Below are 230,686 nucleotides of genomic sequence, written 5' to 3' on the forward strand. Positions count from 1 at the left end.
ACTATTACGATCATCGCCCCCAGTCGACAAGAGACGCAGGCCGAACCCAAGGGCAACCAACCCGGAACGGTCTACCTGGACCCGCACATGACCCTGGTCACCGGCACGTTGTGGTCAGACAGCGAAAACTGGGTCGAGGACCCGCTGGAGCGCGGCCTCAAGTTGATTCTGGTGCAAAGTGGCGAGCTGTCGTGCCGCATCCCCGGGCACAGCGAGCAGTCGATCAAGGGGCCGAGCCTGTGCACCATCGTCAACGACGGCGAGTTCACCTCGTCGCAGATCTACGGCACCACCACGCCACTGCGCTACACCATCGTCCAGCTGGACCTCGAATCCCTCGACCGCCATCTCGGCCTGGCCCCGCGCAAGCTCCTCAGCAGTGGCGGCGGCGACCCGTACATGATGGTGCGCCCGGCTCCGCGCGCGATGCAGGCACTGGCCACGCAAATTGCAACATGCCCGATGCAGGGCCCGAGCCGCTCGTTGTACTTGGGTGGCAAGGCGCTGGAATTGACCGCGTTGAGCGCGCAGTTCCTGCTCGGTGAGCGCGGGCAGCCGGAGCATAAGCTGCGCATCACCTCGTCGGATGTGGAGCGTGTACACGCCGCCCGGGACCGTCTGGTGCGCTCGCTGCTCGAACCGCCCAGCCTGAACGCCCTGGCCAGCCACGTGGGCATGAGCCCGCGCAAACTGACGGCGGGGTTTCGCAAAGTGTTCGGTACCAGCGTGTTCGGCTACCTGCACGAACATCGTCTCAACGAAGCCCACCGCATGCTCAGCGACGAGGAAAGCAATGTGTCTACCGTCGCCTACGGCGTGGGATTCAGCCCGGCGCATTTTTCCATCGCCTTTCGCAAGCGCTACGGTGTATCGCCCAGCGAAATCCGTTGATCACGGCACGGTGTCTCTGAATCGAATGAAAAGGCCTGTTTATCTAAAGCCCTGAGCGCTTTCTGAAAAACCGCTTGCGATAGAGTTCCAATTGAGAATGGCTTCCATCTTGGTGAGCCAGGGACTTTATCTAGACGGGTCACAGGAAGCTTTTCATGAGCGAGCTGACAACAGCAGACACCACCGCACTGCGCAGATGGCTGATCGAACACCTTGCCCAGTTGCTGGGCGCTACCGTGGAAGAAATCGACAGCCTGGGCGATGAGGAAAACCTCTTGGGCTGCGGGTTGGATTCCATCCGCCTGATGTACTTGCAGGAGCGCCTGCGCAGCCACGGGTTGCGGGTCGACTTCGCCCAACTCAGCGCCGAACCCAGCCTCGCGGCCTGGCTTGGCCTGCTGCATGGCCAGGCGGTGCGACGTGTGGATGTGGCTGATGTCGCCCCGTTGAGCGCAGCCGACGACAGTTTTGAACTCAGCGCGGTGCAACAGGCGTACTGGCTGGGGCGCGGGCCCGCCGAAGTGCTGGGCAATATCAGTTGCCACGCATGGCTGGAATTCGATTGCCAGGGCATCGATGCGCAACGCCTGGAAGCGGCGGTCAAGTGCGTGCAGGCGCGTCACCCGATGTTGCGTGCCAGTTTCAACGACGGCCGTCAGCGCATTCTTGGCGCAACGCAATTGCCGGTTTTCGACCATCAGGATTGGCGCCACCACACTCAAGCGGTTGCGCAAGACGCCTGGCACGCGCTGCGTGAATGGCGATCGCATGAATGCCTGGCCGTGGACGCGGGGCAGGTGTTGCTGGTCGGCCTGGTGCAGTTGCCCGAAGGCCGTGATCGTGTGTGGTTGAGTGTCGACCTGCTGGCGGTTGACGTGGAAAGCCTGCGCCTGTTGATGGCGCAACTGGGCCAGGCCTATCAGGCGCCGGCCGCGCTTGCGCCCGCGCCGGACGTGCAGTTTGCCGACTACCTGGGCCGGCGCCGCCAACGTCGCGCAGAGGCGTATGCGCGAGATCGTGAGTATTGGTGCGAACGCCTTGCGCAGTTGCCGGACGGCCCCGCACTGCCGCTGGCCTGTGCCCCGGAATCGATCCGTGCGCCACGGTTTACCCGCCAGGCTTACGTACTCAGTCACGCAGAAGCCGAACGCCTGCAACGCCAGGCGACGGCCCATGGCCTGACGTTGCCCAGCGTGTTCGCCACGGCATTCAACGCGGTGTTGGCACGCTGGAGTGAACAGTCGAGCTTCCTGCTCAATGTGCCGTTGTTCGACCGTCACGATGACCAGCAATCCATCGATCAGGTGATCGCCGACTTCACCACCTTGCTGCTGGTGGCGTGTGAAGACGCACCGCAGTTGCCGTTTGCCGAAGGCGCCCGACGCTACCAGCGCGACTTGCACGCCACCATCGACCACGCGGCGTTTCCCGCGCTGGAAGTGCTGCGTGAGGCACGTCGCCAAGGTCATCCGCGTTCCGCGCCGGTGGTGTTTTCCTGCAACCTGAGCGATTCGGGTTTTGTCCCCGCCAGCTTTCGTGAGGTGTTTGGCGACCTGCACGACATGCTCTCGCAAACCCCGCAAGTGTGGCTCGACCACCAACTGTATCGGCTTGAGGACGGCGTGCTGCTGGCCTGGGACAGCGTTGCCGACCTGTTCCCGCAAGGCGTGCCGCAGGCGATGTTCAGCGCCTATGTCGAGCTGGTGCAGCGTCTCGCCGACAGCGACTGGAACCAGCCGCAACCGGTGTTGTTGCCGCTGGCGCAACAGGCGTGCCGCGACCAGCAGAACAGCCTGCCGGCGTTGGCGCCGGGGCGTGGCCTGCTTGAAGACTTTTTCCGCCAAAGTGCCCGACAACCCGACGCACTCGCCCTGATCTGCGGCGCGCAACGCTGGACATATAACGATCTGGCCACCCAAGCCCTGCGTATAGCGGCGGGTTTGCTTGAGGCTGGCATGCGTCAGGGCGAGGCAGTGGAGGTCTGCCTGCCGCGTGGGCCTCGCCAGATCGCCGCCGTATTCGGCGTGCTGGCGGCCGGTGGTTGCTACGTACCGGTGGACACCGCACAGCCGGTTGCGCGGCGCAGCCTGATCGAATCGGCTGCGGGCATCACCCGAGTGATTGCCGATCAGCCGCCGGGCAACGCGCTGCAATGGCTTGACCCGGCGGTGCTTGAGCAGTCCGCGCCATTGGCCGCGCCGAAAACGCTATCGCCGCGCGCCAGCGCGTATGTGATCTACACCTCGGGTTCTACCGGCATTCCCAAAGGGGTTGAAGTCTGCCATGGCGCCGCAATCAACACGATCGACGCGGTGCAGGCCGAACTGCAGGTCACACCGGATGATTGCCTGCTGGCCGTGTCGGCGCTGGATTTCGACTTGTCGGTGTACGACCTGTTTGGCGTGCTGGGGCAGGGCGCTCGCCTGGTGCTGCTGCAACCTGAAGAAACCCGCGATGCGGCGCGTTGGGCGCAACTGATCGCCGAACACCGCGTGAGCCTGTGGAATTCGGCCCCGGCATTGCTGGAAATGGCCCTGGGCGTCGGCGCCGATGCCTGTGATTACCGAAGCCTGCGGGCGGTGTTGCTGTCGGGCGACTGGATTGCCCTCGACCTCGCCGCACGCCTGCGGCGCCACGCCACCGCGCAGTGCCGCGTGTACGGCCTGGGCGGCGCCACCGAGGCGGGTATCTGGTCGAACCTGCAAAGCATTGATGAGGTCCCCGACCACTGGCCGTCGATTCCCTATGGCAAGCCTTTGGCCGGCCAGGCGTATCGGGTGGTGGACGCCACCGGGCGCGATGTGCCGGACCAGGTGATCGGGCAACTGTTGATCGGTGGCGCAAGCCTGGCGCGGGGGTATCGCAATGACCCGCTGCTGACCGCACAGCGCTTTCGCAGTGATGAGCATGGGCGTTGGTACCACACCGGCGACCGCGGGCGCTTCTGGGCCGATGGCACCCTTGAGTTTCTCGGGCGCATGGACCAGCAGGTCAAGCTGCGCGGGCAGCGTATCGAACTGGGGGAAATCGAAGCGGCGCTCACCGCCCACCCACGGGTTGAAAGCGCCTGTGCCGCCGTGTTGAACGGCAGCCTCGGCGCGGCCGTGGTGATCAGCCCTGAATCTGCATCGGCGCAGGCGTTGCCGGCCGTCTCGATGCTCGACGACACCTTGGCCGCAGAACACCAGGTCACCGCGCAGCTGTTGCGCCGCCTGCTGCAAGACCCGCCGCCCAGCGCCCTGCTCGACACGTGGCGCGAGTGGCTGGCCGAGCATGTCGAGTCGCTCAGCCTGCACGACGCGTTGGCGCACTTAGGGTGGCGCGAGGCGGATCTGCACCGCATGGTCGGTGCCTTGCAGGTGCTGTTGCGCACCGAAGACGGCGCCTCGCAAGTGTTGTTCGATCCGTTGCTGGCACCGCAGGCCATGGCGTTGAACCTGCCGGCGGGCCGCCAGGTGTTGGACACCCTGAGCCAGGCGCTCCAACAACACCGCGGCACACCGCTGAAAGTCGCGGTGCTGGATGGGCGCGGCGGGCAGTTGCTGGAGCAATGGCTGAACCATGCGAGTTCGCGCGACGTGCAACTTACTTTGTTCGAGAGCAGCCCCGGCCTGCTGGCGGCCAGCGTGGGCAAGCGCCGGCGCGTGGCGAGCCAACTGCTGGTGGAGGGCGTGCTGCCCGCTGAACACTGGTCACAGTACGACGTGGTGATCAGCTTCGCGGCCTTGCACAGTTATGCTCAGCCCGGCGATGGGCTGAATCTGGCGCAGGCACTGCTCAAGCCGCAAGGCCGCCTGTTGCTGGCCGACCTGCTGCGCGACTCGCCGTTGCGGCTGGTCAGCGCGGCGCTGCTGGATGAGCGCGCACCGGTATTGCCTGACGCTGCCGAACTGGCGCACCTGCTCGGCCAGAGCGGTTTTCGCCACCTGGAATGCCTGTGGCAAAACCCCGCGATGCTGCTGTTGAGTGCGCGTGCGGCGGATGAAACCCTGACCGCTGAAAGCCTCGACCAATGGCTGCAACAACGCTTGCCCCAGGCGATGCGACCCGAACATCTGTGGTCCGTACCGCGCCTGACACTGAATGCCAACGGCAAGATCGACCGCGCGCGCCTGCACGCCAGCCTCAGCGCCGCGTTGCAACGCAGGCAACCGGCAAACAACGAAGACGGCGAACTCAGTGCCGAGCTACAGCCCTTGGCAGCGTGCTGGGAGGCCATCCTGGGACGGCCGGTGCGCAGCGCCCAGGCGAGTTTTTTTAGCCTGGGCGGCGACAGCCTGCTGGCGACGCGGCTGCTGGCCAGCGTGCGTGAACAACTGGGCGCCAGCCTGCGCATGAGCGATTTCTACCTGCAGCCGACATTGGCAGGCATGGCCGTGCTGTTGGTGCGCAGCGGCGAAGTGGCTATCGAGGAGGGCGTGTTATGAGCCTGGATGATGTGCTGCACATCTGCCGTGAACGCCAGATCGAACTCTGGGCCACTGACGGCAAGCTGCATTTTCGCGCGCCGCAAGGCGCATTGGACTCAGCCCTGGCGGAGCGTATTCGCGCCCAGCGGCCAGCGCTGCTGGTGCATCTTGCGCCCCAACAATGGCGCGCACAGCCGGAGCAGGCGCTGCAACCCTTCGCCTTGAGCGCGGTACAGGGCGCCTATGTACTGGGACGCAACCCGGCCTTTGACTATGGCGGCAACGCTTGCCACTTGTATGTCGAATACCCGTGGCCGGCGAACGTCGACACCGGACACCTTGAACAGGCCTGGAACGCCGTGGTGCAACGTCACCCGATGCTGCGCGCGGTGGTCGATAACCATCAGCAACGGGTGCAAGCCCAGGTGCCATGGCAACAGCTGCCGGTGCATGACCGCCGCGACGCCACGCCCGAGGCGTTCGAGGCGCACCTGAACAGCGTGCGCAAGCGCCTGGACCATGCCTGCCATGCGCTCGATCAATGGCCGATCCTGCTGCCCGAACTGAGCGTGGGACGCGAGCAGGCAATCCTGCATTGCTCGGTGGATTTCACCTTGTTCGACTACGCCAGCCTGCAACTGCTGCTGGCAGAACTCACCCAGCGCTACTTGGAACCGACGCGCCACTGGCCATTGCTGGAAGCGACCTTTCGCGACTACCTCGAGCACGAACAGCAAGCGCGCGGCAGCACCGCCTGGCACGCCGACAAGGCGTGGTGGCTGGCGCGCCTGGACAGCCTGCCCGGGCGTCCGGACCTGCCGCTGAGCGAGCACGCGGGCTTGGGCTCCACGCGTTTCGCCCACCAGCATGGCGTGTTGAGCAGCGGGCAATGGAACGCCCTGTGCGCCCTCGCCAGCACCCAAGGCCTCAGCGCGGCGGGCGTGACGCTGGCCGCGTTTGTCGAGGTGATCGGGCGCTGGAGCCAAAGCCCGGACTTTTGCCTGAACCTCACCGTGCTCAACCGGCCGAACCTGCACCCGCAGTTGGACCAGGTCGTGGGAGACTTCACCGCGCTGAGCCTGCTCGCGGTGGACGGCACCGAGGGCGCCAGTTTTGTCCAGCGTGCGCGGCGTATCGGCGCGCAGCTGTTCGATGACCTCGACCACAGCCGCTTCACCGGCGTTGAGGTACTGCGCGAACTGGCCCGTGTGCGAGGGCGTGGCGCCGACCTGATGCCGGTGGTGTTCACCAGTGGCATCGGCAGCGTCGAACGCATGCTCGGCGATGCCGGGCGTGTGTTGCAGCCGCCCAGCTACATGATCAGCCAAACCCCGCAAGTGTGGATCGACTGCCAGGTCAGCGACCAATACGGCGGTTTGCAGATCGGCTGGGATGTCCGCATCGGCGTGTTGCCCGAAGGCATGGCCGCGCAGATGTTCGCAGCCTACGTCGACTTGCTGCAACGCTTGGCCCGCGACCCGCAATTGTGGCAAGCGCGTGGCGATATCGTGCTGCCCGCGCAGCAGGCAAACCCGCCGATCCACGCCAGCGCCCCAGCGCGCAATATCGCCGACGGCTTCGCCCAACAGGCGCGGCGAACTCCGGATGCCCTCGTGATCAGCGACCGCGACGGCCGTTACCGCTATCGTCAGGTCGCCCAGCATGCCGCCGCGGTGCGCAAGGCGCTTGAAGCGCTCGGCGTGCAGCCGGGCGCGCGGGTGGCGGTGATGCTGCCCAAGAGTGCCTGGCAACTGATGGCGGTGCTGGGTATTACCCAGATGGGCGCGGCCTATGTGCCGGTGGACATCCGCCAACCGGTCTTGCGCCGCGAGGCGATCCTGCGCGACGGGGGGATTGCCGCGGTGATTGTCCTGCAAGCCCAGGCATGGCCGGACACCCTTGAACTTCCGCGCATCGCCATCGATACGCTTGCCGCCGACCCGCATTGGCCACCCCGTGAGCCGCTGGCGGTAGAGGCCGCGGACCTGGCCTACATCATCTACACCTCAGGCTCCACCGGCACGCCAAAAGGCGTAATGCTCAGCCATGGCGCGGTGGTCAACACCCTCGATGACATCAACCAGCGCTACGCGGTGAACGTCGATGACCGCGTGCTGGGCCTGGCAGAGTTGAGTTTCGACCTGTCGGTGTATGACTTCTTCGGCGCCACGGCGGTCGGTGCGCAGGTGGTGCTGCCCGACCCCGAGCGCGGCGCCGATCCTTCGCACTGGGCGCAATTGATGCAGGAACACGGCATCACCTTGTGGAACTCGGTGCCCGCACAAGGGCAGATGCTGGTGGATTACCTGGAGACCGAGCCCGGCGCAATCCCCGGGCCGCGCTGTGTGCTGTGGTCCGGCGACTGGATTCCCACCACGCTGCCGACGCGCTGGTGGCAACGCTGGCCCGAAAGCCAGTTGTTCAGCCTGGGCGGCGCCACCGAAGCGGCGATCTGGTCGGTGGAGCATCCCATTCGTGCCGAAGATACGGCCTTGCCGAGCATCCCCTACGGCCGGGCCCTCAAGCACCAGACCCTGGAAGTGCTCGACGCGCTGGGCCGCCAGTGCCCGGTGGGCGTGCGTGGTGAGATTCATATCGGCGGACTCGGCCTGGCCCTGGGTTATGCCGAAGACCCGCAACGCAGCGCCGAGCGGTTCATTACCCATGCCAGCGGGCGTCGCCTGTACCGCACGGGTGACCAGGGGCGTTACCTGGACGCGGAAGGCTTGATCGAGTTTCTTGGGCGCCAGGATGACCAGGTGAAGATTCGCGGTCACCGCATCGAACTGGCGGAAATCGACGCGGGCTGGCTGGCCCATCCGCAGATCGCCGCGAGTACCACAGTGTTGCTCGGCGAGCGTCACGAACGTTCGCTGTGCAGCTTCGTCACCCTGCACACCAACGCGCCTGCGCCTCACCTGAGCACGCAGCTGGGCGAAGTCCTGCGCCAGGCACGCCACACCCTTGAACACGCGGATTTCGGCCCGCGCGCCGCCATCGAAGCGGCACTGGCGGCGCTGGATCGGGCGGCGGATGTGTCGTTGCTGCACTGGTTGGGCGGTAGTGGCTTGCTGATCCCGGGGCAGTCCGTGGCATTCGACTCGCTGTGCCAGGCCTTGCAACTCGACGCGGGTCAGCATCGCCTGTTGCGGCATTGGCTGACGTTGTTGACCGACAGCGGCTACCTGTGTGCGGACAATGACGGTTGGCGCTGCCAAGTCAGCACGGCTGACCTGAATCAGCACGATGCCTGGGCACAGTTCGCCCGCCTGGCGCCGAGCGGTCTTTGGCCGCTGGAATTGGTCGATTACCTGCGCACCAGCGCGACCCGCCTGGCCGAGCAATTGGACGGGCGCCTGAGCCCGGCAAGCCTGATGTTCCCGCAGGGCTCGGCACATATTGCCGAGGCGATGTACAGCCGTGGCCAGCATGCCCAAGTGCTGCATCGGGCCATGGCCGAGGCGGTTTGCGCGATCGTTGCGCGCCAGAGCCAGCGCCGCTGGCGCATCCTGGAAGTGGGCGCCGGCACCGGTGCCGCCAGTGCGCTGATCATCCCCGCGCTGGCGCCGTTGGTGGCGGACGGGGTGCAGATCGACTATGTATTTTCCGACGTGTCGAGCTATTTCCTTAACGCTGCGCGCGAACGCTTTGCCGCGTATCCGTGGGTGCGCTTCATGCCGTTCGACATGAACAAACCCGCCTGCGAACAAGGGCTTGCCGCGGGGTCCCTGGACCTGCTGCTCAGCTCCGGCGCATTGAACAACGCCCTGGATACACCGCGCCTGCTCGCCGGGTTACGCCAATTGCTGCAAGCCGATGCCTGGCTGGTGATCCAGGAACTGACCCGCGAACACCGCGAAATCAGCATCAGCCAAAGCCTGATGATGGAGACGCCGCAGGACGTGCGCGCCACCTCCGGGCAGCTGTTTGTGCATACGGACCAGTGGCTGGCGTGGCTGAACAGCGAGGCCGGCGACCAGGCCGAATCGCTGGCGTCGGCCGACAGTGTGCTGCAGCTGCTGGGCTACGACCTGTTGGTCGCACGCGTGAAAACCGACCGGCCATTACTGAGCCAGGAGACGTTGCTGGCCTTCATCGCCGAGCGCGTGCCGCGTTATATGGTGCCGGCGCAGGTGCGGATACTCGACCGCTTGCCGGTCACCGCCAATGGCAAGATTGACCGCCGCGCGCTGACCACCCAAGCCGAGCAACGCCGCCTCGAACCGGCACGCCGTGCGCGCACGGAAGTGGCGGATGAGCTGGTGCAGCGCTTGATCGCGCATTGGGAGCGAGTACTCGATTGCAGTGGGGTGTCGGCGGATCAGGATTTCTTCGGCGCCGGTGGTGACTCGCTGCTGATCGCGCAATTGATCGCCGGCTTGCGCGAGCAAGAGCCATTGGCCCGTGCGCAACCCTTCGACCGCCTGTTGCGCTGGGCTCTCAGCCAGCCGACCCCGGAAGGCCTGGCCCAGCGCTTGCGCAGTGAGTCGAGCAGTGAAGCCCCCGCAGTGGTGCCCTCCACGGACACCCGCCGTGCGCCGCTGGGTGGGCGCGGGCGGGTGGATGCGCTGACGGAACTGGCCGCGGGTGAAGGCACCGCGCGGGTGCTGGTGCATGAAGGGCTCGGCACGCTGCTGCCGTATCGCGGGTTGATCGCCGAACTGGCCGGCAGCGGCCCGTTGCTGGGGTTGGCGGTGCATGACAGCGACGATTACCTGAGCCTGCCGCCGGAGCATATCAACGCCACCCTCGGCAAACGCTATGCCCAGGCGCTGTGGGACAGCGGCCGGCGCCGCTTCGACTTGCTGGGCTACTGCTCCGGCGGGCTGGTAACGCTGGAGCTGGCCAAGGCCCTGCTGCAATTGGGCGCCGAGGTGCGTCGGGTGGACATCGTATCGAGCTACCGCATTCCGTACCTGGTGGAGGATGAAATGCAGATGCTCTACAGCTTCGCCGGCACCCTGGGTCTGGACACCGCTGCACTGGGGTTGCCGGCGGCTGAACAGTTGCTCGACAAACACCTGGGTCTGGACGCCACCGCGCTCAGATCCCGAGTACTGGCGGCGGCCAAGGGCATTGCCGATGAGCAGCTGTATCGGGTGTTCGCTCATTCCGTGCGCGCCAGCCACTACAGCGACGGCGCGCCGTATGTGGGCGCCATCCGCCTGTTTGTGCCGAGTGTCGCCAACCCGTTGATCCCCGATCACCAGGCCGCTCTGCAGGCCTGGTGGCAGGCGGCGTCGTTGGCGCCGCTGACTGTGCAGACCCTGCGCGGCAATCACTTCGAGTGTTTGAACGCCGGGCTGAGTCGTTACCTGCTGGAGGAACGCCCATGACTATGCCTGTGAAAACCCTGGTGGTGGGCTCGCGCTTCGGCCAGTTCTACGCCGTTGGTGTGGCTGCGGCCGAGCACCTGGAACTGGTCGGGGTGCTGGGGCTGGGCAGTCGTCGCTCCCGCGCACTGGCTCGCTATCTCGAAGTGCCGTGTTTCGATGCCTTGGCCCACGTACCCGCCGACACACAACTGGCTTGCGTAGCGGTGGGCGGCGCAGCAAGGGGCGAACAGGGCCCCGCCTTGGCGCAAGCGCTGATGGAGCGGGGCATTGATGTGCTGATCGAGCACCCGTTGCTGCCCCAGGAACTGCAAGACTTGCTGAGCACGGCGGCGCGCCTGCATCGGCGTTGCCTGCTCAACAGTTTCTACCCGCAGTTGCCGTGCGTGGCGCGGTTCATCGAGCTGGCGCGGCAGCTGCATCGTCAACAGGGCATTCGCCATATCGACGCCGACTGCGCGGTGCAGGTGAGTTACGCGACCCTCGATGTGCTGGCGGCGCTGTTGGAGTCGGTAGGCCCATGGTCGGTGGACTGCGTGGCACCGGCGCTGTCGGCCTGGCGGGATATCAGCCTGGTCATGGCGCAAGTGCCGGTGTCGTTGCGCGTGCTCAATGAGTTGGCCGCCAATGATGACGGGCGCATGCAGAGGCTGCAGCGCATCAGCATCGCCACTGACAGCGGCACGTTGCTGTTGGCCTCGCCCCACGGACCGTTGCTGTGGCTGCCGGCCGTGCGTGCGCCGGTGCAAGATGCCGACGGGGTGTTCGACCTGTTTGGGCCGCAGGCCGATGAGCCGCTGCCCTGCGCCGAAGTGTTGGAGGCCGCGGCGGCGGATTGGGCGCAGGTTTACCGCCGCGTCTGGCCGACAGCTGCGGCCAGTGCATTGCAACCGCTGATCACGGGGGTGGGGCTGGCGCGCCTGCAACAGCGCAGCCTGGAAGTGGTGAGGCTATGGCAACAGGTGACGGCGGCGCTCGGGTTCCCGCAGCAGCCGTCGCTGACGTTACCGGCTGCCGGCCTGGCCCAGGCATTGGAGCACGTCCGATGAGCCACTTGAGCGAAATGCTGCGTCCTTTCCGTGCGCGCTTAGGGGCGGCAATCGCGTTGCAGGCCGTCGCCGGGATCTGCTCGCTGCTGCCACTGATAGCCTTGGCGCAACTGGCGGACAGCTTGCGCCAGGCGCCGCCGCTGGCGTCTTCGGCACTGAACTGGGTGGTGGTGGCGGTGGTGGCGTCAGCGCTGTGGTTGTGCGGCCAGACCCTGGCCTTGCACCTGACCCATCAGGTGGACGCCGACCTGTGTGACCGTCTGCGCGTGCGCCTGGCCGAGCATCTGCAACGCTTGCCCTTGGGCTGGTTTGCACGGCTGGGGCCCGAGGGCGTCACCCGTTACGCCGAGCAGGATGTGCGGGCCTTGCACCAACTGGTAGGCCATGCGCCGACCGACCTGGTCAACCTGCTGTTGATTCCCATGGCCACCCTGGCCTACCTGCTGTGGAGCAACAGTGCCCTGGCGCTCTGGTGCCTGCTGCCGTTGGCATTGGGCGTGTTGGGCTATTGGCGCCTGGGCTCGGCGCATTACCGCGAGGACGTGGCCCAGCGCAATGGCGCAATCCAGCGGTTGTTCAGCGACTACAGCCAGTTCGCCGGCAACCTGGGCCTGGTCCGGCAATTTCCCAGCGCGGGCATTCATCGCCGTGTGCAAGAGGCGGTGCAGCAGTTTGATCAGCGCTTCAGCCATTGGGTGAGCCGCGCCGGTCATCTTGCTGCGCTGATCCAGGTCCTGCTCAGCGCACCGTGGCTGTTGGCCTGGGTGGTACTCGGCACACTATTTATCGGCGTGAGCGAAGTGGGCGCCGTACAGGTGTGCGGCTTTTTGCTGCTGGTGCGCGCCATGGCGGCGCCGGTATTGGCGCTGGGGCACGGCTTTGATGCGCTGAACAACGCGCGCGCAAGTGCCCGACGCCTACAGGAGGTGTTGAGTACACCGCCGTTGATCGAGCCCGACGCGCCGCAATCGCCTCGGGACGCCAGCGTGGAGATGCTCGATGTGAGCTTCTCCCAGGGTGATGTCACGGTACTGAAGGCGATCAACCTGCGCCTGGAGCCGGGCACTACCACCGCGCTGGTGGGGCCGTCCGGCGCGGGGAAAAGCACCTTGGCCGGTTTGATCGCCCGCTTTATGGACGTCGACAGCGGGCATGTGCGCGTGGGCGGGGTGGATGTTCGGCAGATCGCCAGCCGCCAATTGCAGCAGCATCTGGCGCTGGTGTTTCAGCAGGCGGGGGCATTGCGCCTGTCACTGGCGCAAAACATCGCCCTGTATCAGCCGCACGCCAGTGAAAAACAGATTCGCGCCGCGGCCAAGGCGGCCTGCCTGGATGACTGGATCATGGGGTTGCCCAAGGGCTACGCCAGCGTGGTGGACGATGATGTGCGGCTGTCCGGCGGCGAATTGCAGCGCCTGGCGATTGCGCGGGCGCTGCTGTCGCGGGCGCCGATCATGTTGCTCGACGAACCCACCTCCGCCACCGACCCGCAGACCGAGCGCGCCTTGCGTACTGCACTGCGTGACGACGCGGCCGGGCGCACGCGGCTGATCATCGCCCATCGCCTGGAAACCATCGCCCATGCCGAGCAGATCCTGGTGCTCTGCGAAGGGCGCATTGTGCAGCGCGGATGTCATGCACAGTTGTTGGCCGTGGACGGTCTGTACCGCCAGCTGTGGGACGAGCAAATGTCGACGGCCGATCAACTGGAGTTCGTGTCATGAGTGTACTTTCGCCGTTGCGTCATTTGCCCGACCAGGCCCGGCGCGTACTGCGCGGCGCCCTGGGGTGGATGCTACTGGCCGCCGTGCTGGATGGCTTGGCGGGGTTGGCGCTGGTGCCGCTGATACTGGCCTGGTTCGATCAACAGAGTGTGCAGCCAAGTGTGCTGCTGTTGCTGGGGCTGACGTTGTTGCAGGCCTTGGTCAGCTACGTTGCCCAGCGCCGTGGTTATCTGGCGGGAGCCGGGTTGGCGGCCGGCCTGGTCTCGCAACTGGTGCAACAGCTGCCGCGCTTGCCATTGGCGCGTCAGGGCCAGTTGGAAGACTTGGTGCGCGGGCCGGTGTTCAACAGCATGGGCATCCCGGCGCACTTGCTGGCGCCGCTGGTAACGGCGCTGGTGACGCCGACGATGGTGGTGCTGGGGCTGATCTTTATTGAACCGCGTTTGGCGCTGGCGTTGGCCCTGGCTTATCTGCCGTTGTTCGCCCTGCTGCGTTGGGCCGGGCGACGTAGCCTGGCGCTGGAGCAACTGCGCCAGCAAGTCGACCGTCGCGCCGGGCAGCTGTTGCAGACATTCGCGCAGCAACAGGCCTTGATCCGCAGCGCCGGTGATGCCAGCCAGGGCCAGTTGGCGTTGCGTCAGGCCTTGCACGAGCAACACCAGGCCACGCACCGTCTCAACCGCCGCGCGTTGCCCAGCGGGCTTGGCTTTGCGGCGGCGGTGCAGGTGATGTTTTCGCTGGTGTTGGCAGGTGGCGTGCTGGCGGTGGCGGCGGGGCAGTTATCCGGCGCGCTGTTGGTGGCGGTGTTGGTGTTGCTGGTGCGCTTCATCGAACCGCTGTCGCAACTGGCTTACCTGGACCAGGCTTTGCGTATGGCGTGGCAGGCGTTATCTCAAGTGCTCGCGGTGTTGGCCGTGCCGACGCTGCACAGCCCGCACCCCGGAGAGCAGCCTCAGGATGCAAGTTTGCAAGGGCAAGGCTTGAATATCTGCGGCGAAGGCGGCGAGCAGTTGCTCAAGGATGTGGACATCCATTGCGCGCCGGGAACGTTCACGGCGATTGTCGGTCCGTCGGGCGCGGGTAAAAGTACTCTGCTGGCCTTGCTGGGGCGTGGCATGGACCCGCAGACCGGCGCAGTACGACTCGGCCAGGTGGACATTCGCCAGCTAAGCGAACACACCTTGGCCAACCACCTCATGCAAGTGTACCAGAACAGCGGACTGTTTGCCGGCAGCCTGCTGTGGAATGTCAGCATGGCCCGGCCGCAAGCCACGCCTGCGCAACTGCAACACGCCGCCAAGGATGCTGCATTGGATGAGGTGCTCAGCAGCCTGCCGCAGGGTTGGCACAGTGAGGTAGGGCCGGGCGGCGCATTACTCTCGGGCGGCCAGCGGCAACGGGTCGGCCTGGCGCGCGCACTGCTGTCCCCGGCGCCGATCCTGTTGCTTGACGAACCCACCGCCAGCCTCGATGCGCGCTGCGAAGCACGGGTCAATCGCAGCCTGCAGGCGCTGCATGGCAGGCGCACCGTGGTGTTGGTGTCGCACAACCCGATGTTGGTGCGCGGTGCCGATCAGATCCTGGTGCTGGAAGGCGGCAGCGTCAGTGGCTGCGGCAGTCATGAGCAGTTGCTGGCCACGCACCGCTGGTATGCGCAGTTCGTCGAGCAAAACCTGCCGGGCAGCCATTGAAAAAGTCCCTTAATCGAAAAGTCGCAGCGTTCGTTTAAACGATACTAATGCGAATTATTATCGATAAAGAGGCTGGGCAATGTCACACCGGGGAGCAACAAAGGCGGGGCGGGGTTTCCAACGTAATGGGGCGCAACTTGGGATGGTGCTGGTGCTGGGCCTGAGCCCGTTGGCACAGGCGATTGCGACCGTGCAATTGCCTGACATCAAGGTCGCGGGTGACGACACCTCGGGCGAGGTGACCCCGCCCGGCGTGACCACCATCGGCAAGCTACCGCTCAAACTGCGGGAAACGCCGCAGTCGGTGAGCGTCATCGACCACGAGCGCATTGAGCAGCAAAACCTGTTCAGCCTCGATGAGGTGATGCAGCAGGCCACTGGCGTGACGGTGCAGCCGTTCCAGTTGCTGACCACCGCGTACTACGTGCGTGGCTTCAAGATCAACTCTTTCGAATTGGACGGTGTGCCGGCGATGCTCGGTGAAACCGCCGGTTCGCCTCAGGACATGGCGGTGTATGAGCGCGTCGAAATCCTGCGTGGCTCCAATGGTTTGCTGCACGGCAGCGGTAACCCGGCGGCCACGGTCAACCTGGTGCGCAAGCGCCCACAAAAGGCATTCGCCGCCAGCACCACCCTCAGCGGCGGCACCTGGGACCGTTACCGTGGCGAAGTGGATGTCGGCGGGCCGCTGACCCAGACTGGCAACGTGCGTGGGCGCGTGGTGGCGGCCTACGAGGATCGCGACTACTTCTACGATGTCGGCAAGCAAGACACCCAGTTGCTCTACGGCATCACCGAATTCGACCTGAGCCCCGACACCCTGCTGACCCTGGGCGCGCAATACCAGACCATCGATTCGGTGACCAACATGGCCGGCGTGCCCATGGCCAAGGACGGGTCGAGCCTGAACCTGTCGCGCTCCACCTATCTGGACGTGGACTGGGACCGCTTCAAGTGGACCACGCGCCGGGTGTTCGGCTCTCTCGAGCAGCAATTGGATCACGACTGGAAAGCCAAGGTCGCCGCCGAATACCAGGATGCCGACTCAAGCCTGCGCTATGCCGGTGCTTTTGGCGCCATCGACCCGCTCACCGGCGATGGCGGTGGCTTGATGGGCGCTGCGTATAAATTCAGCAGCACCCAAAAGAGCGTGGATGCCTCGGTCAATGGGCCGTATTCGTTGTTTGGCCGCAGCCATGAGTTGCTGTTGGGCACCAACTACAGCCACGGCGAAACCGAGCAGCGCACCGCCCAGTTCACCACGCCGCTCAACGTGCCGGTGAATGTCTATCGCTGGGACCCGAGCAGTGTGCCCAAACCCGGGATCGGCGCCTACACGTCGCCCGGGTCCACGACGACCACCTCCAAGGGCGTCTACGCGCTGACCCGCTACAAACTGCTCGATCCGCTGACCCTGGTCATCGGCGGCCGGGCCAGTTGGTGGGACCAGAACGCGCCGACCAGCCACTTCACCCCCGGCCGGGAAATAACCCCGTATGGCGGCTTGATCTGGGACTTTGCGCAGAACTGGTCGTGGTACGCCAGCTACGCTGAGGTCTACCAGCCGCAGACCGGGCAAACCTGGAGCGGCGACCTGCTCAAACCGGTGGAGGGCAAGACCTATGAAACCGGGATCAAGGGCGAGTTGGCGGACGGGCGTTTGAATGTGTCGCTGGCGGTGTTCCGGATCGACCTGGAGAACAATCCGCAGGTCGATCCGGACCATCCGGGTGTGGGGCCGACCACCTATTACATCAGCGGCGGCAAGGTGCGCAGCCAGGGCTTCGAGCTGGAGAGCAGCGGTTATATCACCCCCGAATGGAACGTCTCCGCCGGTTATACCTACACCAGCACCGAGTACCTCAAGGACACCAACGCTTCGGGTGAGCGCTATGCCAGCTTCACGCCGCGCCACATGGCGCGGGTGTGGACCCAGTACGAGTTGCCGTGGCAGGACCGCCGCTGGAGCGTCGGTGCCGGCGTGCAGGCACAAAGTGATTACTCCACCCAATCCGGCGCTGTGACCCTGGAGCAGGGCGGCTATGCCTTACTCAATGCGCGGGTCGCCTACCGCATCGACGAGCATTGGACTGCCGCGGTCAACGGCAACAACCTGGCGGACCGCAAGTACTACCAGAGCCTGTCCAACGTCAATTGGAACAACCGCTATGGCGAACCGCGCAGCCTCAATCTGACCCTGCGAGGTACGTTCTGATGGCCGCGCCGGCCCTCGGTTCCTGGCCGCTGCGCATTTGTCTGGCGCTGGCGGGCAGTGTGCTCAGCAGCCTGCAACTGGCCGTCCTGCTGGCGCGACATTATCCGTGGGGCGGTGGGCTGGAGCGGCTGTATGCCGGCGTGTTCCTGGGCTTGGGGTTTCTGGTGACGGTACTGCTGTGGTCGTTGCTGGCGCCGGATCGCAAACGCGTGGTGTGTCGCTCCAGCGTCTGGCTGCTGCTGTTTACGCCCTGGCTGCTTTGGGATGGAGCCTGGCGATGAACCTGATGGGCGCACCGAGGGCATTGGTTCAGCGTGTACACGCCGGGGCAGGCGGGGTGTTTGGGGTACTGCTGTTCGTGATCCTGCTGACGGGGGCGTGGAGCATGGCCCATGAAGACTTGCGCGCCTGGTTTCGCGGCCCGGCGGCGTTGGCTCACGGGCCAGCGCTACCGGTCGCGCAATGGCCGGCTATCGCTCGCGAGCGCGGCCTGGCGCTCGGTGAATTGCGCATTCGTTTGCCGGACAGCCGCCACTCGGTGGTCGAGTTGTGTGCATCGCCCAAGGACTGCACGGTCGCCTTGGACCCCGTCAGCGGCCGTGAGCTGGCGTCAGGCAACGCGGCGGATATCCTGTTCAACCTGCACAAAAGTCTGTTCATCGGTTTTCCCGGCCGGATTTTGATCAGCTTGTTGGGCGTGGTGTTGTTGCTGATGATCTGGGCAGGCAGTGCATTACACAGTGGGCGCCTGCAAGACCTCAAGCGCCTGCGGCGCGACCGTGGGGCACGGGTGTTCGCCCATGACTTGCACAGCCTGATCGGCCGTTGGTGCGGGCCCTGGTTGCTGCTGTTTGGTATCACTGGCGCGTTGTCCGGCCTGGGGGCGCTCGGCACCTTGGGGCTAGCCGCGCAGGCGTTCCCGGGCGCGCCGCAGCAAGCGTTCATGCAGTTGCTGGGGGCACCGCCGCAGGTCGACCGAACAACGGCTTCGGCGCCGGCGGTCGATCTGGATCAGTTGCTGCGCCAGGACGCCGTCGCCCATCCGGGGTTCTCTGCTCAAAACGTCGCCTTGCACCACTGGGGTGAGCCGGATGCCTGGGTGGAAGTGAGCGGTATCCAACAAGGCCTGCCCAGTACGGCCGTCTTTGAACGACATGCCTATCGCGCCGCTGACGGCCTCGCCGTCGGTTCCAGCAGCGCCAGCGGGCGCGGTCTGTGGTTGCAGGCGTTTATTGCGGTGCAGCCGCTGCACTTTGCCGACTACCGCTGGGTGCCTGTTGGCGGGTCACTGCTGCGTGCCGTGCATTTCGGCATGGCGTTGGCGGCGGCGGGGTTGGTGCTCAGCGGCTTGTACCTGTGGCTGGAGCGTCGGCGCCTCAAGGCCGGCGGCGGTTGGCAGGTGCTACTGCGCCTGGTGATCGGCGGCGGTGGCGGGTTGCTGGCGGCCACGGCGGTATTGCTCTGCGCGGGGGCGCTGGGCAGTGCCAACCTGGCGTGGTGGTTCTGGGGCGGTTGGCTTGCCAGCCTGCTGCTGGCCTGCCTGATGCCCCCCAGGCGTCAACCGCTGCACCTGCTGCTGGCCGTGACGGGCCTGGGCTTCCTGGCGGCGGCGCTGCTGCACCTGGCCGGCAGCCTGAAACAAGGCAGCGTGCCGCTGTGGCCCATCGATCTTGTGTTGCTGCTGTGCGCGGCCAGTGCCCTGTGGGCATTGCGGCGCCTGATTTCTTTTACGCGTGCGGCACGGGCTGCCGCCGCCAATGTTGCCTGAGGGGAGACTTGTAATGCTGGATCTGTTGAAACATTGGCGCATGGTGCTGACCTTTGCACTGTTGTACCTGTCCCAAGGCATTTGCTTCGGCATCGCCATGGACGCCTTGCCGACCCTGCTGCGTCATGACGGCGCGGCGCTCCACGCCTTGGCCTTCCTGCCGTTGGTGGGGATACCGTGGGTGGTCAAGTTCCTCTGGGCGCCCCAGGTGGATAACCATTGGAGCCCACGCCTGGGACGGCGCCGCAGTTGGATCATTCCCATGCAGATACTGGTGCTGCTGTGCATTGCCTGCCTGGCAAGCATCGGCCTGCGCGTCGAGACGGCAGGCATCGCCGTGGGCCTGCTGATTGTTGCCTCGCTGGCCAGCGCCACCCAGGACATCGCCACCGACGGCATGGCGGCCGAGTACTTTAGCGGCAACATGCTCGCGCGGATTAACGCCATTCAAGTGGGCGGCACCATGGTCGGCTTCTTCGTTGGCGGCGCCGGTACCTTGCTGCTTAGCGGCTACCTGGGGCAAACCAGCGCGTTCAGTCTGCTGGCTTTGGTGCCGCTGTTGAGTCTGGTGTGCGTCGGCTGGCTGCACGTGGCACCGGCCAAGGAAAAACAGCCAGATGTGGCGCATGCCTCATTATGGCGGTTTATCAAGCGGCCGAAGGCGCTGGCGCTGGTGGTGCTGGCCTTGTTGTCGGCCATGACGTCAGTGTCGGGTTTTGGCTTGTCAAAGCTGTTCCTGAATGACGCCGGTTGGTCCTTGCAGGCTATCGGCCAACTGGGCATGAGCGGCGGCGTGGTCACCATCGTCCTCGGCTGCGGCGGTGGTGCATGGTTGATCCGGGTGTTGGGCCTGTGGCCGACGTTCATCCTGGCGGTAGGCATGGCCGGCGCTGCCGCGTTGACCTGGCTGCTGCAAGCCAACGGCATGCTTGCCACGCAAACCGGACTGATCTGGTTGGCCGTGGGCCTGGGCTCGTTCGCGACCGGCGCCACCTCGGTGGTGATCATGACTGCCTCCATGGCCTTCGCCGCGCAAAGCGACCAGGCCGGTACGGACATGACCGCCGTGCAAAGCACGCGTGATCTGGGGGAAATGCTGTCTTCGACCTTGCTGGTGGGGTTGACTGCGCAGGCGGGGTATAGCGGTGGGTTTCTTGCGGGGATGGTGATGGCGATCCTGGCGTCGTTGGTGGCGTTGAATGTGTCACGTCACCGTGTGGGGGAAAGAGCGGCGGGCTGATTGATAGGTTGGGCGATCGTCAAAGGCGCTCAACGGGTCAATCAGTGCGAGCGCTCGTGATCTTCCGACATCAAGCGTGCGGCGCGGAGCCGCAGTGAGTGCGCGCCTGCTGGCGTTATAAAAGGGGTACATACAAGCCTGATATTGTTCCGTAGGATGCTCCCGCCAGGACGCTACTACAAATCAATAGCCCGTCGATCGAGCTGTTAGCGCCCAACGTGCCCATGAGGGGCCTTTTGGGCCCACGTGTTCGCTACCCAGCGCGCTTTGATTGACTCGACGGGACCTCGGCCTAAATGTCTTATCTTGAATCTGGCGATTGTCCGGTGACCTTCAGGCAATCGAAGAAGGTGATACTGGCGACAGTCGTTGGCAATGGCCTGGTGATCTACGACTTCACGGTATACAGCTTTTCTGCCGTGATCATCGGCAAGCTGTTTTTCCCATCGGACAGTTCGTTCGCCTCGTTGCTGATGGCATTGTTGACGTTTGGCATCGGTTTCGCGATGCGCCCGCTGGGCGCAATCGTGATCGGCAACCTCGCCGATCGCAAAGGGCGAAAAGCCGGCTTGAATGTCACCAATCTATTGATGGCAGCCGGTACCGCCTTGATCGCGTTCATGCCGACGCATGCATCGATCGGCGTCACCGCAACGGTGTTGCTGGTGCTCTCGCGGTTGCTGCAAGGGTTCGCGACCGGAGGGGAGATCGGCGTGTCGTCCGTGGTGCTGATGGAGCTGGCGGCGCGCAATCAACGCTGCTATCTGGTCAGTTGGCGTTCTGCCAGCCAGGCGGCCGCGGTTTTGGTGGGGGCGGTTGTCGGTGCCACCACGACCGCATTGCTGACTCCCGAACAGTTGCTGGCCTGGGGCTGGCGTATTCCTTTCGTGCTTGGGCTTTTGATTGCGCCGTTTGGGTGGTTCATTCGGCGCAATATGGTGGAGACAACACGGAGTGGTATCCAGTCGCCGTCGCTGCGTGTCTTGCTGAAAAACCACCGCCCCCAGCTATTGCTGGGGATCTTGATGATGGCAACCCCCACCGCAAGCATCTACCTGATGGTGCTCTACATGCCGACCTATCTGGTCCGCACGTTAGGCCTGTCGCCGAGCATGAGCTTGCTTTCGGCGTGCTTTTCCAGCGCGATGCTGTTCATTGCCGCGCCATTGTTTGCGCGGTTCGCCGACCGGCTGCCGCGACGCAAGCCGACCCAATACGTGACGATGATCCTCAGCATCCTGTTGGTCTATCCGGTGTTCCTGGCCTTGACCCATGGGGTCGGCGAGCTGGCTTCCTTGCTGATCATCGGCATCTATTCGGCTGTCGCGATGGGCAACAACGGCGTCGCTACCGTCATGATCATGGAGGCTTTTCCGGCGCATCACCGGGCCACGGGGATGTCGATGGTCTACAGTTTCGGCGTGACGATTTTCGGGGCGTTCTGCCCGTTTTTTGTGACGTGGTTGATCGGAGTTACCCAGAACGCAATGGCGCCTTCCTGGTATCTGCTGGGCGCGCTATTGGTCAGCCTGTTCGCACTGCTGAAATTTCCAGCGCGCCAGCCGGCTCACTGATCGATTCGGCCAGCGACGTTACGGTGCCCCGGCATAGCGTTGCCCATTCGCTGTGCAGCCATCAGGCGATGGTCCTGCGGCGCCAGGTCATAGCGACGACGAAACGCGCGGGTAAACGCCGATGCGCTGTTAAAGCCCAGGCTGTAGGCGATCTCAATCACCTGGCGGTCAGGATAGCGCACCAGTTCGTCCGCGGCTTCACGCAGGCGGCAGTTGAGGATGTAACGACCCAACCCTCCTTCATGCTGGAACAGACGGTAGAGCGTGGCGCGAGGTAGCTGCATGGCCATCAGCACGTACTCTGGCGTCAGCCAGGGTTGATACAGGTTGTTCTGCACATAACGCCTGGCTTTATCGAACATCGCACTGCGCGCCGCCGCCCGCACGTGCCCACCCAGCTTGGCCTGTTTCGAGAAGGCTGCGAGCATGAGTTGAACGGCGGTATCGAATGTCGACGCGGCCTCGGCGCTGCTGATAACCGGCAGTTTTCTGGAAAACGCCTCGACGTGCTCGATCATCAATTGGGTCATAGGCGTCGTATTCTCGAAGACACGCCCGTGGATCGACTCGGCATGCGGCAGCGCCGCTTCCACCACCGGGCGCGAGACAAAGAAGGTCAATACGCGGCAACGCCCCCGGCTCATTTTGATCGGCTGGTTCATGTCCATGGCAACGATGCTCGCCCTGGCGGACGCGCCATGTTCCTGAGGGCCGCCTCGAATGGACTCCATTGCGCCTTGGGTGAAGACCTGGAAAACATAGTCCCGGACCTTGTCGGTAGAGATGCGCGCAATCGAACGGTCGAGCAACAAGGCGTCGCTTGAGCAGTCGGTGAAGACGCGATCACCCAATTTGTAGCGGTCAATGCTCGCGTTGAAGGGCGTGGTGGTTGCGTGGGATGTAGGCAGGACGTCGATGACGTGTCCGACCCGATCACGCCAGGCCAGCAGTTGGTTGGCAACCGGCTCGGCGCTGACCTCGAAGTGATCATGGGCGTGCCTGGAGCCGACGTGTTTAGGGGCGCATATCAGTGAGGCTGGTTTGTTCATGGATTCACTACAACCCGGAAAGCCTATGTTCACGCCCCGTGAACAGGCGTTGCATCTTCCCACTGTACGTCCGTGCTGCCTAGCGGCAGCCAGTCAGAATGGGTTGTTGTGCTCCTTATAACCGGTTTCTCCATGAAAGTAATGACAATCCCTCTTGTATCCAACTTGTTGCGCACTTTCTGGCGGCGGCAAGAGCGGGGCCGGGCGCCTGAAAATAATTGAAAAGTTGCAACGCAGGGTCAAGCCATCTGCAAGGCGCTTGATAGATTGACGCGAATTCGAATTTGACAGCGTTTATGTGTTTCCACGCTGTGAACGCGTGCGCTTGTTTCTCAAGCAAAGTGCGCTGGGTATTGGCCTTGTTATTTTCGGCGCGATGATCTGAACGGGTACGTTAAACCGGCGAGTACTTCAGGTGTTCACCCGATGGCCCCGGCGCCTTGGCTGACACATGCTTGTCCGACGGTTCAACGCGCGGGGCTTTGGCTTGGCGGATTACAGCCGCGGTGGGCGGAATATCGGGCCTTGGATCAATCAATGAAGATCGTCACCGCTGCATAAATCAACCCGGCATCGGCGGCGATTTTTTTACGCGGCAACGATGTATCAAACAACCTATTGAAGTAAGGAGTAACGGATGAGTTGCCTCGACCGGGAAGTCGGTTCGTTTGCGATCAGTTTGACTCATCCTGCTGGCGTTAATCCTCGGGAAGGGCTGGCTTTTTCCCTCGCGCAAATCGAAGTGGATAAATTGAACAATATCCACGCCGAGTCCGGAGTGGATTGGCAGAAAGTCGCCGATGCCTGTGTAAAAGTGCTGCGAGAAGAGGGCAAGGACTTTAATGCCGCGGTCTGGTTGTTATGTGCCTGGACCACTCTGCAAGGCATTTCCGGCCTGGCGACCGGCGTGCATATAGTGCGCGAAATGCTTGAGCTGTATTGGGAGACCCTGACCCCGCCGCCGGCTCGATTGCGTGCCCGCCGCAACCAGGCCGAGTGGATGCTCGAGTGGCTTGCAGTGAAGCTTGAAGGCAGCTTCGAAGCGGTGCCCGGAGAACAATTGGCGCAGTTGCTCGAAGACTGGGACGCCATCGATCGCCATTGGCGCGACCGGGACGCCGACGGCCCGAGTTTTTTTGCGTTGCGTCGTCGCCTATCGCAGTTGCCTGTGCAAGCGGGTGTCGAGCCAATAGCGGTGACGGCGGAAGAGGTTCCAGCGGCAGTCGATGCGCCTACAGCGCTCCCGACGCCGGTTGCGCACGCCCCTTCGGCGCCGCTCCCGGCCCTTGTGCCGGCTCCGCCATTGGGCCGTCTTGAGAGCGATGAAGCCATCGAGAACGCGGTCAATAGCGTGTTTGCCTCGCTTGCACCGCTGCTGGGGTTTTGCCTGGAGTCTCGGGCGACGTTGCCGTTGCTGTTTCGCCTCAATCGCCAATTGGCGTGGACGACCCTGGAGCAGGTCCCTCCTGCGCAAGGCTACACGACGCGCGTGCCGCCGCCTTCGGACGCGGAACTCGAAAGTTTCAGCCGCTTGCAGAGCGTTGGCGAGCCGCTGGACATCGTGCGTTTTTGCGAAGGTCGGTTGCCGAGTTATCCGTGCTGGCTGGACCTCAATCGGGCCAGTCATGCCGCGCTCTTGAGGCTCGGTTCGGCGGCGCAGGCCGGTGCTGCCAGCCTGGCCCTGGAAACCCGTCATTTTCTGGCGCGCCTGCCGGCGCTGGTCGAGCTGACATTCGCCGACGGCCAGCCGTTCGCCGACGGCGCGACCCGCAGTTGGCTCGAAGGTTTGGCACCGGCGGCCGGCAGCGGCGCCACGGATGGGCTGCAAACGCTGATCGATGAAGTCGCGCGTGATGCCGCCGAAGGCCGTTTGAACGAAGCGTTGGCGCGTTTGCAGGTCGCCGTGCGAGAGGCCGGCAGCGGCCGCGAGCGGTTTCGCCTGCGCGCTGCCCAATGCCATCTGCTACAGCGTTTCGACCCGCGGGCGCAGTTGGGTGTTGCCTTGGATGTGTTGCTCCAGGAAGCGACGGAGCAGGGCCTCGATCGTTGGGAGCCGGAGCTGGTCCGGCCGTTGTTGGAGTTGGCACTGACGCATGAGGACGGCGGTTCGAGAGCGCTGTGGGCGCAACAGTTGGCTGCAATGGATTTGCCGGCGTTCTGGCGTTTGGCCAGCCCGCCGGCAAGTTGAATGGGCAACAGGCAATACCTGGCAGGCGTGTGCATATCCATGCCATGAGTTTTCTAACGGCTGCGTTGAGCGAGTCCGGTAAACAGGAGTGAGATTTAATGTCTAGTGAAGGTTCGGTCGCGCCTAAAGAGCGCGTCAATATTGTTTACAGCTCTGACACCGGCGGCGCGCAGGAACAGGTCGAGCTGCCGCTCAAGCAACTGGTGATCGGCGACTTCACCTTGCGTGAAGACGACACGCCGGTTGAAGACCTCAAACCGATCCGCGTCGACAAAGACAACTTCACCGATGTGCTCAAGGGCCAGAACCTGAGCCTGCAGTTGGCGGTGCCCAATCATCTGGCGGAAAACGCGCCGGAGGACGAGCAGATCCCGGTCTCGCTGACCTTCCAGTCCATTCGCGATTTTGAGCCGGATGCCATCGTGGCCCAGGTTCCCGAGTTGCAGCAACTGATCGCCCTGCGGGATTCGCTCAAGGCCTTGAAAGGGCCGATGGGTAACTTGCCGGAGTTTCGCAAGCAGCTGCAGGCCCTGATGAACGATGACGGGGCCCGCGAGCGTTTGCTCTCGGAACTTGGCGTAAAGGACAAGGAATAACCCATGAGCGAAGAAAAGAGTCAGGCAGCGAGCACGACCGGCCAGGCGGTCGAGTCGGTTTCCCTGTTGGATCAGTTGGTGGAAGCGACGCGCGTCAAGCCAGGCGACGAGGCGTATGCCGTCACCCGTCAGGGCCTCGAAGCGTTTGTCACCGAACTGCTCGAGCCGGCCCGGCAGGCCGAGAAGGTCAGCGCCGGGTTGATCGACGACATGATCGCCACGCTGGATGCCAAGCTGTGCCGGCAGGTCGACGCGATCATTCACCACCAGCAGTTCCAGAAGCTGGAGTCGTCCTGGCGCTCGCTGAAGTTTCTGGTCGACCGCACGGATTTTCGCGAGAACAACAAGCTGGAAATCCTCAGCGTGTCCAAAGAGAAGCTGCTCGAAGATTTCGAGGATGCGCCGGAGATCACCCGTTCGGGTCTGTACAAGGCGGTGTACACCGCCGAGTTCGGCCAGTTCGGCGGCCAGCCGTTCGGCTCGATCATCGGTAACTACGAGTTCAACCCCGGCCCGCAGGACATGAAGTTGCTGCAGTCGGTCGCCGCGATTTCGGCCATGTCCCACACGCCCTTCATCGCCGCGGCCGGCCCGCAGTTCTTCGGCATCGACAGCTTTGCCGACCTGCCCAATCTCAAGGATCTGCAAGCCGTCTTCGAGGGGCCGCAGTTCACCAAATGGAATGCCTTTCGTGAAAGCGACGACGCGCGTTTCGTTGGCCTGACATTGCCGCACTTCCTGCTGCGCACGCCCTATGGCGAAGACACGGTCCCCGCCAAGACGTTCCGCTACAACGAGAACGTCGGTGGCGGCAACCAGGACTTCCTGTGGGGCAACGCTGCGTTTGCCTTTGCCAGTCGCCTGTCCGACAGCTTTGCCCAGTACCGCTGGTGCGCCAACGTCATTGGCCCACAGGGCGGCGGCACCGTCGGTGATTTGCCGATCTACAACTACGAGGCCATGGGCGAAACCCAGACCAAGATCCCGACCGAAGTGCTGATTTCCGAGCGCCGCGAATTCGAGCTGGCCGAGCAGGGGTTTATCGCACTGACCATGCGCAAGAACACCGATAACGCGGCGTTCTTCTCCGCCAACTCGTGCCAGAAGCCCAAGTTCTTCGGCAATGACAAAGAAGGCAAGGAAGCCGAGCTGAACTACAAGCTGGGCACCCAACTGCCGTACATCTTTGTGGTCAGTCGCCTGGCCCATTACATCAAGGTCATCCAGCGCGAAAACATCGGCACCTGGAAAGAGCGTGGCGACCTGGAGTCCGAACTCAACACCTGGATTCGCCAGTACGTGGCCGACATGGATAACCCCGCCGCCGGTGTGCGCAGCCGTCGCCCACTGCGTCAGGCGGAGATTACCGTCAGCGACGTCGAAGGCGATCCAGGCTGGTACCGCGTCGGTTTGAAAGTCCGTCCGCACTTCAAGTACATGGGCGCGTCTTTCACGCTGTCGCTGGTGGGCAAGCTCGACAAGAGCTGATCGGTAGCGCGAATGGGCAACGCCGCCGTTGCCCATTCAGGTGTTCACCCGAGGGTCATTGCCTCGGCGTTTCCATAAGATGGATTCAACGCAGCGAGACAGGGCCAGAGGCGCTGATCGATGCCTGAAAACTCACTGATTAAACCCGGAGTACACGTTATGCCAATGCCATGCTACTTGAGTATCGAAGGCCAGAACCAAGGCAAGATCGAAGGTTCCAGCACGGTTACCGGTCATGAAGGAAAGATCCTTGTTCAGGCCGTCGAACACCTGATCGATATTCCCAAGAACCCGCAGACCGGCCTGCCGGCCGGCAAGCGTGTCCACCAGGGCATGACCCTGACCAAGGAAATCGATAAGTCTTCTCCAAAGTTGCTGCAAGCCCTGACTTCCGGCGAGCAGCTCAAGTCTGTTGTGTTGGAGTTCTATCGGATCTCGCCTAAAGGCACCGAAGAAAAGTACTACACCATCACCCTGAGCAATGCCGTGCTCGTTTCGGCCCGCACCTGGGTGCCGAACGTGTTGAGCCCTGAGTTCAAGCAAATGGGCCATATGGAAGACATCGGCATCACCTACGAAAAAATCGTCTGGACCTGGGTGCCGGACGGTATCGAAGCCGAAGACTCGTGGTTGGCGCCAAAAGCGTAAGCCCGGCTCGACGGTTCAATGCCGCCCTGGTCCAGGGCGGTGTTCTTGTTATTGCAGAAGGTACACCGCGTTGAGAGAAAAGCGATTGCTGGAGCGCATCACAAGCCTGCAGGCCGAAACCGGTCGCACGCACCTGACCCAGGCTGAAGTGTTGACGCAGTCGATCGTCCAGCATCTGCAACGCATTTTGAATACCCGGCGCGGCAGCGTGCCGATTGACGCCGAGTTTGGCGTACCCGACTTCACCAATCTGGCCGGTTCGTTTGCGACCGGCGAGACCACGCAAATAATCGAGAACATGACGCGCATGATCGCCCGCTACGAGCCTCGCTTGAAATCGCCGCGCATCCTGGTCGCCGAAGGTGCCCAGGAAGTGTTGTCGTTGAGTTTCAGTCTTGAGGGCGTGGTGTCGATCGACGATCGGGACATTCCTATTCACCTGGCAACGCGTGTGTCTTCGGACGGTCGCGTGTCCCTGGCGATGCACTAAGTCATGCTCAACAGCCATTATCAAAGTGAACTCAACCAACTGCGGCGTCTGGCCGATGAGTTTGCCCGCCGCAACCCGGCCCTGGCGCCGCTGCTGGGGGTGGACTCGGCCAATGACCCGGACGTCGAACGCTTGCTCGAAGGCGTGGCGTTTCTCACCGGGATGGTTCGCCAACGGTTGGACGACGAGTTTCCCGAGTTCATTCAAGAGTTGGCGCAGCTGCTCTATCCCCATTACCTGCAACCGTTGCCTTGCCTGACGCTGCTGCAATTTCAGCCGCGCACGGCATTGCAGGAGGTTACGCGTATCGAGCCCGGCTGCGAAATTGCCTCGGTACCGGTCGATGGCCAGCGCGTGCGCTTTAGCAGTACCGCGGCGGTCGACCTGGAACCGTTGCAACTGCTCGGCAGCCGCTGGGACGGCGGCGCCGGTGAAGAGCGCAGCCTGGTCCTGGACTTCGCTTTTACCACCGCTGACCCGAATAGCTGGCTGGCCGACAGCCTGCGTTTCTATCTGGGGGATGGCCTGGTCGATGGCTCCAAGTTATTGCGTCTGTTGCAGCTCAACCTGCGCGAGATTCGCATCTCTGCGCAAGAGCAGCCCATGACCGTATTGCCGGCCAGCCATTTGCGTGGCCTGGGATTCGATGCGAGCAACGCCTTGCTGCCGTTTCCCGATACCGCGCACCCGGCCTATCGGTGCCTGCAGGAATACTTCGCGCTGCCCGAGAAATTCCTGTTTATCGAGCTTCGCGGCTTCAAACAGTGGCGAGCCAGAGGCGCAGACGGGCGCTTCAGCGTGCGCCTGATGTTCGAAAACCTGCCGGACTGGACACCGAACCTGTCGGTCAACAGTTTTTTGCTGGGGGTGACGCCGGCGATCAATCTGTTCGCCCAGGACGCACACCCGCTGCGCATCGACCACAAGCAAGTCGACTATCGCATCCAGCCTGCCGACCATGGCCAGCGCATGAGCATGCGGATTCATTCGGTGCTCAAGGTCAGTGCTTATTCCGCTGGAGGCGGGGAGCGGCTGCTGGAGCCGTTCAATACCTTCTCGCAGCGCGACACCTATAACCTGCGCATCCGCGCCTCGAGCATCGATGCCCAAGGTTATGACCACTATCTGAGCCTGCCCTACAGCGAAGGCAAAGTGCCGGGCGAGATGACCTTGTCCATCGGCTTGCTCTGCACCAATGGCAAGCTGCCGGAAAGCCTGCGCCTGGGCGATTTGAACCAGCCCACCGACAACACGCCGCCCAGGGTCGAGTTCAAGAGCATCCGTGGCATCACACCGTGCCAGCCGCCCAAGTTCGACGACAAGTTGCTGTGGCGCATGCTCTCGCAGCTCAATGCCAACCACTTCCGCCTGGCCGATCGCGACTACCTGCGCGGCCTGCTCGCGCTGTATCTGCCGAGCGTCGGCGAAGGGGCCCAGGACGCCAACCAGCGGCGCATCGATGCCATCGAAAAAGTCACCGTCAGCCACGAGCGGCGTTTTATTCGCGGGCTGCCGATCGAAGGCAGTGTGGTCCGGGTCGAGTGCCGGGGCGACTATTTCCTCAGTCCTGGCAATTTCTACCTGTTCGGTTGCGTGCTGGATGAGTTTTTCGCCGGCTGTACGGCCATCAACAGCTTTACCGCCTTCACGCTGTTCGACAGCGTCAACCACGAGACCTTGAAATGGCCAGCGAAGATCGGGCACCAACGCCTGTTGTGATCGATCCGCTGCTCGATGACGGCGGCGAGTTCGGGTTTTTCCAGGCCTTGCGCCTGTTGCGCCTACGTTTTCCGAGCGAAAAACACTTCGTCGACAACGTGCGGGTCCGGCCGCGGCTTGGGCTCGGGTTTCCGCTGCGGGATATCGAAGGGATCGAGCAGGACGACGACGGTCGCTATCGGATCGAGGCCAACTTCTTCGGGCTGTATGGCGTCACTTCGCCGTTGCCGACGTTTTACACCGAAGACCTGATCGACGAGCAACTGCTGGGCCATTCGGCGGGACGTGACTTTCTCGACATCCTGCATGCCTCGCTCTATCCGTTGCTGTTCCGTGCCTGGGAAAAGCACCGGATCTGGATCGACATTACCGAGCGGCGCGACGTCAAGAGCCTGCGTCAATTGCAGGCGCTGATCGGCATTGCGGATGCACGTCCGGAGCAGCGCGATCAATCCACCGATTTGCTGCGGTATGCCGGGTTGTTCAACCAGTACCCGCGCTCGGCCCTGGGTCTGCAGCAGTTGGTCAAGGCGGTACTCAGCGATGTGACGGTGGAAGTCGTGCCGTGTGTCGAGACGCGCCTGCGGATCGACCGCACGGCACGCACTTACCTGGGCATGCAGTGCGGGGTGTTGGGCGAAAACAGCCTGCTCGGTCGTGAAGTCATGGACCGCAGCGGCACCCTGGATATCCGCCTGACGGCACTGAGTACCGAGCGTTTTCACGGGTTATTGCCGGGGCAGGCGCTGTATCAAAAGCTCGAACGCTTGGTGGGATTGTATTTGCAGACACCGCTACGCAGCCGTCTGGTCATGCGTCTTGCGGCAGATAAGCAGCAGTGCGCTTCGCTGGGCGGCGGCTGGCAGCGGCTGGGCCTGGATACCTGGCTCGGTGACGGAGACACACAGGACGACGTTGTATTCATGCTGACGGCCGAACACGGACCAATGCTCGAAGAGAGGGCTCGCTAGATGATTCAGGTAGAACTCAAACCGCTGTTCGCACGGCTCAATGTGTACAGCACCAAGGCCCTGGAGAACGCGGCGGGCCAGACCCTGGCGCGCGCTCACTACGAGATTTCCCTGGAGCACCTGCTGCGCCAGTTGCTGGAAGATCCGGATGCCGATACGACGCGCATTCTCGCGCGCTTCGAGATCGATCCGATGCGCTTGCGTGCGCTGCTGGATGAGGGGCTGGCGCAGTTGAAAAACGGCAACCCAGGACGTCCGGTGTTCGCTGGCCTGCTCACCGAATGGATTCAGGACGCCTGGCTGATTGCCTCGCTGGTGGTCGGCAGCGGGCGGATTCGCGGCGGTTCGCTGCTGCTGGCGCTGGTATCGCGCCTGGGCTACTACAGCGCTGGCACGCGTTACGGCGAACTGCTCAAACCGATTTCCACCGATGCCCTGACCGCAGAGTTCGCTCAACTGTTGGGCGGCTCCAGCGAAGGTCCGCTGGACAGCCTGCAGACCGGCGCGGCCTGTGCTTCGTTGGCCGGCGCCGGCGGCAGTGCGCCCGCAGCCGAAGACAATATCGCGCGCTTTTGCGAAGACCTGACCGCCAAGGCAGCGGCGGGGCGCATCGACCCGATTTTCGGGCGCGATGATGAGATTCGCCAGATGATCGACATCCTCGCCCGGCGGCGTAAAAACAACCCAATCGCGGTGGGCGAACCGGGTGTGGGCAAGTCCGCCGTGGTGGAGGGGCTGGCGTTGTTGATCAGCCAGGACGAAGTCCCCGACTTCCTCAAAAACACACGTTTGCTCAGCCTGGATCTCGGTGCGCTGGAAGCGGGCGCCAGCGTCAAGGGCGAGTTCGAAAACCGCCTGCGTGGCGTCATCGAAGAGATCAAGGCCTCCACCACGCCGGTGATCCTGTTCATCGACGAAGCGCACATGCTGATCGGCGCCGGCGGCGCGGCGGGTGGCTCGGATGCGGCCAACCTGCTCAAACCCGCATTGGCCCGTGGCGAGTTGCGCACCATCGCCGCCACGACCTGGTCGGAGTACAAGAAATACTTCGAGAAAGACCCGGCCCTGGCGCGTCGTTTCCAACTGGTCAAGCTGGACGAGCCGAGTGTCAAAACCGCGGTGTTGATCCTGCGCGGGCTCAAGGGGCACTACGAAAAAGTTCACGGGGTCAGCGTGCGTGACGACGCCATCGTCGCCGCCGCCGAATTGTCGGATCGCTACATCACCGGGCGCTTGCTACCGGACAAGGCCGTCGACTTGCTCGACACCGCCAGCGCCCGGGTACGCATCGGCCTGGGCATCAAGCCTGCCGAGTTGGAGCGCATGGAGCGGCAGTTGTCCGGTCTGGCGCGTGAACAGAGCGCGCTGGAGCGCGACCGTGGCAATGGTTTCCCCGTAGAAGACCAGCGCCTGATAGATATCGCCGACGAACAGGCCGACATCGACGCGCGTCGGGTTGCGCTGGAAGTCCGCTGGCTGGCCGAGCGCGACGCGGCGCTGCGCGTCCTTGAAGCACGCAAGCAACTGACCCTGCAAGCACAGGACCTGCCGGTTCCGGCCGAAGGCGAGGTAGTGCAGGTACTGGCCTCGCTGGAGGAACGTCAGGCCGAGCTGGATCAGGCCCGTGAAGCCCTGGCCGCACTGCAAGGTGATGCGCCGTTGCTGTTCACCGAAGTCAGCCCCGATGCGATTGCCCAGGTCGTCTCCGACTGGACCGGCGTGCCGCTGGGCAAAGTGCTGCGCGATGCGGCGGGCGGCGTATTGGCCCTGGCCGACAACCTCAAGACGCGCATTCGCGGTCAGGACACCGCCGTCGAGCAGATCGCGGAAATCCTCAAGGCCGCGCAATCCGGCCTGCGCGATCCGCAACAGCCGTTGGGTGTGTTCCTGCTGGTCGGGCCGTCGGGGGTCGGCAAGACCGAAACCGCTCTGGCTGTGGCCGAACATCTGTTCGGCGGCGAACAGGCGATGATCTCGGTGAACATGAGCGAGTATCAGGAGAAGCACACCGTCAGCCGCTTGGTGGGTTCGCCCGCCGGCTATGTCGGCTTCGGCGAGGGCGGCATGTTGACCGAGGCGGTGCGCAAGCGTCCGTATTCGGTGGTGTTGCTCGATGAAGTGGAAAAAGCCCACCTGGACGTGGTGAACATTTTCTATCAGGTCTTCGACAAGGGCAGCCTGTCCGACGGCGAAGGGCGGCAGATCGATTTCTCCAACACCGTGGTGCTGCTGACCAGCAACCTGGCCACCGAAGAAATCCAAAACCTGTGCGTCGACGGGCGGCCCGACCCGGACACCCTCGCGGAAAAAATCCGCCCGACCCTGTCCCGGCATTTCAAACCGGCGCTGCTGGCGCGCATGACCATCGTGCCGTTCTTCACCCTGGGTGGCGCGCAACTGGCGGGCATCGTGCGCCTCAAGCTGGGCCGGCTCAGCGAGCGCCTGCTGGCTTCGTCGAAAGTCCGTCTGACGTTTGCAGAAGAGGTCGCCGACGCCATCGCCGCGCGCTGCACGGAAGTGGAGAGCGGGGCGCGCAATATCGACTTCATCCTGCGCAAAAGCCTGACGCCGCGTTTGTCTGACGTGTTGCTCGGGGCGATTGCCGATCAGCGGCCCCTGGCCGGCTTGCATGTGGCGGTGGATACGCGCGGCGAGTGGATCATTACCACGCAAGACGTCGATGCGATCAGGTCTTTACCCGAGCGTGAAGCGCTGCTTGAGCCCCTAGAGTGACCGCTCGTTTACCGACTGAAGAACAAGGATTGATTGATGGCTCTCAATGATCATGCGCTCTGCACTTTCGCCAGCCTGGCCCCCTCGCTGCTGCTCGAAACATTATGGGTGCAGCAGTGGCAGGGCGAGGAAAAGCTCTCTCAGCCCTATCGCTTCGAGGTTCGGCTGGCCACGATCAATCCATTGTTCGACGACGAAGCGCTGCTGGGCAACCGGGCAGTATTGACCCTGAGCGATGCGTTGGGGCAGCCGCATCCCTATCAGGGCGTGGTCACGGAGGTGGATTATCTCGACGCCGATTCCTTGTATTACTACTACCGCGTGGTGCTGGAACCGCGCTTCGTGCAGTTGCGGCATTTCCGCTTTTCGGAAATCTGGCTGGACAAAAGTCTGCCGGAGCTGATTCGCGACGTGCTCAAGTTGGCCGACCTGACTGTCGAAGGGCCGGGTATGAACGGTTTGCCCGGTTCGGCGTATGACTTCGATATCCGCCTGCCGCTGGCCGATGATCCGCTGACTCAGGCGACGTTTACCTGCCAGTTCGAAGAAACCAGCTTCGCCTTTATTTCACGTCTTCTTGAATATTTCGGCGTGTATTACTTCTTTGAACAGGGGCCTGACGGCGAGGCGCTGGTGTTCTGTGGCGACCGACTGTACCAGCCGCAACTCCCCAGCCTGCTGACCTATCGCCGCCAAGATTCGGAACTGGATGTAGGCCGGGTCCTGGCGGTGGCGCGGACCTTCGAGCGCAAACTCGTGCGGCAAGCGGCGGGGGTCACGCTCCAGGACTTTTCCGCGAGTAACGCGCAGTTGAAGTTAGAGGTCAATGCTTCGGTGGCAGCTGCCAGCCTTGGCGCAGATGCCTCAACCGCACAACGAGAGGCCGTCTCTGGTTCGTCTGTATTTATCGGCGGACAAGGGTTGTATGGCGAGCACTTCGGTTCGCTCGAACAGGGGCAATGGTTGGCCAATCGCCGCGCCCAGGCCATCGGTTGCCGTCAGCGGGAGTTTCATGGCAGCGGTCGAGCCACGGGGTTGCGCGCCGGTTATCCGATGCTGTTAGTCGGCCACCCGCGTCCGCTGTTCAATGCCGGTTATCAGGTGATTGAAGTTCACCACGACGGTTATCAGCCGTTGCCGGGCCTGGGGGCGGAGGGGGAAGGGCCGGGGCAGGGGATCAACACGCGGTTTATCGCCTTGCCCGGCGACGTGCAGTACCGCGCACCCTGTGTGACACCGCGGCCTTATGTGCAGGGCGTGCTCAGTGCGGTGGTGGATGGTGATGAAGATACCGGTCGGCCGCTGCTCAATGAGCATGGTTGCTACAGGGTGAGTTTCCCGTTCATTCGCGGTGAGAAGAATGCGACGCGTGGTTCGGCCTGGTTGCGTATGGCCACGCTGTCCAGTGGTTCGAGCCACGGCATGAATTTCCCACTGCTCAAAGGCACGGAAGTGCTGGTTTCGTTCTTGGGCGGCGACCCGGACCGCCCGGTGATCACCGGTAGTGTGCCCAACTCCGAGAATCCCAATGTGGTCACCGGCGAAAACGCGACCCAAAGTGGCTTGAGCACTCCCGGTGGGCATTTGTTTGCGATGGAAGACAGCCCGTCCGGGCCGATGATGAAGATGGGGGCGTCCACCGGTTGTAGTTTTACCTTGGGTGAGGGCGATGTCAGTGGGGCGCATTTGCGCACGGACAAGCATATGCAGCTGGCGTCTAGTTCGTATAAGCATCAGGTGCCAGGTGTTTATTGGCAATCCATAGGGGGAGGGCATGCGCCGGCCCCGGTGGCGGGGACGAGCTCTTCAGAGAGTTTGATGGGTGCCAACTTTAAAGATCGGCCTCCCACTCCCGCAAGTAGCAGCAAGCTTGCCTCCGCGCCAAGCACAACAAATAGCGCATCAGAGAAAAGCGGATTTGATAATTTCAAAGACGCAATAACCAACCCAAAGCTGAGCACAAAATTAGACGTTACAACTTCAATGCTTCAATTGAAGGGTGACGTAAATATAGCCAGCGGAAGTCTCTCTCTCTACGGGGTTGGCGTGTCAGTGAAACTTGGATTGGTTTCGCTTTCGGCCGACTACAGTTTGTATAAGAAAAGCGTTGGCAACAGTGCCTGGGAGTATCATAAGGCGAGTATTAAAAATTCAGAATATCTGAAAGGAATGCATATAGTTCGAGCATCCAACTCAAAGATGGAGTTGAAGAATACAGATATTTACTGCCATGAAAATGTAACCTCATACGAGATTAAGCTGGGTGGGAATAGCATACTTATCAATGCGGCAGGGATTGTCATAAAGTCGGACAAGATTATACATCTTGAAGGCCAGGTGCATGTTACTGGTGATGTTCTTGTGGATGGGGATTTAGAAGTTTGCGGTAACGCCTTTTTTAATAAGTTCATGAGAGTTAGCGGCACTATAGTGGGATCAACGATCACTTCGGATCAAGTACAGGAGTTTCCGTGTTTTGAACTAGCCCCCAGCCCCAGCCTGTTAAGTCTGAAGCTAGCATCACGCCCAAGTCTTGCTGCAGTGAAAGTGGCCGCGGGCGGAGCCAATGCGGTTGTAAACGGCGCCGTTGACCTGCTTGATGGCGCCGCCGATGCGGTCGCGGCAGCGGGCGATGCTGCTGCACCGCCCGCTGCCGCGCCGTGATACGGAAAAAAAGAGGCGTAAGTTTCCTATTCGGAGAGTCCGATGCAGCTCAAATGTGAACAGGCCAGCCTTTTATTGCTCGCCAATGCCAAACCACTGGACCTTCATTGCGTGGTCGTCACCCTGGGTCTGCTGGTGGACGCTGAAGATCAGGTAATGGCCGCTGGGGAAACTTGGGCCTGGTTAACCGAGCGACTTGGCAAGCAGATGCTTGATCGGGGTTTAAAGAAAAGTCGAGGCACATTTGCCGTACAGGGTAAGGCTTATCCGTTGACCGATGTGCAACGGGGTGGCATGGCGGTGCGGGTGCGTCTGGGGGATATGGAAAAAACATTGCATGTACTCGCGCCGCGGCAATGGCGCAAAGGGCCTCTGGGTTGGACGTCCGTTGTGAGCGGTCAACTGGATAACCTGCCGTTGGACTTTGAAAGCGCTTATGGCGGTAATAAGTGGCCAGATAATCCGACAGGCAAAGGCCATTATCCGGAGGTGGACGCCGCGCAAGGAATGCCGTTGGCACAACTGGAAGTGGCGAATGCCACAGTTGTTGACCCCGATGATCGGCCAGCCCTGGCGAGTTTTTTGCCATTGCCAGTACAAAGCGCTGAGCGCCGCCAGTATATGGGCACCCTTGACGAGCATTGGACTGCTTATCGCGCCCCATTCTTACCTACGGATACTGATGCGCGCTGGTTCGATGAAGTGGCGCAGGACCAATGCAACGCCGGTTTTTGGCGTGGCGACGAAGCCTGGTCGATCTCAGGCATGCACCCTACCGAGGCCAGGGTCGCCGGGCGATTGCCGGGCCTGCGGCCACGGCTGTTTATTGAGCGTGCGGATAAGCGTGTACCCGTTACCGAAATGTCGATGGACCTGGATACGGTATGGCTGTTCCCTGATGCGCAAAGTGCTCTTCTGCTGTACCGCGTCGAAGTACCGGTACTCGATATAGATGCGCAAGATATCGTCAAATTGGCTATGGCCCTCGAGCGAGCGGGTGATCCAGTGCTGGACGCGCAAGTCTGGATTGAGCGGCTTTGGCCACGCCCTCCCGTCGAGTCGGTCAAGGTTGCGCCTGTCGAACCAACCCCGTTCGACTCCGGGCCGATAGTCGCCAGTTTGCAGGCCGTTGCGGATGCGCAATATGCAGAGTTAAGCGCAACTCATGAGCAGTGCATGCAATACGCTCAGATGATGGCGACTCGCATGAACCTGCCTTTCAACCCCACCGATTACCCACCACCAGCGAAAACGGACTTTACGGTTCTGATGCGCGAACCGATGCACCCCCTCAAGCCCTTTGACCCCGAGGCATTGGCGCTGGAAATTGATTCGGAAATCGCCAAGGCTAAGGCCCAAGGCATGGAGTATGCCCAGCAGATGATGACCCGGCTGGGCATAGATGCAGAGCAAGCGTTGGCGCGTGCTAAACAGCCAGCACCGAAGGTCGATATCATGGACATGCTTGAGCGCCTGGAGCTGCCTCCAGACCAGCAGGCGCAAGCCAAGGAAAAACTGACTGCCGCCATAGCAGAGTCTCAAGCCGTGGAAGCTGAGATAGACCGTGTTTTAAGCGCCATGAACAAAGCGCTGGCGGCTGATCGAATCCAATTCGCCCCCATTCTCCCGCTTCCTGAATACTGCAGTCTGACCCGTGAGCGGCTGCTGGCATTGCACGCGGCAGGCAAGACGCTGCAAGACCTCAGTTTGGAGAGCCTTGATCTTTGCGAAATCGATCTGAGCAGCGCTGACCTGAGAAATACCACTTTTATGAGCTGCAAGCTCAATGGCACTCGACTGCAGAACGCCGATCTGAGCCACTGTCAGTTCATCGACTGCGACTTGGGGGCTTCGGATCTGAGCAAGGCGCGCTTGCAGGACGCAATGTTTCATAGGGTTCTATGCCAAGGCGCTTCGTTCTGCGGCACCAGCTTGATCGATATCCGCGCTCAGAACTGTGATTTCTCCGCTGCTGATTTCACCGAAGCCAACCTGCAACAAGCCCAACTCAACGAATGCAGCCTCGACAAGGCTCAACTGAGCAACGCCAATCTAAGCAAACTACGCCTCAATAAGTGCGACCTGAGCGGCGCACGACTCACCGACAGCAACCTGCACAAAGCCAAGCTCTACGACTGCACACTGGACGCGACGGACATGCGCCGCGCCAACCTCAGCAAAGCCGATTTCGCCAAGGTGGTGGGCCGCGACCTGGACTTGCGCGAGTGCAACCTGCAGAACCTGCGCCTGGCCGCTCACTGCGTTTTGCCGGGTGTGCGCCTGGACGATGCCGACCTGACCGCTGCCAGTTTTCAAGACGCCGATCTGAATCACGCCAGCCTGCGCGGCGCACGGCTTAACGACGCGCTGCTGAGCGGTTGCGACCTGAGGGATTCCGACGGTGTCGGGCTGGTCGCGCAAGGTGCCTACCTGTCGGGATGTGACTTGAGTCGCGCTGATTGGTCTGGCGCCAACCTGCTTAACGGCCGCTTGCGCAAGGTATGCCTGGAGCAGGCCAACCTCAGTGGCAGCAACTTGCATGGCTTGGCCAGTGACGCTGTACACGGCAGCGGTGTGCGCCTGGAGCAGGCATTGATGACGCGCTGCCGACTCAAGGAGAGCCTGACTCATGCTTGAGGTATTAAGTGCCGAGCGTCTAAGGGCATTGCTGGCTGATTGGCAGCCCTTGCGCGCGTTGAATCTGGCCGGGGGCGACTATCGCGGTGTCGATTTGAGCAACGCGCGGCTGGAACAAGTGGATGCGCGTGGTGCGCAATTCAATGGCGCCATGCTGACCCAAAGCCACTGGAAAGACTGCCGCCTGGACGGCGCCAATTTTTCCGAGAGCACCGCGGACTCGTTGTACATGAACGGGTGTTCATTGCAGGGCGCATTGTTCACGAATGTGTGTTGGAACAAGACCAGCTGGGCGCAATGCCACGGCGAGGATCTGGATCTGTCGGGCGCGCAGCTACAGGCGTTTACACTCGCGGAGTGCCGCGTACCGCGTATCAGGCTGGCAGCCGCCCAGTTGAGCAAATCCCAATGGAACCGCTGCGATCTGACGGGCCTTGATGCCCAGTCGGCGCATTTTGCGAAGGCACGGTTGATCGATTGCCAACTCGATCAGGCGCGCTTCGGCCTGGCGTCGTTGCAGCAGTGTGCCTTCGACGAATCGTCGTTGAGCGGCGCCGATTTTCATGCCGCGCAGGCCGAGGGTGCCTCGTTCTACCGTAGCAAGGGAACCGCGCCGATGTTTGCCGGTGCCCATCTCAAGGGCGCTCTGTTCAATGCCAGCCATTTTGACTCGGTCGATTTCAGTGATGCCGTTCTGGAGATGGCCATCCTGATCGACGCCCAGATGCCAGGCGCGCGCTTTGACCGCGCTCTGTTGCGTTATGCCGATTGCACCGCGTTGCTTGCGCCACGCGCCTCGTTCGTCGCCGCCGACGTGACCGGCATGAATGCCCATGCCGCTGATTTCACCCAGGCCGACTGGCAGCAGAGCAACCCCCAGGCCATCCAGCCCGTAGATACCGAACGCCTCGCCGCCGAGCAATGGCAGCCTGCCTCTTTAGGAAAATCGAGATGAATGAAGCCCCGCAGTATTGCGATGCCGCTGCTCAATTGCGTCATGCGCAGGTCAACGCACTGGATGGCGAGCGTTTCGGCGTGGTCAGCAACGATGGCCGCCGCTATTGGCTAAAACCCGCATTCGGTTGCCTGGTGCGTCCGGCAGTGGGGGACAAGGTGTTGGTCAGCCTGGACGCGCAAGGCGGTTACATCCTTAGCGTGCTGGAACGCGCCATCGCTCAACCGGCGCGTATGCATCTGGAGGGTGACCTGCATTTGAGCCTGCCCGCCGGCGCGTTGAGCATTCAGGCCCGCGACGGCGTGAGCCTTGACGCCGGTATCGCATTACGGGTGTGCGCCGAGCAGGGCAGTGTGCAGATGCAGCGTGCCCATCTGACTGTCGGCACCCTGGCCATGAGTGGCGAGCATCTTCAGAACCACTGGGTCGAGCGCCACGACAGCAGCGTGTATCACCGCGAAAAGGCCGTGCGCCACGAGGCGGATTTTGCTGACAGCCGCCGTCGCGTCGAAGGCCATGAAGAACTTTATTCCGGCTCCTTGCGCCAGCGTGTGCGCGATGACTGGAGCGTGCAGGCCGACACGCTGGACCTGAATGCACAACGTAGCGTTGCCATTGATGGCGACAGCATCAAGCTGGGGTGAGATCGATTATGTATATGCTCAATAACGGCGGTGCGATGGCGCTGTCCACGGTGCCCGATATCTGCAAGACGCCCGTTCCGCCCGCCGGGCCAGTGCCATTGCCTTATCCCAACGCTGCCGATACCAGTGCCGCGGACCCGGGTGGGTTGGTGATGGACGTGCTGGTGGACGGCATGCCAGCGATGAATATGTCGAGCAAGGTGTTGATGACCAGTGGCGATGAAGCGGGGGTGGCCGGTGGCGTCACCAGCGGCAAGGTCAAGGGTGAAATGATCTTCATCGATGGCAGCACCAAAGTGATGGTCGCCGGTAAGCCCGCCGTGCGTGTCACCTGCCAGACCATGCACAACGCCAATAACACCATGGGGACGGTTTCGCAGCCGAGCCAGACTGCTGTGCTGGTGATGGCGTGAGCAGCGCGGGGCGTGCGCCCTCCATCAAGTTTTCCATGGGCGGACTGGCCCTGTGCATCCTGCTCGCCGCCTGCAGCAGCCAGGACCTCACCCCCGAGCAAAAGGCCCTCACTGCGCTCAAATGGGACTACACCGAAAACGCCATCGAGCTGAGCTTCACCGCCGACAACGACCTCAATCAGTACGACGGCCAGGCGCATAACCTGTTGGTGGTGGTCACGCAGTTCGATCAGATCAGTGCGTTTTCCGCCTACACCGGCAGTTCCCAGCAACTGAGCAGCCTGCTGCTGATGAACAGCGCGCCGCCCGGGATGATCGGGCTGACGCGGCTGTTTATCGAGCCGGGCCAGACCCGCCAGTTGAGCCTGCCGCGACTGGAGGGCGCGAAGATGGTCGGTATCGCCGCCGGTTACGCGCACCTGGACCCGACGCGCAGCGTCAAGCTCTATCAGATCGGCGTCGACGTGACGTCGACAGGGTTTTTCAGCAAGACCTGGACCGCCACCCCGCGCCCCATCGCCATTGACCTGCTCGTCGGGCCCGATGCGCTGTTGCGTGGCAAGGAGAGTCGCCTGGCGTTGCCCAAGCCGGTGCAGCCCCGAGAGGGTGAGGTGCGCCTGCCCGGCGCACAGGACTGAGCTGCTTGCCGTGAGCGTTGCAGTGGCCACGCTTTTTCAATTTTTTGCCTGAAACCGAGCCCTATGAATATCGATCAGTTGTTGTATTGGCACCAGGGCTTGTTCCTCCAGCCTCAGCATTTTCAACAGAACGATGCGCGTATCGAGCATCGTCTGACCCGGACCACAGAGTTGAACCATCCGTACCCGTGGGGTTTGATCTCGCTGAAGATCAACGAGCCCGCGCTGGTTGCCAAACAGTGCCTGCTGGAGCAATTGTCGGTGCGCTTCGCCGAAGGCACGCTGGCTGAATATCCGGGCAATGCGATGCTGGAGTCGCGCACCCTTGACCTCGGCGAATTCAGTGGCGGCCGCACGCTGTTTGTGGGGCTACGCCGCTTGCTGCCAGGCGACGCCAACGCGCAAGTGTTCGAGACGTTGTCTGCCGGGGCCCGGGCGGAAGCACGCTTTATCGTGGCGGCCGACCCGGAAGTGATCGGTGACCGTCTCGGCGATTCCCCGGAAGCGCGGGTGCGGCCCATGTCCTATGTGTTGCGGCTGTTCTGGGACGATGAGCTGGAGCATCTGAGCGCCTACGAGCTGCTGCCGATTGCACGGCTTGAGCTGGACGGTGATCGCCTCCGGCCGGCCCAACGCTACGTGCCGCCGTCGGTCAATCTGGCGGCATCGCCGATGCTCCTGCAAACCTTGCGCGAAGTCCGCGACGAACTGGTCGGCCGGGCGCGGCAGTTGTCGGTGTACAAGCAGCCGGGGGAGTCGCGGCGGGGCGATCTCGACGCGGCCCAGGTCAACCACCTGATGGCCCTGGCGGTACTGAATCGCTATGGCCCGTTGCTGACGCATTTGCTGGAAACCCCGCAGGTGTCGCCATGGCAGCTTTACGGCACCCTGCGCCAACTTGTTGGTGAGTTGAGTCTGTTTTCCGATGTCTGCGACATGCTCGGCGAAACCCCGGATGGCCGTCTGTTGGTGCCGGCCTACAAGCATGAGGACGCGGGCGCGGCGACGATCGCACTGGTGGCCCTGATCGGCCAGCAGCTCAATGAGATCAGCATCGGCTCAGAGTTGCTGGTCCACCTGCAACTGCAGGACGGGTTTTATCAGGCTCCATTGCCGGACGCGTTTTTCGGCGCGCGGCATCGTTACTATCTGGTGGCGCGCAGTCTGGTCGATCCGGTGTGGCTGGCCGAGTGCCTGCCCTTGGATGGCAAGCTGGGAGCTCTCAGCGTCATGCAAGGCCTGGTCAACCGCGCGTTGCCCGGGGTTGAGTTGATCTATCTGCAGGTTCCGCCCCAGGGCTTGCCGCGGGTGGCCGGCGCGTTGTACTTCCGCCTGGAAACGCTGAGCGAGGGTTGGGAAACGCTGCAGCAGGAGCGTCAGGCGGCGTTCTTCCTGCCCCAGCCGCCGGCTGACCTGAGTATCGACCTGGTGGTGGTTCGCACATGATCAATCCCCGCCTGGCTGACTGCTGGATGTCGAGTTTCGAGGCTGCCAAGCGCGGCTTCGTTGATCCGGCACAGTCCTATGAGACACTTGCGCCGGCGCTCATCGTGCAGCTCGATGGCGCCGCCAATCGGGCCCGCGAGCTGCACTTTGCCGAAGCCGAAGTGCGCGAGGCGCTGTTCGCAGTGGTCGCCTGGATCGACGAAGCGGCCATGTCCGGCGAATGGCCCGGGGCGGCCGAATGGCGGCGGGCGCCGTTGCAGCGCCACTATTTTTCCACCAGTCGCGCCGGTGTCGAGTTCTTCCAACGCCTGGAGGCTTTGCCCGAGGCGGCGGTCGGTGCCCGCGAGGTCTTCGGCCTGGCCTTGCTCGGCGGTTTCCAGGGGCGTTACGCGACCCGCCCGGGTGGTGAACTGATGCAATACCGCCGGCTTTGCCTGGAGCGGATCATTCTCGATCGGCAGATGGTGCCGCTGGACGCCAACAGCCATCTCTTCGAACAACCCGAGGACCACCTGCCAACGCGCCTGCGTGTGGTGCGCCGGGGCTTGCCCGGTCTTTCGCTGCTGTTGCTGATCGGGGTGCCGTTGATTCTGTTGACCGTGCTTTACATCAGTTTCGATCTCTCGCTGGGTCGACAAGTCAGCCAATTGCTGGAGATGCGCTGATGTTGAAGAAAGCAGGGGTGTTGTTGCTCTGGGTGCTGCTGCTGGCGTGCATCGTGCTATTGCTCTGGGGCCTGGCGCTCTACAAAAGCTGGCCATTGTGGTACGTGCCGCTGATTTGCATCGTGATGCTGTTGGTGGTTTTTTGCCTGCGCGGGGTCGGGCGACGCTGGTATGCCTGGCGCTTGCGTCGCCGGATGAACAGCGAGTTGCCCCAGAGTCGTCGCGATGAAGCGCCGGCGCTTGATCAGGACTGGAACAGCGGCGTGCAAATGTTGCGCCAGTCGCGCCTGAGTCGATTGGGTTCACCGTTGTATGTGCTGCCCTGGTTCCTGACGCTGGGCGAGAGTGGCAGCGGCACCCGGCGGTTGCTGGGCAACAGCGGGCTGACCTCGGCCTTGCGTTCGACCCGCGGTGGAAAGCCGGCGGCCTCGACCGGCACTCTGGATTGGTGGTTCCTTGAGCGTGGCGTGATCATTGACCCCGCCGGCCGCATGGCGGAGGGCAACAGCGACGCCGGCCCGGAATGGCGACGGTTGCTGTACTGGCTGTTGCGTTCGCGGCGCCGCGAACCCCTCAACGGTGTACTGCTGGTGATCGACTGCCAGCGCTTGTTGAGCGACTCCGATGCGCGCCTGGCCGAGCAGGGACACAATCTGCGCCGCCGCCTGGATGATCTGGTGAAGGTCTTTGGTGCCCGTCTGCCGGTGTATTTCATCATTACCGGTGCCGAAGCCTTGCCGGGTTTCACCCAGTGGGCTTGCGCTCTCACGCCGCCACAACGCGAGCAACCGTTTGGCCTGCTCAGCCAACAGCGCACGGGGGCGGCGCAGGTGTTTCTCGAAGAGATGTTCAGCGGGCTTGGCCAGCGTCTGTTCGACCTGCGCATCGAGTTGGGCGTGCGTGGCCTGCCGGATGAAGAAGCTTTCAGCCTGCCGGAGCGCATCGTTGAACTGCGCTCGCGTCTCCAGCATCTGCTGTTACCCGCGTTTGACGCCAACCCCTACAGCGAGTTGCCGCTGCTCTGCGGGCTGTTCCTGACCGCGCAAGGGCAAGAGGCAGACGGCACAAGCGAAGGCTGGTTCAGTCATGAGTTGCTGGGCAGGCTTTTGCCTGCGCAACGCCACGCCTATCAACCCATCGATAGCTGGCATCGCTGGCGCAGGCTGTTGGCCCACGCCGCAGTCATCGGCTGGCTGGGGCTGTGTATCGGCTTTGGCGCATTGCTGGTGTATGCCGACCACCACACTCAAGCCGTGCTCACCGACGCGCTGGACGAGCCGCCAGCGGCCGAGGACTTCAACGGTGGGCTGGAGAGCGATCTGGATGCGCTGCGTCGGTTTCGCCAAGCGTTGATCAGCTTATCTGACCAGCAGCAAGGCGGATGGCATGGTTTGCTGCCGTTCTCACGCCATATCGAACAGGTCCAGGAGCACTACCGCTCTGACTACGTGAGGTTGTTCGACAGCGAAATACGCACGCCGGTATTCGATGGTTTCATTTCGCAGAACCTGCGCGGCGCGTTGAACAGCGGCGATCCACGGCTGATTGCCGCTTATGCCGAATTCCTCGTGCGCCGGATCAACCTGCTCGATGCCCGCCTGAATAACCAGTCGATGGATAACTTGCCGCTGCCGGGTTCCGAGGTGGGTTTCCTGAACTTGACCTACGGTTCCAAGGAAGCGACCAGCGCCGGGCAACTGGTCACCCTGGGGAGCAGCTATCGCTCCTATCTGGAGTGGCAAACCGATATGGCGCAGATGCAGGGCCAACGCGCCGCCTTGCTGGGCCAACTGGAGAGCATGGGGCTTGAAGGACGCCCCCTGACGTGGCTGAAAGCCTGGGCGGAACTGCAGGGCAATCTGCAACCGATCCGGCTGACGGAATACTGGAGCGATAGCGATAACCCGGGGTTGAGTCTTTCCGGTGCCTATACGTTGCAAGGGCACAGCGCGATTTTTGCGTTCATGGATGAACTCGGCCTCGCCAGCCGTGACAGCGCGTTGTGGAAGACACAACGGGTGAAATTCCTCGATCAGTACCAAAGCGATACCCAGGACGCCTGGTATCGGTTTATCCAGGGCAGCCTGCTCAGTGCACAGACACGCTTGAAGACGCGCAGTGACTGGCAATTGGCCCTGAGTGTGGTCGGTACGCCCAATGATCCGTTCCTGAAGCTGTTGCATCGCAGTGCCGAACGGTTTGCCTTGATCCCGCCCGAGCAGCGGGCACCTTGGGCGAGCCGCGCGGTGTCGCTCGATCGTTTGCTTGAACTGGCCAGTAACAACGATCTGCATGCCGAAGCGGGGGCGCTGGGCAGTCTGAAAATCACCAATGCCCTGGGCGGCGATATGCTCAAGGGCGTGGCCAGTGGCGGTTCGATCGAGAGTGGCGTCAACGGCTTGCGCGACGAGTTGACCCAAGCCCGTGCCTTGGCCAGGTTCCAACAGTTGATGAAAGGTGTGGTGGCCGATCTGCAGAAAAGCGATGCGCAAGCGTTCCAGGTGGCCGTGGAGACTTGGGGCTTCGGCGCCGATCCGTCGGTGAAGTCCGCACCGCTCTGGGAAGCCGACAGCGTGCGCAGCGCCTTGATCCAGGCGCTGAAGGGACCGGACCCGCGTGAAGATGCGGTCTGGGCGTTGGCCACCGGCCAGTTGGATTTCTCCTCGCATTACGCCGCCGAAGTGGCGGCCTGCCGCCTGCAAGGCGACTGGAGCGGGCAGTTGCTCAGCTCGATTCAGGGCGTGCAGGACCCGGTCATGCTCAACGAGCTGCTGTACGGCGAGCGCGGTCAACTGCCGGCCTTTATGAGCGGAGCGGTGAAAACCTTCGTGCAACGCGATGTCCTGCGCTACAGCGGACGGGAGGCGCTGGGTGTGCAAATTCCGCTGACCGGTGCGTTCTACGCCTATGTCAGCCGCATGCAGCATGCGCGCAACGATCTGCTCGGTGCCGAGCGACAGAGTCAGGCCCAGCAGGCCACGGAGCAGCAAAGCCGACAGGCACTGGAAGCCGAGCAAAAAGGCCTTGTGGCGCAACGGGCGGAGCTCAAGCAGAGCATCGCCATACTGCAGGCCACCGCGGCGGTGGTGGAACTGTCCGCCGCGCCGTCGCAGGTCAACCTCGGTGCCCGTTCGCTGCCCCAGCAGACGCGCCTGACGCTGCAATGCAGTGGCCGTTCGACGGTACTGGACAACTTCAACTTCCCCACCAGCGCCAGCTTCGTCTGGGCGCCGGGGGCCTGTGCCGATGTCGCCCTGGAGATCAGCTTCGCCAACTTCAAGCTGACCCGGCACTGGACCGGAGACCGCGCGTTCGTGGACTTCCTGCGGCTGTTCAACGGTGGGCAACACACCTTCAGCGCCGACGATTTCCCCGGCCAGCGCAATTTGATGGGCAGTGAGAATCTCATCGGCATCCAACTGACGTACCGCCAGGAAGGCGAACAGGTGTTGCTGGACAAGTACGACCAGGCCGACCAAATGCAGCGCCAGGCCAATCTCATCGATGCACGCTTGAGTGCCACCGCCGAACAGTTGGCGGCGATGGATACCCAGGCCGCCGCGACGAATGTGCGACTGGCTGCCCTCGGTTCACCGGTCGAACAGGGGGTCGCGAGTATTCAACCGCCGACCCAGATTGCCTGGTGCTGGACGCCCCGGCCCGTGGTAACGGGGCTGTCGGCAGGTGAAGGGCTGCGCTTGGATCTTGGCACCTATGGCAACGAGACGCGCTTGAAGAACCTTGAGGAACAGCTGCGTATCCTCGGCTTGACCAGCCGGCGCGAAGCCACGCAGGCGATAACGGGTGACAAGGTGACGCGGTTGCTGGTGGTGGCGCTGCGTGACGACGCGGCTGCGCAACGGGCGATCCGCGATATTGTGCGCAAAATGGGCGTGGCCGCCACGCTCGACAGTGCCGCCGCCAGTAAGGTCGACCTGTGATGAAGGGGTGGCGCGCGTCACTGGCGCTGCGCATTACCTGTGTGTTGGCGCTGGTGCTGGCGTTGAGTTGGTGCGTGGCCGCCGGGCTTAGCGCCTGGCGCACATATGAACAGCTGCAAGGCAAGGCGCTGGACGATCTCAGCCAGCGCCTGGCGCTGCTCTCCAGTGTCGACAATGACGATTTTCGCGATGCGGAGGAGGGCGCCAGACGACTCATGTCACGCTGGAACGGCGGCGCGGTAAACGAGTTCGGCAGCAATATTTTCCAGCGCAGCACCCTGCATTGGGTGCTCAACCCGCCCGGGCAGGGCGCCACGGACACTGCCGCCGCCACTGAGTGGTTGGCCCGCGCCGCTTCCGCAGCCGAAGCATTCGGCACGGCCGGCCAGGCAATGACCGTCGATACGTTTTTCTATTTTCCCGACGCGGGGGCGGCTTTTTCCACGCAAGTCGATATTCCTTCGGGCTTCGCCCAGGCCCGGGCGACCCATTTGCGGGCGCTGTTCGAGGGGCTGCCGGCAGGTGGGCCCGAGGTTGTGTGGGACGGCCCCTATTACGAGCCGTTGCTGGGCCGCCAGTTGATCAGCGTTGCGATGGTCGCCCGGGATGCATCGGGCAAGCCATTGTTCATGACCGGCTATGAACTGAAGCTGGATGAGCGATTGGCCCGTATCGGGCAGCTGCTCAATGGCTATCCCAGCCTGTTGCTGGATGCACAGGGTCAGCGCATTGCCGACCTTTCCGGCAATACGCTGGAGGCGGTTTCCCACGACAGGCTCAAGCAGCTGATCGCGGATTTGCCTGCCGCAGTCGGCTTCCCGCAGATCGGCCGCTTCGACGCCGACACGCCGATGATCGTCGCTCACCTGCCGCAACCGGATTGGTATCTGTTGACGCTGTATCCGCAAGCGCAACTGCGCGCCGGCGCGTTGGGCCTGATTCTTGCCGAGGTACCTTTTGCGATTGTCGGCTTTATCCTGCTGGCCCTTGGTTTGCTCTGGGTGTTGCATCGCGAGTTGGCGCAGCCGCTGGCCCGGTTTGCGCGGGAAATCGAAGAGACCGCTCGCGGCGACGACCTGTCGCGTCGTTTACCAGAGGCACGCACCGATGAGCTGGGACGCTTCGCCAGGGCGTACAACCGCTTGCTCGATGCATTGCAGGCCGAGCAGGCCGGGCTGGAGCACCTGGTGGAGGTCCGCACCCAGGAACTACAGGGCGCCCGGGATATGGCCAACCAGGCCAACCAACTCAAGGGGCAGTTCCTGGCCAATATGAGTCACGAGATCCGTACCCCGATGAACGCGGTCATCGGCATGAATCACTTGCTGGCGGATACGTTGCTCACGGCGCAACAACAACATTTTGTCACGGCCATCCGTGAGCACTCCGAAGCCTTGCTGGCGCTGATCAGCGACATCCTGGACTTTTCCAAAATCGAATCGGGCAACTTGAATATCGAGCAGGTCGAGTTCGATCTGACCGAAGTGCTGGAAGATGTCACCGAACTGTTGGCGCCGCGCGCAGCGGAAAAGGGCCTGCGCATGATCTGCCATATCGCCACCGATGTACCGGGGCAGGTGATCGGCGATCCGTGGCGACTGCGGCAGATTCTGCTCAATCTGCTGAGTAACGCGGTCAAGTTCACGGCCAGCGGCTCGATTCGCCTGCTGGTCTGGCGGGGGGATGGCGACCTGCTCGGATTTCAGGTGATCGATACCGGCATCGGTATCGCGCCATCCGCACAGCGCTCGGTGTTTGAGGCGTTTTTGCAGGCCGATGCCTCCACCACCCGAAACTACGGCGGTACCGGGTTGGGCTTGTCCATCAGCCAGCGTCTGGCCGGCTTGATGGGCGGCGGTATCGCGTTGCACAGCCAACCGGAAGTGGGTTCGACCTTTGCACTGACCTTGCCCTTGCCGCAGTGCCCGGCGCGCGCGGCCGACGCCCCGAGGTTGTGGGGGCTGCGGACCCTGGTGGTGGATGAGCACGCCGATGAGCGCGGGGCATTGATGGAGATGCTCGGCCAGTGGCAGATGCTGTGCCAGGAAGCGGCGTCTGCCGAAGAAGCACTGAGCCTGATGCACGAGCAGGCGCAATTGGGTGTCCGGTTCGACTTGGTATTGGTCAATTGGCGCCTGCCCAGGGTCGATGGTGTCGAGTTCGCCGACCTGTGCCGTGCAGCCCCGGCGTTGGCAACCGCGCGTATCGTGCTGATGGCCTCGCAGGTCGAATCACTGCCGTCCGCCGACGAACTGCGTGCCCATGGCCTGGCTGCGTGCGTTGTCAGGCCGCTGCGTCGCCAGCATTTCTATCGCACCTTGTGCGAGGTGCAGAGCGGCGCAACGCCGACGCTCTGCGAAACAGCCTCGCCGCTGCGCAGCCTGGAGCGGCATGACGTCAGCCTGGATGTCCTGGTGGTCGATGACATCGCCACCAATCGCGAGATTACGCAGTTGTTCCTGGAGCGTTTCGGCCATCGCGTCGCTCATGCCCGCGACGGTGTCGAGGCCCTGGAATTACTCGGGCGGAAGATCTTCGATGCGGTCTTGATGGACGGGCAAATGCCACGAATGGATGGCATGGAGGCGGTTCGTCAATTGCGTTCGGGGCAGCGCCCAGTGCTGGATGAGGATGTTTACGTCATCGCCTTGACCGCCAATGCCATGAGCGGTGACCGGGAACGTTTCATCGAAGCCGGCGCCAATGACTATCTCGCCAAGCCCGTGCTACCGACGCAGCTGTTCGATGCGATCACGCAGGTGATTGTGCGCCAGCAGGCACGCGGGATGGAGTTGCGCAGCGTAGAGCCCACCGCACCGAGACTGGCACGGACCGTGCCGCCGCTGACGCCTCTCCAGGAACAAGATCCACTCCGCGCCCCTCGTCTGCAGCGCTTGTTCATGGCGGACTGCCAGGCCTTGCTGGTTCGGCTCAAGGAGGCGGTCGCGCAGGTCGATCATGCCGAAGCTGCGCGTATCGCCCATAGCCTCAAGGGGAGCGCCGGGCAATTCGCTGAAGCAGCGTTGGAGGCGTCGGCTGCGTTGATGGAACGGGCCGCCGCTGACGCGGATACCGCCACGATGGTCGCTGCGCTGTTGCAACTGGAAATGCATGGTCTGACCCTGGCTGCGCGTCAGCCCGGCCTCTCTGAAAAAACTGGAAACCCTGACGATGCCTGAGTGCCGTTTACTGCTGGTGGATGACCACGCGATGATTCGCGAAGGGTTATGTGCGCTGCTGGCCGATGTGCCTGAGCTGAACGTGGCTGGCGAGGCTGAAGACGGTCAGCAGGCCGTCGCCATGTGCCGCGCCTTGCAACCCGATCTGGTGTTGATGGACCTGAATATGCCGTTGCTCGATGGCGTCTCGGCCCTGACCCTGATCGCCAGGCGCTGGCCGGCCATCCTGATCATCGCCCTGACTTCCACGGTCTCCGAGCATAACGCCGCGCTGGCGCTGGAGGCCGGCGCGGTCGGCTATGTGCTCAAGCGAAGCCGCCGGGAGGATTTGCTCCAGGCGATCGCCCAGGTGCGCGCGGGGAGAATCTATATCGATGCCGGTCTCGATGCCGCTCAAGTCATGGCACTACGCGGCGCTGGGCACACGGCCAGCGGTGTCGGCCTGACCGGGCGAGAACGCCAGGTCTTGAAGCTGGTCGCCGAAGGCGCACGTAATCGCGACGTTGCCGAGATCTTGTGTATCGGCCTCAAAACCGTAGAGACTCATCGGCTCAACCTGATGAAAAAACTGGACGCACACAACGCTGCCGATATGACCCAGTGGGCTTATCGGCTAGGTCTGCTTGGAGAGGATCAATAACCGGCGTTGTGCTCTTGCTCAGTGGTCGCGGGCCGATGGGGTAGGGTGGGGCAGGCCTGCGAAGGGGCAGGGCGTTGATCACCAGGCCCAGCGTATTGCGCGGAAGGCGGGTGATCGCATTATTCGGTTATGCGCTAGTCTCCTGTCTAATCCTGAACGACACTTTGAAGGTTGCATTGATCAGATGGCGAGTTGCCAATGCAGCTTCAAGACAACCAGTCACCGCGCCAGCGGCACCGAAAGGCGGAATATGAAAATAAACTCGGCGGATTTTAGAGTACGGGAAGGCGACGAGGTCAATCTCCATAAGTGGCCGACCAAGGTGGAACCTTTCTACAAGTCAAAACAGCAATATCGTCAGCTTCTGACAACGCATGTTGCGCAACTCAGCGCGCAGCAGCAGCTGCTTTACGCGTCCAATCGCCATGCCATTCTGCTGATTTTCCAGGCGATGGATGCCGCAGGAAAAGACGGTGCCATCAAGCATGTGATGTCAGGTGTGAATCCGCAAGGTTGCCAGGTATTCAGCTTCAAGCATCCCAGCGCGGCTGAGTTGGAGCACGACTTTCTATGGCGAACCACACGCAACCTACCGGGACGCGGACAGATTGGCATATTCAATCGGTCGTACTATGAGGAGGTACTGATAGCCCGTGTCCATCCGGAAATTCTCCGAAGCGAGGGCCTCCCGGATGCTCTTGAAAACAATAGTACTGTCTGGCGGGAGCGATATCGTTCAATCTCCAATTTGGAGCGCCACCTGACAGGTAACGGAACGCGCATCATCAAATTTTTTCTCCATCTGTCGAAAGAAGAGCAACGAAAACGCTTCCTGGACCGCATCGACAAGCCGGAAAAAAACTGGAAATTCAGTGCTGCGGATATCGAGGAACGCAAGTATTGGAAAGACTATATGCAGGCCTACGAAAAATGCCTTAGTGCAACGAGCACGACTGAGACGCCTTGGTATGTTGTGCCTGCCGATGACAAGAAAAATGCCCGACTGATCGTATCTCAGATATTTTCAGATGTGCTGGATGGGCTGAAAATGTCATATCCAAAGACCAGTGAGGAGCGTCACCAAGAACTGCTGGATATCCGCAAGCAGCTTCTGGAAGAATGAATGAACGGTGCCGCTTTATCAGCATGCATGAGAGGCTGATGGATGCTAGTTCAAAAAAACATGCTTTGGGACCTGGTTGAAAATCTGGCAGAACTTGGCAGGCTCAGAATTGAGCAGTGTGGTTTGTCCCGGAGCTGGTCGCTCATCATTCACTTCATGGGGACTCAGCGGACATCTCCATCTCTGGGCTGAGTGTGCCGAGCCAGGCAACCAGGCCCATAATGATCACCGCGACCGAGAATTCTAGAATCATGCTGCGCCGTAAAGCGTTGATCGCGACGGTGTGAGTATCTGCCTGAATGGATCGCTCAAGCAGCGGGCTCAGGTGAAAGCGGTTTACCGCCGCAAATACCAGCATCCCCGCGAACAAGAAGACCTTCAAAGACAGCAGGGCCCCATACGTGCTGGAGGTCAATGTCTCGAATGCTGGCCCGACAACCATCAGATAGTTGACGATCCCGGTGATAGTCAGGGTTGCGACGATAAGCGTCCCCGCTGATTCGAAACCAGTCAGCGTTCGAGCCAGCAACCGTATCTGCAGATCGCCTGTGAGGTTGGTTGAGCGCAATAACAGCGCAAATGCAGCGAGAGCGCCCAACCAACTGCCTGCACCCAGAAGATGGACAATATCGCTGGTGAAGTGCAGGTAGCGTCGACTGCCTTCATCCATGGCGCCATGTCCCGTCCAGGCGAGCGTCGCGAGGGCGATGGCCCCACACAATGTGGCCAGCCAGAGGCTCAATGCCGGGCTTCGTCGATTGAGAGTCGCGGCGATGACCGCCAAGGTCAATGAGGCTATTCGAACCATCCAGGTCAACCCGACGTCAGTGTCCATCAACATCATCTGCAGGATGTGGTGATGCAGCTCCATGACGCTGGACACGCCGCTCATCGTCTTGGCCATCTGTAGCATGGCCACCATCGATAGCAGTATGCCGATAAGGGCCGTTCCCACCAGCAACGACCCAAAATTCAACACGGCACCGTCTGCACGTTCCTTTCCTCTGAGACTGTACAGGCCAAACAGTGCCAGCCCGAAGAGCAGCATCAAGTCGATATAGAGCGCGAAGCGAAGGCTAATGTAGATGGAGTCGTCCATGGATCACTTGACTTTAAAGGTCACGGTACCTGTGATCGGGTGGGTATCGGAAGAAACCGCCCTCCACTCGACCTTGTATGTGCCAGGTGTGAGCGGCGCTGCCGGAGTGATGACCATCATTTTCGGATCGTCGCTACCCGCGACACTCGCTTTGACACCCATGGGGGAGTGGGCGGACATGCCCGGCATTTCGGTCATGATCAGTTTCGCGCCGGAAAACTGGGTGGTGAGCTTTTCCGAGAAACTCAGTTCGATTTTTGCCGGTGCAGCCACGGTGGCGCCATCGACCGGGGTGGAGGACAGTAATTTTGGATGCGCCTGGGCGGCAGTGCTCAACAACAAACCGATGCTGAGTGCAGCGACAACACCGAGGGTTTTAAACGATGACATGCAAGGCTCCTGACGGCCTGGGCCGTGGGTGGGGTGTTACTGTTAGAATGGATGTATCTTTCGGTCAGGTTTAGAACCACATTCGCACACCGACGACAAAGCGCGTATCGCTCTGGTCTTCGCCTTCTTCGAGGCGGTAATCCGCCGTTTTGCCGTAGGCTCGGTTCCAGGTCACGCCGATGTAAGGTGCGAACTCGCGGCGTACTTCATAGCGCAGTCTCAGGCCGACCTCGGTGTCCGACAGCCCTGAGCCTGTGGCCCGTTGCGGGTCGTTTTTGCCATAGAGGTTGATTTCCGCAGTGGGTTGCAGAATCAAACGGTTGGTCAGCAAAATGTCGTAGTCACCCTTGAGCCGCAGCGCGGTCTGGCCGGCCTCGCCCAGGTAAGCGGTGGCTTGAGTTTCAAAGTCGTAGAGCGCCATGCCTTGCAGCCCCAGCGCCGCCCAGGTCTGCGGTGCGCCAGGTTTGAAGTCTTGTCGCACACCACTGACCACGTCCCACCAGGGACTGACGGCGTGTCCCCAGAGTGCCTGAAGCTCAGCGCTTTCGGTCACGCCATTGGTTCGCTCGCCTTCGGTACGCAGCCAGAGACGATCCGTGTCGCCGCCAATCCAGCCGTTGGCTTCCCAACGTAATGCGCTGCCCTTGTCAGCGTCTTGCCATTCGAGTTGATCGATCAGGAAAAATGAGTTGATGGCGCTGTCGTGCATCTGGTGGCCGGCATGGCTTTCAAACACCGCCGCGCGATCGGCATCGGTGAGCGCCGGAATGGGTGTACGGCTTTGCTGGAGCGCTGCGGGTTTCATACCCTGCATCTGGGAGTGATCCATCTCCTGCATCTGGTTGCCGTCCATACCTTGCATTGGCTCGGTCTGCCCATAAGCAAGCGTCATGACACCCATCCCGAGGATGGCCAGGCCGGCGAGTAGCGGTTTAGCGGTTCTATCGAAGTTCATGTCTGGCTCCTACTCTTGTACACGGACTTCGCGGAACATGCCCATTTCCATGTGGTACATCAGGTGGCAGTGGTACGCCCATCGCCCCAGGGCGTCGGCGGTCACGCGGTAGCTGCGTTTGGTGCCGGGCGGCATGTCGATGGTGTGTTTGCGAACCATGAAATCACCGTTTTCATCCTCCAGGTCACTCCACATGCCATGCAGATGAATGGGATGCATCATCATGGTGTCGTTGACTAGAACCACTCGGATGCGCTCTCCATATTTGAGATGAAGTGGTTCGGCATCCGCGAATTTGACGCCGTCAAAAGACCACGAGAACTTTTCCATGTGTCCGGTCAGGTGCAGCGTGATGGTGCGGCTGGGTTCCCGGCCATCGGGATCCTGGAAGGTGCTCTTCAGGTCTGAGTAGGTCAGCACCCGGCGACCGTTGTTTCTCAGTCCCATGCCAGGATCGTTGAGTTTCGGTGTGGGACTCATCGTCTGCATGTCGACCAGCGGGTTATTCGCTTCCGAGGCCGGGTGAGGCTCCATCGAGTCCATGCTGCTCATGCCCGGCATCGAGTGCCCCGACGTGTCTGCCGAGCCTGGCGTCTGACTGTGATCCATGCTCTGCATCGATCCACCGTCCATGCCCGTCATACCCTGCATGCCGTTGTCCTCGCCGGCCGCCATTTGGCTGTGATCCATACTCTCCATGCCTTGCATCGAGTCCTGGGTCATACCCGTCATATCGCCATGATCCATGCCGGCCATATCCCCCATGCCCATGTCGCTCATCGTGATCAACGGACGTGGATCCAGGGGCGGCACAGGGGCCGAGAGCCCTTCATGTACAGCCAATGTGCCTCTCGCGAAACCGGTGCGATCCATCGACTGGGCGAACAAGGTGTATGCATTTTCAGTGGGTTCGACGATCACATCAAAGGTTTCGGCCACGGCGATGCGGAACTCATCGACGCTCACCGGTTTCACGTACTGCCCGTCTGCGGCGACGACAGTCATTTTCAGCCCAGGAATACGCACGTCAAAGTAGCTCATCGCCGAGCCGTTGATGAACCTCAGGCGCAGCCGTTCGCCGGGCTTGAAAATGCCTGTCCAGTTGCTGTCAGGAGCCTGTCCGTTGAGCAAGTAGGTGTAGGTGGCGCCGCTAACGTCGGCAAGATCGGTGGGGTTCATGTTCATTTCAGCCCACATTTTCCGATCCGCGACGGTGGCAGACCAACCGTTCTTGCTGACGTCATCAATGAAGTCGCCGACGGTGCGCTTGTGCAGGTTGTAGTAACTGGATTGTTTCTTGAGTTTCTTCATGACCCGCGCTGGGTCTTCATCCGTCCAGTCGGACAGCATCACCACATAGTCGCGGTCATAGCTGAAGGGTTCGGGATCCTTTGCATCGATGACCAAAGGGCCGTAGACGCCGACCTGCTCCTGGAACCCGGAATGACTGTGATACCAGTAGGTGCCGTTCTGTTTGACCTTGAACGAATAAACGTACAGGCCGCCCGGTTCGATGCCGTGAAAACTCAGACCCGGTACACCGTCCATGTTCACCGGCAGAATGATGCCGTGCCAATGGATCGAGGTGTTTTCCTTGAGCCGATTCCTGACCCGCAACGTCACCGTATCGCCCTCGCGCCAGCGCAGTATCGGGCCGGGGAGGCTGCCGTTGATGGTCATGGCGGAGCGGGGCGTGCCCGTGAAGTTCACCCCCATTTCACCGATAGTCAGATCGAAATGAGTGCCCGCGAGCACATTCGGCTGCCCCTGACTGGTAATTGCCCACACCGGGCTGCGCCACAGCCCAAAGCCTGCGAGTACCCCGCCTGCCGCCAAGGCTTTCACGAAAGTGCGTCTTGATGTTCTGGAATGCATGGAGGGGTATCCAGTCAGTCGGAGTCCAGGCAGATACGAAAGCGCTGCCACAGTAGGGCCATGGCTCGCTTCAGAGAGTCGGTGCCAGCCGCCATTTTGCGAGCAAGATGTCACATCATCAGCCCGCGCGTGATTACATTTCCGTCAGGTTGGCGGCGGCAATTTGGCTGCGCTGCGATAGGGCAGCATCGATAGAGTTGTCTTGTTGTGATAGGCCGTGTCAGGTTAGCCCTGACGTAGTCATCAATTGCCGTTTAAACATATCGCTTACCGACAGCAGCAACCGCCGCCGTTCCCGCCACAACCCGAGGCGTTCTTACTCGGTACGCTTTCCATTGTCGCCAACTGTGCTGGATAGCCAGCCTCCTGCAGGGCTGAAAGCAGCGCATGGCTGTCCGAATCGCCGCTGACCTTCACCCGGCCAGCTTGTAGATCCACTGCTATGTCACTGACGCCTTCAAGTGGGCGCAGCGCTTCGGTGACGTGTTTGACACATGAGCCACAGCTCATGCCCTGGACTTGCAGTTCAACGGTTTTCATCGGTGACTCCTCATAACAAAATGCATCATGCAAAGGCTGAGGCATTCGGCTTTTCTGCGACGTTGGCTTATCTTCAACCTTGCTGCGATGGCAAGGTCAAGCGGTCGTTATCACTCAATCAATGGAAGCCTGGCGCAGGCCATCGTGATTTTGTACTCCTAAGGGAGTGCTATCGAGTAGTACGGCGGTGTCGCTCTAGCCATGCAGGCCATGGCGACACCGCCGTTGCATTGCCAGCGCCGCAATCCTCGGTGGATAGCGGTCGTCACTTCTTCATTGGCATATCCATCATCGACGACTGCTGATCCATCATTTTCATCATCATCTCCATCATTCCTTTACCCATACCCATACCGTCCTTGGAGCCAGACATTCCCATGCCTGAGCCCATCTCCGCGCCCGTACAACCAGCAGCACCTTGCTGCTTACTCATCATGGCCAAGCTGTCCTTCATCGTTTTCATGCCCTCTTGCATGGCTGCTTGCCGTTCGGCTGGTGTCTTCGCGGCGGCGACTTTGTCATGAGCGGCCTGCATTTTCTGCATTTGCTCGCTCATCGCTTTATTCATCGCCGACTCGGACGGTGCGCTGGCAGCCGTTGCGCTGGCAGGTGCGTCGACAGGGTGATGCTCATCTTCGGCAGAAGCCATGAAGACGCTGCTGGCCAAAATGGCGGCAAGAACCAGTTTCAATTGTGTTTGCATGGTGAACTCCGGGTATTTAGAGATAAGCAGGGACTACTAAGCCGCGCCGAATCGGCGCAATGACGCAGAGCGGCCACGGTGTGACCGCCCTGAAAGGCGAATTAATCGTTGAAGCGGACGAATATAAGGCGGGCTGGCGGCCCCGGTGGAGCGGGGCGCTTCAGTGCGAGTGCAGCGAAGGTTATTGTTTGAGCGGGGTTAAGCAGCAGCATCGCAGGTAACAGCAAGGCAAGCGCTAAAGTGGCGAGATCCACTGTCGGGATCTGCGATGTGGGACTGATCGCCTTTGCTGCATCGGCACAATGCTTAAGGCAGCCGCTGGCATGCAGCGCATGTTCATCCACCTGTTGCAGCGTGGAAGGAGTCTCGTGCGTTGCACTCAGGCTGTGCTGCGGCTGCACCAGGCAGCCGTGAAATACCGTCACGATCATAGCCAACACCCACACCCCTAGGGTGAGTCGCAAAAGATTGCGGTAGTGATGACGGAACCAATACATGACGTGCTCCACGGGCCTGTTAGACCCTGTTTGTTTCAGTGTAGACACCCAGGCAGTCGCAGAGTTGACCTCAATCAGGTAAGTGGGTTTTTGGGTGCGCTTGGGCAGCAAGGCGGTTGCTCGGCAAGCAGGTGTTGCTGTGGTCATGATTCCGAGAGTGCAATCTCCCCGAGTCGGTTTATTTCGGCAAAACTAAACTCAGCTTTCTTGGAGGCTGGCCATCCTCGCCGGCGGTTCATCGGCAGGCTGTTTAAATGGGAGCTTGGGTTTGACGGTGATGCCGGCGGCGATCAGAGCGCTGCGTAAGGACTGAGGCGCAGCGAAAGCGAGTCGCGCAACTCGAAACTGCCAATGCATAACAATCGGTAAGTGCCATGAGAAAAAAACCAGAGCATCACCTTCAACTTCGAGTACGCGAGCTTGGGCAGTTGTTTAACTCGATGGATCCGACACCTTTTCTTAACAAGGATCTCGATCGCGAAGCTGAAGCGTTCATTGAGACTTGGGCGGCGGAATTTTCGTCGGACAGCCGGCTTCGTATCACAATCCACCTTGAGCACCTACCAGCAGAGGGCGATCCAAGTGCGATCATGATCGAGGCAATCCACAATTACTTTGATCATAAGGCAGGCCTCACGCGCAGTGAGTTAAAACACCTCCTTCGAGATGGCCGCATCAGCCTGGTGATCGGCATCGCCTTTGTTACCCTTTGCCTGATTGCAGTCGATGTCATTGGCCAACTGGGCACTGGCGCTGTAGTCGGCACAGCGCGCGAAAGCCTGATGATCGTTGGCTGGGTGGCAATGTGGCGACCGCTGCAGATTTTTCTATATGACTGGTGGCCGCTTTTAAGATTGATTCGTGTCTACAAAGCCATCAGCCATGCACATGTTCGAGTGGTGCAAGGTAAATAATTTCTGCCGTAAGCCGAAAGAGGCCGGTATCGGCGATGTATCTGCTAGTCCACATTTGCCGCTATCAATAGTTGAGCATCTTTTCTAGCCCCTGGATGCAAATAGGCCGCCAATGACTGTAGGGTGGAAAGATTGGGAATGGGATGAATGGCCGCGTCATTGGTGAACCCGCGCTAGAATCTTTGCGTGGTGCATTTACGTTTAGCAGACGTACTGGGTGCTAGCCAGTCACCAAAGCTTCAGATACGGAAACGGAGATTCCGTGACAGGGCGACCTAAGGGCGGGTGTGAGGATGGAGCGCCAACAGCGCTGATTTTTCAGCAAACGGGGTTTTGTGGAAAAGCGACCAGGGGTAAATGGAAATGGACAGTCGAATCCGCGGCTTTCTAACCTGGCACAGGATTTAACTTATGGGCGATGTCAGATGTTCATAAGCAGCTAAGGAGGCCCAGTTAGTGGCTCAGTGGTCCTGAAATGAATGCGACTGTTCATCGATTGGTGTTCATAGACCTAGCTTTCCCGCCAGCCTTAGTCTCGTCGCCCCGACCTCTATCCGTCCAACCAGTGATGGTGGAGGCATGTTCTACGGCGGCACGGAGCGCTTGCGTGGTGTTTCGTGACTGAATATGGCATATAGCCGCTATTGGGTTTTGTTGAAGCATAGCCGCCACCAAGAGCCAGCTATGCATGTTGGCGATTTCGCAAGTGAAGGCTATGGCCTACCTGAGCTTGGTGACTATGAAGCTAGGTGGGTGCAGTACTCCTCCCCCTTGCAGTGATCAAGCCGTTCACTAGTTGCCGCAGGGGCGTGAGCATGAGAGGTCAGCTATCGCGCGAGCTGCAGAAGGATTGATCCAACACCGCCCGCGCCGTTGATGACCAATAGCGTGCGACGCTCCGTATCGTCCTTGGATAGAATACGAAGCCTGTCAAAGAGAAGCTCCCAGGCCGTCAAGGCTGTAAAGGGGAGGGCTTCTGACTCAGCAAAGGTGAGCGAAAAGGGTTTGCGCCCAGCAAGGCGCTCATCGAATAGGTGATACTCGGCATTGGTGCCAGGGCGATCAAACGCCCCCCAATAGTAGACCTCATCACTTACCTTGAACCGAGAGACCTCCGAGCCTAAGGCTTCTACAACGCCGGCAGCGTCGTATCCCAGAATCTTCGGCCCGGCTGCGGCTGGTGCCATACCTGCTCTAACTTTGGCATCCACTGGATTGATTGAGATAGCTTTTACAGCAACCAGCAACCAGCAACCAGCAACCAGCAACCAGCAACCAGCAACCAGCAACCAGCAAGTCGCCCGGCCCTAGTGTAGGCTTCGGAATCTCGACGTCGACTAAGTCTTAAACATAACCCGTTTTTCGTACCCTACAGCCTTCATTCTATACCTCAAACACAGATGGAAAATATTCCAGCGATGGTGAATCAATTGCCATCCAAAGGTTGCCGCGAGGCGAGACATTATTTGTAATAATGTCTGCTATTCGAGTGACTCCCGTCTTGAAGCGTGTCGCTCTGGAAAATTCCATATAGGGTCTTTTTTTGTAACCTACTTCCATTTTTGTTACTGCTTGCATAAAAGGTCGATGGAGCACAAAGCGTGAGGGATGGTCTGTCAGTAGGGAGTAATTTGTAGCGATTCTCCATGTTTGTTGTGAATATGATGTGCTTAATTGATGATGGCAAATTGACTTTCGGTCTGGTTGGTCTGAACAAGGGAAAAAGGCATGGATGTAGATATTGATGAGAAAAGGCTAAGGGAAGAGATCATGAGCATGGCGAAAAAGTGGGGGATAAAAGTGCAGCCGCCAAGTGCGCCGGTTGGCCAAAATTGGGTGGATGAAAAATCACTATTTCGTATGTTGGCGATACATGCTGACGGTAATATCGAGTTGGTGAAAACCCTGAGAGAACACACGGACTTCAGTTACGATGAGCAGTTGGAGGAAATACTTGGGGCCAAGGATCACTTAAAGGGCATCCTCAAAATTCCCGAAATCTCTGCACTTCTGGGTAGTTCATTCCATGTTGATGGGGCTGTGAAACTTAGCGAGTGCGAAATCGGTGAGCTGGCTTCGTTGAGCTACGGGGATCACATTTCAACAAAATTTGCCAGGAAAAAAATTGACCGCATTTTGTCTGCCTTTGCGTATCCCATAGCTCGCGAGTATATATTCAGAGGGCCGAGCTATCACTTTATGTTCGATGGTATAAGAGTAGATATGAAGTCGAGATTTTCCTCGATCAATGACTACGATATTGTAGGATTGGACTACCCTCTCTTCGCAAGAAATTTGCTAAAGCATTATATTGATATCAATGATTCGATTAATTTTGTTGCGCGCCACCTGATACATGCCATGGCGGTAGGAATCGTAGAGGCAAAAGACCAATTATGTAGAGAGTTGCTTAACAAACTGGCTCCAAAAAAGTTAAAGGCATTACATAAAAAAGCTACAGGGGGAGGTCATTTCGTTGGCCACGACAACACAGACCGCTTTTTTAAAAGTCAGTGGGATCAGGTTCTTGAAGACCTCGATAGCTTACGGCAGCTTGTCGACAGTTATCGTAAAAAAGGCACAAGCAATGAGCTGGACGACGTAGTTACGTTCCTGACTTACCGCAGTTCAGCGATACGTCATGCTAAGGTTATCTTTGGTGTGGATGTTGATGGGATTTTCAATAAGCATGTGAAGCTGACTCTTAGTAGGCCATATAGAAAGCTGCTGCTGGGGTTGCTGGATGCAAAAATTAATGTGCTGGCATTTAATCAAAATGCTTCGCAGATTTTATATAGCCCTGATTTTTTGAACGTTGCGTTCCCCGGAAGTCTTGTCTTCAGACAGGACGTTGTGAAGCACATGAGCAAGGAATGCCAAAATGAGTTTCGCGAGTTTAAAGAGGCTCAAGAGGCGATTCGAGGGAAGGGGCGGAATTTAAGTTTGCTGGCGGAGCTTGAGGATTTTACTGCGCTATACATGGATGTGATGTTGAATGACAACAGTGCTAGCTATCTTAGAATTGCCGGTTTGCGCGCGTCTGAGAATTTGTTTTTGACTGCTGACACATACGGTCCTAGCCCTATTGAGTTGAGAGACTCGATTACGCTCATGGGGAATTTTTTTAGCTTCTTAAGTACTTATCATGCAGCTTTTGAGGCAAAACAACTCAACAGACATGCAAAAAACCTCACTCGTAACAAACCGTTCACAAGATCCGATGTCCATGACCACGCGAGGGGAGATGCTTGGGCCAAATTAATTCGAATTTATCGTGAGGAAAATGATCCGTTAGTAATGGTGTTGACTGCTCAGCAAGCAATGAGCTTAATACAGCGGAATGGATATATTCCCAAGCGTGACGTGTTGCATACCATGAGTGTTAATTATGGTGGGGCACTGGTTGGGCTGTACGCCAAACATACCTTCACCAGAATGGCCCCAGGGGGTCAGTTGCTCGCGAACACCGGCGCATTGGTGTATTCGATCTATGATGTGAGGAATGCAAATTCGTTTTCCAATCTGTCAGATTATCCATACTCATCAATTTCCTGCGATGAGACTCTTGACCAGGACACTAAGCAAAAATTGAAGTCGGAGAACTGGTTGCTAATATTTGATGACAATACTAATAGCGGCGAGACTGTTGACAATATAAGGCTTTTGGCCGTGGATTCAGGTATGTACGGGCGGATCAATACATTTACCTGCAGAGCCAATCCGGAGATTAGGAATTATAAACCTACGCTTACTGTTGAGCAGCGGATTGATATTGTTGGAGTGGCTGGGTTAAAGGCGAGAAAAGCGAAAGTTAAAGTGAAGGATGAAGACGGAGTAGAGAAAGAACGCTATAAGGAAATTATTGGTACGGTAGTGGGGCATCGGCTATTCAAGCTTATCAAGCCCTCCGTAACCCCAACACAGCCTCAAGCGCAGCCCTCAGAGGGCTAAGCGCCGCTTGTCATCTGCGCAAGGCACTCTAAAACGCTGAAGATTCTCGAATGAGGCATGACTTGTCTCATTCGAGCGAAGCACTGGCATCGCTGCCTCAAAAGGAAAAACGCACCTGGCGTATATCGAGTTTTAAAGGGAAGCAGGGCTGACCCTCCAACGCTTTCTCTGTACCACAATGTAGTGGTCAACTGATCCCGGACACGATGTTAAGTCTTTTTCGGACTGAGCTGGTGGCAGTCCGTTATTGAACTGGTGTGGCTGAATCCAGCTACGCGCACTTGCTCGAACGAGCAAGCTGCAGGGGCACTGCCCCCCACGCGGTGCTATCTACCGCATGAATTCCTGTGGACTCTGGCCAACACCCGGTGTGAACCTATGGCTGGCTAGTTTGTTGACCGTCCAAAGGGTCGTCTACAAGTCGAGGGATCAGAATTTCTCGCCATTGCAAAGCGTCATCACCTTTGAAGGATTTTTCAGCGGATAGCAGCCCTTGATGTCCTGGATTATTACTGACCGCGAAACTCAGTAGGGCACGACTTTGCTCCATATTGCCCGTGCTTCGATAACGTTCAGCAAGCGTGAGAGTAATTGCCGCTTCAAATAGCCTGGGTATCTGTAAACCACTAGGTTTCGATCGCTTTTTGAAGAAATCATCGTGACCCTGATGGTGCTTCTGAAGATCCCAATGTGCTGATGGATCGATGGCATAGCACAGCAGTACTAGTGCTTCGCCCGACGGCGCCTCGATATATTTTCCTAACGTCTCGTGCACCTGATCGCAGTTGGGCGTGCGGTCATCGGCATGGACATTTATGTTGAACAAGATATGAAGCACCGCCATTGCTGCACGGTCGGCTTTGGGTGCTTGCGCTATGAGACGCTCAACGTCAGCCAACAGCGGTGATAGGTCGGTCAGCTGCGATCCAGGAATATGTGTCTCCCTGGCCACCAACTGTTGCAGAAAGCCCTCAAGACGTCTTCGAATTTCTTTAGAAGAAACCATTCGGTGCCCCACCCAGTACTGCGGAGACAACTTTCCGAGTATCACTCCTGATCGCTCAAGGCTGTAGTCGTAGACTTCACGTTCCAGCTTAGGGCCTCGACGTACAAATGATCTGATCACATGCCGGGTAAGCCGCGAAAGGCCTTGGAAGGTGAGTGTAGGTTGACGGTCGACGTAGCTGACCTCGCTATGGCCATGCGGGAGCATCACCTCATTGGGGAGCGTGTGGAGTAGATGCACGTATTTTGATCGCAAAGAGTAAGCCTGCCTCAAGGCTTCGACGAGCTCGCATTGAGCGATCGGATGCCCCACCAAGGCATCACCCGTTCGGTAATAGCTCTCGTCGATGTGGCTCAGAACGAACTCTCTGTAGCGACGCCCGATCGAAAGGTGCTCTACCGATAGGATCGCAGATCTCACGGTATCTGCTGCGTCACTGGCTACGGATTCGAGCGCCGCGTCAATGGGTCGGCGTTTGCGATCATCTACGTCGTCCCAAGACGAACTGTACTCGTCGAAATCCTGTGCGAGAGACTCGATTGCAGACACCATCAGGGTGTAGGCAAGACCCAAATCGTCACGTATTCGATGAATGCCAGATACATAGGTTTTGATCGCCCGCATCGCAGCGAGGAAAACGCGGCGCTCAAGGCCAACCAGTTGCTCACAAAAATCAACCAGCTCCTTAGCCTCGATTTCCTGTACGTAGAGCTCAGGGTCGAAGCATCGTCGAATGAATTGGGCGGGCGGGTGGTAGGAACTCAGCCCAGGTTGTCCGCTAACCAGCTGAGCAGTCAGCTCTGGATCAGGTGTGACGATTGCATTCAGCGCAAATGAAGCGACAGCTGAGAAATCCTGCAGGTAGGGCTCAACCGAGTGCGAGACGATGATCCCAGGTGCCTCCTCGCCCTGTTCCATATGCTCTTCCAGCTCATAGACCAGCGCTTGGCTTCCTTTCCTGCCATCGGTACTTCGTAGCGTCCCGCATGTGGTTACGATATCGTCACGCCAAGGGAGCTTCAGGTTTGTGTAGAGAACACCGCGGAGCTGATTCGTCCTGCCAATCCCTGTGGTGTACAGCTTTCCCGTATTGATCTGCAGCATCGACAGCTCCCAAGTTGCGCAAACGCGGCAACACCGTTTCAGAAATGATCATACCCTACGGAGCTAATCGCACTTCGCCCCCTCGATAGGTCTTTGTTTCGATCTAAATACCAGTCCTGTCCCAATACGCTCATTTATCCCTTAAGGATGCTTTGGAAGAATGCAGCCAGGCATTTTGACCAATGGTAGCCCGGAAGTCGCAAAGTAGGGCTGGCAGGGTCATTCAGAGCAAACACTCACGTGTTCGACGTCCATCATCGAGGAAACAAGCAATGGCCAAGGCCTGTGACGTAATCGTGCAGTCCCTGGAGAACGAAGGCGTCAAATACTTATTCGGCATCCTAGGCGAAGAAAATTTAGACCTGCTGGAGTCACTGCGAAAATCGCCAATCCAGCTGGTGCTCACCCGGCATGAGCAGTCCGCAGGTTTCATGGCTGCGACTTACGGCCGACTGACCGGCAAAACCGGAGTCAGCCTCTCCACCCTAGGCCCTGGCGCCACCAACCTGGTCACCGCGGGTGCCTAGGTACGGTGCGTTCGACACTGGCATGCAGCGTCAGAATCATCGTTTTCAACATTGTTAAAAAACATGGAGCTATCGCTTCGTGCCGTATTGCTCTGGCACAATCATGGCATTTCTGGCTGACCTGGATCGGATGACTTCAGAACCACTGAAGGCAGATCCGTTCGACCAATAAATGCTATAGGGAGATTGCATGAGGCTTATCACTTTAGAGACCGATGGCCCATCGGTACAGTTTCATGAGTCCACTGGCTTCGGGACGAATCAGGTTCATGTTTTCACTGGTCAGAATGGGTCTGGAAAATCCGCAAGATTGGGGTTGCTCGCGAATTACTTCGGTCGGAACGTGAATATTGACCGGCAGTACATTCGTTGGGAAGTCGACGATCGCGAATTCAATTCGGGCGGCCGTGATCCTGTTAGACCATCTCGTACCATTGCGCAAACCTACAGCCCCTATACGCGCTTTTACCCGTCCAAAGATCCAGAGGGATCCATGGTGGATATCTACGCTGCTGGAACGCTTGTTCAGGCCTCATACGTATGTGCAGGTCTTAGCCGTTCGTCACGACTCACCGGTGCAAGTCTTTCTAAGCGAGTACTGGAGCAAGCGCTCGAAGGGATGAGTTCTTCAGCCCTGCACGCCAGGGTAGCCTCAGACTTCTTTAAAGAAGCGGGTATGGGTGGAATACTTCACATGCGCTATAACCCACTTGCGCCATTGAGGAGAATTCGTAGCTCGGGCGACGTGAATGGGGCGATAGTCGAGATGATTGAGCTCGCCTCCGAGGGACGGGCTTTTAGTGGTCGTCCACACCCGAGGCTGGTGAGAGAGGCTCGTCAGAGCGACAAAGCGACATTGGCCGAACTCATATTTACGGCAGTCGATCAGATACATGATCTCGAATGGTATCCAGAAGGATATATTTTCAAGTTTGACTTTTTCGAGAAAAGGAGCAGTGAATTCCCCATATTTCAGTCGCTAATGCTGCTGAAGAAGCTTGGTTTTATGAGGCTTGTCGAGTGTAGGCTAAGTGATAGGCATGACTATGGAGGGCTAGATATTTCGACAGCCAGTTCAGGCCAGCAGCAGCTAATATGCTCCGTACTGAGTTTGATCACGACGCTTTCCGATAACTCTCTGGTTTTGATTGACGAGCCGGAGTTAAGTCTCCATCCGAAATGGCAGCAGCTTTACTTCAAACTCCTGTCGTCTACGCTGATGCCATTTGAGAACTGCCAGGTTGTCATTGCAACCCACTCACCATTGCTGGTTCAGAGCGGAGTAAGTCATGGCGCCTCGATCATAAAACTTGATCCTCATACGTCCGAAGTTGATCTGAATACCCGGGATCTGTCAGTTGAAAGCGCGCTCATAGATATCTTTGAAACCCCAATCGAAGACAGCGTACAGCTCGCCAGCTTGGTCTTTGACGCGGTTTCGAATGGTGAAAATGCTCCACGCGCCCAAAAGAAAGTTTATCTCGATAAGCTTTTGGATTTGAAGCGAATCTATGCGAGACAAAATGGCGGAATGGATCAAGACCGGAAGATCATCGACACCGCTATTCATGTACTGGAAATGGATTGATTAGCACATGTCTTATAGAACAAAAGCTTTGGTTCTTCCGGCCGTGACAAAATGTACTACGGCCGAGGTAGCCCTTTTAAAGGGGCGCGCACTGACTGAAGATTCCTATTGGGGCACCAAGATTGCGGCAGATAAGAAGCTCATAGCAAAATTCAAGGCCGAAGTAAAAGAATATTACTGGTACCAGCAGCTCCGGCGCTGCTGCTATTGCAGTATCGAACTGGCCAAGGCTCAAAACACGTATGATGCCGAGCATATCATTGATAAAGGGGTTCATCCCCAGTTCATGTTTGAGACAAGCAATCTCGCTGCGGCATGTAAGCCGTGTAACAATGCGAAGGATCAAGCTTGGGTACTGACCAGTACTAACACGCCCGCCGCGGTGCCACCAAACTCTGAGGATTATTCCATCCTCCACCCGCATTTGGATGAGTGGTATGAACATTTTGACTATGATGACTTCGAGCGTGTGGTCGCTAAGCCAGGCACGAAGGGCCCCGAAACTTTAAAGGTTTGCAAGATACACAAGCTCAACGCCGCTAGGCTTGCAGATCATTTTGTTGGCAACAACAAGGCGGCAGAGAAGTTTTTCCTGAATTTTCATGATGCCTCTTCAATCGAGAAAAAACAGGCGAAGCTTGATCTGATTCGGAACTTAGCCGGCCAGTATCAACTCCCTGCGGCCACAGCGATCGTCGAGTCTCTCGAAGATGAACTCGCCCGATTTTTGGAAGAGAACCCCAGTCCCTAAATGACACTGAATCATTGAGAGGTGACGACTATGAAAAGCGCTTCCAGCGGTATGGATATGCAATCTTGCGTATCCATTGATTACCGCGAGGCAGGCCGGTCAGGGGAGCAGAAACGCATCGGGCTTCCCTATAAGACACGCTGACCAGATGAGTAACGGCACTGGATCAGCTTCATCGGCAGCCACCTCATTGAATGACTCGCCGTGAACACGGAGTACATGGCCCGTTGAGAGAGTGGATGCCAGAATCGAATTTGTCGAATCAGTGCGACGGCTCATCGATTTATGTTCATAGACTTCGTTTTTCCCGCCCGTCTTAGTCTCGCCGACCCGACCTCTGACTACTCAACATGCCTGCAAAAATCTGAAGGCCGGTAAAACGTTTTTCCGTTATGTCTTGGCTTGGAACGTCTTGCCTCGTGAGAACACATCCAGCGAGGAGGTAAGTATACCCCCCAGAAAGAGCGCAATAAGGAAGCTACAGCGCGTTTGTCGCATTCCGAGATGGCGGTGCGCTATCATCCGGAATACTTTTATAAATACGTATCGCGTTGACTGTAGATTTTAAGCAATACCTTTTTGGGCGGTTCCCCCGGACAGCCTTCCAGCGGCATAGGAGACAGGGATGTTCCGTCGTATAGCGCAGGTGCTTTCTTCGAAGTGCGAGTACGTCAGCTCGCTCGTGAATCATGCGATGGGACAGTACAAACGCTACGGAAAAGCTGCCGACAAAGCCGTCGCCGCCGCACGTGAATACCTAGCTGTGCCCAGCGGTAAAAATGTTTTTGAGCCACTAACGCCTGTACTTTTGGAGGTGGATCGATCACAGCGTTACGAGAGTGAGCTGCTGAGCGCACTTAGCAACGATCAGATTCGCAATATCGCGATTACTGGTGAGTATGGCGCCGGCAAAAGCAGCGTAATCCGTACGTTTGTCGATCGTCACCCTGAACTCACCTACGCATTCGTATCGCTGGCTGCCTTCGGCAAAGATCTAAACAACGGTGGGGCAGGGAAGGTGACCTCGACTGATGCTCCAGTCGCTCCCGCTAACTCCAGTTCAAACACCACCGATCCCAAAGGCGCTGAGAAAAAAACCGAATCGGATATTTTGACGCGCATCGAGGAAACCATCGTTCAGCAATTGCTGTACGCGGTACCGTCAGATGAACTGCCTAAGAGTCGATTGAAGCGCATCATCCAGGCGTCTTCGTCCAGCATCTGGATGCGTACAATTTTCTACGTGCTGATGATCGTAAGCGTCCTGAGGCTTTACGTTCCAACAGTCGAGAAGCTACCGAAAATCGACCCGGATTGGCTGGTCGAATGGCTTCTATGGATCCCGGGGGGGATTGCCGTCGGGATGCTGGTGGGTGGTGGCATTTTCATGTTGTTCTCGGCGCTGAAGCTGCTGTCCCTGTTCAGCATTGACGGCTTCACGATCAAGGGCGGAAAACTGGAAACGACCCACCACGGCTCCGTGTTGCACAAAAATGTTGATGAAATCGTCTACTGCTTTGAACGCAGCAAAATCGACATCGTGGTGATCGAGGATCTCGACAGATTCGGAATTCATGACGTTTTCACGCGCCTGCGGGAAATCAATTTCATCATCAAGCAGTCCCCGCAGATCAAACGACCGGTTTACTTCATCTATGCGCTTCGGGATGAGCTGTTCGCCGTCGGTGAGAAAACAAAATTTTTCGACCTGATCATCCCGATTATTCCCGTGGTCAACTCCGAGAACTCTCGCGAGCAAATGTTCAACATGCTTCGTGAGCGACAGTTCAAAGGGGCAGCGTTGGACGTTGGGCTCAATGAGACGTTGGTCGAAACCGTTTGTTACCTCATCGATGACATGCGGTTGATCAAGAATATCGTCAACGAATTCGACATGTTCTCCAGCATTCTCAGCGGTGGCTCCGGTCTAAAGCTTGATCCGAACAAGCTGTTTTCAATCATCGCGATTCGCAATCTGCATCCTGATGAATACGCACACCTGGTAAAACGACGTGGAGCCATTTACGAGACCATCCAAGGTTTCAGCGAGTGGCGATTCCAGCAGTCCAAGCAGGCTGAAGATGCCTACCAGGCGTTGCGAGAGAAGAGGGAAAAGCGGGTACAGGAAATCGCTGGGAGTGTGGCAGAGCTGCGGGCGTACGTATGGCTAGAGCTTGTTAAAAAATCCGGCATTGCGGCAACCCATGTTTGGATACCAAGTGGCAGTCAATTTTCGTTGACTGACTTTGTTAAGGATGATGTTTTTGAGTCGATTTTTTCTCAAAGCATTCATTTAACAATGGCCATCAACGACAGGTACGGGAATGCCAACCAGACCGCAGCACCTTTTGACTCAAAGCAACTACTGACATCGACGTCATACTCAAAAAGATATGATCTGCTTCAGCGAACCCTTGCTGATATCGATGATGAAATGGCCGAACTCCGAATTGAGGCAAGCCGAATTAATCACCAAACCTTCCGAACTGCTGCAAAAAAAGCCTACGGCGATGTCATCACTCAAAAACTGAACGGCTTGGACATCGTCGTTTACCTGATGCGTCACGGATACTTCGATGCCGATTACACGGACTACTTCGGCTACTTCTACGCAGGATCCCTCACATCCGAAGACAAAAACCTGATCCTTGAGCTGAGACGTGGTGTCTCTGTGGACATCGCGACTGTGATCAGTGCCCCGAAAAAGGCCGCCGAAAAACTGGATACTGATGATTTGAGCGATGGCAGAGGAATTATTGTCGCGCTGATCGAGTACTTTTCTAGCTGTCCATACAACGATTCCGGCATGAGCCATGAGCGCAGTAAGCTCGCGACTATTCTTGGGAGTGGGCTTGATGGGCACCTGGACAGAATGGCGCAAGCCACCGAAATTTTGATATCGACCGCGGCATCGCAAAAGTTCATTCAGGCTGTTTATGTACTGGAGCCTGGGTTGTTCCAAGCGTTGTTGAACGCTGAGCGATTCGAGTCAGCAGTGCTGAGGCAAGCACTGATCAGCGCAGTCATGGATGGATTGGAGGTTGCCCAGCTCACTCAGGTTGACTCTATGCCGGGCAAGAGAATTTATGATGCTATTGCGAGTCTCGAAGACGTATCTCGCTTGATGCCTGGACTCGAAGCAGGAGGTAAAGGCTGGCCTTGGCTGAAAGAGCTACCGATGCGGTTTTCAGCGCTAAATGACAGCATCCTCCTAGACGACCTCAAAAAGCTGATCAAATGGGGTTGTGTTGAGGTAAACCTGAACATGCTCACGCTGATTTGCCAAAAAGCCGAACTCGTTCGTGCAAGCAAATCTGATAACAGTGTAAGCATCATTTCCTATCGTCGACTGCAGGCCCTTGAGATTGAGGGCCTGAATAAACTCTTGCTTGAGTTTCCAGAGGAATTTACGACCACGCTTTTAGCTCAAGTTGGCATGCTGGACGAGTCTGCGGATTCCTTTAAAGTACTGCTACGGGCCATCTTGAAAGATACGGATGATTCAGATGCTGTGGATCAACTGTTTGATCGAACGACATGCACCTTCGACCGGCTTGAAGACACAACCCCACCGTTGTGGGCGAAAATGCTGCTGTCTGATCGGGTGAAATTGAAGGCCGGCGCGGTGTGGACATTCTTCAAAGACATACTCGTACCCGCTTTGGAGCACAAAGGTAGCGAAACCTCGGATATGGAGGCTTTCACAAGCTTTATCCAGCGCCATGCTAAGGAGCTAGGTAATGATCTCTGGGACTTCAATACCTCCACGCATCAAGAGCTGCAGAAGTACATTCTCGCAACAACAGAACTGTCTAACGAGACACTTGAGGTGCTCTTCGCGAACGTCGTCTTGAGCGACCCCGGGATCCTTAAGGGGCTGCAATCCAGGGAGCGCTGGGAGTTGCTCGCAAGCGCGCCGTTTCTGGCGTACAGCCCTGAAATCCGCGAGAGCATCAGGACGTTCAGTGCAGATCTGGAAGCTCCGTATCTCGCAGCACACTGGGTACAGGCACGCGACCCAATTGATCTATCCCAAATATCGATCGACATGGCGTTACCACTCAGTCAAAGCGGTGCGCTTGAGCTGAATGAAAAAATCCAAATGTGGACGGCGTTACCGATTGAAGCCTTCGACACCAACAGCGAGGCCGTCAAAGAGGTCGCTGAAACCTGCCGCGTCGCTAATCGACACTCGGTAAGCTTTCCGCCGACGTTTATCCCCGCGCTCAAGAAGTTCGCAGGTGGGCAGGGGCTGACCCTAGCTCAGCGCTCTGAAGTGCTGATCCAATGCTTGCCATCAAGCAACTGGGCAGAAGCAGCCTCCGTCCTTGGCATGCTGAGCGAGAGCGGCTTCACAAAGCTTTCACCACATGTCAAAAAAATTGAAGTGCCACACACCGATCTCAACATGAGGCTGGTCAACGCTCTTCAAACTAGAGGTTTTGTCCAGACTGTAACAGAGAAGGACGCTGTCATCAGCGCGACTGCTAAGCCTAAAGGCATGATCTGATCTACTGGCACGAGTTTCAAAAGCTGTTCGCGCGATCAGCTGATACGAAGCCCGTATCACTCATTAATCTTTCTCGTACTGTATTTGCAAACAGACCTCTTCATTTTCTACCCGTTCGCAGGACTCGAAATTCTTATCCTTGAAATCCGACAGACCATAAACAAGAAAATGCTCGTCAGGCATCAGCAACGGTGCTCGTACATAATATTTTTCTTTGCCAGCTTCGTCGGAAAGCGGAATGACGAGTTGGTACTGAAAGTTTCCGAAGCGAAATATCAACTGGTACTCAAACACATTGTCTCTGCAGTGCTCTTTTGCACGAGCCACAATGCACCGAATCTGATCGGGATTTGTGGGACCGTTGATGATCCACTCCATGGTTGGCCCGAATCCGCCAAAACCCGGCCTGTGATCTTTTCCGAGCAGCCATCTCTTGAGGTCAATGAACCTGGAGTGATCCTCTGACGGCATGACAGCCATGAATCGCCCCGGGTTTCGTAGAAACCTCTTTGCCTTAAACTGAGGCCAATTAGGAGGTGCTACGAGCAACCCGCGTCACACCGAAGAATTTAAAATTCCAAGCGGTCAATCAAGTGACCGACAAGTGAGTAAGCTGTTGGCAGAGCAGGGGGCGGTAAAAGGCGCCAGGAAAAATCCGGTATGTCGAAGTCGTTTCCGTTAGGTCAATGTAGGCGATGATGGCAGAGGTCATGAGCCGGAGGCTGAGGTGTTTCTATTTTCTGCCTGCATGAGCTTACGGATGCACTTCTGGTAATTCTGCAATTGCTTGGAATAATCCGGTTCTTTAGGGTAGTGCTTCTCTTTGACACCGAACACCAGTCCCCAGTCAAAGTGAGGATCCAAGCCGTCGTGGCACGTTCCACATAACGTCACGAGATTTTCTTGCTCGGTGATTCCACCGTTTCCCCAAGGGACGATGTGGTGAACATGAAGCTCAAGGTCGACATAGTTGGCGGGCGAGCGACCACAAATGAAGCAGCGTCGGCCATCACGGTCGAGCACCTTCATCCGCAATTTCTTGGATGGTGCGTGTTGGCATTGGGACGCAGAGAGCGCTGAAACGTCGACAAATCCAAAGGCACCTGAAGCTGTCGCAGTCTCGCGCGGCCCAATTTCTGAGGAAAGCCGAGCTTGAGCCACATCTTCAACGATTACAGCATTCCCTCCGAAGGCATACCAGAGTTTGAGCTCCTCTTCGCAATTGATAAGTAAGCAAGTTTGCCCCATGGAATGAAGGATTGAGCGGCATTTAGGGCCATCCAAAAGCGACGCTTCTCTGATTTCACGCCGTGGTTTTGACTCAGTAAACCCAACCCATTCAGTATGAGCGCTTTTGAGTAGCAGGCCGTCATCGGTCGCAAGGCGTGTGAGCCGGTAATAGGCCTTGTCCGGAATCCCAGGCTGACGCGAGAGACGTTCGATTTCTGATTTAAGGGATTTTGAGGCAGGCATGTGTACGGGCTGATCTTCAGGCTGTTTTCAAATTACAAATTTACCCCGTGACCATTACAGAATCCAGTTACATGCTTGATTGTCCTTTCGCTTGTTGGGCGTAAGCGTTCGCTCTGGAAGGGTTATGAGGAAGTCTGGATTCCGGCTATGCGGGCCAAGGGATGGATTCTGGCCGGCGGCTAACGCGATCACAGCTTGAATATACTGGCGGTAGGGTCACAACATCGTTAGTCTGCTGCGCAGCTCCGGCGCCCCGAGGCTTACTACCTGATTGCCATGGATTACTTGGCCTGTTGGCGCTGATGCGGAGTCGACCCAGTCGTCGAAATTTCACTGACCCACTCTGGCTCATCATAAATCAATGTCTGCGCTGGATTTTTGCATGTTTGGATATGGTTCAGTCTTGCGTCAGCAGCTGGGTCAATCCGGAGTCGGCGTCAACACTCGTAGCCTCCTCAGGCAAAGCGATGTCAAGCTTTATGTGATATTCTTCGCACAAATGAGGTGTTCACATGACCAACACAGCGATCGATAAACCAACCGCAAAAGGCCATCCTGTGCTCCAGGAAGTTGCCAGCGGTAGTCGTGTGACGCTCACAATTTCTGGTGACCCCTCGAAGTACAAAGTGTTCAAGTTAGGTACCTTCGAGCGAGTCAAATCTTTCCGGCGCCCGTTAAAGTTCAAGCATGGGTTGTTGGTTCGTGTAGACAAGCCGTCCGTTACTGCGATGCAGATGGAAATCCAGGAGCTGCAGCAACAGATGAAGGCCGTGATGAACAGCGTTGTTGAGCGTACCAAAGAAGCCGTGGTCGTTGACTTGGTGGATCTGGAAGGCCTCACCGTTATGAATTCGGCTGTCGCACATGAAATGCTCGACAATCCCCCTCCGCCAAACGCCAAACTCCAGGCCTTGCTCGCACTGCGCTAAGGCTATAGGAAATGGAATTCAGCACTATCCCGTACGACAGATCGATAGACCGCAAAGCTTTTGATTGCGGTCTTCACCCTGCCCTTGACACCTATATCGCCCAACAGGCCACCCAGGACGAAAAGCGCAATGTCTCCAGGACGTTCATGCTTGTTGAGGATGGCCAGCTATTAGGCTACTACACGCTGGCCAACGCCTCCGTTGTGGAGTCCGACCTCAGTGACGAGCAGATGAAAAAAATGCCCCGCTACCCAATGCCGGCAGTGCTGCTCAGCCGCCTGGCTGTTGACAAAAGCCAGCAAGGCAAAGGAGTCGGTAAACGTCTAATGGCCGATTTCTTTCGACGTGTGTACGCGATCTCCAAGCATACTGGCGTGGCTTTCATCCTCGTCGATGCCAAGGACAAAAAGGCAGCAAGCTACTATCGCGACCTGGACTTTGTAGCGACCAAAACAAGCCCTCTACGCTTGGCGCTCTCGACAGGCACCATCATCCAGGGCTTCAAAGCTCTTGAGGCTGCACAGCAGCCATCCTGACAGGGTTGGGGGCTGCGAGCTCACCGACGCCAACCTGAAGCACGCGCATATGATTGGTACGATCAAACCGAAGGATAAATCCTTGAACAACGGCCGCACTCATGGCCCTAACTGCTAACCAGCGCATAAGAGCTTAATCCGCGCCGATCCAATAGCAATCCAATCCAATCCAATCCCGGCTGGACGCCTATCCTCTACATCGCAAGCTATAAATGATAGGCATCGGCGGCGGCACGATCGCCAGGGATGAACTTGAGGCAGGACGCAAGCATGGCAAGACGGTTCGTTTTTATATGGCAGACATGGACCACGCGCGAGTGCAGCTGAACGCCACCAGAGCGGGCACACCGGTTCCCCAGGAGTTCGGCGGAGAGGCCCAGTCGTTGTTTCAGGATTGATGTAGGGAGGAATGGTCATGAAGAAATATGCTGTTGTCTTTGTGCATGGACTAGCGAAGAAGCCCTCACCGGCAAAGCTCGAAGAAATCTGGCGCTGGGGCCTGGATCGTTCCGATCCGCCGCCGCCATTCGCTGGCAATAACCCGGGCATAGATCTAGATGTCCGGGGTGTGCCGGCCCGTTTTACCTATTATGCGGACGTTTTCTACGGCGAAGACTATGAAACGGAGTTTGATTCCTTTTATGAGTCCGAAAGCGACGCTGTTGTTCAGGAACAAAACTTCGATGAGGTGGCCGGAGAACTCGTAACGCCGGAACCCTCCAACGCTGAGGAAGTGAAGTTCCTCGAAGAAGTCGAGCGCAAGATGCAGCAAGCGCCTTCACCCGACGAGCCGCCGGGCCTGGAAGCGTTGCCGGCGGCACATGAGCCTGCGCAATTCGAGATAGCATCGTGGCTCCCAAGCCCCGTCAAGCAAGCCGTCATCAAAAAAGCTGCCATGGAAGCGTATTACTACCTGTTCGACAAGGATTACGTGCGGCCAGCTGACGGTGCCAGATTCAAAGTCCGCAAGGAGCTGCGCGACCGCCTGATCAGAGATCTGAAGGCTGCCAGGCAAGAGGCGGAAAAAGTCGTTCTAGTGACGCACAGTATGGGGACGATGATCGCCTACGACGTCATACGCAATTGCCAGGAATGCCCAAACGTGGATGTCCTGTTCACGCTCGGCTCACCGCTCGGAATTACCGAGGTGCAGGAACAACTGTCGGCGGGCGGCGGCAAGCACGTCGACTTCCCGCCGGCGCTCAGACGCTGGATCAACATCTATGACCCACTCGATCCAATCTGTGGAGCAGACCCAAGGATGGATGACTACGCCCCTTTCGAGGGTCGCAGTGTCGAAGACGTTCGCGAAAGCAACTGGGGAAGCTGGCGTCACACCGTCACCCACTATTTTGCCGGCAGGCTGTTTCGCAAGCTGCTGGCGCAAGCACTCGGGCTGCAACATCCATGATCGCCCAGACCGGGTCCGAACTTGCCAATGCGCTCATGCGCGGCGAATACCCGGCGGCATCTGTGCCGCTCCTTGCGAGTGCCGTGCACCTTATCGCGGATAAGCTTGTGCGCGTTGGCAATCAGTTGCCTCAACACGGAGTTCGTCAAGCCATGGATGTGCTGCGTAAACACCGCCAGTTCGAGCATGTTCATGAAATCGGCATGACCTGGCACGACATCCGGGGGTGTGATCCCATAATCCAGCGATTGCTCGCTCAAGCACTGGTAGAACTCGGCGCCCTGGAGCGGGCCGATGAACTTCTGAATGAAGCTGAAAACGCAAGCGCTACTTGCCCAAAAGACTTGGAATACAAGGCACAGGAAAGCGATCTCCATGCCCTGCGTGGGCGCATTCGCAAGCAACGATTTGTGCTGACAGATGACGTGAATGACCTCGCGGAATCGATCATGTGCTATGAGAAGAAGTTGAGTGTCGCGCCGAGTTTCTTTCTCAGCGTGAACGTGCTCGCGCTGCGTACGCGGCTGCACGACAGGATTGCGCAGCAGGTTCAGGAACTGATTGACCTGGCGCGTGACATCCTTGATCAGGCAACTGCGACAGCCCGCAGCAATCCTGGTGACCTATGGGCATTGGCGGCTGCATCCGAAGCGTGTCTGGCGCTGAATCGATTCCAGCCTGAGGAACGATGGTGTGACTGGGCGGAACTGTGGCTCTACCGGTTTCTGTACCATCCGAAGTGCGGTCCGTTCGAGATGGAAAGCTATTCCCGTCAATTGCGCGAAATCTGGAAGGGGTCGCCGCTCGATGAATCGACGTGTGCGGGGCGTCTGGCCCGGATCTTCGAACGCCATGTGCTGCACACTCAGCGTCGTTGGTCCGTGGACGTTCACCAACTACGGCGCCTGCAGCAAAATCCTGAGGAACTGGAAAAGAATTTCTCCGGCGAAAAGTCATTTACGGTCAGTGACATTCGCAAAATGGTCGAGCTCGCCCCGAACATCGGGTGCGTGACGAACAAGGAGGGCGTGCGTTTGGGAACCGGTTTTCTGATCCAGGGCTCGGTCTTCGGAGAAGAGGGCCTGTTGTTTGTGACCAATGCACATGTGATCAGTGACTCTGTACCGAGAGCCATCCTCTGCGCCGACGCGCGTGTCACATTCGAGGTGGAGGCAGACAGCGGTTTGTCACCTTGTGTCGTGCAGGGAACCCTGTACAGCTCAGAGCCTGGCCAACTCGGGAGCGTGGCGGAGGCACCGGGCAAGCTGGATGTAACGATCTGTCGACTGAGTCGAACACCGGATGGCGCGCAAGGCCTTCGCGCAGCAGCAAACATCCCCTTGCCTTCACCCAAAACTAAAGCTTTTGTCGTGGGTCACCCTCGAGCCGGAGAATTGCAGTTTTCACTGCAGGACAGCGTCCTTCTCGATGTCTGTAGTGAACAACGACTCATGCACTACCGTACACCCACGGATCCAGGCAGCTCCGGAAGCCCCGTGTTCAACAAATATTGGGAAGTCGTCGCTGTGCACCATGCCGGATCGCAGATCTGTCCGCGATTATCGGGATCAGGGTTCTATGAGGCGAACGAAGGTATCACGCTGCGTTCGATCGGCAATGGCTGGAAGGGTGATTTTCCTCAGGTATCGTAAGACCCTTGAAGCTAGGCCAGCCTGCAAGTGCTGTTATCCGTTGGTAAACCAAGATTTGTGCCTGCATTCCGTGCATTTTTCTGGCACTTTGCTACTGTCATTGGACATGATTGGATCCGCTGCTTATGCCCATGAGTCACGGTGCATCGGGCGTCTTTGAGCAATGTCGGAAAAGTAGATCTTCATTCTGCTTGTACTCAAGGATGCATCGTTATGTCCTATGTAGGTGATCCCTTTATCCATGACTTGTTTATAAGCTACAGCCATGGGTATGACGAAGGGCTAGGCATCGGCCATCTGCAACCCTGGTCGGCTGCTTTCGCGAAAGAATTGGAGCGGGAACTGCGCGCCGAGCCCAAGATCCGAAACCATCTCGCCATCTTCCGCGATGGTGATTATCGCCTCGGCCATGGCGTTGACCCCATGGCCCCTCTGACCCAGCAGTTGTGTGAGCAGATAGGGCGTACAGCGCTCCTGGTGATTCTGATGTCGCCGGATTATCTTAAATCAGCCTGGTGCGCCGACGAGCGCGATTGGTGGTATCGCCACCAGTCAGGTCTGGATTCGACTTGTGACGAGCGGATAGCTGTCGTTCGTATCTGGCCGACTGACGACGACCCTTGGCCCAAGTTACTCACCGATAATCGTGGCCATTCTCTGGTCGGGTTTCACTTTCATGCTCCGGTTTTCGGCAAGGAGCGACCTTTGGGCTGGGTTGAGATGCCCGCATTCGGTAGCGATTTCAAAAAAGAGATTCTTAATATCGTCGCAAGGATTTATCCGAAACTTGACGCGCTCAAACAACGGGCGGATGAACACGCTCGGCTCAAAATGGAAATTGGCAAACTCTCCGACGAAATGGGGCAGACTATCTACCTGCATGGTCGAGCGGAACATTTTGCTATTTGGCAAAAAATGGCACTTGCACTGACTGATGCTGGTTTCAGTGTAACCCCAGGGAAACTCGATCTTCGACGTGACCTGCGCGACCTTCAGGATATTCGTGAACAACGCGTGGAGTTGATGTCAGCCAGTGACGCCGTGCTAATCATTGGCACCCAGGACAATCATGCGCTCGACGCCGACTTGGTTGTCGTCGGTAAGCATGATCGTCAGTCGGCGCGTGCGCGCTGCAACCGACTGTTGCCTTGTGGACTGCTCGATACCGTCGGCACAGATATCGCGACCCCCGTACGTAAAGCGACAGCGCGAATTTTGCAAACGGACTGGCTTGACGCTACTCAGGAACCTTGGACGGACAATATCAAGCACTGGCTGGACGAGAAAAGCGACATCCTGAGGCAGCGGTCATGAGCAGTATCGCGGGCGAAACCGGCGCCTCGTTCATCGTCACGCTGCCAACGCAGCCATATCCTGGCCTGCGACCATTTGAAAAGGCAGAGTGGCCGATTTTTTTTGGTCGCGAGCGCATGACCGATGCAATCGTCTCGCTACTGCTCACGAAACAGCTGTTGGTCATCCACGGTGATTCAGGCTGTGGAAAGAGCTCACTGATCCGCGCCGGCGTGTTGCCGCGGCTGGAACACGAAAGTGCGCTTGGCGGCGTACGTTGGAGAACATGCGTAGCTGTCCCACAGGAGGCCCCTCTATGGAATCTAGCCGAGGCGCTGGCAGAGCTTTCCGAGGAAGACCAGCGGGAGCAACACATCATTGAATACCGGCGAGTACTTAATTACGGCCGAAGTGGACCGGCAGAACTAGCCAGACTTCTGAACACAGGCCCGAACAACCGCGTTTGCATTCTCATTGACCAATTCGAAGAACTTTTCGAGTACACCCATCGTCATGGGCCGGAAGAGGCCCAGTTACTCACTGAGTTCCTGGTATCGCTGCTCGAAAGTCAGCCTGAGGGGCTCTATGCAATCCTGACCATGCGCTCGGAGTTTCTCGGCGCCTGCGCTCGCTTCGAAGGATTCGCCGAAACGGTGAACACCACCCAATATTTACTTCCGCGAATGGGTCATGAAGATCTGATGCGTGCAATCTGTGAGCCCGCCCAGATGTTCAATGGCGAAATCACTAAAGCGTTGGCTGATCGCCTGGTCGCTGATACAAAAGGTAGCCAGGATCAACTGCCACTCATACAACACGCATTGATGGTGCTCTGCCGTGAACAGGACGAAATACGCGCAGCACTGGACGACAAACAACCTTCGGATCGGGCGACCTGGAAACTGGACGTTGAGAATTACCAGGAAAAAAGCAGTATCGACACTTTACTGTCGTCTCATGCCGACAGCGTACAGGCAGAAGCCGAGCGTGAGTATTTGCAGCCAGGTAGCCGCGTTGTCGAAGACGTTTTCCGTGCGGTGACGGCTATGAACGCCGAAGGAAAGGCTATTCGTCGCCCATGCACCCTAGAGACACTCATCGAGGTGACCGGCGTCGACGAGGCACGTCTTCGTGGTGTCATCGATCATTTTCGCGCTGAAGGGACTTCCTTTCTCCGGCCTTATGGAACCCATCCTATTGCGCTGAACGATTTGATAGATGTGAGCCATGAGGCCTTGATCCGCTGTTGGAGCAAGATCGCAGACCCTGTTGAAGGTTGGGTGAGTCGTGAGTTCAGGACAGGTCAGGTATGGCGCTCTTTGTTGGTACAGGCAGACAGCTATGAAAAAGATAATCGTAATGTGTTAAGCAGCGTTGCAATTGGAGGACGTGAACGCTGGATGCAACGCCGAAATTCTGCTTGGGCCGAGCGCTATGGGGGTGGTTGGAGCAGGGTGCAGGAGCTGATTGCGGCAAGCATGGCGGCGCGTGATCGAGAAGTCGCCCAAGAGGCAGCGGAACGTGATCGGCAGGAAGAATTGCAGCGACAGGAATATCAGTTAGGTACCCAGCGCGCTCGATTTCGAATTTTAATCGTATTTGCCCTCGCTATCGCGGCAGTGAGTATTCTGGCGCTCAAGCAATGGCATGACGCAGAGCAAGCCAGAGAAACTGCTGAAGCAGAGTCAGAAAGCGCCAAGAAGGCACTTAAAGAGGCGAAAACTCAATTTTCGCTGGCCAACGCTGCTCGAGACCGCACTGAGGTGTTGACGCAGAGTAACCAACAATCTGCACAATCGCTGCGTGAGGTACAAGACTCACTCGAAAAGCTCCAGCGTGAAGTGAAGAACAGCAATTCCACGTCCGGCCTGGCGGAAACATTGGATAAAGCCAACGCCCAGCTTGGGAATGAGGTCAGCATCCTCGACAAATCCGGTTCAATAGCAGAGTCTCCCCAGATCTTCACCAAGACCTTGAGTCCGCGTGTCTACATCCAGATCAGTGATGAGCGGCAACGCAGCACGGCTCTGGCGCTGGGCCTGGAAATTTCTTCACTTCAGTTAGCCAACCTGCCGGTCATGGTGCCTGGCATTGAAATTGTCGAGGCAGTACCGCGTGTGACGGAGCTTCGTTGCTTCCAGGCAGCAGACTGCGAGGTGGGTCAATTGCTGGTCAGGGACATTAATGAGCTGTTTGTTCGACCTGCGGTGAACCTTGTGGATCTGAGTAAACGTTACGGCGCTAGCGAGAACATCCGCCCAGGTCATTACGAGTTGTGGTTGGCACCAGGAGAGATCGCGCTCAAAGGGCCTTGAGGCTGTAGACGACATTTTCCTTCAGGTACCGGTTTGGCCAGCTCAATGCCCGCCGCCCGCTTGCACTGGAAGGGCCAATACCTGAAATCTCTACGGGGTGGACGGGGAAAAGATCAGTCTTCGGCCAGGGGAGGGTAAGCCCGGAACTTGCCCAGCCTTTCCGCCCAATCTTTCTCGAGTTTCGAATACGTCCCCGCCAGGGCGTAACGCTCTGAATGCACACCCCAAACGATTCGGGCGTGCTCGATCGTCGCCGTGATATGCGCGTCGAGCGCCATGGCTGCGACGTGCTCGTCGCGCTCGGCGAGCCGACGCGGCAATGACCAGCGGTCCCAGAAAACGGCACGTTGGTTATCCAGCAGCCGAGTGGCAAGTTCGAATGCCATCCGTGTGCCATCGACCATCCTGTAACTGATGAAATCAGGTGCCATTTCTTCCACGCGCGCGGCATGCTTGAACAAAGGGGCAGGGTCGGCGATTTCGCGAAGAAACTGCAACGCCTGGCCAATCGCGGTGCGTGGTGTGTTCAGTAAATGGCGTGAATGGCCCTGGGCATCTATGGCATTCAGTTCGCCCGCCAACTCAATTGCACTGAACAACGGATACCACTTCGAGTTACCGCTTGCGCCAAATCGATACCGACCGGCCTTCCCCTGACTCTTGGCGACTTCCCCCACCTCGATCTTGCCGTCCAGCGCAGGAGGCAAGGAACCCCAAGGGCTACCGAGCTGGGAAAACAACCAGATCGTATCGCCAACCCTGACCCGTGAAGCGACGCCAGAGTTCAAGGGTACCGAATGATAGATCGGCGAACTGAAGCCCTGGTCTTCAGATTGAAGCTCTGCAAAGGGGAGGCCACGGACTGGGCTGCTCCCCCCCGCAGTTACTACTGTACGCTTAATGTAGTGCGCAAAGTGCTTCACTCGCAGAACCTGGTTATTTAGCAATGAAGGTGTCGGGTGGGCAAAGTTTAGTTCGACGCGACGTAGCGTGCTCGCATCTACCGTTAACGCCTTGCCGTTTCCTTGTTTTTTCTGAGCTAGAGTAAACGTTGAGCGCCAAGGCCAAGAGGTCGGCGTCGCCATGAATGGCTAGTAATGATTTGGGCTATTTCAAAAATCACCATAGGCGTCATGGAGAGTGACCTATGACAAGTATGTTTATCTCTTATCGTCGTCAGGACAGTGGCCCGAGCGCGCGGTACATCGCTGCCGAGTGCGCTCACCGCTTTGGGGGAAAATCAATATTTATCGATACCGATTCGATCAGGATGGGTGACCACTGGGGTGACAAAATAAATGATGCACTGCGTGACGCCTCCATTCTGATAGCGATCATTGGCCCGAACTGGTTACGTGCACATGACGAACATGGGCGCAGACGAATAGATAACGAATCCGATTGGGTCAGGAACGAAGTTTTGCATGGCCTATCATCCAGTGCACACGTCATACCGGTACTGGTCCAGGGCGCCAGACCCATGGAAAAGGAAAGCCTGCCCGACGCATTGGCCGGACTCGCCAGAATTCAAAACTACGAGATTTCGGACGCCCACTGCAAAAGGGATATGCAAGTGCTGTTCAAGGTACTTGAGGGGCATGGACTTTCTCCACTTAAACGGCGGGTTAAAAATATTTACCCCGCGGCGCTGGACAAATCTTCAAGCCTGACAGAGCTGGAGATCAATCAGTGCCTCAAAGAGCTGCCCGACTGGGAGCTTAGGGAGTCAAGTGAGGAGGGTGACAGTGGCACCGTCGAGCTCAAGGAACTGCACCGGAATTACGCATTCCACTCGTTCGATGACTGCGTACATTTCATGACGACGGCGTCCAGAGTCATTTCGAAGATGGACCACCACCCGCGCTGGGAAAACCTATGGATTAACTTGAACGTCTACCTGACGACATGGGATATCGGCAGCACGTTGTCTTACAAGGACGTTCGCCTGGCGAAATACCTGGATGAGTTATTCAACAACTATAAAAAATCAGAAACCGTTTGAAGTGTCGCAGCGATGACTTCTGTTATCGCAGGTGGGAGAAAATGAACATGATTGCCCCTTCTCAACCTCCAACCCCTGCGTTGAACGAGCAACTGCCAGCAGACTTCGCCTTTGACATTTTCATATCCTATCGCCGCTCCGATGGCACCCAGGCTGCACGACGCCTGCGACAAAAGCTTCAGCGCTATGACATTCACAGCCGGCTCAAGCATCTACGGCGGGAAAAACTCAAAGTATTCCTCGACACGGTTTACGAGCGAGGCGCTGACGACTTCTACGAGCGCAATATCCGGCCAGCGCTATTGTCCTCACGGCGCTTGATCGTGCTGGCCACACCGGACGCTATTTCCCGACCGGGTGCTGATGACTGGATCCAGCGTGAGGTCCAGGACTTCCGTGCCCATCGTGGTGCCGAGAACATCCTGGTGGTACGCGCGGCAGGCGAGCTTTTCGAGACGCTGCCGGCTGATCTTGACGTCACCGCGCCCAATATCCAGATCATCGACCTTAGGCGCTCGGGTTTCTTTTCGATGATGTCGCCCCTGCATACCTCGCGCCTGGCGGATGAATGGATAAAACTGGTCGCGCCCCTGTTTGATGTACCAACCGCCGACATGCCCAGACTCAGGCGCGAGCAGGAGTTGGCTCAACAGCGTGTATTGGCGATTGTGTTGGGAGGTAGTGCCGGTGCGATCGCGTTCGCCGTGGCGCTGTCCTGGTATGCCTTGAGCCAGCAGCGGGCCTCGCAGCATACCCTCGACAACAGCCTGTTCGCCGCCAGCCGGATCATCGAAGGGGCAAGCGCGCTGAGCGTTGACCCGGCGCATGAGGGGCAAAGGCGGTCCATGCTGATGATGGCATGCGACCTGTTCGACAACATGGCGGATGAAGCCGCACGGGAGAAGTTCGGGCTCGAAAGACTCAACTGCGACGTCGACCGCATCACCTCCCTGATAGAACTGCCAGACCTCGAACGTGCGCAAACGTACCTGAAGGCGACACAAGCTCGGGTGCGAGCAAGGTACGCCGAGAAATCCAACGCCGACTGGGCCGAAGCCGTCTCATCCCTACTAAATCTGCAACTCAGGATCAACCTCTTGTCCGCACAAGACGATACCGCGCAACTGCGCGTTGTACGCGACAACACACGCGAGCAAGGCGAGATTTTCAAGGCGCACCTCACGCTAGAGCTGGCCGATGATTATTCCAGCCGTGTCGATTGGTTGAGCGAGGCATTGGAAAAGGCAGACAGCTTTATGGATTCGGCACAGGTGCTCGAGGCCGCCGCCGTTTTATTAGAAGCGATGGCCCAGAAAAAACCAGACATGAAAAGCGAAACCGATGAAGGGGCGAAACGCCGGCAGCAATTAGGTTTTGAACGGGCGGTGTCGTTACAACGCCGTTTGGGCTGGCTGCGAACCGAAAAACTCGGAGACAACGCCGGTTCGCTTACCGTGACATCGTCAGCCCTGGCCTTAGTGAACGAAGGACTCGGCCTGACGAAGAAGGGGGACGAGCACTATTTCGCCTTGCGCATGGAGGAAATACAGGTCCAAAAAGTACGCGCTACTGCGCTGTTTGCGGCGGGTCGCCAGACAGAAGGCATGGCGGCAGACAGGCGTGGATTGGCCATTACCGACGAGCTGCTTGCCCTTGACGTGAGCGAGGCGCAGCGGGAGGAGTTGAAACGAGAAAAAGTCTTCCTCGCTCAGCGCATCTCAAGCACCGAATCGGCGACTGCGCTGAAGGCCAACTAGATGCGCAACCTGTTGACGGCGTTTGCCACCGCGGCCCTGGTCTTCGTCGCACTGACCGCTGCTGGCCTTGCGGTTGCGAATTTCCTGATGCCCGCACCGGCGAACATATACCGCATGTCGGTGTACGACATTACGCTTCCCGGGGGATGGGTGTGCGGAATGGAAAGCTCCGAATTGGTCTGCACACCACCCGGGCCAAAGCCGTATCACGCCATGTTGATTGCGACGATGAAGTATCGAAACCCACAAATGGACACATTCGTCGCCTATGAAGCCCATTTGAAAACGCCCACTACACACTCCAACGAAGTCGCTTCAATCGTCGAGCAGGTTAAGCGCTTGGTGATCAATGGCCGTACCTGGATCGAAGGAACTCACCTCAACAGCGAGGTGATCGGCTATCGCACGCACTACCTGGCTACGTTCACTGCGCAAGTGGCTATCCTGATTACCTTCTCGTCCTACGCAAAGGAACTGGAAACCTACCAGCCAGTGCTGGAAGGGGTGGTACGGAGCATCAACATCTATCAGAGCAGCAACGAGGCTGACGTGTCGCCGAATTGACCGCGTTACCGCGCGGCGTGCTCAGCGGCGAGGCCAGCCGATATACCGTAGAATGCGTAATACGCAATCCGACGAAGATCGCGCCACCCACCGCATTGCCTAGGAACACGGCGACGATGTTTTCGGCGAATCAATGCCTTACGAGGCTCATGAACATATCTGACATAGCACCTGATTGTTAATGCAGAGCCGTTTACGTTCAATGGTGATCGGAGTGTCGTGATAGCATATCGCCGCCCAGCCTTAGTTGGCTGTCCGGGATCACGCACAAGTATCGCCGTCTTCGTCATTCCATGCGGCCTGCAACTTAGTGCTTAAGCTCATCCGTCATGTCGAGTTTATCAAGGGAGTGCACAGATGCAGCTATGTTTTGTAGTAATGGGCTTTGGTAAAAAAACGGATTACGAAACAGGTCGCACTCTGGATCTTAATGCCACGTATGAGACGATCATTCAGCCCGCAGTTCTTAGCAAGGGCATGCGGTGCGTGAGAGCGGATGAGATTCAGCAATCGGGCATTATCGATGTCCAGATGTATGAAATGCTTCTGCGTGCAGACCTGGTCATCGCAGACATCTCAACAGGCAACGTAAACGCTGTTTATGAGTTGGGGGTTCGGCATGCATTGCGTCCGAATTCTACGATCATCATGAATGAGGATCAGGGCAAGCTGCATTTTGATCTTAACCACGTGAGCACTTTTAGGTACGCGCATTTCGGTGAAGACATCATGGGGCGCGAAGCGATCAGGGCAACAAAAGCTCTGGGAGATCTCATTGAAGCGGCCATGACTGCCCCGACAGTCGACAGCCCTGTCTACACCTTCCTGCCTAAGCTAGTTTCTCCAAGGATGTCGGATGACCAGTTCAAGGAACTGATCGATGAGGCAGAGGCGGCGCAGAAGAAACTGTCCCATCACATGCATGAGGGAGAAAAATTTATGCGGCAGAGTGACCACTCCGCCGCCATGGAACACTTTCAAGCTGCGCGTGACATGAAGCCCGAAGAGCCCGACATCTTGCAAAAACTGGCTCTGAGCACTTACAAATCGAAGTCGCCCGATGAAGTTGCGGCGCTCTACTCAGCCCTGTCTGTACTTGCGCCCCTTGAACCCACGCTTTCAAACGATCCTGAGACTCTTGGGATTGCAGGGGCCATCAACAAGCGGCTCTGGCTTCTACAGCGCGATCGCGCGGCATTGGACGTCGCGATACGGTTGTATGGGAGAGGGTTTGAAGTTAGACGTGATTACTACAATGGCGAGAATTTCGCATTGTGCTTCGAATTTCGTGCGCAACAACATGCTGATCAGGCGGAAAAAATTTACGACTTTATGAGCGCCCAAAAAATACGCCGGTCGATTGCGAAATCTCTGTCGGCGATTGAAGCGTCCCCAGACTTTTTTGATAGGCCAGATAAACGCTGGGTGTATGCGACGTTGGCCAACTGCCACTTCGCCTGTGAAGAACCTGATACAGGGTTCATTTATGAGCAGAAATTCCTGGGAGCAGCAACCGCTCAGTGGGAAATTGATACCTATTATTTTGGCAAGGATGAACTCTTGGCAATCCGTGCAGAACGGTTGTCGGCACTGGCTCCAGAAGTTAAATAAATTTTACTTTAGATACCGTTTGGTAATCGCAGCTACCTAGGATCGGTTTACATAAAGGGAAAGTGATGAAAGAGACAGATTTTCCAGGACTATATCAGTCTGCTGACACCCTTTCCGGTGGTGCGCAGTCAAGCTTCTTCACCGCCTTGATCTTGAACCTGATTTTTTTGGTTTCAGCGGCCGCTGTTTCAGTTATCAATTACCCGCATTGGGGGGCTGCGGTTATCCAAGCAGTGTTGCTGGCTGGCGCAACAGCAAGTTCGGTTTACCTGGCCCTGGTAAGGCCCGAGCGCCTTTGGTACTCAGGACGCGCCGTTGCTGAGTCCATCAAAACACTGACATGGCGCTACGTCTCAAGAGCAGAGCCTTTTCATGAGGCGGATCCTGTTGCCAAAAAGCTGTTCCTTGTAAAACTTAAGGCGGTCATAAGTCAGAACCAGGGGGTGTCGGACAAGCTGACCAGCCACATCTCGGAAAAACAGATTTCGGCAACAATGGTTCAGCTCAGGGAGGGTTCTTTCGATGCAAGGCGGGATAATTATATAAAATGCAGAATCAATGATCAGTTGGCGTGGTATGAGAAAAAAGCCAAGTTAAACAGAAAAGCTTCGGAAAGATTTTTTGCTGCCCTGATTTTTATCAATGCGTTAGCGTTCATTTGCGCCTTAATCAAGATCGCGAATGTGCAATACCAGTATTTTCCAACGGACATACTCATCGCCTTTGCCGCCAGTCTGCTGACTTGGATGCAAGCCAAGCGCTTTTCTGAGTTGTCGGCATCGTACGCGCTAACGGCCCATGAAATCGGGATCATACGCGAGCAAGCTGATGACCTTGTCTCTGATGATGGCCTGTCTTTGTTTGTTGGCGATGCCGAGAATGCGTTTTCGCGTGAACACACCCAGTGGGTTGCTCGTAAAGACAATTGAAATTTTCCGCAGCTTGGTCTGACATTAGACCGGCTTGGCTAGGTTGTACCCTGGTGGATCAAGGTGTTGATTTCAGAGTTGGGCGCACCTTGATCCACTTGTAGGTATTATTTCAGTTCGTCTGACAGCTTCGACCAAGCCACGGTTTTGATGCCGTTTTCGGCTACCCATTTGGGTACTGTGCCGGAATACTTCTGACCGTTGTAAACCGCTACCACTTTTTTGCCCAGATCTAGGCTTTTCTGTACTTCCCACTGCACCCAATCACTTTTTGCAGCGCTATCAGAAAGGTACACCACGGTGACTGACGAGCGATTGATGCGCTCAGCGATTTTGCGCCGTATGTACTCCGCCTGTTCACTGTCATAAGCCTCACGCACAGAATGATCGTTAAACTCAATGTCATTGTTTTCGTTCTTAGCCTGGGCTCTCAACAGGTTGACGTCGTTCATGTCTTCTGTGGCGAAGCTGATAAAGACGTTACGCTTGCCTTCCTGAAGAGCGGCCTTGGCTTTCTGTTCCAAAGATCTGACATCACCAAGCCGGCTCCATCCCCCCGTGCTGCTACCGCCCATCTTCGGCCACCTCAAATTTGAATTCGTTACAGGCAATGCAGTTTCCGCAGGCCTCTTTTTCACCCATATGGCATGAGTAAGTTTCGGAAATGCCTTTTTCTGCAGCCAGAGCAACAACATCGGGTTTGGTAAACGAGGAAAGAGGAGCAAGCACTTTGATCGTTCTTCCCATGCATAAAGATATCATGCGCTCAGCCTCTCTAAGGAAGCGAGAGGTCTGATCCGGGAACAAGCTGGTGCTTTCATGTAACAGGCCAATCGAAATCGCATCTGCTTTCTTCTGATAGGCGTACGCAGCCGCTGTCAGCAGGAAAAGCATGTTTCGACCGGGGGTGAACGCGTCATCTACGATGTGCAGAGTTGAATCGGTCAGGCCCGAACGTATCAACTGCCCAAATCCCGGCAGACCTGCGATCTCAGGTTCCGGCAGTCCCAGTTTTTTCATGGCTAGTCGGCAGGCAGCCAGCTCGCGGTCGCGTGCACGCTGGCCATAGTCGACAAAAAGCGGAAAAATGTGCAGCCCTTCCTCCTGCGCCAGTTTGGCAACCAGTGTGGAGTCCAAGCCTCCGGAAACGAGTGTTACGATGCTCATATTGAACTAGCCTCCTGCTTTCTGTTCGCGACGCGCATGACAATCCAAATGGCCCAATCAAGTAGGCCTACCGGACAATCCAACTCTTGCGCATGATCCCTAAGCGTTTTCTCGTGTCTGCCGTACTGATTCAGTCCGGATATCGACGCTTGTCCGCCAGAATAAATACCCTGGGCGGACATGTAATTGAGCACGTGACGATCCAGAATCGCCAAGTCGTAAGTTATGCCGCAGTTACGCAAGAACATACTGGCCTGCTTTGGTCCAACGCCTGGCGCGTGAGCAACCAGCCAAGTACGCATATCGTTTGCGGTCAAACCACTAATCAGTGAGTTGAGTGAGCCAGCAGCCGTGGTGACAGCGGTCCAAGTTGCGGCCAGATGTCCAGCTCGTGCCTTGGGGAATCGGTAATGGCGTGTTTTGCCTTCAACATCCAAAGGAGCGCTGAGTAGGTCAAAAAGCCGGTCAGCCAATCCTTGAGAATCCTGGCCGTCCTGGTGCAGACAGCCGTGTTTGTCGATCGCGTCAGCGGCGGCCATCGCTAGAGAGTAGGGGACTTGGCTGCTCAGAATGCAGCATGACAATTCCCACCACAGGTGTCGCTCATCAGAGACAGTACCAGTATCGATGCGCAAGCGGATGTCTGGGCATACCGCTGCCACTGCCCTCGACAGGGCTTCTGGTGTGTAATGGGTCATGGGAAAATCTCCGGGAACAGCTTTCTCAGCTCTTGGAAGCCTATACCCCGCATGGTGCCAGTCGCAAAAAGCTCCGCATCTTTTGTTGAGATCATTTCGCGCATGAGTCGGCCGAACTCGGCATAGTACTCCAGATTGTAAAACGCGACTCTTCCCGCGTATTTGATTGCATGGTCAGCATCCACCATGTCGAGGAAAGGGGTACGCTCCCCCTTATTTTTGAAAAAATCAAAATGCTGAAAGTGGTGCAGGCGTCCGTGGGCGGGGTCAACTGCAAATCGACACCACTCTAGGCCATCGAATGTGTCCGCCCCGGCAGCGACAAGCACTGCGATGCTCCAAGGGTTGCCAGTTCCGAGCAGGTGGATGGGTTGATAGTAGGGCAACTCGTTGAGCTCAGCCCTGATTCGCTTCATCGTTTTCGCCCGTGTTGCCATCCCAGCTCCCAATTCCCTTTCCGCAATAGCAATTACCGGTGGATTGAGCTGCTCGGAGACGCCCCGGACGATCTCAGGCAACTGAGCGAGGCCCCGCTCATTCTGTTCGACATGAACAATTGGGATTACAGGCACAGTTGAGTGTTTCGAATCCCTTTTTACTGCTCTGATGACCTGCCTAATGGCGACCTGTGGATCTTTGCTGGGCTTGGTGTCGAAAATGAAAGCCCAGTCATGGAGAGCTTCAGCTAAAGCTTGTTTGAAGTGAGAGGGCTTCCAATCCTCGTCATTCAAACGGGTCGCTTCATAGTTGCCCGAGTCCATGAGCACAAAACCTCCATTTTCCCGATAGGTCTTGATCTCTTTAATCATGTTTTCTCGATCGGGAGACTTCACAAGATCGTACGCCGATACCAGAATCGAGGAAGTGTTGTGTACCTTGAGTACCGTCAGGGCATCCGCTGGATCGAACTGTGTCTCGTGTGACGAAACGGACATGAATACGTTTGGAATGGGCAGCCTTCCGGCCGCAGTTACTTGAAGACGATCTGGTTTCGCTCTTGGAGCTGCGACCCGTCCAATTTTTCGTTGTAACTGCAGAAAGCCCGGATGATCGGCCTCACCTTGCCAAGTACGAAAGTCGATACTTGTAACACTGCCAAACGGATAGGGCGCGGCTGTACCATCCAACGACAAAGCGATAATGTTTGAGGTGTGCTGCTGACCAATTCTGAGCTCTTCGGTCACTGTTGCCTTTCCCGAGAAAGCTGAGATTAGCGCGACAATGCATTTTGTATTTGCGAGGTTTTCCTCGATGGCCGGCCGCCAATCGCCGACGATGTTGTCATCCCACCAGACCTCCCATTGTGGAGAGAGGAGTTCGTGCAGTCTTTCAGTCGTAGCAAGATTTTCTTTTGGGTAAACGATATACACGTCAGACATGGGGTGATCAGGCCTCGACTAATTACATTCCATTGCATGGCCCGCTAGGGGATGCCTTTATTGTTCTCTACGCTCGTCTGCCGCGAGTCGGTCACCTGCTGACCATGCAGCCAGGTACATAGCCGTCGTGAAGTCGTCGGTGATCCAGGTGCTTTCAGGTATAGAAAGCTTAGTGCTGATGCGCTCATGCAGCGTCACAACAGGAATTGCGCTAGTGTAGGCGAGGGCAATTCGAGACAGTGCGTCTTCTCTCAGGTCGTCATCAATGACCAAGACGGCATCGGCGTTTCGTACACTCGAATCAACTTCCAGCTCAGGGCAGTAAACCTCCATTCCCAGTTGACCCAACGCGTATCTGGCTTCCTCCAGTGCGAACCGTTGGCCCAATGATTGCGCAGAACCCTCCAGGTGAATCACAGCACCGACTGCGGAGGATACCGGCTGTAGTTCAAGCATCACGCGCTTGTTAAAATCATAGGTTCGAGTGGCGCAATACATTGAGACGCTGCGTGAGGCCAAATCAGCTGCCTTCGCTGCACAAAGCCCTCGCTCTGCCCAATGTAGCGCGAACAAAGCGCTGAATACATCTCCTGTTCCGATCTTGAAAACCGTCGAGGAGCGATAGGCTGGGACGTAAGAAACCTGCCCAGAACGTTCGTAAACTGATGCTCCTCGTGTTCCCCTTTTAACCACCACAACGGCCGCGTCTTGCACACGTATCAAGTGTTCTGCAGCCTGCTCAAGCTCCGTTATGCCTGAAGCATGCTGCAGTTCCAGCTCATTCAAGACCAGCGCCAATTCATTGGCCTTCGATCCATTGGCTGTAAAAGCTGCGGGATTTCGCCAGGTCTGGGGGTCATATACCGCCTTGTTGGCAATCACAACCGCATCGCCTTCCAGAAAACCAAAGCGCAAGACGGCATCACCCGTAACGGTTATTGAGGCTTGCCGTTCAATATCGGAATAGACAGGCTGGACGTGCGGAACCGAAAGGGAATGGAAATAGGCAAAAGCGATTGGCGATGGCCGTAAGCTGATGTTGAGTTTTATGCCCTGACTTCGCAGCGCTACCAAGGTCGGCTTATCGGCAGAAGAAGCATACGTGTGTAGTTCAACACTCGGGCATTTTCCTGCAATTGCGACAGCTGCGCGTCCCCCGGAGCCAAGGGTTGCGTCCCAAAAAGGTATGTCGCAAAGCTCACGATAAAGACCACCAGCAATGTGCATGCCCTGCCTCCTAACCGCTCGCTGAAAGAATATTCAGTAGCTTTGATCTCGTCCGTAGCGCCTCGCAGGCGATATTACCGAGATGAAGACAAATTGCCATCAATATTGGTGCCATCCGAAGATTTGCTCAAGGAGGCTCATTTGATGGTTCAGCTGGGCACCTTGATTTGAGGTTCGTATCGAATGGCGTCGCAATCCAAAGGATTTGAGTCTATCGCATCGCCAGCCAGCACATGTGACTTTGACAGACTCTGCATTATATCCATTCTCATTTTGGGCGTACTTCACCTAACCGTCTTATGTCGCGCGCCTCGAATGGCAAGGAAATTTCAAATGCTGTTATCCCGCCGTTCGATAAAGGGATTCTCATGAGCACTCTGCTTGGTCGTATGCAAGGGTAAGGCATTCTCATAAATACGCGAAACGTTTGGGCGCTAACCATAAATTCAAGTAACTGAAAACTAACGGCGGTCGTGGTTTCAAAATATCGAGGCAACCTCTGGCATATGCTAATGAACGATAGCCTAGTACTGAAATACCATATTAAAATCACTGCATCGAATTATGTCGCGACAACCAGTAGGCACTTCAGTTTGGATTTCGTGCCCGCTGGACGCTCTAACAATCTGAGTAAGCCATGGACGAAGTACGCAGCTCCCCCATCAATGATCGAAAGTATTGGGCGTTCATCAGCTATTCCCATGCTGATAGCAAGACAGCAAAATGGTTTCATGGTGCCCTGGAGGCTTGGACGCTACCAACATATATTCGTGAAATGGTTCGGCGGCAAATGGGAAATATACATCGTCTTTCCCCTGTGTTTCTCGACAGCAAGGAGCTTTCAAGCTCCCCCAATCTTGGGCATTCACTCATTCAAGCGCTGGACGAATCCTATGCTTTGATCGTGTTTTGTTCACCTGAATCAGCAGCATCTAAATGGGTAAACGAAGAGGTTCTGCATTTCAAACGTACTGGACGAGCCGACCGGATTTTTACCGTAATAGTCGATAGCTATTCAAAGAGCAGGAATCGTGTGCCGGCGGCAAGTGAAGATTACTTTTGTCCGGCATTGTGTCATCCATTGGGGGAAGACGGCGAGCTTGATACAAGCCTTAGGGAGGAGCCTGCCGCCGCCGATATGCGTGAACGCGATGGTCATAGTCGCCAGGATGTATTGCTCAAGATCATAGCAAGCATTTTGCAGCTGCGTTTTGACACGTTAAAACAGCGCGACCGTGAACGTAAGCGAAAAAGGCTGATAGCTATCTCGGCATTGATCTTCACGGCGGTTATGTTATTTGTCTGGAGCCTTTATGAGCGAGAAAAAAGCAGGAAGGACAGTGCCGAACGTCATTCGGTTGAACTGCTGTCTATTGCCGACGCGCGTTTTCGTCGCCTTGATTACGACGGCGGTAGTGAGTATTTGCAAGACTCGATTAAGGTGCGCCAAGCGCTGGGGCAGGGGCCCTCATCGGAGCAATTGGCAGTCATCTACCGGACACTGCTGAATAAGCGGGTCAGCGTGCCAATTAGCGCAATGACGACAAAAGACGATTTGCAAAGTCTTGCGCAGGGCTCACTGCTGTTGGCTTCTTTAGAAGGATCACGTGCAGCACTGATCAACAGCGCCGACTTAAGTGTGCTGAGTTACATCGACATGACGCCAGTTATTGAGCATTTCCTTCAGCAAGGACTGAGTACCGCAGACCTGCCATTGGCACTACAGGGACAAAGTGTCGAAGCCGACACGCAGGGTCGCAAGTTATACCTGCTGATCAGAAATCAGCTATTTACCTTCGATATGGATAGCGGGAAATTTCAGGATTTACTGGACCTTGCTCAGGAACGTGACTTTTCGGGTATCCCACACAATCAACGAACAGACTTCGAAATTTACTGGGTGGGCGGGCAGTTGATTGTCGAGTTCGGTCGAGAATCCAAGTACGTTGCCTTCCGGCGTCCCGCCGGGGAATGGAAAGTGATTAGCGGCCGTAGCGTCGCTGACTGGGACGATCATACCGGTGATGTTTATCTGAATGACCAGGGGCAGGCTATCGAGCGCTATCGAGATGCTCAGATGGAAGTTCGACAGAGCATCAATGCGAATCGCAATTTTGTCATGGGATCGCGTCGTGGTTTGTTGAGCGTTGCCGACATTTCCGCAGCGGGCACGTCAGTGGTGACGCTCGAGACCGAAAAGCTCAAGCCCTTATGGCGCTGTCAGATTGCAGCGGGAAAAGTGATTCAGGCCGACCCCATCTCTGCAAAACAGTTGCTGGTGCAAACCGAGTCTCCTGCCTTGCTATGGTTATATCGTCGCGAAAGTCAAGGTTGTACCCTCGTGGGCACCTATGCCAGTGCCGCAACATGGTTCGATTACATACCAGAAGCACGGCAGTTGGTCCTCTCGCAGGGTAATGACAGTGAGTGGGTCAAGGTCACCGATGAAGGATTCGAGCGGATCGCTCAGGTGCCTTATTCGCATGCTGCCATGACGCCCAACGGCGACGGGTACGCGGTTCACAACGAAAAGCTGCTTAAGGTTTGGCCTCAAGGCCGATTCTTTGTAGAGACGCTGAAAGGGAAATACACGGCCTCTGGAAAGACCTCAATGTTATTTGCTTCATCTGATGGCATACGCGCGATTAGTCTTGGTACTGACATCGCACCGGATCAGCATTGGGTCCGATCCTATAGTGGTGAGGCTTATCAGCTTCTGAACCAGAACGGTGAGGTTTTGCGTGAGCTGAGCCCATCGCTAAATGAAGCAACAATTAACAATGTTCTCAGCCGTGTGTCGTTCAATGAGCGCTCGCCGTCGACCGATGACGGAATGAGTCGCTTGTTGGCTCAGAGTCTGAGACAAAACGGCATTTCGTGGCACACCCCGATCCTTGATAATCCCTGGAAAGGCGACATCTACGGTCAGACGTACGATGTGCTGACACGTATCAATCTAAAGTCCGACCAATTGCAGGTATTACCCGCACCAGCCGGCGAACATCTGTTCAACGAATCGACCGGCGAGGTGTGGACTCGCAGTTCGCTGGATAGACACTTATTGACCTACCTGCCGGCTGAAGCCCGAAGCGCTATAGAGATTGAAGGCAGCTCGGCATATTTTGCCGTAGACCCTGGCGAATCCCCTTGGTTTGGCGTTCGAGACCAGTCGCAGTCCGGTCTCATATTCTCCACAGATGGCCACACCACGTTGGTGTTCAATACCAAAGGTCGATGGGGGCTCATCAACGCGCACCAACTACAACCAACTGTTAACCCGGCGACTCGGGATCTCGCAATAAAATCTGCGGTTTTCCAGACGCAAGGCTGGCTGGTAGCTACTCGTGACGACCGATTGTTACAGATGTCTGCCGATGGCAATACGCTTTTGCAGCAGGCCCCTTTGCGTCCGGGCGCCAGTCAGATTGTCGACCTCAGCGAGCAAGGTCTCATCCTTGTGCAAACGAGTGAGGGCGTCGCCTTGCACGATGCTATGACCCTGGCCGAAGTATCGTTGATACCAGGTTACGGGAAATTTCACGCCGTAGGCTCAGGTCAGCAGGTACTGCTGGCGGTGGAAAGCGCTACTGGCGATAAGAAATGGGACATCTATCGATTGCCCGCCTTCGGCATAAACTTACTCGAGTGCTTGGATGACTTGCGCCTGACAAAAGCTGATCCCTCTCAGCTCACCCGTTAAGCCTTCCATAGCTCTACCCACGCAGGGGTAATGTTTGCCTATCGGGAAAACTCGGGGGGGAGAATGCGGCTACGACGTGATCCATCGGACTTTTTCATCGCTTCTTTCAAACGTTGGGCAGATTCTTCAAGCTCGGACGGCGACGCAAGGCTAATCGCAAGCATTAACGCGTCACGGCGTTTCCGTTTACCTTCCAAAATTTCAGAGAAGCTATTTTCCGGTTGAATTGGGTGCTTCATCGCTGCTCACCTCGATCTTCGGATCAAATTGGATGCTAGCACAGGCCTTACAACCCGTAGTCTTCCGTTGATCCCCTTTGCAGAAGGAACGTCATGTATCAGATGTTAATTTCATCTCATTTGGCAGTTCCGTTCGAATACGGGAAAACAGTTCGTCGAGGGAGATCGGATTGTCCTGAAGCAGGTAACAGCCTACGAGGATGGTCAGCGGATGAACGTCCAATACAGATGCCAGTTCGTCTACCTTCTCGATCGTAGGGCTCTTCAGACCGCGCTCTAGGGTGCTGAGATAAGTACGACTGCTGACGTCGGAAAAATCCTCTTGCGAAAGCTTCCTTTTCGATCTCAGCTGTTTCAGAGCTGAGCCAAATGCCTGTTTCAGTTCCATATTGCCAATCTCGCAAAAGGAACGATGAAGCCTTTTAGAGCTCTATAGGGCTACAATCTATAGTGTTCACTTTTGGAGTGGCGCTATGTTCATCACTCACAAACAAGCAGAGATTTTCCTCGACGCGTACCTGGGGGATGACTCTATCCAGTGCTGGCAGTACGTTGAGCAGACCACTCATTGCCCCTGGTTTTACGTCAAAGTAGGTCGACGACAAGGCAGTGAAGCGTTGACTAGCATGGTTATGCTTCCCAGCATTTCAGCGCTTGAGCAGTTACTTAATGAACAAGGAGCAGACATCCGGGTGTTGGATGTACAGTTGGTTTCACCGACTTATCTGAACGGAAGTGATGGGTGGAAGATGGAGAGGCTGTTAGAGGTGCGCGAAACGGTGGATGACCTCAGCAAGGAGGCGGCCTACGTGTATAGCCTGGAGGGAGGGCATATCTACACTGAGGCTCTGGGGGCCAGCACATCCGATCTACAAAATTTTCGTATCATTTTTTCGGCCACACCAGTATCTCGGCGAGCATGAGACCAACACGCTCGAACGGTTAACAGCAGCTTCGATGCGCTAGCGCGTTAGGCAATCTTGCCTGGTCGCCGCGTCAGTTAGCGGCGTTGGCAACCTTTCTGCCTCTTACCGCTTTCTCAATGGAGTTAGTATGTTTTCGACATCCAGTCCTTTCAGCAGACAATTGTGCGCAATTGCCGAAAGTGCTTCATAGAGCTGGTCTCGCTGCTTTATCAAGTCAGCATTCTCCACCTGAAGATTAGCAATACGTTCTTCGAGGCTTCTTCGGCGGCGGGCACCGTCTGGATCTCTGCCACTCTCTTTGAGTTGTGCAATACGGGCGGACTCGATTCGCCTCCCACGGTCCCCCACTAAGGTAGCTCGGCTAGTCAGGCCCAATCGACGCTGCACTTCGGGGCGTGAAATAGGCGCGAGCTCCAGCCCTAAGCTAATCATTTGAGCGAGGAGGGCGTCGATCGCCTCGTCCAAGGTTCCGCCCCTCAAGGTCTGTCGTTGCGCCATGGTTGCCTCTAATCATCCGAAACCGAACTGTGCCGCTTATCCGTGTCCGCAACCGTCATTGGATGCCCATTTGGAAACACGCGTTGCACACCTACATTGGTATCGCGTGCGAGGACGGATTTTAAATTGTTGAGCTTGTCTTCCTGGTCCGCCAGCCATACATCGCTGCCTGCCTCTCCAGCGCCGGCATCGCGCATGATAGTAATTGCGGTCGTCAGATTCTCGGCTTGTCTCTCAAGGTTGGCCCGTTCCGATGGAGTGCCCATCAGATGGAGATGCGAGCAGCCATTCCAGCACTGAAGATGCTTAGGGCAGGGCGCTTGGGAGAAATCGTGAATGCAACCTCCAAAGGGTGTCACGTGCAGCGCCGTGGCATGCACGGTGAGGAATGCTTCTGCAGTGGTTGTGCCTTTATCTGATAGCAAAGCATGGTAACTGTCTGTCAAAGCGCCCTGAATGCGTTTATCTCTTATGCCTGTATGTAAGAAATCGATGCGCTCGTGATGACTATTGAACGCCAAGAACTCCTGGTGGGCAGCGGTGTTTTCTTCAACGCTTGTGTGTTGGTAATAAGTATTTTGGTCGAGACGTTTTCGCCCCAAGGCCAGCGCTTGCTGAACATCGCTCATGCCCGTCAAATGGTAGATCGTGTTCCGCCAGTGTCGAGGTTGGTGGCTAGTCAGTCGAATAGGCGCGCCGTTGGATTCTGTTAATGATCGGCGTGAAAAAATGGACGCGTACTTTTCATCGTTACCTAGTGCATGATTGATATCCAAAAGGGTCACCCGACGCGGGATCGCACGAAACACATTTGCTTCCCGTCCACCCAGGCGGAATTGACCATCAAAAGCGATAGCAAGCGTCTCGCTGGTTTTAAGGACAATATGAAGCGTGCCCCCCACATTTTCTGTTAATACTGCATGGCTATGAAGCTTCGGAACGAGCATGCGCTCAATATCACCTGCCAAATATCTGCGGTTAATCTCCTTGGATCGATGAGGATGAATTCCGTGTCGAGCGAAATACACACGTAGATTCCTAGCTGTGTCTCGGTTTTGGCTAAACCCGAGCCAACGCAGAACTTCAACCTCTGACATTGCCGTCTGCGGAGAGTAATCCCAGAGACGGCCTGGATGGGCCTCTTGCCACTTAGCGATTTCTCGTTGCTCTTGCGTCAGCACCTTCAAACGTTCGACCGCACGCCTGGCTAAAGGAACGTCGCTTTCTGCGAACCAATGAACACGGGATTGAAATTGCTTTTCCGCAAAGTACCTGATCCCGCATTCGACCAGAGGCCTGCCATTGGCATCTACAACCACCTCACCTGTCGGCCCCTTTATTGGTCTCTCGACCCAACAGTCATAGGGTATTACTGCTACCTCATTGCCCCTTTGCCCGGTCGCGATCAGCAAATCGATCACGCGCAGCAAGATTTCTTCGCCCTCATTAAGTGGGTTGTTCGAACATAAGGCGTAGGCCTCCATCGCCTCGCGAGAAGGCAACCTGTCATCAGATTTACGTTGTTTTACCGCGCGATCAGGATCGTGCAATGAAATGTAATCGTGACGGCGCTTTTCTGGTTTTGCATCATGCTCAAAATGGATGGCGATCTCGGTTAATTGCTGACTATCAATCGTATCCGCTACTACTTGAAGATGAGAGGTCGCGTCGTAGAGATTCTTGTAGCCACTCTCGCGGAGAAATCTTACGACGCGATCAAAATCGCCTCGCGTCAACTGTGTGGGATCGGATACGCCGCGTTCAAACAAGGGATTGTAAAGCCGGCGTACGGCAATATTGTATGCAGCCGCCATCGAAAACTTCAGATTCCGGGTGCGTTGCAAATACACAATCAAGGCTTTGCTAAAATCTTGGAAAGTGGAGGGGAGTGGTCCTTTAGGCGGGGCGGAATAGCCTGTCTTCTCGAGGGCTTGTCGATGTGTTTCGAACGTAAGAGCATGTTGGTTATCCCGTTGTGGTAACCAACTTCCGACGTCCCATACCGGTGACGCCCACGGCGTTGAAATTGGCAACGACTGAAAAATCTTTTGTTCCTGTGCAATGAAGCCTTCGAGGCTCTGCCTTGCCCTAGACAGCGTCATCTGCGGCATCCTCCGTGTGCTGCCGGCAGCGTTCGATCGTAGCGCTTACTGCCAGGATGGTTGTCTGATGTTGGGCGAGGGGCCGGTTGTGAATGAGGTCACCGGCTTGTTCTGCCATGTCAATGAACCGTTGCGCTTCCCGTTGCAACGCCTCTTTCACCTGCTCATGGCGGCCGTCAGCAAAGGGGTGAAATTTCTTGCAGGTGTAGCAGGCGTAGACGGGATTGTAGGGGCAGTGGGTATGAACTGGGAGGGCGCAGGCACCAATGTCCCCGATGTACTGCGTATCGATGACGCCGCGGATGGCTCTTTCCGGCACAGTATCGCGGCGTTGGACGATTTCCCCAGTTAATAAGCTGCGCATGATGCGTTGATAGGCCGGGCTCTTACCCAGTGCTTTCTCTTTGATCCGGGCAATGTTGGGGGTTGCCGTTACGTAAGCACGCGCCGCAACCGTGCTGTTGTGCCCGAGCAGTTCGGCAATCATGTCTGCCGGAGTTCCCTGGTCCGCCAAACCTTGCCCGAGGTGATGACGCAACAACATGGTTACCTGGTTCGGCTTGTCTATCCCGGCTTCACGTAGCTCGTGTTTGAGGCCTGGACCGATTTCATTAACCGAAAGGCGCCTTCCACGAGGACTGACAAATAATGGTTCACAGTCGCTACCAAAACGGCGCTGAATTTCTGAAACGTGCCGTGAGATTTTCTCACCCAGGCGGGTAGTTATTTTACGGGGGCGCCGCTCAGGTCTGCGCTGGCCGACCTTTTTGGCCATGGGTAGCCATAGGGTGTAGTACTTCTCATGATCAGCGCTTTCAATGAACTCAAAATCCGCAATGTCTAGCGAATGAAATTGAATCGAACGCGGCCCCAATTCAAAACCCAGGTGGAGCATCATATTGAACTGAGCAGCTACCCAGTCACTTGAAGAAGCTTTTCGCTCTATACGCTTGAGCAATCGAATTTCCTCATCAAGTTCTAAACCAGACTGCGAGAGAAAAATTCGAGCATATGGGTCAACCCGATCTGATTTCACATCCTTGATTTTAAGGTAGATGTTTGACTCAAAACCTTTAATCCCTCTATCAACTGCCCAGCGATAAAGTCTGCGGAATCCAATTAGATGTTGCCTAGATTGTTTGAAACCATTTAATTCAGCGATTAAATTTTGATAATCCCAAGGAAAGTAACGGGCAAGCGCGGTGCTTGATAAATAGACAAGAGATCTTACAAACATGAATGCTGTCTGCGGAGCATATTTTTCCAACGCATATGCCATAAAGCCTTTGGCTATTTCATTGAGCTCTGGAGTTAAGTCAAGCGAGGCCCAGTCAATTTTCAGTGCGACCCCACCGTCGTACCACGTCCACACCGGCAGCCGGGTATCGACGTATCGTGGCTGGTCATTGGTGCGAGTTCGAATCGCAACCTGAGCCGGGCCCTCGAACACGTAGGCCGGAAAAGAGGAGGAGGGTGAAGCGTGTTCTTGATCGGCTGATTTGGTCACGGCGAACCTCCTTAACTGTCAAGTCGGCTCCAGGCTGCCGAGGCACGCTGGGCGTTGTGGAGGTTGGCCGACTCGGCTAGATAACGACTTGCATAACGGCGTGGCATCGTCGAAGTGTCAGACCAACCGCAGACTCGCCGGAGTTCGTCAGTGGCCCGCTCGAGGTCATACCCACGCTTCTCGACCAGGTAAGCCAAAAACCGGTCGGCAAAGGTGTGGCGAAAGTCATGCGCGGAAAGTGTAGGCAACAACCCCGGATGAGCCAGTTCAATGGTCAGAAACAGCCGATCAAGGACGTTAGACAACGCGCGGATCGACAGCGGGCGACCTCGGTCAGAGATGAACAAATAGCGGTACAGCAATTTCATTGGTTTGCCATTACGCAGGGGGCGTCGCTCGCCCTGGATATAACGCTCGTAGACCTCATACAATTGCGCGGAGATACCTACTGTCCGTCCGTGTGTTTTCAGCGCAGGCTCTTCAGCGCGCGGGTCGCCGGGATCATGTTCGCGGTCATTGATGCTGACATAGGCATGCTGAGAACCCTCATTGACATCGGTGGTGTAGAGTTTGAGAAGCTCCCCTCGGCGCATACCGGTCTCCAGTAGTAATTCAATCATTAGCCAATTGCGCAGCTGCAGCCTTTCCGGGAACGGATTCTCCGTAGCGCCGGGGCGAATCAATGTGCGAATGATCTGGAGTTGCGTATCCGTCAGGCTGCGGTAACGAGCGCGGTCCTGCCGAACGTTGATGATATGGCTCTCAAAGCGCCGCTCAATGACGTCGGCGACATCTGCAAATACAACCTCGATGTTAGCCTGGGTGGTTGAATTTTGACGAGCGCGCGGGATGTATCGGGTGACACACCAGGACAGGTATAGCTTCAGCAAACGCAGGTACTGGTCACGAGTACGCGGATCGATCTGTGGAAAAGGTGCCGTTTCAGCTTTGCCGATTCGGGCGACCAGGTTGTCGGCTTGACGGCCGCTTTGGAGCCAAATGGCGTAACCGTCCAGTAAAGTCAAAATCGATTCGAATTGGCAGGCCAAGATGGCGTCATCAATATTGAGGTCACGGCTTTTGGCATAGCTATAGAAAGCCTGGATCGCGCGCAGATGTGCCGCCGCCGTATTGTAAGCCCGGTGCCTGAGTCTGAGTTGGACGTAGATGAACGGAACGAGTACGGGCAACGGCTCCGCGTTGCCAGCGTGCACGAGCAGCGGAACACGCTGACCTGAAGAGAAACGGCACTGAATCAGTTTCATCGGCAGCCACCTCATTCAATGACTCGCCATGAACACGAAGGACATGGCCCGTTGAGAGAATGGATGCCAGAAGCAGATATGTCGAATCAGTGCCTTACGAGACTCATGAACATTTTTAACATAGCACCTCGTTTAACATAATATACATTATGCGTAGCATTAGATTCTGACTTTGGGTGGGTGGTACGCTTCTTTTAGAACCAGTGGCGTCTGTTGATGTGTTCGCTGCAATACACACATCTTCTCGCTACGTTCGCATCTGCTGCAATCCAATCCATCAAGGTTCCATCCATGGGCACGTCAGTCGTACCGAGTTGTTTGTTTGCTGCGATTGATGCGGTTTATCTGCCGGCTGGCTTGAAATGCTCGGAAGATATTTCTCCTGACGTTGAGGCTAGAGAGTATGGCGGTTGTCGATTCATGCTGGGTACTCGCCAGGTTGTGTTCCGTGTCGCCAAAACCACGCCGACCAAGATTGGTCAGTTCGTGACCCTGTGGAAACGACCCTGTGCAACGAGTGTGATTACTCCGCTGGATAGCAACGATAATATCGACTTCGTTGTGATCCACGCGACTGGCACCGAACAAAGTGGTCAGTTTGTATTTGACCGTGCAACGTTGCTGTCCCATGGCGTGATGTCCATAAATGGCGTCGGTGGCAAGCGTGCTTTACGTGTGTATCCGCCCTGGAGCCGACCTATTGCCAAGCAAGCGTTACAGACTCAGCGGTGGCAACTCCAGCATTTCGTGACAGTTGAACCCTCAGACCAGACTTCGTTACAGCACATAAAATCGTTGTTCAGGTCCTCGTTAAAGTGAGCGTATACCCTACTCCAGCCCCCTCTTTCATGACTGCTAGTTATAACTCAACTAAATAGTCATTTAGTTGAGTTATTAATATACTCCTTCCCTCCTCCCTCTCTACAACTAAGAAAGGTCTGAAGTAGCCAGAAATTTACGCGTAAGTTTCAACTTTCGCCTTTTGCAAACCCGAATAACATCCGTGGCGAGTCCACTAGCAGCGCACGCATAAGCTCCGTCGAGCACTCCAGTGCTTGAAGTTGATCGATCACCGTATCGAAACCGACGCCTTCTTCATGTTGCGTGTGCGGCCAGTCGCTGCCCCACACCAAACGGCGACGGCCGAAGCTCTGCTCCAGCAGCGGTAACGCCATCCGGGCAAACTCGAGGTTCTGTTGTGGCGTACCTTCCAGTCGATAGATACCGGACACCTTCATCCACACTTGCCCGCTCAGCCCCAGTTCCAGCACCTCGGAATAACCTGGCTGATCAAGGCCAAAACGCGCGTCCGGACGCCCCAAGTGATCGATGACGAGTTTGATCCCAAACGGCATCAGCTGACGAATCAGTTTCGGTAAATCCTCCACCTGGCGGTGCAACTCCACGTGCCAGTCCAGTTCAGCGATGTGGCCGAAGAAGTCCTTCCAGGCAGCGTCGTGAAAGTCAGGCAAGGCTTTGCCCATGAGGTTCAAGCGAATGCCGACCACGCCCAGCCGAGCCATGTCGTTCAACATGACGCGGCTGACACCTCGCTCCAGCACCACTACCCCTCGCAATCGCTCCGGCACCTGCCTCAGCGCCGCCAGCAGGTAGTTATTGTCGGTGCCGAGAAAACTCGGCTGCACCAATACACCATGACTCAGACCATGGGTTTGCAAGTGCTTCAGATACTGCGCAAGTGTGGCGTCGTAGCCAGGGGTATAGCGTCGTGCAGCGGCCAGGTTCAGCTCGCGGCTGAACACATGAGCGTGGGAGTCGATGCCGGTGATCGGCGCAGGACAGGTATCAGGCATGGATTTCATCTATCGAAGGTAATGGTCATCAGGCCCGGGCGGTCTCGTTGCCGTCGACCGTGGTTTGCACCGGCGCAGTCGAGGCCACGAGACTGCGCCCACGGGTTTCCGGCAGGCAAAGTGCCGCGATCACCGCCACACCGTAGGCGACCCCTGCGTCGATGCCAATTGCAGACCCCAAGGACATGGAGTCGCTCATGTGGCCGACCAGGAACGGGAACACCGCGGAAAGCACTCGACCAAAGTTGTAGCAGAAACCGACACCGGCGCCGCGCACGTCCGCTGGATACAACTCGTTGAACAGCGCACCAAGACTCGCCGGAATGCCAGCCGCGAAGAAGCCGAGCGGAAACCCCAGGAACAGCATCTGGGTATTGGTCAGCGGCAGGAACACATAGCACTGCACGGTGACGACACAGCACAACGCAAACAACACGATGTTTTTGCGACGGCCAATACGGTCGATCAAAAATCCGCTGACCACACAGCCACACCAGAAGGCGAAGATAATCACCGCCAGGTAGCCGCCAGAGTTCAGCACCGACAGGTTGCGCTCTGTCTTGAGGAACGTCGGCAGCCAGGTCATCACTGCGTGGTAGCCGCCGTGCGCGCCGAGGCCCAACAGGCCACCGAACAGCGTCACGCGGATGAGTTCAGGGCGGAAAATGCCGGCCAGGGATTTGAAGAAACTTTGCGGGATGGCGTTTTCTTTTTGCAGGCGCTGGAAGCTGTCGGGCTCCTCGACGTTGCGACGTACCCAGATGATCAGGAACGACGGCAGCAATCCGACCAGGAACATCACACGCCAGGCCATGTCCTGCGGTACAAAGGAGTAAATCAGCGTAAACACCCCTACCGCCAGGCCCCAACCTACGGCCCAGGCGCTTTGCACCGTTCCCATGACCTTGCCGCGATATTGAGGGTTGATTGTCTCAGCCATCAGCACTGCGCCGGCAGCCCATTCGCCACCGATGCCAAAACCCTGGAGCGCTTTGACGATCAAGAGCTGATTGAATCCCGTCACGAACGCGGACAGAAAGGTGAAGACCGAGAACCACAAAATCATCCACTGAAGTGTGCGTACCCGGCCGTAGCGGTCGGACAACGTCCCCCCTACCCAGCCACCAATGGCTGAAGTGACCAGGGTGACACCACTGATCAGCCCCGCGTCGCCCTTGGTCAGGGCGAACGCGGCGATCAACGCCGGAATCGCCAGGCCGAACATTTGTACCTCCAGCGCGTCGAGCGACCATCCGCCGAAGCAGGCCCAAAACGTCTTGCGCTCCCGAGGAGTGACTTGGCGATACCAGCTAAACATGATTCTTATCCTTATAGGTGGAACGTGAGGCAGCCGAGAGCGAACCGCGCCGCTACGAGGCCAGTCAGAACAGACAAAACGATCAAACCAGCGGCGACCGACTCGCCGCTGAACGAAACGCTACCCAGGCACGGGTCAGCGAATATCCACGCGGTAACGGAAGTGCTCGGCATGCCCGCGAGAACGACGCCACTCCAGCGGTGTGCCGGCGTAATCACGCGCCAGCCTCTCGATCACCACCACCGGGCTGTTGACCGGGACTTGCAGCAATCGCGCGTGCACGTCATTCACCGATTCAGCGGTCAGCGTTTCTTCGGCCGAGGCGACGACCTGACCGCAGACCTCTTCATAGATCGGATACAACAGCGGCCCTTTGCTACTCAGGTCGATCTCCAGCAGCGGCTGAAAGCGGTTGCGGGGCAACCAGATTTCTTCGGCGAGCACCGGCTGAACATCGAGCAGACGCACACGAACAATGCGGATCACCGGCGCGTCGAGTGGCAGCCCCAACGCCTGGGCCACCGCCGAGGGCGCGGTCACCGGTTCGATCGACAGGATGCGACTCTCTGGCACCCGGCGCTCGCCGGCAGCGGTTTGAAAACGGAAGAATCGGAACAGCGAAGATTGGAACTGAGGCCGGCGAATGAAAGTGCCTCGACCTTGCTGACGTTCCAGGATACCTTCACTGACCAATGCATCGACCGCTTTGCGCACGGTGCCAGTAGACAGTTGGTATTCCGCTGAAAGCGCAGCTTCGGTGGGAATCGCTTCCCCGGGACGCCAGCGATTGTTGGCGATCTGTTCAGCCAAATGGTCACGCAGGCGTTGGTAAAGCGGCAGGCGAACATCACTGGAAAGAGCATTCATCGACTTTATTCACCTTGTTATCTAGTCATATATATGAATATAGAGGTGAGTATTTCCCCATACCGCTTGGCTGTCAATAAGGGTCAAAACATTTTGCTGACGAATGGCGGGGCCAAGCCGTAGCCAATCTGCGTCAGTTCGACTCGGAAATCCTCACCGTTGTCTCCCCTGCCCCCCCGCAAATCTTGTCCATCAACGCTTGAGCCACACCGCTGCCTTGCTCAAGGATTTTGAGGGCGGCACTGATCGCGGATCACCACAACGGCTACTGACGCATTGCCAGGATCGCTGACAGCCGCGCAGTCAATTTTGTGTCTCATCGCCGCACCTTCACCCAAGCCATGAGCAACGCCGAGGACAGTACGCCGACGGTCATGAAAATATAGGCCGCTCCGGGGTTGCCGGTAAGGCCGATCAGGTAGCCGACAATCCATGAGCCCACAAAGGCACCTAATGCCCCGCAAGCGTTGATCAAACCAATTGCGCCACCGAAAACATTGGAGGGCAGAATTTCCGGGATCAACGCAAAAAAACGGTCCGTAAGGCGCGTACAAAGCCGCCCCGGCGATGCTCAGCAAAGCAAACGACAACCAGAAATGGCTCGAGCCAAGCAAGTAGGAGCAGAAAAATGCCAGCGCACCCAGCGCCAGAAGCGGCCAGACAAAATGTTTACGCTGCTGGGATTTATCTGACATCCAAGACACCGCAAGCATGGCGGCCACGGCCGCGACATAAGGCACAGCGCTCAACCAGCCTACCGTGACAATATCCGCAGCCGCGGCCTGTTTGATAATCGTCGGCAGCCACATGATGAATCCGTAAACCCCGATGCTCCACAGCGCGTGGACGCAGCACAACTGGATCACCACCGGGCTGGTAAACGCCTGGCGGTAATTACGCACCACCTTCATGCCTTTCTGTTCGTTTGCCAGTGTCGCGGCCAGCTGGTTTTTTTCCTGTTGAGTCAGCCAGTCGACCTGCTCGGGCTTGTCCCGCGCCAGCCGCCACCAGATGAACGCCCACAACACTGCTGGCGCGCCTTCAATCACGAACATCTCGCGCCAGCCCCATGCGTGAATCAAATAGCCCGAGACCACCGACATCCAAAGTACGGTGACCGGATTGCCGAGAACCAGAAACGTATTGGCACGCGAGCGTTCCTTGCGGGTGAACCAGTTACTGATGAAAATCAGCATGGCGGGCATCACTGCGGCCTCGACGATGCCCAGCGACACCCTGATCACCATCAACATCGGAATATTGGTCACCAGCCCCGTGGCCATCGCGCAGATGCCCCACAAGATCAGGCTCCAGAACACCAATTTGCGCACACTGTATTTCTGCGCGTAGATAGCGCCCGGAACCTGAAAGAAAAAGTAGCCCAGAAAGAACAGGGCCCCGATCAACGAGGACATGCTTTTGGTGATACCCAGGTCCTGCTCGATGCCCGCGGCACTGGCAAAGCCATAATTGGCGCGATCCAGATACGCGAGGCTGTAGGTAATGAAAATTAGCGGAATCAGATACCGCCAACGCTTGGGTGCGAAGCTTTTGGTTTTGACGTGTTGACGATTTTCGTCGGTAGCCTGCCCGGCAATATCGACCAGCGACGCTACCTGCTCTTTGAGGTTGCTCATGGATGTCCCCTGTTATTGTTGTTGTTTGCGGCGGGAGTAACATTCAAACGACGCTTGTCAGGCCTCCGTCGACGAAGATCGTTTGGCCGTTGATGAAGTCCGAGGCAGCGGATGCGAGAAATACGGCGGCACCACACAACTCCTCGACGCGCCCCCAACGGCCCGCGGGCGTGCGTTTGCACAGCCATTGGGAAAATTCCGGATTGTCTACCAGCGCCTGGTTCATCTGCGTCGCGAAATAGCCAGGTGCCAACCCATTGGCCTGAATACCGTGGCACGCCCATTCGGCGCACATGCCCTTGGTGAGCATCTTCACGGCACCTTTCGACGCCGCATAAGGAGCGATCGTCGGCCGGGCCAATTCGCTCTGAACCGAGCAGATATTGATGATCTTGCCGCGACGCCGGGCAATCATGTGCCGGGCGACTGCCTGGGACACATGGAAGACGCCGTCTAGATTGACCCGCATCAATTCGTGCCAATCGTTCGCGGCAAAATCTTCCAGCGGTGCCCGCCGCTGAATGCCGGCATTGTTCACCAGGATATCGATGGCTCCGGTCTGCGCCTCAAAGCTATTGATCACTTCGAAAACCTGAGCCTGATCGGTGACATCAAACACCGCGATCTCTGTGCTTACACCCTCGTCACGCAATTGACTTGCGATGAGTTTCGCTCTGTCACTATTACGATCATTGATCACCACAGTGGCGCCCGCAGCTCCCAAGCCTCTGGCCAGTTCAAGCCCGATGCCTTTGCCCGAACCGGTGATCAGGGCCCTGCGCCCGTTAAGCTGGAAGCTACTGGTATTGAATGACATGCTGTTCTCCACAAATGGCCATTTGTTTTTTTCGGCCTTGCCGTCACTTCATCGCAGCCCAGCGGTCACGTCCAATCGTCATTAATGATATCGTGATCAAAATTCATGATAAGCGCGAAACAGCCCCTGAAAGCTCGGAGTATTCAGATGGAAATCAAACATTTGAGAGCATTTGTGACCTTGGCTCAGGAGCTTCACTTCGGTCGAGCCGCGCAGCAACTGTCGATCGTTCAACCGGCGCTGAGCATGCAGATCAAGTTGCTCGAGGAAGAACTGGGGGTGCGCCTGTTCGAGCGCAGTCGGCACTCGGTCGCTTTGACCGAAGTGGGACTGATTTTCCTACCAGAGGCGCGCGCGACCTTGCATCAAGCGGCCCATGCAGCGGACGTGGCCAGGGCGTCAGGGCGCGGTGAAATAGGTCGCGTGCGTTTAGGTTTCGTCTCCTCGGTATTACCCGAATTGCTGCCCACCTTGATCCGCTCACTGCATCAACGATTCCCGCGGATTGAACTGGAACTCAAGGACATGCCGGGCCCGGATCAGACAGCGGCGCTGAAAAATGGCCAGCTCGATTTCGGCTTGATGCGTTTGCCGGCCGTGGCCCCGGGCATTCAAACCCTGGAAGTGCTACGGGAGACCTTCATAGTGGCTTTGCACGGCGATCATCCTCTGGCTGTGTGCGGCACGCTGCACCCCACAGCGCTGGCAAACGTACCCGTTTTCGTCCTCGGCAGACGCTATGCACCCGGATTTTACGATGGCCTAATGCATGCCGTGAGCACCCACGGCGCGCAGCTGGAAATAGCATCGGAACTCGGCGAGTTCACCACCATGCTCGCGCTGGTTTCCGCCGGGCTCGGCGTCGGGTTACTGCCGGCTCGTGCCGGGCGTGCCCTGCCCGCCAACGTGATGTCCAAGCCCCTGGAGTTGGGCGATTACCGGGCAACGACCGGCCTTGCCTGGGTTGATCTGGACAGTCCGGTGAAGAACACCGTATTCAACCTGGTGAACGAGCTGTTGGCTGACCCCGCTGCCGAGCGTTTTCGCTAGCGAAAACAGCGGTTGCTCGCGCCGCGCCGCAGGCAAGTGCGCAAACTCCCCTGCCCTCACCGCAGACTAAGCTCCCATTAGCCGCCACTACTCACTGGGCAATAAGCCTTCGGTGAGCATCGATACTGCTTGCTCCGGCGAAGTCAGCGCGGTGTCTATGCAAAACGGCGCTTCGGCCCACGCTTCATATTCGTGATCCAACACAGATTGCCAGGTTGGTGGAATCAACCCGGGAATATCACCCAACCTCGTTTCTATCCTGCGCCGATGTTCGTTTTTATCCGAGCAAATCACTTCAATATTTACCAACCGAACACCCGCTTTCGAGGCGGCTTCGTTCCACGCCATTCGGCTTTCGATGACTGGATTTACGCAATCAACGATGACCATACGGCCTAGACGAAGATTACTCAGGGCGAGTTCATTCGCGACCATGTAGCCACTGCGCCCCACGTCTTGCGCAAGAGCACCGGAGTTTCGAATCGCTTGTTCGATCGTATCGATCCGCAGGTAGAGGGCGCCTGTCGTAGCGACGAGGGCCTTGGCGATAGTGGTTTTTCCAGTGCCCGGAAGGCCGCTGAATACGATAAGCATTGTCTGTCCTTGGAAGAGTGCAAACACAATGTACCTTGTAACCTCGGTCATCAGATCACCGTTTAAGTTATGCCTCCCACAAGAAATCTGACGCCTCCATCATTCCTCCATGGTTCCTCCCATAAAACCCGACATTCTTTGCGCACAATCAGCATCTCTAAAGTCATCGCCGATTAAGCGGTGGGCGCTTGGATGACTAACTGACGGCCTGAAAAAGATACTCCAAAGGTATCTCAGCAACCCCATGCTTCAATCCCGGCCAGATCAGCCCCCTGCTTCAAATTCAAACCGAATGGCAAAATAAGGAGTGGCTATGTCTTTTAATATTGGGCTCAGCGGGCTGTTTGCGGCCAACAAACAGTTGGATGTCACTGGCAATAACATCGCCAACGTCGCCACCACCGGTTTCAAATCATCCCGTGCAGAATTTGCTGATATCTATGCGGCTGCCAAGCTGGGTACTGGGCGTAACGCGATCGGTAATGGTGTGAACCTGTCCGCTGTGTCCCAGCAGTTCACTCAAGGCGATGTCAACGGCAGTGGCGGCACACTGGATATGGCGATCCAAGGCGGTGGTTTTTTTGTGCAGAAAGGCAGCGACGGCTCTCTGCAGTACACCCGTAACGGTGCCTTCAGCGCAGACAAAGATGGCTACATCACCAACAATACGGGCACCTCTCGCCTGCAAGGCTACGCCGCAGACGCCGACGGCAAGATCATCAAAGGCGGGTTGACCGACCTGCGGCTGAACCTATCGAACTTGCCGCCAAAGGCTTCCAGCAAGGTGGACTCCACCAGCAACCTGAACGCGTCTGCGCCGGCGATCAACCAAGCCACCAAGCCGTTCGACCCAACCGACACCAGCAGCTTCACGACCCAATACAGCACCACCTTGTACGACACCCAAGGCAACTCGCACGCTATGGTGCAGTACATGGTGAAGACGGACGCCAATAAATGGATGTCTTACACGCTGATCGATGGACGCAATCCAGACGGCACGGCGATCAGTGGCCCCGCCGGTGTCGCGCCCAGCGGCTCACTGTTGACATTTGATACGTCGGGCACCCTTTCGACTATTACAGTACCGCCCTCCACCACGTCCAAGACCACCCTGACGATTACCGACTGGAAGCCGGGCGCGCTGGTCAATGGCGCATGGAAATATAACGGCGCTGCCGCCAACCCGGCCGGCGTTGCGATCAACATGGCCAACATTACACAGTACAACTCAGCCAGCTATCGCAACCCGCCGATCACCGATGGTTACGCGACGGGGCAAATCACCGGCCTGAAAATCGACGGTAGCGGTGTGATGTTCGCCACGTTCAGCAACCAGCAAAGTAAAGCCATCGGCCAGCTATCGCTGGCCAGTTTCAACAACGAGCAAGGCCTGCAGCCGGCAGGCGGCACTGCCTGGAAGGAAACCTTCGCGTCAGGCCAGCCGGGTTATGACGTCCCTCAGGCCGGAACGCTGGGATCGATCGTCGCCAATGCTCTGGAGAACTCCAACGTTAACCTGACCACCGAGCTGGTGAACCTGATCAAGGCCCAGAGCAACTACCAGGCAAACGCCAAGACGATTTCGACCGAGAGCACCATCAACAAAACGTTGCTCCAGATGACGTGAGGCGTGGTCGGAAGTCCATTGTTTGCTCCACCCGATAGATCCTGACCCCGCACCACCGCCCCCAAGGAGATTTGGATGCTGCCTGCACTGTATGTCGCAAAAACCGGGCTTTCTGCCCAGGACACTAACCTGACCACTATTTCCAACAACCTGGCGAACGTCTCGACTACCGGCTTCAAACGTGATCGCGCCGAGTTTCAAGACCTTGTCTATCAGATCAAACGACAGCCAGGCGCACAGTCAACCCAGAACAGTGCATTGCCCTCTGGCCTGCAACTAGGCACCGGGGTGCATGTCGTCGGCACCCAGAAAAACTTCTCTGCCGGCAGCCTGCAAACGACCGGTCAACCTCTGGACCTGGCGCTGAACGGCCGTGGTTTTTTCCAGATACTGCAACCCGACGGCAGCCTTTCCTACACGAGGGACGGTACGTTCCACTTAAATGCAAACGGTCAGATCGTCACCGCGAATGGGTTCGCCCTGGAACCGGCGATCGTTGTCCCCAACAACGCCCAGACATTCACCGTGGGCCAGGACGGGACTGTATCGATCACTGTCGCCGGCAGCCCTGCCTCGCAGGTGATTGGCAATCTGCAGATAGCCGATTTCATTAATCCGGCAGGCTTGCAAGCACAAGGCGCCAACCTCTTTCTGGAAACCGCCGCCAGCGGGGCTCCTCAAGTCGGCACTCCAGGAGTCAATGGTATCGGCACAACATTGCAGAGCACCTTGGAAACCTCAAACGTGAGTACCGTTGAAGAGATGGTCAACATGATCACCACTCAACGAGCCTATGAAATGAACTCCAAAGTTGTCTCTACCGCAAAAGAGATGCTAGGCAACCTTACAAAGAGTCTTTGATTGAGTAACGAGACAGCACCGATTCAATGCTGCCATGGCGACTGTCACGATCGTATATCCCTAGCCGCCAGCCTACCAAACAGCCAAACCTCATCCCTCAGCCATCACGAATTGCCGATGGCTGCTGGCGTTAGGATTGAGTCGAGTTGTCTAAATCAGCGGTGATGCTCAGAGCCGAAATCGATCCACCGACTGCGACAATTTCCCCGCCAATGCAGACAACTCGTCCGTCGTCGAGGCCGTCGTGCCGATCACCTGGCTGTTGCGCTGCGACATGCTGGCAATCATCTCCACTTGATGGGCAATTTCGTTACTGGCCAGGCTTTGCTCGCTGATGGTGCGGGAGATGTCGTTGACCAACTCGGTGGTGTTGAGGGTAGCCTGGAGAATCTCGCGGATGGCGCGCTCGACTTCGGCGGTCACGGCCATGCCCTTGTCCACTTGTGTGACGCCCTCCTCCATGCTGGTCACCGCTTCGCGGGTGTTTTGCTGGATACGGCCGACCATGCTGGCAATTTCCTGGGTCGAGGCGCTGGTGCGTCCGGCCAGGCTGCGCACTTCATCGGCGACTACCGCAAAACCGCGCCCCTGTTCACCGGCGCGGGCGGCTTCGATCGCGGCATTCAGGGCCAGCAGATTGGTTTGATCGGCAATGCCCTTGATAACCTGGATAATGCTGAAGATTGCCTCGGACTCCTTGTCCAGCGTGCGGATGACGTGAGCCGACTGCTGCGCCGAACGGGCAATGCCGGCCATGTCACTGACCACTTGGTGGATCACCCGACCGCCGTCCTTGGCCAAGGCTTCTGCCTGGTTGGCCATGTTCAGTGCGCGCGCCGCATGTTGGGTGATTTCCTCGATACTGGCGGTCATTTCACTGGCCGCCGCCGCCATGGTGCTGGCGGCGCTACTTTGCTGCTGACTGCTGCCCGCCACCTCATGGCAACCCTGGCTCAGTTGCTCGCTCATGCCATTGACGCCATGGGCATTGCTGCGCACCACTTCGATCATGCCGCGCAGGTCCCGCTGCATGGTGCCGAGGCTGCGTATCAGCGCGCTGGCCTCGTCGTTGCGCTGGGGCTCGACAATCGCTTCGCTCAAATTGCCACGGGCGATGCTGTCGGCGATGCGGCTTGCGGCCTGCAACGGCCCCATGATGCTCCGCGAAACCCAGCGGCCCTGCGCCAGGAGCAGCAGCAGGCTCGCAATCAACACCACGCCCAAGGTGAAGTTGGCGTTGCTGATGGTTTGTCGGGTGCCGATGCTGGTTTGCTGCGTATTGTTTTCGATCAGCTCGCTGAGGCTCGCCATCTGACCTTCCAACTGGCTGAAGGCTGTATTGAAGGTCTCCAGTTCGCCGCGAGCGGCCTCCGGGTTGTCCAGCGCGAGTGCCGCAATGCGTTCAGCAGCGCTGATATAGGTATCCAGGCTGGGTTTGATTTTTTCCAGGCTGGTCTTGAGCGCATCGCCCAGCGGCAGCTTGAGGTTGTCCTCCAGCACCTGGCGAAAGTGCTCGGCATGCTCCTTGAGCGAGTTGCCGACCTCGGCCTTGGTGCTGGTGCTTTTACCCAACCCGACCAACATCGCCGACAACACATCGGCGCGCAGGGCGTCGTGCATCATGTCGGCTTCCATGTGGTTGCGCAGCACCGTCATGCTGATCTCGTTATCCTGCACGGCATCGGCCATCCGGACGTTTCCCAGGTAACCGGCCAGGCTCATGATCAAAGCGGTGAGCAACCCGGTCGCAATCAATAGCCACAAGCGTAATTTGATCGTCATGCTGGTCATCCCCGTAGCCTGGACAGCCGGTTGGGAACCCAACCGCTAGAGCGTCACTGATACTGTTATCGGCATAGGCTCCCTGTTATTGAAGCTCAATTGCGCAGATCTGCGCAGATAAACTCAAAGCCTTGCCCGCCGTGTTTGCGCGGGGGCGGTTCTTTAAGCTGACCGACCTTTGCTTCACCCGGAACTGCCCATGCCTAAACGTATCGCCCGCCTTGCTTTGCTGCTAGGTCTGATCACGGCCGTCGGCCCCTTCGCCATCGATATCTACCTGCCGGCGCTGCCGACCCTGGGCGCCAGCCTGCAGGCCTCGCCGGCAGCGGTGCAGATGAGCCTCACGGTGTTCTTCATGATCATCGGCGTCTGCCAGCTGTTTTATGGCCCGATCAGTGATGTGTTCGGGCGCAAGCCGCCGATCTATGCCGGGTTGGTGATCTTCGCCGTGGGCAGTATCGGCTGCGCCCTGGCGCCGAGCATCGAAGTGCTGATTGGTTTTCGCGCCGTGCAGGCGTTCGGCGCATGCGCGGGGATGGTGATTCCGCGGGCGATTGTGCGTGACCTGTATACCGGCCATGAAGCGGCACGCCTGATGGCTTTGCTGATGTTGGTGATGAGTGTGTCGCCGATCCTCGCGCCATTGGCCGGTAGCCTGGTGATTGCGCTCTGGAGTTGGCGCGAGGTGTTTGCCGTGCTGGCGGTGGTGGCCGTGTTGTGCCTGGGCATGACCATCGTGCAATTGCCTGAAACCCACCCCGCCGAGCGCAGACTGGGCAAGACCCTGGGGCATGCATTCAGCAGTTATGGGGCGTTGTTGCGCGACCCGGTGTTCATCGGTTTATCGGTGGTGTGCGGGTTCGGCCTGGCAACGTTCTTTGTGTTTATCGGCAGCGCGCCGTTCGTGTACATCGAGTACTTCGGGTTGACCCCGACCCAATTCAGCCTGTGCTTTGCGCTGAACGCAGCGTCATTTTTTGCCATGAGCCAGCTCACCGCCCGCCTGAGCGCACGCTTCGGGCTGGCGCCGCTGATTCGCTGGTCGGTGGTGGGCGTGGCGGCGGTCATGGTGGTGTTGGCCGCCACCACGCTGTGGGGCAGTCACCTGGGCTTGATGATGACACTGCTGTTTATCGGTTTCGGGTTTCTCGGTTTGCTGTTACCGGCGGCCGGTGTGTTGTCCCTGGAGGATCATGGTGCGGTGGCAGGTTCCGCGTCGGCACTGCTCGGCGCGATCCAGATGATCACGGCCGCGGTCTCCATGACCCTGGTGGGAATCTTCGCCGATCACACCCCGGCGCCGATGTTGATTGGCATCGCCCTGTGTGCGGTCGCGGCGATGCTCACCACATTGTGGACCTTGCGCCGTTTACCGGCGCACTTGCTGCCCGGCGCTCCGCCTTCCTCCTGAGCCATGCCCGAGGATGGAACGCGGCGGCCGCGCTCGCCGGCGGCTACAGGTCAAACCGATCCACCGCGCGCCGGCGCTCATTGTCGTCGCGCATGTCATAGCTGGCGGTGGTCTGGATATTGGTGTGGTGCGCAAGTTTTTGTGCAATCGACAGATCATGTTCCTCGATCACCCGCGTGATGAAAGACCGCCGGAAATCATGGGGCATGATCGTCACCCCGACTTGCTGACCGCGCTGGCGGGCGATGTAGTAAATCGCATGCTTGGTGATGCGTTCGCGGGTGATGTGGCTGCCCCGGCGAATGCGGTTGAACAGGAACGCATCGTCTGGCTCGCCTTCCTTGAGCTGTTCGCGCCGGAATTCGAGCCAGGCCTGTAATTTGGCAAAGGCCCAGCCCGGCGCGTACTTGATCAGTTCCTTGTTGCCCTTGCCGATCACGCGCAAGCTGCGCTCGCCAAAGTTGATCTGCGCCAGGTCGAGGTTGACCGACTCCGACTTGCGCATGCCTGAGCCATACAAGATGCCGATCACTGCAGCATCGCGCAGGCCCTGGGGGCGCGGATCGGCAGCGCACACATCCATCATTTCGCGGATCAACGTGCGACGCAGATTGCGCCCCTGGCTCAGGCGTGTACCGGGCGCAGCCTTGACCGTGCGGATTTTCAGCAGGTGTTCCTGGCTGATCAGGCTCATGCGCCAGGCTTCGTTCATGACCCCGCGCACAGCGTTGACATACAGCGATGAGGTATTGGGCGCGTAGCCGTCCTCGCGCAAGGCCGCAACCAGCGCGATCACCTGTTCGGGTTGCAGCAGGTGCCAGTCGATCTCCTCAAGGTTGATGTCCTCGAAGCCCAGGCGGTCGGCGGCATCCTGCAGCACGTAACGCATGGTCAGTTGGCTGGAGGGCGCCAGGCGGGTGAGGTAGAGGGTCAGAGGGTTGCGGATAGACTCAGTCAAGGTAGATCAGCCTTTGGATTAAATACCTCGAGTAACCAATTGTTTATTCGAGGTATTTATTGAATTGGCGACGGCCGAGTCTAACGCACGATCGGCCCTGGCGCCAAATCACGGGGCGGTCTCTTCGTCCTCGGTCGGCTCCTGGGAGGGGGTCTGCGCCTGGCCCCATTCAGCATCCTGTTTCTGCATCAGCGCGAACCAGTGCTGACGCATGAACGTCAGGTAGGCCTCCGGCGCCTTGGCAAAGTCTTTCTCGTCGCTGTAGCAACCCGGCAAAGGCAACTCGGTGCCCTGCTCCTTGTACTGGCTGACCAACGCTTGTTGCCCGGCGACGCTGCAATCCCTGGGCAGCGGCATGCCACGCAGTGCCCCGGCCTCTTCGTCCCACCAGGCGGCGCCGACCCGGTCGACCCCGCGCAGGCGGTACTTCTGCGCCTTGCCGACATGCATGATCAGTTTGAATTCATTGGGGCTGACATCACTGGTGCAGGTGCGCGTGTAACCCACCGTAGCCTGGGTGGTGCCGTCGCCGGCTAGGTCGGTGACTTTGGTCGCCGCCATGTCGAAGCGCAGCGCGGCATCGAATTCACAGTGCTGCACGTCGTCGTAGAGCATCCACATGCGCTTGGGGCGGTCACCGTCGATCAGATACTGGGCCGCGTAGACAAACGCCGACTGGGTGCCGTCATCCTCGCGTTCGCTGATTTGCTCGGCCAACACCAGCAGGTTCTTGCCCTGGCGGTCGTCCCAGGTGTAGGCGGCAACTTCCTTGCCGCGCACTTCAACCCCTTCCGGCAGTTGGACCACCGTGGTCAGCGCCACTGCGTCATCGGCGCATGCGGTGGTGACGCAGGCTGCGCTCATCAACAATCCCATCAACACCGGCCGCCATTGGCCGCCTAAACGCTGCACGCTATTCATCCGAGTACCCTGGCAAGAGATGGCTTACTTTACCGGCACTTGAGGCGCAATGCAGAGAAGATTCTTCAATAAACACACGTAGCAGACACTGCCGCCACGCACCACGCAGATCCGCGCCTACTCAGTGGAGCCCGGCGTCATGTAAAACGTTCCTATTACGCTAAATAAACAACGCCCTCAGTGCCTTAGTTGTGTAGCTGAACCCTAGCTGTCTACCTGTCAAATAAACGAGTTTTTCATGCGGCTTTCATATTCGTTGAACATTTTTACGCTTAATCTTGGCCGCAGGACTTGAGAACGAACCGCACTGTGCCGAGTAACTTGTTGATTCGTCTTTATCTTTGTAATTTTTGATCTTTACTCTCGGCGGCACATGGAAGATCTCAATAACCCATCAGGATGGTCGGATGAACACACCAACTCCACAGCAGGTTCAACCAGACACCCGCCTTTTCGGCCAGTGACTGTTGTCTTTACGCTCCAAGTTGCTCAAACCCCGAGGTCATGAATCTTTGAAACCCTACCCTATTCATTGTGTGTCGATCGTCATCCCGGTCTACAACGAACAAGAAAGCCTGCCTGAATTGCTGCGTCGCACGACGGCAGCCTGCAAGCAACTGGCCTACGAATACGAAATCATCCTGGTGGATGACGGTAGCCGCGACAAATCCGCACAATTGCTCGAAGACGCCGCCGCCGAAGACGGCAGCAATGTGGTCGCGGTGATCCTCAATCGCAACTATGGTCAGCATGCGGCAATCATGGCCGGTTTCGAGCAGTGCCGGGGCGATGTGGTGATTACCCTCGACGCCGACCTGCAGAACCCCCCGGAAGAAATCCCGCGCCTGGTGGAACAAGCCGCGCTGGGCTACGACGTGGTTGCCACCGTGCGCAACAACCGCCAGGACTCGGCCTTCCGCCGCTGGCCGTCGCGCCTGATCAACCTGGCCGTGCAGCGTTCGACCGGCGTTGCCATGAGTGACTACGGCTGCATGCTGCGCGCGTACCGCCGCACCATCGTCGACGCCATGCTCGCCTGCCGCGAACGCAGCACGTTTATTCCGATCCTGGCCAACGGTTTTGCCCGTCACACGACTGAAATCCTCGTACACCATGCTGAGCGCGAACACGGCGAATCCAAATACAGCGCCATGCGCCTGATCAGCCTGATGTTCGACCTGCTGACCTGCATGACCACCACCCCGCTGCGCCTGCTGTCCATCGTCGGCTTCAGCCTGGCGGGCCTGGGCGTGCTGTTCGCCGTTGCGCTGATCGTCCTGCGCCTGGCCTTCGGCGCCCAATGGGCCGGCGGCGGTACGTTCGTGCTGTTCGCGGTGCTGTTCGTGTTCACCGGCGGCCAGTTCATCGGCATGGGCCTCTTGGGTGAATACCTGGGCCGCATGTACAGCGATGTGCGCGCCCGCCCCCGGTTCTTTATTGAAAAAGTGCTGCGCAACCAACCGGCAGCACCGGCACCCGTGGTCGTCGTTGACGGCATGGTGTCCTCCCATACCACCACTACTTCCCCTTCCGATCAGGTTTCGTCATGAATTCAAAAGCTGTTGTCTTCGCTTACCACGATATTGGCTGTGCTGGCATTGAAGCCCTGCTGACTGCCGGTTACGACATTGCTGCCGTGTTCACCCATGCCGATGACCCCAAGGAAAACAATTTCTACGGTTCCGTCGCGCAACTGTGCGCCCGCAAAGGCATTCCGGTGCATGCACCGGAAGACGCCAACCACCCGCTGTGGATCGAGCGCATCGCCAAGCTCAACCCGGATTTCATCTTCTCCTTCTACTACCGCAACCTGCTGAGCGAACCCCTGCTGGCCACCGCCCGCAAAGGCGCGTTCAACCTGCACGGCTCGCTGCTGCCGAAATACCGTGGCCGCGCGCCCGCCAACTGGGTGCTGGTCAAAGGCGAAACCGAAACTGGCGTGACCCTGCACCGCATGGTCAAGCGTGCCGATGCCGGCGCGATCCTGGCCCAGCAGAAAGTCGCGATCGAGCGTTCCGACACCGGCCTGACCCTGCACGCCAAACTGCGTGACGCCGCCAGCAGCCTGCTGCGCGACGCCTTGCCGCAACTGGCCGCGGGCAAACTGGCGGAAACCGCCCAGGACGAAAGCAAGGCCACTTATTTCGGCCGCCGCACTCCAGCGGATGGCAAGTTGGAATGGCAAAAACCGGCTGAAGAACTGTTCAACCTGGTACGCGCCGTGACGCAACCGTACCCGGGCGCTTTCTGCGCCGTGGGCGAGCACAAGCTGATCGTGTGGCAAGCCGAAGTGGTCCAGGGCAACGAAGGCCTGGCGCCTGGCCGCGTGATCAGCGTCAACCCGCTGCGCATCGCGTGCGGTGAAGACTCGCTGGTGATCAAGTTCGGTCAGCGCAACGACAACGGTCTGTACCTGGCCGGCCCGTCCCTGGCCAACGAATTGGGCCTGGTAGACGGTTCCGTCCTGCGCGGCGCCGAGTCCGGCCGCAAGCCACGTCGCACCCGTGTGCTGATCCTGGGCGTGAACGGCTTTATCGGTAACCACCTGTCCGAACGCCTGCTGCGTGACGACCGTTACGAAGTCTACGGCCTGGACATCGGCTCCGACGCCATCGAGCGCCTGCGCAGCCACCCGAACTTCCATTACGTGGAAGGCGATATCAGCATCCACACCGAGTGGATCGAGTACCACATCAAGAAGTGCGACGTGGTCCTGCCGCTGGTGGCCATCGCTACCCCGATCGAATACACCCGCAACCCGCTGCGCGTGTTCGAGTTGGACTTCGAAGAGAACCTCAAGCTGGTGCGCTACTGCGTCAAGTACAACAAGCGCGTGATCTTCCCGTCGACTTCTGAAGTCTATGGCATGTGCCAGGACCAGTACTTCGACGAAGACACCTCCAACCTGGTGGTCGGCCCGGTCAACAAGCAACGCTGGATCTACTCGGTCTCCAAGCAACTGCTGGACCGCGTGATCTGGGCCTACGGCGCCAAGGGCCTGAAGTTCACCCTGTTCCGTCCATTCAACTGGATGGGCCCGCGCCTCGACCGCCTGGACTCGGCACGTATCGGCAGCTCCCGTGCGATCACCCAGTTGATCCTGAACCTGGTGGAAGGTACGCCGATCCGCCTGTTCGACGGTGGCGAGCAGAAACGCTGCTTCACCGACATCGCCGACGGCATCGAAGCCCTGGCGCGCATCATCGATAACGACAACGATGTGTGCAACGGCCAGATCATCAACATCGGCAACCCCGAAAACGAAGCGAGCATCCGCCAGTTGGGCGAAGAACTGCTGCGTCAGTTCGAAGCTCACCCGCTGCGCAGCAACTTCCCGCCGTTCGCCGGTTTCCGCGACGTGGAAAGCAAGGCGTTCTACGGCACCGGTTACCAGGACGTGGCCCACCGCAAACCAAGCATCGAAAACGCCAAGCGCCTGCTGAACTGGGAGCCGACCGTGGAGATGAGCCAAACCATCGGCAACACCCTGGATTTCTTCCTGCGTGAAGCCATGCTCGAAATCGCGGACAAGCGCTGATGCAGGCAGGTCTTCGCATTGATGTCGACACCTACCGCGGCACCCGCGAAGGCGTGCCACGGTTGCTCGAGTCCCTGGATGAAGCCGGGGTAAAAGCAACGTTCTTCTTCAGTGTCGGGCCGGACAATATGGGGCGCCACTTGTGGCGCCTGATCCGCCCGCAATTTCTGTGGAAGATGCTGCGTTCCAACGCCGCCGGCCTGTATGGCTGGGATATCTTGCTCGCCGGCACCGCCTGGCCGGGCAAGCCGATCGGCCGCGACCTGGGGCACTTGATGCGCCAGGCCAAGGCCGCCGGGCATGAAGTCGGCCTGCACGCCTGGGATCACCATGGCTGGCAGGCCAACGCCGGACGTTGGAGCGACGCACAGTTGATCGAGCAGGTCCGACGCGGTGTGGACACCTTGAGCGACATCCTCGGTGAACGTATCGACTGTTCAGCGGCCGCCGGTTGGCGCGCCGATGAACGCGTGGTGCAAGCCAAGCAAGCCTTCAACTTTCGCTACAACAGCGATTGCCGGGGCACCAGCCTGTTTCGTCCGACCCTGGCCGATGGCAGCGCGGGCACCCCACAGATTCCGGTAGACCTGCCGACCTTCGACGAAGTCGTCGGGCCGGTGGTGGCTGCCAAGGATTTCAACGGGTTCATTCTCGACCGCTTCGCAGAGTCGAAGCTGAACGTCTACACGATCCACGCAGAAGTAGAAGGGATTCTGATGGCCAACGATTTTCGCCAGTTGCTCGCCCAGGCAGGGCAGCGCGGCATCCATTTCAAACCGCTGGGCGATCTGCTCCCGGCGGACGTCTCCACCCTGCCCCAGCAACAACTGGTGCGCGGCGCCCTGAGCGGCCGTGAGGGTTGGCTCGGAGTGCAGCAGGCATGATCCGCCGTTGGGCGCTGCCCCTGCTGCTGTTGGCATTTGGCGCATTTTATCTGTTACCCCTGGCCACCCATGGCCTGTGGATTCCGGATGAAACCCGCTACGCACAAATCAGCCAGGAAATGCTGCTGACCGGCAAATGGGCGTCGCCGCACTTTATGGGCATTCGTTATTTCGAAAAACCGGCTGCCGGTTACTGGATGATCGCGCTGGGCCAGGCGCTCTTCGGGCAAAACCTGTTCGGCGTGCGCTTTGCGTCGGCCTTGAGCACCGGGCTCAGCATTCTGCTGGTGTACTGGGTGTCGCGCCGGTTGTGGAATGACCCGCACAAGAGCCTGGTCAGCACAGTGCTGTACATGAGCTTTTTCAGCGTCGTGGCGCTGGGCGGTTATGCCAACCTGGACCCGCAGTTCACCTTCTGGGTCAACCTGACCGGCGTGGCGCTGTGGTTTTGCTTCGACAGCACCACCCGCAACGGTCGCGTCGGGTCCTGGGCGCTGCTTGGGGTTGCCTGTGGCATGGGTTTCATGACCAAAGGCTTCCTCGCCTGGCTGCTGCCGGTGCTGATCGCCCTGCCCTACGCGATCTGGCAGAAGCGCTTGCGCGAGCTGCTCGGTTACGGCCTGGTCGCCGTCGCCGTGGCGATTGTCATCAGCCTGCCCTGGGCGCTTGCGGTGCAGAGCCAGGAGCCGGATTTCTGGAACTTCTTCTTTTGGCATGAGCATATCCAACGCTTTGCCGGCGCAGACGCGCAGCACGCCGAGCCATTCTGGTACTACCTGCCGCTGCTGGTCGCATTCAGCCTGCCGTGGGTGGCGCTGTTGCCGTCCACCGTCAAGCAGGCCTGGCAGCAGAAGCGCGCGCCCGGCACCGCATTCCTGCTGTTGTGGCTGCTGATGCCGCTGGCACTGTTCAGCCTGGCCAAAGGTAAGCTGCCGTCCTACATCATGCCGTGCCTGCTGCCGCTGGCGTTGCTCATGGGTAACGCGCTCACCGACAAACTGGCCCAGGCGCGTGACCGTGCCTTGCGCATCAACGGCTGGCTGAACCTGATCCTCGGTGTCGTGGCCTTGCTCGCGCTGACGTGGTTCCAACTGAAAAAACCGCTGTACGAACACGGCCAGGAAACCCTCAGCCTGGTGCTGGTATTCACCGGCCTGTTCGGCTGGATCATCGCCAACCTGTTGCAGGTTGCACGCCCACTGAAACTGTGGGCCGCACCGGCGCTGGGCAGCTGGTTGCTGTTGGCATTGGCCCCGGCCGCACTGCCCCATTCGGTGGTGTACAACAAGACGCCGGATCAATTCATCGTCGACCACCTGCAGGAACTGCAACCGACATCCGCCCTGCTCAGCAATGACCTCGGCGCCGCATCGGCCTTGGCCTGGCGCCTGCAACGCACCGACATCACCCTCTATAACACCATCGGCGAAGTGAAATACGGCCTCGCCTACCCGGACGCCGCCCAGCGCAAGGTCGACATGACCCAGGTCCAGCAATGGATGAACGAGGCCCGCCGGCAAGGCTCTGTGGGCGTGGTGATGCGCGTCAAGGGTGACGAGGAGATCGCCGAAGTGAACCTGCTGCCCCCGGACGGCAAGCGCTATGAGCAAGGCAATATCGTCATCCTGATTTTCCCGCAGGTTGCGCCATGATCACCCTGTTCCTGTTACTGGCCGCCTGCCTGCTCACTTGCATGGGCCAGGTCGCTCAGAAGTTCGCCGTGGAAAGCTGGCGCGACCAGCCTGACGGTTGGGCCCTGAAACTGCGCTCTGCCTGGTTGTGGGCCGCGCTGTTGTGCCTGGGTTTTGGCCTGTTGGTCTGGTTGCTGGTGCTGCAGCGCCTCGAAGTCGGGATTGCCTACCCGATGCTCAGCCTCAATTTCGTCTTGGTCACGTTAATGGCGCGCTTCGTATTCAAGGAGCACATCGACACCCGGCATTGGCTGGGTGTGGCGCTGGTGATTGCCGGCGTCGTGCTGCTGGGGCGCCAGGTATGAGCCGGGCTCGCGGGTTTGCCTTCGCCCTGGGCAGTGTCGGCCTGGTCAGCGCCGCCCAGTTGGGGATGCGCTGGAGCATGACGCGCCTGCCCCTGCCGGACGAATGGCTCGGCGCATTCAGCAGCAACACCATCGACCTGGGCGCCCTCGGCGTGGTGAGCCTGGCAATCCTCGCTTATGCGCTGTCGATGCTGTGCTGGCTCTGTGCGCTCAAGGATTTGCCCCTGGGCCGCGCCTATTCGCTGCTCAGCATCAGCTACGCGCTGGTCTACCTGTTGGCCGCCAGCCTGCCGGTGTTCAACGAACATTTTTCGCTTTCAAAAACCCTGGGGGTGGCCTTGGTCATCCTCGGTGTACTGGTTATTAACTCTCGTCGTGCTAGCACAGCAAGCCCCAGGAATGCCCCATGAAAATCAGTGTATTTGGTAGTGGTTACGTCGGTCTGGTACAGGCCACTGTATTGGCCGAAGTCGGTCACGATGTCATCTGCATGGACGTTGATCAACACAAGGTCAGGCAATTGCAGCAGGGCCATGTGAGCATTTTCGAGCCAGGGTTGGCGGCGATGGTCAAGGAGAACCTTGAAAGCGGACGACTGAGCTTCACCTTCGATGAAAAGCTCGCCGTCGAACATGGCGAAGTGCTGTTTATCGCGGTAGGTACGCCGTCGGATGAAGACGGTTCGGCGGACTTGAAATACGTGCTGTCGGTCGGCGATGCGGTTGCCCGCCATCGCATCGAGCCGGTGATCCTGGTGGAAAAATCCACTGTACCCGTCGGCACCGGCGACACTTTGCGCGCCCATATCGAAAAGGCCCTGCACGGGACCGGCCGGCACCTGGAGTTCGATATCGTCTCCAACCCGGAATTCCTCAAGGAAGGCTCGGCGGTTGCCGACTGCCGCCGCCCGGACCGCATCATCATCGGCTGCGAGCGTGAAGAAGTGCGCGAAGTCATGCGCGACCTGTACGCGCCCTTCAACCGCAACCACGATCGCATCATCTTCATGGACCTGCGCAGCGCCGAACTGACCAAGTACGCCGCCAACTGCATGCTGGCCACCAAGATCAGCTTCATCAACCAGATCGCCGAACTGGCCGAACACCTGGGGGCGGACATCGAAGCGATACGCCTGGGCATCGGCGCCGACTCGCGCATCGGCTATCACTTCATCTACCCAGGCTGCGGCTACGGCGGCTCGTGCTTCCCCAAGGACATGCGCGCCCTGATCCACAGCGCCAAGCAGGCCCATTGCTCGAGCGACCTGCTCGAAGCCGTCGAAGCGATCAACCAGCGCCAGAAGAGCAAGCTGTTTGAGCGCATCAACGCCTTCTTCAAGGGCGACCTGCGCGGCAAGACCTTCGCCCTGTGGGGCCTGGCCTTCAAGCCCAACACTGACGACATGCGCGATGCCCCGAGCCGCGTGTTGATGGAAGCGCTGTGGGCAGCCGGCGCCAATGTGCGCGCGTTTGACCCCGAAGCCATGCAGGAAACCCTGCGGATCTACGGCGACGACCCACGGCTGATGCTGATGGGCACTCCGGAATCCACCCTGAGCGGCGCCGATGCGCTGATCATCTGCACGGAATGGCAGCAGTTCAAGGCACCGGACTTCGACCTGATCCACCAACGCCTGAACACTCCGGTGATCTTCGATGGGCGCAACCTGTACGACGGCGAGCGTCTGGCGCGCAAAGGCTTCCAGTACTTCCCGATGGGCCGTGGCGACTCCTGCCAGTTGCCGATTCCCCAGCAACAGTGGGTGCCGCAAGCAGGGGAAGCCTGACAAGTGAAAGATCAAATGCCCCAGCTGATGAACGCAGCGATCCGGCGCCAGTCGCTGGGGTTGGCGCTGCTGGCGTTGCTGTTATTCATCGCCGGTAACTGGCACCAGGCAATCATCGGGTTTGACTCGCGCTTCGTGGTATTCGCCCAGGAGATGCTGCGCCATGGGCCGAGCTTCTTTCCCACGACCTACGGGCAACCGTATGCCGATTACCTGGCGACCTCGACGCTGATGACGTGGCTGCTGTCCTTGCCCCTGGGCCAGGTCAACAGCTTCACGGCCTGGTTGCCGACGTCCATCGCTTCGGCGCTGATCGTCATGCTGGTGTATCGCCTGACGGCGCCCTACTCCCAGCGTTGGGGCCTGCTGAGTGTTGCGCTGCTGTTGCTCAGCAGCACGTTTATCAGCGAAACCCGCGCTGTGTCGTTGGACCAGATGCTCGCGGCCGTGGCCCTGACGGTGTTCTACCTGGGTTATGCACATGATCACTTCGGCGCCGCCAAGCGCTTGCATTGGCTGTACCTGCTGTTGATCGTGGGCTTTGCGATCCGTGGGCCGATTGGCCTGGTGATTCCCACGGGCGTGCTGTGCAGCTACTTCCTGATCAACCGCCAATGGCGCCAACTGTTCAGCTTCGGCCTGTTGGCCCTGGCACTGCTGGGGGCGTGCGTCGGCCTGCTGTTGCTGCTGGCCAAGCTCAGTGGCGGCGAAGCGTTCATGCAGGACGTGATCCGCATGCAGTTCCTCGGGCGGATGGATGGCAGTGAAGGCTCCAGCGGTGCGTTGTATTACTTCAGCAGTTCCCTGGGCAATTACGCGCTGGCTTACCCGCTGGCGTTGCTGGTGCTGCTGGCGATAGCGCTGGGCGGCCGACGCGCACCTGATCCAGCGTTGCAGTTGGTGCTGTACTGCGCCGCGGCCGGCTTGCTGGTGATGCTCGGCTTGTCGGTGCCCCAGGCGAAGAAAGCGCGTTACGTGCTGCCGATGCTGCCGATGGCGGCCATTATTGCGGCGTATCCGTTTCAAGTCGCCCACGGCCGGTTGTTCGGCTGGCTGCGCGGTTTGATGCTGAGCCTGTGGACCGTGTTACCTGCGTTGCTGATCGCCGGGCTCTGGATGGCGCGCCCGCGTTACCCGGAGCAGTTGGCGCACATCGGCTGGGTGTTGGGCGTGCTTGGCGTGCTTCAAGTGCTGGCGTTGGTGGGGGTGTTCCAGGCACGCCTGCGCATGCTGGCGCCGGCGCTGACCGCGGTGCTGGCAGTATGGACCACCTATATTTGGGTGGTCGAGCCACTGGAGCGTAGCCTCTATGACACGCGTACCTTCAGTCTGCAAGTCCAGGCCCAGGTCAACCAGCAACCGGCGCCCGTCGTGCTGCATGCGCTGGGCAAAGATGCCAAAGCCATCAAGTTCATCGTCAACCTCGATTGCGACCGAGTGCCGTTGTTCACACAGCAGCCCGCCGACCTGGCGACGTTGCAAGGCCCGGCGTGGCTGGTCATGAGCCAGGACGACTTCGAAGCGTTGCAAGACCCGCGATTGCGCTCGATCACACCGACGCTCACCGGCACGTTCGACAAGAATCCCTACGTGCTGCTGCACTTGGACAAGCCCCTCCAACCTTGACCGCGCCGGCGGCAGCCGGCCAGTTGAGTCCATTATTTTTGTATTTAACCTGCATTAATATGCATTGGCGACCTTGCATCGCGCTCGGCACACTACGCAGGTTCCTCCCCCAAATGCAGGAACTTTCAAGGGCTTTTCCGGGAAACCAGACAAGCCTTTTTTTTGCCCGCTGTTTATGGAAGTTGTCGATGCTCGCTCGCTGGTTACCCGCCGCCATCAATACCCGCCCCGCCGAATGGAGCCGTGCCGCGATCGGCATGGCCTTGGGCACTCTGCTCAGCGTATGGCTCTGCGCCCAAGTGTTTGGCATGGAGGTCGCCCTGCACCTGCTCGGCCCGCTGGGCGCGTCGGCCGTGCTGCTGTTTGCCGTTTCATCCGGCGCCCTGGCCCAGCCGTGGTCGATCATCGGCAGCTACCTGTGTGCGGCCGTGGTCGCGCTGTTGGTCGCGCGGGTCCTGGGGCGCACCTTGGGCAGCGCCTGCCTGGCTGCGGGCATGACTGTGATCCTGATCTGCTGGCTGCGCTGCCTGCACCCGCCCGCGGGAGGCCTGGCGATGACGCTGGTACTGGCCGATCCGGCCTCGGCGGCGCTCGGCTGGCAGGAACTGCCGGTGGTGATGCTCGGCGCCGGAGCGTTATTGACCTGTGCACTGGCCTACAACAATGCCACCCGCACGCGCTATCCCAAAGGTGCCAGCGAGTCGCCGACAGCGATCTTTAAGGATGCCAGGGCCGCACGCGATCCGGCGATTACCGCCGCCGACCTGAAGCTGGCATTGGCCGAGATGGAACAGTTCTACGATGTGGAACCCAATGAACTGGAACAGTTGATCCACGCCGCAGAAACCCACGCGCGCCGCCGCAGTATCGGTGAGGTGCTGGCAAGCCGTGTCAATTGAGCCCATGTATGGCGCACGACGAGTGGCGTGTCCACAGAGTTGCGACGCAGTACACGGCGGCTAAAGTTCTAACTATGTCAGTGGTTCACTTGAGGTCTGGAACGCCGTAACCCAGTAGCGAAGACATGCAGAGTCTGGCTGAGGGTTACGGTATGAACGAATGTCTGCAACACCTGCTTCGCACCCCGTTATTTGCTGCTCGAGAACGTCACCACCTCCCCCTCAGGGCCTACATGGACCTGACCATCAGGCGTATGCACGCCATTTTCAATGCCGGAGTGATCAACAATGACATGTGGCTCGGCCAACCGGACGAATCACATTTCAGGGCGCTGTGCGAACAGATCGGCGTGATCGGCGCCTACGATTACGCACTGTATTCCTCGCTGGTCGACCACATGATTGCCGCCAACGCCTTACTGACCCAGGGCAGCCCGGAGCAAGTGGCGCGCTACCGCGATGAAGTCATTCAGATGCGCGCTGTGTATGCCTTTGGCTGCACTGAAATCGCCAGCGGCACCGACGTGCGTAACCTCAAGACGACCGTTACCTACGATCCTGCCCGGCACTGCCTGGTGCTCGACTCTCCGTGCGCCGGCGCCTGTAAATACTGGATCGGCAACAGTTTGTATGCCGCCCAGGTGGCGATGGTACTCGCGCGATTGCAGGTCAATGGCGAAGACCAGGGGCACCACTGGTTTCGCGTGGTGATTCGCGACACGGAGAACGGTCCGTTGCGCCCGGGTGTCAAGGTCATGGCTTGCGACCCCAAGGGCGGCATTCACGCCAATCAGGTCGGCGGTTTGCGCTTTTGCCAGATGCAGCTGGACACCGACGCCTTGTTGCAACGCCACGCCAGGTTTACCCGCAACGGCCAGTTCGTCAGCGACCTGCCCAAAAACGAACGTTTTATCAATGCACTGGAGACATTCCTCCAGGAGCGCCTGCTGTTGATGGCCGCCTCGCGCCTTGGTGCAGGATTGAGCGCGCACCTGGCCTATCAATTCGCCCGTCACCGCCTGACACAGGCCGGCCCGCTACTGGGCAACCCGCTGTTTCGCCAGCGCTTGTACAACGTCCAGCTCAAGGCATTGGCCCTCAAGTATCTTGAGCAAGCCATCCTAGAACGCTTCGAAGCGCAATGGCCGCAGACCGAACGGCGCAAAGACCTGCACATTCTCGCGGCATTAAGCAAATGCATCGGCACCTGGATGGGCCTGGAAGTGATCGCCCAGTGCCGTGAGTTGTGTGGTTCACAAGGGTTTCACCACTACAACCAGATCGTCACCCTGCGCATGGACTTCGAGATCAGCCCGACATTCGCCGGGGACAACAGCGTGATGGCCTACCAAGTGATCAAGGATGCGCTGTCCCGTCCGCGATTTGACCGGGTCGCGCCCTGTAACCCGGGCCAGGCAATCGAGCGGAGCATTGTCCGGCAGTGCCGAGACGCCGGTGATTTTTCCCACCCGCAAGCGGTGGGGCTGACTTACGCCCGCGCCCTCGATCTGATCATTCAGGCGCTCGAAGGCCAGCCGCTCGAACCGGGCCTGCTGCGCGACTTGATCGCAGTGTTTGTCGCCTATTTGCACCGCTGGGGGCTCGCTCACGATGACGAACCGTGCGCCAGCATTGCGCGCATTGCCTGGCTCGGCGACTGGCTGAAGCCGCCTGACGAACTGGTCGACGCGCCTATCGCGAAAGCCGACTACATCCAGCAGTTCACCCGCGCATTGTATGAGGATCAATAACCATGAACCCTCAAGGCAAACCCGACTTCCGCGACCCCGACACGGTTCGCGATCCCTACCCGGCCTACGCGTTTCTACGCACCCATCATCCCGTGTATTGGAGTTCCCAGCACAAGGCGTGGATGCTGACTCGCTTCGATGACGTCTTCAAGGCGCAAAGCGACGCCGCGCTCTACTCCTCGGATCGGATACGCCAGTTGGTAAACGCGCAACTGCCGCCCGAAAAACGCGCGATGTACGAGCCCTTTATTGAAAAAGCATCGCGCTGGATGTACGCCCAGGATGGCAAAGTCCATGAGGCCAGCCGCCATCTGCTCGGCCGCGCATTCACGCCGCGCTCGATTGAAGCGCGGCGGGCAGACATCCAGGCGGTTACCGATGAACTCCTCGCCACAGTGGGCCCTTCCGCCGAACTGATGAGCCGCCTGTTCAATCAGGTGCCGGCCAGAGTGCTGGCGATGCTCTACGGCATCCCCAAAAAAGATGCGCTCAAGCTGCGGCGCTGGACCGATGTGATCCTGATGTTTCTGGTCGGCAACCTTGACCCGGCGAATACTCCCGGCGCCGCCGCGCAAGGCCTGGAGGAGATGTATGCGTACTTCGGCAACCTGATCGAGCGACGCCGACAGGCCCCGCGTGACGACTTGGTCAGCCGTGTCATCGCCGCCGCCGGCCCCGACACGAGCACAGATGATCTGCTGGCCCAGGTGGCCTTTGTTCTGGTGGCTGGCTACACCACCAGCGCCGATATGCTGGGCATCGGCCTGTGGTACTTGTTGACCAACCCTGCCCAGTTGAACGCACTGCTGGCCGATGGTTCGTTGATGAAACCCGCGATCGAAGAAATGCTGCGCATTGATCCGTCGGGGCAGTTCAGCCATCGCGTCGTGACGCAAGATATCGAGCTCAGAGGCCAGACCCTGCGCAAAGGCGATCTGGTGTACCTGATACGTGCCGCTGCCAACCGCGACCCGGAGCACTTCGCCGACCCGGACCGCTTCAACATTCAACGCGCGAAAAACGACCACCTGGCCTTTGGCCGTGGCGTGCATTTCTGTCTGGGCCCGGCGCTGTTCCGGCTGGAGGCCGAGGTGGTGTTCAGCAGCCTGCTCAAGCGCTTCCCGAACCTGCGCCTGCAGGAGAAAAAGCCGCCGGTGTGGCGTACCAGTAACCTGCAGTTCCGCGGCTTGAAGACCCTCCACGTCGAACTTGAACCGATTCCAAAGGGCGCATCGATCCAGCGCTGCTTTTCCGCCGCCCCCTGGGAGAAAAATGGCGGTTACTGCCGTGCCTTGCGCGTCGGTGAAACCATCGTCACCAGTGGCACGGTAGCCTTCGACGAGCAGGGCAACCCCTACGCCAGCGACGATGTGTACTTACAGACCCGTCGCTGCCTGGAAATCATCGAAGCGGCGCTTAAACGGCTGGGCACCGATCGCACCCGAGTGATTGCCACACGCATGTACACCACCAACGTGAAGTGGTGGCCGCAAATCGCCCAAGCGCATAAGGAGTTTTTCGAGGGCTGCGAACCGACCACCATGTTGTTGGGCGTCAAGGCGCTGATAACCCCGGACTACCTGGTGGAAATCGAAGCCCAGGCACAGGCACCGGAGGCCAGGCCATGAGCCCCGAGCAGGCACGCCGGGAAGTGCGTGATGCGGTGGTGATGGATGTCAGCGACCTGACCCTGGCCACACCGGGGCAGCCGGTGGCCGTGAGGCTGTACCGGCCGGCCCGTCCTGCGCCGGCCGCGGTGCTGATGTATTTCCACGGCGGCGGCTGGGTCACAGGCGACCTCGATACCCACGACAGCTTTTGCCGGGTGATGGCGGAGTGGGCCGGCTGCGCCGTGGTGGCGGTGGACTACCCGAGGCCACCGGAACAACGCTTCCCCGCCGCGGTAAAAAGCTGTTATGCCGCCACGGTCTGGATCGCCCGCCACGGTGCCAGCCTGGGCTTGGACACTCGGCGTATCGCCGTGGCGGGCGGTGGCTCGGGCGGCGGGCTTGCCGCGGTGATCGGCCAAATGGCCAGGGACCTGGGCGAGGCGCACATCGGTTTTCAATTACTGCTCTACCCGCTTCTCGACTGCCTGGCGCGCAATCGTTCCCGACATGACTTCGCCACAGGCTTCGGGCTGACGGCCGAATTGCTGGAGTGGTACGTGAGCCACTACGTACCCGCCGATACGCCGCGGGCGCATCCTTGGCTTTCACCCGCCCGCGATCCGTGCCTGCAGGGCTTGCCTGCGGCCTTGATCATCACCGCCGGCTGCGATCCGCTGCGCGATGAAGGGCGCGCCTTCGCGCGACGCTTGAAAACCGCCGGGGTGCCGGTGCGGCACAAAGAGTACCCAGGCATGCGCCACGGGTTTATCAACCACCCCGCTGCCGAGCCTGCGGCCAGGCGGGCCGTGCTGCTCTGCGCCGAGGCTCTGGCCGGCTATTTTCATCCTTCGGCGGCCTGATCGCCGGTTCTGCATAAATGCAAAAACGACCTGCATGATTCCGGGTTGTACTGGGCAAATTTGCACTGGTACGATCGCGGGAGCGTTCGTCCCCGAACATATTGATAAAGAACAATAAAAGCAGGGAGTTACAGATGACTGCTCAGGTTTCATCCGAGGCAAGCCACGCCGACAGGCTTCAGCAAGAGGTTCTGGCCGACGTTCGCAACCATATTGGCCACCTTACCCTCAATCGCCCCGCCGGCTTGAACGCCATCACCCTGAACATGGTTCGCAGCCTGACCGAACAGTTACAGGCCTGGGCAGACGATCCCCATGTGTACGCCGTGGTCCTACGCGGTACCGGTGAAAAAGCCTTCTGCGCCGGCGGCGATATTCGCTCGCTTTACGACAGCTTCAAGAACGGCGACAGCCTGCACCAGGATTTCTTCGTCGAGGAATACGCCCTCGACCTGTCCATCCACCATTACCGCAAGCCGATACTGGCCCTGATGGACGGTTTTGTCCTAGGCGGCGGCATGGGCCTGGTGCAAGGCGCGGATCTGCGCGTGGTCACCGAACGCAGCCGCCTGGCGATGCCGGAAGTGGCGATCGGTTACTTCCCCGACGTCGGCGGCAGCTACTTCCTGCCGCGCATTCCTGGCGAACTGGGCATTTATCTGGGCGTCACCGGCGTGCAGATTCGCGCGGCCGATGCGTTGTACTGCGGGCTGGCGGACTGGTACCTGGACAGCACCAAGCTGGCCGACCTCGACCAGAAACTCGACCAACTGTCGTGGCAAGACTCCCCTCTCAAGGACCTGCAAGGCGTGTTGGCCAAGCTGGCCGTGCAACAACTGCCGGACGCCCCGCTCGCCGCCTTGCGCCCCGCCATCGATCATTTCTTTGCCCTGCCGGACGTGCCAAGCATTGTCGAACAACTGCAGCAGGTAACCGTCGCCAACAGCCATGAATGGGCGCTGACCACGGCCAACCTGATGCAAACCCGTTCGCCGCTGGCCATGGCCGTGACCCTGGAAATGCTGCGGCGCGGGCGCCGTTTGCGGCTGGAGCAGTGTTTCGCCCTGGAACTGCATCTGGATCGCCAGTGGTTCGAGCGTGGCGACCTGATTGAAGGCGTCCGCGCCCTGATCATCGACAAGGACAAGAGCCCGCTCTGGAACCCGTCGACGCTCCATGGACTGGACCCGAGCCACGTGGAAAGCTTCTTCCACAACTTCACGCAGGTCGCGAGATAAGCCATGCAAGATATTGAATATACTGAAGAACAGATCATGATTCGCGACATGGCGCGCGACTTTGCCCGTGGCGAAATCGCCCCTCACTCCCAGGCCTGGGAAAAAGCCGGCTGGATCGATGATGCCCTGGTGGCGAAGATGGGCGAACTGGGCCTGCTGGGCATGGTGGTGCCGGAAGAATGGGGCGGCACCTATGTCGATTACGTGGCATATGCCTTGGCCGTGGAAGAGATTTCCGCCGGCGACGGTGCCACAGGCGCCCTGATGAGTATCCATAATTCAGTGGGTTGCGGGCCAATCCTCAACTACGGCACACCTGAACAGAAACAAACCTGGCTGGCCGACCTCGCCAGCGGCCAGGCCATCGGCTGCTTCTGCCTGACCGAACCGCAGGCCGGCTCCGAAGCCCACAACCTGCGTACCCGTGCCGAACTGCGCGACGGCCAGTGGGTGATCAATGGCGCCAAGCAGTTTGTCAGCAACGGCAAGCGCGCCAAGTTGGCGATTGTGTTTGCGGTGACCGATCCGGAACTGGGCAAGCGCGGCATTTCTGCCTTCCTGGTGCCGACCGACACGCCGGGGTTCGTGGTCGACCGTACCGAACACAAAATGGGCATCCGCGCCTCGGACACCTGTGCCGTCACCCTCAACCAATGCAGCGTGCCTGAGGCCAACCTGCTGGGTGAGCGCGGCAAAGGCCTGGCGATTGCGCTGTCCAACCTGGAAGGCGGGCGCATCGGCATTGCCGCTCAAGCCCTGGGCATCGCCCGTGCTGCGTTTGAAGCGGCGCTGGCGTATGCCCGTGACCGCGTGCAGTTCGACAAGGCCATCATCGAGCACCAGAGCGTGGCCAACCTGCTGGCCGACATGCAAACCCGGCTCAATGCCGCACGTTTACTGATCCTGCACGCCGCACGCCTGCGCAGTGCGGGCAAGCCGTGCTTGTCGGAAGCGTCCCAGGCCAAGCTGTTCGCCTCGGAAATGGCCGAAAAGGTCTGCTCCTCGGCGATGCAGATTCATGGCGGGTATGGGTATCTGGAGGATTATCCGGTGGAGCGCTACTACCGCGATGCGCGGATCACGCAGATCTACGAGGGCACTAGCGAGATTCAGCGGATGGTAATTGCACGGGAGCTGAAGAACTACCAGCTCTGACTGACACGCCACAACCCCCCTGTGGGAGCGTCCCACAGGGGGGTTGTGGCGTTTATAAGCTGCTTACTGATCTTTGAATTCAGGCGCGCGCTTGGCCACGAATGCCGCCATGCCTTCCTTCTGATCCTGCGTCGCAAACGCCGCATGGAATACCCGACGCTCAAAGCGCACGCCTTCCGACAGGCTCACTTCAAACGCCCGGTTCACGCTTTCCTTGACCATCATGCTGATCGGCACCGACTTGCCGGCAATCAGCGTGGCGACTTTCAGCGCCTCTTCGAGCAGTTCATCGGCCGGGACAATACGCGCCACGACCCCACAACGCTCGGCTTCCACCGCATCGATAAAGCGCCCGGTCAGGCACATTTCCATGGCTTTGGCCTTGCCCACGGCGCGGGTCAGGCGCTGGGTGCCGCCCATGCCCGGCAGCACGCCGAGGTTGATTTCCGGCTGGCCGAACTTGGCGCCGTCGCCCGCCAGAATGAAGTCGCACATCAGCGCCAGCTCACAGCCGCCGCCCAGGGCGAAGCCGTTGACGGCCGCGATGATCGGCTTGCGACGGTTGGCCACGCGATCGGCCTCGCTGAACAGGTCGTCGATATAGATCCGCGGGTAGGTCAGCTCGGCCATTTCCTTGATGTCGGCGCCGGCGGCGAAGGCTTTTTTCGAGCCGGTCAGCACGATGCAGCCGATTTCAGGGTTGCGTTCCAGGGTGTCCAGCGCCTGATTCAACTCGTTGATCAGTTGTGCGTTCAACGCGTTCAGGGCTTGCGGGCGGTTGAGGGTGATCAACCCGACACGGCCCTGCACGTCGAGCAAAATAGTTTCGTAACTCATGTAGTGGCTCCTTAAAGATTGCGTGAGATGACCATGCGCTGAATATCGCTGGTGCCTTCGTAAATCTGGCAGACCCGCACATCGCGGTAGATCCGCGCCAAGGGGAAGTCGCTCAGGTAACCGTAACCGCCCAAGGTTTGCAAGGCGGCAGAGCAGACTTTCTCGGCCATTTCCGAGGCGAACAGCTTGGCCATGGACGCCTCGACCAGCGCCGGTTTGCCGCTGTCGCGCAGGGCGGCGGCGTAATGCACCATTTGCCGTGCGACGGCGATTTGCGTGGCCATGTCCGCCAGGCGGAAGGCCACGGCCTGGTGTTCGATCAAGGTTTTGCCAAAACTTTCGCGCTCGCGGGCATAGTCGCGCGCCGCTTCAAAGGCGGCGCGGGCCATGCCCACCGATTGCGAGGCAATGCCGACCCGCCCGCCTTCGAGGTTGGCCAGGGCGATGCGGTAGCCTTCGCCCTCCTCCCCCAGACGATTGGCGAGCGGCACCTTGACGTCTTCGAACAGGATCTGGCAAGTGTCCGACGCATGCTGGCCCAGCTTGTCCTCGACCCGCGCCACTGTGTAGCCCGGCGAATCCGTCGGCACGATAAACGCGCTGATGCCGCGCTTGCCCGCCGCCGGGTCGGTGACGGCAAACACAATCACGATGCCGGCGTTTTGCCCGGAGGTGATGAATTGTTTGCAGCCGTTCAACACATAGTGGTCGCCTTCGCGGCGCGCCCGGGTTTTCAGGCTGCTGGCATCGGAACCGGCCTGCGGCTCGGTCAACGCGAAGGCGCCGAGCATCGCGCCGCTGGCCAGGGGCTTGAGGAACTGCTCTTTCTGCTGATCGTTGCCGAACGTGAGGATCGGCACGCAGCCCACCGAGTTGTGTACGCTCATGATGGTCGAGCAGGCCCCGTCACCGGCGGCGATTTCTTCCAGGGCCATGGCGTAGGCCAGGTAGCCGGTGTCGCAACCGCCCCACTGTTCCGGCACCAGCATGCCGAAGAAGCCCAGTTCGGCCATTTCGCCGATGGCCTCCTTGGGAAAGCGGTGCTCGCGGTCCCATTCGGCCGCGAACGGTTTCAGGCGTTCCTGGGCGAATTGTCGGGCCGCGTCGCTGATTTGCAGTTGTTCGTCATTGGGCAGCATGTTCAATCCTTAATACAGGCATTCGACTGCCATGGCCGTGGCTTCACCGCCGCCGATGCAAATCGCGGCGACGCCACGCTTGAGGCCTTTCTGGCGCAGGGCCGACAGCAGCGTCACCAGAATCCGCGCGCCTGAGGCGCCGATCGGGTGGCCCAGGGCACAGGCGCCGCCATGAATGTTGACCTTGTCGTGGGGGATCTCCAGCTTGCTCATGGTGATCAGGCTGACCACGGCAAAGGCTTCGTTGATTTCGAACAGGTCCACGTCGCCCAGGTTCCAGCCGGTCTTGCTCATCAACTTGCGGATCGCCCCCACCGGCGCCTCCGGAAACAGGCCCGGCTCATCGGCAAACGCCGCATGCCCACGGATCACCGCCAAGGGTTGCAGCCCGCGCTTGTGCGCCTCGGACTGCCGCATCAGGAGCAAGGCCGCCGCACCGTCGGAAATCGAACTGGAGTTGGCCGCAGTCACTGTGCCCCCTTCACGGAACGCCGGTTTCAGACTGGCGATCTTTTCCGGCTTGGCTTTGGGCGGTTGCTCATCATGCAGGATGGTTTTTTGCTCCTTGCCCACTGTGACCTGCACCGGGACGATCTCGGCCGCGAAGCTGCCATTGCTGATCGCCGCTTGTGCGCGGCTCAGGGATGCAATGGCAAACGCATCCTGGGCCTCGCGGGTAAAGCCGTTATGTTGTGCGCAGTCCTCGGCAAAGGTGCCCATCAGGCGGCCTTTGTCGTAAGCGTCTTCCAGGCCGTCGAGGAACATATGGTCGAGCACGCGGCCGTGGCCCATGCGATAGCCACTGCGTGCGCGGTCCAGCAGGTACGGCGCGTTGGACATGCTTTCCATGCCGCCGGCAATCACCACATCAACGCTGCCGGCCAGCAGCGAGTCATGGGCAAGCATCGTCGCCTCCATGCCCGAGCCGCACATTTTGTTGAGGGTGGTGCAGCGGGTGGCCTTGTCCAGCCCGGCGCCAAGCGCGGCCTGGCGTGCCGGGGCCTGGCCGAGGCCGGCCGGCAGTACACAGCCGAACAGCACCTCATCCACGGCATCGCTGGCGATGCCGGCACGCTCGACGGCGGCGCGAATCGCCGCGGAGCCCAGTTGCGGCGCGGTCAGGCCTTTGAGATCGCCCTGGAACCCGCCCATGGGGGTGCGTGCGGCGCTGACAATTACGATGGGGTCACTCATGACGCTTCCTCTCTTACTTGGCTGCCATGCGCAAGGCGCCGTCGAGACGGATCACCTCGCCATTGAGCATGCTGTTTTCAATAATGTGCCGAACCAACGCGGCGTATTCGCTCGGTTTGCCCAGGCGTGGCGGGAACGGCACGCCAGCGGCCAGGGAATCGCGGACTTCCGGGGTCATGCCGGCCATCATCGGGGTTTCGAAAATGCCGGGGGCGATGGTCATCACCCGAATGCCGAAGCGTGCTAATTCACGCGCGGCGGGCAGGGTCAGGCTGGCGATCGCACCTTTGGACGCAGCATACGCCGCCTGGCCGATCTGCCCGTCAAACGCCGCCACCGACGCGGTATTGATGATCACGCCGCGTTCACCGTCGGCGTCCGCCTGGGTTTCTGCGATGGCCGCAGCGGCCAGGCGCAGCAGGTTGAAGCTGCCGATCAGGTTGACGTTGATCACCTGGGCAAAGCTGGCCAGGCCATGGGGGCCGTTCTTGCCGAGGATCTTCTCGCCACGTACCACACCGGCGCAGTTCACCAGCCCGTGCAAGCCCCCAAAGGCCGCAACGGTGGCCTGCACGGCGGCTTCGGCAGCGGCTTCCTGGCTGATGTCCGCCACCGCGCTGCGGGCGTTGTCGCCCAGTTGTTTGGCCTTGGCCGCGACGGCATCGGCGTTCAGGTCCACCAGCATCACCTTGGCGCCAGCGGCGACCAGCATGTCAGCGGTGGCTGCGCCGAGGCCCGACGCGCCGCCGCTGACCAGAAAAACCTTGTTTGCAATCTGCATCGTTGTTTCCTTGAAAAGTGGATCAGGCCAACACGGCTTGCGCCTTGGCGATTTCCTGATTACGCAAAATGAAGCGCTGCAGCTTGCCGCTCGGGGTCTTGGGCAAGTCGCTGACAAATTCGATTTCCCGCGGGTAGGCATGCGCGGCCAGGCGCTGGCGTACATGCAGGCGCAATTCCTCGGCCAGCTCGGGGGTGGCGCGGAACTGTTCGTTGATCACCACGAAGGCTTTCACCAGTTCGGTGCGTTCCGCGTCGGGCTTGCCGACGACCGCCGCTTCCACCACCGCCGGGTGTTCGACCAGCGCGCTTTCCACATCGAACGGGCCGACGCGGTAGCCGGAAGTGGTGATCACATCGTCACTGCGCCCGACGAAGCTGATGCTGCCGTCAGGGTTCAGTTCGACGGTGTCGCCGCTGAGGTAGTACTTGCCGACAAACGCCTTGGTCCGCACGCCGTCATAGCCGGCGAACCAACACATCGGCGATTGCTCACGGTCGACGGCGAGAATCCCCGGCTGGCCGGCGGGCAATTCCTGGTGATCGTCGTCCAGCACCACGATGCGATGCCCCGGCGAGGCAAAACCCGCCGAACCGACATGCACCGGGTGTTCCAGGCCGTGGTGATTGCACAGCACCATACCCAACTCGGTCTGGCCGTAATGGTCATGGATGGTCACCCCCAGGTTGTCGGCAAACCAGCGGATCACTTCCGGGTTCAGCGGCTCGCCGGCGCTGCTGACAATACGCAGCTTGCCCTTGATCGAGCGGGCGAATTGCTCGCCGCCGGCAATCAACAGGCGATACGCGGTCGGCGAGCCGGTCAGGTTGGTGATCCCATACTTATTGATCACCCGGCAGGTGCTTTCGAGGGTGAACGGGCCATCGTAGAAAGTAATCGGGTGGCCCATGGACAACGGTCCGGTCACACCGAAATAGATGCCATAGGCCCAGCCCGGGTCGGCAACGTTCCAGAATGCGTCTTCGGGGCGCAGGTCCACCGCGTCGCGGGTGTAGCTCTGGAACGCAACAATGGCCTTGAGCGGCACCGACAGCGCTTTCGACGGGCCGGTGGTGCCCGAGGTGAACATCAGCAGGAACGGGTCGTCAGCGCCCAGCAGCACCGGCTCGCAGTGGTTGGAATAGGTGGCCAGCTCGGCCCAGAAGCTGAAATCACCGCGTACCAGGCCTTCGCCCTTGGCGCCAGTGACCGTGACGATCGTCGGGCAGCCCTCCACTTGCGCGAGCTTGGGCCGGTTCACCGCATCGGTGACCACCACGGCCGCGCCGGAACTGTTCAGGCGATGCTCAATGGCCTTGGGGCCGAAGGCGGTGAACAACGGTTGGTAGACGGCGCCGATGCGCCAGGTCGCAAGGACCACCACCAGTAATTCGGCGGTGCGTGGTAACAGGCCGGCCACCTTGTCGCCGCGTTTGACGCCCTGGGCCAGCAGGAAATTGGCGAAGCGTGCAGCCTGGTCTTGCAAGTCGCTGAAGGTGGATGTGGCACTGCGCCCATCCTTGCCTTCCCAGAACAGCGCAATGCGCCCTGGTAACGCATGTCGGTCGCAGCATTCCACGCAGGCATTGAGGCCTTGCAGGTTACCGGCCAAGGCGCTGTCGACGGTGTGTTGGTAATCAAACTCGGTAGTGGCAGCCAAATAGTCACGCATCGCTTCAAATCCTTCAGTATTTTTATTTTCAGGACGTTTTTTCGGACGAGAGCCGCGGAAATAGTCGCTCTAGAGCGCTGCAGCAGCAATGGTCAAAGCCACCAACATGCCTGACTGGTTTGGCCAATGCCGCTTGATCATAGACCCCGCCGATCAAGCGGTCGGCCCAAGCGATTGGACGCGCCGGCCGCCAGCTTCTAACCTGATGGCCTGCGCCACCGAAGAAGCCCCTCCCGATGATCGTTCGCCCCAAACCCAACCTGCTGGGCATTCTGTTTTCGCTCAAGGGCTCGATCGCCAAGCGCATCGCCCTGCGCAGCCTGCTGGTCACGTTGCTGGCCTCGGTCATCGTGCTGGTGGAAACCCTGCACCCGGCCTATTTCTCCAAGGTCAATGCCACGCCGTTCACCTTGCTCGGGCTGTCGCTGTCGATCTTCATGAGTTTTCGCAACAACGCTTGCTACGACCGCTGGTGGGAAGGCCGCAAGCAACTCGGGCAGATGACCATTGAAGTGCGCTCACTGATCCGTGAAACCCAGGTATTCAGCGACCCGCTGGAGCGGGCCGGCCTGCTGCGCGGCCTGTGCGGCTTTGCCCATGGATTGATCGCGCGCCTGCGCCTGGAAGATGAGGCGCGAGCGGTGAAGCCCTGGATCGACGTCGAATCAGGCCACCCCAACCTCCCGGACCAGGTCCTGCAACAGCTCGGCGCGCGGTTTTCCGGGCTGGCCGAACGGGGCGTGATCAGTGAATGGCGCTACACCCAGCTGGAAACCCGACTGGTCAGCCTGACCCAGGTGCAGGCAGCGTGCGAGCGGATCAAAAGCACACCGCTGCCCTTCCCCTACACCCTGCTGCTGCACCGCACCATTTACCTGTTCTGCATTCTGTTGCCGTTTGCCATGGCCGAACCGCTGGGCTGGCTGACACCGGTGTTCACCGCAATCGTCAGCTACACCTTCTTTGGCCTCGACGAAATCGGCGACGACCTGGAGGACCCCTTCGGCTTCGATGAGAACGACCTGCCCTGCAACGCGATCGTGCAGACCCTGGAGCGCGAGATCCTGGCGGCCCTCGGCGAAACGGCCTTGCCGCCTGCCCTGGAGCCGGTGGAATACGTGCTGACCTGATACAGGTTTGACACTCGCCGTGGTCTGACCGAAGCTGAGAGCTTTGCCCTAGCTGCCTAAGCTCTCGGACGCCTGCATGTCAAAGTCACGCCGTTACTCCATCATCGGCCTGTGCGCCCTGTTGTTGATTGTGCTGATCACCTGGTATTTCTCCCGTTCCACCCCGGTGGCCGTGCCGCCCGCCATTGCCCATGGCTACGCGAAAGCCTTGAAACAGGCGCGCAACGGCGAACCGGGCGCCGCCCGCGTGCTGTACCAGCAACTGGCCCGGCCGGACTTGTCCGACGAGCGTCGTGTGGCCTTGCACGCCGAGCTGCCCAATTACCCCAGCCCCCAGGCACTGAAGCTCGCCGACAAGGACCTGGCCGATGACTCGCCGCAGGTGCGTGAAGCGGCGATTCACAGCATCGTCGGCCTGGTGCCCACGGGCCAGCGCACGCTGCTGCTCGGGCCGTTGCTCGACGATCCGCAACAAGACGTGCGCTTTGCCGCCGCCAACGCATTGCTCGGCCTCTCGCCCGACACCCTCGGCCTGTATTTCGGGCCCTTGCAGCAGGTACTCGATGAGTTCGTGAAGAAGCTCAAGGCGCAACCTGAAACCGCCGAAGGTTGGCTCCAACTGGCGCGCCTGTACATCCACAGCGCGCTGTTGCCGGAGGCGCAGAACGCCCTGGAGCAAGCGATGCGCCTGCAGCCGGACAACCTGCAAGCCGTGGTTGCGCAAATCGAACTGCTGGATAAACAAGGCAAGACCGACGAGTCCCGCCAACTGCTGGCCCGCCAGCTCGCGGCGCACCCCGAATCCGCGTACCTGCAACACGCCCTGGGCATGTGGTTGCTGCACCATGGCGAGCGTGCTTACGCCTTGCTCGGCCTGTCCAAGGCAGTGGAACTGGAACCGAGCAATCAGGATTACCGTTACGACCTGGCCACCACCCTGCACGCTCAGGAAGAACTCGAAGCCGCCCAGCGCCAGTTGGAAGAAATCATCCAGCGCCACCCGGCCAATCGCAAGGCGCGAGTGCTGCTGGTCAGCTACTGGAAAGAAAGCGGTCAATTGCAGAACGTTCAGGTGCTGCTGGCGCAGTTGGAGCAACAAAACCCGGATGATCCGGCGCTGCAACAGGGCCTGTAGGCGCGCCGCATCGCCGCCCAGGCGCTGACATTGCGCGCAAAAGACAAAAAGGTGGAACCCCGCTCATACGCCAGGGTCAAGAAGGTATAGCGCGCTCGAACGAACGCGCACCCCTTACTCGTATGTGACCTGAGGGCACTTCTTGTCTATGTCCAACGCGCTGTTATCCGAAAAGGCGGCCACCGGTATTGAAGGTCTTGATGACATTCTTTGCGGCGGCTTGTCCCGCAGCCATCTGTTTCTGCTCGAAGGCGAACCAGGGACCGGCAAAACCACCGTCGCCCTGCACTTCCTGAAGGCAGGAGCAGAAAATGGTGAACGCTCGCTCTATATCACCTTGTCCGAAACCGAACGTGAATTGCGCCAGGGCGCAAAATCCCACGGCTGGGATCTGGATGACAATATCCATATTTTCGAGCTGACCCCGCCGGAAAGCCTGCTCAATGCCGAACAGCAGCAAAGCCTGTTGTACTCTTCCGACCTGGAACTGGGCGAGGCCACGCGGCAGATCTTTGAAGTGGTGGAACGGGTAAAGCCGACCCGCGTGGTGGTCGACAGCCTCTCCGAAATCCGCCTGCTGGCGCAAAGTTCCCTGCGTTATCGACGACAGATCCTGGCGATCAAGCACTATTTCGTGCGCTACGACGCCACGGTGTTGCTGCTCGACGACCTGACCACCGAATCCCTCGACAAAACCGTACACAGCGTCGCCCACGGGGTGATTCGCCTGGAAGAACTGACGCCCAATTACGGCGCCGAACGCCGTCGCGTGCGGGTCGTGAAGTACCGCGGCCAAAAGTACCGCGGCGGCTTCCACGATTTCACCATCATGGGCGATGGCGTGCATGTGTTCCCGCGGCTGGTGGCGGCCGAGCATCGCGGCGGCTATGTGCGCGAGACCCTGAGCAGCGGCATTCGCGAACTGGATGCCTTGATGGGCGGCGGAGTCGAGACCGGCTCCAGCAGCCTGATCCTCGGCCCCGCCGGCACCGGCAAGTCGCTGATCTCGATGGTGTTTGCCGCCGCCGCCGTGGCGCGGGGCGAAAAAGCCGCGCTGTTCATCTTCGATGAGGAACTGGGCCTGCTCTTCGAGCGCATGAAAAACATGGGCATCGACCTCGCCGCGCTGCAAGCCACCGGCAACCTGCTGATCGAACAAGTCGACGCGGCCGAGTTGACCCCCGGCGAGTTCTCGCACCGCGTGCGGCGCTGCGTGGATGAGCGCGGGATCAAGACTGTGGTGATCGACAGCATCAACGGCTATCAGGCCGCCATGCCGGAAGAAAATGCGCTGATCCTGCACATGCACGAACTGCTGCTGTATCTCAACCGCCGCGGCGCCGCCACGTTCATGACCGTCGCCCAGCACGGCCTGGTCGGTGACATGCAGGCGCCCGTCGACATTACCTACCTCGCCGACACGGTCATTCTGCTGCGCTATTTCGAAGCGCTGGGCAAGGTGCGCCGCGCCATTTCAATCATCAAGAAACGCACCGGTGCCCATGAATCGACCATTCGCGAGTACCGCATCAGCAGCCAGGGCATGACTGTCGGCGAGCCGCTCGATAATTTCCAGGGCGTACTGCGCGGTATCCCCACGTACATGGGCGCCGGCTCTCCTCTGCTCAAGGATGAGGGCCAGTGACGAGCCTATCCCCCGTCTCCGAGCGCGCCATCGTACTTGCGCCGATGGGCCGCGACGGCGCGTTGGCGCTGATGATGCTCAACGAGGCCGGTTACAGCGGAGTGATCGCCACGGGCCTGACGGCCTTGTGCAACGCACTGGAAGAAGGGGCCGGCCTGCTGATTATTGCTGCCGAAGCCTTGCGCGGCGTCGATCTGGAGCCGCTGCTCGAGTATTTGCACCAACAGCCTGCGTGGTCGGATTTGCCCATCGTATTGATGACCCATCACGGCGGCGCCGAGCAGAACGGTTCCTCGCACCTGAGCGGGTTATTGGGCAATGTCACCTTCCTCGAGCGGCCTTTCCATCCTGTGACGTTGATCAGCCTGGTTACGGCGGCACTGCGCGGACGACGCCGACAATACGATGCGCGCGACCGGCTGATCGACCTGAGCGAAAGCGAACTGCGCTTGCAACGCACGCTGGAGACGCTCGAGCAGCAAGTAGAAGAACGCACGGCGCAGCTGCGCAGCAATGAAGAAGCACTGCGTCAATCGCAGAAGATGGAGGCCGTCGGCCAGTTGACCGGCGGCATCGCCCATGACTTCAACAACATGCTCACCGGCATCATCGGCAGCCTGGAGTTACTGCGCAGGCGCGTCTCCCGCGGCAAGCTGGACGACCTGGACAGCCTGATCGACCTGGGCGTCACCTCCGCCAACCGGGCCGCCGGCCTTACCCACCGCCTGCTCGCGTTCTCCCGGCGGCAGTCGCTGGATTCAAAACCCGTCGAGATCAACCAACTGGTGACCTCCATGGGCGAACTGTTGCAACGCAGCATCAATGAAAGCATTGCGCTGGACATGCGCCTCAGCGACCCGCTCTGGACCGCCGAAGCCGACCCCAACCAGTTGGAAAGCGCGCTGCTCAACCTAGTGATCAACGCACGCGATGCCATGCCGAACGGCGGCAACCTCACCGTGGAAACCAGCAACCGCCATCTCGACAGCGTGTTCACCGCCGCCTACGGCACATTGCAACCCGGTGACTACGTTGAATTGAGCGTCAGCGACAGCGGCTGCGGTATCCCGGAAAGTGTTATGGGGCGTGTCTTTGACCCTTTCTTCACCACCAAACCGATCGGCCAGGGCACCGGCCTCGGCCTGTCGATGATTTACGGCTTTGCACGGCAATCCGGTGGCCATGTGACGATCCACAGCGAAGTCGGAAAAGGCACTACCGTCAGCCTGTTCCTGCCGCGTTTCGTCGGTGAAATGGTCGTGGCCGAAGCGGCGAACCCCGCGCGGCTGCCCTTTGCCAATGCCGGTGAAACAGTGTTGATCGTCGAGGACGACCCGGCGGTACGGGTGCTGGTCAGCGCGGTGCTCAAGGAACTGGGCTATGCCTTTGTCGAGGCCAGCGATGCCAACACCGCACTGCCGATCATCGAGTCCGACCAGCGCATTGACCTGATGATCAGCGACGTCGGGCTGCCGGGCATGAACGGCCGGCAACTGGCGGAAATCGGCCGGCAGATTCGGCCGGAACTCAAGGTCCTATTTATCACCGGCTATGCCGAACACGCGGCGGTGCGCGGTGGTTTTCTGGACCCTGGGATGCAGTTGATTACCAAGCCGTTCACGTTTGATCTCTTGACGGCGAAAGTCAGGGAAATGATCCGCGCAGCCGCCAGCCAAGCGGAGGCAATCGGCAACAAGGTGCAATAAAGCCACGGTTCGAAAATGGAATCGGTCAAGGGGCTTGGGTACGAAGGATTACCACTGGGACCTGGAATTTTCACCCAGTGGACCTCAATCCTGATGATAGAGCCGCCACCCATGACGATTTCCAACAGCCTTGCCCACGCTTTTCCCCCGCATTCTTCCATTGCCAGCGACACGCTGGAGCCAGTCGAACAGGTAGCTGTAGAGCCTGACCGCGAAAGCCCCCACCTATCTGCCCCTGGCGATTCCCCCCGGGCCAGGGGCGACAGTGCGTTGGCGCAGAACTACGGCAAGGCATTGCAGGGCTTCAGCGGCGTTCCCGCCCACGACAACGCGATCATGGTGGATATTCCGCCGAATTCAACATTTGGCCAGTGGTGGAAGTTACTAGGCAATGCCGCTCGGTCGCCGGAGTTCCTCGACTGGCGGCTCACGGTCAGAGCCCTGCCCGACTCGATCAAAATCCTGCCGCAAAGTGGTCAAGTCACCTACCGTGTAACCCCAGATGTTTCGCTCAATGCGCCCTTACAGTTGCGTGCGAGCGAGGACAAGCGCTGGTCGGCGGTGCGAGAACCGTTAATGAATATCGGAGGGGTCATCTCCGACAGGAACAGGCCGTTTCCCCTTCCGTCGTCCGAGAGCACCAACCGTGCGCCGGCCTGGCTGGTTGGGCAGTTCTACAAAGAGCCGACGCGAATCGCCCCTTCCGAGCTCCAGCAACGTGCCGCCGAGCTGGAGCGCGATAAAACCTTTGCCCCGCTTGACCCCGCTGTATTCCCTGGGCTCCAGGAAACGCGCAGCGAGGACGCACTCGAGCAGCAGCAGACGCTGCTGGGGAACATCAACAACCGGCACCAAGCGACTGTGTTGTTGAAGCATCTGGGGACAGTGCTTGCCTCAGGCAGCCTTCAGCTGTCGCAGGTCCCCGCGTATCTGCGTGAAACCACCTTCGAATTGAACCCCCACTCCTCATACGAACGGGACCGAGACGTGCAGCAAGGAGGCGTGGCTAGCCTGGCTGATTTTCTTGAATACCACGGCTTTGAAAAACCCGGCACCGCACAGGACGTGGAGAACCTCAGGCGATTCCTCCTCACCCCCACACCGCGAAGCCCCGTCCATGGTAACTACGGCGGTGCCCTGTCCTGGCCGCAGCCGATTGACACGGACACCCAGCGCCAACTGTTGGCGTTCTTGCAGCACGGCAATGTGGGTGACCTGAACCTGGGGAGCAACCGCAATGTGTTGGAAGCGTTGATGCCAGGTGTAGCAGTCGAAGCCCACGAGCTTCGCAACCCACGGCAACTGCTCGACCGCATCATCCAGTCGCCCAAGGGCCAGGCGCTGGGGGCGGCCATCCAGGCCAAGTTCAACACACTGTCGGTCAAAGGCAGCGTCAATGACTGGTTAATGGCGGCCTTGAACCTGAATTACACCGATGCATTCACCCAGGCAACCTTGCCCCAGAAGCACATTTCAGGCTTTGACCTGGCCGGCCAGCAGCTTAAAGGCAAACCTTTATCAGAGACGGCCCAGCGTGTGGCCGACCATTTGTACTACGTCACGAAAGAGGCTTCGTCACCGGAAAAAGCCAATATCCAGGCCAACCTGAAACTGGCCTCCAAGGCGCCAGAGTTGCTGGTCAAGGATATCCCCACCACGGTCACTCACGGCTCCCCCGCCCACGTCAGCCTCAGTACCGCGGTGGCGCGCATAGAGGCTGAGACGCCGGGCCGGGCATCCACCATGAGTTACGGCGAGGTCATGTTGTACGCGGATATCGCCCCGGTGTCCCAGGCTCAGCGTCAGATCGAATATGTCGCCCAGCATGACGCGCTCAAGGAATGGGGCCTGACCAACAGCATCGTCACGAGTGTGACGTCGCCCGCAGATATGCAAACCATCGCCGACGCCTTTAACCAGCAGGTCGGCGAACTGCGAACAGCTTCCGAAGCACAGCGCACGCCCGCGCCGGCGTCTCGCAAGGAGATGGCCCTGGCCGAACTGCGCGAAGTTTTGGGCGATGACGCGCGCCTGGAACTGAAGTGCATCGTACTGGACACTTACGATAAAGATCGACCCGGGCCCTATTCGATATTGGACTTGTACATGGAGAACATGCTGCACAACCCGCCCAATGTGCCCTACCACCCGGCCCGGCACAACAACGCGTCACACCCCAATCAATGGGTGATCGAGCCTTACACACCACCGCGCAGGGGCCCCGGACGCTCTGCTGCCAACACGCCCAACTTCACCCTCGAGGAGGTCTTGAGCAAGACGCAAAACCTGAAAAATATCAGCAGGGAATTCGTCAGTGAGTTCCAACAGTTTGGTCGCGCCCTCGACAGCAGCGTCGCCACGCAGGTCAAGCACCTGATCGCCCAGTTGCCGCTGGAGGACCGGCAGAATATCGAATACGGAAGCCTTTCGATCTTCAAGGAGTTCAAGGGCGAACATCAGCTCAGCGGTATCGTCCGGGTCCCGGCTGCCGACGGCAACCCTGTGCTATTGAAAGTGATGCGCGACGGGATTGCCCATACCTATGAACTGAATGTCCAGAAGAACACGCTCACCAAACGCGGGGACCTCGGCGATTTCCAGCCCGGTTATCAGCCTGGGGCTCATATAGAAGACGGAAAACCGCGCGATAACAACACGCCGTATACCGACATGGTCCCCGTCACACTGTCCATTCCCGATGAAGGTTCCCCGCTGGTACGGCAACAGCTGCTACAAGAAAACACCGACACCGCCGGGCCGTTGAACAGTTTCGCCAGCCCCCGGAGCGCGGCCATCGGTGCCACGGTGGCCAAGGTCAGCAGCGTATGGGGCGCGCTGGAGGCCGAGGCTCGAGGGGTGACGACGGTTGAGTCCGAGGTACCCTTTTACAAAAAGTTAAATGAGTTGCTTCTTAACCTGATCCCATTACGGTCAGCCATCAAGCATTTTACGGAGGGCAACCTCGGCGAAGGGATCATCGACTTATCACTCGACCTGTTTGGCATCATGACCGTTGGAGCCTCCACCGTAGGGAAACTGGCTAACGTTGCAACCAAGACCCTGTCTGCCGGTAGCAAGGCCTTGCATATAGGAAAGACCCTGGGGTTGAGCGCGATCAGCCTGGTTAATCCGTTGGACGGCGCGGCGGATTTACTGCGCGCTACCGGTCGCGGCGTGGCAAGCGTCGGTAAACGCGTCATCACCGACACGATTCAAGACATCCGGCACCTACGCGGCACCCACACTGGCTACGACCTGGTCGCCGCGAGCAAACAATACGACGCAGCAGCGATGGGTACCTTCAAGACGTCCGGCGAGACCTTGCAAGGTGCCGCGGTTCTTCAGGACGGTAAATGGTATGCCTTTGATACGACGACCCGACGCCCGTTTGGCAAAGCACTGGACGATTTCCAGCCGTCAATACGAGGCGGTACTCAGGAGCTTCATGCGTGGCAAAACACGCAGCGCGCGCTCTCGCCGGAGTCGATTCAAATTCGAAAAGACTGGGGAAAGCTACTGGATCGTTACCAGGGCGATGGGGTGACGCCCAGCGCAGCATTTATGAGTGGCTATGAGGACGGCGCGCCGGAACTGATTAAAGGCTATGCCAAGGGCATGAAATCAGAAGACGTGATGAAACTGGCGCTACGCCCGGACAAAACAGCAAAAGAGGTGGGCACCTTGGTCCGCCAGCAGGAAAGGCTGGCTGTCCAGCACGGGCTCAACGGCACACAGCATTTCAACGCCCACGTAAATGCCGTCGGAGGAACGTTCACCCCCGTACCTCAGACCTTCTACCTTAGCCAGGTCAACCGCCTTTCCGATGGGCAGTGCGCCGCTCTCTCGCGTACGTTCGCATCGGCCAAGGCGCAAGGAAAAGAACGCGTATTTATTGACAACCTGTACGTTGCCGCCGCCAATCCGCGGGCTGAGGGGTCGCGAGTATTTGCTCGCACATTAGACGATGTGCAAAAAAGCATCAGTATACCGACCATGTTTCACGCCGGTAACCCACAGCGCCAGGTAACGTATCAGGACATGATTACGGAACTGGCCAATGCGCCTGGGGGCAAGACCGTGATGATCGACTCTCCCGGCCATGCGATGGTGGCCGGGTCCGTGCCGGATGGCGACGGTAAGAAGTTCTTTTTTTACGACCCGAATGTTGGGGTGGCCGAGTTTTCAAGCGAGGCCATGATGAGGCGTGGTCTCGAAAAAATATTCAATGACAAGAAGCTGCCGGTCCAATACAAAACTTATAGCAATGACCCCAAAAAACTTGAATTCAAGATCAGCGACCATCACGAGTCGTGGATAAGCACCGCGAGTCTTCATGACAGACCGGTCAAACGGCTTTATGAAGAATCCATCCCGACGACGGTTACTCACCTGAAGCCCCCCGCCCCGACCCACCACATCACTATGTCGGATTACAAGGACGTCACCGTCACTGACCCGACCGCAATCATCAGCACCCGTGGCATCAGTGATTGTACGGCCCTGGCGGTGCTTACCGACTTGAAAGAGGGTGTCTACCAGAAACGAACATTAATGCACTTCCAAGGCGGCGTGCCGACGACAGAACAACAGCGCGTGCTGAAACAACTGGAGGGATCGTTAGACCAGACAAGCAAAGTGATTTATGTGGGCGGCGATTATGTCCGGACCATTCCGGGATTAGGCATCGCTCTGAAACAAGGTGACGCCGGTGAACAAGTGCTGTTCAACATCGCAAACAAATACCCGGCGTCCACTACGATCGCAACGGCCAACCGTATTGACATAAAACCCGATGGATCGTTTGAGCTCTTCGAGGGAACCAACCCCGCACGGGTACTTGATTCACATGCAAAGGACGAGGTGCTTGCCTGGTAATCCTGACCGGCCAGGGGCATCAGCGGTTGTTGGACTGACACATGCAGGTGTCACGCCAACAACCGCAGGATATGTTCTTGCAGGGTATCCAGGTCGAACGGCTTGGCCAGGATCGGCGCCTTGCGTGTGATCGGGCTGTCGCAGTCACGAATTTCCTGCGGATAGCCACTGATAAAAATCACCTTCAGCTCCGGGCGCAACTTCACTGCCGGCTCGGCGATCTGCACGCCGGTGACGCCGCCAGGCAGGCGATAGTCCGTCACCATGAGGTCCAGGTGCGGTTTACTGGCGAGGATTTCAAAAGCCTGCTCCCCATTGATCGCCTTCAATACCCGATAGCCCAGGCCTTTGAGGTATTCATCCAGGACAAACATAATCGATTCGTCGTCCTCGACGATCAGAACGACATCTTGTGCATCTTCACTCATGGGAAGCCTTTGTCCGGTCAATTGCTGCACTTACGACCATGCAGTCACGCAGAGGTTGCGTCGAAGTGACGATTGTTTTCACGCCGACGCGTCCAGGGGCAGGCACACCCGGAACAGGGCGCCCTCGCCTATCTGGCTCTCCACCTCGATGGTACCGCCATGGGCCGCGACGATCTGTTCGGAAATAAACAGCCCGAGGCCCAGACCGGCGGCCACATGGCTGGCGGACACGCGCTCGAACTGCTGGAAAATGCGCTTCTGATTGTCGGCGCTGATGCCGATCCCGTGGTCCCGCACCTCCAGCCGTGCTTCGCCGTGTTCGCTGTACACCCGCACGCCCACCGGGCTCTTGGCCCCATAGCGCAAGGCGTTGGTCAGCAGGTTGGACACCACTTGCTCGATGCGGAATTCATCCCAGCTGCCTTCCACCGGGCCTTCCGCCTCCAGTTGCATGGACGACTCGGCGGCGGCCACTTGCGGCGCGAAGTTTTCCAGCAGGTTGCGCACCAGTTGCGTGAGGTCGAAGCGCGCCGGACGAATCGACAGTTTGCCGGTGCGGATGCGCGACACGTCGAGCATGTCTTCGATCAGCCGGATCAGGCTCTGGATCTGCCGCTCATCGCGGTCGACCATGGCGCGCATCTTCTCCAGGGTGAACGCGGCGGCGTTGTCCCGGGCCAGGTGCATCTTGCGCAGTTGGGTTTCGAGAATCAGCCCGTTGAGTGGCGTGCGGACTTCGTGGGCGACGATCGACATGAAGTCATCGCGCATGCGTACCGCCTGCTCCAACTCTGCTTGAGTGGCCTGCAGGCGTGTCAGCAGCAACTCCTGTTCGCGGCGGCTGCGCTCCAGCGCTTCCACCTGCTGCTTCATCGCCTTGCTCTGGCGGTACAGGTCGACGAACACATTGACCTTGCTCTTCACCGCATGGATATCCAGCGGCTTGTGCAGGAAGTCCACGGCCCCGCTTTCATAACCCTTGAAGGCATAGTTGAGTTCGCGGCCGGCGGCGCTGACGAATACGATCGGGATGTTCTTGGTCTTTTCGGTGCCGCGCATCAGCTCGGCCAACTCGAAACCGTTCATGCCGGGCATCTGCACATCGAGGATCGCCATGGCGAACTCGTGCTCCAGCAACAGGGATAAGGCCTCGTCGGCGCTCAAGGCCTTGAAGACCTGGCGGTCCTCGCGCTTGATCAGCGCTTCGAGGGCCAGCAGGTTTTCCGGCAGATCGTCGACGATCAGCAGTTTGGCCTGGATAGTACTTAACATGGGGAAGATTCCAGGGAAGCCAGCAATGAGGCAATGCGGCTCAAGGTCAGAATATGGTCAGGCGTGTGCAGGGCCAGGGCCGCCCGCGGCATCACGGCAATCCGTGCTTCGTCGGGGTCCTGTACGACAGTGATACCGCCCGATTGCTTGACGTGGGCCAGCCCTTGGGCGCCGTCCTGGTTCGCACCGGTCAGCAGTATGGCCAGCAGGCGCTTGCCGTAGACATCACCGGCCGAGGCGAACAGGTAATCGATGGCGGGCCGGGAATGGTGTACCCGGTCTTCCTGGCTCAAAGACAGGCTGCGGTCATGCTCCACCGACAAATGATAGCCGGGGCTGGCGAAGTACAAGGTGCCCGGTTGGATCACTTCCTTGTCCTGGCCTTCGCGTACCGGAATCTGCAAACGCCGCGCAAACACTTCCGCCAACTGGCTACGGCGCTCGTCCGGCAGGTGCAGCACGGCAATGATCGGCAGCCCGAAGGCCTGCGGCAGATCGCTAAAAATACTCAGCAACGCCTCAACGCCGCCGGCGGACGCGCCGACGACAATGGCTTCTATCCCACACATGGGGTTGGCGGCAGCGTCGTTCATGATTTCCGGTAGATCCGTTCCTGTTTGACCAAGGGCTCGAATTGCTTGTTGTAGGCGGAAAAATCCAGGGTTTCCTTGCTGCCCAGCACCAGGAAGCCACGATGACACAGCGACTCATGAAACAATCCAAACGCCCGATCCTGCAATTTTTTATTGAAGTAAATCAATACATTGCGACATGAAATTAATTGAGTTTCTGAGAAAACACTGTCGGTTGCCAAGCTGTGATCGGCGAACGTGACATTCTCGCGCAACGTCTTGTCGAAGATCGCATGATCGTAAGCCGCCGTGTAGTAATCAGCAAAGGAACGCTGCCCACCGGCCTGCTGGTAGTTGGCGGTATAGGCACGCACATTCTCCAGGGAAAAAATCCCCTGCTTGGCCTTATCCAGCGATGCCGGGTTGATGTCGGTGGCGTAGATGATGGTGCGTTCCAACAGCCCTTCTTCGCGCAGCAGGATCGCCATGGAGTACACCTCCTCCCCCGTGCTGCAACCGGCGATCCAGATCTTGATCGACGGATACGTCTTGAGCAGCGGCACCACTTCCTGGCGGATCGCGAGGAAGTGCGAGGGGTCGCGAAACATCTCGCTGACCGGAATCGTCAAAAACTGCAGCAATTGCATGAACGCTGCCGGATCGTGCAGGACGCGCTCCTGCAACGCCGAAATCGTCGCGCATTCAAACTGGCGCAGGGCGTGGGCCACACGGCGTTTGACCGACGCACCGGAGTAGTCGCGAAAGTCATAGCTGTACTTGAGGTAGATCGCCTCAATCAGCAGGCGCAGCTCAATATCACTGCTTTTTTCCAAAAAACTGCGTTCCACTTAAATACGTTCCATCTTCGGTAACCAGACGCGAATCAGCGAGAACAGGCGATCCAGGTCAATCGGCTTGGCCAGGTAATCGTTGGAGCCGGCCGCCAGGCAACGCTCCTGATCGTCCTTCATGGCCTTGGCCGTCACGGCGATGATCGGCAGCTTCTTCCAGCGCGGGTCCTGGCGGATCAGGGCGGTGGCCTCGTAACCGTCCATTTCCGGCATCATCACGTCCATCAGCACCAGGTCGATATCATCGACTTCATTGAGCCTGGCGATGGCTTCATGGCCGTTACGCCCGATCACCACCACGGCGCCTTTGTGCTCCAGGGCGCTGGTCAGGGCGAAGATGTTGCGCACATCGTCGTCCACCAACAGGATCTTGCGCCCTTCGAAGACCTTGTCGCGGCTGCGCGCGGTCTTGAGCATCTTCTGGCGTTCATGGGACAGCTGCGATTCGACTTTGTGCAAAAAGAGTGTGACTTCGTCGAGCAGGCGCTCCGGCGAACGGGCGCCCTTGATGATGATCGAGCGCGAATACTTGCGCAGCTCGGCCTCTTCGTCGCGGGTCAGGTTGCGCCCGGTGTAGACTATCACCGGCGGGAACGAGCAGATATCCTCGGTGGCCATGCGCTTGAGCAGCTCGTTGCCGAGCATGTCGGGCAACTTGAGGTCGATGATCATGCAGTCGTAGATGTTCGTGCGCAGCAGGTCGAGGGCTTCCTGGGCAAAGCCGACGGCGGTGATCTCGATGTCATCGTCGCCGATCAGGCGGGCAATGCTCTCGCGCTGCAGGTCATCGTCTTCCACCAGCAGCACGCGCTTGACCTTCTGGGTCAGCTTGGCTTCCAGGCGCGTGAATATATCCTTGAGCTCTTCGCGGGTGGTGGGTTTCACCGCGTAACCGATGGCGCCCATGTGCATGGCGGCTTCGACGCGGTCTTCCACGGAGATCACATGCACCGGGATGTGGCGGGTATTGGCGTGTTCCTTGAGGCGTTGCAGCACCGTCAGCCCGGAATGGTCCGGCAGGCGCATGTCGAGCAGGATCGCGTCGGGGATGTACTCCTCGGCCAGGCTGTAACCCTCATCCGCGCCATGGGCTACCAGGCAGTGGTAGCCCAACTCATGGGCGAGGTCGAACAGGATGCGCGCGAAGTTCGGTTCGTCTTCCACCACCAGGATGCAGCGCGTGGCGAACGGCGCTTTCTCGCGGTCGTCGGCAAAGCGCGGGATCTGTGTGGCATCGGCCACCGGCAGCGGCGAGACCGCGATGGGCTTGGGCGCCGGGGCGGCAATCACCTGGCGCGGTTGCTCGATAGGCGCAGCGTCTTCCTCGCGTTCGACGTACTGCTCCGGGATGACCAGGGTGAACGTGCTGCCCTGGCCGGGTTCGCTGGTGACGCTGATATAGCCGCCGAGCAACGCGGCCAGGTCGCGGGAAATCGACAACCCCAGGCCGGTGCCGCCATACCGGCGATTGGTGGTGCCATCGGCCTGACGGAAGGCTTCGAAGATGCTCTCCTGCTGGTCCAGAGCGATGCCTATCCCGGAATCGCGCACGGTAAAGGCGACGCCCTCCCCCGGCGCGCGGGACACCGACAGGCTGACCTGGCCCTGCTCGGTGAACTTGACCGCGTTGGACAGCAGGTTCTTGAGAATCTGCTCCAGGCGCTGGCGATCGGTAAAGAGCATGGTCGGCGTACCTTCCTGCACCTGCACCTGGAACCCCAGCTTGCGATCGGCCGCCAGCGGCTCGAACATCCCGCGCAGGCCATCGACCAGACGCGCCACGCTGGAGTTTTCCGGGCGCATTTCCAGCTTGCCGGCTTCGACCTTGGAGATATCGAGGATGTCGTTGATCAGGTTGAGCAGGTCATTGCCGGCGGAATAGATCGACTCGGCAAACTTGACTTGCTCGGCGCTGAGGTTTTCCTGAGGGTTCTCCGCCAGCAACTTGGCCAGGATCAGCGAGCTGTTCAGCGGCGTGCGCAGTTCGTGGGACATGTTGGCGAGGAATTCTGATTTGTACTTGCTCGAGCGTTGCAACTCGTCGGCGCGGTCTTCCAGCTCAAGCTGGGCCTGGTTGAGCTCGACGTTCTTGCGGTCCATGGCATCGCGCTGCTCGGCCAGGGTAAGCGTCTGCTCGGCCAATTGCTCGTTGGTCTGCTCGAGTTCCGCCTGTTGCGTTTCCAGGTGGGCCTGGGACTCCTTGAGGATGCGCGATTGCTCTTCCAGCTCTTCGTTGGCGGTCTTGAGCTCTTCCTGCTGCACTTGCAGCTCTTCGTTGAGCTGCTGGGTCTCGGCCAGCACTTCCTGCAAGCGCTGGCGATAGCGGGCGGCTTCGATGGAGGTACCGATATTGCCGGCGATGAGTTCCAGCAGTTCGATGTCGCGCTCCTGCAGCGGGCGCAGGAAACCCAGTTCGATCACGCCGTTGATCCGGTCGTCATCGCTGGTCGGCACCACCAGCACGCTGCGGGTCGTGCCTTCGCCCAGGCCGGAACTCACTTTGAAGTAATCCACCGGCACGTCGTCCAGGCGAATCAGGCGACCGAGCTGGGCGGCCTGCCCCACGATGCCTTCGTCGCTGTAGATCGCCTGCTCCTGCTGCTCCTGCTCGCGGGAGAAACCATAGGTGGCCACGCGCTTGAGGCCGCCGTGCTCTTCACGCACATACAGCGCCGCCACCACCGAGCCCATGTACTGGGCAAAGAACTGCAGGATATTGCGTCCCAACATGTTCAGGGTCAGTTGACCGAGCACCTGTTCGGCCAGTTCGGTCTGGCCATTGCGCAGCCAAGCTTGTTGCTCCAGACGCAATGCGATCTTCTGTTGCGACGCGAAGTTCGCACTGTAACTATCTGAAAGTGATAGTAAATTTTTACGACCAATGTAAGCCAGAAAGCCGCTCAGCCCCAGCACGAACACCAAGTACAGGGTGACGCTGATGAGGGTGGTACGGGTGACTTCCGCGTTGCGGGTAATCCGGAACTGTTGCTCCATCGCCACCGCGTCGTCGTATTCATTGCGAATCTCATCGGTCAGGCGTTTACCCCGGCCGGCTTTCACCGCGCTGCGGTAGTCGCCGTTCTCGCGCTGCATATCAATCATCGACTGGGCGTAGTTGTTCCACTCCAGTTGCAGGCTTTCCAGACGCTTGAGGCGATCTACCTGCTGGGGGTTGTCCGCCGCCAGTTCCTGCAAATTGTGTAAGTCGGCAATGATCCGCGGCTTGGCCACTTCATAGGGGTCGAGGAAATGCTCGTCGCCGGTGATCAGGAAGCCGCGCATGCCGGTTTCCAGGTCAACCGTCAGCTTGGACGTTTCGTTGAGGTTATTGATGACCCGATCGGTGTGCTCTACCCACTGGATCACCGACAACAAATAAGTGATCAGGCACACAAAAAACACCGCACTGAGCACACCCACACCGAGGGGCAGTGCGACGTTGCGGCTCAACAGCTTACGAAAGCTCTTTTCATCGACGGTCGACGCGGGAGTCATGGGCATGCCTTTGCCAAATGCGGAAAAACCGGGAGTTTGCCCCAAAGTTGCGGTTGAACGCTATTTTTCTGCCATGAACCGCTGCAACCCGAAACGGCGCAATCGGGCAACGGCACCCTGAACGCTGCCCATATCCCGTCACAGTTTCAGTTGCTCACACTCCGCCCGTGCTGAACCGGAACCTGGTTGATCAGCCTTTCCACAGACTAAAGCGTCTTGGGAATAAGGAAACTCCGCGAGAAAGGCGCTCACCTTCTGTTCAACAAAACGGTGCTCGTATGACTATTTCCTTGCAAACCCTCCCCAGCGTTTCATTGATGCCGCTCTCCACGCCACCCGCAATACCCGCCGCTACACCGCCGACGTTGACACCCGTCCCCAGCCACGATTCGCCCGCGCCAACGGTGCAGCCGCCAGCCAGCGTCACCGTCGCGCAAAGCGCCAGCCTCAAGGCGAAGCTGGGGCATTATCACAACCTTAAAACACTCGCCGACAAACTCAACGAAATCGCCCTGCGGCTTGGGCCTGACGCGTCCACCCCGGCCGTGCAGGCAGCCCTCAAGACCACGCCGATGGACGTTCACCCCGACTCGGTTTATCACAGCGAAGTCGGCGGCAGCACCAGCGTGGATAGCTTTATCAATCGCCAGGGAGGATTGCTTTCACCCTATAGCCATTTATCCCTGACCGGGCTGTCGGACGCCATGGCCGCCCGATCCCAGGCGCACCCGTTGGGTAACCTGGGCGGCGCCCTCAGCTGGCCGGTGCCCTTGAGCGCCGATGAGCAACAACGCTTGCGCACCCGCACCCAGGATTACACCGACCCTCTTGGGCAAAAACAGCCGCTCAAGCACACCACTGGCGGAGTACTGGAGTTCCTGCGGCATCGAACCCCTCTCGCGGCCGAAGCGCTGACGAGCCCGGGCGCGACGTTGAACGCCCTTGTCAGTTCGCCAGAAGCACAATCATTGGGCCACGCGCTTCAGGAACAGATGCAGGGCATTGCCACCGATAGCAGCAGCCTCGATTACCTGCTCGCGGCCGTGATACTGCAGCTGGACCCAGAGTCCATCACCGCCCCCCAACGCAACAACGTGGCCGGCTTCGACCTGGCCGACGACTCACTCAGGGGCAAGTCGGCCGCCCAGATCGTCGATGCCCTGCGCCAACACCTGGTGGCTCAGGGTAAAACCAGCCCAGAACTGGCTGGCGCAGCCGCTCAGCTGCTGCTGGCGGGTCGTGCGCCGGTATTTCTGGTCAAGGACATTCCCGACAGCGTGACCTTTGGCAGCCCGGCCTGGGTCAACCTCGCAATCGCCGCGACGATGGTCGACGCGCACATACCCGGCCGGGTCGCCAATATGAACTTCGCCGCAGTCATGCTGGAAGCCGAACACGCCAGCGGCGCAGACGTGAACATGACGAACACCGCTCAACGCAACGCCTTGATCGATTGGGGCACGGCCAATGGCCTGCTGGAGAAAAAAGCCGAGCATCTGTACGCGTCCGATGAACTGAACAACCTGGTGACTCGCTTCAGCGAACGCCAGTCCGTGATGCTGGCCGCCTCAGAGGCCTTCGACAAAGACATCCCGTCCCGTAAAGCGATGGCATTGGCCGAGCTGAAACAACGCTTTCCCGACAAGGAGGCGCTGTTCGAAGAACCCTTGATTCGCGTCACCCATATGCCGGGCGGGGATATCCGGCGTAGAAATCAGGTGCCGGGCGTGCACTCGCTGCTGGATGTCGCGATGATGGACGTTGGACCCGACGCGGTCTACGGCTCCCGTGACAGCCGTATCCCCGTGGGGGCGTTGAACGCCAATCCCGAGTTTGGGGTGGCCACGGCGTTCGAGTCGCAATTCAAGCAGGTGATCGAGGAAAAGAAGAACGCCGTCGGCACGTATATCAAGCACTTGATCAGCCAGTTGCCGGCAGACGACCGAAAAAACTTTGAATATGGCAACGTCACTTTTTATCAAAATCACGCCCATAAACTTGGGCTGGGTTTGTTCAGTGACAAAACCGAGCTGCCCAAAGGCGAAGAACTACTGGTAAGGATCGAGCGCGGTGGGGTGACCACGGCCTATGAGATCGACTTCAACGCCGGCGCTATCCGCAGTATTCCGCAGTGGCAGGCACAGCCTGGCTCTTCAAGGAAGGCGAATATCGTCTCCGAAACAAAGGTGTTCACCCCCAGCGCCGGTCAAGCCACGCTTGACACAGAGCAGACACCGCCTGGCGATTCACCCAGCGATACCTTCGCCTCGCCCCGCGTCCAACTGATCGCCGATGCCTTCGTTGAACATATCAACCTCGATGATCCGGCGATCAAGCAACAGGCGCGTGGCCTCACCACAGACGACAATATTCGGAACCGGTCCGACATGATTGAAAACTTCCTGTTGGACCTGGTCCCTTTGCGCTCCGCGATCAACCACTTCCGCAACGGCAACATTGCTGAAGGCTTGATCGATCTGAGCCTGGACGCGTTCGGCATCGTGACGGCGGGTGTGGGTGCGGCCGGAAAAGTGGTCAAGATCGCAGGGACCACCGTTTCGGCGGCGACCAAGGTGGCACGGTCGGCCAAAGTCATCGGCATGGCAACGTTCGGCGCATTCAACCCGCTGAGCGGCGCAGGCGACCTGGCGGTTGGCGGGGCCCGCCTGGCCGGTGGCGGGCTCAAGTTCCTCGGCGCCAAAGGCGCGCAAGGTGTGAACGCATTGCGTGGCGCGTCGGGCCGTTACGACCTGCTCAAAGCCGCCAGCAACGAGCATGGCGTCGTCGCCACAGGCACCGTGAAGATCGGCGAACACAGTATCGACGGTGCCGCGGTGCTGAAAAATGGCCAATGGTATGCCTTCGATGCGGAAAAAATGCGCGCCTACGGCGGGCCACTCCAGGGCTTCGCACCCACCACGGTGTCGGCGAAGGGGCAGATCAACCAGAGCTTCACCGACTGGCTCTACAAGAAGCTGGCGGGCGAAATACAGTCGCCGGAGGGCCCGCCGACCGTACTCGGTCAATATGCACCCAAAGAGTTCGAAAACGAGTTGAAACGCGCGCAACGCCCCGAGAAGGTTTCCGACTTCAACGCCGGCTATGCGAACGGTGACCCGCACAAGGTGCCGGGTTTCTCATCAGACTCGACGATTCTCGAGCTTCAGATGCTGATCTCCCGTGGGTGGCTGGGCGCCGAAGACGTCGGCACGCTGGTCAAACAGATCGAACGCAAGAAAGTCAGACTGATCCAGGAAGGCTTTACCCTGTTCCAGCGGGATATCCACGCCGTCGGCGGCACCTTGACCCCGATGCCCCAGGAGTTTTACCTCAGCCAAGTCAATCTGGCTTCACCAGGCGAATGTGCGGGTATCGCCAATACCCTGGCACTGTCCATGCAATCGGGCCGAGAGACGACCTACCTGGGCAATATGTTCAAGGCGGCCGCCGATCCACAGGACCCTGCGGCGACGCAGTTCATCCGCACCCTCAGGTCGTTTCATGAAGCAGTCAAACACGTGGATACCTTTCATATGGGCAAGCAGCCCAGGCAGATTCCCTATCATCAGATCGCCACCGAGCTGACCGATGCGAGCCCGCCAAGGAGCCTGAGGATTGCAACGAAGGATCACGCCCTGCTGGCCGGCGTCATGGTGCGTGACGACAAACCCGTCTGGTTCTACTTCGATCCGAATTTCGGGATGGCCCAATTTGACTCGGCCGAGGCCATGAAAAATGGCCTGGAACGTACCCTGAACCGCGGCACCAGCCCGTTTCAGCATCGGGCTTACGGTACGAATCCGGGCACGCCTGAGTATCAAGTGAGTTATTTTGAGTCCGGTGACATGCAGTTCTACCGCGATTCCGCACAGGTCCACCGTATCGCGTCGGTCCCGTTGTAGTTTTTCCGCCCCTGACGCGACATTCTCCGGCGCGAAGCTCACAATGCCAGCAATTTTTCGGAACTTGCTGGCCTTGTCGCTACTCACTAGTGGATTGCCTTTAGACCTGTCGCGCCCAGCACCTTCACTTTTTCAGGAATGTTCACTATGTCGGCACCCACCTCAACCATTCTCGTAGTCGAAGACGACTCCATTGTGCGTATGCTGATCGTCGATGTACTCGAAGAGCTGGGGTTCGGTGTGCTGGAGGCTGAAGACGCCAAATCGGCGCTTGAATTCGTAGAGGACACAAATAAAGTCATTGATCTGATGATGACCGATGTCGGCCTGCCGGATATGAATGGCCGGGACTTGGCCACCCAGGCGCGTAACCTGCGCCCGCAACTGCCGGTCCTGTTTGCCAGTGGTTATCCCGAGAGCATCGAGGTTCAGCCGGGCATGCAATCGATCGCCAAGCCGTTCTCCATCGATCAATTGCGCAATAAGGTTAAGCAAATGCTTGACGCAGCCTGACGTTGCGTTTTTGTCCAATGCCGCCCACAGGGGCGGCATTTTTACGTCAAGCTCTACGTCATACCGGGATTAACGTGACGTTCGGCCAATAAAGTTGGAAACTCGCCGCTTTGCCACACCATTCAATAGTACTCCTCACAAGCCCTCTGGAAGGACGCAACAACATGATTGGAAAACCGACGCGCCTGCTGTTGGCGAGCCTCTCGATACTCATGAGCTCTGGCGCCTGGGCCGACTTCACGGCCACCCCCTCTGAGGCTCGGGCAATCGCCAAGGAAGCCTATTTGTATGGTTACCCGGTCGTGGAAATGTACAAAACGCTCTACACCCAGGCGGTCGACAAGGGCGGCGTCAACTTCAAGGCGCCGTTCAACCATATTGGCAACACCGCCCAGGTCTTCACCCCCAAAGACACCACACTGGCCACGCCAAACCCCGACACGCCCTACTCCTTCGTCTGGATGGACCTGCGTAGCGAGCCGCTGGTGCTGACGCTGCCCAAGATCGAAGACAACCGCTATTACTCGGTGCAACTGGTCGACCTCTATACGCATAACTTCGCGTACCTGGGCACGCGCAGCACCGGCAACAATGGCGGCCACTACATGATCGCCGGACCCGACTGGAAAGGTCAGCAGCCGGTCGATGTGGATCGCGTGGTGTATAGCGAAAGTAACCTCGCTTATGCGCTGTACCGCACGCAGTTGTTTGATGAAAAGGACCTGAACAAGGTCAAGCAGATCCAGAATGGCTACAAAGTGCAGTCGCTCAGCAGCTATGTGAAACAGGCCGCCCCGGCCAAAGCGCCGAAGATCGATTGGCCCAAGCCGCTGGCCAACATGACCGAAGGCCCGCAACTGTTTCGCTACTTGAACTTCATGCTCGCCTTCGCTGCCCCCCAGGACAGCGAGAAAGACCAGCTCGCACGCTTTGCCACCATCGGCATCGCACCGGGTGCGCCGTTCAAGGTCAACCAGTTGAGCGCCGAACAGCGTAAAGCGCTGGAAGACGGGATCGCCGACGCCAAGGCTGAGTTCGCGGCGTTCAAAAAAGACAAACTCGACACCCAGCAGGTCGCCATAGGCGACCTGTTCGGCAACCGCGATCACCTGAAAAACAACGACCTGTACCGCTATGCCGGTGCCGAGGTGGGGCTTTTCGGCAACTCTGCCGATGAAGCCACCTACTTCAATTACGTCGTCGACAGTGAAGGCAAGCCCGCCAACGGCGCGCGCCATAGCTACACCGTCCACTTCGCCAAGGACCAACTGCCGCCGGCCGACGCCTTCTGGTCACTGACCCTGTACAACGCCAAGACCAAGTTGCTGGTGCCCAACCACAAAAAGCGCTATGTGATCAATTCGCGGATGTTACCCAACCTCAAACTGGACGCCGATGGCGGCCTGACCCTGGCGCTGCAACACCACGAACCGCCAAAAGCCGAACAGAGCAACTGGTTGCCGGCGCCGCCCGGCCCGTTCTACGCGGTGTTGCGCCTGTACCTGCCCAAACCCGAGGCGAACAACGGCCAGTGGAAGCTGCCGCCGCTGACGCCACTGAAGTGATACGGCAAGCGACTTACCGCTTTTTCAGTTTCAGATACGACTGATGCAAATCCGACGCCCAACCGTCGATCACGCTTTTCACGTCATTGGGCGTCATCACCTGCGAGTCGTTTTCCAACGGCTTGCCGGTGCCCTTGCGTACTACCTCGGCAACCACCTTGCCGTTGGCGCCGTCGAGAAACTGCGCCTCGGTGCCCAGCACCGTGTCCTGGTCGCGGATGCCGGTGCCGCTACTCACCGCAGCGGCCACCAGGGCGACCGGCACGAACTCATAAGGTTTCAGACCCTGGGTTTTGCTGCTGACTGCCGTAATCGCCGCACGCACCACTAACACTCCGGCGCCGGGCCCTTGGGCAAGGGGCAATGACTTGCCGACTTCGCGCTTGAGGGCCTGGTTGAAGTAGTCATTGATGCCACGCAACGTGCTCTCAGGAATTTTCGCGGTGGCTTGGGGCCTGGGGTAAAACTGCGTCGGTTCGATATACACCGCGTTGTAGCGGCTCATATCCAGTTTCGGATCGACCCAACGCAGCACCTCGACGCCCGAAGGCGACTTGGCCGGCTTGAGGCGGCTGTAATCGGACAGGAATCCTGAATACTCATCCGGTTGCGTGACTTGGCTGGCACAGCCCACCATCCCGATCGTGGCGATGCAGAGCGTGCTGATCATTAGCCTTAGTTTCATCATCGAACTCCTTGGCAGTCATCATCAGAACGTTGAGCTGTAGGTATAGCCAATCCTGGGAAAAAGCGCTGAAAAGCTCAGCCGCGCTCGCGCGGAATCAGGCTCTGCAACTGTGCGGCCAGGAAGTTCGCGTTGAAGGCGAAGGTGTCCGGGTCTTTCAAACCGTTGGTTTTCTTCCACAACCAGTCGTTTTTGTCCGCCGGCAGCACCAGTGAAACACTGCCGTGCCGTGCCGCCGTCAGGCCCATGACCGACACCGAAATCAAGCCGCCGACGCCCATCACGTCCGGCACGAACTCCACATTCTTGCCGGTGATCTGCACGGTGAGTTTTTCGCTCTTGAACGGCGATGTCTCCACCGGAACGCTCGGGCCGCTGGCGACATACGCTTCACGGTGGACTTCAAGCAAACCAGCGGTATTGACCGGTTCCAGCCATTGTTCGATCTGCTGGAACAGCTCGCCGAGCTTTAGCGCCCAGCGCGCCGATTGCACCTCGAACTGCTGTTTTTTGTGCGCTTCGCTATCGGCGTAATGACGAAGCATCTCGCCCAGTTGCTGTACATCATCCATTGCGGTTTTCCTCGGGTGAGCCGTAGTGCGAACCGCGATCATGGCAGATGCGGCAACTCACCGTATGATTAACGCCTGCGAAACAGCGGGCGCGGCTCGATCACACTACGCCCGTACTGCACGCTCATCCCCGCCAGCCCTTTCAGGGCGTCTTCAGCCGATTTGTCCGCGCGCACCGCAAACGCATCGAACCCGCACTGGCGCATGTGGCTGAGCTGATCGCGTAGCACATCGCCAATCGCCCGCAACTCGCCTCGCCAGCCCATACGCGTGCGCAACAGATAGGCCTGGCTATAGGCGCGGCCGTCACGAAAGCTGGGGAAATCCAGGGCAATCAGCGGCAGCGTGGCGAGCCAGGGCTGCAGCTGTTCGACCTCATCATCCGGGCCCAGCCACACGCCATGCCCCGGCGCATAGGACGCCAGCGGCAGGATCAGTGCAGCGCCCTCCGGCACCTCGTCACGCACCAACACCCACGGATCATCCGCCACCAGACGCGCCTGCCCCTGCTCAAGCTTCAACAGATTGTTCATGCCGGCTGCTCCGCGTACACCTGCTCCTTGAACGGCTCCAGGCCAATGCGCTGCACGGTATCGACAAAGCGCTCTTCGCTTTCGCGGTAGCGCACGAAGGTATTGATCACGCGCTCGATCACATCCGGAATCTCGGCGGCGCTGAACGACGGGCCGATCACTTTGCCCAGTGAACTGTGTTTGCCCTGGGCCCCGCCGAGGGTGATCTGATACCACTCACTGCCATTCTTATCGACGCCCAGGATGCCGATATTGCCGATGTGGTGATGGCCGCAGGCATTGATGCAGCCGGAGATGTTCAGGCTGATGTCACCCAGGTCGTGCAGGTAGTCGAGGTTATCGAAGCGCTGCTGGATCGCCTGGGCGATGGGGATCGACTTGGCATTGGCCAGGGCGCAGAAGTCACCGCCGGGGCAGGCGATGATGTCAGTCAACAGGCCGATATTCGCCGCGCCCAGGCCGTGTTCGCAGGCCAGGCGCCACACGGCATGCAGATGCTCCTTGGGCACATCCGGCAACACGATGTTCTGTTCATGGGCGATACGGATTTCGCCAAAACCGAACCGCTCCGCCCACTCGGCCACGGCCTCCATTTGCGGGGCGCTGACGTCGCCGGGCGGCGCGCTGATGCCGGGTTTGGTGGACAACACCACGCTGGCATAGCCCGCGACTTTATGCGGCATGACGTTGCGGCTGACCCAGCGCGCAAAGCCCGGGTTGTCGGCCAGTTCGGTGCCGTAGGCCAGGCTGGTATCGCTGAGCGACGCATACGCCGGGGGTACGAAGGCCGACGCCACGCGCGCGTATTCGGCATCGGTCAACTGCGCCGGGCCATCGCGCAGGTACTGCCACTCTTCCTCCACCTCCTGGGAAAACGCGTCGATCCCCAGCGCCTTGACCAGGATCTTGATGCGCGCCTTGTACTTGTTGTCCCGCCGGCCATGCCGGTTGTACACGCGCAACACCGCCTCGACGTAGGACAGCAGGTGCCGCCACGGCAAGCCCTCGCGAATCTGCAAGCCGAGGATCGGCGTGCGGCCCAGGCCGCCGCCCACCATCATGCGCAGCAGCATCTCGCCTTGGTCATCACGGTAAAGGTACAGGCCGATGTCATGCATCATGATCGCCGCGCGGTCTTCGCGGGCCGAGCAGATGGCGATCTTGAACTTGCGCGGCAGGAACAGGAATTCCGGGTTGATGGTCGACCACTGGCGCAGAATCTCCGCCAACGGGCGCGGGTCCAGCAGCTCGTCGGCCGCGACCCCGGCAAAGGCTTCGGTGGTGATATTGCGCACGCAGTTACCGGAGGTCTGGATCGCATGCATGTCCACCTGGGCCAGGCGTTCGAGGATGTCGGGCACCTGGTGCAGCTCGATCCAGTTGAACTGCAGGTTCTGCCGGGTGGTGAAGTGGCCGTAGCCACGGTCGTAGTCGCGGGCGATGCTGGCCAGGGTACGCATCTGTTCGGCGCTCAAGGTGCCGTAGGGAATCGCCACCCGCAGCATGTAGGCATGCTTTTGCAGGTACAGGCCGTTCTGCAGGCGCAAGGGCAGAAACTCTTCTTCGCTCAAGTCGCCGGCGATAAAACGCTCGACCTGATCACGAAATTGCGCCACGCGCTCGAACACCAGCGCCCGGTCGTATGCATCATACTGGTACATATCACCGCCTCATCAGGGTTGGCCGCGTCCCAGGGCGCGACTTCTAGGGGGGCGACTATGCGCCTGCGGCGCAGGGCATTAAAGATTCAGGTGCAGGCTTAAAAAGCGGATCAGATGGGCTATAAGCCGTGCTTTCACGCCGAATAAACTGATCCGTAGTAATCAGCTTTTTCTGAGTCTGTTTTGTTTTACCCACACTTCCTACAGTGCCCGCCACTTGGAACCGTGGGAGGACTGAGCATGAGCACAGCAACAATCGGACAGGCCTATAACTACAAGGTCGTCCGCCAATTCGTGATTGCCACCATCGTCTGGGGCGTGGTGGGCATGGCCATGGGCGTGTGGATCGCTTCGCAGCTGGTCTGGCCGGAAATGAACCTCGATTTGCCCTGGACGACTTTTGGCCGACTGCGACCGTTGCACACCAGCCTGGTGATCTTCGGGTTCGCCGGCAGCGCGCAGTTCGCCGCCAGTTATTACGCGGTACAGCGCACCTGCCAGGTGCGGCTGTTTTCCGACAAACTCGCCGCATTTACCTTCTGGGGTTGGCAATCGGTCATCGTGATCATGTTGATCAGCCTGCCGTTGGGCTACACCACCACCAAGGAATACGCCGAGATCGAATTCTCCGGCGCGGTATGGATGACGGTGGTGTGGGTGGCCTACGCCATTGTGTTTTTCACCACCGTGGTACGCCGCCAGACCCGGCACATCTACGTGGGCAACTGGTTTTTTCGGCGCGTTCATCCTGGTGATCGCCATGCTGCATGTGGTCAACCACCTGGCGATTCCGGTGGACTGGTTCAAGTCCTACCCGGTGTATTCCGGCGCCACCGATGCGATGGTGCAATGGTGGTACGGGCATAACGCCGTGGGCTTTTTCCTGACCACCGGTTTCCTGGGGATGATGTACTACTTCGTGCCGAAACAAGTCGGGCGGCCGGTGTATTCCTATCGCCTGTCCATCGTGCATTTCTGGGCGCTGATCACCTTGTACATCTGGGCCGGTCCGCATCACTTGCATTACACGGCGCTGCCGGACTGGGCGCAGTCGCTGGGCATGGCGATGTCGCTGATCCTGCTCGCGCCGAGCTGGGGTGGCATGATCAACGGCATGATGACCTTGTCGGGCGCCTGGCATAAGTTGCGCAGCGACCCGATCCTGCGCTTTTTGGTGTTGTCGCTGGCGTTCTACGGCATGTCGACGTTCGAAGGGCCGATGATGGCGATCAAGACCGTCAACGCCCTCTCCCACTACACTGACTGGACCATCGGCCACGTCCATGCCGGCGCGTTGGGCTGGGTGGCGATGATCACCTTCGGCTCGCTGTACCACATGATCCCGAAAGTCTTCGGCCGCCAGCAGATGCACAGCGTGACGCTGATCAACCTGCACTTCTGGCTGGCGACCATCGGCACCGTGCTGTACATCGCCTCGATGTGGGTCAACGGCATTACCCAGGGCCTGATGTGGCGTGCGATCAACGATGACGGCACCCTCACCTACTCGTTTGTCGAGGCCTTGCAGGCCAGCCATCCGGGGTTTGTGGTGCGCTTTGCCGGTGGCGTGTTGTTTCTCAGCGGCATGCTGCTGATGGCCTACAACACCTGGCGCACGGTGCGGGTCGCCGACTTGCGGGTTGCGCAGCTTGACGCGAGGATCGTCTGATGTGGAGCTTTCTGATGGTGGTGTGCCTGTATGGCGCGGTGGAGTACTGTTTGCGCGGTCAATCCGAGGAGACGCTGGATGAGGCCAGTTTGATTCCGTTCGCCGACGACCCGGAGGTGGCGCGCCGGGTGGAGCTGGCCACCGGCAAACAGATCCACGCGGTGGCAGCGGAGCAAGCCAGGCCGGGCTGGGGCAATCTGGATATGTGAAACTGCTCCGCTGATTTGGCGCGCAACTGCGTATGACTATTCGGCGGCCGATGGGTAAGGTGATGCGATATTTCTTGTCAGGAGCATCGCATGCACACCATCGGCCTGATCGGCGGCATGAGCTGGGAGTCCAGCGCCGAGTACTACCGCATCATCAACCAGCGCGTGCGCGACCAGCTCGGTCCGCTGCGTTCGGCGCAACTGCTGATGTACAGCGTGGACTTCGGTCCGGTGGAACAGGCCCAGCATGCCGGACGCTGGGACGACGCCGCGCTGATCCTCGAGGATGCCGCGCGCCGCCTGCAAGCCGGGGGGGCCGAATGCGTGGTGCTGTGTACCAACACGATGCATTTGGTGGCGCCGCGGATCGAAGCGGCGGTGTCGATTCCCTTTCTGCATATTGCCGATGCCGCAGGTGCCGCGGCCGTCGCCGCCGGCACCCTGACCGTGGGTTTACTCGGCACCGCGTTCACCATGGAACAGGACTTTCTCACCTCGCGCCTGGCCGCCCACGGCCTGAACGTGCTGGTGCCCGATGCGAACGAGCGCCAGGCCGTCCACCGGATCATCTATGAGGAATTGTGCGTCGGCGTGATCAGCGAGGCGTCACGCCAGGTCTATCAGCGCGTGGTCGCCTCCCTGGCCGCACGCGGCGCCCAGGCAATCATCCTGGGCTGCACGGAAATCGGCCTGCTGATCAAACCCGAACACAGCAACCTGCCGCTGCTCGACACCACGGTGCTGCATGCGCAGGCAGCGGTGGCGTTCGCGTTACGGGACTAAGCCGAGGTTCTTGACCCCGCCGCGCGGCGCCACAGCCGCGCAACATCCGCCGCTCGCTCGCGCAACAAGCGCGGTGCCTCGCTGCAGGCGTGCTCCAGGCTCATCGGCCCGGACGGCAAGGCGAAGGCTGCATCCACGCCGTGGGCGTACATCTGCTCGTAGCCTTCACCCAGCGTGCCGGCGATCACGATCACCGGGACCTGGTGCCGCTGGGCGATGCGCGCCACGCCGAAGGGTGTTTTACCGCGCAACGTCTGGGCGTCGAAACGACCTTCACCGGTGATCACCAGGTCGGCGCCGCGTATCGCTTCGTCGAGGCCGACCAGTTCGGCGACCACCTCCACCCCCGCACGGAACTGCGCCCCGAGGAAGGCCTTGGCGGCGAACCCCAGGCCGCCGGCGGCGCCACTGCCGGGTTCGTCGCGCACGTCATTGGGCAGGACCTTGGCGCAATGGTCGGCAAAATGGCCGAGGGCCGCGTCGAGTTGTTCGACCTGCTGCGGATCGGCGCCTTTTTGCGGGCCGAAAATCGCCGAGGCGCCGTGGGGGCCGCACAACGGGTTATTCACGTCGGCGGCGATTTCAAAGCGCACCTGGGCCAGGCGCGGGTCGAGTTGTTCCAGGCTGATCCGCGCCAGGCGGGCCAAAGCCAGGCCGCCCGGTGCCAGAGGGTGACCCTCGGCATCGAACAACTGCACGCCGAGTGCCTGCATCGCGCCTGCGCCGCCATCGTTGGTGGCACTGCCGCCAATCGCCAGGATGATGCGCCGGGCACCGGCGTCCAGGGCCGCGCGAATCAGCTCGCCGGTGCCGAAGGTGGTCGTGGAGCACGCGTCGCGCTGCCCCGGCGCCACCAATTGCAGGCCGCTGGCTTCGGCCATTTCGATGAGTGCGGTGTGGCTGTCGGCCAGCCAGCCCCAATGCGCGTCAACCGTAGCGCCCAAGGGGCCTTTCACCGATTGGTGCCGCAGTTCGCCCTGGCAGGCGGCGAGTACCGACTCCACCGTGCCTTCACCACCGTCCGCCATCGGGCACTGGACCACGTGTGCATCCGGCCAGACCTGCGCCAAGCCGTCGGCAATGGCCTGGGCGACGCCTTCGGCACTCAGGCTGTCCTTGAACGAATCGGGGGCGATGATGATTTTCATGGGCGTTCTCCGGTTTTTATGCCGCCCATGCTGCCAGTTGGCAGCGGCAATGACGCTGGTCCGATGCACAAGTGCGAACCCGGCTTGTTGGTCATTCCGACAAAACCTGGGGCAGCAGCTGGACGCCAAGGTACAGCGCGAGCATGCCATCCAGCGTCAACGGGTCGACTCCGCTGAGTTCGGCAATGCGCTCCATGCGGTAGCGCAGGCTGTTGCGGTGAATGCCCAACGCATCGGCGCATGCCTGGCTTTGCCCGTCGTGTTCGCACCAACTGCGCAAGGTCGCCTGCAGTTGGCCGTTGTTGTCCTTGGCCAGCACTTTTCGCAGCGGGTTGAGCAATTCGTCCAGGGCATCGTCGTTGCGATGCCGCCAGAGCATCACCGGCAGGCGATAGCGGTTGAGGGTCAGCAGCCGTGAATGCGGCAGGACATCGCGGCCGTAGGCCAGCAGGTCGCCCACGCGTCGATAACAACGACGCAACCCCGCCAAGCCATCGGCTTGCCCGCCCACCGCCACCCGCAGAATCGTCCAGCCCAGGCCTTCGAGCTTTTCCAGCAGGCGCGGATTGTCCACCGGCACCGCCGCCGGCCGGCACCACAGCAGCGAATACTGCGCGGAGCTGACGCACCAACTGTCCGGATAGCGCGACGTCAACCAGGCACTCAACGCTTCCGCCGTCTGCCCCGCCCCCAACTCGAACAGATACGGCGTGCGCGCCATCTGCGGCTTGAGCCCCAGTTGCTGCGCCTCATCCACCAGGCGTGGCGAGTCGCCGGTGTCGGCCAGCAGCAACGCCAACAGATCGTCGCAGCGCTGGCGTCGCCATTGTTGCTCGGCTTGCTGATGCCGGTGGCTGACCAGCATTTCTGCGGTCATGCGTACCAGTTCGGCATACGTGCGCAGCCCCTCCGGCTCGCCGGTAATGCCGAGCACGCCGATCAGGCGCTGGTCGTGCATCAACGGCAGGTTGATGCCCGGTTGCACGCCCTTGAGGTGCTTGGCGGTCTGCCCATCGATCTCCACCACGCGGCCGTTGGCCAACACCAGTTGCGCGCCTTCATGCCGCGTGTTGATGCGCTCCGGCTCGCCGCTGCCGAGGATCAGGCCCTGGCTGTCCATGACGTTGACGTTATGCGGCAGGATCGCCATGGTGCGATCGACGATATCCTGCGCCAGGTCATGATCCAGCTCGAACATGGGGCTAATTTCCTTGAAAGCGGCGGTTGTTCATCGGCACAGCGCAAAGGATGCTTCACTGTGCGCGAGCACAAAGACAGCACCCCGCCAGGTGGCCGAGACTCATGGGGCGATCAACGTTACCCTCGCATCGCAAAAAATCATAATAAAGAGAGACTCCCATGTCACAGAGCGCCGTTGCACCACTGGCCACCGATGACGATAAAAACGCCATCTACAAGCGCATTACCCTGCGCCTGATCCCCTTCATTTTTATCTGCTACCTGTTCAACTACCTTGACCGGGTGAACGTTGGCTTTGCCAAGTTGCAGATGCTCGATGCGTTGAAGTTCAGCGAAACCGTGTACGGCCTGGGCGCCGGGATCTTCTTTATCGGCTACGTGCTGTGTGGCGTGCCGAGCAACCTGGCGCTGACCAAGTTCGGTCCGCGGCGCTGGATTGCCTTGATGATGATCGTCTGGGGCACGCTGTCTACCTGCCTGCTGTTCGTCACCACGCCGACGCATTTCTATACGTTGCGCCTGTTGACCGGTGCCGCCGAAGCCGGCTTCTTCCCCGGTGTGGTGCTGTATCTCTCGCAGTGGTTCCCGACGTTCCGCCGTGGGCGGATCATGGCGTTGTTCATGTCGGCGATTCCGGTGTCCGGCCTGTTGGGCAGCCCGTTTTCCGGCTGGATACTCAACCACTTCGGCGCCGGCCAAGGCGGGCTCGCCGGCTGGCAGTGGATGTTCCTGTTGCAAGGTATCCCGACCGTAATCCTGGGCGCCCTCGCCTATTTCCTGCTCAGCGACAGTTTTGCCAACGCCAAATGGCTCCAACCGCATGAGCGCGCAATGCTGGAAGCCGACCACGCGACAGACCTGGCGAACAAGCCGAAAACCACCACCGACTCCCTCGCCGAAGTGTTCAAGAACCCGGCGATCTGGGCGTTCGGCTTGATCTATTTCTGCATTCAGAGCGGCGTCTACGCGATCAACTTCTGGTTGCCGTCGATCATCAAGAACCTGGGGTTCAGCGATAACCTGGTGATCGGCTGGCTCAGCGCGATCCCCTACCTGCTGGCCGCGGTGTTCATGTTGCTGGTGGGCCGCTCCGCCGACTTGCGCAAGGAGCGGCGCTGGCATTTGGTGGTGCCGATGTTGATGGGCGCGCTGGGCCTGGTGATCGCGGTGAATTTCGCCACCACCCCGGCCATCGCCATTCTCGGCCTGACCATCGCCACCATGGGCGCCCTCACCGGCCTGCCGATGTTCTGGCCGGTGCCCACCGCCATGCTCAGTGCGGGCGCGGCGGCAGGTGGCCTGGCGTTGATCAACTCGATGGGCCAGATGGCCGGCTTCCTCAGCCCGTACATCGTCGGCTTTGTGAAGGATGCCACCGGGTCCACGGATATCGCGCTGTACCTGCTGGCGGCGGTGATCGTCGGCGGCAGTGTGTTGGCACTGCGTATGACCCGCACCCTCAAAGTCTGACAGTTGGAGCAGGCTTGCTCCTACTCTGGGTTGGGGATTTACAACTGGCCGCCGCCGTCGATATCGATCACGGCGCCGGTCATAAAGCCATTTTCCATGGCCAGCACAAACCCCGCCGCCACTTCGTCGGCCTCCCCGACGCGACCTACTGGCAATGCGCCCTCCACCTTGGCAAACATCGCCAGGCGCTGCGTGTCGTCCAACCCGGCATACGCCGGCGTGTCGATCACGCCAGGGCTGATCACATTCACCCGACGCGGTGCCAGCTCCTTGGCCAATTGCTTGCCCAGCGCTTCGGTGGCGGCATTGATACCGGTCTTGATGAACTGACCGGGCGCCAATTTGCGCCCCAGTTGACCGGAGGTCAGGCTGATGCTGCCGTGCTCGTCGAGGAACGGCAGCGCCCGTTGAATCGCGCGCAACGAACCCCAGAGTTTAACGTTGAAATTATCCTGGGCTTCGTCCAGGTCGGTGTCGATCAGGTTCTTGGCGCGCACCGACGGGCCGGCGGTATAGACCAGATGATCAAAGTGCCCCACGGCTTCGAACAGGCGTTGCAGGGAGGCGCTGTCGGTGACGTCCACCGGTTCGCTGCGCACGCCGTTATCGACGCCTGAGGACACACGCCGTCCGGCCAGCACCACCTGTGCGCCACGCGCGGCTGCCGCCTTGGCCACTGCCGCGCCAATGCCGCTGCTGCCGCCGATAACGATGACAGTTTTACCGCTGAGGGAATGGGTCATGGGGAAAGATCCTGGGTCAAAAAATGAGCGTTCATCTTCCCAGCTTGGCAATCAGCGAAAAATCCCGGTAAAACGACAAGATATTTAAAGGATTTTTACAAATGAGCTCGATTCTCGACCTGGAAGTCTTCGTGCGCAGCGCCGACACCGGCAGCCTGTCGGCGGCCGCGCGCAGCCTCAGTCTCACGCCGGCCGCCGCGAGTATTGCGCTCAAGCGCCTGGAAACCCGCCTGGGCATACGGCTGCTGGCGCGCTCCACCCGCAGCATGCGCCTGACCGAGGAAGGCCGACGCTATCTGGACAGCGTGCGCGTGGCCCTGGAAGCCCTGTCCGAGGGTGAACAGGCGATCAAGCAACAAGGCCAAAGCCTCAGCGGTTGGCTGCAATTGGCCGCGCCTTCGGATTTCGGGCGCAACGTGCTGCTGGGCTGGCTGGATGAGTTCAAGCTGGAGCACCCGAACATCCGCGTTCAACTGTTGCTGAATGACAGTAACGCCGACCTGTTCCGCGAAACCGTCGACATCGCGCTGCGCTTCGGTGTACCCCGTGACTCCAGCCTGGTGGCGTTGCCGGTGGTGCCGGACCACCGCCGCATCGCCTGCGCCAGCCCCGCCTACCTCGCGCGCCATGGCGCACCGAGCACGCCGGCAGAACTGGCGCAACACAACACGCTGCGCTACATGCGCCAGGGGCGGGCCAACAACACCTGGTACTTCCGCCAAGGCGCCGAGCTGCAGGAAGTCGAGGTGACGGGCGACTATTTGAGCGATGACGGCGAAATCGTGCGGCGCTGGGCATTGGCCGGGCACGGCATCGCCTATAAAGCCAACCTGGATATCGCCAGCGACATCCAGGCCGGACGCCTGGTGCCGCTGTTGACCGACTGGCAGGGCGAACCCACGCCCTTCAATCTGATGTGCCCCCATCGCCTGCAAGTGTCGGAACGGGTGAAAGTGTTGCATCGCTTCCTCCAGACACGTTGCCGGACGCTGCTGAGCGTATGAAGAAACACGCCCAGGGCTTGTCCCAGAGCCTGCGAGTCTGGTATTGCATGGCACACGTTTTCCTGATTTGAGGAGCTTTGCATGATTTATCGCACGTTGGGCCAATCCGGGTTGAAGGTCAGCGCCTTGACCCTGGGCACCATGATGTTTGGCGAACAGACCAACACCGAAGACTCGTTGCGCATCATCGACAAGGCCTGGGACCAGGGCATCAACTTCATCGACACCGCCGACGTTTATACAGGCGGACGTTCGGAAGAGCTGGTCGGTGAAGCCATCGCCCGCCAGCGTCAGGATTGGGTGGTGGCGTCCAAGGTCGGCTTTGGCCCACCGGACGGTTTGCCCAACCGCAGCGGCTTGAGCCGCAAGCGTATTTTCAATGCACTGGAAGCCAGCCTGACCCGCCTCGACACCGACTACCTGGATATCTACTACCTGCACCGCGAAGACCACAACACCCCGCTGGAGGTCAGCGTATCGGCGATCGGCGACCTGATTCGCCAGGGCAAGATCCGTTACTGGGGCCTGTCCAACTACCGCGGCTGGCGCATTGCCGAAGTGATTCGCGTGGCCGAGCGCCTGGGCGTGGACAAGCCGGTGATCAGCCAGCCGCTGTACAACATCGTCAATCGCCAGGCCGAGATCGAACAGATCACCGCCGCAGCCGCCTATGGCTTGGGCGTGGTGCCTTACAGCCCACTGGCCCGTGGCGTACTCAGCGGAAAATACGCACCCGATGCCACGCCCGAGGCCGGCAGCCGCGCCGCGCGGCAGGACAAGCGCATTCTGGAAACCGAATGGCGGGTCGAGTCGCTGCGCATTGCCCAGCAAATCCAGCAATACGCCAAAGAACGTGGCGTGGGGATTGTCGAATTCGCAATCGCCTGGGTACTGAACAACGCGGCCGTCAGCTCTGCGATTGTCGGCCCGCGCACCGAAGCACAGTGGGATGCGTACACCGGCGCACTGGATGTGAAGCTCACGGTTGAGGACGAGGCCTTTATCGACTCGCTGGTGACGCCGGGGCACTCGTCCACCCCGGGCTTCAATGATGTCGGTCATTTTGTGTCGGGCCGCATGGCACGCACGTAACCCCCGGAAAATCGCAGTTCACTGCCCTTCTGCCGAGGGCAGTGAGCAAAACCTGGATGAAACGCCCCAAAACAGAGCCACCCTCTGACGCCAAAAGCACTATATTCCCCTGCTGAAATCCCCCCTCTTTTGTATCCAACGGTTTTCGCGAGGACAGCGTGTCTAAAGGTGTTGTGTTATCGGTCTTGGCTTCGGTGTTGTTTGCCGTGATGTATTACTTCACGTCGCTGCTGACGCCCTTGAGTGGCCTGGAGATTTTCGGCTGGCGCATGTTACTCACCGTGCCGTGCATGACGGTGTTCATGCTCATCAGCGGCGAATGGCGACGGGTATGGGACGTGCTGCGGATGCTGGCGGCCAGGCCGCGACTGATTGGCGGCATCGTGGTGTCCTCGGCGCTGCTCGGCGTGCAATTGTGGCTGTTCATGTGGGCGCCGCTGAATGGGCGCAGCCTGGATGTGTCGGTGGGCTATTTCCTGCTGCCGCTGACCATGGTGCTGACCGGACGCCTGGTGTACGGCGAACGCTTGTCGCGGCTGCAACAGATCGCGGTGTTTTTTGCAGCCCTTGGGGTGCTTAACGAACTGTATCAGGCCGGTGGTTTTTCCTGGGCCACGCTGGTGGTGATCATCGGCTACCCGGTCTATTTCGTGGTGCGCAAATACCTGACCACCGACCATTTGGGCGGGCTGTGGCTGGACATGGCGCTGATGCTGCCGGTGGCCTGGTGGTTTGTGCAAAGCGGCGAACAGGGCTTTGCGGTGATGGCGGCCCATCCGAAACTGTACGCGTTGATCCCGATGCTGGGCGTCATCAGTGCCTCGGCGCTGGTGAGCTATATCATTGCCAGCCGCTTGCTCGCATTCAGCCTGTTCGGGTTGCTCAGTTATGTGGAGCCGGTCCTGCTGCTGGGGGTGGCGTTGCTGCTGGGTGAAGGTATCAAGACGGGCGAATGGCTGACCTACATCCCGATCTGGCTGGCGGTGATGGTGCTGGTGTACGAAGGCTTCAAGCACCTGGTGCGCCAACGCAGGGCATAAGCGCGAGAGCGTGGGGGGCATCCATGCCCTCCTGCTCAGGGCTGCGCCGCCATTCAGCGGGTTTGCACCTGGACTGTTGGCTGAACAGGCGTGCCAAATTGCTTTTCCAACAGGTCGGCCACGGCGTTCAGTTGCTCGCGCCTTGAGCCGTAAATCGGGATGTCGCTCTGCACTTGATTGCCTACCTCTTCCAGGGAGGCATCCATCACTTCTTTCTTGACGCCAAACAGATTGCCCAGTCGATTGCCCTGGTTCAGCTCGAGCAACGTGCCTGTGACCGGGTTCTTGGCGATTTTTTCGATAGAATAAGCCACGTCTTCAGGAACGCCCAACGCCTCCAGCGCCGTCCCCAGGCCATGGCCTGGGTTTCTGAGCTGCTTGAGGAATTCGTCGTAGAGCCCATTCAGATCATTGGCGCCCGCATTGCTCAGGAGAAGATTACCGAGATCCGCTTTGTATTCCTTGGGCGTCATCAATACGAGCGGGTCGTTATTGTTCAGCCCGTTACGCACTAAGTAGGGACCATCCTTGCTACCGCCATGCAGGTTGCCGTAACCGTCATAATAATAAAGCACCTTATTGCCATCCGCGCGCGTCCCGACGTAGGTGGCTGTGCCGTCCGGCGATAGGTTGTGGAGGCGCGTGTCGGTCAGGCCGTTGACCGGCACCGGCGGGGTGCTGGCGTCTTTGTCCAGACGCGTAAAGATGTCCCCCTTCTCATACCCATAACTGCCGACCACCGCATTGGGATCGCCAGCGGCAAATTTCCCCAGCACCTGCTTGACCCGCTCCACTTGCTTTGGCGCCGCGTCACTGGAGAAGTGTGCGGCAAGCTGGTCCACCTTCTTTGGATCTCTGAGCGCCGCCTTGAGCGAGGCCGTCATTTCTTCACGGGTGTTGAATGCGTGAAACGACTGACCTTCTTGCTCCGGCAAATACATCAGAAAGTTCGGCCCTTCGGCGGTCGCCGGCGTGCGCTTGGCCATGACGATGTCTTTGGCTTGTACGCCATCGACGCCAAAGGTCGACACCTGCACACCGGGTGCTCCCGGTTTGCCAGGCCTTACGACGGCAGTCGCCAGCGCTCGCCCGCCGGCACTCAGCGAACCGTCGCGGAACTCTGACTGTATGCGGTCCATGTAGTTTTGAAACGCCTGGTCGACTGGGTCCGAGTCGCTGGTCGAGCGGATGCGGCGAGTGGACACTGCGGGCTCGTTTTGCGCGTAAGGGGTAAGCGGATGTTGGCTTGCATAGGATGTATTGATCATAAAGTGTATCCCGACGTGACTACTGAAGTTCGGCATCCCTGCATCAAGGCACAGGAGGTTTCCTGCGGCCCTGCCATCTTTGTGGACGCGGCTCGAAATACGGTTCCTCACACCTGGCGTACAAAAAAACCCGGCAGAGGCGACCTCGACCGGGCTTGTTGTGACAAGAAGGTGATCAGTCGGTGTTCAGTACACCGCGGCGCACCTGGTCACGCTCGATGGACTCGAACAGCGCCTTGAAATTGCCCTCGCCGAAGCCATCATCGCCCTTGCGCTGGATGAATTCGAAGAACACCGGGCCCATCAGGGTTTCCGAGAAAATCTGCAACAGCAGGCGTTTGTCACCTTCAATGGACGAACCGTCGAGCAGGATGCCGCGCGCTTGCAGTTGGTCCACCGGCTCGCCATGGTTCGGCAGGCGACCTTCGAGCATTTCATAGTAGGTATCCGGCGGCGCGGTCATGAAGCGCATGCCGATCTTCTTCAATGCGTCCCAGGTCTTGACCAGGTCGTCGGTGAGGAACGCCACGTGCTGGATGCCTTCGCCGTTGAACTGCATCAGGAACTCTTCGATCTGCCCGGCGCCCTTGGACGACTCTTCGTTGAGCGGGATGCGGATCATGCCGTCCGGGGCGCTCATGGCCTTGGAGGTCAGGCCGGTGTACTCGCCCTTGATATCGAAATAGCGCGCTTCACGGAAGTTGAACAGTTTCTCGTAGAAGTTGGCCCAGTAGGCCATGCGCCCGCGATACACGTTGTGGGTCAGGTGATCGATGACCTTGAGGCCGGCACCGACCGGGTTGCGCTCTACGCCTTCGAGGTAGACGAAATCAATGTCGTAGATCGAACTGCCTTCGCCGAAACGGTCGATCAGGTACAACGGCGCGCCGCCGATGCCCTTGATCGCCGGCAGGTTCAGCTCCATCGGCCCGGTGTCGATATGGATCGGCTGGGCGCCCAGTTCCAAGGCGCGGTTGTAGGCCTTTTGCGAGTCCTTCACACGGAACGCCATGCCACACACCGATGGGCCGTGCTCGGCCGCGAAGTAGGAGGCGATGCTGTTGGGTTCGTTGTTGAGAATCAGGTTGATCTCACCCTGGCGATACAGGTCAACGTTCTTGGAACGGTGGGTCGCGACTTTGCTGAAGCCCATGATCTGGAAGATCGGCTCCAGGGTGCCTGGGGTGGGTGATGCGAATTCGATGAACTCAAAGCCCATCAGGCCCATTGGGTTTTCGTATTGGTCAGCCATTTTCGGCGCCTCTTCATTCTTGGGATGAACGGATGTCAATTGCCAGCAAGGATGAAGTGGGAGGGAGGCGCACACGAGAGACCTCGCACGCTGCGGGCGAGGAAGTCACCGAAGATGAGGGGGGAGCCGAGTAGCTTCATGGGTACATCAGTCTCTGACGGCTGAGGCTTGCGTGAGCGCAAGTCCATATTCTTGTATGCGTAAATCGATTCTACACAGCGTAACAGTGTTTGTCCGCACTCTTATCAAATCCCCATTGGCCTGCTCGGAGCAAGGGGTTTGTTGCACAGGTAGATACCGAGCAGGATCACCGCGCCGCCCAACAGCATCGGCAGAGTCAGTCGCTCATCCAGCAACACCGCGCCGCAAATGACGGCGGTCAGCGGATTCAGCGCGATAAACACACCGGCGCGGGTCGCGCCGATTCGGCGGATGCCGTCGTACCAGCCGATATACGCCAGCGCCGAGCCCAGCACCCCGAGGTACAACAGGCTGAACAGTTGCGGCCAATGCACGGCGGCCAGCGCATTCAGGCTGATCCTGCCACTGATGAGGGTGGTGGCCGTCAGCATTACTGTCCCCAGCAGAATCGACCACGTGACCGTTTGCAACGCGCCCAGGCTCTGGTTGAGCTCACGGGAACACAATGAGTACACGCCCCACCCCACCACGCAGCCGAAGATCAGCACATCGCCGACCCACGCGTTGGCTGCGGCCTGCAGCAGTTGGGGATTGCGGCTGACAATCACCGTGCCCGCGCCGACCAGGCACAAGGCAATCCCCAGCCACTTGGCCGCGCCCAGGCGCTCCTTGAACAGCCACCATGAAGCCACGCCGATCACTGCGGGGTTTAGGGCCACGATCAAGGAGGCTCGCGATGCATTGATATAATGCAGGCCGTAAAAGAAGCACAGGTTGTAGAAAAAGATGCCGAAAAAACCCAACACGGCCAGGCGCGCCCATTGCCTGGCGTCAGGGCGAGTCAGGCGCACGCGTGCGCAGGCCATGAACAGCAACAGTGCAACGCTCGCCGATAGAAAACGCAGGGTCGCGGCCAGCAGCGGGTCAAGGTCGGTCGCCAGGTAGCGGCCGGCCACAAAGGTCCCGCCCCAGATCATGGTCACAGCGGTGAGCTTCAGATAAGTCGAGCGGTCGGAGGAAGATGTCATCGGCGGGTTGCTCTGTGGCCTGTAGGATTGGCGTATCCTCCAGCTAATGATCAATCATCGTAAAATGAGTAAATACTCATGACTCTCACGCAATTGGAAATATTCTCGCGGGTCGCCGAACTGCAAGGTTTCACCAGTGCGGCCCTTCGCCTGGGGATCAGTCAGTCTGCCGTGTCCCATGCGATCAAAGCCCTGGAGCAAGAGCTGGGGGTGGAGTTGTTTCGACGCCATCAGTCCCCAATCGAGCTCAGCGATATCGGCCGGCAACTGCTGATGCGCGCCCGCACGTTGCTCGGCGTGGCCGACACCTTGCAGCAGGAAGCCTGCGACGCGCGCGGGATGAAACGCGGTACGCTGCGCATCGGCTCTTTCGGCCCCACCTCATCCAATCGCCTGCTGCCGCGCATTCTTAAGCGCTATCGGCTGCAGCATCCGGGCATTGAAGTGCATGTCGACGAAGGCCCGGATCGCCAAGTGATCCAATGGCTGGATGAGCGGCGTATCGACGTCGGGTTTGTGGTACTGGAGCACGAGCGATTCGATACGTTTGCGCTGTTCAAAGACCAGATGGTCGCCCTTTTGCCCGCCGCCCACCCCTTGGCCGAACGCCCTTGCGTGGCACTGAAGGCGCTGTGCACTGACCCGTTCATCCTCACCGAAGCCGGCTCGCTGGAACTGGTTTCGCGACTGTTCGACAGCGCCCGGTTGACCCCGAATGTGCGTTATCGCTGTTCGCAATTGCTCAGCACCCTGGAGGCGGTGAGTCGCGGCGACGGCGTCAGCGTGGTGGCGCAGGCGTCGCTGCCCGAAACGCCGGATGCGCGCTACACCGTGCGCCCGCTGTCGCCGCCGGTCAGCCGCGAAGTTGGCCTGGCGGTGCTGGATCAACGCCAGTCGACGCCGGCGACCCTGGCCTTTATTCAAGTTGCACAAAGCGTGGATTTCTCTGCCGCGGCGAGCTTAATTGAGCCCGGCCATCTATCATCGAGTTAATCCTGCGCCTTGCGGCGTTCCGCCTCCCACCACAGACCGTTCGCCCCATGCCCCTGACCGTCAACGGCCCGCAAAAACGCGCCACCCGCTACCTGATCAGCGCACTCAGCGCGCTGCTGCCAATCGGCCTGGGCATACTCATCCTGCACTGGCAGGCTGAACGCACGCTGCAACAAAGTACCGCGCAGATGGCCCAGGAAGCGGTGCGCCAGTTCGACCTGATGCTCGACAACACCGCCCTCGCCGCCCAGGCCTTGCTGCCACTGGCCGGTCAGCCCTGTGACAGCGGCGTGCAGCTGGCACTGCGCGAGCAAGTCACGCGCCGGCCGTTTGTACGGGCAACCACCTTGTCCTGGCAGAAAAACATCTATTGCAGTTCCTTGTTCGGCGGCGGTTATGAATCGCTGGTCAACCCGGGCGATTATGTCGATGGGCGCTTGTGGTTGATGGATGGCAACCCGGTCACACCGGATACCGCGCTGCTGGTATACCGCCTGGTCGACGGCGATCAAGGCGCCTTTGCGTCGATTGACGGCTACCACCTGACCAACGCCCTACGCCTGATCAGCCGCCACGCAGAGCTGGTCCTGCAGGTCGGGCCGCACTGGCTGGGCGCTGACGGCAAGGTGCAGGACACGGCGCTACCGGTATTTGCCGTGGCCCATCACCATCTGGTGTCGCCGCGTTATCACTACAGTGTCGACGCCGGCATGCCGGCCGGGGAAACCTGGCGCTATATGCAGGAGCGTTACCCGGCGCTGTTCAGCCTGGTGGTGTTCTTCGGTGTACTGGCGGGCGTGCTGGCTCACTGGCTGCAGAAACGCTCGTCGGCCCCGACCCACGAGCTGCAACGGGCCCTGGGTGCCAATGAGTTCGTCGCCTATTTCCAGCCGGTGGTACGCGGCGATACGCGCGAGTGGGCCGGCTGCGAAGTCTTGATGCGCTGGAACCACCCCAAGGAAGGCCTGGTGCGGCCGGACCTGTTCATTCCGCTGGCCGAGGATTGCGGCCTGATCGTACCCATGACGCGCGCGCTGCTGCGCCAGACGGCAGCGCAACTGGCGCCGCATGCCGAGCGTTTTCCCCGTGGTTTCCATATCGGCGTGAATATCACCGCGCGTCATTGCCAGGACTTGGCCCTGGTGCAGGACTGTCGCGAGTTTCTCGCGGCCTTCCCGCCTGGCCAGGTAACCTTGGTGCTGGAACTGACCGAGCGCGAGCTGATCAACCCTACGGACATCACCCGCCGCCTGTTCGATGCACTGCATGAACTGGGCGTGATGATTGCAATCGATGACTTCGGTACCGGTCACTCCAGCCTGGCCTACTTGCGCAACTTCAATGTCGACTACTTGAAGATCGATCAAAGCTTTGTCGCCATGATCGGTGTAGATGCACTCTCGCGGCATATTCTGGACAGCATCATAGAGCTGTCCGGCAAGCTCGACTTGGGCATCGTTGCCGAAGGCGTGGAAACAATCGAGCAATGTGAATACCTGGCGGCACAAGGCGTGGATTTCCTGCAGGGTTACCTGTTCGGGCGCCCGCTGCCCTGCGATGAGTTCATTAAATCCCTGATCAGCCATTGAATAGCCATCTACCGCGCCGATGAAAGAGTGTTAATTAGCTAAAGACATGATTTACTCGTGACGGATTAACTACTACAATTTTTCATACCTGTGCAGAACTCGCAGGAAGGCTTCTTTCTTGAGTCGCCTTACAGCTCTTGGCTTATAGCGTTATCTGCAGTTGATATCAGCCAAATACACTATTGGAGTAAAGATTTTGTCCAGACTCGCCGAATTTCGCGCAGCAGAAAAAGCCCTTCAAGAGCAGCTTGCCCAGCTGGAATCCCTGAAGAACGACGCTGGCCTGAAGAAAGAAATCGAATTCGAAGAAAAGCTGCAAGCGTTGATGAAGAGCTATGGCAAGGGCCTGCGCGATATCATTTCCATCCTTGACCCTAACCCAGGCAAGGCCGCAGCGGTCGCCACCGCACCAAAACAGCGTCGCGCACGCGTGGTCAAGGTTTACCAGAACCCGCACACCGGCGAACTGATCGAGACCAAAGGCGGCAACCACCGCGGCCTGAAAGCCTGGAAAGAACAGTACGGCGCTGCCACTGTAGATTCCTGGCTTCGCGGCTGATCGACAACGCACTTGCAAAGAGCCCCGCAACAGCGGGGCTTTTTTTGTTTAAACGTTCGAATGCGAACTTAAATAACATTTCACTTTGTTCAAAAACGCTTACCGTGGGGCCTTTTCAAAGTTTCAGGCTGTCGCGCACCGAACGGACTTCATCCTTGCTCGCTTCGTATGCTTGCGCCTGGCCTGCGTATGAAAAAACAAAGGCTTTATCGGTATCAACAGCGCCCACCAATGTTTGCGAGAGTACGTGGCGGCCGTTCTCGGTAATCACACAAGTAGTTTCCAGCGCCTCAAGACGACTCAATGTTGTAGGATGCATCTTGCTGCACACACTTTGATAGCCGCCCTGGGCAAAGTCTTTCTGGATGGACTTGCGCATTTCCAGTAACACGCCCTCAAGATTGACGGCATGCCCGGCCTCGATCGGCGTGCCCGTCAACTCCATGACCATCACTGTCGCGCCATTTTCATCATTCTTGATTGCCCGTTGCCGAGACACCGGTTGAGTGTTGGCGGGCGTCTCCCCGGCAGGCTCCACTTCCTCGATTTGCCAGCCGCTGGGCCAGTGAATTTCCGGTTCGGCCGCCAGCGCCAAAGGGCTACCCAATAACAAACACAACGTGCTCAACAACGCTGTACGACATTCGCTCATTACAAAAACATCCCAGGTTCAAGCGCCGAAGTTTGCGGCCCAGCCCCTGCGGCTCGCAAGGCCTGCGTGGGCTTTTTCATTTGGCGCGGCGGGCGGGCCTTGCGTATCATGGCCCAGCCGCACGAATGCTTGCCGCAAGCCAAGGGAACGCACCGCTCATCTCACGCCGCGTTTGCCCCATTTTTTTCTGGAGGGCCCATGAGCCTGCACGATCTGAACACTTTCCCGGGCGTCACCGCCCAGCCTGACACCGCCACGTCGAACTTCGTGTTCAACCACACCATGCTGCGGGTCAAGGACATCACCAAATCCCTGGATTTCTACACCCGCGTCCTGGGGTTCTCGCTGCTCGAAAAGCGCGACTTCCCGGAAGCCGAATTCAGCCTGTACTTCCTCGCACTGGTGGACAAGGCCCTGATCCCCGCAGACGCCACCGAGCGTACCCAGTGGATGAACTCGATCCCAGGCGTCCTGGAACTGACCCACAACCACCGCACCGAAAACGACGCCGACTTCGCCTACCATAACGGCAACACCGACCCACGCGGCTTTGGCCATATCTGCATTTCGGTGCCGGATATCGTGGCCGCGTGCGAGCGCTTCGAAGCCCTCGGCTGCGACTTCCAGAAGCGCCTGAGCGATGGCCGCATGAAAAGCCTGGCGTTCATCAAGGACCCGGACGCTTACTGGGTTGAGATCATTCAGCCCACGCCGCTGTAAAAATCCGACGCCATCAAAATGTCCGATGCCACGCCTAGCGTGAGGACATGAGACGCCAAGAAAACCTACACGGCGCAGCCCTCCGCTCACTGAAGCACTGGCGCTTTGGTGGGCTGGGGGCCATATGGGTGTGCAGCGGTTGCACGCGTGGGCATGTCAGAACCAGGCCCCGGCAATCGCAATGACACGACCCAGGCCGGCGGACGTCATCGCGCAATCCCCAAGCGTGCCACGAATGGCGTGTTACGCAGACTCTCCATAACGAAAGAATTCTATGAAGGCCCGCAACGCAGGACGCATCAGTCGCCGGGAAGGATAGTAGATATAAAAGCCATCGAAGGGTGGACACCATTCTTCCATGACGGAAATCAGCCTGCCTGCGCGGACATCGGCCAAAACGCTTTCCTCAAACAAAAAAGCCAGCCCAATGCCGTCGAGGGCGGCCTGCCTCATCAGTTCCTGCTGTGGCAGGATCAGATTGCCGTTCACCCCGACACTGACGGCATGCCCGTCGCGCTCCAATTCCCAGCGGTAGATACGGCCACTCTGGAACCTGCGGCGAATGCAGTTGTGTGCGGCCAGGTCGCGGGGGTGCAGAGGTTTGGGATGCCCGGCGAAGTAAGCCGGGGCCCCAACGATCATGCCGCGCCGTGCCCCACCAGCACGTACCGCGATCATGTCGATCTCCAGGCTCTCCCCGAGCCTGATCCCGGCGTCACACCCTTCCTCGACTATGTTCTCAAACGTATCCGAAACGCGAATGTCGAGCTCAATAGCAGGATAGAGCGCCACGAATGCCGGCAGTCGACGCATGATGACTTCCTGGACAGCGAGGAGCGGCATCGTGATCCGTAAGGGACCAGAAGGCGCAACAGCATCCTCCGTAACTTCCGCGAACCCGGTTTCGATTTCGGCGAGGGGGCCTGTGACCCGTGCCAGAAGGCGTTCGCCCTCCTCTGTCGGGCGTGTCGAGCGCGTGGTCCTTGCCAATAGGCGCAGCCCCAAGGCGCCCTCTAACGTGGAGACCGCATGGCTGACCGCAGAAGGCGCGATGCCGAGTTGATCGGCCGCCGCGCGAAAGCTGCCTGTCTTGGCGACGGCGACGAAAACGACGAGTTGGGAAAGCTGTGTTCTGTCCATTGTTCTAAATTTTAGATCAACACAATCTCGCTTGCACGGATTATCAGTGCTAGTCGCTCGCACTACCCTGTTCGTATTCCGGCTAACTTCACAGAGGAACACGTTATGGAACATCGCAAATTAGGCAAAATCGACGTCTCGGCCATCGGTTCGGGCTGCATGGGACTGAGCCAGGCCTATGGCGTCCAAGATGAAGCCAGTTCAATCCAGACACTGCATCGTGCAGTCGAACTTGGCGTAACCTTCTTCGATACTGCCGAGGTTTATGGCCCGTATCGCAACGAGATTCTTCTGGGCAAGGCGCTCAAGCCGTATCGGGAACGCGTGGTCATCGCGACGAAGTTTGGCTTCATCTACAACCGGGATCGGAACGATTTCGGTGAAATCACCGGAACGGATGGCCGTCCCGAAAATGCCCGGGCCGTCGCGCACGCTTCGCTCAAGCGCCTCGATACCGACGTCATCGATCTCTACTATCTGCACCGTGTCGACCCAGCGGTGCCCATCGAAGAGAGTGTCGGAGCAATGGCCGAACTGGTCACCGAGGGCAAGGTTCGCGCGATCGGCCTTTCCGAAGTCTCTGCCGAGACGCTGCGCCGAGCCCACGCCATCCACCCGATCACCGCGTTACAGAGCGAATATTCTCTGTGGACGCGTGATGTCGAAACCAATGGCGTTCTCGACACCTGCCGCGAGCTGGGCATTTCTTTCGTGCCGTTCAGCCCGCTCGGCCGCGGCTTCCTGACCGGCAAGGCGCCCGTTACCGCCACGCTGGAAGCGGGAGATTTCCGACACAATCTGCCGCGCTTCCAGCCTGGGCACGTCGAGGCAAACCGCAAGTTGGTGAGCGTGATCGAAGAAATCGCCGCCGCAAAAGGAGTGAGCGCCGCGCAAGTCGCCCTGGCTTGGGTGCTGGCCCAGGGCAACGACATCATTCCGATCCCCGGCGCGAAACGCCTCGAACATCTGGAGCAGAACGTCGCTGCGACCCGCCTGAAATTGACCGAAGAGGAATGCACCTGGCTCGAAGCGACGTTCTCGCCCGAAAACATCTCGGGCGACCGATACCCGGCAGCGTTTGAGGTGATGTCTCAGAAATAAAACCCGCACTGAAGGTGCAGACCTTGTGTATCGGGCAGTGGCGTAGCCCAGCAAAATACGCTACCGAAACCATCCTGAAATAAAAAACCCCATGTTTACACACGGGGTTTTTTATTTACGGCGCGGACTTCAGGCCGGCGCCGAGGTCCGGATCAGGTGATCGAACGCGCTCAGGGAAGCCTTGGCGCCCTCGCCCACCGCAATCACGATCTGCTTGTACGGCACGGTGGTCACGTCACCGGCAGCGAATACACCCGGCAGTGACGTTTCGCCACGCGCATCGACAATGATCTCGCCCCGGGGCGACAGTTCGACGGTGCCTTTGAGCCAATCGGTGTTGGGCAACAAACCGATCTGCACAAAGATGCCTTCCAGGCCGATGGTCGTGAACTCACCATTGTCGCGATTCTTGTACACCAGGCCGGTGACTTTCTGGCCATCGCCTTTAACTTCACTGGTCAGTGCGCTGGTGATCACGTCGACATTCGGCAGGCTGAACAGCTTGCGTTGTAACACAGCATCAGCCCGCAGCTTGCTGTCGAACTCGAGCAAGGTAACGTGGCTGACGATGCCGGCCAGGTCGATGGCCGCTTCGACGCCGGAGTTACCGCCACCAATCACCGCTACGCGCTTGCCCTTGAACAGCGGGCCATCACAGTGCGGACAGAAGCACACGCCCTTGGCCTTGTATTCCTGCTCGCCCGGAACGCCCATTTCACGCCAGCGGGCGCCGGTAGCCAGGATCACCGTCTTCGACTTGAGCGTCGCACCGCTTTCAAAACGGATTTCGTGCAAGTCACCGGCATTTTTCGCCGGCACCAGGCTGCTGGCACGCTGCAGGTTCATGATGTCCACGTCGTACTGACGCACATGAGCTTCAAGCGCGCTGGCCAGTTTCGGCCCTTCGGTTTCCTGTACCGAGATAAAGTTCTCGATGGACATGGTGTCCAGCACCTGGCCGCCAAAACGCTCGGCCGCCACACCGGTACGGATACCTTTGCGCGCAGCGTAGATAGCCGCCGCCGAACCGGCCGGGCCACCGCCGACCACCAGCACATCGAATGCCGCTTTGGCACTGATCTTCTCGGCGGCTTTTTCGATACCGCTGGTGTCGAGCTTGGCGAGGATTTCTTCCAGGCCCATGCGGCCCTGGCCGAAGTTCACACCGTTGAGGTAGACACTTGGCACGGCCATGACTTGGCGCTCATCGACTTCGGCCTGGAACAGCGCGCCGTCGATGGCCACATGCTTGATGTTCGGGTTCAGCACGGCCATCAGGTTCAGCGCCTGGACCACGTCCGGGCAGTTCTGGCATGACAGCGAGAAGTAAGTCTCGAAGCTGAACTCGCCTTTGAGCGCGCGAATCTGTTCAATCACTTCGACACTGGCCTTCGACGGGTGGCCACCGACTTGCAGCAGGGCCAACACCAGCGAAGTGAATTCATGCCCCATGGGGATGCCGGCAAAACGCAGGCTGATCTCGGCACCCGGGCGGTTGATGGAAAACGAGGGCTTGCGTGCATCGTCACCCTCGGTTTTCAGGGTAATCAGCGTGGTGAGGCTGGTTACGTCCTGCAAAAGTGCAAGCATTTCCTGGGATTTCGCGCCGTCATCGAGGGAGGCGACGATCTCAATCGGCTGGGTGACCCGTTCCAGGTATGACTTCAACTGAGCTTTAAGATTGGCGTCCAACATACGGGCGATTCCTTTGAATTTGGTAAAAAAAACGCCCGAGCGAATCTCGCCCGGGCGTTTTTGAGGGCGGTTGCAGCTTACTTAGGTGCGGAATCCCGCCCTTGATGTGTCACAGACTTAGATCTTGCCGACCAGGTCCAGGGACGGAGCCAAGGTGGCTTCGCCTTCTTTCCACTTGGCTGGGCACACTTCGCCTGGGTGGGCAGCGACGTACTGAGCGGCTTTGATTTTGCGCAGCAGCTCGGAAGCGTCACGACCAACACCGCCGTCGTTCAGTTCAACGATCTTGATCTGACCTTCTGGGTTGATCACGAAAGTACCGCGGTCTGCCAGGCCGGCTTCTTCGATCAGCACGTCGAAGTTGCGGGAGATGGTCAGGGTTGGGTCGCCGATCATGGTGTACTGGATCTTGCCGATGGCTGGCGAGGTGTTGTGCCAGGCAGCGTGGGCAAAGTGGGTGTCGGTGGAAACGCTGTAGATTTCGACGCCCAGCTTCTGGAATTCGGCGTAGTTGTCAGCCAGGTCTTCCAGCTCGGTCGGGCAAACGAAGGTGAAGTCGGCCGGGTAGAAGAACACTACGGACCATTTGCCTTTCAGGTCAGCGTCAGACACGTCTACGAAGTTGCCGTTTTTGTAGGCGGTCGCTTTGAACGGTTTTACTTGGCTGTTGATGATAGGCATCGTTGACTCTCCGTCAGGGGTTGGTAAGTTGATGAAGTGAATCCTACCCACTCTCTTGGCCGATGGCTCATTGGCAAACCTGATGCTCGCGATTGGCTTTTTCTATCAGCCGACAGTATTAATAGAAGAAACCTCAAATCAGCGGCGCAGTTGCCAGGGTCATGCCTAGAAAGGGTGTCGCTTCAACATAGCGCATGGCGGATTTCATGTCGTTCCAGCCGACGTAACTCATCAACGACTTCAAATCCCAACCACTGCGATGGGCCCACGTGGCAAAGCCCCGACGCAGGGAGTGGCTGGTGTAGTGCTCGGCCGGAATGCCCGCACGCTCCAAGGCCTGGCGCAACAGCGGGATCACGCTGTTGGGGTGCAACCCCGCCTCGCCCAGGTTGCCCCAGCGGTCAATCCCGCGAAACACCGGGCCGCGGACCAGCGCCGAAGCGCTGAGCCATTCACTGTAAGCCTGCACCGGGCACAGCCGCAGCAATGCCGGGGTTTGGTAGGTCTTGCCGAGGTTATCGCGGTCGCTTTTGCTGCGTGGCAGGTACAGGCTGATGCCGGCCCCGGGCACGGCCTGGACGTGCTCGATGCTCAATCGGCACAACTCATCACTGCGAAAGCCGCGCCAGAAGCCGAGCAGGATCAATGCACTGTCGCGTTTGGCGCGCAACAGCCGGGCGGGGTCCTGGGCTTCGCTCGCTGCGCGCGCCTCCCCTTCCAGGCACGCAACCACCTGTTCCAGATGCTTGAGCTGCAACGGCTGCGCCTGCTTCTCCCGCGCCGGGTGTACGGCGCGAATTCCCTTGAGCACCTGGCGCACGACCGGCGCCTTGGTCGGGTCGGGAAAACCCTGGCTCGTATGCCATTGCGCCAATGCCGAAAGGCGCAACTTCAAGGTATTCACCGCCAACACCCCGGCATGGGCCACGAGGTAACGCGCCACGCTGTCACTGGTGGCGGGCAGGAATCCGCCCCAACTCACCTCGAAGTGCTCGATGGCTGCGCGATAGCTGCGGCGCGTGTTATCGCGGGTAGCGGCGTTTAGGTAACGATCCAGATCGCTCATGAAAGCCTTTTCGTACTACTGATAGGGCGCACTCACGGTGAAAACCGCGCTGACACGGGATAATACGCCAATATCCCATCTGTTAGATCATGATTTTTAACTCGTTTTTATTCATGATATGATATGTAAATACATACCATGTACCACAGTACTAAATCGACGGAGACCCCATGGCTCGTGGCGGCATAAACAAAGCAGTCGTTCAAACGGCACGCCTGGCGATCCTCGCCCGCGGCGAAAACCCCAGCATCGATGCGGTACGCATCGAAATGGGCAATACCGGCTCGAAAACCACGATTCATCGCTACTTGAAGGAACTGGACGAGAGCGAAACGCGGCAGACCATCACCGAAGCGCCCATCGACGATGAACTCGGCGAATTGGTGGCACGGCTTGCCCAGCGCCTGAAAGAGAAAGCCCAAGAGCCCATCGACCTGGCCCTGGCGCAATTCGAGCAACAGAAAACCGCCCTGCTCGCCCAGCTCGAAACGCTGCAAGCAGCCCACAACCAACTGCAACAGCAATTCGATATCCAGGCCGCGGCCCTTGCCGAAGAAAGCGCAGCCCTGCAAACCGCCAGCACCAGCCTGCAGACCGAACAAACCCGTAACGCCGGGTTGAGCCAGGCGTGCAGTGACTACGAGCTGCGCATCAGCGACAAGGACGAACAGATTCGCTCGCTGGAAGACAAACACTTGCACGCTCGGGATGCCCTGGAGCATTACCGCAACGCCATCAAAGAGCAGCGCGAACAGGAGCAGCGACGCCACGAAGGCCAGGTGCAACAGGTCCAAGCGGAACTGCGCCAGGCCCAGCAGAGCGCCATGGTGCGCCAGGACGAGATCACCCAGTTGCACCGCGACAACGAGCGCCTGCTGATCGAACATCGGGTGACGGTGAAGGAGTTGGCGGCACTGCAGGAGCAAGTGCGCAAGGACCAGGCGCAGCAACTCAACCTGAGCGAACAGTTGAAGCAGATCGACAGCGAACGCACCCTGCTCCAGGAACGCCTGCGGGTCGCGGTGCAAGACAGTCAGTCACGCCAAGCCGCGCTGAGCGAATTCCAGCAGGCCAACAAGGCGCTGGAGCTGGACCTGATCAAGGCTCAGGCCAGCATCGAGGCGTTGCGTCTGACAGCCGCCGTTGCAGCGACCGCCGAGGCAACGCCCAGCACCTGATCAGTCGGCCACGGGCGTTCGCATGGTGACGAACTCTTCGGCCGCCGTCGGGTGTACGCCAATGGTTTCATCAAAATGCTGCTTGGTCGCGCCCGCCTTGAGCGCGATCGCCAAGCCCTGCACGATTTCCCCGGCGTCCGGGCCGACCATATGGCAACCCAGGACCCTGTCGGTGTCGGCGTCGACCACCAGTTTCATCAGGGTTTTTTCCTGGCAGCCGGTCAATGTCAGCTTCATCGGCCGGAAACGGCTTTCGAAAACCTTCACCTTATAGCCTTTGCCCTTCGCATCTTCCTCGCTCAGACCGACCGTACCGATGTTCGGCAGGCTGAACACGGCTGTCGGGATCATCGCGTAGTCCACCGGGCGATACTGCTCCGGCTTGAACAAGCGACGCGCCACGGCCATGCCTTCGGCCAGGGCCACTGGGGTCAACTGCACGCGACCGATCACATCGCCAATCGCCAGGATCGACGATTCGGCGGTCTGGTACAGGTCATCCACTTCGACAAAACCGCGCTTATCCAGTTTGACCCCGGTGTTTTCCAGGCCCAGGTTATCCAGCATCGGCCGACGGCCGGTGGCGTAGAACACGCAGTCTGTTTCCAGCACGCGCCCGTCTTTGAGGGTGGCCTTGAGGCTGCCGTCAGCTTGCTTGTCGATCCGTTCGATATCGGCATTGAACTGCAGATCCAGGCCACGCTTGGTCAACTCTTCCTGCAGATGCTTGCGCACCGCGCCGTCAAAACCGCGCAAGAACAGGTCGCCGCGATACAGCAAAGACGTCTGCGCACCCAAACCATGGAAAATTCCGGCGAACTCAACGGCGATATAGCCACCGCCAACCACCAGCACGCGCTTGGGCAGCGTTTTGAGGAAGAACGCTTCATTGGAACCGATCGCGTGCTCATGCCCCGGTATCTGCGGGATCTGCGGCCAGCCGCCGGTCGCGATCAGGATGTGCCTGGCCGTGAAGCGCTCGCCATTGATTTCCACCTGATGCGGATCGACCAGTCGCGCATGCCCTTCATGCAGGGTCACGCCGCTGTTGACCAGCAGGTTGCGATAGATGCCGTTGAGGCGGTTGATCTCGCGGTCCTTGTTGGCGATCAGGGTCGCCCAGTCAAAGTTCGCCTCCCCCAGGGACCAGCCGAAACCGCTGGCCTGCTCGAAGTCTTCGGCAAAATGCGCGCCGTAGACCAGCAGTTTCTTCGGCACGCAGCCGACGTTCACACACGTGCCGCCCAGGTAGCGGCTTTCCGCCACGGCCACCTTGGCGCCAAAACCGGCGGCAAAGCGCGCAGCACGAACACCGCCGGAACCGGCGCCAATCACATACAGGTCAAAATCGTAGGCCATTTCACTCTCCTCGGCAGGCAATCAGCATACCGACTTAGTTGGGGGCGAAAAACGAAAAAGCCACCCGAAGGTGGCTTTCTCTTACAACAGGCGGGCAACCGTGAATCAGTAAGCCTTGCCAGTCTTGTAGAAGTGCTCGTAGCAGAAGTTGGTCGCTTCGATGTAGCCTTCGGCGCCACCGCAGTCAAAACGACGACCCTTGAACTTGTACGCGATCACGCAACCGTCTTTGGCCTGCTTCAACAGGGCGTCGGTAATCTGGATCTCGCCACCCTTGCCCGGCTCGGTTTCTTCGATCAGCTTGAAGATATCCGGGGTCAGGATGTAACGACCGATGATCGCCAGGTTCGACGGAGCATCTTCAGGCGCTGGTTTCTCGACCATGTCGCGCACGCGGATCAGGCCATCGCCGATGTCGTCGCCGGCGATCACGCCGTACTTGTTGGTTTCTTGAGGATCGACCTCTTGAACCGCGACGATGGTGCAACGGTACTTCTGGTACAGCTTGACCATCTGGGTCAGTACGCCGTCGCCTTCCAGGTTCACACACAGGTCGTCGGCCAGTACCACGGCGAACGGTTCGTCACCGATCAGCGGACGGCCGGTCAGGATGGCGTGGCCGAGGCCTTTCATCTGGGTCTGACGGGTGTAGGAGAACGAGCACTCGTCGAGCAGCTTACGGATACCAACCAGGTATTTTTCCTTGTCGGTGCCTTTGATCTGGTTTTCCAGCTCGTAGCTGATGTCGAAATGGTCTTCCAGCGCGCGCTTACCACGGCCGGTAACGATAGAGATTTCATTCAAACCGGCATCCAGTGCCTCTTCGACGCCGTACTGGATCAGTGGCTTGTTCACCACCGGCAGCATCTCTTTGGGCATGGCCTTGGTCGCTGGCAAGAAGCGAGTGCCGTAACCGGCTGCTGGGAACAAGCATTTCTTGATCATATGGGTCCTTACAAAGGGCTGTGCGTACGGAATTCGGCGCAGTCTAATCAGGCCGCAGTCACCTTACAATGGGTCCTGCTGGCGTTGCGATGTCATCATAGAGAAAAAATGTCGGCGTAAGTTCCGCTAATCCTACAAAGAGCTTCACCAATACCCCGACAAAAACAGCGTAGCCCTGTGGCTTGAAAAGGGCTGCAACCCTTTTAGCACGCTTTGGCGCCGCAAACATTGACCTGGAATAACTTGGGCGGTGGCGCGACAATTGGCGCTATCATTACGCCCTTGAACCAGACTACGAGATTGTTAATAGATGTCAGAACCCAAAGGCGTGAACGGCTACCTGATCACTAAGCGAGCGGACGGTTGGCACCTGATCAACTTCCACGGCGACAGCGTCGCTGGCGCATTCGCGACCGAGAGCCAGGCAACTGCGGTTGCAGAAGTGTTTGTGGATGAAGCGGGCCACGCATCGAGCAAGCGACCGAAGGGCAAGTAAGCCTTGGAAGCTGCGTAAAAAAGCCCCGGTGAACGGGGCTTTTTTGTATCTTTTGTATAACCCTGGAATAGGCTTACACCTGACTTTCAGGACGAGACATGTCTATACGTAGATGGCAGTTCGCTATAGTCTCGTCGAAACGCCCCACGACAGTGTCAGCGCGCCCTCCAACACCCTCGATGATGAACACACATGAACAAGATTCTGGCACTCACTGCAGTATTGGCGCTCGCCGGCTGCACGACCACGTCTGATGTCTACCTGAAAAACGGCGAACAAGGCCTGACCATCGACTGCTCGGGCGAAGCCAATTCCTGGGCCAGTTGCTACGAAAAGGCCGACGCCTCTTGTGCGGGCACCGGCTACCGTATCGTCGGTACCGAAGGCACGCCTTCGCTCAAGGAAAGTGAAAAGACCCTGGGCCAGGACGTGGGCAACTTCAAAAGCCGCAGTGTGGTGGTGGTCTGCAAGTAAGCGTTACGTCTACAGCTGGATATCGGCAAACTTGATACCCAGGCCACGGACGGTCTCCACCAGCTCATCCAGGCGCGAGAAAGATTCGACTTCATCCTGATCGTCCACCAGGAAAAAACTGCGACCGCCGCTTTTCTTGAAGAATACGATCCATTCCCCAAGGTCAGCCGGGTTCTGGATGATGTGAGTGGCCGATATCTGACCTTCGGCCTGGCGAGCCCTGACGTGTTCACGCTTCATGAAAGACTTCCCAAAAAAGACACATGCCGCACAAACCGAGGGTTTGCGCGGCATTTTTGCGTTGATTGGGCGTGAGTCTAACGGATGCCCTGCCCAATCAACACGCCTTCTACGGTTTGGCCGTAGAGATTGACCCCATCGTTGGCGTGGAATTTGACCCGGGTTTTCTCCACGGAACCGTCAACCAGCCGCGGGTCCTGCGGTCGCTCGTGGCTGTTGACGTAGGCCGCTACGTCCCAGGCTTGCTGGTCGCTCAGGCTGCCACCCTTGCCCAGCGGCATGTTGTGCTTGATGAAGGACGCCGCAGTATTGATGCGGTGCATGCCGGCGCCCCAATTGTAGGAGTCCTTCCCCCACAACGGTGGCATCACGTAACTGTCACCGACCTTCTGGCCCTGCCCTTCGGGGCCATGGCAGACGGCGCATTGCCCTTTGTAAACCTGCGCGCCCCCGGACAGGTCATAACCCTTGGCCGGTTGGGCCACGTCGGGATACCCACGGCCTGGTAACTCCACGCCCAACGGTGCTTTGCTGGCCAGCCAGTAGGCGTACACCGAGAGCGCGGTAATTTCGCGACTATCAGCGGTCGGCGGCGTACCGCCGTTCATGCTGAATTGGAAACACCCCTGCAACCGCTCGGCAAAGGTGTTGACCTTGTCGTTCTTCTTTCGATAGGCCGGATACATCGGGTAGGCGCCCCACAGCGGCGCCGAGTTGGCCAGGCGGCCCTGATCCAGGTGGCAATTGCTGCAGTTGAGCCCGTTACCGACGAATGTCGGCGCCAGGCGTTTGGTATCCACGAACAACGCGTAGCCCTCCTTGACCAGCTTGCCGTAGGCATTGTCAGGCAGCTCGCTCTCTTGGGGCGGCTGGAATTGGCTGACAGCCGCATGGCCGGCAGAAGGGCGCAACTGCGACTGGTCTTCCATGGCGATCGTAGCGGCGTGGGCGGACGGCAGACCCAACAGTCCTAGAACTAAAACAAACGGGCTCATGGCTTGGCCTCCAGTTTCAGTGAGGCGAAATACTGGGCCACGCCCTGTACTTCATCCGGCGTCAGGGATTTTGCGATGTGGCCCATCAGATCATTCGGGTCGTTGTGACGGGTGCCGTTTTGCCAGGCCGTCAACTGTGCTGCCAGGTAGGTGGCAGGCTGACCGGCAAGAGGCGGGAACGTGTCGCCGACACCCGTACCGGCAGGACCATGGCAACTTGCACATGCCGGAATCTGCCGTTCCCACGCGCCCTGCTGGGCGAGCTTTTGCGCAGCACCGATAGGCATCTCGCTGCGATGGATCGGTTGAGGGACGGCGGCTGGCATCGCCGCCAGCGCCTGGCTGACAGCGTCGATCTCAGCGTCAGTGAGGGCATTCGCCAAGGGTTGCATCACCGGGTTGGCACGCGTGCCGCGCTTGAAGTCTTCCAACTGTTTACGCACATACAGGGCCGGCAACCCCGCCAACCTGGGGAAGCCCGCGGCGGCGAGCCCCGCGCCATCGGCGCCATGGCAGGCTACGCAAGGCATGGCGCCCGGCTGCGAGCCGCCCTCGGTGAATATCTTCTTCCCATCCAGCGCGTGGGCATTGCCCAGCAGCAACATCAGCGCACTGCCTATCAGTACTCGTTCCAGAGACATCATCACGGCTCCATTTTTTATAGTTATATATTTAGGCGTTTATGTCATAAGCCTACAAATGGTAGGAGAACCTTCCCGTCACGACAACTGCGAAAACGCACGCAAAAAAAAGCCTGACACCGCAATGGCAGGTCAGGCTTTTTTATCGGATTCAAACGGACCGTGTAAACGCTCGGCCTCAGCCGGAAATGCAGTCCTCCCCGGCCTTCTTCACATCGCCCGGGCGGATCGGCACATTGGACATGCTCTCGTAGAGCTTGATGCTGCTGCCACTGGAGCGCTCGTCAATCTCGAAAATAGCCGACGGGTCAGCGGAGAATTTCTGCGGCACAATCACCTGCACGCCGTCTTTATGCGGCTCGATCTGCGGCGGCCGGCGGGTAGTCGACAATTTGCGTACCACACAGGCGGCATATTCCTGCGGTTTTTTCCCTGAAATGACCGCCAAGGTCGGGGGGGTCTGCTTGATATCTGCAACCGAAGCACACCCACCAATCGCCAAGGCCAGAACCAACACACTCCACTTCATATAAAACCTCCGATAAAGACCCTAGGACAGCGGGGATGGTAATTTTCTCCCGCCCACGTAGGATTTATCCCTGATAACTCGGTAAATAACTGTTTTAAATTGTCGAAGTCGTCGACGACGGCCCGATAATAAACGCGCTGGGGCTGATAAACTCTATCTTAACCTACGTATCGTTCTGATTTTTCAGAAAAAGCCCTTCTGGAGACACCCGCCCATGAAATTCATCCACCAGCGTGAGCACCTCAACGAGGGAGATATTGTCGTCATCGAATGCTCACAGACTTGTAATATCCGTCTGATGAGCGATGCGAATTTTCGCAGCTTCAAGAATGGCGGCCGTCACACCTACCACGGCGGCGCGTTCGACAAGTTCCCGGCGAAAATCACCGCGCCGAGCACCGGTTTCTGGAACATCACCCTGGACGTTGTGACGCGCCGCGCCATCAGCGTTACCCGCAAACCTGCGCTGTCCCACAAGATCCGCATCGTTCGTCGCACCAACAGCAAATTGAGCTGATCCGAACACTCGACAGGAAAAAAGCTGTGACCACGACCAAATACGTCATTAAGTACAAACTCAACGGCGAACGCCGCTTTGAGTTTGCCCAACTGCACAGCAACAGCGTCGAAGAAGCCAAGCTAGTACTGGCGAAGATTCACGACGCCAGCGATGAAATCACTGACATCAACGTGAGCAAGGCGCTGTAAGCCCATGCCTGGCCCGACCGTCGACCTGTTCGCCGACGACGCCCTGCAACAACCCGCAGGGCGTGAGCAGATTGGCGAACAGTCCCACCTTCTGAGGGGCTATGCCCTGCCCTGGATTGAGCATCTTCTGCCAGCGTTGCGCTGCGTGCTGGCTCAGTCGCCGTTTCGGCAAATGGTCACGCCTGGTGGTTTCACCATGTCGGCCGCGCTGAGCAGTTGCGGAGAACTGGGTTGGACCACCGATCCCAGCGGCTACCGCTACACCGCGCTTGACCCGCGCAGTGGCCACCCCTGGCCAGTCATGCCCGAAACGTTGCGCCAACTGGCGGCACACGCGGCGGCCGACGCCGGGTTCAGCGATTTTGTGCCCGATGCCTGCCTGATCAACCGTTATGTGCCGGGGGCGAAGATGTCGTTGCACCAGGACAAGAACGAACGCTGCTATACCGCGCCGGTGGTTTCCGTGTCGCTGGGGCTGCCGGCGATCTTCCTGTTCGGCGGCCATGCACGCAGCGACAAGCCGCAAAAAATTTCGTTGTTCCATGGCGATGTGGTGGTGTGGGGCGGGGTCGATCGTCTGCGCTTCCACGGAGTCATGCCGGTCAAGGACGGCACGCATCCGGTCATGGGCCCGCAACGCATCAACCTGACCTTTCGCACCGCCGGCTGATTTGACCGCAAGCTTCAGAGTGCCAGGCCGCCGCGACACGACTAATCTGGCCGTGATCCGTCATGAGAGCAGGCAATGAATAACGAACATGACCCGCGCTGGGCAGCGATCCTCGCCCGTGATCCTCAGGCCGACGCGCTGTTTGTCTATGGGGTAAAAACCACCGGTGTGTATTGCCGTCCCAGCAGTGCCTCGCGCTTGCCGCGCCCGGAAAACGTCGAATTCTTTGAGACACCTCAACAGGCCGAGGCGGCAGGCTATCGCCCAAGCAAACGCGCGACCGGTGACCAGACGCAACGCGCGGCACGCCACGCCGAACTGGTGGCCAACGCTTGTCGGCAGATCGAACACGCCGAAACCCCGCCCAGCCTCGACCAACTGGCACAGCAAGCCGGGCTGAGTGCGTTCCATTTCCACCGCGTGTTCAAGTCTGTCACCGGCCTCACCCCCAAGGGCTATGCCAGCGCCCAGCGCTCACGCAAAGTGCGCAAGGGGCTCAAAGGTCGCAACACCGTCACCGACGCGCTGTATGACGCCGGCTTCAATTCCAACAGCCGCTTCTATGAATCGGCGGACCAACTGCTTGGCATGAAGCCAAGCGATTACAAAGCCGGCGGCACGAATACTCACATCCATTTTGCCGTCGGCCAATGTTCCCTCGGCGCGATTCTGGTGGCGCAAAGTCATCGCGGCGTGTGCGCGATTCTGCTGGGCGACGAGCCGGACACGCTGGTGCGCGACCTGCAGGACCAATTCCCCAACGCCGAACTGCTGGGCGCCGACCCGGCCTTCGAACAGTTGGTCGCCCAGGTGGTGGGGTTTATAGAAGCCCCGGCCCTGGGCCTGGACTTACCCTTGGACCTGCGCGGCACGGCCTTTCAGGAACGGGTATGGCAGGCCTTACGCGACATCCCGGTGGGCAGCACCGCCAGCTACGCGCAGATCGCCGAACGGATTGGCGCACCCACCGCCTTTCGCGCTGTGGCCCAGGCCTGTGGCGCCAATCGCCTCGCAGTGGCGATTCCCTGCCACCGCGTGGTGCGCAGTAATGGCGAGTTGTCGGGCTACCGATGGGGTGTGGAGCGCAAGCGCCAGTTGCTGGAACGCGAGCGCGACCGCTAAAACAGCCCGCGCCACTACACGAAACCCAGGCTGCGTCCAGTGAATAAAACAGACTGGCCGGATGCCAAGGGCCCTGCTAAAACAGCGAAAACTCTTACCAACGCTGGAGACGCATCCCATGAGCACCTGGCCAGACACGCGCATTCTCGATCTGCTGGGCATCGAGGTACCGATTATCCAGGCGCCCATGGCCGGTGCAACCACCGCGCAAATGGTCATCGCCGCCAACGAGGCCGGCGCGCTCGGTTCGATGCCGGCGGCGGCGCTGAGTATCGAGCAGTTGCGCGATGCGTTGAGCACTATCCGCCAGGCCAGTACGCGGCCGATCAACGTGAACTTCTTTTGCCATCAACCGCCCGAGGCGGACGACGCCCGTGATCGGCGCTGGAAAGACCTGCTGCAACCCTACTACCGCGAACTGGGCGCCGACTTTGATGCTCCGACGCCGGTGACCAACCGTGCGCCGTTCAACGAAGCGGCTTGTGAAGTGGTGGAAGCGTTCCGTCCCGAGGTGGTCAGTTTCCATTTCGGCTTGCCGGAAAAGTCCTTGCTCGACCGTGTCAAAGCGACCGGCGCCAAGGTACTTTCATCGGCCACAACCGTCGAAGAAGCGATTTGGCTGGAACAGCATGGCTGCGATGCGATCATCGCCATGGGCCTTGAAGCCGGCGGCCACCGCGGTATGTTTCTCAGCGACGACCTCAACAGCCAGATCGGCTTGATGGCGCTGGTGCCGCAGATCGTCGACGCCGTGAGCGTGCCAGTGATCGCCGCCGGCGGTATCGCTGACGCGCGCGGCATCGCGGCCGCCTTTGCCTTGGGTGCTTCGGCGGTGCAGATCGGTACCGCCTACCTGTTGACCCCCGAAGCCACGGTCAGCCCCTCGCACCACCATGCATTGCGCCACGCCCAGGCCAGCGAAACCGCGCTGACCAACCTGTTCACCGGCCGACCGGCACGCGGCATCGTCAACCGGGTGATGCGAGAACTCGGCGCGATCAACCCGCTGGCCCCGGCCTTCCCCAGGGCCGGCGGTGCGTTGCTGCCACTCAAGGCCAAGGATGAAGCCGGCTTCAGCAACCTGTGGGCGGGCCAGGCGGTGGGCCTGCGGCATCCGTTCGCAACCCGCGAGCTGACCACCTGGCTGGCAGAACAAGCCTTGAGCCGGCTGTCTCGGTAACGCACGTCAGATCAGTATCGGCTCTGCGGGTGGAAGGCCGCTGAGCCGACGTTCGTGCAGCGGCGTCAACACAGTAAACCGCTGTTGACGCAACGCACAGATGCCATATACGACTCGGGCAAAGTGTTCGTTGCTGTCGTCGTAGGGCTGGCTCGCCATGATCAGCGCGAAACAGCATTCGGCCTGGCGCTCCTGGGCCATCTTGCGGATCAATCCCAACCCTATCCCCAGCAACGCCCGGCTACTGGTCATGGTCAGTCGCTCATAACCGGAGCTGCGCTGGTGATGACACTCACGCTGCTGGCCCCGGGCGAGCTGTTCATACAGCGCGTCCAGTTCAGCGGCGGTGTATAAATCCACCGTCGCCTGCTCGCCTGACACATGAAGTTCCAGTTGTTGTTTAAATAACAGTCGCCACGCATCGTCGTCGATTCCGGCCCGCACCGCGACCCAGTCGACACAATCGACCAGCGCGTTTTGCGCGCTCGCGAGCGTGCTTGGCAAACCGGCCTGCAGGGCTTCGAGGTGGATCAATGCCTGGTTGACCAAGTCTGCCTCCTCAGCCATCACGCCCTCCATCAGTTCTCGATAGCCGCCCCGCGGTTCGTTACGCCATGCCTGAAGGAAGCCCAGCATCAAGGCCCGCAACTCACCGATCGCCTGCACGCCAATGGTGCGCCGCAATAGCCCTTCCGCCTCGTCGACCAGGCCGCTGAGGTTGCTGACTTGCGCCAGCAGTTCAGACTGATTGAAGGTCGCCGGTTCATTGAGCGATAGCGATGCATTGATCGGCAACTGGTGAAAGACCTGGGCCCAGACACGCTCCAACTGCTCGCGAACCCCGCAGACGAAATCCAGGGGAAACGACAGCACGCTGTAATCGCCGCCATTGACGAAGGGGCTCCAACTGATGCCCAGCGCAAACGCCCCGTCAACCTCCAGGCTTGCGTTGGCAAAATCCGGATAAAACTTGTAAATCACCAACGCGCCCTCCAAGGCCGGCAACCCGCGCACGCAGTCCTCCCAGCCTTTCAACGTACCGAAATAGCCGCGACCGTTCATTGAGGCATCGAGGTCGCCCAGGCTGAAATCGACCATCGCGGTGTCCGTCGCATCCCGAATCGACAACGCAAAATGCGTTTGCGGGCGCTGATCGCCGAGTTCGGAGAAAATCAGCACGCCGACGGCCTGTGTCTCCCAGCGTTGACTGCGCAAAAAGTCGGAACAGCTTTTCGCCTCGGCATAACCGCAGGTGGCGGTTGCCTGGAGGTAACCTTTGAGTTCGGCGCCTTTGCCCCGTTCGTCGAAGGATTTTTCCATGCGCTGGCGCAGGTCGATCAACCAGAATGGCGTGGAGACAAAAGTCTCGGACTCACTGGTCTGTTTCAACTTTATCGGGGCGTCGTAGTCTATGGGCGCATTCAGAATCGGCGCCACGGTCCGACCGCCGAGCGTCGACTGCTTGAGCAATATGCGCAACTTGGCATTGGCGCTGGGCAGGTCGGCCCCCAGGTCGACCATCGCCAATAGCACCCCCAGCTTGCACTCATGGATGTAGTGGGCGTAGTCCTCGGGACGATCGGTATTTTGCGCCAACGCATACGTAAGGCCGACATCACCGACATTGGCGATGAAGCGCGCCATGCCGGAAAGCAGCAGCGCGCCCAACCCGCTCAAGGGCCCGACGGCCGCCGTCACCAGGCCGGACACCGCACGGGCGACACTTTTGAACATCGCCAGTTTTACCCGGCGCCGCTCTTCGTCGGACGAAAACACTGCGTAGTCGACCTGCCCCTTGATATCCGCGATGGCCGCCAACTGCAATTGCGCGTTGATGTGCTGGGTATCACGAAAGGACACCGGCTCCGGGGCGAAACGCCGGTAATGGTAGCCATAGCGTTTTTTTTGCGGAAAAAAATCCTGAGGCACCAGGTTCATTTTCTGCGGGAAAGGGGAATGTTCCGCGACAAATCGCATCAACACCTCCGAGGGTTGCCCGGCGGTGGTGCTTGGTGCCCAGACCGCCCACTTGAGCTCGGTGAAGTTGAGGGATATCAGCAATGCCTTCTGTGAGTTGAATTTGAGCACAATCGCATTGGGCACCACCGCTTCGTTGAATAGCAGCAGTCGCGGTTTCAACTCGCCTTTCAAGTAGCGGAACGCACACCCTCGCAAGTCTTCGTCGGCTGCATCGACCTGCGCGAGGTAGCGTGCGACCCGCACCCTGGCGAGGGCGTCACAGGTTTCGCCGAACAGTTTCTGGTAGTCGTCGCTGGCGGCCAGCGCATCGATATCCGCCAGGACGTCAGCCAGCAACACGTCGCGCATCCCGGTCAATGTCGCGACTTGCGACGCTGGCAAGGCTTGCCCCTGCACATGCACGGCACTGAGTTTTTCCTGGAAGTACGCACGCCGTTGCGGCTCACCCAACAGCACTTGTTCAAAGGAAAAGTACTTGTAGCGTGGCGGCACGAATGCACTCACGCCAGGAGAATATGTGGGGTGGCCTATCAGGTATTTGAACTTGAATTGGCGTTCTTTTTTGAACAGTTGCTGGGTGTCTTGAGACAAACCGGACTTCTTCAGGCAGCGATCGATCAACGATTCGATATAGTCTTTGGCGATCTTGTTATTGCCCACGCTCTCCCTCAGCCCATCCCATTTTTGCCAGGCCTGGGTCGTGGTTGCCTCGGGCGTCGGGGGCGCGGTGGGGGCCTTCCAGCCGGTACGTTCGCGGGGCTGAATGCTGACCGCTATAAACAGCCGCGCGGCATCGCAGCGCACGAACCATTGATTGGGCCGCTCGCTCTGCAGCCGGATGCCGCCGTCTTCCTGCAAGACGCCGCAGTTGACCCAGGGGCAGCGGTAACTCATGTAGACGCTGAGATAGTAGTGCCAATCCGCAGCGGCGCGGCGCGAGGCCGGAACCTCTATGATGTAGCGCTCCTCATCGGCCTGATAAGGCATTGCGCTCAGAGTCACCTCGATCACTTCGTCGGCCTTCAGCGCTTGGTCGGCGAGGAGGACGGCACGGGGCGTCCAGCGCGGGAAAATGCTGAAATCGGCGTCGAGTACCGCCTCGCCGAACGGCTTGACCCACAGCGTGTTTTTGCCGGGCTCATCGGAATAACGAATGTGATCGCCGCTGCGTGCGCCAATACGCATCCCCGGCCAACCGGTGCCAATCGCCCTGGGCCATTGCCCGGCCCCCAGGGAAATCAGCGGGAGATCGAACCAGATATCCGCAAGCAGGCGCTTACTCGCCCCCCACACGGAAAACAGCACCACCTCGGTCTTGAGCAAAGGCCGTGTCGCGATCGCCAGGCCACGCTCTTCCCACTCGACACTCTGGGCCTGGCCTGACACTCGCAGGCTGTCGAGAAAGTATCGATGGGCCGTCAAGCGTTGGGCCAATGCCCCGTAAAACTTGGGAAACAGAACATTGACCTGCACGCTGTCAGTCGATTGGTTTTTTCCGACACTGGCGCGCCAGGTGAAGCGCTTGTCGAGGATTTTCCACAGGGGCATTTCCTGGCGCTCGACAATCAACGCAGGACTTCCCGGCTCGGCCCCCTCCTCCAGGATCGAAAACTCCACCGGTATCAACGATTGCGTGGTGATCAGCGCCTTGGCCTGCGGTTCCAGTGCCGAAGCGCTGAGTACGCGGTCCAGCCAGGCTTTCACGGCGGCCTCGCTGGTAAGGTTGTTCGGTGCACCGACGTTGATATAGGCATATTCCCTTTGCATGGCACTTGCTCCTTTGCCGGCTAAAGGAGCTGCACTATCAACGGGTTCCCGTGCATTGGCTGTCAGGAGGCGGGCCGTTGCCGCCGGGAAATGTCAGCGCGGGGCCGGCGGATTCCCCTTGCCATTTTTTCGCTATATACCTATACATACACCGCTTGACCGCCCCCCTGGTCCGGCAGCGCTCAATATTGGCTTTTTTCCTTCTCTTACGGAGCTATCCATGACCTTCAGCCTCCCACGCTTGATTCGCCCCGGCCTGGCGGCCGTCATTGCGCTTGTCACCGCCGCTGCGGTCCACGCCGATGAAGTCCAGGTGGCCGTCGCCGCCAACTTCACCGCACCGATCCAGGCGATTGCCGCCGATTTCGAGAAGGACACCGGTCACAAGCTGATCGCCGCCTACGGTGCCACCGGGCAGTTCTATACCCAGATCAAGAACGGCGCGCCGTTCGAAGTGTTCCTCAGCGCCGACGACACCACCCCGCAAAAACTCGAAACCGAAGGCGATACCGTCAAGGGTTCGCGCTTTACCTACGCGGTCGGCACCCTGGCGCTGTGGTCGGCGAAGGAAGGTTATGTCGATGCCAAGGGCGATGTGCTCAAGCAGAACGCGTTCAAGCACCTGTCCATCGCCAACCCGAAAGCCGCGCCCTACGGGCTGGCCGCCACCCAAGTGCTGGCCAAGGAAGGCTTGACCGAGAAGCTCAAGGACAAGCTCGTCGAGGGCCAGAACATCACCCAGGCCTATCAGTTTGTCTCCACCGGCAATGCCGAGTTGGGGTTTGTGGCCTTGTCGCAGATCTACAAAGACGGCAAAGTCACCAGCGGTTCGGCGTGGATCGTCCCGGCGTCCATGCATGACCCGATCAAACAGGATGCGGTGATCCTCAACAAGGGCAAAGACAGCGCCGCTGCCAAGGCGCTGGTCGAGTACCTGAAAGGGCCGAAAGCCGCTGCCGTTATCAAGTCCTACGGTTACGAGCTCTAAATGCCGCTATCGAGTGCCGATTTTTCCGCAATCTGGTTGACCATCAAACTGGCGTCACTGACCACGGTGATCCTGCTGGTCATCGGCACTCCGATTGCCCTGTGGCTGTCGCGCACGCGCTCCTGGTGGCGCGGGCCTATCGGCGCGGTGGTCGCCCTGCCGCTGGTGCTGCCGCCCACGGTCATCGGCTTCTACCTGCTGCTGACGATGGGGCCGCACGGTTACTTCGGCCAGTTCACCCAATGGCTGGGCCTGGGCACCCTGACCTTCAGTTTCGCCGGGCTGGTGATCGGCTCGGTGATCTATTCCATGCCGTTCGTGGTGCAGCCGTTGCAAAACGCCTTCTCCGCCATCGGCACACGCCCCTTGGAAGTGGCCGCGACCTTGCGCGCCAACCCCTGGGACACGTTCTTCAGCGTGATCCTGCCCCTCGCCCGCCCGGGGTTTATCACCGCGTCGATTCTCGGCTTTGCGCATACCGTCGGCGAGTTCGGGGTGGTGCTGATGATCGGCGGCAATATCCCGGACAAGACCCGGGTCGTCTCGGTGCAGATCTACGACCACGTCGAAGCCATGGAATACGCCCAGGCGCACTGGCTGGCCGGCGCCATGGTGGTGTTCGCGTTCCTCGTGTTGCTGGCGCTCTACTCCAGCCGTAAAACCAAGATGGGCTGGAGCTGATGCCGATGATCGATGTACGCCTGCACCTCACGTATTCCGCCTTTGCCCTGAAAGTGGACCTGCAACTGCCCGGTCGCGGCGTCACCGCGCTGTATGGGCATTCCGGCTCCGGCAAGACCACCTGCCTGCGCTGCATTGCCGGGCTGGAACGTGCCGAGGACGGTTTTGTCCAGGTCAACGACGAAGTCTGGCAAGACAGCCGCAACGGGCTGTTCGTACCGCCGCATAAACGTGCGCTGGGCTATGTGTTCCAGGAAGCGAGCCTGTTCCCCCATCTGTCGGTGCGCGCCAATCTGGAATTCGGCCTCAAGCGCATCCCGCGTGCGCAACGTCGCGTCGACATGGCCCAGGCCACCGAACTGTTGGGCATCGGCCACTTGCTTGAGCGGCATCCGCAGCACTTGTCCGGCGGCGAGCGCCAGCGCATCGGTATCGCCCGCGCGCTACTGACCAGCCCGCGCCTGTTATTGATGGACGAACCGCTGGCGGCACTCGACAGCCAACGCAAAGGTGAAATCCTGCCTTACCTGGAACGCCTGCACGACGAACTGGACATTCCGGTGCTCTACGTCAGCCACGCCCAGGACGAGGTGGCGCGCCTGGCCGATCACATCGTGTTGTTGCGCGACGGCCAGGCCCTGGCCAGCGGCCCCATCGGTGAAACCCTGGCGCGGCTGGATTTGCCCTTGGCCTTGGGCGACGACGCCGGTGTGGTGATCAACGGCACGGTAAGCGCTTACGACGCGCACTATCAATTGCTGACCCTGCAACTGCCCGGCAGTGCCTTGCAGATGCGCGTCGCCCATACGCCGCTGGCCTTGGGCAAAGCCCTACGGGTCAAGGTGCAGGCGCGGGACGTGAGCCTCAACTTACAGGCCGAAGCCCACAGCAGCATCCTCAACCGCCTGCCGGTGACGGTCACCCAGGAGATTGCGGCGGACAACAGCGCCCATGTGCTGGTGCGCCTGGATGCCGGCGGCACGCCGTTGCTGGCACGGATCACACGCTTCTCCCGCGACCAGTTGCAACTGCACCCCGGCCAGACGCTATGGGCGCAGATCAAGGCGGTGGCGGTGCTGGCGTAGCCGCGAAATCTTGTGGCCGCAGCGTCTTGCGTTGCAGTCAATCAGACAGACCGGCCTGATCTGTTTGTAACCTGCCGTCCGCCGACCTGCCCCGCGACCTGCAAGGACATTACCTACGCAATGGGAGTGTCACACCTCGAGTTTTTTACAGGCGATCGAGTCCTCTCATACTTTGGTCTGGCATGACGCTGGCTGGAGGCTGGAAGCTGCCTGAGGTCATTGCGCCAGACATCAAAGCGCCTTACGGTAGTGGCCGCATAATCTCACCGAGGAACCCAGCCCGATGCTGCCTTCGTCCCAAAAGCCCTACGCCAACGTCGTACTCGCCCGTCAACAGCAATGGCGGGGTCGTGTCGGCATGATGCTGGTGGCCAGCCTGTCTGTGCTGGCGGGCATGACCGATGCCATTGGTTTCATGGCCAGCGGCGACTTTGTCTCATTCATGAGCGGCAACACCACGCGCCTGGCGGTAGCAATCAGCGAAGGTGACCTGGGCCTGACCGGGCGCCTGCTGTTGCTGGTCGCGACCTTCGTGGTCGGCAACGCCTTGGGTATCGTGGTCAGCCGCATGAGCGGCCGTCACGCCCTGCCCCTGCTGCTGTGCATCGCGGCGCTGCTCTGCGGCGGCGCGCTGTGGCCGTTCGCCGATATGCTGCCCGCCTTGCTCGCGGCAATTGTGGCGATGGGCATGCTCAATGCCGCGGTCGAAGAGGTCAACGGCTTGCCGGTGGGGCTTACCTATGTCACCGGCGCGCTGTCACGCTTTGGTCGTGGGTTGGGACGCTGGCTGCTGGGGGAGCGCCGCAACGGGTGGCGCGTGCAGTTGGTCCCCTGGACGGGGATGTTCATCGGGGCGGTGATCGGGGCGTTGCTCGAGCACCGCATGGGCTTGGGTGCGCTGCTGGTCAGCGGGGCGCTGGCTGCGGTTTTGGGTCTGGTGTCACTGAAGATCCCCCGGCGCTGGCACTTGGGTTATATGCCGCGCTGATGACCTGGGAGGCTCGCCCGACGTGACGGCCTCGACATCCGTGTACTGGTAAAGAGCTATTACGTCGAGCGAGCGGGGGAATCATAGGACAATGCCCTGCGACTGTCCCGCAGGGCATTTCCTAAAAGCACTACGGCAACAGATTACAGACAAGTCGCAAGTGCGGCCAAACGGCGCTTGGCGACCATGGAGTCTTCAGCGGTGTAGTAATCGACAGAGGAACCGGCCCCTGCGCTGCGCACGTCGGCAAAGTAATCGCCGCCGGTGGTGTACACCGTGAAACCGCCCGCCCCGATCGGCTCCTTGAAGCCGCCGGCGTCGACACCAAACACCGCCTCGTCCTGCCAGCCGAACTGGATACATTGGGCAACCACCAGCGCAGCCTTGTCCGACGCCAAGGTCTTGTAGGGCGTGCCGGTGCGTGCCGCGTTCATTTTCGAGCCCGCGCAGCCGGCCAGTGCTGCCAGTACCAATGCGCCAATTACCAGTTTCCGCATGCCATCGCTCCTTGGAAAAAAACGCGACTCTACCATTAGCAGGCGACACTCACGGATTATTACGTCACCCTGTCGCCTACTTGCGAGTTCGCTTCTACCTGGAAAACCGATGACACCCAATGCCGAACGCTACAACCCATCCACCGACTATGCCGACAAGCTGATCAGCCGCATCGGCCAGACGCCCACGTGGATCGCCAAGCGCATTGGCGTGACGGACAAGCGCATTCGCTACATTCTCGACGGCGAGCGCACGGTGAAAGGCGAAAGTACGCCGATCCAGATGACCTACACCGAGCAGTTCGCGCTGGAGTGCCTGGCGGCCGAGGCCAAGGCGAAAAAGAAGGCGACGCCGCCCACCGAATGAATTTAGTTTCACTGTGACAGGAGAACGCGCCACCGATAATGGCCGGGCTCATTTTTAGAAGTCTCCTTCAGCCCGCCCTCCCGCGGGCTTTTTTTCGCCGGTGTGTTTAGAACCACCAGCGAAACAGGTAGAACAACGCCATGCTCAACAGCACGGTGAGCAGCACATTGCGCGTCCAGACCATCAGCGCCACCGCGCAGATCCCGGCCAGCAGGTAGGGGTTGGCCGGGCTCAGGTTGAGCCGGTGGTCGGCAAAGAAAATGATCGGCCCGCAAATCGCCGTGAGCATGCCCGGTACCGCGAACCCGAGAAACTCCCGCGCACCGCGGGTGAGCCGCACGGGCAGGCGCGGTTCGATAAACAGGTAGCGGTTAAAAAATACGATCAAGCCCATTGCAACAATCATCACAAAAATCATGCCTGCCCGACTCCCAGTCGTTTGCAGGCATACCCTGCACTCATGCCCAACACACCCGATACCACCACGGCCGACTCCCACTGCAGGAAGCTCAAGCAGACCGAGCACAACAGCGCCACCGCCACGCACACCACGGTGGGCACATCGCGCACCACGGGCGTGATCAACGCGATAAAGGTCGCGACAATCGAGAACTCCAGGCCCAGGTGTTCGAGCCCTGGAATGCTCTTGCCCAGGACAATGCCGGCGAGGGTGAACAGGTTCCAGGCGATATAGAACGTCAGGCCAACACCCAGCGCGTACCAGCGATTGAAGGTTTCGCGGTCGTACTGGCTGACCAGGGCGAAGAACTCATCGGTCATCAGGAAACCCAGGCTCATGCGCCAGCGCGGTTTGAGCACGGACAATGTGGGGCGCAGGTGCATGCCGTACAGCAGATGTTGTGAGGTCAGCAGCAAAGTCGTGAGCAAGATGGAGATCAGGCTGGCGCCGCTCTTGACCATGCCGATGGCCACCAGTTGCGCGGCACCGGCAAACACGATGGCGGAAAGCCCCTGGGCTTCGAGCGGGGAAAAGTGCGCTTCGATGGCCATTGAGCCAGCCAGCAAGCCCCAGGGCGCGCACGCCAGGGACAACGGAATGACAGCAATCGCGCCACGGGCGAAGGCGTAGTGAGGTAAAGCAGTAGGCATGGGAACCGCTCATCGACAGACAGTCGACAAGCATGCCAGCGCAATATGCAGGTTGTCTTGAACGATCTTGCTCAGGCGAGCCTTACCGACACCAGTTCCACCGAGTCCCGCGCTTCGCGCAGTTCATAGGCGTCCTGGTTGAGACGGTGGATGGTATTGAGCAAGCGCTGGCGCAGCACTTCATCGCCGAGTTTTTCGACGGCACGCATCAGATCGAACGCCGCGGTTTCGTTATTTTCCGCGACGGAATCGAGGGTCTTGCGCAGATTGCGAGTGGCACGGGTCACGCGTGGTATTCCTTCATCAGCTATGGGCAGGCACTTTAGGACATTTGTGTTTCATTTTAATTTCAATCACTTGTGGCGTGTTTCCAGACATTTGATCCATATCAATTGAAACAGGATTTGACTGAAACATATGGAAATACGTATATTCGGATATACCTATACGAGCAGGCCTTGACCGTGTCAGTCCCTTTCTCACCTCCAACCCTATTCAAATGCCTGGCCGATGCCACTCGCGTGCGAATGACCTTGCTGATCCTGCGCGAAGGCGAACTTTGCGTGTGCGAACTGATCCATGCACTTGACGACAGCCAGCCGAAAATCTCCCGCCACCTCGCGCAACTGCGCAACAGCGGGTTGCTGCTGGATCGTCGCCAAGGGCAATGGATCTACTACCGCATCAATCCGGCACTGCCCGACTGGGTGACTCACGTGCTGGACACCACCCTGCAAGCCAACCAGCCATGGTTGCAAAACGACGCGCTGCGTCTTGATGCAATGGGCGACAGACCACAACGAGCCAGCACCTGCTGTTGAGCCACCGGAGCGTTTATTCATGCTTGTCGCAATTGCGATTTTTATCTTCACCATCATCCTGGTCATCTGGCAGCCCAAAGGCCTGGGTGTCGGCTGGAGCGCGACCATGGGCGCGATCCTCGCACTGGCCTGCGGCGTGATCAGCCTGGCGGACATCCCGGTGGTGTGGCACATCATCTGGAATGCCACCGGCACCTTTGTCGCGCTGATCGTCATCAGCCTGTTGCTGGACGAGGCCGGGTTCTTTGCCTGGGCTGCGCTGCATGTGGCCCGTTGGGGCCGTGGTCGCGGCCGGCGGTTGTTTGCCTACATGGTGCTGCTGGGCGCGTTGGTGTCGGCGCTGTTTGCCAATGACGGCGCGGCACTGATCCTCACGCCGATTGTGATGTCGATGCTGCTGGCGTTGCGTTTTTCTCCGGCGGCGACCCTGGCGTTCGTCATGGGCGCCGGGTTTATCGCCGACACGGCGAGCCTGCCGCTGGTGGTGTCGAACCTGGTGAACATTGTCTCGGCGGACTATTTCAAGATCGGCTTCAATGAATACGCAGCGGTGATGGTGCCGGTGAACCTGGTCAGCGTCGCCGCCACCCTGGCGGTGCTGTTGTGGTTTTTCCGCCGCGATATTCCGCAGACCTACGACCCGGCCGACCTGGCGGACCCGGCCAGCGCCATTCACGACCACGCGACTTTTCGCGCCGGCTGGTGGGTGCTGGGTATCCTGCTGATCGGCTGCTTTGCCCTGGAACCGTTGGGGATTCCCATCAGCGCGATCTCTGCGGTGTGCGCGGTGTTGCTGCTGGTGATCGCCGCCAAAGGCCACAAGATTTCCACGCGCAAAGTGCTCAAGGAAGCGCCCTGGCAGATCGTGATCTTTTCCCTGGGCATGTACCTGGTGGTCTACGGGCTGCGCAACGCCGGGCTGACCACTTACCTGGCGACCTGGCTCGACACCTTCGCCACCTATGGCGTATGGGGCGCGGCGATGGGCACCGGGGTGCTGACGGCATTGTTGTCCTCGGCAATGAACAACCTGCCGACCGTGTTGATCGGTGCGCTGTCCATCGAATCCAGCCATGCCGCGGGCGTGGTCAAGGACGCGATGATCTACGCCAACGTGATCGGCAGCGACCTCGGCCCGAAAATCACCCCCATCGGCAGCCTGGCCACCCTGCTGTGGCTGCATATCCTGGCGCGCAAAGGCATCACCATCACCTGGGGTTACTACTTCAAGGTCGGCATCGTCCTGACCTTGCCGGTGTTGCTGGTCACTCTCGCCGCCCTCGCCTTGCGTCTTAGCCTCTGAAGGACATACGCCAATGAAAGTCTTGTTCATGTGTACCGCCAACAGCTGCCGGAGCATTTTGTCCGAAGCGATGTTCAACCACCTGGCGCCAGAAGGGTTTGAGGCGGTCAGCTCCGGCAGCTTCCCCAAGGGTCAGGTGCTGCCCCGCAGCCTGAGCACCTTGCAGGCGGCGGGCATCCGCACACAGGGCTTGTACAGCAAGGGCAACGACGCCTTTGAAGGCAGCCCGCCGGATGTGGTGATCACGGTGTGCGACAAGGCCGCCGGTGAAGCCTGCCCAGTGTATTTCGGCCCGGCGCTGAAGGCGCACTGGGGGTTGGCAGACCCTTCGGATGTCGACGGCGACGAGGCGAGCATCCAAGCCGCATTCGACGCCACGCTGCGCACCATCGCCACACGCTGCCGGGCGTTTTTCGCGCTGCCCTTTGCCGACCTCAACCCTGGCGAACTGAAAGCCGAACTCGAGCGCATTGCGCTGTTGCAGGCGGAGTAACCATGAGTACCCTGCCCAATCTGGACGCGTCGTTAATCACCTCCGGCCCGCTCGATTCGAGTCGGCCGCCGCGCATTCTGCTGCTCTACGGCTCAACCCGCGAACGCTCGTTCAGCCGCCTGCTGGTGGAAGAGGCCGCGCGCCTCTTGCAGCACTTCGGCGCACAAACGCGCATTTTCGACCCGAGCGGCTTGCCATTACCCGATGATGCCCCGCGTGAGCATCCGAAGGTGCAGGAGCTGTTGGAACTGATGCAATGGTCGGAAGGCCAGGTCTGGTGTTCCCCTGAACGACACGGTTCGATGTCGGCGGTGTTCAAAGCGCAAATCGACTGGGTGCCGTTGTCCTTGGGCGCGGTCCGCCCGACCCAGGGCAAAACCCTGGCGGTGATGCAAGTGTGCGGCGGTTCCCAGTCCTTCAACACGGTCAACCAACTGCGCGTACTCGGGCGTTGGATGCGTATGTTCACCATCCCCAATCAATCCTCGGTGCCCAAGGCGTTCATGGAGTTCGATGATCAGGACCGCATGAAACCCTCGGCGCTCTATGATCGCGTTGTCGACGTGATGGAGGAACTGGTGAAGTTCACCGTGCTGCTGCGTGATCGTCCGGATTTGGTCGACCGCTACTCGGAGCGCAGGGAAAGCGCCGAAGAACTGTCGCAACGGGTCAATCAACGGTCGATCTGAGCCTGGCTGACGGCGTATGCTCACGTCCATCCCATGACTGAGCCGACCCCATGAGCACCCTGCAACACGCCTGGCTGGGCGACTACGAAATCAACAGCGTCCACTGCTCCGGCCTGACCTTTGCCCGCCACAGCCACGACGAATGCGTGATCGGCGTGAACCTGGTGGGCGAAGAAAACGTGTGGCTGGACCGCCGCGAATTCGTGGCTGGGCCAGGCGCCATCACCTTGTACAACCCCGGGCAGATTCAGGGCGGCGGTGCGGCGGAAGGCGCGCCGTGGCAGTTTGTCAGCCTGTACGTCAGCGCCGAGCAATTGGCCGCCGACCTGGGGTTGGCGCATGTCGAATTCGATCGATCGTTGTGTTTCCAGCCGGATCTGGCGCTGCGCCTGGCGGTTGTGGCAAAAGGCGCATCTAGCGGCGACGTTCTGGTCCGCGAGCTGAACGAAGACGCCCTGGTTGTGCTGCTGGGAGAAGTGGTCGGCCTCAGCGGCGTGCGCTTGCCCGGCAACGCGGCAGCCGGCAAAAGCCTGATCGGCCGCGCCCAGGAATTGCTCGCCGCACAGTTGCATCAATCGCTGCCCCTGGACCACCTCGGCGAGGCGCTGGGGTTGTCCAAGTTCCACCTGCTGCGCACCTTTCAAAAAGAGACCGGGCTCAGCCCTCGCCAATGGGCCATGCAATTGCGCACGCGCCGCGCCAAAGGCCTGTTGCGTAATGGGATGGCGGCCGGCGAGGTCGCCCATCAGCTCGGTTTTGCCGACCAGAGCCACCTCAACCGGCATTTCCGCGCCGCCTATGGCCTCACGCCTGGCCGCTATCAGAGTGTGGCGAAACGCTGAACAGCACAATCTGGTCCAAGACAACGCGTGCGTGCGCCAGCACACTGCCCGCCATCACTTGATGGAGCATAGGGATGCTGGCGATCTTCTTTTACGCACTGGTATTCGGTTTTGTGTTTTGCCTGTCCCCCGGCGCTGTGCTGGCGGAGACCTTGCGCCGTGGTTTGCAACACGGTTTCACCCCGGCGTTGTTGGTGCAGGTCGGTTCGCTGGTCGGCGATGCGGTGTGGGCCGTGATCGGCCTGACCGGCATCGCGCTGTTGATCCAGCATGACGCCGTGCGCGTGCCGCTGACCCTCCTCTGCGCGCTCTACCTCGCATGGCTCGGCGTGCGCAGCCTGCTCGACGCCTGGCGTTTGCCCGCAGCCGACAGCGCACCAGCCGGCTCCGGCACGAATGCGCTGGCGGTGGGCGCAGCCATTTCGCTGGCCAACCCGAAGAACATTGTGTACTGGGGGGCGCTGGGCAGTGCGTTGTCGGGCATCGTCGGGGCTACGCCCAGCCACACGCAGACGCTGATGTTTTTCGGCGGTTTCATGCTGGCCTCGGTGCTGTCGTGTTTTCTGACGGCCGCACTGGTCAATCTGCTGCGCAAGAACGCCTCGCCGACCTGGCAACGCATCAGTTACGCGGCGTGCGGTGTAGTCTTGATCTATCTCGCCGTTCTCGCCGCGCAAGGCATATGAAGTTATATATGCCCGGTAACTTGTGAATATGTTTTATCTGAATAGACTCTGAACACTTGGCAATTTAATTAATCATGCGTTGACATTCCGCAACTGGCTGAGTAGATTGCCCCTGCCCGCAACTGGGGCCTTTTTTAAACCTCACAAAAGAAGCCAATGGACACAGTATCTAGTCGCTGTCCGAGCACCGCGTTGGCGGGCATCGGGCGCCCAACCCAGAAGATGACAGGACTTGCCTCTCCGGTCCGGTAAGCTGCGCTAGAGCTTGTGCTCCACCGTAACTGCCTCGCCGGTCGCCCGTCCGGTCCCGAGGTGTGTTATGACCTTCCAAACCTTTGTTGTAAAAGATGTACGAACGCTGGCCGCGACCCTGCGGGCCAAGCTGTGCCGAGCGCCCGCAGGCGTTTGTGTTGCCCGCCCGGCCTTTGCCGTACCCTCCCCTCGAATGCGCCCGGCCCATCCGCTGGCGCGCTGGCGTGCCTGCCCGACGACTGGCCGACTGCAGCAGCATTGGGCTCACGCCGCCCCTCAAGACCCACAGAGACGTAACGTTTCCAACCTGGCTGAAGCCCGCCTGATGCCCGCTCTTTACCTGGGCACTCGCGCCGCTTAACCGCTTGGAAACAGCAACTTTCTGATCAATACCCTGGAGTTCTTTTATGAACCTTTCCAGTAGTAGCCCGCTGCGCGCGCAGTAACTAACGCGCACTTAGCGGGCCCATTGAAAGTTATTCAACACCTTATTTGAACCGATCGCGAAGTCCGCGGCTCGGCATGCTTTCGCTCGCCTGTCATCAGGTCAGTACCGGGTATGTTTTGTCGAGAACTGGCGACAGGAGTACACACCATGAGCGCCGTAAAAAAACCGCCACAGCCCAACAAAAACCGCACCGACGCCGACGCTCGGCTATCAATGCGGGCCGCCCGCGAAGCCCATAACGGCCTGTCGGCCACCCTGGCCAATGTGCGAGCCACTCTGGATGGCCTGACCGAGTTGGATGCCACTGCACGCCTGCAACAGCAAGGCCATAACGAAGTCGCCCATGACAAGCCGCCTCACGCATTCATCCAGTTCCTGCAGGCGCTGAACAATCCGTTTATCTATGTGCTGCTGACGCTGGGCGCGATCAGCTTCGTCACCGATTACTGGTTGCCGTTGCAGGCCGGTGAAGAAGTCGACCTGACCAAAGTCATCATCATCATGACCATGGTCCTGCTCAGCAGCCTGCTGCGGTTCTGGCAGGAGCACCGTTCGGCCAAATCCGCCGAAACGCTCAAAGCCATGGTCCGCACCACCGCCACCGTACTACGCCGCGAACAGGTCGGCGCCCAGCCAACCCTGCGCGAAGTGCCGATGCGCGAACTGGTGGCCGGCGATATCGTGCAGCTATCGGCCGGCGACATGATCCCGGCCGACATCCGCCTGATCGAATCGCGTGACCTGTTCATCAGCCAGGCGGTGCTGACCGGCGAAGCCTTGCCCGTGGAAAAATACGACACGCTGGGGGACGTGACGCAAAAGTCCGCCAGTACCCTTGCCGCCGACCAGGGCAACTTGCTCGACCTGCCGAACATCTGCTTCATGGGCACCAACGTGGTCAGCGGCCGCGCCAAAGCCGTGGTGGTGGCCACCGGACCGCGCACCTACTTCGGCTCGCTGGCCAAGGCGATTGTCGGCTCCCGGGCGCAGACCGCGTTTGATCGCGGCGTGAACAGCGTCAGCTGGCTGCTGATCCGCTTCATGCTGGTGATGGTGCCGATCGTGTTCTTCCTCAACGGCTTCTCCAAGGGTGACTGGGGCGATGCCTTCCTGTTTGCCCTGGCGGTCGCCGTCGGCCTGACCCCGGAAATGCTGCCGATGATTGTCAGCGCCAACCTGGCCAAGGGCGCCACCGCCATGGCCAAGCGCAAAGTGGTGGTCAAGCGCCTCAACGCGATCCAGAACTTCGGCTCGATGGACGTGCTGTGTACCGACAAGACCGGCACCCTGACCCAGGACAAGATCATCCTCGAGCACCACGTCAACGCCTTTGGCCAGCGTGACGACGCGGTGCTGTCGCTGGCCTGGCTCAACAGCTATCACCAAAGCGGCATGAAGAATCTGATGGACCAGGCCGTGGTGCAGTTCTCGGCACAAAACCCCAAGTTCCAGGCGCCGTTTGCCTACAGCAAGGTCGATGAATTGCCGTTCGACTTTGTACGCCGTCGCCTGTCGATTGTGGTCAAGGACGCCGCCGGCGACCATCTGCTGGTGTGCAAGGGTGCCGTGGAAGAGATGCTGAGCATTGCCACCCACGTGATCGAAGCCGGCGCCGCGGTGCCGCTGGATCAGCGGCGTCGCGAGGCGTTGCTGGCGATTGCCAATGACTACAACGAAGACGGCTTTCGCGTGTTGGTGGTGGCCACCCGCAATATCCCGAACGCGTTGGCGCGCCGGCAGTACACCACCGCCGATGAGCGCAACCTGGTGATCCAGGGGTTCCTGACCTTCCTTGATCCACCGAAGGAAACCGCAGGCCCGGCGATTGCGGCGCTGCAACAGATCGGCGTAGCGGTAAAAGTGCTGACCGGCGACAACGCCGTGGTCACCAGCAAGATCTGCCGCCAGGTCGGCCTCGACCCAGGCCAGCCGCTGCTCGGCGTGGACATCGAAGCAATGGACGATGCAACCCTGCAGCGCCGCGTGGAAGAGCGCACGGTGTTCGCCAAGCTGACACCGCTGCAGAAGTCGCGGGTGCTCAAGGCCCTGCAAGCCAACGGCCACACTGTCGGTTTCCTCGGTGACGGTATCAACGATGCGCCGGCGCTGCGCGATGCCGACGTGGGGATCTCGGTGGACAGCGGCACCGACATCGCCAAGGAATCGGCCGACATCATCCTGCTGGAAAAGAGCCTGATGGTGCTGGAAGAAGGCGTGCTCAAGGGCCGCGAAACCTTCGGCAATATCATGAAGTACCTGAACATGACCGCCAGCTCCAACTTCGGCAACGTGTTCTCGGTGCTGGTGGCCAGTGCGTTCATTCCGTTCATGCCGATGCTGGCGATCCACCTGCTGCTGCAGAACCTGATGTACGACATCTCCCAACTGGCCTTGCCGTGGGACAAGATGGACAAGGAATACCTGGCCAAGCCACGCAAGTGGGACGCGAAGAACATCGGCCGCTTCATGCTGTGGATCGGGCCAACCTCGTCGATCTTCGACATCACCACCTTTGCGCTGATGTGGTACGTGTTCGCCGCCAACAGCGTGGAGATGCAGACCCTGTTCCAGTCCGGCTGGTTCATCGAGGGCCTGCTCTCGCAAACCCTGGTGGTGCATATGCTGCGCACCCGCAAGATCCCGTTCTTCCAGAGCACCGCGGCATGGCCGGTGTTGCTGATGACCGGTGTGGTGATCGCCCTGGGGATCTATGTGCCGTTCTCGCCGCTCGGCACCCTGGTGGGTCTGCAACCGCTGCCGCTGGCGTACTTCCCATGGCTGGCAGGCACCTTGCTCAGCTACTGCTGCGTGGCTCAACTGATGAAGACGATCTACATCCGCCGCTTCAAGCAGTGGTACTGATCACTCCCGCCGTTCAGACGGTGGCGGTCGCTCGGCTGCCACCGTGCATTACAAGGATTTCAAGCATGCGCGTGTTGATCTGTGCAGGTCGTCATTACGCCGACACCCAACGTTCCCGCCACGTGCTGGACGCTTACCACCGCCTGCGCCCGGTGCAGGTATTGATCCACGGCGGCAACCAGTTCCTCGGCAGCGAGATTGAGGAGTGGGCGCGGGAAATCGGCATCGACGTGGTGCGTTATCCGCCCAATTGGCAACGCCATGGCAAGCAGGCGGAACGCCAGCGCAACCATTTCATGCTGACCGACAGCCGCCCTGATGTGGTCATCGCCCTGCCCGGTGGCGATGACACGTCAGAGCTGGTCTGTCAGGCCAAAGCCAGCGGCATTTCGGTGCTAACCGTAGAAAGCTGAATTCAAGCGAGGCACAACATGTACAAAAAACACCGCCAACCCTCGGACAGGGTTACCCGCTATCGAGGCGCTCGCCATACCCTCTTGTTGTTACCGCCAGCCAAACGGCGGGCGTTACGGCGCAACCTGATGTTTATCGGGCTCACACTCAGCGTCATCCTGCTCATCAGCCTATTCTCGAAGGCCTTCGCGGCAGGGGGCGCTTATGCAGTCGACGACGGCGCGATCAATGCGCCCGGCGAATGCAACGTCGACGCCTGGTACAGCGCCCACCGACACGACGGCGGCACGCACAATGAGACACTGTCGCCTGCCTGCACCTTCGAGGCCCTGCCCGCCGTGCAATGGGGCGCGGCATTGTCACGGGCCAACCGCGAGACGCAAGTGAGCCCGCAAGTGAAGGCGCAGGTAATGTCACGTCAGGACCTGTGCCTGGAGATAGCCGTGTCCGCCAGCGCCCACGTTGCCCTGGACCGGCGACATGCGTTTGATGGCGCGGACTTCAACGTGCCGTTGACGTGGCAACCGCTGGAGCCCCTGCGACTGAACCTGAATGTCGGCTGGACCCACGCGTATGACGACGGTGAGCAAAACCAGCGTCTAACATGGGGCGCCGGCGCCGAATATCGGGTAGCGCACTCGTTGACGCTGATTGTCGAGCGCTACGGCCAAAAAGACGCTGAGCAGGCCTGGCAAGCGGGGCCGCGGTTCCACCTTGGGCCGTTGATCGACGTCGACGTGGTGGTTGGGCGCAGCCTGGTCGCTGAACGCGCGCAATGGTTGACCACCGGCGCCACGTTGCGTTTCTAGGCGTCACGCCTTCGCAGGGATGGCGTCCTCTGGCGGAACCCGATGACCGCGGGGTGAGCACGCCTTATGATGGCGCCATCGCGCCGCCCAGACAGAGAGAAAGCCCGTGAACCGTATCGAACAGATCGCCCTGATGGCGACCTACAACCAGTGGATGAACCGTAAAGTCTACGACGCGGCCGCGAAGCTGACGGACGCCGAACTACGGATGGACCGCCGCGCATTTTTCGGCTCGATCCTCGGCACGCTGAACCACCTGACACTGGGCGACACCGTGTGGCTCAAACGCTTTGCCCAGCACCCCGCCAGCCATGCGGCGCTGGCACCGTTAAGCGGCATTGCCGCCCCCACCGATCTCAAGCAACTGGCCTTCGCCGACCTGCACGAACTGGCCACCCACCGCGCCTGGCTGGATCGACTGATCATCGACTGGGCGCAAAGCCTGCGCGAGCCTGACCTCGACCTGCGCCTGCATTACCACAACATGCGCGGGGTCGCGGCAGACAAGCCGTTCTTCGGCCTGCTGGTGCATTTTTTCAATCATCAGACCCACCACCGGGGCCAGCTGACAACACTGCTGACCCAGGCCGGACACGATGTGGGCGATACCGACCTGCTCGCGCTGATCGACTGAACTCAGCGGGCGCTGAACTCGGCGTAAGCCTGCAACAAACGCGGAAAATCCTCCGGCCCGGGCAATTGTGCAAAATGCTCGACCGCCGGCGTCGTGGCCCAAGGCAATTTCTCGCTGGTCCAGGTTTCCATGAACGGCGGATAATCCTCGGCATTCTCCAGCATCGTCGCACGCACATTGACGAACTCATCGATGCCATGGGGCCGTGTAAACAGCCAGCTCATGCAATGGGGGCAAAAGTAATGGCGGTCCACGCCATGCATGCCGCCGATCACCGGGCAACCCTGGGTCACGGTGAACGCGCTGGCGGGAATCAGCGCACTGAGGGAGAACGCGCTGGCGGTCATCTTCTGACAACCGGTGCAATGGCAAGCCATGGTGATCACGGGGGGCTGGCTCACACTGAAGCGCACGCGGTTACAACGGCAACTGCCTTCACGTGGCAGGTTTTCGACGCTCATCACTCACTCCTTTTTATGACTGGACTTGAGGCAGAGTAACGTCGAGCCTTGCTGTTGAGAAGGGCCAGGCCCGTAAACCGAACGCTGCGACCAGCGCGGGGTCGTAATTGTAGGTGTCGGGATCAATCGCAGCCCGCCCTCCCCGCGTGCATTGTGGATCTGCAGATGCGCGTACACCCAAGAAGGAGACGCTTACATGGTCATTCACTTCAAGGTCGCCGGGCACTTAGCCTGCGGCCATCACGGCGGCAGCCTCCCCTCCAGCACCGAGCTGAACCGCGTCAAATGCCGAACCTGCCGCAACACCGAGGCCTACAAGGAAGCGCGCCGCACCCAGCGCAACGCCGCCCGCCGAGCTTCGCGCGCAGCCAAGACCCACACCTCCAGCGACTGGCGCAGCGCCTGGGCGCAACACTTGACCGACCTGCCAGGGTTGCAGCGCCTGCCACGCGGCTTCAGTGGTCAGCCCTTCGTGTAGTCCCAAACAGCAGAAGCCCCGGTTGCGCCGGGGCTTGGTTCTGCTGAATCAATCACTCAGTCATCATTGGACCCCGGCCTGCCACGCGCCTTGCGCACCGACAGCGTGGCCGCATAGGCCAGCGCCTGCTCGCGGGAATCGAAGGACGCCAACCGGTCCTGAGCCGTACACACCCGCCACGGCCCGAAATTGACCTGCACGATGTCATACCCATTCAGATGCAGCTTCTTGAGTGTTGGAGCGCTCATAGTCACCTCGCTTTTCCTGAGATTTCCAAGCGTTGCACGGCCTACCTTACACCTGCATCCAGCGCCGTTGCGAACCACATGTCGCAGCGGCTTATGCCCAAGGCCGCCACTGCTGAGTCGTCCACTCTGAAGCAGCGTGACGGCGTATTGCCGCACCTGTCATTTATGAGGCGTATTCGCCGGCCCTGGGAATCTTCGGCTTGTGCTCAAAAGCCGATGTAGATCACTGATCTATCGAGCTTTTTCATCCCGGTGTTTGTGCAAGAAAGGCAACCTCCGACCTTGCGCCCTGACGCCCGGATCTATATATTCCCAACCCTGCTGCACCGCGCTGCCGCCCGAATGGCGAAACTGGTAGACGCATGGGACTTAAAATCCCCCGCTCGTAAGGGCGTGCCGGTTCGATTCCGGCTTCGGGCACCATAGATATCAAGGGCTTGCATGATGAACTTCATGCGAGCCCTTATCTTTTTTGCTCCGCAATTTTCAGACCTGTTCCGCAACTCTCCATTCCCCGGCGTCCTGCCGACCGAACACCAACGCCTATTTTGAAACACTCCTCACATACGCCTGGCTCGCCCGCAGCGCGATCAATCCTTGAGCGCCGTCACCGGTGATGGCGAGAATTCGTTGAGCACTCGGTGACGGATGGTCCAGGCCACGGCGATCTGTCCGTCCAGACCTGCACCACGGGCCTCACGCCAAAGGGGGGCGCGCCAAGATATCCCGGTCTGTTCCGGTTGCAGTCATACTTTTCTCCCTACGAAAAAACCCGCACAACGGCGGAGATTAGAGGTGAAAAGCAGTTTGGTTTACGTGGGCACGCGGTGCAGTACCAAGATGAATATTGGCAATACAGCTATTGCGACAACGAGTTCCCGCACCGTTATTATTTGACAGCCTCTAGATGGGGCACATCGCTATCATCTGCGCCAAATTACGCATAGCAGAAGGAGCGTGTTAATTGTGTTGAGACCCGCCAAAACTACCAATCGCCACGGATGGGTTTGGGTCTACAGAAAAATCAGACACCTTGGATTCTCTCGTTTTACTGCTTTTTACAGGGTCAGCCTCTACGTTCTACGAGGAGATACCGGAACTTTCAGGTTCAAGTATGGCTGGCAAAAATTCCGCTTCCGCCGTTAATTACGGATGGCGCCGGGCTTAAAGGTTCACGTCCGACGCGTGCCCTCATGCGAACTTAAAATCCCCCGCCCGTAAGGGCGTGACGGTTCGATTCCGGCTTCGGGTACCATGAATATCAAGGGCGTGCATGATGAACTTCGTGCAGGCCCTTAATGTTTGCGCTCCGCAATTTTAGGCCTTGCTCCGCAACTCCCCTCTCCCTGCGTCCTGCCGACCAAACACAACCCCCTCATTGACGCATCGACTCGCAACTCCGCTCTCCGGTCGGCGTGCTTGAGCGCATTGATGGCCTAGACGCTTGGTCACGCTGGCGAAGGCATAATGCCCCGCCTACCCACCGCTTGCCGTAGCAGAGCGGTACCGGGTTACCAGATGCAGTGGCGTTCTTGAGGCCGCAGGCCTAGGGGCTGAGCATCCAGCGCAATCTTCCACACAGCACATGAACGATGCCCGACACACCGTTATCAATATCCGTATGTCGTTCCCTCGTTGGTTTGGCGAGACTGTAGCCCGAAGTATGCTGCCGGACCAAAAAGCCGTGGCTGATCAGCGCTGATTGATTTCAATCTTCTGCGTGGGATCGGGGCTGTATTTTTGGCGCGTCAACTGCGGATCACCCTTGGCCAGACAGAAGAAGTAAATCTCGGCCTCACCGCAACCGCCGTGTAATGCACATTCACTGGCCTGCATGTGATCAAGCAGGATTTCTCGGCCTTGGGACTCGCAGAATGTGTTCGCCTCTTTGAGCGCCTGCCCCTTCGCGGACGCAGGTCCGCCAAAAGGTACCCGGGTTGAAATCGTGTACGTATCAGGCCCGACCTTCATCGGCCCACTGTCCGCACAGCCCGCGAGAATTAGCGCAGACAAAACCGTCAGCCAAGCTTTCATTGTGGTCCTCCCCAGGAAAGTGTCGACTGTACCCCGCGCCTGGCCAGGCATCCAGCGTGGACGGAATGCCAGTAACCGACAATGCTCTCAGCGTAGTAGCGTTGTGCCTATCTGAAATGCCAAGGAACGGTAATGCCACATCGCCTCGCGAAGTTGAAAGCTGCACTCAATCAGACACCAAACGACTCTTACGAGCAGTTTCAGCTTCTGAGAGATGGTCTCCTAGCGTCCCTGGTGGATTGGCCTGTACAGAAATGGGATGTAGCTGATGAGCATTTACCAACAGACCAATGCGCCTCTCAAAACTCAAGAGACTGGCTCAACGCATTGACAATTGTACTGGGTCAAGAGCTCCCCGCTAACAAGTTAGAAGCGACTCCTGAGCGGCTGAAAAGTATCTTGATGTTGACGCCGATGATTTCAATTTAAAACAAGAAGTCGCCGAGCAGAATGCTCTCAACCCTCACGCGCAAGGCTACGAACGAGATGCTTGCCAGCACCGTCGGGCCCGGCACGCGAAATAGCCACTCCAAGCTCCCAACCCGCCGGCCACCAACATCTGCAGCGGCCATTGATCGAGTGGTTGGAACTGCAGCGCACGGGCCACGCCTAACAGATAGCGCGTGATGAAAATCCCCAGGATTACCAACAGCGGCACCCAGCTCCCTCGCACTATCAGTCGAGCCGAACTGTCATCCCACTTCACGAAACCGCCATCCATTATCCGCGAAGCGATCATGCAGACGGCGACAAGCCCCACGAGCCAACACCCAATTGCGGCGATCCAATACCGGGTGTACTGAAAAACTCCCAACAGGGACAACATGAGCATGCCAATGGGCAACAGCAAGGCGAGGCTGAATCGCACCCGTCGTGTGCGTGTTTGCATCAGCCCCAACGCGCAGAGCACAAAAAACAGACCGAAGACCCATCGCGGCGTGTAGCTGAGGATTTCCATCACAGTCAGTTGCGCAACCTTGGCATTGGCAGTCGCGGGCGTTGTCGGTTGTCCGGATAGCGGGATTTCGTCATCAGGCGCAATGAACGCAACGAGCGTGGACAACAAGCGCTCATGCACCGCTTGGCGATCCACACCGGCCTTGTCCACACAGAGCGGAACGTCATTGACCTTGGCGTCATGATGGCAAACGGAGAGAAAAACAAAGTGCCCCTCGCCGCCTTCCAACAACAATGTTTTTACGTAAGGAATCGCGGCCGCATAACGGGCACCCTGACTGTTCCAAAGCAAAAAATCATCGTGGAGAGCCCCCACCACCAGCGCTGGAACTCTCGAGCCCGCCATGGATTGCTCAAGTAATGCTGGCCCTAGGGCGGGGTCCAGCAGAACGATTTTCCTGACCCTGGAGTCGCGATAGTTACCGTTGAACAATGAGATAAATGAACTTGGCGCGCGCTTGATGTCGTGGGCGTAAGAACACGAACGGTCGCCCTCTGCTTGCCCGGTACCGCAATACTGCGCGAACGCCTGAAGGTCAAAGCGTGCTCCCACCAGCAATGCAGCCGTCTGGCCACCGGCGGAGTGGCCAATGACGATGGCATCGTCCCAGGAGACTTGTTTTTGAAAGGGGCTCAGCTTTTTCAGCGCATCCAATACGCGCGACACATCCAGGGCCCGCTCCCACACCATACCGGTCGCTCGGAAGGTCTGTGTCTGCTCCCCGTAGACCCGGGACTCACCGAAATGATTGAGACCTATGACGATATATCCCTTGGCTGCCAAGCCGTCACCGATCCAGGCGTAATCGTCTGACGCACCCATACTGCCATGTGAAACGACGATGACCTTGTGAGCAACCGCTGACTCATCAAGGCACAGCCCCGACGTTTCTGGGGAACATACGCCTTCGGGATACCAGATAGCCACGCGTATTGGCCGCGCTGCATCTGGTGCGCCGAGATCCATCACGACGTCTCGAACCTGACCGTTGCATACCATCGACAACAGTGACAGTACAGAAACAGCCAGCAGATATAGCCACCGCGTCAGCATATCCATCCTTGATATCAAAAACGCTGTCAGCTCTAACCGGTAAAGCAAGCGCAGGCTTAGTACTCGATTGAGGTGCGTGACATATTTTGCCCATCGTCTCGTTACGAAATGACGATGCAAATCTTACCGTCACCAATCACCGGAGGATGACCGAGGCGCTTTGCTCCCCGCAATTCCCCCTCTCCCCCGGCTTCCTGCCGAATCTACTACCATGCTGCTTACGCTACGCAGGCACACCGAGGCAAAACTCAGACCCGCGATCCTCCTCCCCCCTAAAAAATCGCCGCTAACCAGTTCGTCCTGGGACTTTGTAGCGCAAGGTTCTGAACTTACCGCCCAATACATCTATTACAAACAAACACCCCACGACAATCACATTATTCTTCCGTGCATTTTTCTTGCGCCTGACCGCTTCGGCTCGAGAGATAAAACCCACCCCACCGCACCGGCCCACCTGTTCTTTAGTGAAGTTGAGAGTCATCCCTATTTGACTTACAAACCCTGCAGCAAGGTGGAAAACTTAGTTACGCGAAGTATTAGCATTTACATCATTACAATCAGACCTAAATACCGATAAATAGGCACTTTTATAACTCATCGCACCTTGCTTTAATTAAGGCAGACGCCTTACCCTCCAACCCCGATAAAAAGCGCAACCAGTACTAAGTAGTGGCGCGTCTTGCCGCGCGAGACGAGTATCAATTTCAATTAGAGAAATACACATGAATCATCAACAGATCTCTGAACAATCTGAAGACGAGGAATATAGTCAAGTCGCCCGCGCGGCGGCAGCCTCGCGATGCACTTGGATGAGCGTCATCGTCAATATCGCGCTGTCGTGCACACAGATTGTCGTAGGCGTGATGTCAAAATCCCAGGGGCTTGTAGCCGATGGTATTCACTCGCTATCAGACTTGATCGCCGATTTCGTAGTGCTGTTCGCCAGCCACAAAAGCAAGGAGGACGCCGACGAAGGTCACCCCTATGGGCATCTGCGTTTCGAGACCGCCGCATCCATGGTATTGGGCATACTGTTGTTGATCGTGGGCGTGGGCATGATCGGTTCTGCAGTGTTCAAGCTTGAAACCCCTGAATCGATTCCAACGGTACACATTGCGGCCTTATGGGTTGCCATCGCAGCGCTGGTGGCCAAGGAGCTGCTGTTTCGCTTTATGCTGCGGGTGGCCAAAAAAGTTAAGTCTAGTCTGTTGGTTGCCAATGCCTGGCACGCAAGGTCCGACGCCGCCTCCTCCTTGGTTGTCGGCATAGGTATTGTGGGCAATCTGGCGGGCTACCCGATTCTTGACCCGATTGCTGCGCTGGTTGTTGGAGGCATGATCGCCAAGATGGGTTGGAGTTTCACTTGGGATTCATTGCACGACCTGATGGACCGATCGGCTGATGAGCAGGAAGTCGAAACTATCCGCAATACGCTTAAAAATACCCCCGGCATTAAAGGTGTACATGATCTACGCACTCGA

186 protein-coding genes, 1 tRNA gene and 5 pseudogenes (2 of these 192 only partly in view) are annotated in these 230,686 nt (G+C 59.2%); 117 read left to right on the plus strand and 75 right to left on the minus strand.

Going from position 1 to position 230,686, the window contains the following annotated elements:
• The 11 genes from PverR02_RS15625 to PverR02_RS15675 form a co-directional block, all read left to right on the plus strand.
• Positions 1 to 891, plus strand: the 3' portion of a protein-coding gene (locus PverR02_RS15625; RefSeq protein ID WP_017849084.1) for a helix-turn-helix domain-containing protein. It extends 3 nt beyond the left edge of the window; 891 of the gene's 894 nt are visible here — the last part of the coding sequence; its start codon lies beyond the left edge, outside the window; its stop codon occupies positions 889 to 891.
• A 155-nt stretch (positions 892 to 1,046) separates the two neighbouring features.
• Positions 1,047 to 5,318, plus strand: coding sequence for a non-ribosomal peptide synthetase (locus PverR02_RS15630; protein WP_079443799.1), 4,272 nt, complete (start codon positions 1,047 to 1,049; stop codon positions 5,316 to 5,318).
• A complete protein-coding gene (locus tag PverR02_RS15635; RefSeq protein WP_079443800.1) occupies positions 5,315 to 10,636 on the plus strand; it encodes a non-ribosomal peptide synthetase in 5,322 nt (1,773 codons plus the stop codon). Before PverR02_RS15630 ends, PverR02_RS15635 begins: the two co-directional genes overlap by 4 nt.
• Positions 10,633 to 11,682, plus strand: a complete 1,050-nt coding sequence (locus PverR02_RS15640; protein WP_079443801.1) for a Gfo/Idh/MocA family oxidoreductase — start codon at positions 10,633 to 10,635, stop codon at positions 11,680 to 11,682. The genes PverR02_RS15635 and PverR02_RS15640 overlap by 4 nt, the downstream gene beginning before the upstream one ends.
• Positions 11,679 to 13,406 (plus strand): ABC transporter ATP-binding protein, encoded by a 1,728-nt coding sequence (locus tag PverR02_RS15645; RefSeq protein WP_079443802.1) that lies wholly within the window; start codon positions 11,679 to 11,681, stop codon positions 13,404 to 13,406. The genes PverR02_RS15640 and PverR02_RS15645 overlap by 4 nt, the downstream gene beginning before the upstream one ends.
• Positions 13,403 to 15,097 carry an ABC transporter ATP-binding protein gene (locus PverR02_RS15650; protein ID WP_079443803.1) on the plus strand — a complete coding sequence of 565 codons (1,695 nt, stop codon included), beginning with the start codon at positions 13,403 to 13,405 and terminating at the stop codon, positions 15,095 to 15,097. The genes PverR02_RS15645 and PverR02_RS15650 overlap by 4 nt, the downstream gene beginning before the upstream one ends.
• Positions 15,098 to 15,239: 142 nt before the next feature.
• Positions 15,240 to 17,312, plus strand: coding sequence for a TonB-dependent siderophore receptor (locus tag PverR02_RS15655; protein ID WP_102618244.1), 2,073 nt, complete (start codon positions 15,240 to 15,242; stop codon positions 17,310 to 17,312).
• Positions 17,312 to 17,593: a hypothetical protein gene (locus tag PverR02_RS15660; protein ID WP_034097888.1), complete on the plus strand. Its 282-nt coding sequence runs from the start codon at positions 17,312 to 17,314 to the stop codon at positions 17,591 to 17,593. The genes PverR02_RS15655 and PverR02_RS15660 overlap by 1 nt, the downstream gene beginning before the upstream one ends.
• The gene (locus tag PverR02_RS15665; protein WP_052735794.1) at positions 17,590 to 19,080 is read left to right on the plus strand and encodes a PepSY-associated TM helix domain-containing protein; all 1,491 of its coding nucleotides are present in this window, start codon (positions 17,590 to 17,592) and stop codon (positions 19,078 to 19,080) included. Before PverR02_RS15660 ends, PverR02_RS15665 begins: the two co-directional genes overlap by 4 nt.
• Positions 19,081 to 19,093: 13 nt before the next feature.
• Complete coding sequence (locus tag PverR02_RS15670; protein ID WP_017849093.1) at positions 19,094 to 20,320, plus strand: RhtX/FptX family siderophore transporter; 1,227 nt, start codon at positions 19,094 to 19,096, stop codon at positions 20,318 to 20,320.
• A 296-nt stretch (positions 20,321 to 20,616) separates the two neighbouring features.
• The gene (locus PverR02_RS15675) at positions 20,617 to 21,894 is read left to right on the plus strand and encodes an MFS transporter (protein WP_079443805.1); all 1,278 of its coding nucleotides are present in this window, start codon (positions 20,617 to 20,619) and stop codon (positions 21,892 to 21,894) included.
• On the opposite strand, the gene PverR02_RS15680 is transcribed toward PverR02_RS15675, so the two are convergent.
• Positions 21,888 to 22,943: a helix-turn-helix domain-containing protein gene (locus PverR02_RS15680; protein WP_079443806.1), complete on the minus strand. Its 1,056-nt coding sequence runs from the start codon at positions 22,941 to 22,943 to the stop codon at positions 21,888 to 21,890. The genes PverR02_RS15675 and PverR02_RS15680 overlap by 7 nt on opposite strands.
• A 637-nt stretch (positions 22,944 to 23,580) precedes the next feature.
• On the opposite strand from PverR02_RS15680, the gene tssA reads away from it, so the two are divergent.
• The 20 genes from tssA to PverR02_RS15780 all read left to right on the plus strand — a co-directional run bounded on the left by tssA (position 23,581) and on the right by PverR02_RS15780 (position 52,721).
• Complete coding sequence (gene tssA / locus PverR02_RS15685; protein ID WP_079443807.1) at positions 23,581 to 25,131, plus strand: type VI secretion system protein TssA; 1,551 nt, start codon at positions 23,581 to 23,583, stop codon at positions 25,129 to 25,131.
• Positions 25,132 to 25,229: 98 nt separating this feature from the next.
• Entirely contained in the window at positions 25,230 to 25,727 is a 498-nt protein-coding gene (tssB, locus tag PverR02_RS15690) for a type VI secretion system contractile sheath small subunit (RefSeq protein WP_079443808.1), read from the plus strand.
• A gap of 3 nt (positions 25,728 to 25,730) precedes the next feature.
• Positions 25,731 to 27,215 carry a type VI secretion system contractile sheath large subunit gene (tssC, locus tag PverR02_RS15695; protein ID WP_017849098.1) on the plus strand — a complete coding sequence of 495 codons (1,485 nt, stop codon included), beginning with the start codon at positions 25,731 to 25,733 and terminating at the stop codon, positions 27,213 to 27,215.
• A 159-nt stretch (positions 27,216 to 27,374) separates the two neighbouring features.
• Entirely contained in the window at positions 27,375 to 27,863 is a 489-nt protein-coding gene (locus tag PverR02_RS15700; RefSeq protein WP_017849099.1) for an Hcp family type VI secretion system effector, read from the plus strand.
• Between the two features lie 70 nt (positions 27,864 to 27,933).
• Positions 27,934 to 28,353: a type VI secretion system baseplate subunit TssE gene (gene tssE, locus PverR02_RS15705; RefSeq protein ID WP_226926231.1), complete on the plus strand. Its 420-nt coding sequence runs from the start codon at positions 27,934 to 27,936 to the stop codon at positions 28,351 to 28,353.
• Between the two features lie 3 nt (positions 28,354 to 28,356).
• Positions 28,357 to 30,072 (plus strand): type VI secretion system baseplate subunit TssF, encoded by a 1,716-nt coding sequence (gene tssF / locus PverR02_RS15710; RefSeq protein ID WP_079443809.1) that lies wholly within the window; start codon positions 28,357 to 28,359, stop codon positions 30,070 to 30,072.
• A complete protein-coding gene (gene tssG, locus PverR02_RS15715; RefSeq protein WP_079443810.1) occupies positions 30,036 to 31,043 on the plus strand; it encodes a type VI secretion system baseplate subunit TssG in 1,008 nt (335 codons plus the stop codon). The genes tssF and tssG overlap by 37 nt, the downstream gene beginning before the upstream one ends.
• A complete protein-coding gene (tssH, locus tag PverR02_RS15720; protein ID WP_079443811.1) occupies positions 31,044 to 33,776 on the plus strand; it encodes a type VI secretion system ATPase TssH in 2,733 nt (910 codons plus the stop codon).
• A gap of 36 nt (positions 33,777 to 33,812) precedes the next feature.
• On the plus strand, positions 33,813 to 36,440 hold the full coding sequence (locus tag PverR02_RS15725) for a type VI secretion system Vgr family protein (RefSeq protein ID WP_079443812.1): 2,628 nt from the start codon (positions 33,813 to 33,815) through the stop codon (positions 36,438 to 36,440).
• Between the two features lie 42 nt (positions 36,441 to 36,482).
• Positions 36,483 to 39,077 carry a DUF2169 family type VI secretion system accessory protein gene (locus tag PverR02_RS15730; RefSeq protein ID WP_079443813.1) on the plus strand — a complete coding sequence of 865 codons (2,595 nt, stop codon included), beginning with the start codon at positions 36,483 to 36,485 and terminating at the stop codon, positions 39,075 to 39,077.
• Positions 39,070 to 40,032, plus strand: coding sequence for a pentapeptide repeat-containing protein (locus tag PverR02_RS15735; protein WP_079443814.1), 963 nt, complete (start codon positions 39,070 to 39,072; stop codon positions 40,030 to 40,032). The genes PverR02_RS15730 and PverR02_RS15735 overlap by 8 nt, the downstream gene beginning before the upstream one ends.
• Positions 40,029 to 40,676 (plus strand): DUF3540 domain-containing protein, encoded by a 648-nt coding sequence (locus tag PverR02_RS15740; RefSeq protein ID WP_079443815.1) that lies wholly within the window; start codon positions 40,029 to 40,031, stop codon positions 40,674 to 40,676. The genes PverR02_RS15735 and PverR02_RS15740 overlap by 4 nt, the downstream gene beginning before the upstream one ends.
• 8 nt (positions 40,677 to 40,684) lie before the next feature.
• The gene (locus PverR02_RS15745; RefSeq protein ID WP_026140301.1) at positions 40,685 to 41,089 is read left to right on the plus strand and encodes a DUF4150 domain-containing protein; all 405 of its coding nucleotides are present in this window, start codon (positions 40,685 to 40,687) and stop codon (positions 41,087 to 41,089) included.
• Positions 41,086 to 41,727: a type VI secretion system lipoprotein TssJ gene (gene tssJ, locus PverR02_RS15750; RefSeq protein ID WP_017849109.1), complete on the plus strand. Its 642-nt coding sequence runs from the start codon at positions 41,086 to 41,088 to the stop codon at positions 41,725 to 41,727. Before PverR02_RS15745 ends, tssJ begins: the two co-directional genes overlap by 4 nt.
• Positions 41,728 to 41,790: 63 nt before the next feature.
• On the plus strand, positions 41,791 to 43,173 hold the full coding sequence (tssK, locus tag PverR02_RS15755) for a type VI secretion system baseplate subunit TssK (RefSeq protein WP_079443816.1): 1,383 nt from the start codon (positions 41,791 to 41,793) through the stop codon (positions 43,171 to 43,173).
• Positions 43,170 to 43,838, plus strand: coding sequence for a DotU family type IV/VI secretion system protein (locus PverR02_RS15760; RefSeq protein WP_046383451.1), 669 nt, complete (start codon positions 43,170 to 43,172; stop codon positions 43,836 to 43,838). The genes tssK and PverR02_RS15760 overlap by 4 nt, the downstream gene beginning before the upstream one ends.
• Entirely contained in the window at positions 43,838 to 47,779 is a 3,942-nt protein-coding gene (locus tag PverR02_RS15765) for a type VI secretion protein IcmF/TssM N-terminal domain-containing protein (RefSeq protein ID WP_079443817.1), read from the plus strand. The genes PverR02_RS15760 and PverR02_RS15765 overlap by 1 nt, the downstream gene beginning before the upstream one ends.
• On the plus strand, positions 47,779 to 50,958 hold the full coding sequence (locus PverR02_RS15770; RefSeq protein ID WP_227778648.1) for a response regulator: 3,180 nt from the start codon (positions 47,779 to 47,781) through the stop codon (positions 50,956 to 50,958). Before PverR02_RS15765 ends, PverR02_RS15770 begins: the two co-directional genes overlap by 1 nt.
• Positions 50,951 to 51,598 (plus strand): response regulator, encoded by a 648-nt coding sequence (locus PverR02_RS15775; RefSeq protein ID WP_079443819.1) that lies wholly within the window; start codon positions 50,951 to 50,953, stop codon positions 51,596 to 51,598. Before PverR02_RS15770 ends, PverR02_RS15775 begins: the two co-directional genes overlap by 8 nt.
• A gap of 250 nt (positions 51,599 to 51,848) precedes the next feature.
• Entirely contained in the window at positions 51,849 to 52,721 is an 873-nt protein-coding gene (locus PverR02_RS15780) for an ADP-polyphosphate phosphotransferase (RefSeq protein ID WP_079443820.1), read from the plus strand.
• A 154-nt stretch (positions 52,722 to 52,875) separates the two neighbouring features.
• Here PverR02_RS15780 and copD read toward each other — a convergent pair whose 3' ends face one another.
• From copD to PverR02_RS15815, 7 genes are all read right to left on the minus strand, one after another.
• Complete coding sequence (gene copD / locus PverR02_RS15785) at positions 52,876 to 53,820, minus strand: copper homeostasis membrane protein CopD (protein WP_057004126.1); 945 nt, start codon at positions 53,818 to 53,820, stop codon at positions 52,876 to 52,878.
• A 3-nt stretch (positions 53,821 to 53,823) separates the two neighbouring features.
• Positions 53,824 to 54,210: a copper homeostasis periplasmic binding protein CopC gene (gene copC, locus PverR02_RS15790; RefSeq protein WP_079443821.1), complete on the minus strand. Its 387-nt coding sequence runs from the start codon at positions 54,208 to 54,210 to the stop codon at positions 53,824 to 53,826.
• A 70-nt stretch (positions 54,211 to 54,280) separates the two neighbouring features.
• Positions 54,281 to 55,165 (minus strand): copper resistance protein B, encoded by an 885-nt coding sequence (locus PverR02_RS15795; RefSeq protein ID WP_079443822.1) that lies wholly within the window; start codon positions 55,163 to 55,165, stop codon positions 54,281 to 54,283.
• A 9-nt stretch (positions 55,166 to 55,174) separates the two neighbouring features.
• On the minus strand, positions 55,175 to 57,040 hold the full coding sequence (locus tag PverR02_RS15800) for a copper resistance system multicopper oxidase (protein ID WP_057004129.1): 1,866 nt from the start codon (positions 57,038 to 57,040) through the stop codon (positions 55,175 to 55,177).
• A gap of 267 nt (positions 57,041 to 57,307) precedes the next feature.
• A complete protein-coding gene (locus PverR02_RS15805; RefSeq protein ID WP_079443823.1) occupies positions 57,308 to 57,580 on the minus strand; it encodes a heavy-metal-associated domain-containing protein in 273 nt (90 codons plus the stop codon).
• A 265-nt stretch (positions 57,581 to 57,845) separates the two neighbouring features.
• On the minus strand, positions 57,846 to 58,283 hold the full coding sequence (locus tag PverR02_RS15810) for a hypothetical protein (RefSeq protein WP_079443824.1): 438 nt from the start codon (positions 58,281 to 58,283) through the stop codon (positions 57,846 to 57,848).
• A 101-nt stretch (positions 58,284 to 58,384) separates the two neighbouring features.
• Positions 58,385 to 58,780: a hypothetical protein gene (locus PverR02_RS15815; RefSeq protein WP_079443825.1), complete on the minus strand. Its 396-nt coding sequence runs from the start codon at positions 58,778 to 58,780 to the stop codon at positions 58,385 to 58,387.
• 374 nt (positions 58,781 to 59,154) lie between these two features.
• On the opposite strand from PverR02_RS15815, the gene PverR02_RS15820 reads away from it, so the two are divergent.
• Positions 59,155 to 59,694 carry a hypothetical protein gene (locus PverR02_RS15820; RefSeq protein ID WP_046383463.1) on the plus strand — a complete coding sequence of 180 codons (540 nt, stop codon included), beginning with the start codon at positions 59,155 to 59,157 and terminating at the stop codon, positions 59,692 to 59,694.
• A gap of 827 nt (positions 59,695 to 60,521) precedes the next feature.
• Here the strand turns inward: PverR02_RS15820 and PverR02_RS15825 are convergent.
• Positions 60,522 to 60,941: an alcohol dehydrogenase catalytic domain-containing protein gene (locus PverR02_RS15825; RefSeq protein WP_265332148.1), complete on the minus strand. Its 420-nt coding sequence runs from the start codon at positions 60,939 to 60,941 to the stop codon at positions 60,522 to 60,524.
• Between the two features lie 481 nt (positions 60,942 to 61,422).
• On the opposite strand from PverR02_RS15825, the gene PverR02_RS15830 reads away from it, so the two are divergent.
• On the plus strand, positions 61,423 to 63,645 hold the full coding sequence (locus PverR02_RS15830; RefSeq protein ID WP_227778650.1) for a hypothetical protein: 2,223 nt from the start codon (positions 61,423 to 61,425) through the stop codon (positions 63,643 to 63,645).
• Between the two features lie 376 nt (positions 63,646 to 64,021).
• Here the strand turns inward: PverR02_RS15830 and PverR02_RS15835 are convergent, their stop codons facing one another.
• A complete protein-coding gene (locus PverR02_RS15835) occupies positions 64,022 to 65,755 on the minus strand; it encodes a hypothetical protein (protein ID WP_079443827.1) in 1,734 nt (577 codons plus the stop codon).
• A gap of 272 nt (positions 65,756 to 66,027) precedes the next feature.
• On the opposite strand from PverR02_RS15835, the pseudogene PverR02_RS15840 reads away from it, so the two are divergent.
• The 4 genes and pseudogenes from PverR02_RS15840 to PverR02_RS15855 all read left to right on the plus strand — a co-directional run.
• A pseudogene (locus PverR02_RS15840) lies at positions 66,028 to 66,279 on the plus strand (thiamine pyrophosphate-binding protein); the annotation flags it as partial.
• Between the two features lie 193 nt (positions 66,280 to 66,472).
• Complete coding sequence (locus PverR02_RS15845) at positions 66,473 to 67,870, plus strand: ATP-binding protein (RefSeq protein WP_079443828.1); 1,398 nt, start codon at positions 66,473 to 66,475, stop codon at positions 67,868 to 67,870.
• 7 nt (positions 67,871 to 67,877) lie between these two features.
• Complete coding sequence (locus PverR02_RS15850; RefSeq protein ID WP_079443829.1) at positions 67,878 to 68,621, plus strand: HNH endonuclease; 744 nt, start codon at positions 67,878 to 67,880, stop codon at positions 68,619 to 68,621.
• A 625-nt stretch (positions 68,622 to 69,246) separates the two neighbouring features.
• Positions 69,247 to 73,131, plus strand: a complete 3,885-nt coding sequence (locus PverR02_RS15855) for a YobI family P-loop NTPase (RefSeq protein WP_079443830.1) — start codon at positions 69,247 to 69,249, stop codon at positions 73,129 to 73,131.
• A gap of 63 nt (positions 73,132 to 73,194) precedes the next feature.
• On the opposite strand, the gene PverR02_RS15860 is transcribed toward PverR02_RS15855, so the two are convergent.
• Both PverR02_RS15860 and PverR02_RS32650 read right to left on the minus strand, forming a co-directional pair.
• Positions 73,195 to 73,611 (minus strand): hypothetical protein, encoded by a 417-nt coding sequence (locus tag PverR02_RS15860; protein ID WP_079443831.1) that lies wholly within the window; start codon positions 73,609 to 73,611, stop codon positions 73,195 to 73,197.
• Positions 73,612 to 73,839: 228 nt separating this feature from the next.
• Positions 73,840 to 74,604 carry an HNH endonuclease gene (locus tag PverR02_RS32650; protein ID WP_227778652.1) on the minus strand — a complete coding sequence of 255 codons (765 nt, stop codon included), beginning with the start codon at positions 74,602 to 74,604 and terminating at the stop codon, positions 73,840 to 73,842.
• Positions 74,605 to 75,116: 512 nt separating this feature from the next.
• Here PverR02_RS32650 and PverR02_RS15870 point away from each other — a divergent pair.
• From PverR02_RS15870 to PverR02_RS15900, 7 genes are all read left to right on the plus strand, one after another.
• Positions 75,117 to 75,533 carry a hypothetical protein gene (locus tag PverR02_RS15870; protein WP_079443833.1) on the plus strand — a complete coding sequence of 139 codons (417 nt, stop codon included), beginning with the start codon at positions 75,117 to 75,119 and terminating at the stop codon, positions 75,531 to 75,533.
• Between the two features lie 11 nt (positions 75,534 to 75,544).
• Positions 75,545 to 76,069, plus strand: coding sequence for a GNAT family N-acetyltransferase (locus tag PverR02_RS15875; protein ID WP_079443834.1), 525 nt, complete (start codon positions 75,545 to 75,547; stop codon positions 76,067 to 76,069).
• 212 nt (positions 76,070 to 76,281) lie between these two features.
• Positions 76,282 to 76,467, plus strand: coding sequence for a hypothetical protein (locus PverR02_RS15880; RefSeq protein WP_079443835.1), 186 nt, complete (start codon positions 76,282 to 76,284; stop codon positions 76,465 to 76,467).
• 17 nt (positions 76,468 to 76,484) lie between these two features.
• Entirely contained in the window at positions 76,485 to 77,480 is a 996-nt protein-coding gene (locus PverR02_RS15885; RefSeq protein ID WP_152032014.1) for a DDHD family phospholipase, read from the plus strand.
• Positions 77,477 to 79,132, plus strand: coding sequence for a serine protease (locus PverR02_RS15890; RefSeq protein ID WP_079443837.1), 1,656 nt, complete (start codon positions 77,477 to 77,479; stop codon positions 79,130 to 79,132). The genes PverR02_RS15885 and PverR02_RS15890 overlap by 4 nt, the downstream gene beginning before the upstream one ends.
• Positions 79,133 to 79,345: 213 nt before the next feature.
• Entirely contained in the window at positions 79,346 to 80,446 is a 1,101-nt protein-coding gene (locus PverR02_RS15895) for a TIR domain-containing protein (RefSeq protein ID WP_079443838.1), read from the plus strand.
• On the plus strand, positions 80,443 to 82,740 hold the full coding sequence (locus PverR02_RS15900; RefSeq protein WP_079443839.1) for an nSTAND1 domain-containing NTPase: 2,298 nt from the start codon (positions 80,443 to 80,445) through the stop codon (positions 82,738 to 82,740). The genes PverR02_RS15895 and PverR02_RS15900 overlap by 4 nt, the downstream gene beginning before the upstream one ends.
• A gap of 113 nt (positions 82,741 to 82,853) precedes the next feature.
• Here PverR02_RS15900 and PverR02_RS15905 read toward each other — a convergent pair whose 3' ends face one another.
• On the minus strand, positions 82,854 to 83,825 hold the full coding sequence (locus PverR02_RS15905) for a hypothetical protein (protein WP_152032015.1): 972 nt from the start codon (positions 83,823 to 83,825) through the stop codon (positions 82,854 to 82,856).
• 62 nt (positions 83,826 to 83,887) lie between these two features.
• On the opposite strand from PverR02_RS15905, the gene PverR02_RS15910 reads away from it, so the two are divergent.
• From PverR02_RS15910 to PverR02_RS15930, 5 genes are all read left to right on the plus strand, one after another.
• On the plus strand, positions 83,888 to 84,742 hold the full coding sequence (locus PverR02_RS15910) for a 4a-hydroxytetrahydrobiopterin dehydratase (RefSeq protein ID WP_079443841.1): 855 nt from the start codon (positions 83,888 to 83,890) through the stop codon (positions 84,740 to 84,742).
• Between the two features lie 41 nt (positions 84,743 to 84,783).
• On the plus strand, positions 84,784 to 86,499 hold the full coding sequence (locus PverR02_RS15915; RefSeq protein WP_079443842.1) for a toll/interleukin-1 receptor domain-containing protein: 1,716 nt from the start codon (positions 84,784 to 84,786) through the stop codon (positions 86,497 to 86,499).
• Entirely contained in the window at positions 86,500 to 87,063 is a 564-nt protein-coding gene (locus PverR02_RS31850; protein ID WP_152032016.1) for a hypothetical protein, read from the plus strand. It abuts the gene before it with no gap.
• 357 nt (positions 87,064 to 87,420) lie between these two features.
• Positions 87,421 to 88,674, plus strand: a complete 1,254-nt coding sequence (locus PverR02_RS15925) for a tetratricopeptide repeat-containing protein (RefSeq protein ID WP_079443844.1) — start codon at positions 87,421 to 87,423, stop codon at positions 88,672 to 88,674.
• A gap of 65 nt (positions 88,675 to 88,739) precedes the next feature.
• A complete protein-coding gene (locus PverR02_RS15930; protein ID WP_079443845.1) occupies positions 88,740 to 89,603 on the plus strand; it encodes a DUF4231 domain-containing protein in 864 nt (287 codons plus the stop codon).
• Positions 89,604 to 89,710: 107 nt separating this feature from the next.
• On the opposite strand, the gene PverR02_RS15935 is transcribed toward PverR02_RS15930, so the two are convergent.
• From PverR02_RS15935 to PverR02_RS15955, 5 genes are read right to left on the minus strand one after another with little or no spacing between them, the layout of a single operon-like run.
• A complete protein-coding gene (locus tag PverR02_RS15935) occupies positions 89,711 to 90,178 on the minus strand; it encodes a TIR domain-containing protein (protein ID WP_079443846.1) in 468 nt (155 codons plus the stop codon).
• A complete protein-coding gene (locus tag PverR02_RS15940) occupies positions 90,168 to 90,770 on the minus strand; it encodes a 7-cyano-7-deazaguanine synthase (protein ID WP_079443847.1) in 603 nt (200 codons plus the stop codon). The genes PverR02_RS15935 and PverR02_RS15940 overlap by 11 nt, the downstream gene beginning before the upstream one ends.
• Entirely contained in the window at positions 90,767 to 91,468 is a 702-nt protein-coding gene (locus PverR02_RS15945) for an 8-oxoguanine DNA glycosylase (RefSeq protein ID WP_079443848.1), read from the minus strand. The genes PverR02_RS15940 and PverR02_RS15945 overlap by 4 nt, the downstream gene beginning before the upstream one ends.
• Positions 91,465 to 92,847 carry a toll/interleukin-1 receptor domain-containing protein gene (locus PverR02_RS15950; RefSeq protein ID WP_079443849.1) on the minus strand — a complete coding sequence of 461 codons (1,383 nt, stop codon included), beginning with the start codon at positions 92,845 to 92,847 and terminating at the stop codon, positions 91,465 to 91,467. The genes PverR02_RS15945 and PverR02_RS15950 overlap by 4 nt, the downstream gene beginning before the upstream one ends.
• A gap of 57 nt (positions 92,848 to 92,904) precedes the next feature.
• Positions 92,905 to 94,074: a carbohydrate kinase family protein gene (locus PverR02_RS15955; protein ID WP_079443850.1), complete on the minus strand. Its 1,170-nt coding sequence runs from the start codon at positions 94,072 to 94,074 to the stop codon at positions 92,905 to 92,907.
• Positions 94,075 to 94,711: 637 nt separating this feature from the next.
• Between PverR02_RS15955 and PverR02_RS15960 the strand changes: the two genes are divergently transcribed.
• Positions 94,712 to 97,774 (plus strand): toll/interleukin-1 receptor domain-containing protein, encoded by a 3,063-nt coding sequence (locus tag PverR02_RS15960; RefSeq protein ID WP_079443851.1) that lies wholly within the window; start codon positions 94,712 to 94,714, stop codon positions 97,772 to 97,774.
• 38 nt (positions 97,775 to 97,812) lie between these two features.
• On the opposite strand, the gene PverR02_RS31855 is transcribed toward PverR02_RS15960, so the two are convergent.
• Together PverR02_RS31855 and PverR02_RS15965 are read right to left on the minus strand one after the other, a co-directional pair.
• A complete protein-coding gene (locus tag PverR02_RS31855) occupies positions 97,813 to 98,013 on the minus strand; it encodes a hypothetical protein (protein ID WP_152032017.1) in 201 nt (66 codons plus the stop codon).
• Positions 98,014 to 98,104: 91 nt separating this feature from the next.
• A complete protein-coding gene (locus PverR02_RS15965; RefSeq protein ID WP_079443852.1) occupies positions 98,105 to 98,401 on the minus strand; it encodes a helix-turn-helix domain-containing protein in 297 nt (98 codons plus the stop codon).
• 85 nt (positions 98,402 to 98,486) lie between these two features.
• Between PverR02_RS15965 and PverR02_RS15970 the strand changes: the two genes are divergently transcribed.
• Positions 98,487 to 98,936, plus strand: coding sequence for a hypothetical protein (locus PverR02_RS15970; protein ID WP_079443853.1), 450 nt, complete (start codon positions 98,487 to 98,489; stop codon positions 98,934 to 98,936).
• Positions 98,937 to 99,041: 105 nt separating this feature from the next.
• On the opposite strand, the gene PverR02_RS15975 is transcribed toward PverR02_RS15970, so the two are convergent.
• Genes PverR02_RS15975 through PverR02_RS15990 form a run of 4 tightly spaced genes read right to left on the minus strand, consistent with a single transcriptional unit; the run spans position 99,042 to position 104,311 of the window.
• Positions 99,042 to 99,404: a hypothetical protein gene (locus PverR02_RS15975; RefSeq protein ID WP_227778654.1), complete on the minus strand. Its 363-nt coding sequence runs from the start codon at positions 99,402 to 99,404 to the stop codon at positions 99,042 to 99,044.
• Positions 99,405 to 99,445: 41 nt separating this feature from the next.
• On the minus strand, positions 99,446 to 101,539 hold the full coding sequence (locus PverR02_RS15980) for a hypothetical protein (protein WP_079443855.1): 2,094 nt from the start codon (positions 101,537 to 101,539) through the stop codon (positions 99,446 to 99,448).
• On the minus strand, positions 101,526 to 103,046 hold the full coding sequence (locus PverR02_RS15985) for a tyrosine-type recombinase/integrase (protein ID WP_079443856.1): 1,521 nt from the start codon (positions 103,044 to 103,046) through the stop codon (positions 101,526 to 101,528). Before PverR02_RS15985 ends, PverR02_RS15980 begins: the two co-directional genes overlap by 14 nt.
• Before the next feature lie 11 nt (positions 103,047 to 103,057).
• Positions 103,058 to 104,311: a tyrosine-type recombinase/integrase gene (locus PverR02_RS15990; RefSeq protein WP_079443857.1), complete on the minus strand. Its 1,254-nt coding sequence runs from the start codon at positions 104,309 to 104,311 to the stop codon at positions 103,058 to 103,060.
• Between the two features lie 291 nt (positions 104,312 to 104,602).
• Here PverR02_RS15990 and PverR02_RS15995 point away from each other — a divergent pair, with 291 nt between their 5' ends.
• Positions 104,603 to 105,130, plus strand: a complete 528-nt coding sequence (locus PverR02_RS15995; RefSeq protein WP_079443858.1) for a MepB family protein — start codon at positions 104,603 to 104,605, stop codon at positions 105,128 to 105,130.
• A 149-nt stretch (positions 105,131 to 105,279) separates the two neighbouring features.
• Here PverR02_RS15995 and PverR02_RS16000 read toward each other — a convergent pair whose 3' ends face one another.
• The 5 genes and pseudogenes from PverR02_RS16000 to PverR02_RS16020 all read right to left on the minus strand — a co-directional run bounded on the left by PverR02_RS16000 (position 105,280) and on the right by PverR02_RS16020 (position 110,764).
• Positions 105,280 to 106,125: an amidohydrolase family protein gene (locus PverR02_RS16000; RefSeq protein WP_079443859.1), complete on the minus strand. Its 846-nt coding sequence runs from the start codon at positions 106,123 to 106,125 to the stop codon at positions 105,280 to 105,282.
• A gap of 28 nt (positions 106,126 to 106,153) precedes the next feature.
• The gene (locus tag PverR02_RS16005; protein ID WP_046489496.1) at positions 106,154 to 107,443 is read right to left on the minus strand and encodes an MFS transporter; all 1,290 of its coding nucleotides are present in this window, start codon (positions 107,441 to 107,443) and stop codon (positions 106,154 to 106,156) included.
• 135 nt (positions 107,444 to 107,578) lie between these two features.
• Complete coding sequence (locus PverR02_RS16010) at positions 107,579 to 108,310, minus strand: GntR family transcriptional regulator (protein WP_079443860.1); 732 nt, start codon at positions 108,308 to 108,310, stop codon at positions 107,579 to 107,581.
• A 316-nt stretch (positions 108,311 to 108,626) separates the two neighbouring features.
• Positions 108,627 to 109,947, minus strand: a pseudogene (locus PverR02_RS16015) (MFS transporter).
• A 43-nt stretch (positions 109,948 to 109,990) separates the two neighbouring features.
• Positions 109,991 to 110,764, minus strand: coding sequence for an SDR family NAD(P)-dependent oxidoreductase (locus PverR02_RS16020; RefSeq protein WP_079443861.1), 774 nt, complete (start codon positions 110,762 to 110,764; stop codon positions 109,991 to 109,993).
• 147 nt (positions 110,765 to 110,911) lie between these two features.
• Between PverR02_RS16020 and PverR02_RS16025 the strand changes: the two genes are divergently transcribed.
• On the plus strand, positions 110,912 to 111,814 hold the full coding sequence (locus tag PverR02_RS16025; protein ID WP_046383487.1) for a LysR family transcriptional regulator: 903 nt from the start codon (positions 110,912 to 110,914) through the stop codon (positions 111,812 to 111,814).
• 87 nt (positions 111,815 to 111,901) lie between these two features.
• Here PverR02_RS16025 and PverR02_RS16030 read toward each other — a convergent pair whose 3' ends face one another.
• The gene (locus tag PverR02_RS16030; RefSeq protein ID WP_079445016.1) at positions 111,902 to 112,408 is read right to left on the minus strand and encodes an AAA family ATPase; all 507 of its coding nucleotides are present in this window, start codon (positions 112,406 to 112,408) and stop codon (positions 111,902 to 111,904) included.
• 313 nt (positions 112,409 to 112,721) lie between these two features.
• Between PverR02_RS16030 and flgE the strand changes: the two genes are divergently transcribed.
• Both flgE and flgG read left to right on the plus strand, forming a co-directional pair.
• Positions 112,722 to 114,038 (plus strand): flagellar hook protein FlgE, encoded by a 1,317-nt coding sequence (gene flgE / locus PverR02_RS16035; protein ID WP_079443862.1) that lies wholly within the window; start codon positions 112,722 to 112,724, stop codon positions 114,036 to 114,038.
• Positions 114,039 to 114,113: 75 nt separating this feature from the next.
• Entirely contained in the window at positions 114,114 to 114,899 is a 786-nt protein-coding gene (gene flgG, locus PverR02_RS16040) for a flagellar basal-body rod protein FlgG (protein ID WP_057004138.1), read from the plus strand.
• A gap of 168 nt (positions 114,900 to 115,067) precedes the next feature.
• Here flgG and PverR02_RS33145 read toward each other — a convergent pair whose 3' ends face one another.
• Positions 115,068 to 115,931, minus strand: coding sequence for a methyl-accepting chemotaxis protein (locus tag PverR02_RS33145; protein ID WP_371920069.1), 864 nt, complete (start codon positions 115,929 to 115,931; stop codon positions 115,068 to 115,070).
• Positions 115,926 to 116,690, minus strand: a pseudogene (locus PverR02_RS33150) (MCP four helix bundle domain-containing protein); the annotation flags it as partial. The pseudogene PverR02_RS33150 and the gene PverR02_RS33145, both read right to left, overlap by 6 nt.
• A gap of 190 nt (positions 116,691 to 116,880) precedes the next feature.
• On the opposite strand from PverR02_RS33150, the gene PverR02_RS16050 reads away from it, so the two are divergent.
• Positions 116,881 to 118,092, plus strand: a complete 1,212-nt coding sequence (locus PverR02_RS16050; protein ID WP_046383490.1) for a multidrug effflux MFS transporter — start codon at positions 116,881 to 116,883, stop codon at positions 118,090 to 118,092.
• A gap of 43 nt (positions 118,093 to 118,135) precedes the next feature.
• On the opposite strand, the gene PverR02_RS16055 is transcribed toward PverR02_RS16050, so the two are convergent.
• Together PverR02_RS16055 and PverR02_RS16060 are read right to left on the minus strand one after the other, a co-directional pair.
• Positions 118,136 to 119,050, minus strand: coding sequence for a site-specific integrase (locus PverR02_RS16055; protein WP_017846244.1), 915 nt, complete (start codon positions 119,048 to 119,050; stop codon positions 118,136 to 118,138).
• 108 nt (positions 119,051 to 119,158) lie between these two features.
• Positions 119,159 to 119,971 carry a M949_RS01915 family surface polysaccharide biosynthesis protein gene (locus tag PverR02_RS16060; protein ID WP_079443863.1) on the minus strand — a complete coding sequence of 271 codons (813 nt, stop codon included), beginning with the start codon at positions 119,969 to 119,971 and terminating at the stop codon, positions 119,159 to 119,161.
• A 512-nt stretch (positions 119,972 to 120,483) separates the two neighbouring features.
• Between PverR02_RS16060 and arnC the strand changes: the two genes are divergently transcribed.
• From arnC to PverR02_RS16130, 14 genes are all read left to right on the plus strand, one after another.
• Positions 120,484 to 121,521, plus strand: coding sequence for an undecaprenyl-phosphate 4-deoxy-4-formamido-L-arabinose transferase (gene arnC / locus PverR02_RS16065; RefSeq protein ID WP_032804319.1), 1,038 nt, complete (start codon positions 120,484 to 120,486; stop codon positions 121,519 to 121,521).
• Positions 121,518 to 123,509 carry a bifunctional UDP-4-amino-4-deoxy-L-arabinose formyltransferase/UDP-glucuronic acid oxidase ArnA gene (gene arnA / locus PverR02_RS16070; protein WP_079443864.1) on the plus strand — a complete coding sequence of 664 codons (1,992 nt, stop codon included), beginning with the start codon at positions 121,518 to 121,520 and terminating at the stop codon, positions 123,507 to 123,509. Before arnC ends, arnA begins: the two co-directional genes overlap by 4 nt.
• A complete protein-coding gene (gene arnD / locus PverR02_RS16075) occupies positions 123,509 to 124,393 on the plus strand; it encodes a 4-deoxy-4-formamido-L-arabinose-phosphoundecaprenol deformylase (RefSeq protein ID WP_046489491.1) in 885 nt (294 codons plus the stop codon). The genes arnA and arnD overlap by 1 nt, the downstream gene beginning before the upstream one ends.
• Entirely contained in the window at positions 124,390 to 126,045 is a 1,656-nt protein-coding gene (arnT, locus tag PverR02_RS16080; protein ID WP_079443865.1) for a lipid IV(A) 4-amino-4-deoxy-L-arabinosyltransferase, read from the plus strand. The genes arnD and arnT overlap by 4 nt, the downstream gene beginning before the upstream one ends.
• Complete coding sequence (gene arnE, locus PverR02_RS16085) at positions 126,042 to 126,389, plus strand: 4-amino-4-deoxy-L-arabinose-phosphoundecaprenol flippase subunit ArnE (RefSeq protein WP_017846250.1); 348 nt, start codon at positions 126,042 to 126,044, stop codon at positions 126,387 to 126,389. Before arnT ends, arnE begins: the two co-directional genes overlap by 4 nt.
• Positions 126,386 to 126,799 (plus strand): 4-amino-4-deoxy-L-arabinose-phosphoundecaprenol flippase subunit ArnF, encoded by a 414-nt coding sequence (gene arnF, locus PverR02_RS16090; protein ID WP_017846251.1) that lies wholly within the window; start codon positions 126,386 to 126,388, stop codon positions 126,797 to 126,799. Before arnE ends, arnF begins: the two co-directional genes overlap by 4 nt.
• On the plus strand, positions 126,796 to 128,175 hold the full coding sequence (locus PverR02_RS16095) for a UDP-glucose dehydrogenase family protein (RefSeq protein WP_079443866.1): 1,380 nt from the start codon (positions 126,796 to 126,798) through the stop codon (positions 128,173 to 128,175). Before arnF ends, PverR02_RS16095 begins: the two co-directional genes overlap by 4 nt.
• 15 nt (positions 128,176 to 128,190) lie before the next feature.
• On the plus strand, positions 128,191 to 129,801 hold the full coding sequence (locus PverR02_RS16100; RefSeq protein WP_079443867.1) for an ArnT family glycosyltransferase: 1,611 nt from the start codon (positions 128,191 to 128,193) through the stop codon (positions 129,799 to 129,801).
• A 188-nt stretch (positions 129,802 to 129,989) separates the two neighbouring features.
• On the plus strand, positions 129,990 to 130,700 hold the full coding sequence (locus PverR02_RS16105) for an HPP family protein (RefSeq protein ID WP_046383498.1): 711 nt from the start codon (positions 129,990 to 129,992) through the stop codon (positions 130,698 to 130,700).
• A gap of 233 nt (positions 130,701 to 130,933) precedes the next feature.
• Positions 130,934 to 132,451, plus strand: a complete 1,518-nt coding sequence (locus tag PverR02_RS16110) for an acyl-CoA dehydrogenase family protein (RefSeq protein WP_046489486.1) — start codon at positions 130,934 to 130,936, stop codon at positions 132,449 to 132,451.
• A gap of 2 nt (positions 132,452 to 132,453) precedes the next feature.
• Positions 132,454 to 134,079, plus strand: coding sequence for a cytochrome P450 (locus PverR02_RS16115; protein ID WP_079443868.1), 1,626 nt, complete (start codon positions 132,454 to 132,456; stop codon positions 134,077 to 134,079).
• Positions 134,076 to 134,921, plus strand: coding sequence for an alpha/beta hydrolase (locus tag PverR02_RS16120; RefSeq protein ID WP_017846257.1), 846 nt, complete (start codon positions 134,076 to 134,078; stop codon positions 134,919 to 134,921). The genes PverR02_RS16115 and PverR02_RS16120 overlap by 4 nt, the downstream gene beginning before the upstream one ends.
• A 134-nt stretch (positions 134,922 to 135,055) precedes the next feature.
• Positions 135,056 to 136,159, plus strand: coding sequence for an enoyl-CoA hydratase/isomerase family protein (locus tag PverR02_RS16125; protein WP_079443869.1), 1,104 nt, complete (start codon positions 135,056 to 135,058; stop codon positions 136,157 to 136,159).
• Positions 136,160 to 136,162: 3 nt separating this feature from the next.
• Complete coding sequence (locus tag PverR02_RS16130) at positions 136,163 to 137,314, plus strand: acyl-CoA dehydrogenase family protein (protein WP_079443870.1); 1,152 nt, start codon at positions 136,163 to 136,165, stop codon at positions 137,312 to 137,314.
• A gap of 63 nt (positions 137,315 to 137,377) precedes the next feature.
• Here PverR02_RS16130 and PverR02_RS16135 read toward each other — a convergent pair whose 3' ends face one another.
• Genes PverR02_RS16135 through PverR02_RS16155 form a run of 5 tightly spaced genes read right to left on the minus strand, consistent with a single transcriptional unit; the run spans position 137,378 to position 142,937 of the window.
• The gene (locus tag PverR02_RS16135) at positions 137,378 to 138,151 is read right to left on the minus strand and encodes an enoyl-CoA hydratase (RefSeq protein WP_017846260.1); all 774 of its coding nucleotides are present in this window, start codon (positions 138,149 to 138,151) and stop codon (positions 137,378 to 137,380) included.
• A gap of 11 nt (positions 138,152 to 138,162) precedes the next feature.
• Positions 138,163 to 139,290: an acyl-CoA dehydrogenase gene (locus PverR02_RS16140; protein ID WP_079443871.1), complete on the minus strand. Its 1,128-nt coding sequence runs from the start codon at positions 139,288 to 139,290 to the stop codon at positions 138,163 to 138,165.
• A gap of 9 nt (positions 139,291 to 139,299) precedes the next feature.
• Positions 139,300 to 140,484 (minus strand): acetyl-CoA C-acyltransferase, encoded by a 1,185-nt coding sequence (locus PverR02_RS16145; RefSeq protein WP_017846262.1) that lies wholly within the window; start codon positions 140,482 to 140,484, stop codon positions 139,300 to 139,302.
• A gap of 13 nt (positions 140,485 to 140,497) precedes the next feature.
• On the minus strand, positions 140,498 to 141,265 hold the full coding sequence (locus tag PverR02_RS16150) for an SDR family NAD(P)-dependent oxidoreductase (RefSeq protein ID WP_017846263.1): 768 nt from the start codon (positions 141,263 to 141,265) through the stop codon (positions 140,498 to 140,500).
• Positions 141,266 to 141,287: 22 nt separating this feature from the next.
• On the minus strand, positions 141,288 to 142,937 hold the full coding sequence (locus PverR02_RS16155) for an AMP-binding protein (RefSeq protein WP_057004148.1): 1,650 nt from the start codon (positions 142,935 to 142,937) through the stop codon (positions 141,288 to 141,290).
• 236 nt (positions 142,938 to 143,173) lie between these two features.
• On the opposite strand from PverR02_RS16155, the gene PverR02_RS16160 reads away from it, so the two are divergent.
• The 5 genes from PverR02_RS16160 (at position 143,174) to PverR02_RS16180 (ending at position 153,428) form a co-directional block, all read left to right on the plus strand.
• Positions 143,174 to 144,067, plus strand: coding sequence for a bestrophin family protein (locus PverR02_RS16160; protein ID WP_079443872.1), 894 nt, complete (start codon positions 143,174 to 143,176; stop codon positions 144,065 to 144,067).
• Positions 144,068 to 144,143: 76 nt separating this feature from the next.
• On the plus strand, positions 144,144 to 145,202 hold the full coding sequence (locus PverR02_RS16165) for a tetratricopeptide repeat protein (protein ID WP_017846266.1): 1,059 nt from the start codon (positions 144,144 to 144,146) through the stop codon (positions 145,200 to 145,202).
• Positions 145,203 to 145,344: 142 nt separating this feature from the next.
• Positions 145,345 to 146,847 (plus strand): ATPase domain-containing protein, encoded by a 1,503-nt coding sequence (locus PverR02_RS16170; RefSeq protein ID WP_046383506.1) that lies wholly within the window; start codon positions 145,345 to 145,347, stop codon positions 146,845 to 146,847.
• On the plus strand, positions 146,844 to 148,553 hold the full coding sequence (locus PverR02_RS16175) for an ATP-binding protein (protein WP_079443873.1): 1,710 nt from the start codon (positions 146,844 to 146,846) through the stop codon (positions 148,551 to 148,553). Before PverR02_RS16170 ends, PverR02_RS16175 begins: the two co-directional genes overlap by 4 nt.
• Before the next feature lie 111 nt (positions 148,554 to 148,664).
• Positions 148,665 to 153,428 (plus strand): hypothetical protein, encoded by a 4,764-nt coding sequence (locus PverR02_RS16180; RefSeq protein ID WP_079443874.1) that lies wholly within the window; start codon positions 148,665 to 148,667, stop codon positions 153,426 to 153,428.
• A 50-nt stretch (positions 153,429 to 153,478) separates the two neighbouring features.
• Here PverR02_RS16180 and PverR02_RS16185 read toward each other — a convergent pair whose 3' ends face one another.
• The 5 genes from PverR02_RS16185 to PverR02_RS16205 all read right to left on the minus strand — a co-directional run bounded on the left by PverR02_RS16185 (position 153,479) and on the right by PverR02_RS16205 (position 160,046).
• Entirely contained in the window at positions 153,479 to 153,856 is a 378-nt protein-coding gene (locus tag PverR02_RS16185) for a response regulator (protein WP_017846270.1), read from the minus strand.
• Between the two features lie 78 nt (positions 153,857 to 153,934).
• The gene (locus tag PverR02_RS16190; protein WP_046383509.1) at positions 153,935 to 155,128 is read right to left on the minus strand and encodes a hybrid sensor histidine kinase/response regulator; all 1,194 of its coding nucleotides are present in this window, start codon (positions 155,126 to 155,128) and stop codon (positions 153,935 to 153,937) included.
• The gene (locus PverR02_RS16195) at positions 155,122 to 155,721 is read right to left on the minus strand and encodes a chemotaxis protein CheB (protein ID WP_079443875.1); all 600 of its coding nucleotides are present in this window, start codon (positions 155,719 to 155,721) and stop codon (positions 155,122 to 155,124) included. The genes PverR02_RS16190 and PverR02_RS16195 overlap by 7 nt, the downstream gene beginning before the upstream one ends.
• Positions 155,718 to 156,548: a CheR family methyltransferase gene (locus PverR02_RS16200; RefSeq protein ID WP_169884331.1), complete on the minus strand. Its 831-nt coding sequence runs from the start codon at positions 156,546 to 156,548 to the stop codon at positions 155,718 to 155,720. The genes PverR02_RS16195 and PverR02_RS16200 overlap by 4 nt, the downstream gene beginning before the upstream one ends.
• Positions 156,549 to 160,046 carry a response regulator gene (locus PverR02_RS16205; RefSeq protein ID WP_079443876.1) on the minus strand — a complete coding sequence of 1,166 codons (3,498 nt, stop codon included), beginning with the start codon at positions 160,044 to 160,046 and terminating at the stop codon, positions 156,549 to 156,551.
• Positions 160,047 to 160,213: 167 nt separating this feature from the next.
• Here PverR02_RS16205 and PverR02_RS16210 point away from each other — a divergent pair, with 167 nt between their 5' ends.
• The 3 genes from PverR02_RS16210 to PverR02_RS16220 all read left to right on the plus strand — a co-directional run bounded on the left by PverR02_RS16210 (position 160,214) and on the right by PverR02_RS16220 (position 166,026).
• Positions 160,214 to 163,948 carry a hypothetical protein gene (locus PverR02_RS16210; protein WP_227778656.1) on the plus strand — a complete coding sequence of 1,245 codons (3,735 nt, stop codon included), beginning with the start codon at positions 160,214 to 160,216 and terminating at the stop codon, positions 163,946 to 163,948.
• 147 nt (positions 163,949 to 164,095) lie between these two features.
• A complete protein-coding gene (locus tag PverR02_RS16215; RefSeq protein ID WP_079443878.1) occupies positions 164,096 to 164,461 on the plus strand; it encodes a response regulator in 366 nt (121 codons plus the stop codon).
• Positions 164,462 to 164,625: 164 nt separating this feature from the next.
• Positions 164,626 to 166,026, plus strand: a complete 1,401-nt coding sequence (locus tag PverR02_RS16220) for a DUF1254 domain-containing protein (RefSeq protein WP_046383513.1) — start codon at positions 164,626 to 164,628, stop codon at positions 166,024 to 166,026.
• Positions 166,027 to 166,039: 13 nt separating this feature from the next.
• Here PverR02_RS16220 and PverR02_RS16225 read toward each other — a convergent pair whose 3' ends face one another.
• From PverR02_RS16225 to PverR02_RS16240, 4 genes are all read right to left on the minus strand, one after another.
• Positions 166,040 to 166,711, minus strand: coding sequence for a DUF3313 domain-containing protein (locus PverR02_RS16225; protein WP_026139938.1), 672 nt, complete (start codon positions 166,709 to 166,711; stop codon positions 166,040 to 166,042).
• Positions 166,712 to 166,788: 77 nt separating this feature from the next.
• Positions 166,789 to 167,283 carry a hypothetical protein gene (locus PverR02_RS16230; protein WP_046383514.1) on the minus strand — a complete coding sequence of 165 codons (495 nt, stop codon included), beginning with the start codon at positions 167,281 to 167,283 and terminating at the stop codon, positions 166,789 to 166,791.
• Between the two features lie 68 nt (positions 167,284 to 167,351).
• The gene (locus PverR02_RS16235) at positions 167,352 to 167,816 is read right to left on the minus strand and encodes a DUF934 domain-containing protein (RefSeq protein WP_046383515.1); all 465 of its coding nucleotides are present in this window, start codon (positions 167,814 to 167,816) and stop codon (positions 167,352 to 167,354) included.
• Positions 167,813 to 169,477: a nitrite/sulfite reductase gene (locus tag PverR02_RS16240; protein WP_079443879.1), complete on the minus strand. Its 1,665-nt coding sequence runs from the start codon at positions 169,475 to 169,477 to the stop codon at positions 167,813 to 167,815. Before PverR02_RS16240 ends, PverR02_RS16235 begins: the two co-directional genes overlap by 4 nt.
• A gap of 240 nt (positions 169,478 to 169,717) precedes the next feature.
• Here PverR02_RS16240 and ccoN point away from each other — a divergent pair.
• The 3 genes and pseudogenes from ccoN to PverR02_RS16255 all read left to right on the plus strand — a co-directional run bounded on the left by ccoN (position 169,718) and on the right by PverR02_RS16255 (position 172,138).
• Positions 169,718 to 171,146, plus strand: a pseudogene (gene ccoN, locus PverR02_RS16245) (cytochrome-c oxidase, cbb3-type subunit I).
• Complete coding sequence (locus PverR02_RS16250; protein WP_046383517.1) at positions 171,146 to 171,355, plus strand: cbb3-type cytochrome c oxidase subunit 3; 210 nt, start codon at positions 171,146 to 171,148, stop codon at positions 171,353 to 171,355. The pseudogene ccoN and the gene PverR02_RS16250 overlap by 1 nt, the downstream one beginning before the upstream one ends.
• Positions 171,356 to 171,445: 90 nt before the next feature.
• Positions 171,446 to 172,138, plus strand: coding sequence for an aspartate/glutamate racemase family protein (locus PverR02_RS16255; protein ID WP_079443880.1), 693 nt, complete (start codon positions 171,446 to 171,448; stop codon positions 172,136 to 172,138).
• On the opposite strand, the gene PverR02_RS16260 is transcribed toward PverR02_RS16255, so the two are convergent.
• Both PverR02_RS16260 and PverR02_RS16265 read right to left on the minus strand, forming a co-directional pair.
• Positions 172,135 to 173,286, minus strand: a complete 1,152-nt coding sequence (locus PverR02_RS16260) for a glycerate kinase (protein ID WP_079443881.1) — start codon at positions 173,284 to 173,286, stop codon at positions 172,135 to 172,137. The two genes, PverR02_RS16255 and PverR02_RS16260, sit on opposite strands and share 4 nt — an antisense overlap.
• Before the next feature lie 91 nt (positions 173,287 to 173,377).
• The gene (locus PverR02_RS16265; RefSeq protein ID WP_046489470.1) at positions 173,378 to 174,484 is read right to left on the minus strand and encodes a sugar diacid recognition domain-containing protein; all 1,107 of its coding nucleotides are present in this window, start codon (positions 174,482 to 174,484) and stop codon (positions 173,378 to 173,380) included.
• 161 nt (positions 174,485 to 174,645) lie between these two features.
• Here PverR02_RS16265 and PverR02_RS16270 point away from each other — a divergent pair, with 161 nt between their 5' ends.
• Entirely contained in the window at positions 174,646 to 175,956 is a 1,311-nt protein-coding gene (locus PverR02_RS16270) for an MFS transporter (protein ID WP_017846287.1), read from the plus strand.
• A 38-nt stretch (positions 175,957 to 175,994) separates the two neighbouring features.
• Here PverR02_RS16270 and PverR02_RS16275 read toward each other — a convergent pair whose 3' ends face one another.
• Complete coding sequence (locus tag PverR02_RS16275; protein ID WP_079443882.1) at positions 175,995 to 176,699, minus strand: SDR family oxidoreductase; 705 nt, start codon at positions 176,697 to 176,699, stop codon at positions 175,995 to 175,997.
• 101 nt (positions 176,700 to 176,800) lie between these two features.
• On the opposite strand from PverR02_RS16275, the gene PverR02_RS16280 reads away from it, so the two are divergent.
• The 3 genes from PverR02_RS16280 (at position 176,801) to rarD (ending at position 179,835) form a co-directional block, all read left to right on the plus strand.
• The gene (locus PverR02_RS16280) at positions 176,801 to 177,703 is read left to right on the plus strand and encodes a LysR family transcriptional regulator (RefSeq protein WP_046383522.1); all 903 of its coding nucleotides are present in this window, start codon (positions 176,801 to 176,803) and stop codon (positions 177,701 to 177,703) included.
• 81 nt (positions 177,704 to 177,784) lie between these two features.
• A complete protein-coding gene (locus tag PverR02_RS16285; protein WP_079443883.1) occupies positions 177,785 to 178,795 on the plus strand; it encodes an aldo/keto reductase in 1,011 nt (336 codons plus the stop codon).
• Between the two features lie 158 nt (positions 178,796 to 178,953).
• Positions 178,954 to 179,835, plus strand: a complete 882-nt coding sequence (gene rarD / locus PverR02_RS16290; protein WP_057004165.1) for an EamA family transporter RarD — start codon at positions 178,954 to 178,956, stop codon at positions 179,833 to 179,835.
• Positions 179,836 to 179,888: 53 nt separating this feature from the next.
• On the opposite strand, the gene PverR02_RS16295 is transcribed toward rarD, so the two are convergent.
• The 3 genes from PverR02_RS16295 to PverR02_RS16305 all read right to left on the minus strand — a co-directional run bounded on the left by PverR02_RS16295 (position 179,889) and on the right by PverR02_RS16305 (position 183,524).
• Positions 179,889 to 181,103, minus strand: coding sequence for a dermonecrotic toxin domain-containing protein (locus tag PverR02_RS16295; protein WP_227778658.1), 1,215 nt, complete (start codon positions 181,101 to 181,103; stop codon positions 179,889 to 179,891).
• 175 nt (positions 181,104 to 181,278) lie between these two features.
• Positions 181,279 to 182,355, minus strand: a complete 1,077-nt coding sequence (gene hppD, locus PverR02_RS16300) for a 4-hydroxyphenylpyruvate dioxygenase (RefSeq protein ID WP_017846293.1) — start codon at positions 182,353 to 182,355, stop codon at positions 181,279 to 181,281.
• Between the two features lie 245 nt (positions 182,356 to 182,600).
• Positions 182,601 to 183,524: a DMT family transporter gene (locus tag PverR02_RS16305; RefSeq protein WP_079443885.1), complete on the minus strand. Its 924-nt coding sequence runs from the start codon at positions 183,522 to 183,524 to the stop codon at positions 182,601 to 182,603.
• 78 nt (positions 183,525 to 183,602) lie between these two features.
• Between PverR02_RS16305 and PverR02_RS16310 the strand changes: the two genes are divergently transcribed.
• From PverR02_RS16310 to PverR02_RS16320, 3 genes are all read left to right on the plus strand, one after another.
• Complete coding sequence (locus PverR02_RS16310) at positions 183,603 to 184,517, plus strand: LysR family transcriptional regulator (RefSeq protein ID WP_046383527.1); 915 nt, start codon at positions 183,603 to 183,605, stop codon at positions 184,515 to 184,517.
• A 47-nt stretch (positions 184,518 to 184,564) separates the two neighbouring features.
• On the plus strand, positions 184,565 to 186,106 hold the full coding sequence (locus PverR02_RS16315) for an EAL domain-containing protein (RefSeq protein WP_079443886.1): 1,542 nt from the start codon (positions 184,565 to 184,567) through the stop codon (positions 186,104 to 186,106).
• Between the two features lie 196 nt (positions 186,107 to 186,302).
• Entirely contained in the window at positions 186,303 to 186,665 is a 363-nt protein-coding gene (locus tag PverR02_RS16320) for a histone-like nucleoid-structuring protein, MvaT/MvaU family (protein WP_017846297.1), read from the plus strand.
• A 115-nt stretch (positions 186,666 to 186,780) separates the two neighbouring features.
• On the opposite strand, the gene PverR02_RS16325 is transcribed toward PverR02_RS16320, so the two are convergent.
• Positions 186,781 to 187,317: a DUF4946 domain-containing protein gene (locus tag PverR02_RS16325; protein ID WP_079443887.1), complete on the minus strand. Its 537-nt coding sequence runs from the start codon at positions 187,315 to 187,317 to the stop codon at positions 186,781 to 186,783.
• 198 nt (positions 187,318 to 187,515) lie between these two features.
• On the opposite strand from PverR02_RS16325, the gene gloA reads away from it, so the two are divergent.
• A complete protein-coding gene (gene gloA, locus PverR02_RS16330; RefSeq protein WP_079443888.1) occupies positions 187,516 to 188,037 on the plus strand; it encodes a lactoylglutathione lyase in 522 nt (173 codons plus the stop codon).
• 243 nt (positions 188,038 to 188,280) lie between these two features.
• Here the strand turns inward: gloA and PverR02_RS16335 are convergent, their stop codons facing one another.
• Entirely contained in the window at positions 188,281 to 189,177 is an 897-nt protein-coding gene (locus tag PverR02_RS16335) for a LysR family transcriptional regulator (RefSeq protein ID WP_046383531.1), read from the minus strand.
• A gap of 105 nt (positions 189,178 to 189,282) precedes the next feature.
• Here PverR02_RS16335 and PverR02_RS16340 point away from each other — a divergent pair, with 105 nt between their 5' ends.
• Entirely contained in the window at positions 189,283 to 190,278 is a 996-nt protein-coding gene (locus PverR02_RS16340; protein WP_079443889.1) for an aldo/keto reductase, read from the plus strand.
• Positions 190,279 to 190,407: 129 nt separating this feature from the next.
• Here the strand turns inward: PverR02_RS16340 and ahpF are convergent, their stop codons facing one another.
• The 3 genes from ahpF to PverR02_RS16355 form a co-directional block, all read right to left on the minus strand.
• A complete protein-coding gene (gene ahpF / locus PverR02_RS16345) occupies positions 190,408 to 191,973 on the minus strand; it encodes an alkyl hydroperoxide reductase subunit F (RefSeq protein WP_079443890.1) in 1,566 nt (521 codons plus the stop codon).
• Between the two features lie 117 nt (positions 191,974 to 192,090).
• Positions 192,091 to 192,654, minus strand: coding sequence for an alkyl hydroperoxide reductase subunit C (ahpC, locus tag PverR02_RS16350; RefSeq protein ID WP_010210361.1), 564 nt, complete (start codon positions 192,652 to 192,654; stop codon positions 192,091 to 192,093).
• A gap of 133 nt (positions 192,655 to 192,787) precedes the next feature.
• Positions 192,788 to 193,720: a site-specific integrase gene (locus tag PverR02_RS16355; protein ID WP_046383535.1), complete on the minus strand. Its 933-nt coding sequence runs from the start codon at positions 193,718 to 193,720 to the stop codon at positions 192,788 to 192,790.
• Between the two features lie 170 nt (positions 193,721 to 193,890).
• Here PverR02_RS16355 and PverR02_RS16360 point away from each other — a divergent pair, with 170 nt between their 5' ends.
• Positions 193,891 to 194,898: a DNA-binding protein gene (locus PverR02_RS16360; protein WP_046383536.1), complete on the plus strand. Its 1,008-nt coding sequence runs from the start codon at positions 193,891 to 193,893 to the stop codon at positions 194,896 to 194,898.
• Here the strand turns inward: PverR02_RS16360 and gorA are convergent, their stop codons facing one another.
• On the minus strand, positions 194,899 to 196,257 hold the full coding sequence (gene gorA, locus PverR02_RS16365) for a glutathione-disulfide reductase (RefSeq protein WP_046489458.1): 1,359 nt from the start codon (positions 196,255 to 196,257) through the stop codon (positions 194,899 to 194,901).
• Positions 196,258 to 196,362: 105 nt separating this feature from the next.
• The gene (gene galU, locus PverR02_RS16370) at positions 196,363 to 197,202 is read right to left on the minus strand and encodes a UTP--glucose-1-phosphate uridylyltransferase GalU (protein ID WP_003212579.1); all 840 of its coding nucleotides are present in this window, start codon (positions 197,200 to 197,202) and stop codon (positions 196,363 to 196,365) included.
• A 310-nt stretch (positions 197,203 to 197,512) separates the two neighbouring features.
• On the opposite strand from galU, the gene PverR02_RS16375 reads away from it, so the two are divergent.
• Positions 197,513 to 197,698 carry a hypothetical protein gene (locus PverR02_RS16375; protein ID WP_017846306.1) on the plus strand — a complete coding sequence of 62 codons (186 nt, stop codon included), beginning with the start codon at positions 197,513 to 197,515 and terminating at the stop codon, positions 197,696 to 197,698.
• Between the two features lie 192 nt (positions 197,699 to 197,890).
• On the plus strand, positions 197,891 to 198,172 hold the full coding sequence (locus PverR02_RS16380) for a hypothetical protein (RefSeq protein WP_017846307.1): 282 nt from the start codon (positions 197,891 to 197,893) through the stop codon (positions 198,170 to 198,172).
• A 9-nt stretch (positions 198,173 to 198,181) separates the two neighbouring features.
• Here PverR02_RS16380 and PverR02_RS16385 read toward each other — a convergent pair whose 3' ends face one another.
• The 4 genes from PverR02_RS16385 to PverR02_RS16400 all read right to left on the minus strand — a co-directional run bounded on the left by PverR02_RS16385 (position 198,182) and on the right by PverR02_RS16400 (position 200,577).
• Positions 198,182 to 198,412 carry a hypothetical protein gene (locus PverR02_RS16385; protein WP_046383538.1) on the minus strand — a complete coding sequence of 77 codons (231 nt, stop codon included), beginning with the start codon at positions 198,410 to 198,412 and terminating at the stop codon, positions 198,182 to 198,184.
• 77 nt (positions 198,413 to 198,489) lie between these two features.
• A complete protein-coding gene (locus tag PverR02_RS16390; RefSeq protein WP_079443891.1) occupies positions 198,490 to 199,407 on the minus strand; it encodes a c-type cytochrome in 918 nt (305 codons plus the stop codon).
• Positions 199,404 to 200,051, minus strand: a complete 648-nt coding sequence (locus PverR02_RS16395; protein ID WP_079443892.1) for a c-type cytochrome — start codon at positions 200,049 to 200,051, stop codon at positions 199,404 to 199,406. The genes PverR02_RS16390 and PverR02_RS16395 overlap by 4 nt, the downstream gene beginning before the upstream one ends.
• 175 nt (positions 200,052 to 200,226) lie before the next feature.
• Complete coding sequence (locus PverR02_RS16400; protein ID WP_046383541.1) at positions 200,227 to 200,577, minus strand: hypothetical protein; 351 nt, start codon at positions 200,575 to 200,577, stop codon at positions 200,227 to 200,229.
• Between the two features lie 214 nt (positions 200,578 to 200,791).
• Here PverR02_RS16400 and PverR02_RS16405 point away from each other — a divergent pair, with 214 nt between their 5' ends.
• The 5 genes from PverR02_RS16405 (at position 200,792) to PverR02_RS16420 (ending at position 204,257) form a co-directional block, all read left to right on the plus strand.
• Positions 200,792 to 201,094, plus strand: a complete 303-nt coding sequence (locus PverR02_RS16405) for a DUF1883 domain-containing protein (RefSeq protein WP_017846312.1) — start codon at positions 200,792 to 200,794, stop codon at positions 201,092 to 201,094.
• Positions 201,095 to 201,120: 26 nt separating this feature from the next.
• Complete coding sequence (locus PverR02_RS32300) at positions 201,121 to 201,285, plus strand: hypothetical protein (RefSeq protein WP_017846313.1); 165 nt, start codon at positions 201,121 to 201,123, stop codon at positions 201,283 to 201,285.
• A gap of 4 nt (positions 201,286 to 201,289) precedes the next feature.
• The gene (alkB, locus tag PverR02_RS16410) at positions 201,290 to 201,955 is read left to right on the plus strand and encodes a DNA oxidative demethylase AlkB (RefSeq protein ID WP_079443893.1); all 666 of its coding nucleotides are present in this window, start codon (positions 201,290 to 201,292) and stop codon (positions 201,953 to 201,955) included.
• A gap of 75 nt (positions 201,956 to 202,030) precedes the next feature.
• Positions 202,031 to 203,077 carry a bifunctional DNA-binding transcriptional regulator/O6-methylguanine-DNA methyltransferase Ada gene (gene ada / locus PverR02_RS16415; protein ID WP_017846315.1) on the plus strand — a complete coding sequence of 349 codons (1,047 nt, stop codon included), beginning with the start codon at positions 202,031 to 202,033 and terminating at the stop codon, positions 203,075 to 203,077.
• Between the two features lie 118 nt (positions 203,078 to 203,195).
• A complete protein-coding gene (locus PverR02_RS16420; protein WP_046489455.1) occupies positions 203,196 to 204,257 on the plus strand; it encodes an NAD(P)H-dependent flavin oxidoreductase in 1,062 nt (353 codons plus the stop codon).
• 6 nt (positions 204,258 to 204,263) lie between these two features.
• Here PverR02_RS16420 and PverR02_RS16425 read toward each other — a convergent pair whose 3' ends face one another.
• A complete protein-coding gene (locus tag PverR02_RS16425; protein ID WP_079443894.1) occupies positions 204,264 to 208,004 on the minus strand; it encodes a hypothetical protein in 3,741 nt (1,246 codons plus the stop codon).
• Positions 208,005 to 208,224: 220 nt separating this feature from the next.
• Between PverR02_RS16425 and modA the strand changes: the two genes are divergently transcribed.
• The 4 genes from modA (at position 208,225) to PverR02_RS16445 (ending at position 211,746) form a co-directional block, all read left to right on the plus strand.
• Positions 208,225 to 208,992 carry a molybdate ABC transporter substrate-binding protein gene (gene modA, locus PverR02_RS16430; RefSeq protein ID WP_046383545.1) on the plus strand — a complete coding sequence of 256 codons (768 nt, stop codon included), beginning with the start codon at positions 208,225 to 208,227 and terminating at the stop codon, positions 208,990 to 208,992.
• A complete protein-coding gene (gene modB, locus PverR02_RS16435; RefSeq protein ID WP_017846319.1) occupies positions 208,993 to 209,673 on the plus strand; it encodes a molybdate ABC transporter permease subunit in 681 nt (226 codons plus the stop codon). It begins immediately after the preceding gene.
• Positions 209,673 to 210,758 carry a molybdenum ABC transporter ATP-binding protein gene (gene modC, locus PverR02_RS16440; protein ID WP_407691827.1) on the plus strand — a complete coding sequence of 362 codons (1,086 nt, stop codon included), beginning with the start codon at positions 209,673 to 209,675 and terminating at the stop codon, positions 210,756 to 210,758. Before modB ends, modC begins: the two co-directional genes overlap by 1 nt.
• 283 nt (positions 210,759 to 211,041) lie before the next feature.
• The gene (locus PverR02_RS16445) at positions 211,042 to 211,746 is read left to right on the plus strand and encodes a YoaK family protein (protein ID WP_017846321.1); all 705 of its coding nucleotides are present in this window, start codon (positions 211,042 to 211,044) and stop codon (positions 211,744 to 211,746) included.
• A 143-nt stretch (positions 211,747 to 211,889) separates the two neighbouring features.
• On the opposite strand, the gene PverR02_RS16450 is transcribed toward PverR02_RS16445, so the two are convergent.
• Positions 211,890 to 212,243: a hypothetical protein gene (locus tag PverR02_RS16450; RefSeq protein ID WP_017846322.1), complete on the minus strand. Its 354-nt coding sequence runs from the start codon at positions 212,241 to 212,243 to the stop codon at positions 211,890 to 211,892.
• A gap of 109 nt (positions 212,244 to 212,352) precedes the next feature.
• Here PverR02_RS16450 and PverR02_RS16455 point away from each other — a divergent pair, with 109 nt between their 5' ends.
• Positions 212,353 to 212,610 (plus strand): hypothetical protein, encoded by a 258-nt coding sequence (locus PverR02_RS16455; RefSeq protein WP_017846323.1) that lies wholly within the window; start codon positions 212,353 to 212,355, stop codon positions 212,608 to 212,610.
• 106 nt (positions 212,611 to 212,716) lie between these two features.
• Here the strand turns inward: PverR02_RS16455 and PverR02_RS16460 are convergent, their stop codons facing one another.
• The 3 genes from PverR02_RS16460 to PverR02_RS16470 form a co-directional block, all read right to left on the minus strand.
• A complete protein-coding gene (locus PverR02_RS16460) occupies positions 212,717 to 213,028 on the minus strand; it encodes an AzlD domain-containing protein (RefSeq protein WP_046383547.1) in 312 nt (103 codons plus the stop codon).
• The gene (locus PverR02_RS16465; RefSeq protein WP_079443895.1) at positions 213,025 to 213,720 is read right to left on the minus strand and encodes an AzlC family ABC transporter permease; all 696 of its coding nucleotides are present in this window, start codon (positions 213,718 to 213,720) and stop codon (positions 213,025 to 213,027) included. The genes PverR02_RS16460 and PverR02_RS16465 overlap by 4 nt, the downstream gene beginning before the upstream one ends.
• A 71-nt stretch (positions 213,721 to 213,791) precedes the next feature.
• Positions 213,792 to 214,007, minus strand: a complete 216-nt coding sequence (locus PverR02_RS16470; RefSeq protein WP_017846326.1) for a hypothetical protein — start codon at positions 214,005 to 214,007, stop codon at positions 213,792 to 213,794.
• A gap of 177 nt (positions 214,008 to 214,184) precedes the next feature.
• Between PverR02_RS16470 and PverR02_RS16475 the strand changes: the two genes are divergently transcribed.
• The 10 genes from PverR02_RS16475 to PverR02_RS16525 all read left to right on the plus strand — a co-directional run bounded on the left by PverR02_RS16475 (position 214,185) and on the right by PverR02_RS16525 (position 223,973).
• Complete coding sequence (locus tag PverR02_RS16475; protein ID WP_046385300.1) at positions 214,185 to 214,541, plus strand: metalloregulator ArsR/SmtB family transcription factor; 357 nt, start codon at positions 214,185 to 214,187, stop codon at positions 214,539 to 214,541.
• 19 nt (positions 214,542 to 214,560) lie between these two features.
• Positions 214,561 to 215,844, plus strand: a complete 1,284-nt coding sequence (locus tag PverR02_RS16480; RefSeq protein WP_079443896.1) for an arsenic transporter — start codon at positions 214,561 to 214,563, stop codon at positions 215,842 to 215,844.
• Between the two features lie 13 nt (positions 215,845 to 215,857).
• Positions 215,858 to 216,337, plus strand: a complete 480-nt coding sequence (locus PverR02_RS16485) for an arsenate reductase ArsC (protein WP_046383550.1) — start codon at positions 215,858 to 215,860, stop codon at positions 216,335 to 216,337.
• A gap of 2 nt (positions 216,338 to 216,339) precedes the next feature.
• The gene (gene arsH, locus PverR02_RS16490; protein ID WP_046383551.1) at positions 216,340 to 217,026 is read left to right on the plus strand and encodes an arsenical resistance protein ArsH; all 687 of its coding nucleotides are present in this window, start codon (positions 216,340 to 216,342) and stop codon (positions 217,024 to 217,026) included.
• A 50-nt stretch (positions 217,027 to 217,076) separates the two neighbouring features.
• Positions 217,077 to 217,868 carry an AraC family transcriptional regulator gene (locus tag PverR02_RS16495; RefSeq protein ID WP_079443897.1) on the plus strand — a complete coding sequence of 264 codons (792 nt, stop codon included), beginning with the start codon at positions 217,077 to 217,079 and terminating at the stop codon, positions 217,866 to 217,868.
• Between the two features lie 74 nt (positions 217,869 to 217,942).
• Positions 217,943 to 218,554 (plus strand): LysE family transporter, encoded by a 612-nt coding sequence (locus PverR02_RS16500; RefSeq protein WP_017846331.1) that lies wholly within the window; start codon positions 217,943 to 217,945, stop codon positions 218,552 to 218,554.
• 847 nt (positions 218,555 to 219,401) lie between these two features.
• Entirely contained in the window at positions 219,402 to 222,116 is a 2,715-nt protein-coding gene (mgtA, locus tag PverR02_RS16510) for a magnesium-translocating P-type ATPase (RefSeq protein WP_079443899.1), read from the plus strand.
• Between the two features lie 65 nt (positions 222,117 to 222,181).
• On the plus strand, positions 222,182 to 222,529 hold the full coding sequence (locus PverR02_RS16515) for a DUF2493 domain-containing protein (protein WP_046383555.1): 348 nt from the start codon (positions 222,182 to 222,184) through the stop codon (positions 222,527 to 222,529).
• 18 nt (positions 222,530 to 222,547) lie between these two features.
• A complete protein-coding gene (locus PverR02_RS16520) occupies positions 222,548 to 223,339 on the plus strand; it encodes a hypothetical protein (protein ID WP_079443900.1) in 792 nt (263 codons plus the stop codon).
• A gap of 106 nt (positions 223,340 to 223,445) precedes the next feature.
• Positions 223,446 to 223,973 carry a DinB family protein gene (locus tag PverR02_RS16525; RefSeq protein ID WP_017846335.1) on the plus strand — a complete coding sequence of 176 codons (528 nt, stop codon included), beginning with the start codon at positions 223,446 to 223,448 and terminating at the stop codon, positions 223,971 to 223,973.
• Positions 223,974 to 223,975: 2 nt separating this feature from the next.
• Here PverR02_RS16525 and PverR02_RS16530 read toward each other — a convergent pair whose 3' ends face one another.
• Positions 223,976 to 224,434, minus strand: a complete 459-nt coding sequence (locus PverR02_RS16530; RefSeq protein ID WP_017846336.1) for a GFA family protein — start codon at positions 224,432 to 224,434, stop codon at positions 223,976 to 223,978.
• A gap of 196 nt (positions 224,435 to 224,630) precedes the next feature.
• On the opposite strand from PverR02_RS16530, the gene PverR02_RS16535 reads away from it, so the two are divergent.
• Positions 224,631 to 224,912, plus strand: coding sequence for a hypothetical protein (locus PverR02_RS16535; RefSeq protein ID WP_017846337.1), 282 nt, complete (start codon positions 224,631 to 224,633; stop codon positions 224,910 to 224,912).
• 56 nt (positions 224,913 to 224,968) lie between these two features.
• On the opposite strand, the gene PverR02_RS16540 is transcribed toward PverR02_RS16535, so the two are convergent.
• A complete protein-coding gene (locus PverR02_RS16540; protein ID WP_079443901.1) occupies positions 224,969 to 225,160 on the minus strand; it encodes a DUF2188 domain-containing protein in 192 nt (63 codons plus the stop codon).
• 336 nt (positions 225,161 to 225,496) lie between these two features.
• Here PverR02_RS16540 and PverR02_RS16545 point away from each other — a divergent pair.
• Positions 225,497 to 225,583 (plus strand) — tRNA-Leu (locus PverR02_RS16545).
• 206 nt (positions 225,584 to 225,789) lie between these two features.
• Here PverR02_RS16545 and PverR02_RS32665 read toward each other — a convergent pair.
• Both PverR02_RS32665 and PverR02_RS16555 read right to left on the minus strand, forming a co-directional pair.
• Positions 225,790 to 225,910: pseudogene (locus PverR02_RS32665) on the minus strand (cell wall hydrolase); the annotation flags it as partial.
• Between the two features lie 942 nt (positions 225,911 to 226,852).
• Complete coding sequence (locus tag PverR02_RS16555) at positions 226,853 to 227,194, minus strand: hypothetical protein (RefSeq protein ID WP_046385301.1); 342 nt, start codon at positions 227,192 to 227,194, stop codon at positions 226,853 to 226,855.
• A gap of 132 nt (positions 227,195 to 227,326) precedes the next feature.
• On the opposite strand from PverR02_RS16555, the gene PverR02_RS16560 reads away from it, so the two are divergent.
• A complete protein-coding gene (locus PverR02_RS16560; RefSeq protein ID WP_046383561.1) occupies positions 227,327 to 227,623 on the plus strand; it encodes a hypothetical protein in 297 nt (98 codons plus the stop codon).
• 46 nt (positions 227,624 to 227,669) lie between these two features.
• On the opposite strand, the gene PverR02_RS16565 is transcribed toward PverR02_RS16560, so the two are convergent.
• A complete protein-coding gene (locus tag PverR02_RS16565) occupies positions 227,670 to 229,211 on the minus strand; it encodes a DUF6622 family protein (protein WP_108524191.1) in 1,542 nt (513 codons plus the stop codon).
• Between the two features lie 716 nt (positions 229,212 to 229,927).
• Here PverR02_RS16565 and PverR02_RS16570 point away from each other — a divergent pair.
• Positions 229,928 to 230,686, plus strand: the 5' portion of a protein-coding gene (locus PverR02_RS16570; protein ID WP_017846339.1) for a cation diffusion facilitator family transporter. It continues 174 nt past the right edge of the window; the window shows 759 of its 933 coding nt (coding positions 1-759); its start codon is at positions 229,928 to 229,930; the stop codon falls past the right edge of the window.

The sequence above is a fragment of the Pseudomonas veronii genome (assembly GCF_002028325.1).
GTDB classification, from domain to species: Bacteria; Pseudomonadota; Gammaproteobacteria; order Pseudomonadales; family Pseudomonadaceae; genus Aquipseudomonas; species Aquipseudomonas veronii.

Coding starts and splice junctions, on each gene's coding strand:
- PverR02_RS15630 (WP_079443799.1), top strand. CDS start 1,047: ATGAGCGAGCTGACAACAGCAGACACCACCGCACTGCGCAGATGGCTG.
- PverR02_RS15635 (WP_079443800.1), top strand. CDS start 5,315: ATGAGCCTGGATGATGTGCTGCACATCTGCCGTGAACGCCAGATCGAA.
- PverR02_RS15640 (WP_079443801.1), top strand. CDS start 10,633: ATGACTATGCCTGTGAAAACCCTGGTGGTGGGCTCGCGCTTCGGCCAG.
- PverR02_RS15645 (WP_079443802.1), top strand. CDS start 11,679: ATGAGCCACTTGAGCGAAATGCTGCGTCCTTTCCGTGCGCGCTTAGGG.
- PverR02_RS15650 (WP_079443803.1), top strand. CDS start 13,403: ATGAGTGTACTTTCGCCGTTGCGTCATTTGCCCGACCAGGCCCGGCGC.
- PverR02_RS15655 (WP_102618244.1), top strand. CDS start 15,240: ATGGTGCTGGTGCTGGGCCTGAGCCCGTTGGCACAGGCGATTGCGACC.
- PverR02_RS15660 (WP_034097888.1), top strand. CDS start 17,312: ATGGCCGCGCCGGCCCTCGGTTCCTGGCCGCTGCGCATTTGTCTGGCG.
- PverR02_RS15665 (WP_052735794.1), top strand. CDS start 17,590: ATGAACCTGATGGGCGCACCGAGGGCATTGGTTCAGCGTGTACACGCC.
- PverR02_RS15670 (WP_017849093.1), top strand. CDS start 19,094: ATGCTGGATCTGTTGAAACATTGGCGCATGGTGCTGACCTTTGCACTG.
- PverR02_RS15675 (WP_079443805.1), top strand. CDS start 20,617: ATGTCTTATCTTGAATCTGGCGATTGTCCGGTGACCTTCAGGCAATCG.
- PverR02_RS15680 (WP_079443806.1), bottom strand. CDS start 22,943: ATGAACAAACCAGCCTCACTGATATGCGCCCCTAAACACGTCGGCTCC.
- tssA (WP_079443807.1), top strand. CDS start 23,581: ATGAGTTGCCTCGACCGGGAAGTCGGTTCGTTTGCGATCAGTTTGACT.
- tssB (WP_079443808.1), top strand. CDS start 25,230: ATGTCTAGTGAAGGTTCGGTCGCGCCTAAAGAGCGCGTCAATATTGTT.
- tssC (WP_017849098.1), top strand. CDS start 25,731: ATGAGCGAAGAAAAGAGTCAGGCAGCGAGCACGACCGGCCAGGCGGTC.
- PverR02_RS15700 (WP_017849099.1), top strand. CDS start 27,375: ATGCCAATGCCATGCTACTTGAGTATCGAAGGCCAGAACCAAGGCAAG.
- tssF (WP_079443809.1), top strand. CDS start 28,357: ATGCTCAACAGCCATTATCAAAGTGAACTCAACCAACTGCGGCGTCTG.
- tssG (WP_079443810.1), top strand. CDS start 30,036: ATGGCCAGCGAAGATCGGGCACCAACGCCTGTTGTGATCGATCCGCTG.
- tssH (WP_079443811.1), top strand. CDS start 31,044: ATGATTCAGGTAGAACTCAAACCGCTGTTCGCACGGCTCAATGTGTAC.
- PverR02_RS15725 (WP_079443812.1), top strand. CDS start 33,813: ATGGCTCTCAATGATCATGCGCTCTGCACTTTCGCCAGCCTGGCCCCC.
- PverR02_RS15730 (WP_079443813.1), top strand. CDS start 36,483: ATGCAGCTCAAATGTGAACAGGCCAGCCTTTTATTGCTCGCCAATGCC.
- PverR02_RS15735 (WP_079443814.1), top strand. CDS start 39,070: ATGCTTGAGGTATTAAGTGCCGAGCGTCTAAGGGCATTGCTGGCTGAT.
- PverR02_RS15740 (WP_079443815.1), top strand. CDS start 40,029: ATGAATGAAGCCCCGCAGTATTGCGATGCCGCTGCTCAATTGCGTCAT.
- PverR02_RS15745 (WP_026140301.1), top strand. CDS start 40,685: ATGTATATGCTCAATAACGGCGGTGCGATGGCGCTGTCCACGGTGCCC.
- tssK (WP_079443816.1), top strand. CDS start 41,791: ATGAATATCGATCAGTTGTTGTATTGGCACCAGGGCTTGTTCCTCCAG.
- PverR02_RS15760 (WP_046383451.1), top strand. CDS start 43,170: ATGATCAATCCCCGCCTGGCTGACTGCTGGATGTCGAGTTTCGAGGCT.
- PverR02_RS15765 (WP_079443817.1), top strand. CDS start 43,838: ATGTTGAAGAAAGCAGGGGTGTTGTTGCTCTGGGTGCTGCTGCTGGCG.
- PverR02_RS15770 (WP_227778648.1), top strand. CDS start 47,779: ATGAAGGGGTGGCGCGCGTCACTGGCGCTGCGCATTACCTGTGTGTTG.
- PverR02_RS15775 (WP_079443819.1), top strand. CDS start 50,951: ATGCCTGAGTGCCGTTTACTGCTGGTGGATGACCACGCGATGATTCGC.
- PverR02_RS15780 (WP_079443820.1), top strand. CDS start 51,849: ATGAAAATAAACTCGGCGGATTTTAGAGTACGGGAAGGCGACGAGGTC.
- copD (WP_057004126.1), bottom strand. CDS start 53,820: ATGGACGACTCCATCTACATTAGCCTTCGCTTCGCGCTCTATATCGAC.
- copC (WP_079443821.1), bottom strand. CDS start 54,210: ATGTCATCGTTTAAAACCCTCGGTGTTGTCGCTGCACTCAGCATCGGT.
- PverR02_RS15795 (WP_079443822.1), bottom strand. CDS start 55,165: ATGAACTTCGATAGAACCGCTAAACCGCTACTCGCCGGCCTGGCCATC.
- PverR02_RS15800 (WP_057004129.1), bottom strand. CDS start 57,040: ATGCATTCCAGAACATCAAGACGCACTTTCGTGAAAGCCTTGGCGGCA.
- PverR02_RS15805 (WP_079443823.1), bottom strand. CDS start 57,580: ATGAAAACCGTTGAACTGCAAGTCCAGGGCATGAGCTGTGGCTCATGT.
- PverR02_RS15810 (WP_079443824.1), bottom strand. CDS start 58,283: ATGCAAACACAATTGAAACTGGTTCTTGCCGCCATTTTGGCCAGCAGC.
- PverR02_RS15815 (WP_079443825.1), bottom strand. CDS start 58,780: ATGTATTGGTTCCGTCATCACTACCGCAATCTTTTGCGACTCACCCTA.
- PverR02_RS15820 (WP_046383463.1), top strand. CDS start 59,155: ATGAGAAAAAAACCAGAGCATCACCTTCAACTTCGAGTACGCGAGCTT.
- PverR02_RS15830 (WP_227778650.1), top strand. CDS start 61,423: ATGGATGTAGATATTGATGAGAAAAGGCTAAGGGAAGAGATCATGAGC.
- PverR02_RS15835 (WP_079443827.1), bottom strand. CDS start 65,755: ATGCTGCAGATCAATACGGGAAAGCTGTACACCACAGGGATTGGCAGG.
- PverR02_RS15845 (WP_079443828.1), top strand. CDS start 66,473: ATGAGGCTTATCACTTTAGAGACCGATGGCCCATCGGTACAGTTTCAT.
- PverR02_RS15850 (WP_079443829.1), top strand. CDS start 67,878: ATGTCTTATAGAACAAAAGCTTTGGTTCTTCCGGCCGTGACAAAATGT.
- PverR02_RS15855 (WP_079443830.1), top strand. CDS start 69,247: ATGTTCCGTCGTATAGCGCAGGTGCTTTCTTCGAAGTGCGAGTACGTC.
- PverR02_RS15860 (WP_079443831.1), bottom strand. CDS start 73,611: ATGGCTGTCATGCCGTCAGAGGATCACTCCAGGTTCATTGACCTCAAG.
- PverR02_RS32650 (WP_227778652.1), bottom strand. CDS start 74,604: ATGCCTGCCTCAAAATCCCTTAAATCAGAAATCGAACGTCTCTCGCGT.
- PverR02_RS15870 (WP_079443833.1), top strand. CDS start 75,117: ATGACCAACACAGCGATCGATAAACCAACCGCAAAAGGCCATCCTGTG.
- PverR02_RS15875 (WP_079443834.1), top strand. CDS start 75,545: ATGGAATTCAGCACTATCCCGTACGACAGATCGATAGACCGCAAAGCT.
- PverR02_RS15880 (WP_079443835.1), top strand. CDS start 76,282: ATGATAGGCATCGGCGGCGGCACGATCGCCAGGGATGAACTTGAGGCA.
- PverR02_RS15885 (WP_152032014.1), top strand. CDS start 76,485: ATGAAGAAATATGCTGTTGTCTTTGTGCATGGACTAGCGAAGAAGCCC.
- PverR02_RS15890 (WP_079443837.1), top strand. CDS start 77,477: ATGATCGCCCAGACCGGGTCCGAACTTGCCAATGCGCTCATGCGCGGC.
- PverR02_RS15895 (WP_079443838.1), top strand. CDS start 79,346: ATGTCCTATGTAGGTGATCCCTTTATCCATGACTTGTTTATAAGCTAC.
- PverR02_RS15900 (WP_079443839.1), top strand. CDS start 80,443: ATGAGCAGTATCGCGGGCGAAACCGGCGCCTCGTTCATCGTCACGCTG.
- PverR02_RS15905 (WP_152032015.1), bottom strand. CDS start 83,825: ATGGCGACGCCGACCTCTTGGCCTTGGCGCTCAACGTTTACTCTAGCT.
- PverR02_RS15910 (WP_079443841.1), top strand. CDS start 83,888: ATGACAAGTATGTTTATCTCTTATCGTCGTCAGGACAGTGGCCCGAGC.
- PverR02_RS15915 (WP_079443842.1), top strand. CDS start 84,784: ATGAACATGATTGCCCCTTCTCAACCTCCAACCCCTGCGTTGAACGAG.
- PverR02_RS31850 (WP_152032016.1), top strand. CDS start 86,500: ATGCGCAACCTGTTGACGGCGTTTGCCACCGCGGCCCTGGTCTTCGTC.
- PverR02_RS15925 (WP_079443844.1), top strand. CDS start 87,421: ATGCAGCTATGTTTTGTAGTAATGGGCTTTGGTAAAAAAACGGATTAC.
- PverR02_RS15930 (WP_079443845.1), top strand. CDS start 88,740: ATGAAAGAGACAGATTTTCCAGGACTATATCAGTCTGCTGACACCCTT.
- PverR02_RS15935 (WP_079443846.1), bottom strand. CDS start 90,178: ATGGGCGGTAGCAGCACGGGGGGATGGAGCCGGCTTGGTGATGTCAGA.
- PverR02_RS15940 (WP_079443847.1), bottom strand. CDS start 90,770: ATGAGCATCGTAACACTCGTTTCCGGAGGCTTGGACTCCACACTGGTT.
- PverR02_RS15945 (WP_079443848.1), bottom strand. CDS start 91,468: ATGACCCATTACACACCAGAAGCCCTGTCGAGGGCAGTGGCAGCGGTA.
- PverR02_RS15950 (WP_079443849.1), bottom strand. CDS start 92,847: ATGTCTGACGTGTATATCGTTTACCCAAAAGAAAATCTTGCTACGACT.
- PverR02_RS15955 (WP_079443850.1), bottom strand. CDS start 94,074: ATGCACATTGCTGGTGGTCTTTATCGTGAGCTTTGCGACATACCTTTT.
- PverR02_RS15960 (WP_079443851.1), top strand. CDS start 94,712: ATGGACGAAGTACGCAGCTCCCCCATCAATGATCGAAAGTATTGGGCG.
- PverR02_RS31855 (WP_152032017.1), bottom strand. CDS start 98,013: ATGAAGCACCCAATTCAACCGGAAAATAGCTTCTCTGAAATTTTGGAA.
- PverR02_RS15965 (WP_079443852.1), bottom strand. CDS start 98,401: ATGGAACTGAAACAGGCATTTGGCTCAGCTCTGAAACAGCTGAGATCG.
- PverR02_RS15970 (WP_079443853.1), top strand. CDS start 98,487: ATGTTCATCACTCACAAACAAGCAGAGATTTTCCTCGACGCGTACCTG.
- PverR02_RS15980 (WP_079443855.1), bottom strand. CDS start 101,539: ATGACGCTGTCTAGGGCAAGGCAGAGCCTCGAAGGCTTCATTGCACAG.
- PverR02_RS15990 (WP_079443857.1), bottom strand. CDS start 104,311: ATGAAACTGATTCAGTGCCGTTTCTCTTCAGGTCAGCGTGTTCCGCTG.
- PverR02_RS15995 (WP_079443858.1), top strand. CDS start 104,603: ATGGGCACGTCAGTCGTACCGAGTTGTTTGTTTGCTGCGATTGATGCG.
- PverR02_RS16000 (WP_079443859.1), bottom strand. CDS start 106,125: ATGCCTGATACCTGTCCTGCGCCGATCACCGGCATCGACTCCCACGCT.
- PverR02_RS16005 (WP_046489496.1), bottom strand. CDS start 107,443: ATGTTTAGCTGGTATCGCCAAGTCACTCCTCGGGAGCGCAAGACGTTT.
- PverR02_RS16010 (WP_079443860.1), bottom strand. CDS start 108,310: ATGAATGCTCTTTCCAGTGATGTTCGCCTGCCGCTTTACCAACGCCTG.
- PverR02_RS16020 (WP_079443861.1), bottom strand. CDS start 110,764: ATGTCATTCAATACCAGTAGCTTCCAGCTTAACGGGCGCAGGGCCCTG.
- PverR02_RS16025 (WP_046383487.1), top strand. CDS start 110,912: ATGGAAATCAAACATTTGAGAGCATTTGTGACCTTGGCTCAGGAGCTT.
- PverR02_RS16030 (WP_079445016.1), bottom strand. CDS start 112,408: ATGCTTATCGTATTCAGCGGCCTTCCGGGCACTGGAAAAACCACTATC.
- flgE (WP_079443862.1), top strand. CDS start 112,722: ATGTCTTTTAATATTGGGCTCAGCGGGCTGTTTGCGGCCAACAAACAG.
- flgG (WP_057004138.1), top strand. CDS start 114,114: ATGCTGCCTGCACTGTATGTCGCAAAAACCGGGCTTTCTGCCCAGGAC.
- PverR02_RS33145 (WP_371920069.1), bottom strand. CDS start 115,931: ATGCAGCGGGACCTGCGCGGCATGATCGAAGTGGTGCGCAGCAATGCC.
- PverR02_RS16050 (WP_046383490.1), top strand. CDS start 116,881: ATGCCTAAACGTATCGCCCGCCTTGCTTTGCTGCTAGGTCTGATCACG.
- PverR02_RS16060 (WP_079443863.1), bottom strand. CDS start 119,971: ATGAATAGCGTGCAGCGTTTAGGCGGCCAATGGCGGCCGGTGTTGATG.
- arnA (WP_079443864.1), top strand. CDS start 121,518: ATGAATTCAAAAGCTGTTGTCTTCGCTTACCACGATATTGGCTGTGCT.
- arnD (WP_046489491.1), top strand. CDS start 123,509: ATGCAGGCAGGTCTTCGCATTGATGTCGACACCTACCGCGGCACCCGC.
- arnT (WP_079443865.1), top strand. CDS start 124,390: ATGATCCGCCGTTGGGCGCTGCCCCTGCTGCTGTTGGCATTTGGCGCA.
- arnE (WP_017846250.1), top strand. CDS start 126,042: ATGATCACCCTGTTCCTGTTACTGGCCGCCTGCCTGCTCACTTGCATG.
- arnF (WP_017846251.1), top strand. CDS start 126,386: ATGAGCCGGGCTCGCGGGTTTGCCTTCGCCCTGGGCAGTGTCGGCCTG.
- PverR02_RS16095 (WP_079443866.1), top strand. CDS start 126,796: ATGAAAATCAGTGTATTTGGTAGTGGTTACGTCGGTCTGGTACAGGCC.
- PverR02_RS16100 (WP_079443867.1), top strand. CDS start 128,191: ATGCCCCAGCTGATGAACGCAGCGATCCGGCGCCAGTCGCTGGGGTTG.
- PverR02_RS16105 (WP_046383498.1), top strand. CDS start 129,990: ATGCTCGCTCGCTGGTTACCCGCCGCCATCAATACCCGCCCCGCCGAA.
- PverR02_RS16110 (WP_046489486.1), top strand. CDS start 130,934: ATGGACCTGACCATCAGGCGTATGCACGCCATTTTCAATGCCGGAGTG.
- PverR02_RS16115 (WP_079443868.1), top strand. CDS start 132,454: ATGAACCCTCAAGGCAAACCCGACTTCCGCGACCCCGACACGGTTCGC.
- PverR02_RS16120 (WP_017846257.1), top strand. CDS start 134,076: ATGAGCCCCGAGCAGGCACGCCGGGAAGTGCGTGATGCGGTGGTGATG.
- PverR02_RS16125 (WP_079443869.1), top strand. CDS start 135,056: ATGACTGCTCAGGTTTCATCCGAGGCAAGCCACGCCGACAGGCTTCAG.
- PverR02_RS16130 (WP_079443870.1), top strand. CDS start 136,163: ATGCAAGATATTGAATATACTGAAGAACAGATCATGATTCGCGACATG.
- PverR02_RS16135 (WP_017846260.1), bottom strand. CDS start 138,151: ATGAGTTACGAAACTATTTTGCTCGACGTGCAGGGCCGTGTCGGGTTG.
- PverR02_RS16140 (WP_079443871.1), bottom strand. CDS start 139,290: ATGCTGCCCAATGACGAACAACTGCAAATCAGCGACGCGGCCCGACAA.
- PverR02_RS16145 (WP_017846262.1), bottom strand. CDS start 140,484: ATGAGTGACCCCATCGTAATTGTCAGCGCCGCACGCACCCCCATGGGC.
- PverR02_RS16150 (WP_017846263.1), bottom strand. CDS start 141,265: ATGCAGATTGCAAACAAGGTTTTTCTGGTCAGCGGCGGCGCGTCGGGC.
- PverR02_RS16155 (WP_057004148.1), bottom strand. CDS start 142,937: ATGCGTGACTATTTGGCTGCCACTACCGAGTTTGATTACCAACACACC.
- PverR02_RS16160 (WP_079443872.1), top strand. CDS start 143,174: ATGATCGTTCGCCCCAAACCCAACCTGCTGGGCATTCTGTTTTCGCTC.
- PverR02_RS16165 (WP_017846266.1), top strand. CDS start 144,144: ATGTCAAAGTCACGCCGTTACTCCATCATCGGCCTGTGCGCCCTGTTG.
- PverR02_RS16180 (WP_079443874.1), top strand. CDS start 148,665: ATGACGATTTCCAACAGCCTTGCCCACGCTTTTCCCCCGCATTCTTCC.
- PverR02_RS16185 (WP_017846270.1), bottom strand. CDS start 153,856: ATGAGTGAAGATGCACAAGATGTCGTTCTGATCGTCGAGGACGACGAA.
- PverR02_RS16190 (WP_046383509.1), bottom strand. CDS start 155,128: ATGTTAAGTACTATCCAGGCCAAACTGCTGATCGTCGACGATCTGCCG.
- PverR02_RS16195 (WP_079443875.1), bottom strand. CDS start 155,721: ATGAACGACGCTGCCGCCAACCCCATGTGTGGGATAGAAGCCATTGTC.
- PverR02_RS16205 (WP_079443876.1), bottom strand. CDS start 160,046: ATGACTCCCGCGTCGACCGTCGATGAAAAGAGCTTTCGTAAGCTGTTG.
- PverR02_RS16215 (WP_079443878.1), top strand. CDS start 164,096: ATGTCGGCACCCACCTCAACCATTCTCGTAGTCGAAGACGACTCCATT.
- PverR02_RS16220 (WP_046383513.1), top strand. CDS start 164,626: ATGATTGGAAAACCGACGCGCCTGCTGTTGGCGAGCCTCTCGATACTC.
- PverR02_RS16225 (WP_026139938.1), bottom strand. CDS start 166,711: ATGAAACTAAGGCTAATGATCAGCACGCTCTGCATCGCCACGATCGGG.
- PverR02_RS16230 (WP_046383514.1), bottom strand. CDS start 167,283: ATGGATGATGTACAGCAACTGGGCGAGATGCTTCGTCATTACGCCGAT.
- PverR02_RS16235 (WP_046383515.1), bottom strand. CDS start 167,816: ATGAACAATCTGTTGAAGCTTGAGCAGGGGCAGGCGCGTCTGGTGGCG.
- PverR02_RS16240 (WP_079443879.1), bottom strand. CDS start 169,477: ATGTACCAGTATGATGCATACGACCGGGCGCTGGTGTTCGAGCGCGTG.
- PverR02_RS16250 (WP_046383517.1), top strand. CDS start 171,146: ATGTGGAGCTTTCTGATGGTGGTGTGCCTGTATGGCGCGGTGGAGTAC.
- PverR02_RS16255 (WP_079443880.1), top strand. CDS start 171,446: ATGCACACCATCGGCCTGATCGGCGGCATGAGCTGGGAGTCCAGCGCC.
- PverR02_RS16260 (WP_079443881.1), bottom strand. CDS start 173,286: ATGAAAATCATCATCGCCCCCGATTCGTTCAAGGACAGCCTGAGTGCC.
- PverR02_RS16265 (WP_046489470.1), bottom strand. CDS start 174,484: ATGTTCGAGCTGGATCATGACCTGGCGCAGGATATCGTCGATCGCACC.
- PverR02_RS16270 (WP_017846287.1), top strand. CDS start 174,646: ATGTCACAGAGCGCCGTTGCACCACTGGCCACCGATGACGATAAAAAC.
- PverR02_RS16275 (WP_079443882.1), bottom strand. CDS start 176,699: ATGACCCATTCCCTCAGCGGTAAAACTGTCATCGTTATCGGCGGCAGC.
- PverR02_RS16280 (WP_046383522.1), top strand. CDS start 176,801: ATGAGCTCGATTCTCGACCTGGAAGTCTTCGTGCGCAGCGCCGACACC.
- PverR02_RS16285 (WP_079443883.1), top strand. CDS start 177,785: ATGATTTATCGCACGTTGGGCCAATCCGGGTTGAAGGTCAGCGCCTTG.
- PverR02_RS16295 (WP_227778658.1), bottom strand. CDS start 181,103: ATGATCAATACATCCTATGCAAGCCAACATCCGCTTACCCCTTACGCG.
- hppD (WP_017846293.1), bottom strand. CDS start 182,355: ATGGCTGACCAATACGAAAACCCAATGGGCCTGATGGGCTTTGAGTTC.
- PverR02_RS16305 (WP_079443885.1), bottom strand. CDS start 183,524: ATGACATCTTCCTCCGACCGCTCGACTTATCTGAAGCTCACCGCTGTG.
- PverR02_RS16310 (WP_046383527.1), top strand. CDS start 183,603: ATGACTCTCACGCAATTGGAAATATTCTCGCGGGTCGCCGAACTGCAA.
- PverR02_RS16315 (WP_079443886.1), top strand. CDS start 184,565: ATGCCCCTGACCGTCAACGGCCCGCAAAAACGCGCCACCCGCTACCTG.
- PverR02_RS16325 (WP_079443887.1), bottom strand. CDS start 187,317: ATGAGCGAATGTCGTACAGCGTTGTTGAGCACGTTGTGTTTGTTATTG.
- gloA (WP_079443888.1), top strand. CDS start 187,516: ATGAGCCTGCACGATCTGAACACTTTCCCGGGCGTCACCGCCCAGCCT.
- PverR02_RS16335 (WP_046383531.1), bottom strand. CDS start 189,177: ATGGACAGAACACAGCTTTCCCAACTCGTCGTTTTCGTCGCCGTCGCC.
- PverR02_RS16340 (WP_079443889.1), top strand. CDS start 189,283: ATGGAACATCGCAAATTAGGCAAAATCGACGTCTCGGCCATCGGTTCG.
- ahpF (WP_079443890.1), bottom strand. CDS start 191,973: ATGTTGGACGCCAATCTTAAAGCTCAGTTGAAGTCATACCTGGAACGG.
- ahpC (WP_010210361.1), bottom strand. CDS start 192,654: ATGCCTATCATCAACAGCCAAGTAAAACCGTTCAAAGCGACCGCCTAC.
- PverR02_RS16355 (WP_046383535.1), bottom strand. CDS start 193,720: ATGAGCGATCTGGATCGTTACCTAAACGCCGCTACCCGCGATAACACG.
- PverR02_RS16360 (WP_046383536.1), top strand. CDS start 193,891: ATGGCTCGTGGCGGCATAAACAAAGCAGTCGTTCAAACGGCACGCCTG.
- gorA (WP_046489458.1), bottom strand. CDS start 196,257: ATGGCCTACGATTTTGACCTGTATGTGATTGGCGCCGGTTCCGGCGGT.
- galU (WP_003212579.1), bottom strand. CDS start 197,202: ATGATCAAGAAATGCTTGTTCCCAGCAGCCGGTTACGGCACTCGCTTC.
- PverR02_RS16375 (WP_017846306.1), top strand. CDS start 197,513: ATGTCAGAACCCAAAGGCGTGAACGGCTACCTGATCACTAAGCGAGCG.
- PverR02_RS16380 (WP_017846307.1), top strand. CDS start 197,891: ATGAACAAGATTCTGGCACTCACTGCAGTATTGGCGCTCGCCGGCTGC.
- PverR02_RS16385 (WP_046383538.1), bottom strand. CDS start 198,412: ATGAAGCGTGAACACGTCAGGGCTCGCCAGGCCGAAGGTCAGATATCG.
- PverR02_RS16390 (WP_079443891.1), bottom strand. CDS start 199,407: ATGAGCCCGTTTGTTTTAGTTCTAGGACTGTTGGGTCTGCCGTCCGCC.
- PverR02_RS16395 (WP_079443892.1), bottom strand. CDS start 200,051: ATGATGTCTCTGGAACGAGTACTGATAGGCAGTGCGCTGATGTTGCTG.
- PverR02_RS16400 (WP_046383541.1), bottom strand. CDS start 200,577: ATGAAGTGGAGTGTGTTGGTTCTGGCCTTGGCGATTGGTGGGTGTGCT.
- PverR02_RS16405 (WP_017846312.1), top strand. CDS start 200,792: ATGAAATTCATCCACCAGCGTGAGCACCTCAACGAGGGAGATATTGTC.
- alkB (WP_079443893.1), top strand. CDS start 201,290: ATGCCTGGCCCGACCGTCGACCTGTTCGCCGACGACGCCCTGCAACAA.
- ada (WP_017846315.1), top strand. CDS start 202,031: ATGAATAACGAACATGACCCGCGCTGGGCAGCGATCCTCGCCCGTGAT.
- PverR02_RS16420 (WP_046489455.1), top strand. CDS start 203,196: ATGAGCACCTGGCCAGACACGCGCATTCTCGATCTGCTGGGCATCGAG.
- PverR02_RS16425 (WP_079443894.1), bottom strand. CDS start 208,004: ATGCAAAGGGAATATGCCTATATCAACGTCGGTGCACCGAACAACCTT.
- modA (WP_046383545.1), top strand. CDS start 208,225: ATGACCTTCAGCCTCCCACGCTTGATTCGCCCCGGCCTGGCGGCCGTC.
- modB (WP_017846319.1), top strand. CDS start 208,993: ATGCCGCTATCGAGTGCCGATTTTTCCGCAATCTGGTTGACCATCAAA.
- modC (WP_407691827.1), top strand. CDS start 209,673: ATGCCGATGATCGATGTACGCCTGCACCTCACGTATTCCGCCTTTGCC.
- PverR02_RS16445 (WP_017846321.1), top strand. CDS start 211,042: ATGCTGCCTTCGTCCCAAAAGCCCTACGCCAACGTCGTACTCGCCCGT.
- PverR02_RS16450 (WP_017846322.1), bottom strand. CDS start 212,243: ATGCGGAAACTGGTAATTGGCGCATTGGTACTGGCAGCACTGGCCGGC.
- PverR02_RS16455 (WP_017846323.1), top strand. CDS start 212,353: ATGACACCCAATGCCGAACGCTACAACCCATCCACCGACTATGCCGAC.
- PverR02_RS16460 (WP_046383547.1), bottom strand. CDS start 213,028: ATGATTTTTGTGATGATTGTTGCAATGGGCTTGATCGTATTTTTTAAC.
- PverR02_RS16465 (WP_079443895.1), bottom strand. CDS start 213,720: ATGCCTACTGCTTTACCTCACTACGCCTTCGCCCGTGGCGCGATTGCT.
- PverR02_RS16480 (WP_079443896.1), top strand. CDS start 214,561: ATGCTTGTCGCAATTGCGATTTTTATCTTCACCATCATCCTGGTCATC.
- PverR02_RS16485 (WP_046383550.1), top strand. CDS start 215,858: ATGAAAGTCTTGTTCATGTGTACCGCCAACAGCTGCCGGAGCATTTTG.
- arsH (WP_046383551.1), top strand. CDS start 216,340: ATGAGTACCCTGCCCAATCTGGACGCGTCGTTAATCACCTCCGGCCCG.
- PverR02_RS16495 (WP_079443897.1), top strand. CDS start 217,077: ATGAGCACCCTGCAACACGCCTGGCTGGGCGACTACGAAATCAACAGC.
- PverR02_RS16500 (WP_017846331.1), top strand. CDS start 217,943: ATGCTGGCGATCTTCTTTTACGCACTGGTATTCGGTTTTGTGTTTTGC.
- mgtA (WP_079443899.1), top strand. CDS start 219,402: ATGAGCGCCGTAAAAAAACCGCCACAGCCCAACAAAAACCGCACCGAC.
- PverR02_RS16515 (WP_046383555.1), top strand. CDS start 222,182: ATGCGCGTGTTGATCTGTGCAGGTCGTCATTACGCCGACACCCAACGT.
- PverR02_RS16520 (WP_079443900.1), top strand. CDS start 222,548: ATGTACAAAAAACACCGCCAACCCTCGGACAGGGTTACCCGCTATCGA.
- PverR02_RS16530 (WP_017846336.1), bottom strand. CDS start 224,434: ATGAGCGTCGAAAACCTGCCACGTGAAGGCAGTTGCCGTTGTAACCGC.
- PverR02_RS16535 (WP_017846337.1), top strand. CDS start 224,631: ATGGTCATTCACTTCAAGGTCGCCGGGCACTTAGCCTGCGGCCATCAC.
- PverR02_RS16540 (WP_079443901.1), bottom strand. CDS start 225,160: ATGAGCGCTCCAACACTCAAGAAGCTGCATCTGAATGGGTATGACATC.
- PverR02_RS16555 (WP_046385301.1), bottom strand. CDS start 227,194: ATGAAAGCTTGGCTGACGGTTTTGTCTGCGCTAATTCTCGCGGGCTGT.
- PverR02_RS16560 (WP_046383561.1), top strand. CDS start 227,327: ATGCCACATCGCCTCGCGAAGTTGAAAGCTGCACTCAATCAGACACCA.
- PverR02_RS16565 (WP_108524191.1), bottom strand. CDS start 229,211: ATGGATATGCTGACGCGGTGGCTATATCTGCTGGCTGTTTCTGTACTG.